We start from the raw sequence: 192874 nt of genomic DNA on the forward strand, positions 1-192874 counted from the left end.
GCCGTCACTCTTCTGAAGCAGCTCGGCGTCGATGTTGATCCGGCCAAAGTCGTTCACCACGACCGCAATCCGCCGGCCGTGACTGCTGGTGAGGACGTGATTGAGCACACTGGTTTTCCCCGCGCCAAGGAAACCCGTGACAATCGTCACCGGCACCCTTGGCGGGGCGAGCGACGCGACCTCAGACATTGCGACGAATGGCCTGGCCCGGTCTCGCGCCGCCGAGACGCGTGCCATCTCGAATAATGGGGGTGCCATTGACGATGACATGGCGGAAGCCTACCGACAGCTGTGTCGGGGCGACGAAGGTGGCCTTGTCCTCAACCGTGTCGGGATCAAACACCACGATGTCCGCGTCGCAGCCGATCTGAAGGCGCCCTTTCGACTTCATTTGCGGAACGGCTTCCTCGAGAATCCGAGCCGGGATCAGGGTGCATTTGGCAAGCGCGTCCGTGAGCGAGATCGCTTGTCGCTCGCGCACCCACTTGGACAGAAAGCGCGAGAAGCACCCCGTGGTACGCGGATGCGCAAAGGAGTCGCCCGGCAAGGGCCACACGTTGCCTTCCACGATTGCGCCCTTGGCATCCATCCAAGGCATGGCATCCGAAGCGATCGCACCGCCAGGATACAGAACTGCAAGATCGAGGAGCTCCATATCTCTCTCGACGCTGTCTTCGCGCAGGAAGTGAAAGATGACGATTTCTCCCGGCGCGCTGGCCTGCAGTTCCTCGATCTTGCCTTTCGTGAGGGGCTGCCCGCGAAGCTCCATTGCCGAATAGTCCTCCGCGCCGAAATGGGACAGCCATTCCGGACCGCGCATGAAATCGGCTCCGACGGCGGTAGAGAACGCTCCATAGGGATAAGCTTCGACCGTAACCCGAACACCGTTTTCCTGCGCTTCCCTGACAAGGCGCGTCGCGGCCTCCAGATCACGCCCCGCCACGCTATTGATGTGGCAGATGTGCATGTGCGCGCCCGTTGCCGCGCCGAGGCCAATCTGCTCGACGAGGGCCTCGAAGGAGCTTTGCGGCTCGACGATGCTCATGTAGCGATCGTGCGTGAAGGTGGCGACGCCGTGCTTTTTCGCGAGATTCGAGAGCTCGTAATATTCCTTTCGCCCCATTCCCGGAGCGTATCCCGCGTTGATCGAGACACAGAGCCCGCCTTCCTTCAGGCCACTATCCATCAAGTCGATGATGCTCTCGAGCTGTTCAGGGACCGGGATTGCGTTCTGCCAGCCCGAGAATCCGAAAGCCTTCTGAAACCACCCCAGGGTCCCGTCGGGCTCCCCTGCTTCCGGCTGAAAAACCATCACGCGCGCGAAGGTCCAGGCAACTCCGAGACCATAGTTGATGGGCCGCCCCTCGGCGGCAATCCTTTCGTAGGCCATTCCGACCGGAAACAGCCCTGACTCGAGTTCCAGAGCTGTGGTGACCCCATCGAATGCCTGCACCCACGCGCCCGGCAATTGCATGCCGTGAGAATGAAGGTCGATGAAGCCGGGTGATACGACTTGGCCCGTCGCCTGAAGCGTCGCGGCACCGTCCATAGGTTGATCGGAGATGGCCGCAATACGCCCCCCGATTATTCCAATGTTCGCGACCGCGTCGAAGCCACTCTCTGGATCGAGAACTCGTCCTCCTTCAATGACGAGATCATATGGGCCCGGCTCGTTCGAAGCAGTTCCCGAAGTTTGAGCTGCCACCTTCAGGGGCCTCGCCACGGTGCCAGCTGCGCCGATTGCAAGAAGATCACGGCGGTTAATAGTTGCTCCTGTCATCTCTCCCTCCTCCTCGCCGAAGCTGGATCGATACCGCCGGGTCGTCGGAGCGCGAGGCGCGGTCGCTCAGCTTGGCTGCCCTGGAGTTTGGAACGGTGACATGAGTTCTGGCCGCCGCCTATGACGTGGATCAATCATCGCTACGAGCAGCGGAGGCTACCGCCGATCTCGTGGTCGCGGCGAACGGCAGAAAGGTCCGCAGGGTGTGCGTCCGGATCGTCCCATCTTCGCAGGTGCAGCGAATGGCCGATCTCGTGATGCTGCGTCGCAGGATCAGTCTGACGGGCCGATGTCCGGTAAGGGCCGGAAGCGCCGGAAAGCCAAGGCATGGACGCGCCTGCCGCCATGTCCGCTTGCGGCCTGTCGAGCCAGGCACCGCGCACGGCGGCTCGCAGCCCATTGCTGCCTTTTCGAGCCGAACTACTCGCCTAGAGGAAGCGTACCTTGATCTGAGAATCATTAATCCAGTATTCTGTGTGGTGCTCTGGCGGGAGCATATGTCGCACAGCTCCGATGGGGCAACGCATGAGGCATGTTCCAAGCCGTCCGCGATGGGAGGGTGTAGGAAAAAAATACCGAGACGAGTGAACATGACCGGTTTCCTTCTCGCTTTGAACCAAAAAATTCGACCGGCGAGAGTTCATTCTTGAGCCCGAATGCCGATTTCGCTTACCCCGCTCCGAAAATAAGTAATCTGCTAGAAAGTCAAAATTCCTAAATTACATGCGCGTTCATGCTCGGTATTGATTCAAGGATCGAACGAGGATCTGACTCCAGAATGGCTCTCACAGGGGAGACAAACACACTAACCTCAGTGTCCGAGCTGTCGAAACGTAAATCATACGGCTGGCCAGAAAAAAGCTCGTGGTGGTCCGGCACGCCGCTCCCGGAAACTATAGATGCCGCACGCGATAGCGATTTCTTGAAGCCATAGCTGTCAGGAAAGTACTTCCTCAGAAATCCGCTTGATGAGACATTTTTTATATTACATCTTTTTCGCTGCCTCTTAAGCTTTTCAACTATTGATAGGTCGATATAGGCGACAATGGGAATGACGTGACTGTTGGGCCAAGATTTAACAAAAAATTCCCAAATCAAATTCTGTTCTGGAAGCTCGCTCCGATCAATAAGAAAGACTGCAAAGTGAACTTTAAAGTCCGATAGGCCATGGCGCGACGACTTGTAGTCATCCATCATTCTCCCGAACCTAGTTCCAAATCCCATTTCTGCAGTAGTGTTTTTTTCAGCTTCCCAGAAAAGCGATAAGAATTTCTGAGCAGAGACAAGGAGTGCCATTCTTTCAGAGTATAGGTGAATCTTACTGTTCACGTTTCTCCCTGCGGCATTAATTAATTGGTTAACCATAACTATTGCTGAAGAAGGATTTCTGAATATATTCCAGTCCTGTAAGATGTCTTCAATGTCATCATCTGTGATGTCTGAAAAATGGAAGTAACGATTGTTTTCAGTAGAAGTGATACACGAAATGCATCTTCTTGAGCCCACCCGATACATGTGGTTTGAGTCACTCTGCACGGAAGTTGGCCCAAGATCCTGATATATTGACAGTCCTGAGATTGGCTCAAACCTTGTTATCCTGCCTTCGGTGTCACTAATTTGGTGGTATACTTGAGCACATGAGTTTTCTTGGGATACTTTCTGAAAAAATGGTATAAGTAACGAGGGGATTAATCCGGATGGATTGTAAGATCCGATGCATCGATAAATATCTGTCATTGTCTTATATAATCCCATGATCTTTGTATATGCCGCGCACGATTGAGTTTAGGCAGCCAACCCAGTTATTCTGCTCACTTGTTGCGTCAATCTCGTATGTGTGAATTTTGTCTTTCATGTCCCAGCGTTCGGCGGCATCTTTGAAAATTAACTCCGTTTCCCATGGTTCCGGGATGACTATCGCCAGGCATGCGTCCCTTATTAAAATTTCGTGCTCGACCTGAATCTCTATTGATGTCGATCTTTCATCTCTTGAAGGAGAGTTGGGGCTTAGGCTGGCGCTCGGCGGGAAGTTCGCAAGCGCCTGAATCCCTTGAGCCTCAAATTCTATCAGAGGGAGATTTTCAATTTTTTCTGTCCCACCTCTTAGGTAATCCTTTGCATCGTTATAGAATCTGCCCGTTAATTTCCTAGCGAAAGTCATATCTCCAGGTAAGCGGAAATCTTCAATTCTCGCCTTTTTGTCGAAAAATCCCTTGTACAATCCAAGTGCAAAAGCTCCGGTGTCAAATGGATAGATCGCGCGAATTTTATCGATAAACTTAGGGTCGATGATGAAGCAAAATGGCCAGTGAAATTTGAGGCTTCTGTGAATTGCTTCCTGAGTTCGATATGCTGGCCGCCCATAGAAGAGATAGGTGAGGTTTTCGTTGAAAACGTCACATTGAGATGGCGAAATTACCTCACCTCGAGAAATATCTACGAAGTTGTACGCTGATGTTGTGTGTAGCAAGGGTAATGAAACTTTGTCTTCGGGAGAGCCCTCAACAAACTTCAGAATTCTATTTTGCGCATAGGTCACTAATTAAATATCCTCCTATAGATCGTCAAGCCGAAGCGTCCTGTTTACAAGGGAATATCCATGACGCACTATGAGGCGATAGTCAAAACTTTTCACGCTCATAGACTTAGACATAAGTGATTAAACTATCCATCTGTGACCTATATTAGCTTTCGTGGTCCAGCGAGGCGCTCACGCTGTCTATTTTGCCACAATTCATCTATGATCTACCCCAAGATCTCTGGTTTCCGCGCCCCGAGGAAAACTTTGGTTCATGCGAAAGCGACAGGCTTTGGTGCATTTGGGCGCGGCCGAGGCGTGTCTAGTTGCTTCCACGATTAGCTGCTCAGAGCACGGAGGTGTCGATTGACGTGGTCCGCCTGAATAGCAGCTTTCGGGACTATGCTCATCGGAGGCAGGCCCGATTCCTGCGCGTTCCCGCAGAGCGGAAGGAGTGCCGCGACCGGTAGTTTGCTGCGCTCGTTGCTGGCAAGGCGTAGCTAGTATCCGCCGCTGTGCTGAGCGTCGTCGCGGTTCCACCAGCTTGGCACTAGCCATCAACTACCAGATGCGCACCCGTTCTTCTTGATGGTACGATAGCAGTAAGCAGTCTTGCGTTTAGCTCAAGGAGGGAAAAATGCACGCAATGACAGTGGTTAAGTTCATGCCAAAGCTAGGCATGGAAGAAGAATTTGAGACAATCTACAAGAGTCTCTCACGGGAATTCGATGGCCTTAGGAGGATATCTCTCGTGAAGGGGACTGACGGCGGGTATTTTGGCGTTGGTGAATGGGACAGCTTCGATCATCTCGTGGCAGCCCGCCAAGCGATGCAGAATAATCTCGACCAATTCCGCCACACGTTGTCGAGCTTCTCGGAAGATTTGGGCGTCACGGACGCGATGTCGGGCAACGTTGCCTTCTGTTGGAGGTTCGATGGCCTCGTTGATGAACCGTAGTTCAGATGCTTCGGCGGAAAGGCGCTTGAGCCCCACGTCAGCCCCGACTGCTTCCGGAACACGGCCCGCTACCTGCTCGTTTCACTTGACACATCAGGAGGAGATGTAGCGATGCATGAGAACACAAGCATGATTTCATCCGACAAGGTCAATGGCACGGCGGTCTATTCGCACACCGGCGAGCAGATTGGCACGATCGACCACCTCACCATCGACAAGGCGACCGGTAAGGTGGCCTATGCCGTTATGGGATTCGGGGGGTTCCTGGGAATAGGTGAAGATCATCACCCGATCCCTTGGGGTAAGTTGAGCTATGATACCAGCCGGGGTGGGTACGTGACAGACATCACGTCGGAACAGTTGGAAGGTGCGCCGGATCGCGGAGACGATTGGTACCGCGACCGCGATTGGGAAGCGCGCACCCATGACTACTACGGTGTACCCAGCTACTGGGCCTAGTCTCCGCTAGCTTACCTAGAAACAATCGTGAAGCCCGGCCGTCCGGCCGGGCTTCACGATTGTTCGCAGCGAGAATTTTTAGTGACCCCCGAAGCGTGGGATGCTGATCGGGTGCAAGTTGTCCAGCGGTGTTTCCCAAGTTCGCGCTTCGTTTTGGTTTCGTCCGGCGTGTTCTGCCGGAGGTTTGGGAAGCCGATATCCAGTATTTTCAGTAACGTAGGCCGCTTGTTTCCTCGTTCACACCGAAGATGTCAGGAGTTAGAGCCTCTCATTACCCACCATCATGTCTGTGACTTTGAAGACTTCGGCGTCACGTGGGCGAGGAGATGCGAAGTGCGCTCTGCTGCGTTGATCCTCTGCAGTCCTCAGGATTGCCATTTCGTCGAGATGCCGGACCTTGAAACGGATCAGGTCGGAAAGCGTCATGCCGTAGAGATTGAGCGCGCAGAGTTCTGCCGCGCCTGGAGCTAAAGTCCACTCTGAATTCTTCGCCATTGTCTCACAATAAATGCAGTCGATGTCGACGACGTTCTAGGGGTTGATCGAGCGTTGTTCCAGAAGTCGCGGTCAGGACGTGATGCGCCTTTTCCCCCACCTAGGTTCAGGACGCGTTGATTTGGTTGGTAGAGCGTGAGTCAGCCCGTTTCGCCAGTTTCGCTCGGATAGGTCGTGCGACGCTGGCTTGCTCCTGCGCGATCCGATGCGCCTCGATGAAATCTGCCATCACCTGGACCGGCGGTCGTGCTTCGCCATGGCAAAATACGCCGAGGCTTTGCGAAGATTTTTATCGGACTGGCGTAGATCCTGGCTCAACCGCTCGAGCGCCTTCATCCTCTTGGCCAAGTGGCCAAGAATGTCCGCGCGTCGGCCGCTGTCGACCTCGGCCTTTTTGACCCGGTCGTTTCGCGTCTTCGCCTGACAGCCGATCATCGCGGCGATCGTCGTGATCGCTGGCGAGAGACAGCCGTGCGGGCCGGTGCCGTCGAGACCGATCCGCACCGCGCGCCCGCGGGCTTCAGGGAATTAACTTGTTCGTAGTCGTGCTCATGGTGATCCATCCTCCTCAAGAGCTGGAGCCGTTGGCAAACTTGGAGCGGTTCACATAGGGGCGTCACCGAATACCCCGGTGACGCCATTTCTTGAGACGAAGGCGTGAATTCAGGCCTTGCGGCGCCGGGCGAAGCCGAACGCACCCAGAGCCCCCATCAGGAGCAGGCCGCCGGCAGGCAGCGGCACGGGGCTCAGCTTGATCGAGTCGACATCGAAACCATCCACAGAGGCGGTCGTGTTATAGAGCCCACGGCTAAAATCAATCAGCCACAGGTAACTCCAGGGTCCGCCCGTGATGTTGACGGTCGTGGTCGGGGTGCTGTTTCCGCCATCGCCATTGTCGACGGTACCCATGAATTGCGCCTCAGCCCAATTAAGCGCCGAGGAGACAAAGACCTGCGCAGCCTCGTAATGGTTGGACGGGTTGGTGACCTCGAAAATCATCGCCGAGCCGGTAAAGGCCGGCGCGATTTCGAATGCCATCGCACCACCGAAATCGTTGCTGCTGTCCTTCGCGAGCCCCAGGGAATAGAAGTTCCCATCGGGATCACCCTGGTTGACATTGGCGGAGAGCAGGCGGTCGGCTGACGTCCCGCAAACCAGATCAGTATTGGTCAAGCCACCGAACGTGTTGACCACGCCGCCCTCACATTGCGCCCCTACGACCGACAACGTGGTCGAGGCCTGCGCGGATATGACCGAAGCGAGGAGCGCCGCTCCTGCGAGGCTCATTAGGTATTTAGGTTTCATGGTATTCCCTTGTTAAACAATTACTCGGCTAATCTCGCGGTGATCGAACCTCGCGCCCAAATGGCCGCAAAGTTGCGAGTCACCCCGAGGCAATTGTGGCTTCTTTTGGGCGAATTTGTCAACTTTGTCGGACTTGTCAGATTTCTCTAATTGAAAATATTCGTCACAATGGATTTAGAATTCAGGGTATTGTCGCGAATTTATCTGAATAGAGCTCGAATTCTCGCGGGCTGCGGCCCTCAGATTCCGCCGTACGGCGTCACCCCATGCCCCGGTTTCCGAGCCGACTGTCATCGATCTTGGTCCGGTGAACGGCCATCAATCCAGCCGAAAGGTCGTGGAGGCCAAGGTCATCGCCCAGAGTGATGACACGGGGGCAGGGCGGCGGTGCGCGTGGCTTTCCGCGCCGCCGCCTGCGCGGGGCGCCCTGCCGGTGCGTGCCTGCGCGGCATTCTGTGCAGGAACGACATGGCGGGCCGCGCTGGAGTGCGGGCCGCATGTACGCGCGCTTCAGCTTTGCGGCTGGCCTCCCGCCCGCTGTTGCCAGCCCTCTGGCCTGCGAGCCCGGGGGCAAAATCGGTCAGCGCCTGATGCGCATCGCCGCGATCCGCGCCGAGGTCGGGCGGTTGGCCCGCCTGATCACATAGACCAGGAGTCCGAAGACCGCGAAGAGCAGCCCGATGCCTGTCAGCCCATACCAGGGAGCCAAGAAGCAAAGGGCAATCAGCAATGCCAGGGACACCACGAAAGTTGTTACGAAGAGGAGGTCTGCCAGTTTCATTTTCTTGCATTCTTATTGCGCGCTGCGCCCTCTGCGATCGCATAGGAGACATCCCGCGATCGGTTGGGTGCCGTCCTCACCGGTAGTGGAGAACCACGGCAACGGCGAGGGCCGGGCGGCGCGTCAGCGCTGAATTGCCGATGGCTTGGCAAGGAAGGCGAGGCAAGATCCAGAGGGCAACTTCGCCGAGACCCGAAGCCGTGATCGCCGCCCCAGGCCCAGGTGTCGGGCCAATCGTCGCTTTCCGGATACGTAGAATCGGCCTAAGTTTCTCAAATTTCCAGAACTGCTTTTCATGTTGCTCGCCATCTTTTTGGCTATTCCGGGCCCATTATTCATGCTCCGCGCATTTCTAGTCCTCTGCATTGCCACGTGTTGCTGGCAGATCGCCGCCGCTCATGCGGAGGCTTGCAGCGCTATCGACTTCATGGCCATGCCACTGCCGCAAACCGGCCATCCGCCGGAAATTGAAGCGCTGCTGGCGGCATATCCCGACCTGCTGCTTTCTGCGGACGGCACCGCGATCTCGGTCGAGGGCTCATCCTGGCTGCCGCTCGGGACGCGCCGCGAAATCCGTGCGCAGCAGGCGCTGGTGGCCCCCACTCCGATGGACCAGTTCCTTCAGACCTATCCGCTTGGCACCGCGCCCGTGGCGATGCAGCAGCGAAAGGCGCCTTTCTTTGATCCCGGCCGGTTTCGCAACGGGAGGTTTTTCGCGCTGCTCTGGTTCACCTCCGAGGCGGTCGCGCGCGAAAGCCTCGTCCGCGTCGATTTTGCGGGTCTCTCGGAAGCCGCGGTCATGGTGACCGCGCGGCGCGGCGTCGCCTGTCAGCTGCGCGCGGCAGTCGCCCGGCTTGAAGGTCGGCCTTCAGAGGTCCTCACGGCGGCCTTCCATGCCCCCGGTGGCGGGTTCAATTGGCGCCGGATCGGCGGGACCGACCGTCTGAGCGCCCACAGTTACGGCATTGCGGTTGATCTCAACGCCGAGCTCGGTGGCTACTGGCGCTGGTCCGGTGCCGAGGAGGGGCAGGTCGGCGCTTACGACACCCGCATTCCGCTGCAAGTCGTCGACGCCTTCGAGACCTACGGTTTCATCTGGGGCGGCAAGTGGCACCATTTCGACGGCATGCATTTCGAATACCGTCCCGAGCTCATCCTGCACGCCCGCATCGCGGCAAATATGAGGTAACCGAATGCCCTTCCGCGCCCGCAAGAGCGTCATCTTCGGTCTGGCCCTGGCCCTGCTCGTCGGCGTCGGCGCTCGGGCGCAGGAGGTGCTCGGCCGATACACGGCGATGATCACCCCGGCCGATCAGGTCAACTCCAATGGCCAGCCGTTGTCCCAGCCAAGCCAGATCCTCGCGCAGGAGCGCGCGAATTTCCACCGGTTCGGGATCCGCCAGACAGAGGACACCGGCGACGCCTATTTCGGCGCGCGCGAGATGCGGGCGGAATTGCCCCGGCTCCTGTCGCGCGGGCAGATGGACAGCGCCGCCCGATCCATCGTGATGGCGGGCGGGCTGGTGACCGTCGAGATCCTGGGCCAAGGCGGCCGGCCCTACGCACTGCGGGTCAGCGGTGGCGCGATCGGAGCCGTCGCGCAACCACCGAGTGCCGCTCCCTTTCCCTCGGCGATCACCGGCCGCTGGACCTTCGGTCGTGTCACCGGCGTCAGCGGGGCTGTGGCTCAGGCAGGCGATCCCGTCGTACGCGTGGCGCTCGAGTGCATGCGTCCCGACGGCGGCGGCGCAGCCCTTGGGCCGCTGACGCTTCGGGTCGTGGCACCGGCGGCAGCGGCCCTGCCACCGGGACCGGTGACCTTTGCCGCGGTGGTGGACGGGGCGCTGCTCGGCTCGATCGCCATGACCGCCAGCGGCGGATCGTTGGCAGGACCCCTGCCGTCGGGCGCTCCTCTCGTCGCGGGGCTCAGGAACGGCAATCGCCTGGAACTGTCGATGGGCGCGACGCCGGTGGTGAGCGCCGGCCTGTCGGGCAGTTCGGCGGCGCTTTCCTTGCTGATGGACTTCTGCGCGACCCCCGTCGACGTCCCGCTCAGCGCCGCGCTGTCCGCCGTCCCCGAGCTGCCGCCCGTCGGGGATGCAGCGGCCGGCGGCACGGCGCTGGTGGCTCGTGCGGAGGCGCCGATCGAGCGCGGCGTCGTGGGCGAGGAGGCCATTGGCAGCCGACTTGGCCTCTGGCTTCTCGGCCAGCGCCCCTCACTGGTGCGCAACCGAAGCTTCGAACTGGCGTTTCCGCTGCCCGAGGGCTACCCGGAATACGAAAGGCCGCAACATCCCGGTCGCGTGACCATGGAAGAGGCCTACGCATACTCCGAACAGATTGAGCGCGGTCGGCGCGCCTATCTCGAGGATTTGGCGGCAAGGGCCGCGGCGGAGACCCTTCCGGACCGTGTTACCTTGACGATCCCGGCGCGGCTGACGCGGCCTGAACCGGGCAAGCCGACCCGGCTGGATTTGGAAGGTACGTCGAAAATTCTGACAAACTACGAGTTGCAAGCCTCCGTTCCGGCGGCGCTGCGGACGTTGCAGATGGACCTTGGCTCGACGATGGGACGGGTCTTCCTGCGCGAGAGCGCGCCGCTGCCCTTGCCTCTGCCCGAAGAAATCCGCGCGCTGGAGCCTCCGCTCGACCCGACCGGGCACCCAGGGTTCGAGCTGTTTCCGGTCAACGACATCTACCTGCGGGTCACGCTTGCCCTGTCGGATCCGCAAGTCCTGTTGCCGCGCGACGGAGAGCAGGCGCGTTGGAGCCAGGGACCCTCCGCAGAGATCGCCGCGCGGGTGCTTGAGGTGCGGCTGTTCCGCAGGCCGCGGACACGGCATGACGAGCCGCAGGCGCCGGAGACGCTGTTGGCGACCTGGCGGCGTGACACGGCGGCTGCGATGCCCGAGGCCGGGAACCTGGGCGCGCTTGACGTCTTCGCCGCGACCTATGCCGCAGGGGTCGAGGACGGGCGGCTCTTGAACCTGTCGGGCTGGCACTTCGACGCCTCTGGAGGCCCGCGCACGGTTGGCCAGATGGGGCTGAGCCCGGACGTCGCGGCGCAACAAGCCGACCTGCTGATCCGGGCGAATGCGGTGCTCGAGCGCACCCCGGAGCGAGAGTTCGCGCCTGACCTGCTGCTGCGTCTGCTGGAGCAGCTGGTCGACCCGATCTCGCGCGATGGCATGATCCCTCCGGGCTTTTTCGGAGAAGCCGCCGCGCTGAACGAGATCGCGCGGGCAAAAATTCTGCGCGACGCCGGACCCAAGCTCGCCGCGTACATCCGCGCCCGCGCGCCGGTGCTGCCGCTGCCCGTCCGCTCGCGCGGGATGGCGGAGCTGGGAGCGTATGATATCAGCGCGCAGGTGTTTGCCCTGGCCCTACGCGGCGGACAGCTTGCCTATCTTCCGACGCCTTCGCGCAATCGCAGTCTCGATGGCATGCTCGACGGCATAGGCGACGCACTGCCGGTTCCGCTCGACACCGCCGAGGCGCTTCTGACTCGGTTGGAGACGGATACCCTGCCCGGACGCAGCGTCCCGGTGGTTCTCGATATGCGTCTGGTTTCTGCGCGTGCCGTGCCGCAGACGATGGGGCCGATCACCCTGGACGAGCTGCAACGGGTCGTGCTCACCTGGCAGCCAGAGAGGCTTCGGATCACCGCCGATATTGCCGGCACGCAGGAGTTGCTGACGCGTGAATTCGATCCCGCCGCCTTCGGGGCAGGAGAGGGGGCAGCGGTGCCGGACGACGTCTATGAAACAACCGCCGAGACGATCCTCGGAGCCTGGGCGTCCCGCAACAGCACCGTGGAAGACCTTGCCAGCGACATCCTCGCGGACCGTGATTTCCGCGCCCGCATGGGGCAGGCGCCGCAGAGCGCCATCGAGGCCCGCGCGCGCGAGCAGGCCGAGCGTTTGATCGCATCGGCACCGGACACGTTCTGGATTGGCCTTTCGGTACAAATGGGCAGCTATGATGCGGCAGCTCAGCGCATTCCGATCACCAATGTTGCGATCTTTCCACTCCCCGGCCGCCTGGATGAAGGGATCAACGGGCTGCCTGGCCTGCATTTTCCGAGGCGCGCCGCCTTTGACCACCTGCCCGCCGCGCCCGCGGACTACGATCTGATTGCCGGGCTCGATGGCGGGCGCCATGCGCTTCTCTTTGCGCATGTCGCCATCGCCGAAGAGCAGGACCGCCGCGATTCTCTGGCCCTGGCGCGACCCGACCGGCTGCTGTTCCTGCGAGAGACCGGCAACGGGGACGTGACGGTCGCCTTGTCCAAATCGCTCGAAGCCGCGCCGCGGCTGGGGCTCGCGCCGCCCGCCGCCGCGAGCCCCGCGGGCGCGCCGGGCGTGAGGACGCCGGCACACCCTTCTGGCGCGGACGGTCTTGACGAGGCGGTGCCGGCGTCCTCGCGCCCGCTCCCAACTTTCACCGCGCCCGAGGTTTTGCGGCTGGATGCCGAGGGGCTCGATCTTCTGGCGCTGTCGCTGCAACCTGAACTTTACGACGCCCGCGCCTTCCGCAGGATGTTTATCGAGCGGGTCGCGCGCGAGCGCGCGGACCTCGCGGCAGGCCGCACGCCGCAATGGGGCCGGTTCTTCGCCAACCCGGAACTCGAGCTTTTGCCGTCCCTGATCGAGGACCTGCTTCCCGATTTCGCCGCATGGAGCCAGGCTCGCGCGGCGGCGCTGCCGCAGCGGCTGCGCCTGTCCGTCGGGCTTTCCGGACCCCACCCCGAGACCGGCTGCCGTGCGGCGTGGGCCTTGCCGCAGCCGACTGTGGCTGACCGGGCGGCGGTTGCGCAGGCCGCGGCGATGCTGCCGGGGGTGATGCCCGCGGCCCGCGTGTCTCCGGTATCGGACGCCACGAAGCCGGGCGGTCCCCCGCTGCACGTGGTGCTGGGCCGGCCGAGCCACCCGTCGGGCTCGGGCGGGACCTGGGCGTGCGACGTCGTCGACGTGCGCAAAACCTCCAGCGATTTGTCCGAGGCGCGCACCGGCCTACACGCCGGGGCCGCGCCCTATGTGGATGCGCTTGTGGCCGCGGAGGTGCCTTTGGTCGATCAGGTGACACCTTCGGGACCGCAGGCGATCGACTACCTTCTCACCGCCGAGGACATACGCCTCGAGAACCTGGCGCCGGGGGCGGGCGACCAGCCCGGATTGCGCGGGGTGCTCGTGATCCGCGCCAGCGTGTCGGCGGTCGAGACCTGGCAGTTTGACACGACCACGCGCAAGATTGTTCCCGCCGAGTCCTACGCCGAGGACGCCTGGCAAAGCCTGCTGCCATCGCGGGATACATCGGCGTTCGACATTCTGGGGTTGCGCCTCGGCGCCTCCCTTGCCGATGTCGAGACCACGGTGGCCGACCGCATGCCCGGCGCCTTGCGCCATGTCACGCCGCCCGCGGCGCAGGCGGGCATCTACGACCACGCGGAGGGCTTCAGCACGCCGGATGGCCGTGAGGTCATCCTGTCGATCTATGATCCCGGCGACGAGGCCAGACCCGCCGTTGCCCTCATGCGCTATCGCTACCTGCCGCCGGGGACCGCCACCGTGGAGGCGGTGCGCAAGGCGGTGACGGAGAAATACGGGCCACCGGACCGCGAGAGCGGCGACGCCATGGCCTGGGGCGTGCCATCGCAGGAACTCGATCCCGCCGAGGTCTGCGGCGGCCACAATACACTGCGCGGCAGCAATGCGCCGAGGCTGTCGGCAGAGAAGACGCGGGACGAGCTTCGCGCCGAGACGTCGGAGGGGAGCTACCAGCCGCCGGAATGGGGATACTACGGCTGGCCCGTTCCCTTGGGCGACGTCCCCGAGTATCAGCGCGCTCAGGCCGAGACCTACTGTGGACCGGTGGTTCTTGCCCGGATCCGCAGCGATGTCCACGAACCCGGATCGGTCGACCTGACGGTCTGGCTTCTGGACAAGCCGGAAGCCGAGCGCCGGGCCAAGGCGGCGGCAGGCACGGTGGTTGTGCCGGACCTCGACATGGACCTGTGACCGTGGTGAGGCGCGGCTTCCGGGATCGGCGCCAAGCGGGATAGGGGGCGGCGTGTGTCGCCTCGCGGAACCTACCGGCCCCGGGGCCAGAGCCGTCGAAAGAACCCCAACGCTCTTGCGTAGATTTCGCGGTTCATCGGAATGTTTTTGCCCAGTTCAATCATCAGTGAAAGGATGCCAAGGAGCGCAGCTGCCGCAAGGATGACCGGGCTGGTCAGGATGGTGTCCAGAATGTCGGGTCTGACGACGGATTTTTGGCTCACCCCATAATATCTGAGGTGCATTTCGAGGCTGGTTGTTTCGGAGATGGCCGACAGGATCAATCCCGGCTCGTCCTGATCGAAAGAAGGCGTGATGTGGCCAAACATGTTCGCCGGCCTGCTGCTCTTGCCCAACCCAAAGAACCTGGGGCTGGTCCAGACTTCCGCCGTTGCGCCGCGCGAGAATTCGCCTTGTCTGACCAGTTCCAATGTCGCTCGGAACCATGAAGCCGCGAAACTCGATTGTCGCGCTTCCCAGTGGCCGGAAAGAAGGTAGTCGTTTGACCCCGATCCGATGTCGCTGCCGAAGACAATGGCGCCGTTGATCGACAGGGCCGGGTGTCGGCTCCAGATGTGGCCTGGGACAATCAGCCTGTCGCCGCGTTTGAACTCCGGCTCGGCGCCCGACAGGACTTCGATGACCATGCTGCCGTCCAGCTTGTAGCGAAGCGCGATCGTGGCTCCGGACGGCCACGCAACGACACGCGGCCCTGCCTCGGTCTCTTCGAAAATCACCGCTGGGCAGAATGGACCATCGACAGCCTTGAGGTCCGGCAGAGCCCGGGCCCGACACAGGACGACCTCTTCGAGCTCCCAGTTGTTGACGTCGCCCCGCAGCGCGACCGTCGCCCCGAAGGTCCGCGCCTCGATCACAAACGTGCGGCCCCAGGAGCCGTGGACCATTGCGATGCAGAGGAGAACAATGATCGCGACCGCAAGGCAGAAAAGCACTGTCTCGGCGACGGTCTTGTCGGTTTTCTTGCTCACTGTCCGCGCTCGCCCGGAGATGCGAGCGTGATGACATCGCTGGATGAGCTGCCATTGTCGCGAACGCGAAATACGGTGAGCTGGAGCAGGTCCTCGGCGGGCAAATCGGGAAGGACGCAGAGCGTGTCATAGGCAGTCCGAGCCGGCACATCGACCGGAGTGCAGGCGATCGGGGGCTTGGCGTCGTCGCCGATGTAGACAAAGACACGGCTCGCACGAAAGGAATTGATCAACAGCTCGATCCCGGCTGCGGCGGGATCGTTCAGAAAGGCCACCGTGATGATGTCGGTCTGTCCAGAGGAGCAGGCGCCGAGCGAAATCCTGACGGCAAGACTGTCCTTGGAAACTTGCGACAGCTTTGCCGGGTGCTGCGTCTGGAACGGAACGTCGGCAATGGTTGGCCCCGACGTGGTGTCGGCAGGGACGATCCTGTAGGTATTGACGGCCTCGTACAGGCCATCCGCGGAGAGGACGCGCACGCAAATCTCTTCGCCGCGCCAATTTTCCGGAACATACGCCTTGAGATTCAATAGGCCCGAGTCCGGCTGGTGCACCTGGGCACCGGCGAACACCGCGCCTGATATCCGTGCGGCCTCGAGAAGTTCCTCGTTGAATGGCACGGCGCCATTCACCGCTTCGTTCGCAAGCACAATAATATTGCCCGCATCCACCGATTGTGCTGCAACTGGGGAGGCGAGAATGGCCAACATGAGGAATGCGATTGTGACGCGCATCATGAGTTTCGTGGCTGCGATGTTTATCGGAACCCTAGCCTACCCGACTCTCGCGGTTTCGCAAATGGTCAGTGTCCTGAACGGAGAGGGCGAGCACGGCTATGGTTTCATGTTCGCGCATAACGGGAATTGCTACGTGGCATTGCCGCGACACGTTGCCGGACCGGAGTATTTGCCAAGGATCAACCTGTCCACGGCGGCACCGGTCGTCTCGGGGACGGGCAGCGTACTTCGTCCGTTCTGGGAGGGCATCGACCTTGCATTGGCCGTCGCCTCCGAAGCGCTGCACCCGCAGTGCACGGCCAGCCTCGCAGACTTCAGCCCGTCGCGCTCGGCTCTGACGGCCGCCACCGCACAGCTCTTGCGATTGCAGCCAGATGGGTCTGAGGACCGTGTCCAGATCGTCATCGAGAATCGAGGATACCTGTCCTTCGTCGGACGTGTCGCCCCCGGCGAGCCGAGGGAAATCGCACAGGGAACCTCGGGAGCCTTTGCCTTTTCGCGCGGCGAGCCGATCGGCATGGCTCTGACATCGGATGACCCGACGCGCGCGACCTTCATGCGGGTCGAGGAGATCGGCATCAATCTGGAGCGCTATCTTTCGCAAAGCGGTGGGGCACCGCTTCAGCCGCCGAAAATCGACGCCGGACCCACGGCAGAGAGCCCGGAGGGACGGCTGCCGCTGGTGCTTGTGTCCTCCAGCGTTCCGGCGGTGAACCCGACGCTCGCGCCCGAAAACATGCTGGGCGACGGGATGTTCGTTTTCGAGCCCGCGCGGCGCATGATCTTCGATTTCCGGTTCGAGCCAGACGAGGCGAAGCCGCTGAAGCGGCTGCGCCTGACCGCCCCGGCGGGAGGCAGTTACGCGGTGCCGAAGAACGTGTTGATTCAAGCCTCCATCGACGTCGAGGGTGCCGGATTCAGCACCCTCTTTCGCACTCAGTTCAGCCCCGACGGTGTCCTCGACACAGGTGACGTCGCGCCGCGCTTCGTCCGTCGCCTCAGGGTGATCGTGCTGGATACCTGGGCAGACGGACAGGTGGCGATAGATCGCGTCTCGGCCTGGTAGCGTCAGTCGATGATGCGGATCGTGAAGGCGACGGGTTCGGTGACGTTATTTAGCGATGCGACTCCCGTGACCGACCCCGTGTCCGAGATCGTGGCCCGCGCGTTCATGCCGTAAGGGGTCAGGAAAATCCCGTCGCTATTGACCGTGACAAAGCAGTCGTTCGGCCGGTAGCTGGCCTCTCCAAAGCAGCGGTTCTTTTCATGGTACTCTCCGACGGGTATGCGCCAATAGCCAATGCCATCCGCGTCGAGCGTGCCATTCCAGTCCCGCATTCTGGTGACATATTGGGCGCTTTCGATATTTGCCCCGTCGAACCTGATGCTGAAGATCGGCTTTGTCTTGAGAAACGTCTCGAACGCGATGCGCTTCACGGTCGAAATGGGGGACAGAAGGCCATATTCCAGCGCCATGCGCTTCAAGTTCTCGTCGCCCGATTCCAGCATGATCTCCATCGCGGCGAGGCTCCGAGCCGGGTCTGGGTCGCTCAGAAGTTCTTGGTAAGGATTGAGATCGCTCATCCTTTTGTCGATCATTGCCGAGATCTGTTCCGGTGTCAGACTTTACGCTGATGCGTAGGTCGGCAAGGAGACTGCCAATGCCAGAATACAACGATAGATCAAATTCCCTCTCCCGTAATGGCGATATGACGCGAATAAAAAAATGGGTCAAATGTCCGTCGGTCGCTTCCGTGGTGCCGAAAGCTATCGAAAGGCTACGTCAATGAGGAACGTCAGAAAAGGGCTGCTTTCAAGGCGCGTGATAGGGAACTGGCCGGCCACCCGGCTGGCCCTGGCCGAGCGGAAGCTCGACCGGGGACAGCCTGGCGGTCAGGTTTTTCGGGTTTTTTCGCCTGGCAGTGCCTCAACCGTGTCGCGATGCGCCACCATCGTGACGGGGGCAGGGTGGGTCAGCCGGATGTGTTCATCTGGGCAAAGTACAGTGTGGTATCTCTGTAGCTGCCCACTGCGTGCACTTCGGATATCTCCGGGAGGTCTGCCATGAAACGCCACAAAGAGCTGGACTCGAAGGAAATCCCGGTGCGTTGCTCTGCCTCGCTATGGGCCGAGAACAGGATGCCCTTGCGCGCGACGCGGACCAGGTGGGTCGCCAAGGCGCGAGCCGCGTCGAGCGACGGCTGGTGGATCAGCACATCTATGCAGCTGCAATAGTCGTAGCTGGACCCGTCGATGCGATCGATTGTGCCGGCGATATAGGTCCAATCCGGGCGCTTGCCGCGGGCAATCTCCAGCGCCTTCTCAGACAGGTCGAGGCCCGTGTAGTTCTTGATGTCCATGAGGTGGTAGACCTCAAGATCGCCACAGCCGACATCCAGCAGGCTGTGATCTCCCATCATGGCCAGATAGGGACGCATGAGCGATTGCTTCCACATCAGAACCTCACCGCGCGATCCGAGCCCGGATCCAAGCTCGGGGAACATCTGGTAGCGGAAATCCCAGAAAATCTCGTTCAGGAATCCGGCGCGGCGTTGTTCGGTAAGAATGCTGCGGGCCGTGCCGATCTGCTGATCGATCCACGGCAGATTGCCGACCGCGACGGGCAGGCCGTGATTGTCGCTATGCGCGTGATAGTGCAGCGCGCTCACCGGCTGGGCTTCCAGGCGCGACAGTCGCGGCAAGCCCAGGTGCGTGGGAAGGTTTGCGCCATCGGGCAATGGCGAGATCTCGGCACCGGCTTCCAGCAGGGCGAGCCCCATGCCAACCTGATCGGCATTGTGAAGGTTGTTGGGCAACAGCTCGACCTGCTCAAGCACGAAGCGCGCATGCTTGGCCCAAAGCGGGGCGAGGGTCTGGGCCACGCTGGCGGGCATGACGTAGAGACCCCCGTTGAAGTTCACGTCTGAAGTCTGCGATCCGGGTTCCATTGTCACCGGGACGGGGCGCAGGTCATCGCCGAAACCGGCCCTGTGGAAGAGCTCACGAAGGGCGGGCAACGGGGGATGGGGCAGATCGACCGGTTTGGCGCGGAACTTGCCGTCTTCGACGAGCTTGGCGGGGTCATCCAGGAAGACGATATCGGCGTCGGACAGGATGACGAAATCTGCGTCCAGAAACTCTGGGCTTTCCAGTTGATTGATCTTGTTTGAGAACCTTGCCGCCCCGTCTCCGAAGGCGGGCACTTCTATCAAATGGGCCCCCAAGGCGCGAAATGCGTCCTGAAGATTTTCATTCACAGCGCCAGGCAGGTGGTGCACGAAGATCTTGCAGGTCGTCTCCAGAGCGCGCAGCGACAACAGCCAGTTCCAAGCTTGCATCCGGAATCTGGGCTCGTTGTCGATCAGACAGGAAATGTGGATCCGAGGCGCTTGCGCGCCCTCTTGCGACGGTGTCGATGCCGCGACGGGCTGCGACGTGGAGGAGCCATCTGATGCCATATGACGTATCTGCCTTTGGTGTTTTTGCTTTTCGCGGACGCTAGTCCAAGGGGTCTGCCGGGGCAAAGTGTTTTAGCCCGTTCTCTGTTGTCGGTTTGATGGCTGTTGCTCAGGGGCCTGAAGAGAGCCGCGTGCCTCGCAGACAGCGCCGTAGGTAGGGTGGGCTTTCGCGGCTTTGCTCCCCTGTCCGTCAAGAAACTTCAGGACGCCGACAGGAGGTCAGCTCAAACATGTAGGCTCTCCGGTGCTATGGAAACAATCGGCGCCGAAGATATGCACGTCGTTTTCGTGGCTTTTCTCGACTCGCGGTATGTGCTGAATATTACATATTAAGACTCGAATTTTTGCTGTGCCTCGGATCCACCTTTATGGGCGCGGAGCGCGAATTCCATGCAGGATATTTCGGAAACAGAACTGATCTTCGGCATCTCGGAACCATATCGCCCGGTACCAGGCGTGGCGATAACGCCAGGAAAAACCGAGGCCGAGACGCTCGTTCGGCTGGAGGGGTTCCAGGTCAGGACGAACCCACATGCATCGGGCGCGGCATATCTTGAAGCAACCGCAAGCGCGTCGCGGGTCAGTGGCATCTTCACGGGGCCGATGGGCCTATACGACCTGAAGCTGGGCTACATGGACGAGTCCGACGGCGTCTCGCGCATGGAAATTTTCGTCAACGGCACGCTGGTTGCCGCGTTCAACTGGTCAAAGTGGCCGAGCAGCGACACGGTGACCCGCACTGCGAAGACCGAGTATCTACTGGCGGGCCTGGCGCTTGCTCCGGGGGACGAGATCACCCTGCGGGGCGCGCGGGACGGCGGCGAGCCTTTGCGAACCGATTACCTTGTGCTGACGGACAGGCTGACCACGGTCACCGGCAGCAACGGTGCCGACCTGCTGAGAGGCAGCGCTGCCGACGAAAGGGTGCTGGGCCTGGGCGGCGCGGATCGGATCTTTGCCCTCGGTGGCGAGGACCTGATCTTCGCGGGGGCGGGCGACGATACGGTTCGGAGCGGAGAGGGGGATGACACGATTGTCGGCGGTGCCGGACGTGACGTGATCTACACCGGCGCTGGGCGAGACATGGTAGTACTCACCGACCTGGCCGCTTTTGACAAGCTCTATGATTTCGAGGTCGGGGTAGACAGCCTGCGGGTGCAGATCAAGGGAATCACGAGCGATGACCTTTATCTGCACAAATGGCGTCTCATGGCGCGGACCGATGTCGGCGACATGCGGCTCGCGATCATTCCCGATGCCTGTGCCAAGCAGGCCACGGTTGCCGATCTGCTGCAACCCGAGGTGCCTGCGGATGCCTCGACGCTGCATTCTCTCGTCTTCGGGGAGGAGGTGAAGAGCGAGATTTCCTTCGCTGAGGATACCGACTGGTTTCGCTTCGAGGCCGAGGCGGGAAAGTTCTACGCCTTTACCCTGGCCGGAGACCCCGAGGCCGCGGCGGCGCTCGGCATGCCGGCGATCGCGCTGCGAGCTGGCGATGGGACGGTGCTTGGCAGCAGCAACGACAGCGGCGTGCCGGTGGCGCAGTTGCCCTACCTTGCGAGCGCCTCAGGAACTTTCTTCGTCGAGGCCTCAGACCTCTACGGCGGCGGGATGGGCAGCTATACCCTATCAGTCGTGCTCGCCGAAGATCTCGACAGCATTCCGGGGGACGCAAGCACCCCGGCCGACCTCGGTGCGGGCGGCGAGCTTCAGAGCGACCTGGGGTATCCCGGCGACGTCGACTGGATCCGGGCCGAGCTGAAGGCCGGAAGCCTCTACCGCGCCGACCTCTACAGCGAGGCGGGGACCAATCCCTACCTTTCGCTGCTCGATGCTTCGGGCGAGGTGCTGGCCCGCGACTACGGGGGCCAATGGGCGACGCTCTATCATCGTGCCGCCACCGACATTGAGGTCTTTCTGCAAGTGACTGCCGATTTCGGTCATGAGGCGGGGACCGGGGTCGGCCCCTATCGCCTGACCCTGGCGCTGGCAGATGATATCGATCCCATCGCCGAGGACGCCACGACATCGACCACGCTCCTTCCGGGTGAGCCACTGCGCAGCGATATCGGGTATGCGGGCGATGAGGATTGGCTGCGGGTCGAGCTGAAGGGCGGACAGAGCTACCGTTTCGACTTGGTAGGTGTCGCTGATCGCGACGATCCGCTCGCCTATCCCGAGCTTGGTCTCTACGGCACCGATGGCATGCAGATCGCGGCTGCGCAGGGAGAGGCGGACGGCGCAGCGCAGCTGTGGTACACGCCCGAGACCGATGAACTGGTCTTCGCCGCGGTGCGCAGTGAATATTCCATTTTCACCGGCGACTACCTGCTCAGCGTCGCATGAAGGCTCTGCCTGCAAGCGCTCCAAGGCTTCACGGATGCCCCTTCGCGCGCGGCAACCGCCTCCGTGTCGCAGCGGCTTTGTATGAAATGCATGTTCTGTCCTGAACCTGATGCCGGCGCGGGGGCGGGTCGGATCTATCCCCCAGCTCTTGTGTTACGGGTGGCGGCAATCATGATCTCGGCAATGGCGGCGTAGGCCTTTGACCAGGCGGCCTCGCTCCTGGCATCGAAGCGGGTGCCGCAGATTTCGCGCAGGGTGTCCAGCAACGCTGCGCCGACGATCCCGAAATGCTCGGACCGCGCGCCAAAGTCCACATGACGGCGACCCAGTTCTTCCACCACCGGCACGATCAGCTCGATCCGGTCGACGGAGTCGACCACCGTCGCCAGTGTATCCATCAGCTTGCGCCCCTGAACCTGCGGGCCTTCGCGAAAGAGGGGTCGCAGGGATGGCGCCCTGCGAAACAATATCTGGTAGAACAGCGCTCCAGCCTGCTCGCGGTTCGCGGCCATCAGGATCCAACTGCTGCGAATGGCCGCGATTTCCTCATTGGTGAACATGACCGTGTTTCCCTTCTCTCAGAACCACTCAAAATCCTCCTCGTCTTCGCTGGCAGAGCCGCTCGGGGCGGCAAGGTGACCCTCTGGGCAAATGCTGTCGTGGATCTCGCGCTCCTCGGGCACGGAATAGAGCGCCCGGAGCGCGGCAGCCGCGGCGCGAGCATCGGCGCTTGGCTCGGTGGCGGGGCTTTGCGGAGGATTGTCGTGCAGCCGTGCCGCCAGCGCCGCGATCTGCCGTGCGACCGCGCGCTGCTCTTTCATCTCCTCGGCGCAGCGGATGAAATCGTCCACGGCTCGCGGCCCGCGATGCAGCAGCCCGTCGAGTTCGCGCCGCAGATCGCTCCACAGGAAGAGAACGCCACCAAGTCCGGCGAGGCTGTCGCCGATGCGCTGCAACTCCTCGCCGACGCGGTCCTGCCGTGCCCCAACAGAGCCTGCGGTGATCTCCTGGATGGTCCTCAGCTCGGTCACGATGCTGGCCTGCGCGCTCGAGCAGGTGTCGGTCAACTCGCCGAACTGGCGTGCGACGAACATCATCGCAGGGCCGTTCCGGCGGGCCCGCTGGCTGCGAAGGAAAACGTTCAGACTGCCGCGCCGCATGTCGCCATCGATCTGCGCGAGGCCGCTGATGACCCCCTGCATCTGTGCGATGCTTTTGCGCAGGCCGCGCATCTGCCGCTCGATCGAGCGCTGTTGCGCCTGGCTTGAATAGAGCGCAGCCAGCCCCGCGCCGCAGCGGTCCCGCAGGTCTTCCAGCAGCGGGGCGACCTCTGACTTGCCGGACAGGGCGTCGCCCCACTCGGCGAATTGGCTACCGAGCTTGGATGCTGCCCGAAGCACCGCCGCGAGCCGCGTCAGGTCGGCATCGAGCGCGCGGCCCGCGCCGGCGAGCTGCGCGGCGGCAATCCGCAACACGAGCGCATGGGCATCGGGCGAGGTCGCGGCATCGGGCAGGCAGGGTCCAAGTGCGGCCCCCACATGTTCGAGCCGCTGGCGGAAGCTGTCGCCGACCTGTAGCGCCGAAATGCCGTCCGACATGTTCCCTGACACCCCGGTGACCGCCTCCACCACGCGCGAAGAGGCCCGCGCGGCGTCGCGCAACCGCGGCCCGAGTCCCGCCGCGAGCCCTTGCAGGGCGCTGCCGAGCCCAGCCAGGTGTGATAGATTTGCATGGGTGAAGGTCGCCTGGCGGGTCCGGATCGCCATGGTCTGGTCGAGAAGAGCGTCGCGCTGGGCGATCAGCCCGATATAGGCCTCGCGGCTCCGAAGGGACAGCGATTTGATTTCGGAGGAGAAACTCAGTTCGCCGTCAATGTCGGTTTCGGATTCGACCACGCTCGCCGTGCTGGAGAACAAGTCGATCATGCGCACCGTCTCGTGCAGCTTGGCCAGCGGCCGGGCGGTTCGCTCCAGCGTTGCGATCAGCCGATCGATGGTCTGGGCTTCCTGCGCATGGGCGGTCTCTGCCTCGCTGAACCGGCTGGCCAGCAGCGTGATCGTCTGCGCCACGTCGGTGTCGGCGAAGTCCAGAAGACCCTGGCAGTATCGGCCAAGGGTGTCCGACAGGGGGCCGATGTTCTCGCGCCCCGACAACAGAGCGTCGGCAGCCCGCGTGAAGGTGCCCTCGACGGCCTGGGTCATTGCCTCGAGGTCTTGCCGCACGGCCGCGGCGCGCAATGTCTGCGACGTGCGATCGCCCATACGCTGTTCTTGGTTCCGTGTTTCTTTCGGTTTCCGGCTCCGGGTCCTGCGTCGCGCAGGCGATGCAACGGACAGGGTCCCATTCCTCCCGCCGTTCTAGCTTCAGAAAGCTAATGTTTCCTTCGTGCAAGTGTGGCCCGGCGGCGGCACGCGCGGCGAAGCGGCTTAACGGTGCCGAAAGACTCTTGCTTCAAGAAGTCCCAAGGCAGGTCTTGCGGATCCCGGCATTCGGGACGGGCGGGCTGCCCCCGACCGGAGCGAGGCGCGAGAGGAGCGTGAGGATGTCGGCATATGTCGTTTCGATGATTTCCGAGACGCGCGCGTCGTTGGCCGCAGCGCTGGACAGCGGGGTGAGCGTGGTGCGACTTCATCCGCAGGACGAGATCGACACAGCTGGCGCGCAACTTCTGGTCGCCGCGGTGCTCGAGGCACGGGCGGCGGGTCGCCGCCTGTCAATCGAACTCTGCAGGGAGGAAGCCGCGGGACGGCTCTGGTGCGGGCTCGCTTTCGACCTGCTGCCGGAAACCGTGTGGCTGGAAGAGGACGCAACATGAAACGAACGGTTCTTGTCGTCGATGATTCCGCCTCGGTCCGGCGGCTGATCTCGTCCACTTTGCGCGCGGCCGGGTATGACACCATCGAGGCGACAGATGGCCAGGACGCATTGTCGATCGCTCGGACCGCGCGCCCTGCCGCGGTGATCACCGATCAGAATATGCCCAATCTTGACGGTCTCGGGTTCATCCGCGCGTTCCGGGCGCTGCCCGGCACGGCGGGTGTGCCGGTGATCTTCCTGTCGACCGAGAATGCGGAAACCCTCAAGCAGAAGGCCCGTGCCGCCGGTGCGCTCGGCTGGATGACCAAACCCTTTGACGACCGCAAGCTTCTGAATGTCGTCTCGAAGGTACTGGGCGCATGACCGAAGACGCAGAGCAGCTCTTCCCCATCGAGGCGCGCGCGCTTGCCGAGAGCCTGGAAGCCGGGCTTCTTGACCTGAAGTCGCATCCCGAGGATCGGGCATTGATCGACGGGGTGTTTCGCGACCTGCACACGCTGAAAGGCTCGGGCGCCATGTTCGGCCACACCCGGCTGGCGCAATTCCTGCATGACTTCGAAACGGCCTTCGAGGCCGTGCGCGACGGGCGCCTGCGCGTGTCGCCGGCGCTGGTGGAGCTGGGGCTGCGTGCCTGCGACCATGCGATGGCGCTGCTCGACGGCGGCTCCGCCGAGCCGGGCGAGGTTCTGTTGTCGGCCCTTGCCGCCCTGACCCTGGAGCCTGGCGCGGCACAGGCTGCCGCACAACCGGACGATCTGGCCGCCGGAACGGGTGTGGGCGATAGCCTGGCCTTGGGGCGGGAGGCGGCAGCCGTGCCTGATCAGGATGGGCCGCCCCCATGGTCGCTGAGCGTCTACTTGGCCGGAGACACGCTCACACTCGGTGGACGCCCGCTCGGTGTGCTCGATGAGTTGCGGGCGCTCGGCGCTCAGCGCCTGCACCCGCTCCTCGATCGGTTGCCGCCGCTCTCGGAGCTCACCCCTGACCGGCTCTACGTCGGCTGGCGGATGGAGCTTCCGGGCGAGCTTTCGGAAGAGGTGATCCGAGAGGCTTTCCTCTTTCACGACGAGGGGCTCGATCTGGAACTGGAACGGCGTGCAGCCGGTCCGGCCGAGGCAGCTGCGGCACGTGGCGCCACGGCGGCCGCCGATCCCGAACAGCCGGATGCAGAACGGCGGCCCAAAGGGTCGGCCGGCGCGATGATGCGGGTTCCGGCCGAACGGCTGGATGAGATGATGGACAGGGTGGGCGAACTTGTGATCGCCGAGGCGCGTCTTGCCGAATTGGCGGCCCGCTCGGGCGATACGCTGCTGATCACCGTCGCCGAGGAGATACAGCGCCTCGCGACCAGCATGCGCGAGACCACGATGTCGATCCGCATGACACCGATCGGATCGATCTCGGGAAGGTTCCGGCGCCTGGTTCATGACCTCGACGCGACGCTTGGAAAGCCGATCGACCTGGTGATCGAAGGGCAGGACACGGAGCTCGACAAGACGGTGATCGAAATGCTTGCCGATCCCCTGATGCATCTGATCCGGAATTCCGCCGATCATGGACTCGAGACGCCGGAGGAAAGGCGGTCGATGGGCAAGCCCGACGTCGGCACGATCCGGATGGGAGCCCGTTACTCCGGTGCCGAGGTGGTCATCACGCTTGCCGATGACGGTCGCGGGCTCGACCTTGGCAAGCTGCGCGCACATGCGGAAAAGCGTGGCCTGATCGGCCCCGAAGACGATCTCGACGACGCCGAGATCAGGGCGTTGATCCTGCAACCCGGTTTCTCGACCGCGCAAAGCGTCACCGAACTCTCTGGGCGCGGTGTCGGCATGGACGTCGTGCGCCGCACCATCGAGCAGCTGCGCGGCACGCTCGAGGTCGAGAGCGAACCTGGACATGGCACGCAGATCAGCATGCGTCTGCCGCTCACTTTGGCGATCATTGACGGTCTCTTGGTGGAAGTTGCCGGCGAGCGCTACACGATCCCGCTGGCCGCGGTTGAACATATCATCGAGCTTCCCGAAGACCGCGCACAGGAGACCGGCCACACCCGATTGCTGACCATCCGAGACAAGCTTGTGCCGTTTCTCAGGCTCCGGCAGTTGCTCGACAGCCCCGGCGCGCCGGGACCCCATCAGAAGGTCGTGGTCGTCACCGCGGGCGAGCTGCGGGTCGGCCTTACGGTCGATCGCATAATCGGCTCGAGCCAGACGGTCATCAAGCAGCTTTCGCCCCTGCATGCCGCGCTGAAGTCCTTTTCCGGCGCCACGGTCCTCGGGGACGGTACGGTGGCGTTGATCCTCGACGTGCCGCAGCTTGTTGCCTTCGGCCAGGCACTCGACGCGGTGGAGGCTGCATGATGCCGCGCGCGTTTCGATCGGCACAGCCCTCGCGAGAATTTCGGCCCGCGCAGGATGTCGTGACGCTGCGCCTTGGTGGCGAGCTTCTGGCGATCGAGAGCGGGCTCGTGCGCGAGGTGCTGGAGCCCGGTGCCATCACCCGCGTTCCGAATGCCCCGGCATTTGCCGCCGGCCTTCTGAACGTGCGCGGCACGGTCGTGCCGCTCACCGATCTGCGCATTCCCCTGCGGATGCCGAGATGTCCCCGCGATGCCGACACGCGGATCCTCGTGCTCGACCTGAAACTTGCCGGCGCGGCCTCGGTGGTCGGCATCCTTGCCGAGAAGGTTCATGAGGTCACGCAGATCTCCTCCGCCGCGATCGAGGACGTGCCGGACGTGGGGGCGCGCTGGCCGGCACAGTTCGTTCGCGCCATCGGCCGCAAGGACACGCAGTATTTCATCATCCCCGACCTCGACGCCATTTTCGCAGCCTTTCTCGCGGTGCCGCTCGGCGCCGCGCTCCAAATCGCCTGAGGAAGCCCCATGCGTCTCACGCTCAAGCTCAAGCTCTCCGCAACCCTGATCCTGCTCGTCGTCGCCTCGTTCAGCGCCAGTTTGCTCGCCCTGGACAAGCTCGCAGGGATGCAAAGCAGGATGGACGACGTTGTCCACACGCAGGCCGAGCGGGTGCGCCTTGCCGAGGAGTTGGGGCGCGACCAGCTTCGCGTGCAGCGCGATGTGCGCGAGTACATTCTGGCCGAAACCCCCGCGGTGAAGCGCGAGGTGTCGGCCGCGATGGACGCCGCCCGCAGCCGCCATGACGAAACCCTGCGGGTGATCCGAGCCATCGCCTCCGATGCGGGGCGCGAGAGGCTTGTCACCTATGAAGGGCTCGTTGACCGCATCCAGGCGATCAATGACGATGCGATGGCCCTGGCGGATGGCGGTCAGACCTTGCAGGCCTTCCGAAAGGTTAGCGGAGATGGAAAGCTGGCCTGGCGTGCCATGGAGGACGAGATCGATGGCATCTTGGACCTCAATCGTGAGGGGCTTTCACAGGCGGCGATCGCAGCGTCCGAAAACCATGCATCCGCGCGGGTCCTGACGATTTCCCTGATGATCGGCATCGCACTGGGCAGCACGCTTGCCGGCGTCTGGATCGTGGTATCGATTTCCCGCGGCCTGTCGCGGGCGATTGATCTGGCGCGCAAGGTTGCGCGGGGGGACCTCACCGAAACCGTGGTGATCGCGTCGAACGACGAGATTTCCGATCTTCTGGGCGCGATGAACGAAATGACGGGAAACCTGCGACGGGTGGTCGGCGAGGTGACGGGAGGCGCTGGACAGGTGGCCTCCGGCTCCGCGGAAATGGCATCGACCGCCGAGCAATTGAGCCAAGGCGCGACAGAGCAGGCCTCCTCCACCGAAGAGGCTTCGAGCTCCGTCGAGCAGATGACGGCAAACATCCGGCAGACCGCCGACAATGCCACCCAAACCGAGGAAATGGCCCGCAAATCTGCCGAGGATGCCCGCGATTCCGGACGCGCGGTGGCCGAGGCAGTGGAGGCGATGAAGACGATCGCCGAACGGATTCTGGTCGTCCAGGAGATCGCGCGCCAGACCGATCTTCTGGCTCTCAATGCGGCCGTGGAGGCGGCGCGCGCCGGGGAGCACGGTCGCGGTTTTGCCGTGGTTGCCTCGGAGGTGCGCAAGCTGGCCGAGCGCAGCCAGACCGCCGCGGGCGAAATCTCCTCGCTTTCGGGCAACACGGTGCGCGCGGCCGAAGCGGCGGGAAAGATGCTCGAAGGGCTGGTTCCTGACATCGAGCGCACGTCGGAACTCGTTAGCCAGATCAGTTCGGCCAGCCGCGAGTTGGCGTCGGGCGCGACGCAGGTGAACCTCGCGATACAGCAGCTCGACAAGGTCACGCAGGAAAACACTTCAGCCTCGGAAGAGATGTCGGCGACCGCCGAACAGCTCTCGGCGCAGGCGGAAAGCCTGCGGTCCGCCATCGCCTATTTCCGGACCGATGCGCAAAGCCAGCCCGGCACCGGTGTGGCCGCGGCGCCGCGGCGGAAGGGCAAGCCCAGGTCCAGAACAACCAAGACGCTCGACGCTGGCGGGTTCGACTTCGACCTGAGCAACGCCGAGGATGATCTCGACGCAGCCTTCGCGCGGCCGCCTCGCGGCAGCGCGGTCGCCTGAGGGACAAGGCCGATGCGTGCCGAGACCGTGGTGACCTTCGCCGTTGCCGACTCGCTGTTCGCGGTCGAGGTCCGGAGCGTGCAGGAAATCCTGTCGGCGCGCGTGCCGACCCGGCTTCCGAACGCCCCGTCCCATCTGCTTGGCCTGATCGACGTGCGCGGCACATCGGTCGCGCTGGTCGATCTTCGGAGCCTGCTCGGCGAGGCAGCGCGGGGGGATGACGAGAACACGCGCATTCTCATGCTGACGATCGACCGTGGCAGCCGCACCAACCGAGTCGCGCTGCGTGTCGATCGGGTGATCGAGGTCGCGGCCCTGGACCACGATGGCGCCATCGCCGCGCTCGAAGAGGCCGAGATGGTGGATTGGGATCAGCGCATCCTCAAGGGCGTCGGCCGTCGCAACGACGAGATCGTCGTGCTGCTCGACATCGGTGCCGTGTTCGATCCGCAGCTCATGGGTGTCCTGCGGACCCGTGGACGGCCCGCGGACATGCTTCCATGTCCGTCCTGACCCAAGGCAGCCACCACCGCCGGTTCCGAGAGCTCATCTTCCGCGAGACGGGCATAAGAATGCCCGACAGCAAGAACCATCTGGTCGCATCCAGGCTTCGAAAGCGGCTTATCCACCACAGGTTTCAAACGCTTGATGAGTATCTCGGCCTGCTGTTCGACTCCGGTGGGCTTCAGGAGGAATGGCCGGAGATCATCGACCTGATCACCACCAACAAGACCGATTTCTTCCGTGAGAAAGCCCATTTCGACCTGCTGGTCCGCAGGGTGATCCCCGAGGCCTTTGCCCGCGCAGGTCCCGGCAGATCGATCCGCTTCAGGCTTTGGAGTGCGGCCTCCTCCACCGGCGCCGAAGCCTATACCGCGGCGATGTTGCTGGCCGAGGCGGCGCGCGCCGATGCCCGTCTGGACTGGGCGATCCTTGGAACCGATATTTCAACCGGCGTTCTGGCCGAGGCGACACGCGCCATCTACCCACGACGCGACGTGGCACCGGTGCCGCCGGAACTGCTTGCGCGCTACCTGATGACCGGCCGGGGCGGGGAGGGGTCGGGCCAGGTCCGGATCGTACCCGAACTGCGCCGCCGTGTCCGCTTTGCGGAGCTGAACTTGATCGAACCGCCTTATCCGGTCAGTCACGGGCTCGACGCGATTTTCCTGCGCAATGTGCTTATCTACTTCGACGGGGACCGTCAGCAGCAGGTGATTTCGGATGTGATCGCGCATTTGCGGGCCGGTGGCTGGCTGTTCGTGGGGCACGCGGAATCGATGATCGTTCAGGACCGGCGGCTCGAACAGATTGCGCCTGCCGCCTTTCGTCGGAAGGAGGCTTCGCCATGCCGATCAGGGTGATGATCGTCGATGACAGTTCTTCGGCACGCACCGCCTTGAGCCGGCTGTTGAGCGCCGATCCGGGTATCCTTGTCTGTGGGCTTGCCGGCGACCCTTTCGAGGCGGCCGCGCAGATGCGCGGCGACCTGCCGGATGTCTTGCTGCTTGACCTCGCGCTCCCGAGGATGGACGGGCTGACGTTTCTTCGCCGGATCATGGCACAGCATCCCCTTCCGGTGGTGATCTGTTCCAGCTTCACCGCCGCCGGTTCGGCCAATGCATTGCGGGCACTGGAGTCCGGTGCGGCCGAGGTGATCGCCAAGCCCACGCTGGGAAATGCCGAGGAATGGGCGGAAGCGCAGGTGTTGCTGTGCGACGCGGTCCATGCCGCGGCCTCGACAAACCCGCGGCGCAAGACCAGGCCTCCGCGCCAGGGGACCGAGCCCGGACCCAAGCTGTCAGCCGACGTCATCCTGCCGCATCTGCCGCCAAACCCGAAAGCCGGGCCTCCGCAAGGGCAGGTCATCGCCATCGGTGCCTCCACCGGCGGCACCGAGGCGCTCGTGCAAGTGCTCTCAGGGCTGCCTGCCGGCTTGCCGCCCATTCTCGTGGTGCAGCACATGCCAGAGCATTTCACCCGCACCTTTGCGCAGCGCCTTGATGGTCTCACCCCGATCGCGGTGGCCGAGGCACAGAGCGGTGACCGTCCGAGACCTGGGCAGGCTTTCATCGCGCCGGGCAACAACCATCTGCTTCTGCGTCGCTCCGGCGCAGGCTATGTGCTTGACGTTGTGCGTGGACCGCAGGTCGCGCGGCATCGTCCTTCGGTGGACGTGCTGTTTCGCTCCGTCGCCCAGGCATCGGGCAACAAGGCGCTGGGGATCGTGCTCACCGGCATGGGGGACGACGGGGCGCGCGGCCTGATGGAAATGCGCGCGGCCGGTGCCCGCACGTTCGTACAGGACGAGGCGAGCAGCGTGGTCTTCGGGATGCCGAAAGAGGCGTTGGCCTGCGGCGGGGCAGATTCAGCGGTCCCGATCAAGCGCGTCGCGACCGAAATTCGCAGATGGGTGGACGAGATCGCCTGGCATCCGGCCGGAAAGGGGCGGGTCCGCCCGGCCTGACGGCGATGCTGCCCGGAGCCATGTCTTCGCCGCGTTGCCGAAGGGTCTCGGGGCGGGTGTCGGGGCGATGCGGTCCCGCCTGCTCGGGCGCAACATGACCACGAGATCACGCTTGCCCGGGGTCGCTCGGCTTGGCACCGGTCCACCCCGCAGCTCGATCCGGCGCGCCATGATCCAAGGCGTGGTGCCGCGCGCAGAACGCAGGGCGGAGCGGTCTGCGCCAGGACCTTCTTTCGGCGGAGGTCTTGTTGAAAGCGGCGGGTCAGTCAAAGAAGGCTGACGCCGCGCCCCGCTCTCTGATATGCCGTGATCACGATATGCAGCCTCGTTTTCGGAGCGCTCCTGGTCAGGGCACATGACGGACATCGAGATCTTCCAGCGCCTGGGCCTCGCCCTGGCCATCGGGTTGCTTGTCGGCCTCGAACGGGGCTGGCACGAGCGGCAGGCCCGCGAGGGTGAGCGGCTTGCGGGGGTGCGGACCTTTGCCATCGTTGGGCTGCTGGGAGGGGTGGCGGCTTGGCTGGTGCCGCTGGCCGGCGGAATGCTCCTCGCGGCGGTGCTGCTGGCGCTGGCCGCGCTGCTGGTCGCAGGCTACTGGGTCGGGCTTCAGCGCGGCGGCGATATCGGCATCACCACGGAAATCGCACTCCTGTTGGTTTTCGTGCTGGGCGCGGCCTCGGTGCTGGGCGAGATGGCTCCGGCCGCGGCGGCCGCAGTGGTTCTCGCGCTGCTCTTGTCGATGAAGGCGCGGCTGCACGGCTGGGTGGCGCGCATCGAGAAGATCGAACTCTCGGCGGTGCTGAAGCTCGCACTCATCTCGGTGGTGGTCCTGCCGATCATGCCCGACAGGGACCTCGGGCCGGGAGGCGTGCTGAACCCTTACGAGCTCTGGTGGGCGGTGGTGCTGGTCGCGGGGCTGTCCTTTGTCGGCTACGCGGCGATCCGGCTCGGCGGGGCCGAGCGCGGCATGCTGCTGTCGGGAGCGTTCGGCGGGCTCGCCTCTTCGACTTCGACGACACTGGCGCTGGCGCGGGTGGTGCGCGTTCAGCCGGCGTTGGCCCCGCAGGCGGCGGCGGGCGCGGTGATCGCCGGATCGGTCACCTTCCTGCGCATCCTCGCGCTGACCCGCGTCTTCCAGCCGGCGCTCTTTGCCGAGCTCCTGCTGCCAATGGCCGCCATGGCCGGCGTCGGGCTGCTCGGCGCGGCGGTGCTTCATCGGCGCAACGCCGGGCGGCAAGACGCGGGACGTGGTATCGCAGGTATCGCCAACCCGCTGGAGCTGGGGGCCGCGCTGAGTTTTGGCGCGGTTCTGGCGGTGATCCTGCTCGGCGTACATTACCTGAAGCTCTGGCTCGGGTCGGAAGGCGTGTTCGCCGCCGCTGCGCTTTCCGGGGTGACCGACGTCGACGCCCTGACGATCTCGGTCTCGAGACTGGTGGGCGCGGATCTTTCGGTCTTCCATGGCGCGGTGGCGATCTTCATCGCGGTCTCGGTCAACTCGGTGGTGAAGGGCGGCATCAGCTGGTTTGCCGGGACGCGGGGGATGGGGCTGCGGGTGCTGCCGATCTATCTGGCCGCGATCCTGTGCGGGGGGCTGGTGCTGGCCCTCGCGGGCGGCGGTGCGGCGGCGCTGATCTAACCGCCGGGGCGCCGACGGCGCAGCGACAGGCGGATGCGCTTCTCGGTTTCGATGAGCACAAGGAAGACCGCGCCGATGGCGAGCGCCAGCAGCCCGTCGCGGAACGGCACCGGCGCGGTGTGAAAGATTTGCTGGAGCGCGGGGACATAGGTGATCGCCAGCTGCGCTGCCGTCACGATCCCGATACACACCCAGATCACCGGCGTGCCGCGCGCCGCCCTCAGCGTCAGCGAGGTGCCGTAGATGTTGCGGATGAAGAACAGGTGGCAGATCTCGAGGAGCACCATCGTGTTCATCGCGATGGTCTGCGCAAGCGCCACCGAAGCGCCACGGGCGATGGCGTGGGAATAGATGCCGAAGACCGCGACGAGAAACAGCGCCGAGACAAGCACGATGTGCCAGACCAAGGTGCCCGTGAGCAGCGGCTCGTCGCGCGGTCTGGGCGGCCGCTGCATGGAGCCGGGCTCGGGTGGCTCGAAGGCCAACGCCAGACCGAGCGTGCCGGCGGTGATGAGGTTGACCCAGAGGATCTGCACCGGGGTGATCGGCAGCGCCATGCCCGCGAAGAGCGCGACGACGACGGTCATCGCCTCGCCGGTGCTGGTCGGAAGCGTCCAGCTGATCACCTTCTTGATGTTGTCGTAGACCGTCCGGCCTTCGCGCACCGCGGCGACGATCGAGGCGAAATTGTCATCCGCCAGCACCACCGCCGCGGCCTGTTTGGCCGCCTCGCTTCCCTTGAGGCCCATGGCGATCCCGGCGTCGGCGCGTTTCAGCGCCGGGGCATCGTTCACCCCGTCACCGGTCATCGCGACGGTCAGGCCATGCGCCTGCAGGGCGCTGACGAGGCGCAGCTTGTGCGCGGGAGCCGTGCGCGCGAAGATGTCGGTCGCAAGGACCGACCGGGCCAGCGCGGCATCGTCCTGCGCCTCGATCTCGGCTCCGGAGAGCACCCGCTCGACGTTCCGGAGCCCGATCGCGCGGCCGATGGCGCGCGCGGTGGCGGCGTGATCGCCGGTGATCATCTTCACCCGGATCCCGGCGGACTGGCATTCGGCGACAGCGGCGAACGCCTCGGGGCGGGGCGGATCGATGATGCCGATCAGGCCGATCAGCGTCAGCTTACCGGCCAGATCCTCTGTGCTGAGGCGCCTCCGTCCCGCTGTCACGGCGCGCAGGGCCAGCGCGATCACCCTCTGGCCGTCCCCCGCGAGCCGCTCGACCGTTTCGTGCCAATGCCCGATATCGAGCGGGGCGGTGCCGCCATCCGCGCGGCGCTGGTCCCGGCACAGCGTCAGGATTGCCTCGGGCGCGCCCTTGACGTGGATGACGGCCTCGCCCTCTGGCCCGTGGTGCAGAACCGCCATGTAGCGGTGCGCCGCGTCGAACGGGATGGTGTCGATGCGTTGCCATGTGCCGCAGGGGGCAGGCCCGTCTCCGGTGATCCGCCCCGCCAAGGCCATGAGCGCGCCTTCCATCGGGTCGCCCTCGACCTGCCAGCCGGTCGGGCCGGGGTGCAGCAGCGCGTCGTTGCAGAGCGCCGAGACGCGCGCCACTTCGGCCAGCAGCGCGGGCCCGCCCGGCAAGGCCTCAGGCCCCTCGGCGCGGATCCTGCCCTCGGGGGCATAGCCAAGCCCTTCGACCGTGAAGACCTGCCCCGCGCCGACGATCCGGTTGGCCATCATCGTGTTCTGCGTCAGCGTGCCGGTCTTGTCCGAGCAAATCACTGAAACCGAGCCCAGCGTCTCTATCGCCGGCAGGTGCCGCACGATGGCGTTGCGCCGGGCCATGGCTCTGACCCCGACCGCCAGCGTGATGGTGAGCACGGCTGGCAGCCCCTCGGGGATCGCCGCAACGGACAGGCCGACAACCGCCATGAAGAGATCGGAGAAGGGCATCTGCCTGACAAGGGAGCCGTAGACGAGAAGCGCGGCCGCGACGACGAGGATGACCAGCGTGAGCCAGCGGGCGAAACGGTCCATCTGGGTCAGCAGCGGCGTCGCAACGGTCTCGACGCGGGACAGCAGCCCGCTGATCTGGCCGATCTGGGTTGTGCTTCCCGTCGCGGCAACGACGCCGATCCCGGTACCTGCCGCGACCATCGTGCCGGAAAACAGCATGGAGCTTCTATCGCCGAGCGCGCTTTCTGCAGGCACCGCCGCGATGCCCTTCCCGACCGGGACGGATTCCCCGGTCAGCACGGCCTCTTCGACCCGCAGCCGATGCGCCTCGATCAGCCTCAGGTCCGCCGGGACCAGCCCGCCTGCCTCGACGATGACGATATCTCCGGGCACCAGCTCGGCGACGTCGAGGCTTTTCCGGCGCCCGTCCCGCAGCACCAAGGCGCGCGGGGCAAGCATCCGGCGGATCGCGGCCATCGCGTCTTCGGCCCGGCCCTCCTGCACGAAGCCGATGACGCCGTTGATCAGCACCACGGCAAGGATGACGCCGGTGTCCACCCAGTGTTGCAGCGCCGCGGTGACCGCCGCGGAGCCGATCAGCACATAGATCAGCACATTTTTGAACTGGCGCATGAGGCGTTGCAGCGGGGGCCGTGCCGGTGGCTCGGGCAATTGGTTCGCGCCGTGTTCGGCCAGCCGCCGTGCCGCCTCGTGTTCGGTCAGCCCGCCGGGTGACCCGCGCAGCGCGTCCAGCGCCGCCTGCGGCGGCAGCGCATGAAGCGGGGGCGTGACCTTGCGGGGCTGCATCTGTCTGCGGTCCTTTCCGGCTCGGGCGCGCAAAGGCTGCCCTATTGCGCGGCGGCCTCAGCCCGCCGAACAGCCACAGTGTCGCCGGATGCGCGTGGGCTGGCATCAGGTGATTTTGGATTGCGAAGAAAAGTCGCAGGATTTCGCGCGGATGATCTGTCTCGACCAATGCGGGCGCGGTGCCGTGATCTGATCCGGATCAAGGTCACAGGATGCGGCCGGGGACAGTCTGGGGGCTGGATACGCGCTGAGGCCGCAAAAGGAGACGCCACGATGCCCGTCCCCCGCAAAGCCCGAGGCCTGCCGGCCTCCGTACTGGCGACGCTCTATCTCGGGCTCGTGGCGCTGCCCCTGCTGCTCGGGATGCTGACCGGCGCGGGACATGCGTTGGGCGCGATGCGCCTTGCCAGTGCATCCGGGAGCGCGGCGGCGGTCATGGTCCTGCTGCAGCTGGTCACCAGCGGCAGGTTCGAGAGCATCTCTGGCCGCATCGGGATCGACATCACCATGGCCTTTCACAAATGGGCCGCCCCCGTCGCGTTGGCCTTCGCGGTGCTGCACGTGCTGGCGGTGATCGGTCCGCCCGCGGCCGACCGGCCGGGCCGGCTCGCGCGGCGGATCGACGTCGTGCTGTCCGGCGAAGGACTCTGGCCGGCCCGCGCCGCGCTGCTGCTGCTGGTGGTGCTGGTCGTGCTGGCGCTGCTGCGCGACCGGCTGCCGATGCGCTATCAGGTCTGGCGGGCGGGTCATGTGCTGGCGGCGCTGGCACTGGTGGCGACGTTGCTCTGGCACGTCATCGCCGACGGCCGCGGCGGCGCGGTTTCGGACGGGATGTGGATCGGGCTGGCACTGGCGGTGACCGTGCCGGCGGCCTCGGTCTATTGCGGCCGTCTGCTGCGGCCGCACGCGCAGCGCTGGTGTCTCGCCGAGGTCCGCCGCGTCGCCGAACGGCTCTGGTTGCTCGACGTCCTGCCACCGGAAGGCGCGGGGCTGCGCTTCGAGCCCGGCCAATTTGCCTGGATCGCCTTCGGTGACAAGCGGCTGCCGCTGCATGACCACCCGTTCTCGATCGCCTCGGCTCCCGGCGCATCCGGGTTGCGGTTCCTGGTGCAGGAGGCCGGAGATTTCACGGCGACAGTCGGCCAGCTTGCCCCCGGCACGGCCGTCTCGATCGACGCGCCGCACGGAAGCTTCGTGCCGCGCGGCGCGGGGCCGCTGATCCTCGTGGCGGGTGGGGTCGGCATCGCCCCGATCCTGTCGATCCTGTCGCATCTCGCCCGCACGCGGAGCCGCCGCCCGGTGCGGCTGCTCTACGCGGTGCGCCGCCGCGCTGCGATGGTGCCTTTCGAGCTTTTCGCGGCGGAGTGTGCTGCCCTCGGCGTCACGCCGATGCTGATCGTCGACGACGCGGCCGCAGAGCAGGGGGAAATGCCCGCTGGCCTGCGCCGCGGCCCGTTGAACCGCGATCTGCTGGACGAGGCCTTCGAAGGGCTGGACCCGGCGGCCTGCGAGGTCATGACCTGCGGCCCCGGCCCGATGATGACCTTCGTCGCGGACCGGTCGTCGCAACTGGGCGTGCCGCAGGCGCAGATCGCCTACGAGCGGTTCAGCTACGCCGCGGGCCGGGCATCGGCCAAGGATCGGCGCAGGCTCGCGGGCTTCGGGGTGCTCTGGGGCGGGATCGTGGCAATGGTGCTGCTCTACTGGCGCCTCTGAGCCGCCAGCCACGCGACCAGCGCGGCCCGTGCCTCTGCGTCGCGCAGATGATGCCCGGCGAGAAAGCGGTCGAGCCGGACCATGCCGACCGCGTCATCCGGCGCGGGCAGGGCATCGCCGAGCCGCGCGGGCTCGCGGTGACAGCGCGCGCAGCTCGCCTCCCATGTCTCAACCGGAGTTTCGGCATCGACGGCGACGGTCCCGGCCAGAACGGCGAGTGCCAGCAGCGGGACGCGGCGCAGGGCGGGGAGGGATCGGGGGGGCAGGCGGTGGGGCCGCATGAGAAATGGCATTGGCAAGGTTCTCCTCAATCACCGGGTCGAGACCGGCGGGTCATCGGGGCTGCCGCCGGCCGCGACCGGCGCCTTTGGTTGGGCGCGGTGGTCATCACCGATCGCGCAGGACCTCGGGGGCCGTGCAGGTGATCTCGCGGCCCGCGCGTTTGTACCATGCCTGAATGCCCTGCCAGATCTCCCCGGCCTCCTCGGCATACCAGAAAAGCTCGCGATCTTCGGGATCGATCACGCCTTCCTCGACAAGGAAGTCCACGTCGAAGGCCCGGCGCCAGAAGGCCGCGCCGACAAGCACCACGGGAACGGGCAGGATCTTGCGGGTCTGGATCAGCGTCAGCGTCTCGAAGAGTTCGTCCATCGTGCCATAGCCGCCGGGAAAGACCACCAGCGCGCGGGCGCGCTTGAGGAAATGCAGCTTGCGCAGTGCGAAGTAGTGGAAGCGGAAGCACAGGTCGGGCGTTAGGTAGGGATTGGGATATTGCTCGTGCGGAAGCGTGATGTTGAGACCGACGCTCCGTGCCCCGGCCTCGTGGCTGCCGCGGTTCGCGGCCTCCATCATCCCCGGACCACCGCCGGTGACCACGACGAGCCGGTTGCCGTGCTGCCCTTCCTGCGCGCCGACGATGCGCCCGAAGGCGCGGGCGACCTCGTAGTAGCGGCTCTTGTCGGCCACCCGCCGCGCCACCGCGAGGGCACGGGCGAGGGCGCCGTCCTGCGGTGCCGCGGCCAGCGCCGCGGCGCGCTCCGCGACGGCTTCGGCCGCGCGTGCCGGTTCCGGAATGCGCGTTGCGCCGAAGACGACGATGGCATGGGCGATGCCATGCGCCTGCAGCAGCGTTTCGGCCTTCTGGTAGTCGAGCATCAGCCGCACGCCGCGCATGTCGTCGCGGTCGAGGAAATCGACATCCCGGTCGCCTTCTCGGTAGCTCGGGCTGGCCATGATCCGGCGCACCAGCTCCGGGGCCCGGACGTCCTCGGTTGCCGGCTTTGGCGTGCACCAGGGCAGCTCTACGTCCCGGTCGGGGGCAGGCGGTGGCGCCTCCAGGCTGTCTTTGGTCATGACTTGCTCCTCCTTCCGTCACCGCGCGCGCAGGCTGCCGGTGGCCAGTTCCATGATGTCCTCGGTGATCGCCTCCTGCCGCAGCCGCCGCGCCTGACCGACCAGCCTTTCAAGCGAGCCTTCCACATTGTCGTGGGCGGCGATCATCGCCCGCATCCGGGCCTCGTTCTCGGCGGCGAAGGACAGCATCAGCGCCTCGCTGATCTCGGCAAAGACATATTCCTCGACAAGCCGGGCCAGCAGGTCCTCGGGGGGCAGGGTGATCCGCGGCGGCAGGAAGGTCCGGGGCGGGGGGAAACGTGAATAGTCGAAGGGGACCAACCTTTTGTGCAGCACGGCATAGCCCTCTGTCCCGCCCGGCGCGGCGTGCAGAACGGTGACCGCGCTGGCGCGGCCGTCCGAGACGCGGTCGAAGACGGCATCGGAAATCCGTCCGGCAAGCTGCGCCATGCGCGCGGGATGGGCGATCATCGGGGCGCTCCAACTCGGGGCGATGCCGTAGTCGGGCGCGACAAGAAGCCCGCGGTCGCCGATCAACATCAGGTCGGTCGGACCGTCGGCCCGGCGCAGCGCGGCCTGCGTTGCCTCGAGCACCCGCGCTGAGAAACTGCCGGCAAAGCCCTGTTCGGCGCAGAGCACGATGAACAGCGCGCCGCCCGCAGCAGGATCAGGGGGCGGGTCGCGGTCCCGGCCCGCGAAAGTCAGCGCGTGCCCTATGGCCTCGCCGATGGTGTCGGCATAGAGGCGGATCGCGCCGAGATGGCCATGGGCGTCCTGCAGCCGCGAGGCGGCGATGCCGCGCATCGCGGCGATCACCGCCGAGAGCTGGTGGACAGTGCCGATGCGCGCTTCGATACCGGGAAGGGTGCCGCTCATTCTCCAGCCTCCGCTGTGCCGAGTTCGCGCGCGAGGCCGGCCACGACCGCCACCAGCGCTGCGCGTTCGGCCTCGCTCATGCCGCCGCTGCGCGCGATGCCCAACCTCGCCGTCTCGTCCGCCGCGTCGATCCGCGACGGCAGCCGCCGCCGCAGCTCGGCCAGATGCTCCGAGCTCATGCCGTCGAGCGTGCCCTCGGCCAGCGCCGCCAGCAGCGCCACCTGATCGACCAGCCTCAGCCCGGCGTAGCGGGGTTGCTTCAGCAGCGCGCGGATGCTTTCGCCGCGCGCGATCTGCGCCCCGACGCGGGTGCTGGAGATGCCGCCGAAGCGGGTGAACATCTCGAGCTCCTGGAACTGCGCGTAGTCGAGCCGGACCCGGCCCGACACCGCCCGCAGGGCGGGAGCCTGCGCCTTGCCGCCAACACGGCTGACCGAGAGGCCCACATCCACCGCCGGTCGCTGGTCCGCGGCGAAAAGATGCGAGTCGAGCACGATCTGCCCGTCGGTGATCGAGATGAGATTGGTGGGAATATAGGCCGAAAGGTTGCCCGCGTCTGTCTCGGCGATGGGCAGCGCGGTGATGGAGCCGCCCACCTCGCGCGGCAGCTTGGCGGCGCGTTCCAGCAATCGGGCGTGGAGGTAGAAGATGTCGCCCGGATAGGCCTCGCGGCCCGGCGGCTCGCGGGTGAGCAGCGCCAGCTCGCGGTGGGTGGCGGCATGGCGGGTCAGATCGTCGATGACGATCAGTACGTCATGCCCGGCGTCGCGGAACTGTTCGGCCATGCTCATCCCGGCGAAGGGCGCAATCCACTGCAGGCCCGGCGCACTGCCGGCGTTGCCGACGACGAAGACGCAGCGCTCGGGCGCGCCGTGCTCGCGCACCGCCGCGACCACCCGTTCCACCGCCGTCGCGCGCTGGCCGACGGCGACGTAGATGCAGATGACGTCGGTGTGCTTCTGGGTAACGATGGCCTCGACCGCGAGCGCAGTCTTGCCGGTGGCCCGATCCCCGACGATCAGCTCGCGCTGCCCGCGTCCGAGCGCGAAGAGGCTGTCGAGCACCAGCACGCCGGTCATCATCGGCTCCGAGACCAGCGCGCGGTCGACAATGCCGGGGGCGGGGCGCTCGATGGGAAGCGTCGCGGTGCCGTCCAGCGCCGGGCCGCCGTCGATGGGCCGGCCCAGAGGGTCGACGATCCGCCCCAGCAGCGCATCGCCCACGGGCACGCGCACCACGTCGCCCGTGTCGGTCACCCGGTCGCCTGCCCGGATGCCGGTGACCTCGTCGAACAGCACCGCGTCGATCTGCTCGGCATCCAGCGTCTGCGCAAAGCCCGTCTGCCCGCCCTCGAAGCGCAGGAGCGCCCCCAGCGACGCGTCGGGCAGCCCCGAGACCGTCGCGATGCCATCCGCCACCGTGATCACCCGGCCGATCGCCTCGGCCCGGGGAGCAAGCGTGGCGCGGGCGATCGCGGCGCGGCCCTGTTGCAGCCAGTCGGCAGGGGAACCGGTGTCAGTCATGCTTCAAGAGCTCCTGCCGGATGTGGTCGAGATCGGCGCGAAGATGGTTGCGCACCACCGCGTGCGGCGCGTCGAGTTCGAGCCCGGCGATCAGCGTGGGGTCGCTGCGGACCGAGAGCGTGACCGGGTGGCCCAGTACCTCTGAGAGCCGTGCGGCCAGCGACCCTGTCTCTGCCGCGCTCATCTCTGCCGCCGCCCGCACCGGCAGCGGCGCGTCGGCCCCAAGCCCGGCTCGGGTGTGCTCGGGCAACTCCGAAATTGCCGCGACCAGCCCATCGATGAAGCCCTCCGTGCGCGCGGTCTCGGGCAGGCGCGACAGCAGGCGCTGCGCGATGTCGGCAGCCAGTTCCGCGGCCTCGTCCTGCAAGGCGTGCACGGCGGCGATGCGGTGCTGCGCGGCCTTGGCCTGCGCGTCGGCCCGCAGTGTCTCGACCTCCTGCCGGGCCTCTTCGAGCAGGCTGCGCCGGGTGGTCTCGGCCTCTTGGCGGGCGGATGAGAGAAGGTCTGCGCGCCGCGCCGCAACGGCGGCTTCCTGCGCCTGCGCGTCCGCCCGCGCCGCCTCGGCGTCGGCGCGGGCTGCACGGGCATGGGCCAGGTCATCGGTCGCTGCCGCTTGCCGTCTTGCCAGCATCTCCGAGATCGGGCGGAACAGGAAATGCGACAGGATCCAGAGCAGGACGAGGACGTTGACCGTCTGCAGACCCAATGTCCACCAGTCGAAACTCATGGCCGGGCGCGCCTCAGGCGAAGGGGTTGGCGAAAAGCAGCAGCAGCGCGATCACCAACGTGTAGATCGCCATGGTCTCGATCATCGCGAGGCCGACGAAAAGCGTGCGACTGAGCGTGCCCGCCGCCTCGGGCTGGCGGGCGATGGCATCCATGGCGGCAGCGACGGCACGGCCTTCGGCCAGCGCCGGGCCGATGGCGCCGAAGGACACGGCGAGCGCGGCGGCAAGGATGCTGACGATCTCGACAAGGTTTGCGGTCATGGGCGGGTCTCCTGTGTGGATGCGGCGGGGGGCTGATCGCCGATGGCGGCCCCGATGAAGACCGTGGCGAGCACGGCGAAGATGTAGGCCTGCACGGCGCCGGTCAGCAGGTCGAGCGCCATCAGCGGGATCGGCACCAGGAGCCCGGCCAGCGACAGCAGGATGCCGATGACGAAGACGCCGCTCATGACATTGCCGAACAGCCGCACGATCAGCGAGAAGGTGCGGGTGATCTGCTCGATCACGTTGAGCGGGATCATCACCCAGGACGGCTCGGCGAAGGTGGCGAGATAGCCCTTCAGCCCCTGCGCCGAGATGCCGTGCCAGAGGGTGGCGGCGAAGACGATCAACGCCAGCGCGGCGTCGGTTTCCAGCCGCGCGGTGGGCGGTTCGACGCCCGGCACCAGCGAGGACCAGTTGGCCACCAGCAGGAAGAGGAAGATCGTGCCGATCAGCGCGCGGAAACGGGCCGGGTCGCGTTGCAGCGTGTCGCGGAGTTGCGTGTCAACGGCGGTGACGAAGAGTTCCAGCACGGTTTGCAGCCTGCCGGGAGTGAGCGACAGGTGTCGCGTGGCGTGCCACGAGCCAAGGCCGAGCAGCGCGAGGATCGCCCAGGTAACCAGCACCGGCGCGGTGATCGGCACCGGCCCGAGATGAAAGAGCGGCTCGAGGGTAAGGGGATTGTCCATCACGGCTCCTTGCGGGAGTGGCGCAGCACCGCTTGCCTGGCCAGCAGCAGCCCGAGCGTGCCCGCCAGAAGGGGCAGGGCCCCGAGCCGAGCCAGGCCGGCCAGAGCCGCGGTGAGCAGCGTGAGCCGGGCCAGTTGCAGCCCTAGCGCGCGCCAGGCCGGGTTGCCTCCGAGGAAAAGCGACGTGACCCTCCGCAGGCTGGCGAAATGCAACAGCCCGAGCGCGAAGCCCAGGCAAAGCGCAAGGGTGGCGAGCGTGTAGGGCGCGTTGAAAAGGGCAGGAAGGCTCATTGCTTGTGCATCCATTTCCAGGCGGCGTAAAAGCCGATCGCGGCACCGATCATGATGCCCGGCGCGGTGAAGAAGACCCCGGTTCCGAAGGCGCGGTCCGCCATGCGCCCCAGCACCACCCCCATCAGCGTCGGCACCACCACGGCCCATCCGAGGATGCCGATCTGCCCCAGCCGCGCGCCGAGCGAGGGTTCCGGCGTCTCCTGCCCGAGCTTCTCGCGTTCGGACGAGAGGCGGGCCGCCTCGGCGATGTGGTTGCGCTCTTTCTCGGTCATGACGCGCCCCCACCCGGAGGGTGCCGTGCGAAGGCGGCGGCGGTTGGTCCGGCTGGCCGTTGGGGGCGGAGGGTCTGCATCAGCTGGCGCACCGCGCTGGCATGCAGGCGCATCTGCTCCACCCGCTCGCGCCGGTCGGCATCGTCCTCGGCGGCGCGCAGGGTCTCGACCTCCGCTTCAAGCGCGTGCAGGTCGTCGCCGAGCACCCCCTCGCGGCAGGCGACGGCCACCGCCGTGCCGTTCTCCACCGTCAGCAATCCGCTGCGCAGGGCGCAGAATCGCAGCGCGCCCTGCGCCGTCCGCCACCGCAGCACCGAGGCGGGCAGCACGGTCATGAATTCCGTGTGCCCCGGCAGGATGCCGAAACACCCGCTGCGGTCCTCCGCGCGTACCGATTGCACGCCGGTCTCGTCGACCAGCAGGCTCATCGGCGTGGTGATGGTGAGGTGCAGCCCGCTCATGCCGCGGTCTTCCCGGCCTGTTTCCGGCGCGCTTCATCGAGCGTGCCGACCATGTAGAGCGCGGCTTCGTCCCAGGTGTCGCATTCTCCTGCGAGGATCGCCTTGCAGCCCGCGATGGTCTCTGCGACCGGCACCGAGCGGCCGGGGATGCCGGTGAAGGCCTCGGTCACGGTGAAGGGCTGGGTGAGGAAACGTTGCAGCCGCCGCGCACGCTCGACGATCTGGCGGTCCTCGCGACCAAGTTCCTCGATGCCCAGCAGCGAGATGACGTCCTGCAGGCCGCGGTAATGCTCGATCGCCCGGCGCACCTCGTTGGCCACGCTTACGTGCTCCTCGCCGAGCACCAGCGGGTCAAGCAGGATCGACGAGGACGCCACGGGGTCTATCGCGGGATACATGCCGTCCGCGGCCATGGCGCGCGACAGGACCACCATGCTGTCGACATGCGCGGCGATGGTGGTGACCGCCGGATCGGTGAAATCGTCGGCCGGCACGTAGACCGCTTCCACGGCGGTCACCGAAGCCGTCCCCGTGGACGCGATACGCTCCTGCAGTTCGGCCACCTCGGTGGCCAGCGTCGGCTGATAGCCCACGCGCGAGGGCAGACGGCCCAGCAGCCCCGAGACCTCGGCCCCCGCCTGGACGAAGCGGAAGACGTTGTCCATCAGCAGCAGCACGTTGCGCTGCGCCTCGTCGCGGAAGTGCTCGGCGATGGTCAGCGCGGTCAGCGGGACACGCCAGCGCGCACCGGGCGGCTCGTTCATCTGTCCATAGACCAGAACCGTCCTGTCGAGCACGCCGGCGCCGGTCATTTCCAGCAGCAGCTCGTGCCCTTCGCGCGAGCGCTCGCCGACCCCGGAAAAGACCGAGATGCCCTCGTAGCTGGCGACCATGGCGTGGATCAGCTCCATCACGAGCACGGTCTTGCCGACGCCCGCGCCGCCGAACATCGCCGCCTTGCTGCCCTGGGCAAGTGGTGTCAGCAGGTCGAAGACCTTGATCCCGGTGTGGAACATCTCGGCGCCGGCGCTACCGGCCCGAAAGGGGGGTGGCGCGCGGTGGATCGGCCGGCGTGGCACATCCTCGGGCAGCGGAGGGCCGCCGTCGCCGATCCGTCCAGTGACGTCCAGAAGTCGCCCGAGCACCGCCGCCCCGACCGGAACCTCGACCGGTCCCCCTACCGGCACGGCCCGCGCCCCGCGCCGCAGCCCGGAGGTGTCCCGAAGCGCGATGCCGCGCAGGGTGCGGGCGTCGAGATGCGCCTGCACTTCGATCATCACCTCGCCGCCGCCGGGCCGCTGCACCCGGATCGCGTCGTTGATCTTCGGCAGGTCGGTGACCGCAAAGCGCACATCGACCACGGCGCCGCGAATGGCGATCACCTCTGCCTCGGGGAGCATGTTCTCGGGCTTCATGCGCAGTCCTCGCCTCGACGATGCTGCCCCGAGGGTAAGGGATTCTCCGGCCTCCACTTTGCGCCGTGTCAAATTTCGCGCGGTGCCAGCGCCTTGCTGCCGAAAATCCGTTCAACTTCCGTTGATCCTTGCGACGGCAAGGGCGCGGCCGGGCTCTGCGGCAGGCCGTTCAGGAAAGCGTGTCCGCGCCGTGTCGGGCTTGGCCGGGGCGGGTGCACTGCGGCATACTCCCGATGGGAGGATCCAGCCATGATAGACGTTCAAGACATCGGGGAGCACGGCATCATCGAACTGCGGATGACCCCGCCGGTCACCGACGCCGACTATCGCGATACGCTGATGCCCGCGCTCGACGCGGCCCTGACAAAAGGTGACCGGCTGCGGCTGCTGGCCATCGTCGAGGCCCGCCCGTCGGAGTTCACCCTGGGTGCGATGATCCAGGACGCCCGCACCGGACTCAAGCATTGGCGCGGCTTCGACCGCATCGCGCTGGTCTCGGACGACACGATCCTGCGCAAGGCGGTGGGGGGCTTTTCGGTCTTCATGCCGTGTCCGGTCGCCACCTTCGCGATAAAGGACGCCGACGATGCGCGGCGCTGGCTGCGCGAAAGCCTCGGCAGCATCCAGCAGGACGACCTGGGCAACGGCGTGCTTCAGGTCCGGTTGCGCGGCAAGGTCGATGGCGCGGCCTATGACGCGGCAATCGGTGATCTCGACACGTTCTTCGCGGCGCATGAAACGGTGCGGCTGCTCATCGATCTGCGGGATTTCGACGGCTGGCAGGGGCTGGATGCGCTGCGCGACCACTTCTATCTCGTGCGGGGCCACGCCGACCGGGTGAAGCGCGCGGCCATCGTCGGGGATGCGGGCTGGCAGGACATGGCGGTGCAGGTCGGCAAACGCGCCTTCGGCCTTGACGCCAGGTATTTCGCGGCCGCCGACTTCGCCAGGGCCGAGGCATGGCTGGCGGGGTGAGCCGCTGACCCGCTGACCCGGTCCGGCGCGTCGCCGCGCGCGTTGAGGTCGATCAAGGCGCGCCCGCGCCCGTCGTCCTATCCTTGGCACCGTCAAGGGAGGATGGCGGATGGAAGCTCTGGGGCGCAACGGCGAGGCCGTGTTGAAATGGTTCGAGGACCTGCGGCGCGAGGACGTGCCGGAGGTCGGCGGCAAGAACGCCTCGCTCGGCGAGATGGTGGCGCGGCTGGCAGCCGAGGGCATCCGCGTGCCGCCGGGGTTCGCCACCACCGCCGCCGCCTATCGCCGCTACATCGCCGCGAACCGGCTCGACCGGGTGCTGACCGAAACGCTCGGCCAGCTTGCCGAAGGGCGGCTCGCGCTGACCGAGGCCGGGCAGCGCATCCGCGCGGCGGTGGCCTCTGGCAATTGGCCCGAGGACATCGAACAGGCGATCCGTGCGGCCTATCGCGCGCTTGCAGAGCGCGCGGGGGAAACCGATCCCGCCGTGGCTGTGCGATCCTCTGCCACAGCCGAGGATCTGCCCGACGCCAGCTTCGCGGGCCAGCAGGAGACCTTTCTGAACATCCGCGGCGAGGCGGCGCTGCTTGCGGCCTGCCGCCGCTGCTTTGCCTCGCTCTTCACCGACCGGGCGATCGCCTACCGGCGGCTCAAGGGCTACGACGATCCCGCGGTGGCGCTGTCGGTCGGCGTGCAGCTCATGGTCCGCGCTGACGAGGGCGGATCGGGCGTGATGTTCAGCCTCGACACCGAAAGCGGCTTCGACAAGCTGGTGCTGATCAACGCCGCCTGGGGGCTCGGCGAGACCGTCGTGCAGGGCGCGGTGAGCCCGGACGAGTACCAGGTCTACAAGCCTTTCCTTGACCGGGCGGACTGCGTGCCGATCCTGCACAAGGCGCTCGGAGCCAAAGAAATCAAGATGATCTATGGCGCGGGCGAGGGGACGCCGACCCGCACGGTGCCGACCGCCAGGGCCGAACGCGAGAGCTTCGTGCTGTCCGACGACGAGATCCTCGAACTGTCGCGCATGGCGGTGAAGATCGAGCGCCACTACGGTCAGCCGATGGATATGGAATGGGCACGCGACGGGCGGGCAGGGCCGCTCTACATCCTGCAGGCCCGGCCCGAAACGGTGCAGTCGCGCCAGGAAAGCCACGCCTTCCGCCGCTACCGGCTCGGCGCGACCGGCCCGGCGCTGCTCACCGGGCTCAGCGTCGGCACCGCAGTGGCGACGGGCGAGGTCTGCCTGATCGACAGCGCCGCGGACATCGGGCGCTTCCGAGACGGCGCGGTGCTGGTCACCTCGACCACCGATCCCGACTGGGTGCCGATCATGAAGCGCGCCGCCGCCATCGTCACCGACCACGGCGGCCGCACCTCGCATGCCGCGATCATCAGCCGCGAACTCGGCGTGCCGGCCATCGTCGGCACCGGGAGAGCCACGCACCTGCTGCACGACGGCCAGATGGTCACGATCTCTTGTGCGGGGGGCGACGAGGGGGTGATCTACGCCGGGGCGGCCGAGTTCAAGGTCGAAGAGACGCGGCTCGACGAGATCCCCGCGACCCGCACGAAGGTGATGCTCAACATGGCCAACCCGGCCGCCGCGACGCGCTGGTGGCGGCTGCCGGCGGACGGGGTCGGGCTGGCGCGCATGGAGTTCGTGATCTCGAACGAGGTGAAGCTGCACCCGCTGGCGCTGACTCGCTTCGATCGCTTGCCCGCGGGTCCGGAGCGCGACGCCATCGACCGGCTCACCGGCGGCTATGCCGATCGCACGGAGTATTTCGTCGAGACGCTGGCCCGCGGCCTGTCGCGCATCGCGGCGACCTGGTACCCCAACCCGGCGATCATCCGGATGAGCGATTTCAAGACCAATGAATACGCCGGGCTGCTGGGCGGCGCGGCTTTCGAGCCGCAGGAGGCGAACCCGATGATCGGCTTTCGCGGCGCCTCGCGCTACTACTCCGAGGCCTACCGCGACGGCTTCGCGCTGGAATGCCGCGCCATCCGCCGCCTGCGCGAGACCATGGGCTTTCGCAATGCCGTTGTGATGATCCCCTTCTGCCGCACCGTGACCGAGGCCGACCGGGTGCTCGAGGTGATGGCCGAGAACGGGCTCCGGCGCGGCGAGGACGGACTCGAGGTCTACGTGATGTGCGAGATTCCGGCCAATGTGATCGAGGCCGAGGCCTTCGCCGAGCGTTTCGACGGCTTCTCCATCGGCTCCAACGATCTCACCCAGTTGACGCTCGGGGTCGACCGCGACTCCGAGGCGCTGTCCGGCCTCTTCTCCGAGCGCGATCCGGCGGTGCTGTGGATGATCGAGACGGTCATCGCCAAGGCCCGCAGGGCGGGGCGCAAGATCGGTCTCTGCGGGCAGGCGCCCAGCAATCACCCCGATTTCGCCCGGCTGCTGGTGCGCGCCGGCATCGACAGCATTTCGGTCACGCCGGACAGCTTCCTTGCGGTGAAGCGGCACGTGGCCGAGGCAGAGGCGGCAGAGCAGGCCCCGCTGTCCTGAGACCGGCCAGGGCCGCCGAATCCCGCGACGGGCCGCGCGACGGCGCGGGCTGAGAGCTGCGTATTTGGAAAGAGAAGAAGCGGCGGGTCGCGTTCTTCTTCTAGGTCTAAATATCCCTGGGGGAGCCCGGAGGGCGGGGGCGGAGCCCCCGTGCCTCGGCGGCAGGTTCAGCGCAGCCTGTCGAGCAGCACCCGGAGCTTGCGGGCGTCGCGCTGGCCAAGCCGGCGCTCGAGGGCGGCCTCGTAGTCCTGCGCGGCGCGGCAGAGGTGGCGAAAGGCCTCCTGGCCCGGAGCGCGCAGCGACAGGCGCTCGCTGCGCCGGTCCTCGGGGCTGGTGACGCGGGTCAGGAATCGCTTCTCCTCCAGCGCGCGGACAGCGCGCGACACCTTTGTCTTGTGGATCGAGGCGCTGTCCGAGATCTCCTTGGCGCTCATGTCGCCGTGGCGGCCGAGGTGGAACAGCACGCGCCACTCGGTGCGGAGCATCCCGTAGCGGTCGCGATAGTTCTTTGAAAACACGTCGCTCTGCGCCTCGGCGGCCTGATTGAGCAAGTAGGGCGTGAAGCTGGAAAGCTCGAAGAAATCATCGGTTTCTCCGGCGTCTGCCAATTTCCTGACCACGGTGAGAATCCCCCTTGTTAGTTACAAAAGTAACTAACAACATGTCATCAATACGTCGAGGGAGGACTTCGGAGATGAACGACCTGAGCAAGATCTCGGGCCTGACGCGCGCCGCGGGCATCAGTGCGCTGCACGAGGGCTACATGCCCGGCTTCGGCAATGATTTCGAAACCGAGGCGCTGCCGGGCGCGCTGCCCGACGGGATGAACTCGCCGCAACGCTGCGCCTACGGGCTCTACGGCGAGCAGCTCTCGGGCACCGCCTTCACCGCGCCGAGCCATCAGAACGAGCGCACCTGGTGCTACCGCATCCGCCCGGCGGTGAAGCACGTTGGGCGCTTTGCGAAGATCGACGTGCCCTACTGGCAGAGCGCGCCCAACGTCGATCCCGATGTGATCAGCCTTGGCCAGTACCGCTGGGATCCCGTGCCGCATTCGCAGGAGAGCCTGACCTGGCTCAGCGGAATGCGCACGATGACCACCGCGGGCGACGTCTACACGCAGGTCGGCATGGCGAGCCATATCTACCTCGTCACCGCCTCGATGCAGGACGAGTATTTCTATTCCGCCGACAGCGAACTCCTCGTGGTGCCGCAGGAGGGGCGCCTGCGCTTCTGCACCGAGCTCGGGGTGATCGACCTCGAGCCCAAAGAGATCGCCATCCTGCCGCGCGGGTTGGTCTACCGCGTCGAGCTGATCGACGGTCCGGCGCGCGGCTTCGTCTGCGAGAATTACGGCCAGAAGTTCGACCTGCCGGGCCGCGGCCCGATCGGCGCCAATTGCATGGCCAACCGCCGCGACTTCAAGACACCGGTTGCCGCCTTCGAGGACCGCGAGGTGAAGAGCCGCGTGGTGATCAAGTGGCAGGGGCAGTTCCACGAGACCTGGATCGGGCATTCGCCGCTCGACGTGGTGGCCTGGCATGGCAATTACGCGCCGGTGAAATACGATCTGCGCACCTACTGCCCTGTCGGCGCGGTGCTCTTCGATCACCCGGACCCGTCGATCTTCACCGTGCTGACCGCCCCCTCGGGCGTCGAGGGCACCGCCAACATCGACTTCGTGCTGTTCCGCGAGCGCTGGATGGTGGCCGAGAACACCTTCCGCCCGCCGTGGTACCACAAGAACGTCATGTCCGAGCTGATGGGCAACATCTACGGCGAGTATGACGCCAAGCCGCAGGGCTTCGTGCCGGGCGGCATGAGCCTGCACAACATGATGCTGCCGCACGGGCCGGACAACGAGGCCTTCGAGAAGGCCAGCTTCGGCGAGCTGAAGCCGGGCAAGCTCGACAACACGATGAGCTTCATGTTCGAGACCCGCTTCCCGCAGCACCTTACGCGCTTCGCCGCGCAGGAGGCGCCGCTGCAGGACGACTACATCGATTGCTGGGACAGCCTGAAGAAGCGCTTCGACGGCACGCCCGAGGGCAACTGCGACTGAGCCGGAAGGGGAGGGGGCGCTGCCCCCTCTTGGCCTGCGGCCAATTCACCCCCGGCGTATTTGGCCCGGCGTATTTGGAAAGAGAAGAAGGGGCCCCGGGTCCCGGAAGGACGAGAATGAGCTTGATGCAGAGCTGGGTTGGCGGAGCCAATGAGCCCGGCTGCGACTTTCCGCTGAACAATCTGCCCTACGGGGTTTTCGACGCCGGCCGCGGCGCGCGCATGGGCGTGGCGATCGGGGGTTTCGTGCTCGACGTGGGCGCGGTGGATCACGGGCTGGATGCGGCGCTTTTCGCCGCGCCGTCGTGGAACGCGGTGATGGCCGCCGGCCCGGAGGTCTGGGCGGCGCTGCGCGCGCGGCTGACGGAGCTTCTGGGCGATGAGGCGCATCGCGCCGCCGTCGAGCCGCATCTGGTGCCGCTGGAGCGCGTGTCTTTGCACATGCCTTTCACGGTCAGCGAATTCACCGATTTCTACGCCTCGAAAAACCACGCGGTCAACGTCGGCACCATGTTCCGCGGCGCGGAGAACGCGCTGCCGCCGAACTGGCTGTCGATCCCCATCGGCTACAATGGCCGGGCCTCCTCGGTGGTGGTCTCGGGCACCGAAGTCTCTCGCCCCTGGGGCCAGCTGAAAGGGCCGCAGGACGAACTGCCGCGCTTCGCGCCCTGCGCGCGCTTCGACCTCGAGCTGGAGATGGGCGCGATCGTCGGCACGCCGTCGCGGGGCATGGTCTCGGTCGCCGAGGCGGATGCGATGATCTTCGGCTACGTGCTGCTCAACGACTGGTCGGCGCGCGACATCCAAGCCTGGGAGTACCAGCCGCTCGGGCCGTTCCAGGCCAAGGCGACGGCAACCAGCATCAGCCCGTGGATCGTCACCGCCGCGGCGCTGGCGCCGTTCCGCACCGGCACGCCGGAGCGCGAGCGGGAGCTGTTGCCCTATCTGCGCGAACCCGGCCCGATGCTCTACGACATCGACCTCGAGGTGGCGCTGGCACCGGAGGGGAGCGAGGAGACGGTGATCGCCCGCACCAACTACGCCGAGATGTACTACTCGGCAGCGCAGCAGCTCTGCCATCACACCACCAGCGGCTGCGCCATGCGCACCGGCGACCTGCTGGGATCGGGCACGATCTCGGGCAGCACGCCCGGCAGCCGCGGCTCGCTGCTGGAGATGAGCTGGGGTGGCAAGGAGCCGCTGGAACTGCCCGGCGGCGCGACCCGCAGCTTCCTCGAGGATGGCGACACTCTGACCCTGCGCGGTGCGGCGCAGGGCGACGGCTACCGCATCGGCTTCGGTGCCTGCGCGGGCAAGGTTCTGCCCGCCGTGCCGCAGCCCGACTGGACCGAGGAATGAAGGAGGCCCCAATGGCAAAGGCATTCGCGTCGCAAGGCGACATGGAAGAGAAGAAGATCAGCTTCACCGAGGTCGGCGAGGGGCTTTATGCCTTCACCGCCGAGGGCGATCCCAACACCGGCGTCATCATCGGCGACGAGAGCGTGATGATCGTCGAGGCGCAGGCCACGCCGCGGCTGGCGCGCAAGGTCATCGACTGCGTGCGCTCGGTCACCGACAAGCCGATCAGCCACCTCGTGCTGACGCATTACCATGCCGTGCGGGTGCTTGGCGCCTCGGCCTATGGCGCGCGCGAGATCATCATGTCGGACGAGGCCGCCGCCATGGTGGAAGAACGCGGGCAGGAGGACTGGGACAGCGAGTTCGGCCGTTTCCCGCGGCTCTTCCAGGGGCATGAGGAAATCCCCGGGCTGACCCGCCCCACGACCACCTTCAGCGACCGGATGACCGTCTACCTCGGCAAGCGCCGGGTCGACATCATGCATCTCGGCCGCGCCCATACCGCCGGCGACGCGGTGATCTGGGTGCCCGACCAGGAGGTAATGTTCACCGGCGACATCGTCGAGTTCCACTCGGCCTGCTACTGCGGCGACGGCCATTTCGCCGACTGGCCCGAAACGCTTGCCAACATCGCCAGCTTCGAGCCCAAGGCCATCGCGCCGGGCCGCGGTGACGCGCTGGTGGGCGAGGCAAAGGTGATGCAGGCACTGGAGAACACCGCCGATTTCGTGCGCTCGACCTACAAGCCCGTGGCCCGCGTCGTGGCCCGCGGCGGCACGCTCAAGGAGGCCTGGGACGCGGTGCGCGCCGAGTGCGATCCGAAGTTCGCCGACTATGCGATCTACGAGCATTGCCTGCCGTTCAACGTCGGCCGCGCCTACGACGAGGCCCGCGGCATCGACACCCCCCGCGTCTGGACCGCCGAGCGCGATCAGCAGATGTGGGCCGACCTGCAAGGCTGACGCACAACAAGATGCGCGCGCGGGCCGGTCGAGGAGCCGGACCGCGCGCACAAGGGAGGAGAGACCATGCCCGCATATAGCTACGCCCCGCAGCCCTTCGTGCGCCCGCCCGAGCTGGACGGCGGCGCCACCGGCGCGCCGGTCGCCATCGTCGGCGCCGGACCGATCGGGCTTGCCATGGCGATCGATCTAGCGCTTCAGGGCATCCGCTCGGTGGTGCTCGACGACAACAACGTCGTCTCGGTGGGCAGCCGGGCGATCTGCTGGGCCAAGCGCACGCTCGAGATCTTCGACCGGCTGGGCGTCGGCGAGCGCATGCTGGAGAAGGGCGTGACCTGGAAAGTCGGGCGGCTCTTCCATGGCGACGAGGAGGTCTACAGCTTCGACCTGCTGCCCGAGGACGGCCATAAGTACCCGGCCTTCATCAATCTTCAGCAATATTACGTCGAGCAGTACCTTCTCGACCGCGCCCGCGAGTTCCCTGGTCTTATCGACATCCGCTTCCTGTCAAAGGTGGTGGACCATGCGGCTCGGGCGGACGGCGTGTCGCTGACCGTCGAGACCCCCGAGGGCAGCTACGAGCTGGCAGCGGAGTGGCTGCTGGCCTGCGACGGGGCGAAGTCTGCGACGCGCGCGCGCATGGGGCTCGATTTCACCGGCCAGACCTTCGAGGAACAGTTCCTCATCGCCGACATCGAGATGGACGAGAGCCCCTTTGGCGATCACGGCATCGCCGAGCGCTGGTTCTGGTTCGACCCGACCTTCCACCCCGGCAAGTCGGCGCTGCTGCACGCGCAGCCCGACAATATCTACCGCATCGATCTGCAACTCGACCTTGGCGCCGACGCCAAGGTGGAAGCCAGCGAGGCGAAGGTGATCCCGCGCATCAAGGCGATCGTCGGCGACAAGCCGTTCCGGCTCGACTGGCTGTCGGTCTACAAGTTCCGCTGCATCAAGCTGGATCGCTTCGTGCATGGCCGCGTGGTCTTTGTCGGCGACAGCGCCCATGTGGTCAGCCCCTTCGGCGCGCGCGGCGGCAACGGCGGCATCCAGGACGTGGACAACCTCGGCTGGAAGCTGGCGGCGGTGCTGAAGGGCGAGGCCGACGAGGCGCTGATCGAGAGCTACCACGAGGAGCGTTCGCACGGGTCGGCGGAGAACATCCTCAACTCCTCGCGCTCGACCAACTTCATGACGCCGAAGACCGGGATCGAGGCGCTGTTCCGCCGCGAGACGCTGCGCATGGCGCATGACCAGCCCTTCGCGCGGCGGCTGATCAACTCGGGACGGCTGTCGCTGCCCTGCTCGCTGGAAGGCTTCGCGCTGCAGACGCCGGGCGAAGGCCTCGTGCGTCCGGGCCAGCCGATGGTGGATGCGCCGGTGGGCAACGGCTGGCTGCTGCCGCTGGTGCAGGGGGCGTTCTCGCTGGTCGGCTTCGGGGAAATCGACTTGCCCGACGTGGGGATCCGCCGGATCGGGATAGGCCAGAGCGACATGGGCTACGAAACCCGTGACGACCGGGGCGGCTACGCGCTTCAGCGCTATGGCACGGGCGTGGCCTATCTCGTCCGTCCGGATGGCCATGCCGCCGCAGTGTTCCACGGCGAGGTGCCGGAGGCGGGTCTGAAAGAGGCGCTGGCCCGCGCCATGGGCCGCAGCTGTGAAAGGGAGATGGCGTGATGCGCGAGACCTACGAGATGGGACTTGGCGCCCGTGGCGACGAAGCCTACGAGGCGCTGATGGCGGCGCACGAGGGGCTGACCGAGGCGCAGAGCCATGCGCTCAACGTGCGGATCGTGCTGCTGCTGGCCAACCGCTTCGGCGACGTGGATGCGCTGAAGACGATCCTCGAGACGGCACGCTCCTATGCCTGAGGCGGTGCTGCACGACTATTGGCGCTCGACCGCGAGCTGGCGGGTGCGGATCGCGCTCAACCTCGCCGGGCTCGACTGGCAGAGCCGACCGGTCGACCTGCTCGCCGGGGATCAGCGCGGCGCGGACCATCTGGCGCTGAACCCGCAGGGGCTCGTGCCGGTGCTCGAGATCGACGGGCTGCGGCTGACCCAGAGCCTTGCCATCCTCGACTACCTCGAGGAGACCGGGCGCGTCTCGCTGCGCCCGGAAGGCCCGGCACAGGCCGCGCGGATGCGGGCCATCGCGCAGGCCATCGCCTGCGACCTGCACCCGGTGTGCAACCTGCGCGTCGCGGCCCATGCCGCCGCGCTGACGGGGCTGGAAGACACCCGCGCCGCGTGGATGCGCCACTTCATCCGCCCCGGACTGGAGGCGGTGGAGGCGCTGCTCGACGAGTCCGGCCCCTACTGCACCGGCGCAACGCTGACGCAGGCCGACCTGTGCCTGATCCCCCAACTCTACAACGCCGCGCGCTGGGGCGTGGAGACGGCCGACCTGCCGCGTATCACTCGCGTCGCGCGGGCCTGCGCGGAGCTCGACGCCTTCCGCCGCGCCGAACCCGACGCGATGCAGCCCGCAGCCATCTGAGATTTCACCGGGTCCGGGCGGAGGAGCCCGCGGCCCCGCAAGGGAGGATCCCCCCATGACGTTCCAAACGACGTTCCACACCACGATCAAGAAAACGGGTCTCGCGACCCTCGCGCTGCTGGCACTGTCCGGCGTGGCGCAGGCCAAGGACATCGAGCTCGCCCTGTCGAGCTGGCTGCCGCCGCGCCACCCGATCGTGGTCAACGCGATCAAGCCCTGGGCCGAGAAGGTCGAGGAGGTGACCGAGGGCCGCGTCTCGGTGCGCGTGCTGGGCAAGCCGCTGGGCAGCCCTCCGGCGCATTTCGACATGGCGCGCGACGGCGTTGCCGACATCACCTACGGGCTGCACAGCTTCACGCAGGACGACCGTTTCGCCGGCTCGCAACTGGGGCAGTTCTCGTTCCTCGGCGATGACGCGGTTGCCGCCTCCAAGGCGTTCTGGACCGTCTACACCGAGGATCTGAACGCGCGCGAGGAGCACGCCGGCACCCATCTGCTCGGCCTCTTCATGCACGGGCCGGGGCTGCTGCACAACAACCTGCGCAAGATCGAGACCCCCGCCGACCTGCAAGGCATGAAGATCCGCGTTCCCGGCGGTTACGTCGCGGGGCTGACCGAAGACTTGGGCGCGACGCCACTCTTCATGTCCTCGCCCGAGGTCTACGAGAAGCTCTCGCGCGGGGTCATCGACGGGGTGGCCTTCACCTACGAGGCGCTGACCGCCTTCAAGCTGACCGACGATCTGAAATACGCGATGACCGTGCCGGGCGGGCTCTACAACACCAGCTGGTTCCTGGTGATGGACGAGGACAAGTGGGCCGAGATCTCGCCCGAGGACCAGAAGGCGATCGACGCGATCTCGGGCGAGGCTTTCGCCGAGCTCGTCGGCAAGGCGTGGAACGACGCCGATGACGCCGCGAAGGAGAAGATCGACGCGGCGGGCATCGAGCTTTACGCCGCGCCCGCGCCGGTGCTCGAGGCGGTGAAGACCGCCGCCGCGCAGCATGAAAAGGCCTGGGCGGAAAGCCTTCCCGAGGGCGAGGACGGCACTGCGGCACTCGCGCGCTTCCGCGAGATGACCGGCGTCGACATGTCGGCGGCGCAATGATCGCAAGGCGTCTCGAGACCGTGCTCCTGGGGCTGGCAGCATTGCTGCTGCTGGCCCTGATGGCGGTGACCGGGATCGACGTGGTGGGCCGCTACCTGCTCAACGCGCCGCTTTCGGGGGCCTTCGAGCTGACCGAGCTGATGCTCGGCGCGCTGGTCTTCGTGGCGCTGCCCCTGGTCAGCCGCGCCGGAGGCCACGTCGAGGTCGATCTGCTGGTCGGCGCGCTGCCGCGCCCGGTGCAGAAGGCGCTCGGGGTCTTTGCCGCCGCCGTCTCGGCGGTTGTGCTGTGTTGGTTTGCCTGGACCCTCTTTGGCATGATGATCGACCAGAGCCACGAAGGCGCGCGCTCGGTCTCGCTGGGCGTGCCGCTGGCCCCCTTTGCTGCGCTGGGGGCACTCGCCTGCCTTGCTTCGGCGCTCTTCGGCCTGCTGCGGGAACTGAGCCATGATTGAATCCCTCGTCGCCATCGCCATCCTTCTGGCGCTGGTCTTCGCCCGCGTGCCCATCGCCTTCGCCATGGCGCTGGTCGGCGGCGTCGGCTTTGCCTGGCTGCGCGGCTGGGAGCCTGCCAGTGCCATGGTCGGCGCGGCGGTCTTCGAGACCGGTCTCAGCTATTCGCTCTCGGTGGTGCCGCTGTTCATCTTCATGGGCAACGTGCTGGCGGGATCGGGCATCGCGCAGGGGCTTTTCGCCGGTGCCGACCGGGTGTTCGGCCGGATGCGCGGCGGGCTGGCGCTTGCGGCCGTGCTCTCCTGCGGCGGCTTCTCGGCGGTCTCGGGATCGTCGTTGGCCACCGCCGCCACCATGAGCCGCGTCGCCATGCCGCCCATGCGCCGCTTCGGCTACGCCGACAGCCTTGCCGCCGGGTCGATCGCCGCGGGCGGCACGCTGGGCATCCTCATCCCGCCCTCGGTGATCATGATCATCTACGGGCTGCTGACCGAGAGCGACATCGGCAAGCTCTTCATCGCGGGGCTGCTGCCCGGCGCCATCGGCATCGTCTTCTATCTGATCGCGGTGATGGTCGCGGTGCGCCTCGACCCCTCGCTCGCGCCCGAGGCCGGGGCCTCGCAGCCGATGACCCGGCGCGACAGGATGGGCGTCGCGGGCACGCTGGGGCTGTTCCTCTTCATCATGGTCGGCATCTACGGCGGCTTCTTCACCCCGATCGAGGCCGCGGGCATGGGCGCCATCGCCTCTTTGGCCCTGGCGCTTGCCATGCGGGCGCTCGACTGGGCGGGCTTCGTCTCGGCCTGCCGCGAGACCGTGCTGGCCTCGGCGATGATCTTCGCGATCATCATCGGCGCCGAGATCTTCTCGGCCTTCGTCAATTTCGCGGGGCTGCCGGACGCGCTGGTCGACCTCATCTACGACGCCGAGGTGAACCCCTGGACGGTGGTCTGGATCATGGTGGGCATCTACCTGCTGATGGGCTGTGTCTTCGAGAGCTTGTCGATGATCCTGCTGACGGTGCCGGTGTTCTATCCGATCATCGCTCAGCTCGATTTCGGCACCGGCCCGCTGGCCGACCCCGAGGCCGTGCTGATCTGGTTCGCCGTGGTCGTGGTGGTGGTGACCGAGGTCAGCCTGATCACCCCGCCGGTGGGGATGAACGTCTTCGTGCTGCGGTCGGTGATGCCCGACATCGCGCTCTCGACCATCTTCCGGGGCATCATCCCGTTCTGGCTTGCGGACCTGCTGCGGCTCGCGCTGCTGGTGCTCGTGCCGTGGATCTCGCTATGTCTGCTCTGACACCACGGCAGGAGGCGGACGCCATGGCCGACAGCATGGCCGACAGCATGGCCGACAGCAAGACGGGCGCGTCGGCGCTGGCGCCGACGACCCATTCGCTGCCCATCGCGCTCATCCGCGCGCGCGAGACGCTGCTACGCGAACTGCGCCCGATGCTGGCCGAGGCCGGGGTGAGCGAGCCGCAGTGGCGCATCCTGCGCGTGCTGATCGAAAGCGGCCCCTGCTCGGTGCAGGGGCTGGCCGAGGCGGCCTGCCTGCAACCGGCCTCGGTCTCGCGCATCCTGCAATCCATGGTCGAAAGGGCGCTGGTCGAACGGGTACAGGACCGCGAGAACCGCCGCCGACAGGTGGTCTCGGTGACCGCCGAGGGCCGGGCGCTGGTGACGCGCTTCACCCCCGCCTCGCGGGAGATCACCGACGGGTTTGCCGAGCGCTTCGGTGCCGAGCGCTACGCGAGCCTGATCGCACTCCTGGATGCCTTCATCTCGGACTGTGGCCCGACCGAGGGCTGACCGCCGCCCTATCGCACCGCTTCGGGACGCTCATCGATCCCTCAGCGCCTCGCGCAGCACCGCGCGCAGCGCCTCGGCGCGGCGTGGAAGAGCACGCCCGCGCCGCTGCACCAGCCATTGCGGATGGCGCACGTCCGTGGGGAGCCGGGCCAGCGTCAGTCGCTGCCGTCCGGGATAGGCATCGATCCCGCTGCGCGGCAGCACGGTGAAGCCGATGCCCTGCGCCACCGGCTCGAGGATCTGACCGATCTGGTTGACGAAGCTGCGCAGGTTCAGGTGCTCGGCACCTGGATAGTCCTCTGGGTAGTTGGCCGAAAGCAGTTCGTCGGCATAGGCCGATCCGTCGGGATGCCCGATGAAGCCCAGCTCTTGCAGGTCGGCGATACCGGGTCGCGGCGTGCTGCCCGGCGGCAGGGCAAGGCAGAGCGAGTCGGCGCCGATCTCGACGCCCTCGAGCCGGGCCTGTCCGGGCGGGTGCCCGATGACGCCAAGGTCGAAGACGCCCGCCGCGACACCCTCGGCGATGCGCGCCTGCGGCGCCGCCTCGAGCCGCACCACCAGTTTCGGCGCCGCCCGCATCAGCGCGATGAGCCGCGGGTAGACCAGCAGCGCGATCGCACCCGAACAGGCCAGCGACACCTCGCCCGCCTGCGGATCGTCATGCCGCAGCGCGTCGCGCAGCGCCGCTTCCTCGACGCGTCGGCGCTGCCCCAACTCCAGCACCGCCTCTCCGGCCGGCGTGGGGATGAAGCTCTTGCCATCGCGCGACAGCAGCGGCTGACCGACCTGCTCCTCGAGCTTTTTCAGATGCTGCGAGATGCCGGGCTGGGTCATGTTCAGCCGGGCGGCAGCGCGGGTGAAATGGCCGGTCTCGCAGAGGGTGACGAAGCTGTTGAGCCAGACGGAATTCAGCATGATCATCTCAAAACGTTATGATTTTCAATCCATATGATAATTTTACAGCATGACCTGCCAAGCCCATATGTGCTGCAACAGCAAGACATGAGGCACAGACATGACCCAGACCACTCCCCGCAGTTTCTCCCACATCGGCCTTTCGGTCCCGGACCTCGATCGGGCCGTCGCCTTCTACCGCGACGTGATGGGCTTTTACGTGATCATGGAGCCGACCGAGATCGCCGAGGATGACAGCGACATCGGCGTGATGTGCAACGATGTCTTCGGCCCCGGCTGGGGCAAGTTCCGCATTGCACATCTGTCCACCGCCGACCGGATCGGTTTCGAGCTCTTCGAATTCCCCGAGAATTACCGGCCCGAAGACAACCTGCCGCACCGCCAGGTCGGGCTGTTTCACTTTGCCATCCAGGACCCGGACCTCGAAGGGCTGCTGGCGCGTATCGTCGCCGCGGGGGGCAAGCAGCGGATGCCGGTTCGCGCGTATTATCCGGGCGAGAAACCCTATCGCATGGTCTACGTCGAGGATCCGTTCGGCATTGTCTTCGAACTCTACTCGCACGGCTACGAGCTGACCTACTCGGCGGGGGCCTACAACTGACGCGCCCCGGCGCCCCGGCACGGCGTCCGAAGCCCCTTGTCCCTGCCGACGCAAGCGCGCTCAGGCCCGCGGGAAGACCCGGCCGTCGAACAGCTTGCGGGCGGTGCGCAGCGATCCGGCGCGCCGCACCGACCCCGCGCCGTCCCGTTCCAGCAGCACCTCGGCCGCGCCGGTCGGGTGCTCGATGGCGAAGGTCTCGCCGTCCGGCAGCACGGCCACCCCGGCGGCGGGTGTACCGGGCAGGGTGCAGGCGGTGGCGACGCTGACCGCGGCGAAGACACCGATGGTGGCATGGCAGCGGTGCGGGATGAAGCTGCGGGTGCTCACCACGCCGCCGGCCCGCGGCGCAGAGACCAGCGTCATCTTGGGCACGGACTTGCCCGAGACATCGCCGAGGTTCATCAGCGGACCGGCCTTCAGGCGGATCGACTCCAGCTTCGCCTTCAGCGCCGTGTCACCGTCGAGCGCCTCGCGGCTCTCGCGGCCCTCGATCCCCATGTCCGAGGCGCGCAGGATCACGCAGGGCATGCCGTTGTCGATCAGCGTGCAGGCGACGCCGTCAATCAGGTCCACCGCGTTGCCGCTCGGCAGCAGCCTGCCGCACATCGAGCCCGCCAGCCCCTCGAACATCAGCGGCACCGGCGCGTGGTGGCCGGGCACACCGTCGATGCGCGCCGCGCCTTGGTAGCTGACCCGGCCCTCCGGGGTCTGCACGAGGGCGACGGCGATCTCGCCGGTGTTGCGCATGTGGATGCGCACCGGGGTCTCGCCCTCCGAGGCCGCGACCAGCCCGCGCTCGATGGCGGCGGGGCCGACCCCGGCAAGGATATTTCCGCAGCCCTGCGCGTCCGAGACCAGCGCCTGATCGGTGAAGACCTGCAGAAAGAGGTAGTCCACATCCGCATCCGGGTGCGAGGGCGGCGCCAGCACGGCGACCTTCGAGGTCAGCGGGTCGGCCCCGCCGATGCCGTCGATCTGCGCCGGATCGGGCGAGCCCATGATCCGCAACAGCAGCGCGTCGCGCGCGTCCGCGTCGCGCGGCAGGTCGGAGGCAAGGAAATACGCCCCCTTCGAGGTGCCGCCGCGCATCCAGAGGCAGGGGATGCCCGCTGTCTCGAAATCCTCGGTCTGTCCCATCTCGCTCCCCTTGCTCACTCGCGCAGGCGCGCCTCAGACGTATTTCAGGCCCTTTGCGGCCAGCCGCCCGCGCATGTCGTAGATGTCGAGCCCGAGCTCGCCCGCCGCGAGGCGCGCGCGCTTGGCCTCCTCGGCGGCCAGCCGCGCCTCGGCCTTGGCCAGCACGGCCTCGGCTTCGGCCCGCTTGACCACCACGACGCCGTCGTCATCGGCGACGATCACGTCACCCGCCTCGATGGCCTGACCGGCGCAGACGATCGGCACGTTGACCGAGCCCAGCGTCTCCTTGACCGTGCCCTGGGCGCTGATCGCCTTGGACCAGACCGGGAAACCCATCTGGGTCAGGTCTTTCACGTCGCGGCAGCCCGCGTCGATGATCAGCCCGCGGCAGCCGCGGGCCTGCGCCGAGGTGGCCAGCAGGTCGCCGAAATAGCCGTTGTCGCAGGGCGAGGTCGGCGCCAGCACCAGGATGTCGCCGGGCTGCAGCTGCTCGATCGCCACATGCACCATCCAGTTGTCGCCCGGCGGTGCCGAGATGGTCACCGCCGAGCCGGCGATCTGCGCGCCGGAGTAGATCGGCCGCATGTAGCTCTGCAGGCAGCCCTTGCGGCCTTGCGCCTCATGCACGGTCGCGACGCCCGCGCGCCCCAGCGCGTCGATGACATCCCTGCCTGCGCGCGCCACGTTCTGAACCACGACTGCCATGGCAATCTCCTTCCGCTTCTTCTCTTTCCAAATACGCAAATCCCGGCGGTGTCCTCCGCGGCACCGCCGGGCAGGGGCCTCAGCCCTTGACCGGCGGCGTGCCGTGGGTGTGGAAACTCTCGATGGTCTTCAGCCCCCAGGCCTGGCCCTTCTTGCGGTCCGCCTCGGTCCAGCACACCGGCTGCCAGTCCGGCGCGAGGATCAGCCGCGCGCCGGCATTGGCCAGCTCCACCCGGTTGCCCGCGGGCTCCCAGACGTAGAGGAAGAACGTGCCCTGGATGGCATGCTTGTGCGGCCCGGTCTCGATGTGCACGCCGTTCTGCAGGAAGATGTCCGCCGCGCGGAGGATGTCCTCGCGCTGGTCGGTGGCGTAGGTGACGTGGTGCAGGCGCGCGGTGCCGCCGCCGTGCTCCTCGGTGCAGGCTAGGTCGTAGGTCTTGTTGTTGACGGTGAACCAGCAGCCGCCGATCCGGCCGTTGTCGAGCTGGATGTATTCGGTCACGCGGCTGCCGAGGCAGGTCTCCATGAAGCGCCGGAACTCGGTCACGTCCGAGGCGAGCAGGTTGAGGTGGTCGAGCCGGCGCGGCGCGGCGCCCTCGAAGGCGCTGGCGGTGTTCTTCAGCGCGGCGCGGTCCTTCCCGTCCTGGGCCTCGTACCAGCGCGTGTCGTAGTAGATTTCGAACACATGGCCGAAGGGATCCTCGAAGCGGAAGGCGCGGCCGTGGCCGAGATCGCCCTCGGTCCAGCCATGCAGCTTGTATCCGGAGGCTTCGATGATTGCGACGCGGCGCTCCAGCGCTTCGGGCGAGGCGGCACGGTAGCCGATGTGGGCGACGCCCGTGGTGGCCGAGCGTGTCAGTTTCAGCGTGCAGAACTCATAGTCGTCCCAGGCGCGCAGGTAGGCGCTGGTCTCGTCCTGCGCAGAGAGCTTGAGCCCGTAGACGCGGGTGAAGAAGTCGAGGCTCTCGTCGAACTTGTCGGTGAGCATTTCGACATGGCCAAGGTGGGCGATGTCGAAGCTGGGGGTGGTCGGCTGGATCATGGTCTTTTCCTCCCTCGGGCTCAAAGCTCGTCGACGGTGCGCGGGAAGACCGACTGGAAGCCCTCGGCATATCTGCAATCGCGGCCGCCGGCCATGCCACCGGAGTTGCGCTTGAAGTGATTGGCGCGCTGCTGCGCGACGCGGGTGTAATAGTCCCAGAGGTGAATCTGGCCCTCGTTGCATTCCATTGCCGTCTTCTTCTTCTCCCACACCGGGGTGATGTCGAGGAACGTGTCGGGTTTCCAGCCCATCTGCTCGGTCTGATGCGGCTCGAAGAGGTAGAGCTGCGGCGCGCCAAGAACCTTCTCGCCGGGATTGTGGCCCCAGGCCTGGGCGATCATCCGGCACTCGAGCGCGACCTGAGACATGTACATGTGGTCGGTGTTGTAAGGGTCGTATTGAGAATGGCTCATCATGAACTTCGGCTGAACCTTGCGGATCAGGTCCACCAGCTCGTCCTTGTCGCTCCGGTCGAGTTGCAGCGGGTAGTCGCCCTTGTCGAAGCACACAAGCTCGTGCACGCCGAGCGCCTCGGCGGCCTTCTCGGCCTCGCCGCGGCGGATGGCCTTGACCTGCTGAAGCGACTTGCCCTCCTTCCACAGGCGGGCACTCTCACCGCGTTCGCCGAAGGAGAGGCAGGCCACGGTCACCCGGTAGCCCAGCTCGGTGTGCAGCGCGATGGCACCGCCGCAGCGCCAGACGAAGTCGGCGGCATGAGCGGAAATGATGAGCGCGGTCTTCGTCTCGGACATGATGTCTCCTCCGGGTGTCTTGCCTCGGGCATGTCACGCACCGCCTGTCGCCGGCAATTCAGAAACGCGTCGCACAGGATAAGTTTTGGCTAGAGTTGGTAGTGATCAAAAAGCATTTGTGCCAAGCATTCGCGATGAGCTGCATGAGGGGGAACACGGGTGCGACGATGCGAGGAACGGTGGAGGGAATTCCGGGACGCTGCTCGGGCGGACGCCGCGGTCGGGCCGGGCGACCTGCGGCGGCACAGATATTCCCTGAATAAGAATGGGCTCGCGGATGTGGCGCGCATCTGGCGGCGCGCCAGGTTGCGGGGCAGGCGATGATCTCGCGGAACCTGCGGCATCTGAGGGTCTTCCTCGCCGTGCTCGAGCTGCGGTCGCTGACGCTGGCCTCGGCGCGCATGCGCATCTCGCAGCCCGCGGTGACGCAGGCGCTTGCCAAGCTCGAGTCCCAGACGCGCGGGCCGCTGTTCGACCGCACCCGGCAGGGCGTCTTCGCGACCGAGCGCGGGCAATTGCTTGGCGCGCGGGTGACGCGGGCCTTCGGGCGGCTCGACCCGGCGCTGGCGGCGCTTTCGCCGCGGCTTTGCCTGACCGCCTCGAGCTCGCAGCTCGCAGCGCTCATCGCGGTGGTCGACACCGAGAATTTCACACTGGCGGCGCGCAGCCTCGGGCAGGCGCAGCCCACCGTGCACCGGGCGATCAGCCAGCTGGAGACCGAGGCCGGTCAGCGGCTGTTCGAACGCCGGCGCAACGGGCTTGTCGCCAGCCGTGCGGCGGAGAGGCTCGCGCAGGCCGCACGGCTGGCCTTTGCCGAGCTGGGGCAGGCCGAGGCCGACATGGCCGAGATCGATGGCCGCGAGGTGGGGCAGATCGTCATCGGAGCGCTGCCGATGGCCCGTTCGGTGCTGCTGCCCCAGGCGGTGGCGGAGTTTCGTGCCCAGCGTCCGCATCAGCCGATCCGCATCGTTGACGGGCTCTACGACGATCTGCTCGTCGGGCTGAGGCGCGGCGCGATCGACCTCATCCTCGGGGCGCTGCGCGACCCTGCGCCGATCGGAGACGTGGTGCAGGAACGGCTGTTCGACGACCAACTGGTCATCGTCGCGCGGCCGGGGCATCCGCTGGCGCAGGCCGGTCCGCTGAGCGCGGCGACGCTGGCGCAACAAAGCTGGGTCGTCCCGCGCGAGGGCACGCCGTCGCGGGTGCAGTTCGACGGCTATTTCGCGCGGCTGCCCGAGGGCGGGCCGCGCGGCGTGATCGAAGCGGGATCGATCCTCTTCATGCGCGAGTTGCTGGCGCGCGGCGATTTCCTCGGGTGCATTTCCGAGGCGCAGGCGGTGGCCGAGATTTCCAACGGAACGCTGCATCGGCTCGAGGTGGATGGCGGCTGGAAAGACCGGCCCATCGGGCTGACCCTGCGCAGCGGCTGGATGCCGACACAGGCGCAGAGACTGCTGCTCGAGCGGCTGCGCTCGGCGGCCGCCGGGATCGGTCGCTAGGTGCGCCGTCTCGGAAAGGGGGGCATCCGCTGCGGCATCAGCCTGCGCTCGCCAAGCTCCGGCTCGGAACCTGCAAGGATGAGCGGCACGCATCAGACTGCCCGTGGCACCGTCGCGGGCCACGATGCGCTCATCCCCCGCCTCGCCGGCGGACGGACCGCGAGCGGGTCCCGGCGCGCCTGGGGCGGTGTTCAGCCCAGCAGCGCGCTCAGCCCGGCATATATCAGGCGCAGCGCCAGCAGGATCAGGATGTTGTCGAGCGCCAGGCGGAAGCGCCGGTCGTCAATGCGGTTGAGGACGAGCCTGCCGGTCATGGTGCCGAGGAACCCGGCTGCGATCATGGCAAGGATAAAGGCCCACCAATGCGCGAAGGCAAAGCCCAGAAGCCCGAAGGCAATGGTCTTGACCCCGTGCTGCACGGTCATCAGCGCGGCATGGGTCGCGACGTGCGAATGGCGCGGCAATTGGTGCGACTTGGTGAACGTGGCGACGAAGAGTCCCGTCGCGCCGAAGAACATGGTCAGGAAACTTGAGACCACGCCCACGAGGGCGGGCCAGTCGCGCAGCCCTCTCGGCGGCTTTGCAAACACCGTGTAGATGACGAAGGCCCCGATGCCGATCTGCATGATCGCCGGCGGCAGGGTCACCGCGATGGCCCCGCCCGCCGCGGCTCCGATCGCCGATCCCAGGGCGAATGCCGGGAGTGCTGGCCAGTAGATATGGCGGAAGGTCAGCGCGGCTCGCCCGATGTTCGAGCCGATCTGGATCACCCCGTGGGTCGGGATGAGCGCCGCCGGGGGCACCAAAGTCGCCATGACCGCCAGCAGGATGCCGCCACCGCCGATGCCGAAGGCCACGGTGATGAAGGAGGCGGCGAAGCTCGTACCGATGAGCAGGGCAAAGACCGCGTCGGCCATGCCATCGGGCAGCAACAGGGGTGGGATCATCGCGGGCTTGCTCTTGAGGGTTGGGGACAGGCTCTCACCCATCGCGGCGGAGGACAAGGGAGGCGGAACACTTGTCTGGCGCTGGCGGCAGGCGCGCCGACCGTCCCGCCGAAATACGCCAGCGGCAAGGCGCCTGCGGCGCGGCCCGAGCCCCCATGGGGCGTCGCGTCGGGCCGTCCGGCACATGACGGGTTCAGCTGTGATCCGCCGCCCAGACCTCGGGATTGATCATCTCGACCGGCGCGCCGGCAGCATAGGCGTTGATGAGCGCGTAGATCTCGCCGAACTGCTTGTCGAGTTCCTCGGCGGTGACGAAGCCCACGTGTGGCGTGGGCATGACGCGTGGATGTGAGAGCAGCGGATCGGCGGGATCGGTGACCGGCTCGCCGGGGAAGACGTCCAGCGCGGCGCGGCCGATGCGGCCTGCCTCGAGCGCGGCGAGCAGCGCGCCCGGCGCGATGAGCCCCGCGCGCGACGTGTTCACCAGCACCGCGTTCGGCTGCATCGCCATGAGGTCGCTCGCGGTGATTTCGCCCCGCGTCTCCGGCAGCAGTCGCTTGTGGATCGACACCACGTCCGAGCCGGCAAAGAAGGCCTCGCGGCTCTCGGGCACGCTCAGGCCGTCGGCATCGGCGCGCGCCCGGCTGTGTTCGGAGCCCCAGGCCTGCACGCGCATTCCGAACGCGCGGCCGAAGCCCGCCACGACCGTCGCGATGCCGCCATAGCCGTAGAGGCCCAGCGTCTTGCCCGCCACGTTGCGCCCGAGCGGCGCGTCACCCTGCCAGGCGCCGGCGCGCGCGGAGGCAATCTGCTCGGGCAGGTGGCGCAGCGCCGCGATGATCAGGCCGAAGGTCAGTTCGGCGGTCGAGGTGGAGGGGCCGTCCTTGCTCATCTTCGAGCAGAACAGCACGCCGGCGCGGCTCAATGCCTCGGCATCGACATGGGTGTGCTGCCCGCGCATGGCGATCAGCTTCACGCCTTCCAGCGCCCCGGCAAGCTCGGGAGTGATGGCAGTGCGGTCGCGGAACAGGACCACCGCCTCGGCCCCCTTCAGGCGCGCGGCCTGCGTGGCCGCATCCGGGGCACGGTCGGTCCAGACGGTGACCTCATGGTCGTTAAGCGAGGCGAAAGAGGGCAGACCGCGCAGGCAATCGTACCAATCGTCGAGAACATGAACCTTCACAGCGGCCCTCCTATGAAACCGGGTGCTTGGTGCCGACGTGCCCGGTCGAAGGGCAGGCCGGTGACCGGCGAGATGCCCCGGTCCGAAACCGGGACATCCCAGATTGCCGCAGCCCCGCTCCGGGTGAAAGCCTCGACAGGCGTCGGGAGGGGGCACTCTCCCTCCGTCCGAAGACGGGGCCTGTCTGAGCACGCGCAAGGGTGCCCGCGTGCCCCGCGTCACCGAGGTGCGTGGCCCTTGCCGCGGCGGAATCAGTCCTCCAGCGGCGCGGTCCGGCGGCGCATGGCGATGCCGAAGGAGAAGAGCAGCATCAACGCGGTGAATCCATAGATCACCAGCGCGATCGGGCTCTGCAGCAGGACGCCGAAGTCTCCGCCCGAGATCGACAGCGCCCGGCGCAGGTTGTTCTCCATGTCGGCGCCAAGCAGCAGCCCCAGCACCACCGGCACCAGAGAGATTTCGAACTTGCGCAGCGCGTAGCCGAGCAGGCCGAAGCCGATCATCACGAAGAGGTCGAAGCTGGAATGGCTGATCGAGTAGATGCCGATGAAGCTGACCATGACGACGATCGGCATCAGCAGCCACTGCGGCAGCGACAGCAGGCGGGTGAAGATGCCGACCATCGGCACGTTGAGCAGCAGGAGCACGAGGTTGGCGAGGTAAAGCGCCGCGATCAGCCCCCAGACCAGATCCGGCTGGCGCTCGAACAGCAGCGGGCCGGGCTGGATGTTGAGCGAGACGAGCAGCGCCAGCATCACCGCCGTGGTGCCCGAGCCGGGCACGCCAAGCGTCAGCATCGGGATCAGCGCGCCGCCAGAGGCGGCGTTGTTGCCCGCTTCCGGTGCGGCGATGCCGCGCGGATCGCCGGTGCCGAAGGTGCCCTTCTTGTCGCTGATCTGCTTTTCCGTGCTGTAGGAGACGAAGGCACCAAGAGAGGCGCCGGCCCCCGGCAGCACGCCGCAGACAAAGCCGATCACCGAGCCGCGCAGCGCCGCGGGGAAGCCCTCGAAGACCTCGCGCAACCGGGGCAGGGCGCGGCCAAGCTTGGCGGGCCCCGCGCCCGAGGTGGCGTGGCTCTCGAAATACATGATGATCTCGCTGACCGCGAACAGGCCGACGATGGCCACGATCGGGTCGAACCCGTCGTAGAGGTGGTAGGACCCGAAGGTGAAGCGCGCCGTGCCGGTGGCCGGATCAAGTCCGACGCTGGCCAGAAGCAGGCCGAGCACCGCCGCGAGCAGGGTCTTGAACGGGTTCACCCCGGTGACGCCGCCGATCGTGGCGAAGGCCATGACATAGAGCGCGAAATAGTCCGCCGGGCCGAAGTGGATCGCCGCCTTGGCGAGCAGCGGGGCGAAGAAGGTGAGGCCCAGCGTGGCCAGGGTCGCGCCGGTGAACGAGGCCACGGCCGAGATCCCGAGCGCCTTCGCGGCCTGCCCCTTGCGGGCCATCGGGTAGCCGTCGAGCGTGGTCATGATCGCGGGCTCGTCGCCGGGAATGTTGAGCATGATCGAGCTGATCCGCCCGCCGTACATGCAGCCGTAGTAGATGCACGACAGCATGATCAGCGCCGAGCCGGGCTCGAGCTTCATGGCGAAGGCGACGGGGATGAGGATCGCCACGCCGTTCACCGGCCCAAGGCCGGGCAGCGCGCCGATCAGCGTGCCGGCGAAGCAGCCGAAGACCGCGAGCGCGAGGTTGAGCGGCGTCACGGCAACGGCGAAGCCGCCGATGAGGGAGGTCAGGATATCCATGAGGTCTCGTTAGCCGAAGAGCGCGGGAGCGAAGGGCAAGGGCAGCCCCAGCACCTTGTCGAAGATGACGAAGAGCGACACGCCCACGGCCGCCCCGGTCAGCCCCGCCTTGGCCGGGCCGGCACCGAAGAGCAGCGCGAGGCAGGCGGTGCCGAGCGTCGTGGAGAGCGGGAAGCCGAGCGGTTCGAGCAGCAGCACATAGCCCGCCAGCACCGCCAGCGTGGCGATCTGCCGGGTCAGCGCCGGCCGCGACTGGGCCTTTGGGTTCGGGTCGGGGCGCAGGATCAGCCCGAGGCTGAGGATGGCCGCCAAAGCGGCGACCATCTGCGGAAAGACGGCGGGGCCCAGGGGATCCCCGAAACCCGCCTCGTAACCGCGTGCGACCCAGAAGGCCGAGACCGAGATCACAAAGACCACGGTCCCGACGATGCGGTCGATCATTGGATGACCCCGATGCTGCGCGAGATCTCTTCCATCTGCTTGGCCTGATCGGCGACATAGGCCTCGAATTCCTCGCCGCCGCGCCAGACGGTGATCAGCCCGTTGCCCTCGGCCGCTTCCTTCCACTCGGGGGTGTCGAAGAGCGATTTCAGCTCGTCCACCCAGGCCTGGTAGTCCTCGTCCGAGACGTCGCCGCCGGTGTAGAAGCCGCGCCAGTTGTAGCCGGTCACGTCATAGCCCTGATCCTTGGCGGTGGGGGCGTCGGGGAAGGCCGGGATCGGCTCGTCCGACAGCGCCGCGAGGATCTTGATGTCGCCCGATTCCACGAAGCCGGCGATCTCGCCGAGGTCGGTCGACACCGCGCCGACCTGGCCGCCGAGCATCTGCGTCACGGCGGGGCTGCCGCCGTCGAACTGCACCCAGCGGATGGCCTTGTAGTCGTCGCCGGGCATGCCCGCGGCATCGGCCAGCATCAGCAGGCGGATGTGGTCCCAGCCGCCGGCACCCGACGAGCCCGCCACCGGCACCGAGGTCGGATCGGCCTTCAATGCGTCGAGCAGGTCGCCGATGGTCTCGTATTCGGAATCCGCCGGGACGGTGATCACGCCCACATCGGTGCCGAGCATGCCGACCCAGCGCATCACGTCGACGCCGCCCGGATATTTGCCCTGGGCGATCTGCGTGACACCCACGGTCGAGGTGGCGACCAGCAGATCCCCCTCGGAGGCGCGCTTGCCCGCCACGTTGGCGAAGGCCACGGCGCCGACGCCGCCGGGCATGTTGGTGACCTGCACCGTGCTCTCCTCGAGCCCCAGTTCGGTCAACAGCCGGCCGACGGTGCGGCAGGTGAAGTCCCAGCCGCCGCCGGGATCGGCGGGTGCGATGCATTCCGCGGCGCTGGCGGTGACGGCGCTGATCGCCGTCAGGCCGGTGGCGAGGATCGCCCCGGTGATGAGGCTGCGTGTATAGGACATGGTTCCTCCCTTTCGTCCTTTGGTCCATCGATGGGCCCGTGTCGCCGGGGTCTCCCGTCCCCGGATCGTCTCAAGGTGCGTCGTCGTGGTCTCGCTTGTGATCGACGACTCCCCGCGTGCCGAGAAACCGGCGCGCGCTTTCTACGGCTGCCAGGATCTGGTCGCGCACCTCGCGGGTGTGCAGCCGGACCTTGCGGGCCGCCTCGTCCGCGTCGCCGGCGGCGACGAGGTCGAGAATTTCGGTATGTTCCTTCCAGGCGGCATCGCGTTGCGCCGCGTCGCTGGCCAGCAGCCAGCGCAGCCGCAGCGCGCGCCCCACCACCGCGCGCACCGCGTCGCGCAGAAAGGGATTGCCGGACAGTGCCGCCAGTTCGACATGCACGTCGAGCCCCGAGGCCAACCAGTCCTCGACGCGGAAATCGGTGCGGCCGCGGTCTATGGTCGTGCGCAGTGCCGCCAGATCCTCTGGCTTGGCGCGGCGGCAGGCGAGCCGTACGGCGGTGTCTTCCAGCTCTTCGCGGAATTCGAAGAGGTCGCGGATCTCCTGAAGGTCGATGGGCGCGATCACGTAGCCGCCGCGCGGGTCGCGGTCGACCAGCCCCTCGGCGATCAGCGACGCCAGCGCCGCGCGGATCGGCGTGCGCGACATGCCGTAGCGGTCTTGCAGGGCGCGTTCCGACACGGGTTCTCCGGGCGCGAAAGCCATCGACAGGATGTCCCTTCGGATATCCTGCAAGGCACGCTCTGCCTGCGGCAGTGCCGCATTCTCCGCCGTTTCCTCGGTGCTCATGGCCTGCATTGACCCTCCCTGCGTCCGTGGTATACCACCTCGGTAGACCACATCAACAGCTTTTGGAGGAGGGCTCATGACTCAGGTCACGCTGGAGGGATTCCCCGAGAGAGTGCGCATTGTGGATGTCGGCCCCCGTGACGGGCTGCAGGCCTGGCCGGTGCCGGTGCCGACCGATGTGAAGATCGAGATGATCAACGGACTGATCGCCGCGGGCGTGCCGCAGCTCGAGGTCACCTCCTTCGTCGCGCCGCGCGCCGTGCCCAACATGGCCGATGCCGCCGAGGTGATGGCGGCCATCGACCGCAGCCGAGGCGCCGAGCTGACCGCTCTGGTGCCCAATGCCCGCGGGGCCGCCCGCGCCATCGAGGCCGGGGTCGATGCCATGGTGGTGTTCCTCTCGGCCTCCGAGAGCCACAACCAGGCCAACGTGAACTGCGCCCGCGACGTTTCGCTCGCCGCCGCCGCCGAGATCGCGCGGATGGGGCAGGAGGCCGGTGTCGCCGTCTACGGTGCCATCGCCACCGCCTTCGGCTGCCCCTTCGAGGGCGACGTGCCGGTGTCGGACATCCTGGACGTGGCCAGGGCCTACGCGGGCAGCGGCATCACCAAGATCACGCTTGGCGACACCACCGGCATGGCAACGCCGCGGCTGGTGCAGGAGCGCTGCCGCGCGCTGGCCGCCGAGGTGCCCGAGGCCGATGTCGCGCTGCATTTCCACAACACTCGCGGCGTGGGGCTCGCCTGCGCCTATGCCGGGCTGCTCGAGGGCATCACCCGCTACGAGGCCAGCGTCGCCGGGATCGGCGGCTGCCCCTTCGCGCCCGGCGCGACCGGCAATGCCTGCACCGAGGATCTGGTCTACATGCTGCATGAAAGCGGGGTCGAGACCGGCATCGAACTTGATGCGCTGATCGGTGTCGCGCAGCGCACCGAGGCGGCGCTGGGGCAGAAGCTGCCAGGGCAGGTCATGAAGGCCGGTCCGCGCCTGCGCCAGTATCGCCGCGACGAGGTACGCTCTTCGAGCGGGAGCCGCGCATGAGCCCTGCCGAGCTGAAGCCGCCGCTCGACGGCATCCGCGTCATCGACCTGACCCGTGTGCTGTCGGGGCCATTCTGTTCGATGCTGCTTGGCGATATGGGCGCCGAGGTCATCAAGATCGAGAGCCCCGGCGGCGATCCGGTGCGCGGGCAGGGCCACCACAAGAATGGCTTCTCGTGGTACTTCGCCGGTTTCAACCGCAACAAGAAGTCGGTGGTGCTCGACCTCTATTCTGACGCGGGGCGGGACGCGCTGGCCCGGCTCCTGGAAACCGCCGACGTGCTGGTCGAGAATTTCCGCCCCGGCGTGCTGGCGCGCATGGGCTTCCCGCCGGAGCGGCTTGACGAGATCAACCCCCGGCTGGTGGTGGCCAGTGTCAACGGCTTCGGCTCGACAGGCCCCTACACCGACCGTCCGGCCTTCGATTTCATCGCGCAGGCGATGAGCGGTTTCATGAGCGTCAACGGCCCCGAAGGCGAGCCGCCGCTGCGCGCGGCACAGCCAGTGACCGATCTCGTGGCCGGGCTCTACACCGCTTTCGGCATCGTCTCGGCGCTGCACGGGCGCAACCGCGACGGGGTGGGACAGGCGGTCGAGACCTCGATGGTCAACGGCGTGCTGAGCATGATGGCCTATCTCGCCTCCGAGCATTTCGTCACCGGCGAGAACCCGCAGCGCACCGGCAACGATCACCCTCTGGTGGCGCCCTACGGGCTTTACAACGCGGCGGACGGGCAGATCGCCATCGCCGCCTCGAACGACCAGGTGCTGGGGCGCCTGCTGGCCGAGATCGGTCTGCCAGACCTGCTTTCTGACCCGCAGTTCGACAGCAATGACAAGCGCTTTGGCCAGCGCGAGGAGCTGCACGCGATCCTCGATGCGGCGCTGTCGCAGGACACGCGCGAGAATTGGATCCTGCGGCTCAACCGCGCCGGCGTGCCGACGGGCAAGATCCAGACCCTGAAGGAAGTCTTCGCCGATCCGCAGATCCAGGCGCAGGAGATGGCGATCGACGTGCCGCATGGCGACGACCGGGGCACCGTGCGGATGCTCGGGTTCCCGGTGAAGCTCAGTCGCACCCCCTGCGAGGCCCGGTTGCCGGCGCCGCGGCTCGGGGAGCACACCGAAGAGGTTCTGGCCGCATTGCAGGTTTCGGAGGGCTGAGGGTCGGGCCGAGCCCTCGAAAAGGCTCGGCTTTTGCCAGCGCGCCGTCCTAGATGGGCAGTGCGGAGCAGGTGCCAAAGCGGAGAGGGAGCCGGCATGATCGATCTTTACACGTGGTCCACCCCGAACGGGCGCAAGGTGTCGATCCTGCTCGAAGAGCTTGGACTGGACTACCAGGTGCATCCGATCGACATCCAGACCGGCGCGCAGAAGGCGCCGGAGTTTCTGGCGATCAACCCAAATGGCCGGATCCCGGCGATTGTCGATCGGGAGACCGGGCTTGCGCTGATGGAATCCGGCGCCATCCTCTGGTACCTCGCCGAGAAACATGGTGCCTTCCTGCCCGAGGAGCCCGCTGCGCGCATGCAGGTGATGGGTTGGCTGATGTGGCAGATGGGCGGGTTTGGCCCGATGCTCGGGCAGGCGCATCATTTCCTGCACTTCAACCCCGGCACGTCGGCCTATGCCGAAAAGCGCTTCGGCGCAGAGGTGACGCGGCTCTACGCGGTGCTCGATGCGCAGCTTGAGGGGCGGACGCACATCGCGGGCGCCTATTCCATCGCCGACATGGCCTGCTGGCCCTGGGTGGCGCGCCACGAGTGGCATGGCGTGAACCTGGCCGATTTTCCAAACGTACGGGCATGGTATCGGCGTCTGCGCGAGCGCCCCGCGGTGCAGCGTGGCTACCAAGTCCCAACGAACGTGGGCGAAATTCCGGAGGGGTGATCCGCTGGCGCCGTGCCGGAGCGCGCCGGGCATTCGGACGATATCGGCTCGACGGCCCATTGCCCGGCGGGATCTGCCCGCGGCTGGCGTCACGCGGGCGAAGCGGGCAAGGGCGGCAGGGGTCACGGCGGGTTCCCGGGCGACCTTGGTCGGACCTCGCCCCGAGGTGGTCCGCGCCTCTTGCCTCTGATGCGGCAGCTGCGGCTTGCGCTACTTTCCGGTCCCGATCTTCATTCCTATGAACCGCGCGGCCAGCGGCGCACCGGCCACGACGAGAAGAACCCGCAGCAGGTGATGCACCACGATGAACCCCAGGTCCGCCCCGGCAATTATGCCGAGCACGGTCATCTCTGCCTGCCCGCCGGGCGCGAAGGACAGGAAGCCCTCCAGCGGTTCGGCGAAGCCGAGCTGCACGACGATTTCTGTCACCAGCAGCGCGAGCAGGGCGAGGATCGCCACGTAGACCGTCCCGGCGAGCACGTCGCGACGCAGCTCGTGCAGGGTTACGCCGACATAGCCCACGCCGATGCCCATGCCGATGAAGAACTGCGCGGTCTTGATGGCTTCTGCGGGTGGGCGGGCATGGATGAAGCCGCCGAGCGACAGCGCGGAAGTCAGGATCAGTGGGCCGATGATCGTCGCGCCGAAGAGGCCGATGCGTTCGCCGCCCTTCCAGCCGATCAGCCCGGCCGCGGCCATCAGCGCCAGCTCGGTCAGCGGCACTTCGGCGGCGCTCGCGCCCATCGGGTGATCGAGGGGCAGCTCGAAGCCCTTGACGATCAGCAGGGGTGCGACGGTCACGATGATCAGCACCCGTGTCGCATGCGCCAGCGACAGTGCCCGCACGTTTGCCCCCGCGTCCTGGCCAAAGGCCAGCATGTCCTGCAAGCCGCCGGGCATGGCGGCGAAATAGGCGGTGGGCAGGTCGTATTTGCAGATCTTGTGGAAGTAGGGGACGCCAATCAGTGCGATGGCGATGATATAGGGCGGGATGAAGGCGACCGAGGCCGCCATCTGCGGCAGCCGCGCCAGCACCTCGGGGGTGATCGAGGCGCCGACGGCGATGCCGAGGATCGTCCGCGCCGCCTTGGAGATCACCCCGAGCCCCAGCAGTGGCGCGCCGAAGAGCGCGGCGATCAGGCAGGCACACATCGGGCCGAAGAGAAAGGGCAGGGGGAGCGACAGCAGCAGAAATGCGAGCGTTCCGGCGACCGAAAGCGCAATGGTCAGCGCGCGGCGGCGCAGGACGGGAGGCTTGGGCCGTGGGGCCACAGCGAGGATATCGGGGCTGTCTCGATGCATTGTATGCCAGTGTATACTATTGGATGCATGACTTGCGCAACCCCGCCCCGCGGGTCTCATCGGCGCGCCGCACACGCAGGGCGCGTGGCAGTGGCTGCCTGGGGAAATCGGTAAGGGCGGCATCGCGCCCGGTGCGCGGCTCGGCCTGCGTGTTCAGAGCTGGCCGAGGTTTTCCTTGATGTAGATCTCGATCCGGATGCGCTCCTGCGAGGCGAGGGGTTCACGCCCCTCGGTACGCGCCTTGAGGACCCGGATGGCGCTGCGCACGAGGTGGCCGGGGTTCTGGGCGATCACCGCGTCGAGCGCGCCGACGCGCAGCTTGTCCTCGGTGTAGCCGGTACGCTCATGCGCGATGATGACCTGTTGCATCGGGTCGGACGTGTGGCACAGCGCCTCCAGCGGCTGGCGCGCCTCGGAGTTCATCAGGTATGCGCCGATGATGTCGGGGTGGTTGGCGTAGGAATTGGCGATGACCTTTTCAGTGCGCGTGCGATCGCCGTAGGTTTCGAGCGACGGCAAGGCCGAGAGGTTCGGGAAATCGGCGGTCAGCACGGTATCGAAGCCGAGCCGCCGCTCGACGCTGTCGAGCGAGTTCATCGTTTCGGAGACCACAAGGATCTTGCCCTTTCGCTCGCCGAGGAAGCGGCCCATCAGCCGCCCTGCGGTCGCTCCGGCCGAGTTGTTGTCGACCCCGACGAAGTCGAGCGGCCGAAGGCCCGGCTGGCCGGTGATGAACTGCACCACCTCGACGCCGCGCTGTTTCAGGCGGGTGGTGGCGTCGCGCACCTGCGGGCTTTCGGGCGCCATGATCGCCACGCCGTCGACCTGTGCCGGCAAGACGCGGGCCAGCGCCTTGGCGGTGATATGCGGGTCGTTCGACAGCACCCGGCGCATCGAGATCTCCAGCGACTCGGAGAGGAAGGCGGCGCGCGATTCCTCGATCCGTTCAACCAGCGTGGTCAGGAAGTCGTCGCCTGCCTCGGGCAGCAGGAACTGGAAGCGGTAGCGCCGCCCGCGCGCCAGATTGGCGGCGGACAGGTTGCGGACAAAGCCTATGCGTTCAATTGCTTCGTTGACCGCCTTGACGGTTTTCTCGCGTACGCCCGGCCGCCCGTTCAGTACGCGGTCGACGGTCGCGAGGCTGACGCCGGCAGCTTTGGCGAGGTCTTTGGTGGTCGGGCGCATGGGGGACTCGGGCCTGTGATCTTGCTGCGAGTCTTGTGTGTTTTCAGATGGAAAGCAACCTTGATGAGGTACGTGCCTCAGAATTCGTTTGATCTGAGGCACGTACCTCACTTACCCTAGGTAAAGATAAACGAGTCGGGAAGAGGAGCCCGGCCTTATCTCTGGGAGGATGCACCAATGACTATCCGATACACCGCTCCGGCGGTCGCGACTGCCTTGCTTGCCCTCGCGGGGGCGGCGCAGGCGGATGATCTTACCCTGTGCTGGGCGGCCTGGGATCCGGCCAATGCGCTGGTCGAGCTGTCGAAGGACTTCGAGGCCAAGTCGGGGCACAAGATGTCCTTCGAATTCGTGCCCTGGCCCAACTTCGCCGACCGCATGCTGAACGAGCTGAACTCCGGCGGGCAGCTCTGCGACCTGATGATCGGCGACAGCCAGTGGATCGGCCTCGGCGCCGAGGCGGGCCACTACGTGAAGCTGAACGACTTCTTCGACGCCAACGGCATCACCATGGATGATTTCATCCCGGCCACGGTCACCGGCTATTCCGAGTGGCCCAAGGGGACGCCGAACTACTGGGCGCTGCCGGCCTTCGGTGACGTGGTCGGCTGGACCTACCGCAAGGACTGGTTCGAGCGGCCCGAACTGCAGGCCGAGTTCCAGGAAAAATACGGCCGCGAGCTGAAGGCGCCCGACACGCTGGACGAGTTGAAGGACATCGCCGAGTTCTTCCAGGGCCGCGACATCGACGGCACCACGGTCTACGGCGCGGCAATCTACACCGAGCGCGGCTCGGAAGGCATCACCATGGGGGTGACCAACGCGCTCTACAACTACGGCTTCAGCTATGGCACGCCCGAGGAACCCTACAAGCTCGAGGGCGTGGTCAACTCGCCCGAGGCCGCCAAGGGGCTCGAGTTCTACAAGGCGCTCTACGACTGCTGCACACCTCCGGGCTCGTCCGATTGGTACATGTCCGAGGACATCGACGCCTATAAGTCGGGGCAGGTGGCGCTGCAGATGAACTTCGCCTTCATCTGGCCGGGGGTCGAGGCCGACCCGAACGTCGGCGGCGGCAAGTCGGGCTACTTCCCCAACCCAGCGGGTCCGGACGGGCACTTCGCCCAGCTCGGCGGGCAGGGGATCTCGGTGGTGTCCTACTCCGACAGCCAGGATGCGGCGCTGGAATACATCAAGTGGTTCGCCCAGCCCGAGGTCCAGTCGAAATGGTGGGAGCTTGGCGGCTACTCGGCGCTGAAGGCGGTGGTCGAGGATCCCGGTTTCGCCACCAGCCAGCCCTACGCGCAGACCTTCCTCGACTCCATGGCGATCGTGAAGGATTTCTGGGCCGAGCCCTCCTACGCCTCGCTGCTGCTGTCGATGCAGGACCGGGTGCACAACTACGTGGTTGCCGGTCAGGGCACCGCGCAGGAGGCGCTCGACAAGCTGGTCGAGGACTGGACCGAGGTCTTCGAAGACGAAGGCAAGATGTGACCATCCGCCCGCCGCAAGACCCGCGGACGGGCGGTCCCGAACGCGGAGCCAGCCGCGAGGACGGCTCCGCGCACCCCGCCGAACGCAGCGAAGAGACCAGACCCATGTCCCACTCCGTCATCGCGCGCGCCGCCGAGGCGACGCCGCCCGGCCTCGCACGCAGGTTCAAGGGCCTGTCCGACCGGGCCATCGCCTGGAGCTTCGTCGCCCCGACGATCTTCCTGCTGCTGGCGGTGAACATCTTCCCGCTGATCTGGACGATCCGCCTCAGCTTCACCAATTTCCGCGCCAACCGCCCCAATGCCGAGGTCGAATGGATCGGGCTGCGCAACTACGACCGCATCCTGACCGACAGCGACATCTGGCAGACCATGCAGGCCACGGCGCATTTCCTGTGCTGGACCATCGTGCTGCAGGTGTTGATCGGCTTTTCGCTGGCGTGGTTGATCAACCGCAAGTTCAAGGGCAACGATCTCTGGACCACGATCATCGTGCTGCCGATGATGCTGTCCCCTGCCGTGGTCGGCAACTTCTGGACCTTCCTCTACCAGCCGCAGATCGGGCTCTTCAACTACGTGGTGGCCTTCTTCACCGGCGCGGATCCCACCAGCTTCTCGATGATCGGCAGCGTCTCTCTGGCCCCTTGGGCGATCATCATCGTCGACACCTGGATGTGGACGCCCTTCGTCATGCTGATCTGTCTCGCCGGGCTGCGGTCGATCCCGGACTCGATCTACGAGGCGGCGGAATGCGACCGTGCCTCGAAGTGGCGGCAGTTCTGGACCATCACCCTGCCGATGACGCTGCCCTTCCTGATGCTTGCCGTGCTGTTCCGGGGGATCGAGAACTTCAAGATGTTCGACCTGGTGGTGCAGCTGACCGGCGGCGGCCCCGGCAACACCACCACGCTGACCTCCATCGACCTCAAGCGCGAGGCTTTCGAGAAGTGGCGCACCGGCTATGCCTCGGCCTATGCGATCATCCTCTTCGTCACGGTCTTCGGCCTCGCCTCGATCTACGTGAAGGCGCTGAACAAGGTGAAGGAAAGATGAGCGGCTATTCGATCACCGAACCCTCGCTGCGGCAGAAATGGGTCGCGGGCGCGCTGGTGGCGTTCTACGCCATCGTCACCATCCTGCCGCTTGTCTGGATCATCGCCACCGGCTTCAAGTCTTCGGCCGATGCCATCGCCTACCCGCCGAAGGTGGTCTTCGCCCCCTCGCTCGAGGGCTACGTGAACCTCTTCACCACCCAGACCCGCCAGACCGCCGAGTATTTCGCCAGCCACCCGCCAGAGACCTGGTACGAGCGCATCGTGCAGTCCAAGGGGCTGACCATCGCGGGGCCATCGCGCTTCGGCGAGCGGTTCATGAACTCGGTGATCATCGGCTTCGGCTCGACCTTCCTCAGCGTCTTTCTCGGCACGCTCGCGGCCTATGCCTTCTCGCGCTTCAAGGTGCCGCTGAAGGACGATTTGATGTTCTTCATCCTCTCGACGCGGATGATGCCGCCCATCGCGGTGGCGATCCCGATCTTCCTGATGTTCCGCTCGCTCGGCCTGTCGGACACCCACGCCGGGATGATCCTGCTCTACACGGCTGTGAACCTGTCGCTGTCGGTCTGGCTGCTGAAGGGCTTCATCGACGAGATCCCGCAGGAATACGAAGAGGCGGCGCTGATCGACGGCTACACCCGCTTTCAGGCCTTCACCAAGGTGGTGCTGCCGCAGGCGGCCACCGGCATCGCCTCGACCGCGATCTTCTGCCTGATCTTCGCGTGGAACGAATACGCCTTCGCGGTGCTGCTGACCTCGGGCACGGCGCAGACCGCGCCGCCCTTCATCCCCACGATCATCGGCAACGCCGGGCAGGACTGGCCCGCGGTGGCGGCGGGGGCGACGCTCTTCCTGCTGCCGGTCATGGTCTTCACCATCCTGCTGCGCAAGCACCTGCTGCGCGGGATCACTTTCGGAGCCGTCAGGAAATGAGCATGTCCAGCCAGACCCCCGAGAGCCCCACGCCCGCCGAGAGCGTCCCCAGTGGACGCCGCATCTTCGTACGCGGCCCCTGGGAGATGGCCGCCTCGATCCTCATCGGCCTCGGCGTCGTGATGCTGATGCAGCCTTTCGTCCTCTGGGCCTATTCATGGTCCTTCCCCGTCACGCTGATCGGCACGGTGATGTTCATCGTCGTCAGCCATTTCCCCGACTGACCCGGAGTTCCCCATGGCCCAGATCCGCATCGACAGCCTGCGCAAGGACTTCGGAGCCTTCACCGCCGTGCAATCCTCGAGCTTCACCATCGAGGACGGCGAGTTCTTCATGCTGCTCGGGCCCTCGGGCTGCGGCAAGACCACGACGCTTCGGATGATGGCGGGGCTCGAGATGCCCTCCGCCGGGCAGATCTACATCGACGGCGAGGAGGTCGGCCGCAAGCCCGCCAGCCAGCGCGACATCGCCTTCGTCTTCCAGATGTTCGCGCTCTACCCGCATATGAACGTGCGCCGGAACATCTCCTATCCGCTGATCAGCCAGGGCATGGGGCGCAGGGCGGTGCGGGCCAAGGTCGAGGAGGTCTCGCGCATCCTCGGCATCACGGACATCCTCGACAGGCCCGTCGGCGGGCTCTCGGGTGGCGACCGGCAGCGGGTGGCGCTGGGTCGGGCGATCGTGCGCGAGCCCAAGGCGTTCTTCATGGACGAGCCGCTGGGGGCGCTCGACGCCGAGTTCCGCGAGCACATGGCCGAGGAATTGCGCGCCCTGCACGACCGCATGGGGGCGACCACGGTCTACGTCACCCACGACCAGCTCGAGGCGATGCAGATGGGCGACAAGATCGTGGTGATGAACCACGGCGTGGTCGAGCAGTTCGGCGTGCCGCAGGAGATCTACGACTGGCCCGCGACATTGTTCGTGGCGCAGTTCATCGGCTCGCCGCCGATGAACTTCCTGCGCTTCGAGGGCAGCGTCGCGCCGGGGGATGCCGTGGTCACGATCGGCTCTTTCGTGCAGGGGATACCGCAGCTTCGCGAGGGTCATGCCGGCGAGTTGGTGCTGGGCGTGCGCCCCGAGCATCTGCGGCTCGATGACGGTTCGGACTACCGCGCCGTGGTGCGGGCGGTGGAATACCTCGGCACCACGCAGATCATCACGCTCGAGGCCGAGCATGGCGAGGTGAAGGCGCGGGTCTCCAGCCGCGACACGGTGCGCGTGGACCAGACGACGGGGCTGGCCTTCAACGAGCGCACCCTGACGCTTTTCGATGCCGGAACCGGCCGTGCCCTGCGCTCGGCGGCCAACGAGGAGGTGCTGCGCCATGGCTGAGATCACGCTCTCCAACATCACCAAGCGTTTCGGCGACACGCTGGCGCTAGACGATGTGTCGATGACCGTGCCCAATGGTGCCTTCGTCGTGTTGCTGGGACCGACTGGCGCAGGCAAGACCACGACGTTGCGGCTGGTCTCGGGGCTCGACCAGCCCGACGCGGGACGCATCGAGATCGGCGGCACGGATGTCACCCGCATGACCCCGGCTCAACGCAATGTCGCGATGGTCTTCCAGCAATACTCGCTCTACCCGCATATGACCGTCCGCGAGAACCTCGGCTTTCCGCTGAAATCGCCGCTGCTGCGCTACGACGACGCGCAGATCGCCCGCAAGGTGAGCGAGGTGGCGGAGATGCTGCAGATCGCCCACAAGCTGGACAACAAGGCCACGGCCCTCTCGGGCGGCGAGATGCAGCGGGTCTCGATCGGTCGCGCGCTGGTGCGCCGCCCCGAGGTTTACCTGATGGACGAGCCGCTCAGCTCGCTCGACGCCAAGCTGCGCGCCGACCTCAGGGTCGAGCTGAAGAACATACAGGCTCAGTCCGGCGTGCCCTTTCTCTACGTGACCCACGACCAGATCGAGGCGATGACCATGGCCAGCCACGTGGGGGTTCTGGATCACGGCAGATTGGTGCAGTTCGGCACCCCGCGCGAGATCTACGAGGATCCGGTCAGCGTCTACGCCGCCAGCCGCCTTGGCCTGCCGCGGATCAACATCCTGCCCGCCGATCTCTTTGCCGGCGCTCCCACGGGGGCGCGCTACATCGGCCTGCGGCCCGAGCAGATCCGGCAGGGTGACGGCGCCGAGAGCCGGGTCATCCGCGTCGAGCATCTCGGCGACCAGACCCGGCTGCACCTGAAATTCCGCAACCACGACCTGATCACCGTGACCGACGCCCACAGCGGGCTGCGCTCGGGTGACATCGTGCAGATCACCCCCGACGCCCCGTTCTATTTCGACGCCTCCGGCGCGCGCGTCCATTGAGGAGAGCTCCATGACCCAGTTCATCAATCTGAAGGAAGACATCGTTGCCGAGGCGGTGGACGGCGTGGTCGCGGCGTCGGGCGGGCGGCTCGCGCGGCTCGACGGCTACCCGCATATCCGCGTGGTGCTGCGCTCGGGCTGGGACAAGTCGAAGGTCGCGCTGGTCTCGGGCGGCGGCTCGGGGCACGAGCCCGCGCATGCGGGCTTCGTCGGCGAGGGGATGCTGACCGCGGCGATCTGCGGCGACGTCTTCGCCTCGCCCTCGGTCGACGCGGTGCTGGCGGGGATCCTCGCGGTGACCGGTCCGGCGGGCTGCCTGCTGATCGTCAAGAACTACACCGGCGACCGGCTGAACTTCGGCCTCGCAGCCGAGCGTGCGCGGGCCTTCGGGCTGAACGTGGCGATGGTTGTGGTGGACGACGACATCGCGCTGCCGCACCTGCCGCAAGCGCGCGGCGTGGCGGGAACGCTGCTCGTGCACAAGATCGCCGGGGCGCTGGCCGAGACCGGCGCCGATCTGGCCAGCGTGCGCGCGGCGGCGGAGCGGGTCATCGCGGGCACGCGCACCATCGGCATGTCGCTCGATACCTGCACCGTGCCGGGGGCACCCAAGGAGGCGCGCATCCAGCCCGGCAAGGCCGAGCTCGGGCTCGGTATCCATGGTGAGGCCGGGGCGCAGCAGGTCGACTACATCCACGCGCGCGGCGCGATGGAGATGGTCGCCGAACGACTGGCCGAACACATGGACCCCGGCAAGCCGCATGTGGCGCTGCTCAACAATCTCGGCGGGGCCTCGGTGCTGGAGATGCAGATCCTCGCCTACGAGCTCGGCAAGTCCGCCATCGGCGATCGGTTGCATCACATCATCGGTCCGGCGACGATGATGACCTCGCTCGAGATGCGCGGGTTCTCGGTCTCTGTCTACCCGGCGGGCGCCGAGGATCTGATGGCGCTGAAATCGCCGGTGCCGCTGCCCGCCTGGCCGGGGCTCTCGGCGCTGGGGCCGGTCGAGGTCATCGAGCTGCCCGACGGGTTACGCCCGATCCGCCCGCTGCCTTCCGACCACCCCGAGACCCGCCGTTTCCTGAAGCGCTGCTGCGAGGTGTTCATCAGCGCCGAGTCCGATCTCAACGCGCTCGACGCGCGCGCCGGGGATGGCGACACCGGCTCCACGCTTGCGGGGGCGGCACGGGCGCTGCTCGGGGCGATGGATCGCCTGCCGCTGGCGGACCATACGCAGCTCTACCGGGCAATCGGGCTGGAATTGAGCCAGACCATGGGCGGCTCGTCGGGCGTATTGCTGGCGATCTTCTTCGCGGCCGCAGGGGATGCCGCCTCGAGCGGTCAATCGCTGCGCGAGGCGTTGAATGCGGGGCTCGACCGGATGCAGGAAATCGGCGGTGCCCGACCCGGCGACCGCACGATGATCGACGCGCTGAAACCGGCGCTGGACCATCTGGCAGGCGGGCTGGACGAGGCGGCGCGGGCAGCGCGGGAGGGCGCGAACCGGACGGCGGAGATGGCGACGGCAAAGGCTGGCCGTTCCGCCTACATCAACGCGGACCAGCTCAGGGGACAGGTCGATCCGGGTGCGGAAGCGGTGGCGCGCCTGTTCGAGAGCCTGTCGGGCTAGGGGGCTGGCGGCAGGACCACCGCGGCAAGCCCCCCGCACGAAAAAGGGGCCGCATACATCCGCGGCCCCTGTCGTAGGTTTGTGAACCGCCGGCGATTACCGCGCGGAAAGCGCCCTGATCAGGCCGCGCTTTTCGACCTCGGGACGGCTTGAGTGGGCGATGGCCATCGCGCTGCCGATGTGCTGCCCGGACATGCGCGAGAGTTCGTCGTCCGACACATATTCGCGAACGAGGTCCAGCTGCTGCGACGAGTAGGTGCGGGGTGCCGACCCGCTGGTGGCAATATACTCGATCCGGGAGGCCTTCTGGGCATTGCTGTCGCGGCTCGTGGAAAGGCTGAATGCGGTCAGGATTTGTGACTCGCTGAGCAACGAGAGGACAGACTCCGGCACGTAGCGGGACAGCTGGTTCAGCAGGTCTTCGTCTGCCACAGCCGGGGAGGTCGCGGCCAGGGCGAAGGAAACGGAGGAAATGGCGAGAAAGAACTTCATGGCTATTCCTTTCAAGATTCAGAATTCGTCTCTGACAAAGGAATACAGGTGACCTGACCCGAAAATATCGGGCCCTGGGAGTACGGATAAGCGGCGGGAGAGGCGAAAGAGCCGCCGGATTCAATCCGGCCTGCCCGACTGGGAGGAGGGGACAACCGGAAGGTTCCCAGGCCATCATCATATCACATTTCTGACGTCCTATGTATCAAGCCTTGTGATGTGTCACAAAATCGCGAGCCAGCGCACTCGGGGCGAGAGCCGGATCGCCGGTCAGACGCCCAGCCAGCGGCGGCCCGCGACGCGCCCGGCGAGCCCGCAGAGCACGATGGCCAGCCCGTACCAGAGCAGGAAGAAGGCGGCGCTGTCCTCGTCGCAATGCACCGCGTAGATCGCCGCCGCCGCACCGCCCGAGACCAACCCTGCCAACATTCCGCTGCGCGCGGGACGGGGCTCGACCCGGTGGCGCAGACCGCGGAAGAGCGCCAGCGCGATGGGCAGCGCCAACGCCGGAATCGACAGCAGGCAGGCCCAGAGCGTCTGCCCGAGGATGTCGCCTCCGGTCAACGCCGCGAGGAGCCACCCCACCGCGCCCGCGACCGCCAGCAGCCAGAGCGGCCAGAGCGGTGCCTGCGCCTCGGGATCGCTGCGCCGCAGCAGCGGCCAGGCGGCCAGCGCCACCAGCACCGGAAGGCTCTGCTTGACCAGCAACGGCGCCATGAGCAGCACGCCGGGCCAGCCCGGACGCATGCCCCAGAACACCAGCACCAAGACCAGCGACATCGCAGCGCCGAAGGCGATGCGCCACAGCAGGTGCGGGCGTTTGGCGGGCACGTCGTCGGCAGCCAGCGCGGCAATCAGCTCATCGGTGTCCATTCTTCCTCCTTCCTGGCCGCTTCGGCCAGCCGTCTCAGCGCGCGGTGCAGCGCCACCCGCAGGGCGCCGGGGCTGAGATCGAAATCCTTCGATAGCGTTTCGGGATCGGCGCCGCCGATCGCGTGTTCCCGCACCAGCGCCGCATCCCGTGCCGAGAGCCGGGACAGCGCCTGTTCGAGGTGCAGCCCGGCCAGCGGATCGACCGCCGGCGCATCCAGGCCGGGATGATCCTCGACCGGCTCATGCGGGGCGCTGGGGGTCTTGCGCAAGGCGTCGACCGCCTTGTGTTTCACGATCACCCGCACCCAGGGCAACAGCGGCCGCGCCGGGTCCCAGCTGCCACGCTTGAGGTGGATCGACAGGAGCGCCTCCTGCACCACGTCCTCGGCCAGATGTCCGTGCTGCGCGGGCAGGTCGCGTGTCGCCATGGCGCGCATCCGTGGCACGAGGTGCGACAGGCAGGCGGCATAGGCGCGCCGGTCGCCCGCAAGCGCCTTGCGCATCAGCGCCTCGATCTCGTCATCGCGTCCGGTCATCTACCTCGGGCCGTGTCCACTTGCGGGGAATGTACCTGCGCATACGGGCGTCGAGAGGGCCTCGTTACAGCGCCCCCCGAATATTTCTGTCCTATCACACAAGCGCGAGCCGCGTAACAAACCGCCGCCCGTTGCCGAATACCCCGGTGCAGACGCGATGCGCTGCGTGTCATTTTTGGAGAGACGGACATGACCCTTCACAACAAACACCTTGCCCTGGTCGGTGCCCTTGCCGCGGGGCTCGCGCAATTCGCCGGCGCCGCCCAGGCGCAGGAACAGGAAAAATGCTTCGGCGTGGCCATGGCAGGCGAGAACGGCTGTGCCGCCGGTCCCGGAACGACCTGCGCCGGCACCGCCTCGGTCGACTATCAGGGCAATTCCTGGACGCTGGTGCCTGCTGGCACCTGTGCCGAGATCGACCTCCCGGCGATGGCCGACGGCACCCCGCGCATGGGCTCGCTCGAGCCGCTGATGCGCGACCTGCCCAAGGGCTGAAGCCTGGGCTGATCCCGCGCGCGGCGGCCTGCTGGTCGCCGTGCGCGCCCCGCCCCGACAGCCCCAGAACCGCGAGAGACCCCATGCAGAGCACGCAGCTTCCGAACACCGCCGGCATCGGCTTCAAGGCACGGCACTTCGACGATCTCGGCGATCCCGGCGCGGTCAGCTGGCTGGAAATCCATGCCGAGAACTACATGGTCGCGGGTGGCCCGCGGCTGGCCATGCTCGAGGCGCTGCGCGCGCGCTTTCCGATCTCGGTACATGGCGTGGGCCTGTCGATCGGTGGCGAGGGACCGCTGGATGCGGCGCATCTGGACCGCCTGAAACAGCTGATCGACCGCCTGCGCCCGGCGCAATTCTCCGAGCATCTGGCCTGGTCCACCCACGAGGGCACCTATTTCAGCGACCTGCTGCCGCTGCCCTACACTGCTGCGACGCTGGAGCGGGTCACCTCCCACGTGGACGAGGTGCAGCAGCGTCTCGGGCTGCGCATGCTGCTCGAGAACCCGTCGAGTTACCTCGTGTTCGAGGACAGCACCCTCTCAGAGACCAGCTTTCTTGCCGAGGTGGCCCGCCGCACCGGCTGCGGGCTGCTGCTCGACATCAACAATGTCTTCATTTCGGCCAGCAACCTCGGCACGTCGGCGCAGGCCTATCTTGCCGACTACCCGGTGGAGCTGGTGGGCGAGATTCACCTCGCGGGCTATGTCGAGGAGGAGGACGGGCAGGGCGCTGCGCTGCTCATCGACACCCATGGCGCGCCGGTGGCGGACCCGGTCTGGGCGCTCTACGCCGAGGTCATCGCGCGCATCGGGCCGCGCCCGACGCTGATCGAATGGGACAATGACGTGCCGGATTTCCCCACGCTCGAGGCCGAGGCGGCGCGCGCCGCGCGGCTGATGGCACGGCGGGTCGCGGCATGAGCGGGCAGGGCGTCTTTGCAAGTGCGCTGCTCGGGCCGGAGCTGCCCCGCCCCGAGACGCTGCGCGATCCTTCCGGCAGCCGCGCCACGCGGCGCTTCGACGTCTACCGCAACAATGTCGCCGTCGCCCTGACCGAGGCGCTCGCCGCCGCCTTCCCGGTGGTGCAGCGGCTGGTCGGCGAGACCTATTTCGCCGCCATGGCGCGAGACTTTGCCCGCGCGCACCCGCCGCGCAGCCCGGTCATGGCACTCTACGGTGCCGAGCTGCCGGGCTGGATCGAGCGCTTCCCGCCCCTCGCCGCGCTGCCCTACCTGCCCGAGGTCGCGCGCATCGAACAGGCGCGGCGCGAGGCGAGCCAGGCTGCCGATGCAGCCCCCCTTGATCCGCGCGCGCTGGCGGGGCTCTCGCCCGCGGAGCTGGCCGCGAACGCCCCGCGCCCGCACCCCGCCACGCGGTGCCTGCGCACGCGCCACGCCGCGCTCGCCATCTGGGGCCGCAACGCCGAGCGCCCCGATCTTGCTCAGAGCCCGCCGGGCGAGGTGCTGATCACCCGCCCCGCGCTTTCCCTGCGCCTCCGCGCCGCCCCCTCGGGCACTGGCGCCACCCTGCGGGCACTGGCACGCGGTGCGCCGCTCGGCTCCGCGCTGCCGCAGGACGCAGATCACGCCGCCATCTTCGCCTGCCTCTTCACCGCAGGCGCCCTTGTCCCCCAGGGAGACCCCGAGCCATGACAGACCTTGCCCTTCCCGCGACCGGAATCCCGGCGCTGCTCTCCCGGCTCGATCGCGCCGGGGGCGCGCTGAACCGCCTTGCGCCCGCCGTGCTCGGCCTCGCCGGGCGGCTCGTCTTCGCGGCCACCCTCGCGGGCTTTTTCTGGAGCTCCGCGCTGACCAAGATCGACGGCTTCGGGCTCTCGCTGAACGCCTATGCGCAGATATACCCCCGCGCCATGGAGGCCGTGGGCTATGACGCCAGCAAGCTCGGGCCGGTCGCGCATCTGGTCGTGGCCGCCGGAACCGCCGCGGAATTCACCCTTCCATTTCTGCTGATCCTCGGGCTGATGACCCGGCTCGCGGCGCTGGGGATGATCGGCTTCCTCGTCGTGGTGAGCCTCACGGACATCCTCGGCCACGGCGTGGACGCCAGCGCCATCGGCGCGCTCTTTGACCGCGAGGCCGATGCGCCGATCCTCGATCAGCGGCTGCTCTGGGGGTTCCTGATGCTGGTGCTGGCCTTCACCGGCGGCGGGGCCTTGTCGCTCGACCGCTGGCTGCGCCGCCGCCTGCCGCGCGGCTGAGACGGCCTCAGCCCTGCACGGCGGTCCAGCGCGCCTCGAGTTTCTCCAGCGCCGCGATCCGCTCGGAGGTCTTGGGGTGCGAGAGCAGCCAGGCAGGCATGCCGCGCCCGCCACCGCCGCTCAGACCTTCGAGCTTGGCGAAGAGCGACTTCTGCGGCCCGACGCCGATCCCGGCCTTGTGCAGCAGTGCCGCGGCATAAGCGTCGGCCTCGTATTCATCGCCGCGCGACAGACGCGCCGCCAGCAGCGATGTCAGCGCATTGGCAATCAGCGGTCCCAGCCCGGGGACCAGCCGGGCCAGCACCATGACCAGCACGGTGCGGATGGCGTTCTGCCCGGAAAAATCGATCATCCGCCGCCGCGAATGCCCCAGCGCCACGTGGCCAAGCTCATGAGCGATCACCGAAGACAGCTCCTCGGCGCTGACCTCGCCGGCCCGATAGCGGTTGTAGAAACCGCGGGTGATGAAGATGCGCCCGTCCGGTGCCGCCAGCCCGTTCACCGGCTCGATCTCGTAAATGTTCACCCGGATCCGCGGCAGGTCGAGCGCGGCGGCCATGCGGTCGGTCAGCGCCCTGAGCTTCGGGTCGGCAAGCTCGGTCGAGCGCGAATCCAGCTCCCGCGCCGTGCGCCAGGCCGAGAAGCGGTAGGCGACAAGGGCATAGGCGATGGCGAGCAGGATCGGGGTGAGTTTGAGCATGGGCGAAATATGGGGCCTCGGGCAGGGCCTGCCAAGCCTTGTCGGACATGCCCGCCCCTGCTTCGGCGAAAGAACCGTCCGCCCTTCTTCTCTTTGCAAATACGCACATGGAAACGCCCGCCCCAAGCGGGGCGGGCGTCAAGATCGGCCGGAGACCGGATCACTCCTCGGCGGAGCCTTCTTCCGCGGCATCCCCGGCGGTCTCGCCGTTCTCTTCGTCCTGGTCGGCGATCCAAGCCACCGAGACCACGGTCTCGCCCTCGCGGGTGTTGAACACCTTCACCCCGCCGGCGCTACGCGAGCGGAACGAGATGCCCTCGACCGGCACGCGGATCGACTGGCCGGTGGAGGTGGCGAGCATGATCTGGTCGCCCATCTCGACCGGGAAGGAGGCCACGATCTCACCGCCGCGCATGGACTTCTCCCAGGCGGTGACGCCCATGCCGCCGCGTCCGCGGATCGGGTAGTCATGGCTCGACGACAGCTTGCCGAGGCCGCGTGCCGTCACCGTCAGGATCAGGTTCTCGACCGCCGACATCTCGGCGTAGCGCTCGGCCGGCAGCAGGCTGTCGGCGTTGCCCTCTTCCTCGTCCGAGGCGGTGGCTTCGGCGTCATCGGCAATGCCCGCCATGGCACGGCGCATCTTGAGGTAGGAGGCGCGCTCGTCCGAGTCCGCCTCGAAGTGGCGGATCACCGACATCGACACGACCTCGTCGCCATTGGTCAGCTTGACGCCGCGCACGCCGGTGGAGTTGCGCGAGTTGAACACCCGCACGTCCGGCACCGGGAAGCGGATGGCGCGGCCCGAATTGGTCACAAGCATCACGTCGTCGTCTTCCGAGCAGATGCGGGCGTTGATCAGGCGGGTGTTCTCGTCCTCGCCCTCGAACTTCATCGCGATCTTGCCGTTGCGCATGACGTTGGTGAAGTCCGACAGGCGGTTGCGGCGCACCGAGCCCTTCGAGGTGGCAAAGACGATCTGCAGGTCGTCCCAGTCGCTCTCGTCCCGATCGACCGGCATGATCGCCGCCACCGACACGCCCGCCGGGATCGGCAGGATGTTGACGATGGCCTTGCCCTTCGAGGTGCGTCCGCCCTGCGGCAGGCGCCAGCACTTGAGCTTGTAGGCCATGCCGTCGGTGGTGAAGAACAGCAGCTGCGTGTGGGTGTTGGCCACGAAGAGCTGGGTGACCACGTCATCCTCTTTCAGCCCGCCGCCCGAAAGCCCCTTGCCGCCGCGCTTCTGGGCGCGGAAATCGGCGAGCGGGGTGCGCTTGATCCAGCCGGACTGGGTGACCGTGACCACCATGTCCTCGCGCTCGATCAGGTCCTCGTCGTCCATGTCGCCGGCCCAGTCGATGATTTCGGTGCGGCGCGGCACGGCGAACTGCTCCTTCACCGCGATCATCTCGTTCGAGATAATCTCGAGGATGCGCTCGCGCGAGCCCAGAATCTCGAGGTATTCCTTGATCTTGCCGGCCAGCTCCTCGAGCTCGTCGGTGACCTCCTTGACGCCGAGCTGGGTCAGGCGCTGCAGGCGCAGCTCAAGGATGGCGCGGGCCTGGGTTTCCGACAGGTTGTAGGTCCCGTCGTCGTTCATCTTGTGGGTCGGATCGTCGATCAGCCGGATGAAGGGCGCGATCTCCTCCGCCGGCCAGCGCCGGGTCATCAGCTTCTCGCGCGCCTCTGCGGCGTCGGCCGAGCTGCGGATCGTCGCCACCACCTCGTCGACGTTGGCCACGGCCACCGCAAGGCCGCAGAGCACGTGGCTGCGCTCGCGCGCCTTGTTCAGCAGGTAGGCGGTGCGCCGCGCGATCACATCCTCGCGGAAGTCGAGGAAGGCGGTCAGGAAGGTGCGCAGGGTCAGCTGCTCGGGCTTGCCGCCGTTCAGCGCCAGCATGTTGCAGCCGAAGCTGACCTGCATCGGGGTGAAGCGGAAGAGCTGGTTGAGCACCACCTCCGCAGTGGCGTCGCGCTTCAGCTCGATCACCACGCGCACGCCCGAACGGTCGGATTCGTCCTGCACGTGGGCGATGCCCTCGATCTTCTTGTCGCGCACGCACTCGGCGATGCGCTCGATCATCGTCGCCTTGTTCACCTGGTAGGGGATCTCGTCGATGACGATGGCATAACGATCGCGGCGCAGCTCCTCGATGCGGGTCTTGGCGCGGATGATCACCGAGCCGCGGCCTTCGAGGTAAGCCTTGCGCGCGCCCGAGCGGCCAAGGATCACGCCGCCGGTCGGAAAATCGGGGGCGGGGATATAGTCGATCAGCTGCTCAGAACTGAGGTCGGGGTTCTCGATCAGCGCCAGCGTCGCGTCGATCACCTCGCCGAGGTTGTGCGGCGGGATGCGCGTCGCCATGCCCACCGCGATGCCCTCGGCGCCGTTGACCAGCACGTTGGGATAGCGCGCCGGCAGCACAACGGGCTCGTTGCGCTCGTTGGCGTAGTTCGGCACGAAGTCCACCGTGCCCTTCTCGATGTCCTCGAGCAGGGCCTCGGCGGTGCGGTCGAGTCGCGCCTCGGTGTACCGGTAGGCGGCGGGCGGATCGCCGTCCATCGAGCCGAAGTTGCCCTGACCGTCGATCAGCGGCAGCGACATGGAGAAGTCCTGCGCCATGCGCACCAGTGCGTCATAGACCGCCGAGTCGCCGTGCGGGTGGTAGCGGCCCATCACGTCGCCGACCGCGGTCGCGCACTTGCGGTAGTTCTTCGACTTGGTTTGGCCGTTCTCCCACAGCGTGTAGAGAATGCGCCGATGCACAGGTTTTAGGCCGTCGCGCAGATCGGGGATCGCGCGGCTGACGATGACGCTCATGGCGTAGTCGAGATAGCTCGACTTCATCTCGTCGATGATCGAGATCACCGGGCCGCCATGGACGCTCCGCTCGGGACGCGGAGTTTCTTCTTCGTTTTCGGGGGTTTCCGGCGTGTCGGTCACGTTGCTCGCCTGTCCGTGCTGTCTCTATATGTAGTTGGGTAAACGTATATCAGAGGCTAGGTGTTGGGCGCAATGCCAGCGCGCGGCTCAATGCTGGCAGCCACCCCGGGAGGTGGCTAACATGCTGTTTTGTTTGAAAACTAACCGCACTTTCGGCACGCTTGTTACATGGTTGTCATGCGAGGTAAAGCGATGGACGAAACCCCCACCGAACTCATGCTGAAGGGCTACGGGCTGACGACGGCGGAACTCTTCTACCGCATGCCCGACTACCGCAACGTGCTGAACACCTTCGTCTGGCAGGAGTACGACCTCGCGCCGGATCACCCGCGGCTCTTCAGGTTCATCGAGTTCTGGCAGGATGAGATCGAGGGGCCCTTGCACTCGGTGCGCTTCACCCATCGCAAGATGATCTCGGCGGGGGAGTGGCGGCAGGTGGTGGGCGAGTTCCACTACCACTGAGGCCGTGCGCGGGGCGCCGGTTCGGGCTGCGTATTTGGAAAGAGAAGAAAGGCGAGAAGAGGAGACCGCGTTCGGGGCCCTTCTTCTCTTGAAAAATACGCCGGGGGTGAGCCGCGCAGCGGCGAGGGGGCAGCGCCCCCTCCTGTCCCGGTCTCGGATCAGGGGATGATCCGGGTGTATTTCACGCCTTCCAGCGTCGCGCCCATGTGCAGCCCGGATTTCCCGAAGATCACCGCAATGATCGGCGCGAGCGAGGTGGTGGTCTCTGCCGCCAGCGTCTCGCCGCCTTCGGGGATCGCGTATTCGATGTTCGCGCCGGCGGCCCAGCCCGGCGAGCGGCGGAAGTTGCCGAGCGCATCCTGGGTCATGAAGAACAGGACGTGCGCGTATTGCTGCGCGCCGATCTGCAAGCCGCCCGAGCCCTTGACCACCGAGTAGTAGTCCACCGAGACGTCATTCACCCGCAGCGCGCCGCGGCCGTAGGCGCCGCCGAGGCCAAGGCCCGCCTCGGTGATCAGCGGCATCACCAGCATGCCGGCCGACTTGGCACCGAGATCGCGGGTGCCGGGGTATTGCGCATACATCTGGTTGATCGTGGCGTTCACCCGCGCATCGATCGTCTGCGCGCCGGTGCTGCCGACACCATTGCCGCAGGCGGCCACGGCACCCGTGGCGCCGAGCGCGCCGAGCGTCAGGAGGAGTCCCCGTCGATTGTAGGTCATTCTGCTCTATCCTCGTGGAAAAGGGGCCGCCGCAGACGGCCCGGTCCTCTTTTCCGGCTGTCCCGCCGGTTTTCAGCCTGCACTATAGGCAGGGAGGCCCGCGCTGTCACTAGATCAAGCGCGGGCCCGGCAGTGCGCCGCTAGCCGTTGAGAAGCCGTGCGGCGGCGGGGGCGAAATAGGTCAGCACCCCGTCGCAGCCGGCGCGTTTGAAGGCGGTGAGGCTTTCCATCATGACCTTGTCGCGGTCGAGCCAACCGTTGTCGAAGGCGCCGGCCAGCATCGCGTATTCGCCCGACACCTGATAGGCAAAGGTCGGTGCACCGAACATCTCCTTGGCCCGCTGGCAGATGTCGAGGTAGGGCATGCCGGGTTTGACCATGATCATGTCGGCGCCTTCCAGCAGGTCGCGCTCGATCAGCCGCATCGCTTCGTCGGAATTGCCGGGCTGCATCTGGTAGGTCTGCTTGTCGCCCTTGAGCGCCCCCGAGGCCCCCACCGCGTCGCGGAACGGGCCGTAGAAACCCGAGGCGTATTTCGCGGCGTAGCTCAGCAGCAGCACGTTGGGGAAGCCCTCGGCCTCCAGCGCCGCGCGGATCGCACCGATGCGCCCGTCCATCATGTCCGACGGGCCGATGATGTCGGCGCCGGCACGGGCCTGGCTCAGCGCCTGCTTGACCAGCGCCTCGACGGTGCGATCGTTCACGATCACGCCATCCTCGGTGAAGCCGTCATGGCCGGTGATGTTGTAGGGATCGAGCGCCACGTCGGTCATCACCGCGATGTCGGGCACGGCGTCCTTGATCGCGCGGGTGGCGCGGTTGCTGAGGTTCTCGGGGTTCCAGGCCTCGGCGCAGTCCTCGGTCTTCTTGGCGGGATCGGTGTAGGGGAAAAGGCAGATCGCCGGGATGCCGAGCGCATGCGCCTCGCGCGCCGCCTCGACCACCTTGTCGACCGAGAGCCGGTTCACCCCCGGCATCGAGGCGATGGGTTCGACCACGCCCTCGCCGTCGCGCACGAAGACCGGCCAGATGAAGTCGCCCGGCGTCAGCAACGTCTGCCGGGTCAGCGCGCGGATCGCGGGGGAGGTGCGCAGCCGGCGCAGACGTGTGGCAGGAAAGGCGGCAATCACGGGTTTCATCGGGCGTGTCCTTCGTATCCCTTGTCAAGGTAACCCTTGGGTGGCATGGAAAGACGCCTGTCACAAGGGCCGCCGGAGGCGCGTCCGCCGGGGTGCCGGAGATGTGTCTGCCGCAAGGCGGGCAGCAATCGGCCGGGCAGGGCCAGAAGTTCAAGAGGGCCTTTGCGGCCCCGCAGGAAAGAGTGGGTAGGCTGTGGACTGGACCGGGCTCGTCTTCGAAACCATCGACATGCGGTCCTTTTCGAACCTGTGGTTCTGGATTGCCCTTGCGGTGTTCTGGTCGACCACCAGCCATTGGGTGCTGGGCGTGCCCTTCGACATGGTCGGCCGCGCCCGCAAGCAGGGCGGGCAGGCGGCGCAGGATCTCGAGGACATGGTGCGCATTCAGGTCAACCGGCGGCTGTTCATCGTCGAGCAGGCCGGGCTCTGGCTGGTGGCGCTGGCGGCGGCGCTGCTGGCGATGTTGGCCAGTCTCGGCTTCTGGTACGGCATCGAGCTGGCGCAGGCGCTTTTCCTGCTGGGCTTTCCGATGTCGCTGGTCGGGCTGCTGGGCATCGCCACCGCCGAGCGCATCCGCAACCACGCGCTTGCCGGCGAGGCGCTCTGGCGCAAGCTGACCGTGCACCGCTTCTGGGTGCAGGTGATCGGCATGATCTCGATCTTCGTCACCGCCATGTGGGGGATGTACCAGAACCTCGCGCACGGCGTTCTCGGTTGACGAAGTCCCGGCGGCAAGCCATGTGAGCGACATGTCCCAGTCGCTTACCCAGACGACCCGTATCACCATGGGCGGCGCCCCCGAGGGGTTCGACGCCCGGCTCATCCTCGCCGAGGTCGCGAAGACCTCCGGCCCGGTGCTGCACATCGCCCGTGACGACAAGCGCCTCGCGGCGCTGCGCGAGGCGCTGGCCTTCTTCGATCCGGGGATGCCGGTGGTCACCTTCCCGGGCTGGGACTGCCTGCCCTATGACCGGGTCTCGCCCAACCCCGACATCTCGGCCACCCGCATGTCGACCCTTGCCGGGCTGGTGCACGGCATGCCGCAGCGCTTCGTGCTGCTCACCACGCTCTCGGCCGCCATGCAGCGCATCCCCGCGCGCGAGGTGCTGCGCGAGGCGGCCTTTGCCGCCCGCGTCGGCGACCGGGTGGACGAGGGGGCGCTGCGCAATTTCCTCGTGCGGATGGGCTTTTCGAATGCCCCCACCGTGCATGAGCCCGGCGACTACGCGATCCGCGGCGGCATCATCGATATCTTCCCGCCCGGCGAGGGCGGGCCGGTGCGGCTCGACCTCTTCGGCGATGTGCTCGACGGCGCGCGGCGGTTCGATCCGGTCTCGCAGCGCACCACCGAGAAGCTGGAGGTGGTCGAGCTGGCGCCGGTCTGCGAGGTGATCCTCGACGAGGCGGCGATCACCCGCTTCCGGCAGAACTACCGCATCGAGTTCGGCACCGCGGGCTCGGACGATCCGCTCTACGAGGCGGTGAGCGCGGGGCGCAAGACGCAGGGCATGGAGCACTGGCTGCCCTTCTTCCACGAGAAGCTGGAAACGCTCTTCGACTACATGCCGGGCGCGCCGGTGCTGATGGATGACCAGATCACCCCTGCGCGGCTTGCCCGCTGGGAGAGCATCGAGGACCAGTACCAGACCCGCCGCCACGCGATGACCCAGAAGGGTCGGCTCGACTCGGTCTACAAGCCGGTGGCGCCGCAGCTGCTCTACCTCGACGAGGCGCATTGGGATGCCGTCGTCGCCGAGCGCCGCGTGGTGCAGTTCTCGCCGCTGCCGCAGGCCAGCGGGCCGGGCGTGGTGGATGCGGGCGGGCGCATCGGGCGCAGCTTTGCGCCGGAGCGCCAGCAGGAGAGCATCAGCCTATTTGCCGCGCTGGCCGATCACGTCAAGAAGCAGATGGCCGAGGGCCCGGTGCTCATCGCCTCGTGGTCCGAGGGCGCGCGCGAGCGTCTCACCGGGCTCATCGAGGACGAGGGGTTGGCCGAGGCGATCCCGGTGATGGACGGCACGCGCATCGGTAAGCGCGGGCTGCATCTGGCGGTCTGGGGGCTCGAGCAGGGCTTCGTCGCGCCGTGGGGCGACCCCAAGTCGGGGCAGAAGATCACCGTGATCTCCGAGCAGGACGTACTCGGCGACCGGCTCATCCGCGCCCCGAAGAAGCGCCGCAAGGCCGAGAATTTCCTGACGGAGGCGCAGTCGCTCTCGCCGGGCGATCTGGTGGTGCATGTGGATTTCGGCATCGGCCGCTACCAGGGGCTCGAGGTGATCACCGCCGCCGGCGCGGCGCACGAATGCCTGCTGCTGGAATATGCCGAGAGCGCGCGGCTCTACCTGCCGGTCGAGAACATCGAGCTCTTGTCGCGCTACGGCCATGACGAGGGGTTGCTCGACAAGCTCGGCGGCGGTGCCTGGCAGGCCAAGAAGGCGCGGCTCAAGGAGCGCATCCGCGAGATGGCGGACAAGCTCATCCGCGTCGCGGCCGAGCGCGCGCTGCGCAAGGCGCCGATCATCGACCCGCCGCCCGGCGCGTGGGAGAGTTTCTGCGCGCGCTTCCCCTATACCGAGACCGACGACCAGATGGGCGCCATCGAGGATGTGCTGGGCGACATGACCAGCGGCCAGCCGATGGACCGGCTGATCTGCGGCGACGTCGGCTTCGGCAAGACCGAGGTGGCGATGCGCGCCGCCTTCGTTGCCGCCATGTCCGGCGTGCAGGTGGCGGTGATCGCGCCGACCACGCTGCTTGCCCGCCAGCACTACAAGAGCTTCGCCGAGCGCTTCCGCGGCTTCCCGATCAACGTCGCGCCGCTGTCGCGCTTCGTCTCCGCCGGCGACGCGGCCAAGACCCGCGACGGCATCTCCAAGGGCTCGATCGATATCGCCGTCGGCACCCACGCGCTGCTCGCCAAGGGCATCCGCTTCAACAACCTTGGCCTGCTGATCATTGACGAAGAGCAGCACTTCGGCGTCGGGCACAAGGAACGGCTCAAGCAGTTGCGGTCCGACATCCACGTGCTGACGCTGACCGCAACGCCGATCCCGCGCACCTTGCAGCTGTCACTCTCGGGGGTACGGGACCTGTCGATCATCGGCACGCCGCCCGTGGACCGCCTGTCGATCCGCACCTATGTCTCGGAATTCGACGCGATCACCGTCCGCGAGGCGCTCCTGCGTGAGCACTACCGCGGCGGCCAGAGCTTCTACGTGGTGCCGCGCCTTTCGGATCTTCCCGAAATAGAGCAGTTCCTGCGCGAGCAAGTGCCCGAGGTCTCCTTCGTCGTCGCGCATGGCCAGATGGCGGCGGGCGAGCTCGACGACCGGATGAACGCCTTCTACGACGGCAAGTACGACGTGTTGCTGGCGACCACCATCGTCGAGTCCGGCCTCGACATCCCCACCGCCAACACGATGATCGTGCATCGCGCCGACATGTTCGGCCTTGCCCAGCTCTACCAGATCCGCGGCAGGGTTGGTCGCTCGAAGACCCGCGCCTATGCCTACCTGACCACCAAACCGCGCACCAAGCTTACCGACACCGCCGAGAAGCGGCTGCGGGTGCTGGGCTCGCTCGACACGCTGGGGGCGGGCTTCACGCTGGCCTCGCAGGACCTCGACATTCGTGGCGCGGGCAACCTGCTGGGCGAGGAACAATCGGGGCAGATGCGCGACGTGGGCTACGAGCTGTACCAGTCGATGCTCGAAGAGGCGATCGCCAAGATCAAGTCGGGCGAGCTGGAAGGTCTGACCGACGACGACGGCCAATGGGCGCCGCAGATCAACCTCGGCGTGCCGGTGCTGATCCCCGAGGAGTACGTGCCCGACCTCGACGTGCGGCTCGGCCTCTACCGGCGCCTGTCGGAGCTGACCACCAAGGTCGAGCTCGAAGGCTTTGCCGCCGAGCTGATCGACCGCTTCGGCAAGCTGCCGAAGGAGGTCAACACGCTGATGCTGGTGGTGCGCATCAAGGCGATGTGCAAGCACGCCGGGATCGCCAAGCTCGACGGCGGGCCGAAGGGCGCGACGGTGCAGTTCCACAACGACAAGTTCGCCCGGCCCGAAGGGCTGGTCGAATTCATCCAGGCGCAGAACGGGCTGGCGAAGATCAAGGACAACAAGATCGTGGTGCGTCGCGACTGGACCAGCGACGCCGACAAGATCAAGGGCGCCTTTGCCATCGCCCGCGACCTCGCCGAGAAGGCGGGGGCCATCAAGATCCGCAAGGACAAGGGATAGGCCGGCACCGCAGGCGCCGCGGGCGGGACCGCCGCCCCGGCGCGATGCGTGTCAAAGGCTGCTGATGATCGCCAGCAACTCGGATTCCGAGATCGGCTTGGACAGCCGCGGCACGCCGGTGCGGACCTCGCCATCATAGCCCGAGATGATCACCACCGGCACGCCCTTCGCCACGAGGTGATCGAGCAGCGGCGTTGACGTCTCGCCGCCAAGGTTTTCGTCGAGCAGGGCGATGTCGGGCAGGCGCCCGGCGGTATTCTCGAGCCCGGCGGACACCGAGGCAAACTGGCCAAAGATCGCATAGCCCGCGTGTTCCATCATCCCCACGAGGTCGAGCGCGATGATCGGCTCGTCCTCGACGATCATCACGCTGCGGCGCGCGTCGGTCGCGCCATTGGTCGTGTCGGCATCGGGCTGCGGCGTCGCGGATCGCGTGGACCAGCTGCCGCGCGGCAGGGCGATCTCGTAAAGCAGGCCGGTTTCCGCGGTCTCCCGGCGGATCGAGCCCCCGAAATGATCGCGGGCGATGCGGGTCAGAAGCTGCGTGCCGAAGCCCTCATGTGGCTCTGCGGGCGCGGGCCGCACGCCGTCCGCGAGATGCTCTTCCCAGCGCAGCAGCAACGCGCCGTCGCCGTCGAGGCTCCAGGTCAACGACAGCCGACCCTCGGCGTCGCGCAGCGCCCCGTGCTTCACGGCGTTGGTGGTCAGCTCGTGGATCAGCATGGCGATCATCTGCGCATCATTTGGTTCGAGCGGTACGGCGGGGCCGCCGAGGTCGATCCGCGCGTGGATGTCGCCGCCGTAGGACGCGAATTCCTCGTCCACCACTTCGCGCAGGGTCACATCCACCCACTTCTTTCGCGACAGCAGCCCATGGGTGCGTGACAGCGAGGTGATGCGTTCATCCAGCTTCTCGCGGAACTCCGCCACCGTTTCTGCCTTGATCAGGCGTGAGGTGGAGCGCAGGATCGCCAGCATGTTGCGCGCGCGGTGGTCGATCTCCTGCGCCATGACCGCTTCGCGGGCGTGGGTGCGCTCGCGCGCGATCCAGCCCATTACAAGGTCGAGCACCCGTTCCACCAGCGACATGTCGAGCACGCTTTGCGCGCGCGGGCGGCTCCAGTGCAGAAAGATCGCCTGGTCAAGACGCCCGCCCTCGATCCAGGGCACGAAGATCGCGTTGGAGATGCGGCGCGCCTCGAGATAGGCGCGGCTTTCAGGCTCCAGATCAGCCGCGCGGCGGGTGAGGAACAGGTCTTTGCCGGCGCGCAACTCGGCCTCGGCCCGGGGCCCGATCGCCGCCAGCGTCTCTTCGGAGGGCACTCCCGATTGCGGCGCGCGCCACTGCTGCGCGATGTCGAAGCCGTCGCCTGCGGCGCGCGGCTTGGCAATGCCCACATGCGCGGCCGACAAGTGCAGGCCGAGCCGCTCGAGCGCGAGGCGCAGTCCGTCCTGCGCCGTGACGGCTCCGCGCAGTGCCTCGTTCAGCTTGACCTGGAACTCGGCGTTGCGCCGCTGGATCACATTCGCCGTGGTCTCGCTGCCTGTGTTCCAGACGCCGACGATATTCCCCTGTTCGCCGCGCAGCGGGGTGAAGCTGTAGCTCCAGTAGGTTTCTTCCTCGAAGCCATAGCGCTGCATCGGCAACATGTGGTCCTGCAGGAACAGGCCCTTGCCGCTGCGGATCACCTCGGAAAACTGCGGCTCGATGATCGACCAGATGTCGCTCCAGACCTCCTTGGCAGGGGCGCCGAGCGCGCCGGGATGGCGCGGGCCGGGGATCGGTGCCCAGGCATCGTTGTAGAGCAGGCGCAGCTCCGAGCCCCAGTAGATCGCCGTCGGGAAGGCCGAGTTCAGGCAGATTGCCAGCGCCGAGCGCAGGGACTGCGGCCAATCCTCAGTGCGGCCAAAGGAATGCGCGCTCCAATCTTTTTCGCGGATCATGGTGGCCATCTCGCCGTCCCCGGCAAGAAAATCCATTGGCCCGTAGACTGGGCTCTGTTGACGAAGCATGCGCGCCTTCCAGCAAGAGGATGAACAAGGAGCATAGCACTGAAAGTCGCCCTGACGACTAGGCGAAAGGGTAGGCGCGCAAATATCTTAGAGTTGGTCACGGGTGTCGCGCCAGAACGGTGACGCAAAAATTGACCGGCGGCGGGCCTCACTCCGCGGCTTGGGGCTCCGCCGTGCTCCAGGTGCTGCTGGGCCGCCCCGCGATCTTCCAGAACAGGCCACCGGTCAGCCCTCCAAGGATCGCCGGAACCAGCCAGGCGAAGCCGGCCTGGGCGAGCGGAAGCGCATCATGCAGGGCGATCAGCGGTGCCGGCAATGCGCCGCCGAGCTTGCCTGCAAGGCTGGTGAAAAGATCGTAGACCCCCATCAGGATCGCCAGCGCCGTCGTGCCCTTCCAAACGCCGTCGTTCAGCCAGCGGCGGGGCAGCAGCCCAAGGATGACGATGGCGATGCCCACCGGGTAGAGCAGCAGGAAGATCGGCTCGGCCAGCGCGACGATGTAGTCCACGCCGCCGAAGGCCTGCCCGAGCGAGGTCAGCGAGACAGCGAGCACCCCCGCCTTGTAGCTCACCCGGCCGCGGGTCCACTTCTGGATGTATTCGCCCAGCACCGCCGTGGCCCCGACCGCTGTGGTCAGGCAGGCGAGCAGCACCGCCACGGCCAGCGTGTTCGCCCCGACCGTGCCGGCGAGCTGCGCCACCAGCGCGGTCAGCAGCCCGGCCTGCGGCACGTCCCGGTCAAGAACGCCGCTGCCGGTCGCACCGAGGTATTCCAGCCCGCCGTAGACGAAGAACAGACCGAGGAAGGTCACCAGCGCCATGCCCCAGAGCGCGGCCGTGTAGCGCGGGCCGGGGGTGTAACCGCGTTCGCGGAACGCCTCGATGAAGATGATGCCGAACATGATCCCGCCGAAGACATCGCCGGTTTGGTAGCCGGTGAGCAGCCCGAGCCGGAAGGGGGCCGCCTCGCCGGTATCCGCGGGCACACCGAGCGGTGACAGGACCGACCAGATCACGATGAGCCCCAGCAGGCTCAGCAACAGCGGCGTCAACACCCTGCCGATGCGGTCGATCACCCGTGAGCGGTCGAGCGCGAAATAGGTCGAGACGACGAAGAACAGCGGCACGAAGACCCAGATTCCGAGGCGCGGGTCCAGCGCCGGGGCAAGGGTGCGAAAGCCGGTCTCGAACGCGACGCTGGCGGTCCTCGGCACGGCGATCAGCCAGGCAAGACCCAGCATCGTGACGAAGAGCAGTGCCGCGCCGAACCACGGCGCAATGGGCGCGCAGAGCCGCTCGACCGTGCCGCCGCGCAACCCGAGGGCGACCACCGAAAGCACCGGAAGCGCCATGCCGGTGATCAGCAGCCCGAGCAGCGCCGCGCTCCAGCCAGTTCCGGCCATGAAGCCGATCTGTGGCGGGAAGATCAGATTGCCCGCGCCGAAGAACACGGCGAACATCGCCAGTCCCACGATCACGGCATCCCGCGTCACCCGTTGTTGTCCGGTCCGCGCCATTGCGACCTCTTTCATTGCTCTTGGTTCAGATGGGCACCCGGCGCAGCCTTTCGGCGTGCACCTTAACTGGTCAAGACACGGGGCCGTCCCGGGCCATCAGGCCTCTGGCCGGAGGTGCGGCGCGTCCCACGTCACAGGGGGAGGCATCGGCGCACCGCGAGGCCCCGACTCGGCCGGGACCGGACGCTCTGAGTGCCCTATAGGGAAGGCGACGGGGGAAATGAACCCCGGTCAACTTCTCGGCGGATGCGACCGAACGTCTCTCCCGCGCGCTGGCGGACGGGGGTTCGGGAGTGCCACGAGATGGTGATGCCGGGCGCTGATTGGGCTTGCCAGCGCCGCAGGGATGCGGGCATATTAAGTCTATACAAAAGGTGCGAGGTATCATGACTCAACAGGTTTTTGCCGAAACGGCTCTGCTGCCGACCGGCTGGGCGCGGGACGTGGTGATCGGATTCGATGCGGCCGGGACCATCGCCAGCGTCGAGGCCGGGGCTGCGCGCGCGCCGCAGATGCGCAGTGTCGAGATCATGGTCCCGGCGCTCAGCAACCTGCATTCGCATGCCTTCCAGCGCGCCATGGCCGGGCTGGCCGAGGTCGCAGGCCCCAGCGCCGACAGCTTCTGGACCTGGCGTGACCGCATGTACCGCTGCGTCGGCAGCATGACGCCCGAGGATATCGAAACGGTTGCGCTCTACCTGCAGATCGAACTTCTGAAGGGCGGCTTCGGGCACCTGGTGGAATTCCACTACCAACACCACAGCGGCACCGGCGCGCCCTATGCCAACCCCGCCGAGACCTCGCTGCGCCAGTACGAGGCCGCGAAGCAGAGCGGCATCGGCCTCACCCTTCTGCCGGTCTTCTACGCGCAGTCCGATTTCGGCGGCGTGCCGCCTGTCGCGGGCCAGCGCCCGTTCCTGCATGACGTCGAGGGCTACCTTCGGCTGCTGGAAACGGTGCGCGCCCGCGCCGCCGAGGATGGCCAGCTTGCAGGCTGCGCCATCCATTCGCTGCGCGCCGCCACGCCCGAGCAGATGCGCGCCATCCTCGCCGAGCTGCCGCAGGACGCGCCCATCCACATCCATGTCGCCGAGCAGATGCGGGAGGTCGAAGCTTCGATCGCCTGGTCGGGCCGCCGCCCGGTCGACTGGCTGCTCGACGAGATGCCAGTGGACGCGCGCTGGTGCCTGATCCACGCGACCCATCTGACCGCCAATGAAGTCTCCCGCATGGCGCAGAGCGGCGCGGTGGCGGGCCTGTGCCCGGCGACCGAGGCCAACCTCGGCGACGGCATCTTCGAGGCCCGCGACTTCCTCGCGCAGGGCGGGCGTTTCGGTGTTGGAACAGACAGCCACGTGGCGACCTCGGTGGCCGAGGAGCTGCGGCTGCTGGAATACAGCCAGCGCCTGCGCGACCGCGCGCGCAACTGCCTCGCAGCGGGCGAGGGCAGCTCGACCGGCCGCCGCCTGCTGGACGGCGCGTTGGCGGGCGGGCATCAGGCGGCGGGGATCGCCAAGGCGGGTCTTCAGGTCGGAGCCCCGGCAAGCTGGCTGGCGCTGGACGCGGACAACCCCTTCCTTGCCACGGCGCGCGACGATGCGCTGATCGACCGCTGGATCTTCGCGCTTGGGGATCAGGCCATTCGCGACGTGACCGTGCGCGGCAAGACGGTGATCGAGAACGGCCGCCACGCGCTCGACGAAGAGATCGCGCCGCGCTTTGCCGAGGTCCTGCGGAAGATCCAGTCATGAGCCTCTTTGCGCAGATCTATCGCCGGGCGGGTCGCCGCTTCGCGCCGTGGAAGAACGGCGGCGGCGAGACGGCGGAAATCCTCTGCGTGCCCGAGAGCGCGGGGTTCGACGCTTTCGATTGGCGCATCAGCACCGCCAAGGTCGCGCAATCGGGGCCGTTCTCGAGTTTTCCCGGCGTGCAGCGGAATCTGACGGTGATCGAGGGCGGGCCGATGGTGCTGGGCTTTCCCGACGGGACGGCGCGGGAGCTGGGCGCACAGGACGCGCCATTTGCCTTCAGCGGCGCGGTCGCCTGCGACTGCGCCCTGCTGGGGTCGGAGCTGCTCGATCTCAACGTCATGGTGCGCGCGCCCTACCGGGCAGAGGTCTTCCGGGGCGCGCCAGAGTCGCGAAGCGCAAGCGGCGTGACCGCGCTGGTTTTCGCCTTGTCGGATCTGCCGGAGATCGGGCTCGAACGGCATGACGTCGCGGTTTTGCAGGAGGGCGCTGAGATCGCCGCGCTGGCTCCGCACGCGGCCCAACTCATCTCCATCGAGATCAGCGCGGGCTGAGGCCGGTGCCTCAGGCCAGCCTTGTGCGCAGCCGCTCGACCATCAGCTTGGTGGCCGGGTGGCGCTCCCAGTTCGGGCGCAGGGCTATCTGGAAGCGCGCCTTGTAGGAAAACAGGTCGGGCCGGATCACCCGCAGGGGCACCATGCGTGACAGGCTGTCCGCCATGTGGTCGGGCAGGTAGCCGAGGTAGCGCGCCGAGAGGATCAGGTGCGCCTCGGCCTCCATGTCGACCACGGTGGCATGCGGCGCGGTGATCGCGAAGATGCGGGTGTCGCGCGAGCCCCAGTAGCCGCGCGCGATGATGCGGTGGTCGCGGATGGTCTCGATGCCGATCTCGGCGTCGGGCACGTCGAAGAGCGGATGGCCCTCGGCGCAGTAGAAATTGTGCTGCTCGTCAAAGAGATCGATGTAGTCGAGCCCCAGCGCCACCTTGGGAAAGCTGCCCACCACCATGTCGACGCGGCGCGCGAGCACCTCGCTCAAGAGCTCGGAAGGATTCAGCGTGACCAGTTTGAGATGCACTTCGGGCGCACGGTCGGCGAAATCGGCGATGGCCCCCGACACTCCGTTGTTCGGGTAGGAGATCATGTTGTCCACCAGCCCGAGCGTGAAGTTGCGCGGCATGCGCGAGCCGAGCGCCATGGTGCGCTGTCCGAACTGGTCGAGCGCCGAGACCAGCCGCTCGCACTCCTGGTAGAACTGCTCGCCCGCCTCGGTGAGGGCAAAGCCGGTGCGGCCGCGGCGGCAGAGGCGCACGCCGAAGCGTTTCTCGAGCGAGGAGATCTTCTCGGAGACGGTGGAGAGCGCGAGGTTCAGCTCGCCCTGCGCGGCGGTCATGCCGCCGGCCTCGACCACGGTCATGAAGATCCGGATCAGCCGGATGTCGATGCTTTCAACAGAGAAGTTGACGCGCCGCCCGAGCGCGGCATCCGGGGTCTCGCGTTTCACCATGGGTCCGGCCTTGGATTGGGTCGGGGGATTTTGGCGCTTTCGTCGGGAAAGGCCAAGGGGTGACGGGCCGGCAATTCCGGCCCGCCTTCGGGATCAGAGCGCCGGGGCCTCGTGGGTGACCTTGCCGTCGCAGATCGTCAGCAGGGCGCGGACCTCTGCCATGTCATCGGGCGCGGTCGCACCGAGGTCGCGGTCGAGCAGCACCACGTCGGCAAGGAAGCCCTCGCGCAGCATGCCCTTGCTGCCTTCGGCGAACTCGGCGTAGGCGGCGGTGGTCGTGTAGGCCCGAAGCGCCTCGTCCAGGGTCTGGCGGTTGTCGGGCTGGCTTTCGTGCCAGGGCTGCCGGGTCATCGCCGAATGGATCGAGGCCCAGGGATTGACCGAGGACACCGGCCAGTCGGACGAGAGGATCAGCGGGATGCCCTCGTCGCGCATCCGCCGCCAGGCATAGGCGCGCGGCCAGTTCGCCTTGCCGATGCGGGTGATGGTCGGCTCGAAGGGAAGGCCGCATTGCCCCGGCGGGTGCGGCGGCTGCATCGAGGCGGTGACGCCGAGTTCCTTCAGCCGGGCGAAATCCTCCTCGCGCACCACTTCGAGGTGCTCGATGCGGTGGCGACTGTCGCGCGCGCCGTTCTGGGTGCGGGCCTCGGCGAAGGCGTCGAGCACGATCTCGGTCGCCCGGTCGCCGATCGAATGCACGGCGATCTGCAGACCACGCGCGTCGGCCTGAGCGCAGACGGACTTGAAGAACCCGGGCTCGAAGCGCGGCTCGCCGGACCAGTCGGGGCGGCCCTCGTAGGGCGCGCTCATCACCGCGGTGTAGCTGTCGAGCACGCCGTCGATGAAGAATTTCACCGCGCCGGAGGTCAGCATGGCCGTGTCGCAGGCGTCGCGCATCTCCTCGGCCCGGTCCAGCGCCTCCTCGACGCTGCCCGAGACGTAGTGCGCGGGGACCCGGCCCCGGCAGAGCAGACGTCCCTCGCGCTCCAGCTCGGCCAGCAGCTCGAGCGTGTAGCGGTTGCCGTCCATGTTCTGGAAGCTGGTGATGCCGTGGGAGGCAAGGTGCTTCAGCCCGCGCTCGAGCACGTCCTTGTCGGCGGCGCGTTCCTCCGGCGAAGGCGGGCTCGCCGGGTCGAGGCCCGAGACCATGCCCAGCTTGTCGCGCCCGCCGCTGGCAGTCAGCTCGTAGATCGGGCCGAAGGCCTCGGCCTCCTGCAGCTCGCCGGTGGCGAGCCCGTCCTCGCCCATGACCACCGCGTTGCCTGCCGAGAGCGCGCGCCCGTGCAGCAGGCCGGCCTTGTCGAGCGCGGCGGTGTTGGCCCAGACGGTGTGGTGGTCGGGCGACATGAGGGCGAGGGGGCGATCCGGCAGGATCTCGTCGAGCACGTGACGGTCAAGGCTGCGCCCGTCGCCGAGGATGGTGTAGTCGGCACTGCCGCAGAGCACGATGGGCAGGTCCGGGCTCTCGGCGGCATAGGCGCGGATCAGCCCCTTGATGGTCTCGAAGCCGGATTGCTCGAAGAGCGAGAGCTGCGAGAGCTCCACCGCGCCGACGAAAAGGTGGATGTGGCTCTCGTTGAGGCCGGGCATCACCGTGCGCCCCTTGGCGTCGATCAGCTTGGTGGAGGGGCCCCGCAGGGCCAGGACCTCGGCATCCTCCCCGAGCGCCACGATCTTGCCGCCCTCGATCGCCAGCGCCGTGGCGCTCGGGCGCGCCGGGTCCATGGTGAGCAGGGCGGCGTTGAACAGGATCGTGTCGGCACTCGGGGTCATGTCGGGTCTCCTCCGGTCTTTCGCGCCCTATCAGGCCGCGATGAAGTAGAACTTGCGCAGCGTCTCGGTGACTTCGAAGGTGCCGGTGAAGCCCTTCTCCATCAGGTAGGTCTCGCCGGGGCCGAAGCTCTGCGCCGCGCCGCCCTCGGGGGTGATGGTCACCCGGCCCGAGATCACATGCGCCATCTCGTGGTAGGGGTAATTGTCGAACCGCTCGGCATAGGGCGTTGCCTCCCAGATGCCGCCGGTGGTCTCGCCGTCCGACAGCTCGATCGCGCCGCGCTCGGCGGGTTGCGCTGAACCGGGCAGCAGCGCCTCGGCGGGAACGACGGCGCAGGGTTCGAGGCCGTTGCTGCCCTCGGGGGCAAGGCGGATGAGTTTGCTCATTGATCTGTCCTTGGAAGATCCGGCGTCAGGCCGGGGTGGTGATGTGCTTGAGCGCGGCGTAGCCCTGCAGCCCGCCGAAGCCGAGCTCGCGGCCGATGCCGCTGGCCTTGAAGCCGCCCCACGATGTCTCGGGGAAGATGATCTGCGGCGTGTTCACCCAGACGTGGCCCGCGTCGATGCGGTCGGCGACGGCATTGGCACGCGCGGGATCGCCGCCCACCACGGTCGCCGCCAGACCGTAGTCGGTGGCATTGGCGAGCGCGATGGCAGCCTCGTCGCCCTTGACCCGGCGCACGGAGAGCACCGGGCCGAAGATCTCCTCGCGCCAGAGCGCGCTGGTCTCGGGCACGTCGAGATAGACGGTGGGCTCGATGAAGAAGCCGGAGCCCATGGCACCCGTACCGCCGCAGAGGCAGTCGAGCCCCTCGGAACGCGCGGTGAGCAGGTAGCCCAGCACCTTGTCGCGCTGCGCCATGGTGGTGAGCGGGCCCATGTCGATCTCGCCGCGCGGGTCGCCCACGGCCATCTTGCGAATGCGCGTGCGCAGGGCGGCGATGAGGTCGTCGGCAATGGCCTCGTCGACGATCAGTCGCGAGGTGGCCGAGCAGATTTGCCCCGCGTTGAAGAAGACCCCGCCGCAGACCAGCTCGGCGGCCGTCTCGATGTCGGCGTCGGGCAGCACCACGATGGGGGACTTGCCGCCCAGTTCCAGCGAGACCGGCAGCAAGCGCTTCGCCGCCGCGCCCATGATCCGGGTGCCGGTGGCGTTGGAGCCGGTGAACGAGACCTTGCGGATCTGCGGCGCGTCCAGCATCGCGGCGCCGATGGCGCCCTCGCCGGGCAGGATCGACAGCACGCCCTCGGGCAGGCCAATCTCCTGCGCGATCTCGCCGTAGACGAGTTCGGCGAGCGTGGTGAACTCGGACGGTTTCAAGAGCGCGGTGCAGCCCGCCGCCAGCGCCGGGGCGAGTTTCCAGGCGGTGGTGACCAACGGGAAGTTCCACGGCACGATCAGTGCGGCGGGGCCATAGGGTTCGAGCACCTGCCGCCCGCTGAAGCCATCGTCCGGTAGCACCACGCGGCCCCGGTCGAGGGCGCCGCCCTCGACGAGATCCGCGTAGTAGCGGAAACAGGCGATGGCATCGCCGAGGTCGATCTCAGCCTCGAAGCGCGGCTTGCCGTTGTTGCGCATCTGGAGGGCGATGAGCGCCTCCTGCCGCGCTTCCAGCCCCGAGGCGAAGCCGCGCAAAAAGCGCGCGCGCTCGGCGACAGGCAGGCGGCGCCACGTGCCGAAGGCTCTTTCGGCGCTCTCGGCCGCAGCGGTCACGTCATCGAGCGTGGCGGTGGCGAAGCGGGCGAAGCCCTCTCCCGTCGCCGGGTTCACCGCGTCGCGCAGCGCGCCCTTGCCGGGGTGGAAGCGGCCGTTGAGGAAGACGGCATCGGTGCGGGTCTCGGTCATCTCTGCAACGCTCACAGCGGGAACCCCATCGCATGCACCATCTTCACCCAGGCGCGGCGCCAGCCGCCCTTGTCGTCCACCTCGTCGAGGGCGCGCATGGTGATCGCGGCACCCGGCCAGCGCAGCGGCTCGCGCGGGATCGGGCGGGGCAGCGAGTTGGCAAGGCCGAGCTCCAGCTCGGGCACGCCGGTGTCGTCCAGCATCTCGATCCCCAGCCGCGCGCCGAAGCGCGAGGCGGTGACGCCGAAGCCCGAATAGCCGCCCGCGTAGACGCCCTTGCCGCCGTAGTAGGGCTGGAAGTGCACCGCGAGCCGGGTCGTCAGGTCGATCGGACCGGACCAGGCATGCGAGAACTTCACGTCCTCGAGCTGCGGGAAGGTCTTGAAGAAATAGCCCGCCAACCTGTCGTAGACCGCGATCTGCCGGTCGCCCTCGGGGTCGGTCTTGTCGCCGTAGTAATAGCCGATGCGCCCGCCGTAGACGATGCGGTTGTCGCGGGTCAGACGCATGTAGTTGAGTTGCGTGCGGGTGTCGTAGATGCCCTGCCGGTGGGTCCAGCCGATACGCGACAGCTGCTCGTCGCTGAGCGGCTCGGTGGCGATCACCCGGTCGCGCATGGCGACGACGTAGTTCTTGATCTTCTTGTGCCCGGCGCACCAGGCGTTGGTGGCAAAGAGCACCTTCGGCGCGGTGACTAGGCCGTCATGGGTGCGGATGCGCAGCTTGGAGCCCAGATCCTCGACCTCTTCCATCGGCGTGTGCTCGTAGATTGTCACCCCCAGCGACAGCGCGGCGGCCTTGAGGCCCCAGGCCAGCTTGGCGGGCTGCACGGTGCCGGTGCGCTCCTTCGACCAGATGCCGGCCTCGAAGAGCGGCGAGGCCACCTCGGCCTGCACTTCGGCCTTGTCGAGCCAGGCGACGTCATGGCCGTGGCCCATGTGCAGTTGGTGCTCGCGGCGCAGCTCGGGCAGGTCGTCCTTGCGCACGGCGACGGTCATCTCGCCGCCCCACTCGAGGTCGGCGTCGATGCCGAAGCTCTCGATGGTCTCGCGCCAGCTGTCGAGGTTGTCGATGCCGAGTTTCTCCAGCATCTCGATGTCCTTGGGGAAGACGCGCTCGGCGTTGACCAGCCCGTGCATGACCGAGGTCGAGACGATGCCGCCGGGGCGGCCCGAGGCGCCATGCGCCACCTTGCCGGCCTCGATGATCACCACCTCGCGCTGCGGGTTCCGCTGCTTTGCGATGATCGCCGCCCAGAGGCCGGTGAAGCCGCCGCCGACGATCAGCAGGTCGGCCTCGCGCGCGCCCACGAGATGCGGGCAGGTGTCCGGCGCGGCGGGGTTGTCGAGCCACAGCGGGTAGAGCGTGGCGTGGGCGAGTGCCTTTTGGGTCAGGGTCATTTGCTTCTGGCTCCAAGCAGTTTCGGCAGGTCGCTGAAGGCCGCGACGAGGGAGAAGATCAGCACGGTGCTGGCCACGAAGACCACCGAGGCGGCGGCCATGACCGGCGTGTAGCCGTAGCGCAGGGCGTTGAAGATCTTCATCGGAAGGGTTTCGAAGACGGCGCCCACGGTCATCACCGCGATGATGTACTCGTTGAGTGAGATCACGAAGACGAAGCAGAAGCCCGAGATCACGTAGGGGCGGATCATCGGCATCACGACGGTGCGCAGCACGGTTGCTTCCGAGGCACCCATCGAACGCGAGGCTTCGACGAGGCTGGTGTCGATGTCCTCGAAGCCGAGCGAGAGCGAGACAAGCGGCAGGGTCACGAGGAAGATCGCGTGCGCGACGACCACGGTCCAGAACTCGCCGTAGTAGCCGAGGATGATGAAGAAGGTCAGGAAGCCCATCGCGGTGATCACCGGCGGCAGCAGGAAGGGCATGGCGCCGAGGCCCGCCACCAGCTTGCCGAAGCCGGTGCGGTAGCGCCAGTTGAACCAGGCCACCGGGAAGGCGATCAGCACTGCAAGCAGAGAGGCGCAGATCGCGATGGTCAGCGAGGTCAGGAGCGGCTCGCGCCATTCGGGGTCGAGGAAGAGGTCGCCGTACCAGCCGAGGTTGAACCCCTCGGGCGGGAAGGTCAGCGACTTGCGCTCGTTGACCGAGACCCCGGCGATCACCACGAAGGGAGCGATGGTGACGATGCCGACGATCCAGAAGAACAGCGTGGAGAGGATCTTGCCGAGCTTCATGCCTTGGCCCCTTTCCGGTTGATCAGGGTGACCAGCAGCACCAGCAGGATGGTCACGGTCATCAGGAAGATCGACAGCGCCGCGGCGAAGGGCATGTTGGACTGCAAGAGCGCCTGGTCCGAGATCACCACCGAGAGCGTCCAGTTGGTCGGACGGCCGAGGATCTGCGGCAGCAGGTACGAGCCCAGCGTGAAGACGAAGATCATCACGAAGCTGACGACGATGGGCGTGCGGTGCATCGGCACGATCACGTTGAAGAAGGCACGCAGCGGCGAGGCGCCGAGGGTGCGCGAGGCCTGCTCGATGTCGGGCTCGATGCGGCTCAGGATCGGGTAGAGCAGCAGCACGGCGTAGGGCATGGCGATGTAGGTGACGCCTGCCAGCACCGCGCCGAGCGAGGGGGCGTAGCTCTGGGCCTTCTCGGTCAGGCCGAGCGCTTCGAACAGAACGCCGATCCCGGCGGTGCGCGACAGCAGCGTCGACCAGGCGAAACCGATGATCGCCTCCGAGAGCGACAGCACCGAGAGCATGACGATCAGCCAGAACACCTGCGTGCCGCGGCGCGCGTTGACCAGCAGGTAGGTGAAGGGAAAGCCGATGACGATGGCGAAGAGCGCGACGAGGAAGGCGACCTCGAAGGAGGTGCCGAGCACGCTGAGGAAGAAGGGCGAAACCAGCCGCGCGTAGTTCTCGAGCGTGAAGACCTGCTCGTAGGCGCCGCCGCCGAGGTTGTGGAAGAAGGACATGCCCACCATCGAGCCGAAGGGCACGATGTAGAAGGCGATGAGCGCGAAGGCCGGCAGCAGGATGGGCAGGTAGCCCAGCGGGGTGCGGGGACGGGACTGGATCATGGCTCAGCCCAGAACGACGACGGATGCGGGATCGACCGACAGATGCGCCGTGTCGCCGACTTCGAACGGGCAATGGGTGCGGCCCGGCAGGCTGACGGTCAGGTCCTTTTCATCGGCGTTGCCGGTGTCGACGCTGATCTCGGTCGTGGCACCAAGGTGGCGCACGAAGGTCACCGTGCCGGTCAGGGTATCGGGTCCGGCCTGCGGGGCCAGCGCGATGTCCTCGGGGCGGATCGAGAGGGTGGCGATGCCTGATTTTGCCCCCGGCAGCGCAAGTGCACCGCCCGGACCCTCGAAGCGGCCACCTTCGATGCGGCCTGCGATCAGGTTGGTGATGCCGATGAAATCCGCGACGAAGGCATTGGCGGGGTTGCGGTAAATCTCGATCGGCGGGGCGACCTGCTGGATCTTGCCCTCGGACATCACCACCACCAGATCGGCGGTGGTCATCGCCTCGCGCTGGTCGTGGGTCACCAGCAGCGAAGTCACGCCGAGGCTGCGCTGCAGGCGCTTCACCTCGACCTGCATGGTCTCGCGCAGCTTGGCGTCGAGCGCCGACATCGGCTCGTCGAGCAGGAAGAGCTTGGGCTGCATGATCAGCGCGCGGGCGATGGCGACGCGCTGGCGCTGGCCGCCGGAAAGCTGGGTGATGGCGCGGTCGGCCTTGCCGGGCAGGTGCACCAGCTCGAGCAGCCGCTCGACCTCGGCGCGGCGCTTGTCCTTGGGCACGCCGCGGATGGCGAGCGGGTAGGCGATGTTGTCGCCCACGGTAAGGTGCGGGAAAAGCGCAAGCGACTGGAACACCATGCCGAAATCGCGCTTGTGCGCCGGAGTTGTGGTGATGTCCGACCCGTCCAGAACGATCCGACCGGCGCTGGGGTCCTCGAGCCCTGCGACGATGCGCAGAAGGCTGGTCTTGCCGCAGCCCGAGGGCCCCAGCAGGCAGACGAACTGGCCGTTGTCCACGGTGAGCGAGATGTCACTGAGAGCCTGGACGTTTCCATAAAACTTGTCGACGTTTTCGACGATGAGACCTGACATGCGTGCGTCTTCCCTGCGGCCGGGCGCAAGCGCCCCCGGCCGTCTCCTGTTTGGTTGAAATTTGGTGAGGCGATCAGGCCTGGAGCATCTCGGCCCAGATCTGGTTCAGCCAGTCGGTGCGCTCGAAGTGCAGGTCGTAGCGCGGGATCACCGGCGCGATCTCCGACGACACGGCGGCGAATTCCTCGTCGGTGAGATCCATGCTCTCGCGCGCGACGTTCGGCGCGGTGCCGAGGTTGCGCGCCAGCATCGCCTGCACCGAGGGCTGCGACATGTAGTCGATGAAGACCTGCGCCTCTTCGATCTTTTCCGAAACGCCCGCCACGGCCCAGTTGCCGGACTCGCGCAGGCCGCCCTCCTTCGGGAAGTTCGAGCGCACCGGGAAGCCGTCGGCGGCGGCGAGGCCGGTGACATCGTGGTAGTACTGGCCGATCGGGATCTCGCCCGACTTCAGCGCCTGCTCGAACTGCGCCTCGTCGCGGTACCAGAGGCGGGTGTTCGGCTTCAGCTCGGCGACCTTGCCAAGCACTTCGCGGATCGTCTCGTCGCTCGACAGGTAGTCGGTGCCGCCGAAGAAGGTCTTGGCGGTGATCTCCAGCAGGTAGGAGTTCGACACCAGCGCCAGCAGGCCGAGGCTGTCTGCGTATTTCGGCTCCCAGAGCTCGGCCCAGCTGCCGATCGGCTCGGGGAAGCTGTCGGTGTTGGTGGCGACGGTGATGTACCAGGACACCGCGCCGACCGCGGCGAGTCCGCCATCGTCGTAGCGGTTGATCAGCGTCGGCAGGATGTTGGACACGTTGGGCATCGCCGCTTCGTCGAGCGTGGCCCAGAGGCCGGTGCGCATGCCGCGCATGATGCTCACGGTGGCCATCATCGACACGTCTGCCGGGGCGCGCTTGGCGCGGGCCGCCTGCTGAAGCTGGATCAGCCAGGCCTCGCCGGTGGGCACGGCGATGCTCTCGATCTCGATGCCGGTGGCCTTGGTGAACTCGGGATAGACGAAACTGTCGAAACTGTCCTGGAAATAGCCACCATAGACGCCGACTTTCAGCGGCTCGCCGGCGGCGCGCAGCACCGAGGGGGCGGCCAGCGTCAACGGCAGGGCGCTTGCGGTCTTGAGGAGCGTGCGGCGCGAGAGCGCGGAAGGTCTGGTCATGTCTCGGTCCCTGTTTTTGCGTTTTTGATGAGTTCAGGGCAGAAGACTGCAAGCCCGCTTCCGGAAACATCACGAAATATCGGAGTTCATTTCGGGATTTCCCGAATGAATGGTGTCAAGGGGTTAGGGTTGAGAGGCTTTATGCAAAATCATTTATTTTCAGGCAATTATAATGAGGTATCCGAGTTTGACGCCGGGGAAATCCTCGCGAGGATCAGGCTGAGGGATGACCGGCGGCATGATTTGAGGAAGGGTCCTTCTTCACTTCGGAAATTTTCGAAATGATTTTCGGAAATTCTTTATTTCCTCGAAGCGCGCGAGCGCGGAAGACTGGCGGGAACAGGAATTTCGAGGCTCGAATGTCAGAACTCAATCAACCACTTGGTGGCAACGTCATGCCGCGCACCGGCGGTCCGGGAACGATGATGCGGCTGCCGACGCAGCCCACGGCGGAAGGCCTCGACGCCTGTTTCGTCGGGATCCCGATGGATATCGGCACGTCGAACCGTCCGGGAACCCGCCTCGGCCCGCGGCAGATTCGCGACGAGAGCCGGATGATCCGCCCCTACAACATGGCGACCCGCGCCGCGCCCTTCGACAGCCTGCAGGTGGCCGACATCGGCGATGTGCCGATCAACCTCTACGATCTGAAGAAGTCGGTCGACATCATCACCGAGCATTACAAGGGCATCCTGGCCCATGACGTGATCCCGCTGACACTCGGCGGCGACCACACGCTGACCTGGCCGATCCTGCGCGCGGTGGCCGAAAAGCACGGGCCGGTGGCGCTGATCCACGTCGACGCGCATTCCGACACCAACGAGGAGATGTTCGGCGAGACCGTCGCCCATGGCTGCCCCTTCCGGCGCGCCTACGAGGACGGGCTGTTGCTGAACGACAAGGTTTTCCAGATCGGCCTGCGCGGCTCGGGCTACGCGCCGGAGGACTTTGACTGGGGCCGCGACAAGGGCTGGACGGTGATCCCCGCCGAGGAGTGCTGGCACAAGTCGCTCGCCCCCTTGATGGAAGAGATCCGCGCCAAGATCGGCGATGCGCCGGTCTATCTCAGCTACGACATCGACAGCCTCGACCCGGCTTTCGCACCGGGCACCGGCACCGTCGAGGTGGGCGGGCTGACGACGATCCAGGGGCTCGAGATCATCCGTGGCTGCGCCGGGCTGAACCTCGTCGGCTGCGATCTCGTGGAGGTTTCGCCGCCCTATGATCCGGCGGGCAACACGGCGGTCATCGCGGCGAACTACCTCTTCGAGATGCTCTGCGCGCTGCCGGGCGTGAAGCGCGGCTGAGGGCGGGCCGACCGACCAAGATTGCTGTTTCGGGTAATGTCGAAATGAAGAAAAGGGGGCCTTTCGGCCCCCTTTTGTCGTTTCTGGCTGCCGGGTTTCAGCTCAGACCGCCAAAGCAGAGGTTCTTGATCTCGAGGTAGTCGTCGCAGCCGTACTTGGACCCCTCGCGGCCCATGCCCGACTGCTTCACCCCGCCGAAGGGCGCGAGCTCGGTCGAGATGACGCCGGTGTTGATCCCCACCATGCCGGTCTCGAGCGCCTCGCCGACGCGCCAGGCGCGCGCGAGATCACGGGTGTAGAAGTAGCCGGCGAGGCCGAACTCGCTGTCGTTGGCCCAGTCGATCGCCTCGTCCTCGCTCTCGAAGCGCACCAGCGGAGCGAGCGGGCCGAAGGTTTCCTCGCTGGCGACCTTCATCTCCTGCGTTACGCCGGTCAGCAGCGTCGGCTCGAAGAAGGTGCGGCCCAGATCGGAGCGAGAGCCGCCCTTCACCACGGTCGCGCCCTTGGCCACGGCGTCACGGATGTGGTCCTCGACCTTGGCCAGCGCCGCCGTGTTGATCAACGGGCCGGTGTTCACGCCTTCCGCGAAGCCATCGCCCAGTACCAGTTTGTCCAGCGCCGCGCCGAGCTTCTCGGCGAAGGCGTCGTAGACGCCGGCCTGCACGTAGATGCGGTTGGCGCAGACGCAGGTCTGGCCATTGTTGCGGAACTTCGCCAGCATCGCGCCCTCGACCGCCGCATCCAGATCGGCGTCGTCGAAGACGATGAAGGGGGCGTTGCCGCCCAGCTCCAGCGAGAGCTTCTTCACCGTGTCCGCGCCCTGCTTCATCAAAAGCTTGCCGACGCGGGTGGAGCCGGTGAAGGTCAGCTTGGCGACCTTCGGGCTTGCGCACATCTCCATGCCCATGCCGGCGGCGTCGAGGCCGGGCAGCACGTTGAAGACGCCCGCGGGCACGCCCGCGCGCTCGGCCAGAACCGCAAGGGACAGCGCCGAAAGCGGAGTGAACTCGGAGGGACGCGCCACCATGGTGCATCCCACAGCCAGCGCCGGCGCCATCTTGCGCGCCAGCATGGCATTGGGGAAGTTCCACGGGGTGATCGCGCCGACGACGCCCACCGGCTGCTTGACGATGACCATCCGGGTGCTCGACTGCGCCCCTGGGATCATGTCGCCGTAGACGCGTTTCGCTTCCTCGGCGAACCACTCGACGTAGGAGGCGCCGTAGAGGATCTCGCCGCGCGCTTCCGCCCAGGGCTTGCCCATCTCGGCGGTCAGGATCGTGGCAAGGTCGTCGGCGTTGGCGACCAGCAGGTCGAAAAGCTTGCGCAGGATCGCGCTGCGCTCCTTGCCAGACTTGGCCGCCCAGGCCTTCTTCGCGGCAGAGGCCGCGTCGATGGCCACGGTCACGTCGCTGGCCGACAGATCCGCCACATGCGCGATGATCTCGCCGGTGGAGGGGTTCTCCACCGGGAAGGTCTTGTCGCCCTCGACCCAGGCGCCGTTCACATAGGCGCGGGTCTCGAGCAGGGTCGCGTCCTTGAGAGCGAGCGATGCGATGTTCAGGTCTTTCATCTCAGAGTCCTTTCGCGGCCTTGGCGGCGGCTTCGAGGATGGTCATGGCCTCGTCGAAGATCGCGTCGGGGATGGTGATCGGCGCGAGGAAACGGATCACGTTGCCATAGACGCCGCAGGTGAGCAGCAGCAGGCCGCGGTTCAGCGCCTCGAGCCGGATGGCATTGGCGAGCTCGGGCAGGGGGGTGCCGTTTGCGTCGATGAATTCGGCGGCGACCATGAAGCCCGGGCCACGGATTTCGGCGATCTCGGGCACATCGGCGCGCAGGGCTTCGAGCCTGGCCTTCAGCTTGCCGCCGAGCACGTTGGCGCGCTCGCAGAGCTTCTCCTCGTCGATCACGTCGAGCACGGCATTGGCCGCGGCGATGCCGAGCGGGTTGCCGCCGTAGGTGCCGCCGAGGCCGCCGGGGGCCGCCGCATCCATGATCTCGGCGCGGCCGACCACGCCCGAGATCGGAAGGCCGCCGCCGAGGCCCTTGGCCATGGTGGTCAGGTCCGCCGCGACGCCGTAGGCCTCCATGGCGAAGAGCGTGCCGGTGCGGGCGAAGCCGGTCTGCACCTCGTCGGCGATCATAACGATGCCCTTGTCGTCGCAGAGCTTGCGGAGGCGCTCGACGAACTCCTGCGGCGCGGGGTTGAAGCCGCCTTCGCCCTGCACCGGCTCGAAGATGATCGCGGCGACGCGGGCCGGATCGACATCAGCCGTGAACAGCATGTCGAGCGCCTTGAAGCTGTCGTCCACGCTGACGCCGTGCAGCGCGTTCGGGAAAGGCACGTGGAAGACGTCGTTCATCATCGGGCCAAAGCCGGTCTTGTAGGGCGCGACCTTGCCGGTCAGCGTCATGCCCATGAAGGTGCGGCCATGGAAAGCGCCGCTGAAGGCGATGACGGCCTGGCGACCGGTGTGGGCGCGGGCGATCTTCACCGCGTTCTCGACTGCCTCGGCACCCGTGGTGACGAACATCGATTTCTTGGCGAATTCCCCCGGCGCGCGGTCGTTCAGGCGCTCGGCGAGGCGCACGTAGTTCTCGTAGGGCACGACCTGATGGCAGGTGTGGGTGAAGGCGTTCAGCTGCTCGGCGACGGCGGCCATCACCTTGGGATGGCGGTGCCCGGTGTTGACCACGGCGATACCCGCCGCGAAGTCGATGAGACGGGTGCCGTCGGCGTCCCAGATCTCGGAATTCTCGGCCTTCACCGCGTAGTGGTCGGTGAGCACGCCGACGCCGCGGGCCAGCGCGGCCTTGCGGCGGGTTTCGATCTCGGCGTTGGCGGTCTGCTTGAGCATGGTCTGTCCTCCGGAGGGCCGCTCGTTGGCCCGTGCGTTTCTCTGACAGGCAAGCTACAGGTTCCAATATTGCGAAAAAGTCTGTTTCTTGCTGCCTGCAACCCGTTGTATATTCTTGTCTGCTGAACAAGGTTTTGCAAATAATGAACACATCGAACACGACTCAGGAGGACCTTGCGCTGGGTCACCGTCTGCGGGTGCTTCGCGAGCGCGCGGGCCTGTCGCAGCGGAGCCTTGCCAAGAAGGTGGGGGTGCCGAACTCGACGATCTCGCTGATCGAGTCCGGCAAGACCAACCCGTCCGTCGGGGCATTGCGCAAGATCCTCGACGGCATCCCGGTGAGCCTGTCGGAGTTCTTCGCCTTCGAGCCCGCGCCCGAGCGGCAGATCTTCTATGCCGCCGAGGAGCTGGTGGAGATCGGCAAGAAGAACCTCTCGCTGAGGCAGGTCGGCGCGACGCTGATCGGCCGGGCGATGATGCTGCTCAGGGAGACCTACGCGCCGGGGGCGGACACCGGGCGGGTGATGTACGGCCACGAGGGCGAGGAGGGCGGCATCGTCATCTCGGGCCGGGTCGAGATCACCGTGGGCGAGGAGCGCAAGATCCTCGGGCCGGGCGATGCCTACTACTTCGACAGCCGCGTGCCGCATCGCTTCCGGCAGGTCGGGGCGGAGCCTTGCGTGCTGTTTTCAGCCTGCACGCCGCCGACCTTCTGAGCAGGCGGGTGCCCTAGTCGGCCCGGTGCTGCTCGAGAATATCCAGCGCAACCACTTCGAGGGCGCGGGCATGGGTCGATTCAAGCTGCACCTTCGGCGCGCAGCCCTCGTCATGGGCCTGCAGGAAGCGCAGCGCGCAGAGGCACCACTGATCGCCCGGCTTCAGCCCGGCAAAGCGCAGGCCGGGGCGCGGGGTCGAGAGGTCGTTGCCGACATACTTGGAATAGGCGAGGAATTCGGCCGTCATCACCGCGCAGACGGTGTGGCTTCCGGCATCCTCGGCGCAGGTGTTGCAATGGCCGTCGCGGAAGTATCCGGTCATCGGGTCCACCGAACAGGGATGAAGCTGGCCGCCCAATACGTTGATGGCGCGATCTTTTTCCATATCGTCCTCCGATGCGTGCCTGACCCACCCACGCTTCAGCCTAAAGATCGCCCGGCTCCGCCGCAAGTCACGGGGATGCAAGGCCGGGACACGGTCAGCGGAACTTGTCGGCGAGCTTCTGGAGCGGGCTGCGGCTGTCCTCGGCTGTATTGTCTGTCTTCGGCTCCAGCCTTGCCTCCGAGGTGGCCTCTGGCTTGGCGGCGGACTTCGACGAGCGCGGCGGCGCGACGCGCAGTGCCACGGCGTTCTGGAAGCCGGGCTTGTCGCCTTCGGCCAGCGCCTTCGCCCCGTCGGAGATGCCGCGCATCAGGTCATCGAGCCAGTCTTCCTCGGCCTTGGCGAAGTCATGCAGCACATAGCCCGCGACCGCCTCTTTCCGGCCCGGGTGGCCGATGCCGAGGCGGATGCGGTGGTAGGCCTCGCCGATGTGCTGGTGGATCGAGCGGAGCCCGTTGTGCCCGGCGTGGCCACCGCCGGTCTTCACCCGGCACTTGCCCGGAGCGAGGTCGAGCTCGTCGTGGAACACCGTCACGTCGCCCGGCTCGAGCTTGAAGAAGCGCATCGCCTCGCCGACCGACTGGCCCGAAAGGTTCATGAAGGTCTGCGGTTTGAGCAGCAGCACCTTCTCGCTGCCCAGACGGCCCTCGGCGACCTCGCCCTGGAAGCGCGCCCGCCACGGGCTGAAGCCGTGATCCTCGGCGATCCGGTCGACGGCCATGAAGCCGATATTGTGCCGCGTCTTCGCGTATTTGCCGCCGGGATTGCCCAGACCCACGAAAATCTGCACCGCGTCTCTCCGATTTGCCTCTGTTCGGCCCTAGATAGGACGGGAACGCCGATAGCACAGACAGGAAGGAGAGACCATGTATCTCACGATGAACCGCTTCAAGGTGATCCCGGAAAAGGCGGCCGAGTTCGAGGAGGTCTGGGCGCAGCGCGACACGCAGCTGAAGACCGTGCCGGGCTTCCGCAGCTTCGCCCTGCTGAAGGGGCCGGAGCGCGAGGATCACATCCTCTATGCCTCGCACACCATCTGGGAGGACGAGGAGAGCTTCATCGGCTGGACGAAAAGCGAGGCGTTCCGCATCGCCCACAAGGGTGCAAAGGGACGGGCCGAGATGTACCGAGGCGGGCCAGAGCTGGAGATCTTCGAGTCGGTGATCGAGCTGGTCTGAGCCTCGGGCCGGGAAGCGGTCGCAAACGAAAACGGCCCTGCCGGGGGCAGGGCCGTTCGTAGGTCGAAACCTGCGCGAGGATTATTCCTCTGCAGCCGCCTCTTCGCCCTCTTCTTCGTCGTCGCCGCCCACCAGGCCGCGCGGAGCGGAGATGTTCGCGATCACGAAGTTGCGGTCGATGGTCGGCTTCACGCCTTCCGGCAGCACGACGTCGCTGATGTGGATCACATCGCCGATGGTCTTGCCTTCCAGGTCCACGGTGATGTGGTCCGGGATGTCGCCTGCGAGCACGTTCAGTTCGACTTCCTGACGCACGATGGTCAGAACACCGCCGCGCTTGAGGCCGGGTGCCTTGTCCTCGTTGATGAAATCAACGTGGATGTACAGGTTGATCCGCGAGGTGCGGCGCAGGCGCATCAGGTCGAAGTGCGTCGGCAGGTCTTTCACGACGTCGCGCTGGACGTCACGGCAGATCACGCGCACATCCTCGTGGCCATCGACCTTGAGGTTGAAGAGGGTCGACTTGAAGCGACCGGCCTTCAGGGTCTTCAGCAGCGAGTTGAACGGGATCTGGATCGAGAGCGGCTCTGCTTCGCCACCAAACACGACCCCGGGAACCATACCGTCACGACGAGCTTGCCGAGCGGCGCCCTTGCCCGTCCCCGACCGTTCCAGAGCTACGAGATCAGGAATCTCACCAGCCATTTTGTATCTCCAATGTATCTAGGGCAGGGTGCCTCCAAGGCTGTCACCCTGCGATGAACGCAGCCCCATAGACCGGATCAGCCTTTTCGGCAAGCGTTGAATCACGTGAGGTCCCGCGCAGGGCGCGATTGACGCCTATGGACCTGGCCCGCGCCCCGTGTCACGGCTTGCGCCATGAGCATCCTGTCAGACATCCGGCTGATCCGCCGCCCGCTCGCGGGCTTTGCTGCAATCGGCATCTGCTGGGGTGTTTTCGCAGGCTGCGTGCCGGCGATCAAGGCCCAGGTGGGGCTGTCCGACGGCGGCTTTGGCACGGCGATGCTGGTCTCGACGTGCGGCGCGATCCTGGCGATGTGGATCGCCCCCTGGGCCGAGGCGCGGCTGAAGGCTCGCGCCATGCCGCTCTTCACCGCACTTCTCGGGCTGGGCTTCGCGCTGCCGGGGCTGGCGGGATCGGGGGTGCAATTCGCAGCGGCGATGCTGCTCTGCGCGGCGGCGGCGGGCACGGTGGACGTGGCGATGAACGCGCAGCTCTCGCAACTCGAGGCGCGCTCGGGGCGGCCGCTGATGAACCTCGCCCACGGTGGCTACTCGCTGATCTATGCCTGCGCCGCGCTGGCGGCGGGCATCGCGCGCGGCAGCGGCGTGCCGGTCTGGGCGATCTTCCTCGGCGCCACCTGCCTCACGCTGCTGGCGGCGTTCTCGGCGCGGGGCGGCGAGCTGGCGGTGCACCACGACGAAACCGGAGGTGACCGACCCCGCGCGCCGCTGCCCTGGGGCATCGTGGCGCTGGCGGGCGTGGTGATCTGCATCGGCTTCATGGCCGAGCAGGCAACCGAGGCCTGGTCGGCGCTGCACCTCGAGCGCAACCTCGGCGCCGGGGCGGTCGGCGGCGCGCTGGCCCCGACGCTGCTGGGGCTCACCATGGGGGCGGGGCGGCTCTCGGGGCAGGGGCTGATCCGGCGCCTCAACGGTGCCGGGGTGCTCGGCGCGGGCGCGGGGCTCGCGGCTTTGGGGGCGGTGATTGCGGCCCTCGCGCCGACCGCGCTGGTCGGCTGGATCGGCTTTGCGGTGCTGGGCTTCGGCGTCTCGGTGCTGGCGCCGATGGCCTATGCCTGGCTCGGGGCACGGCTGACGCCGCAGGCGCGGGCGCGGGCGATCAGCCGGGCAACGGTGATCGGCTACACCGGGTTCTTCATGGGACCGCCGATGATGGGCGGGCTGTCCGAGGTCTTCGGGCTGCGCGCCTCCTTCGGGGCGGTGGCGCTGCTGCTCCTGCTGGTGCCGCTGGTGCTGCTGCCGCTCATGGCGCGGCGGTGAATGTTCAGCGGCTGCGGCGCAATTCGGTCCAGAGGAACAGCACCCAGGCTGCCACCACCAGCAGCGCGAGCCCGGCCCAGGTCAGCGCGTAGCTGAGGTGCGCATTGCGGAAACTGACCACGGTCTGCCCGCCGCGCGGCCAGGCCCTTGGATCGGTGCCCATGTCCTGATCGATGAAGTAGGGCGCGGCGTTCTCGAACCCCTTGGCCGCGGTGATCGAGCCGATGTCGCGGCGATACCAGTTTCCGTTCTCGGGGTCGTTGTCGCGCGAGAAGAGCCAGCCGCGGTCCTCGGAGAGGCGCAGCAGGCCGGTGACGGTCTGCGGGCCTTCGGGTGCCTCGCGGGTGGCGGGATCCTTGAGGTTTTCGGGCACCTGGCCGCGGTTGACCATCACCACCGTGCCGTCGTCGCGGCGCAGCGGGGTCAGGACCCAGTAGGCAGGGCCGAAATCCGCGGGGGTGTAAATCTGCACTTCCTCTTCGTTGAGGAAGGTGCCGCTGAGAGTGACATGCCGGTACTCGGCGCTCTCGGCGGTGATCCCGGCCCAGTCATCCGGGCCGGGGGCGGGGACGGGCGCGGCATGGACGCGCGCCTCGACCCTCTCGATCAGGGCCACTTTCCAGTGCAGCCGGTTCACCTGCCAGATCGCCAGCGAGGTGAAGCCGACCAGACCGGCAAGCGCGATGAGCGTGATCACCACGATGAGGGGCCAGCGGCGGCGCTGCACGCCGGGCTTATGCGCCGCCGCGCCCATCAGTTGTGGCCTTCGTGGTTGCCGGACATGCTGGCGCCCGGAGTGGCCTCGGGGTCCGTGATCATGTTGCCCTCGCTCATCGGCATCATGTTGACGTTCATATTGTGCATGACCCAGAGCGAGCCAGCCAGAACGATCGCCACGATGACCACCGCAAGAACCGTCGCCGCGAGGGTCCAGCCCTCTTCGGTGCTGCTCTTGAGGTGCAGGAAGTACACGAGGTGCACGACGATCTGGACGGCGCCCAGACCCATGATGATCGCTACCAGCGTGGAGGGAGCGATATCGGTCTCCATCATGACCAGCGCGAAGGGGATGATGCTCAGGATCGCCGCGAGGGCGAAGCCGATCATCAGCTGGCCCATGGTGCCGTGCGATGCTTCGGAATGTGCGCTCATCAGATCAGCCTCACGAGGTAGACGAAGGAGAACACCCCGATCCACACCAGATCGAGGAAGTGCCAGAACATGCTCAGCGTGGAGAGACGCTGCATGTTCGCCGGGATCATGCCCTTCATGCGGATCTGCGCGATCATCACGCAGAGCCACACCAGGCCGAAGGTCACGTGCAGACCGTGGGTGCCGACCAGCAGGAAGAAGGCCGACAGGAAGCCCGAACGGTCAGGGCCCGCGCCGATGTGGATCAGGTGATTGAACTCGTAGAGTTCCATCCCGATGAAGCCGGCGCCGAAGAGGCCGGTGATCACCAGCCACATCGTCGTTGCGTCCATGTCGTGCTTCTCGGCCTTCAGCATCGCGACGCCGAAGGTGACCGAGGAGATCAGCAGCAGTGCGGTTTCCATCAGCACGAAGCCCGGCTCGAACAGGTCCTTCGGACCCGGCCCGCCGGCGAAGTTGTTGCCGAGCACGGCATAGGCGGCGAAGAGCGATGCGAAGATGATGCAGTCGCTCATCAGGTAGATCCAGAACCCGATGGGGGTGGGGCTGGCGTGGTGATGATCGGGGTGGTGGTCGGGGCCCTTGGGCCCCTCCACGCGTCCGGTCAGCGGAGTGTCGAGCATGGTCATGCGACCTCTCCCTTCGCTTCCGTTTCAGCGACTTTCGACGCCGGGATCCAGTGATCCTGATTGTAGTTGAAGGTATGCGCGATCACCGTCGCGATCATGCCGATGAACGAGATCGCGGCGAGCCACCAGATGTACCAGATCATCGCGAAGCCGAAGACCAGGGCCATGGCGGCGACGATGACGCCGGTGGCCGTGTTGTTCGGCATGTGGATGTCCGTGTAGTTGGTCGACCACTTGAAGCCGTCCTGCTTCATCTTCCAGAAGGCGTCGCGGCCGGTGACCACGATGTCCTGCGGGAAGTTGTAGTTGGCGGGCGGCGACTGGGTTGCCCAGTCGAGGGTGCGCGCGTTCCACGGGTCATTGCCGACGGCCAGCTCCTTGCGGCGCAGGATCGAGACGGCGAAGTTGATGAAGCCGCAGGCGATGCCACAGGCGATCAGCACCGCGCCGAAGGCGGCGATGATGAAGTAGATCTGCCACGCCTGGTCCATGTAGCTCTGCAGGCGGCGCGTCACGCCCATCAGGCCGAGCGCGTAGAGCGGCATGAAGGCGAAGTAGAAGCCCACACACCAGAACCAGAAGGTGCGGCGTCCCCATTTGTCGTCCAGCTTGAAGCCGAAGGCCTTGGGCCACCAGAAGGTGACGGCGGCATAGACCCCGAACACCACGCCGCCGATGATGACGTTGTGGAAGTGGGCGATGAGGAACAGCGTGTTGTGCAGCTGGAAGTCCACGGGCGGGACGGCCAGCAGCACGCCGGTCATGCCGCCGATGGCGAAGGTGACGATGAAGCCGGTGGTCCAGAGCATCGGCACTTCGAAGCGCACGCGACCCTTGTACATGGTGAACAGCCAGTTGAAGACCTTCACCCCGGTGGGCACCGCGATGATCATCGTGGTGATGCCGAAGAAGGTGTTCACATTGGCGCCGGAGCCCATGGTGAAGAAGTGGTGCAGCCACACGACGAAGGACAGCACCATGATGCAGGCGGTCGCCCAGACCATGGTCTTGTAGCCGAACAGCGGCTTGCCCGAGAAGGTCGACACGATTTCCGAGAACACGCCGAAGATCGGCAGGATCAGGATGTAGACCTCGGGGTGACCCCAGATCCAGATCAGGTTCACGTACATCATGGCGTTGCCGCCGAGATCGTTGGTGAAGAAGTGGAAGTCGAGGTAGCGGTCGAGCGTCAGCATGGTCAACGTGGCGGTCAGCACCGGGAAGGCCGCGACGATCAGCACGTTGGTGCAGAGCGTGGTCCAGGTGAAGACCGGCATGTCGAAGAGCTTCATACCCTTGGCGCGCATCTTGAAGATGGTCGCCAGCAGGTTCACGCCCGAAAGCGTCGTACCCACGCCGGCGATCTGCAGCGCCCAGAGGTAGTAGTCCACGCCGGGTCCGCTCGAGAAGGCCGATCCCGACAGGGGCGGGAAGGCCAGCCAGCCGACACGGGCGAATTCACCGATGAAGAGCGAGATGTTCACCAGCAGCGCGCCGGCCACCGTCATCCAGAACGAGAAGTTGTTCAGGAAGGGGAAGGCCACGTCACGGGCGCCGATCTGCGTCGGCATGACGAAGTTCATGATGCCGGTGATGAAGGCCATCGCCACGAAGAAGATCATGATCACGCCGTGGGCGGTGAAGACCTGGTCGTAGTGGTGCGGGGGCAGGTAGCCCTCGGCGCCGCCGGCCGCCATGGCCTGCTGGGCGCGCATCATCAGCGCGTCGGCAAAGCCGCGGATGAACATGATGAAGCCGAGCACCATGTACATGATGCCGATCTTCTTGTGGTCGACGCTGGTGATCCAGTCACGCCAGAGCGGACCCCAGAGCTTGAAGTAGGTCATCAGCAGGACGGCCGCGATGCCGCCCAGCACGATGGCCGAGAAGGTGCCGACGAGGATCGGCTCGTGGTAGGGAATCCAGTCGAGGGTCAGGCGGCCGAAGATCGGCGACCAGGTCTCTGGGGCTTGGACATGGGCTTCAGTGGCCATCGTGCGCTGCTCCCTCATGCGTGTTCATGGAAAGGGTTTCACCTTCCGCGTGGCCGCCGTGGGCCGGCGCGGAGGGGGTCGCCGGCACGCCGATCGGATTGCCGAAGCCGTCGATCGCGCGCTGGTCGTCGTATTGGTACTTGTGCTTGTCGGCGATGCCTTCGAGGCCGCCGCCACCCATCTCGTCCTGCATCATCATCTGATCCATGCAGACCTTGCCCTCGTCGACGCAGAGGCCGCGGATGCGGTCGAACAGCGTGTCGTCGATGCCGCTGTAGTACTGCACCGGGTTGGCCATCGAGGGGACCTCGAGGTCGAGATAGGCGTCACGCGACAGCTCGTCGTTCGAGGCGCGGGCCTTTTCGACCCATTGGTCGAAGTCGGCATCGCTCATCGCCAGCGTGTCGAAGTGCATTTCCGAGAAGCCGGGGCCCGAATAGTGCGCCGCCTGGCCGAAGTAGGTGCCTTCCTCATCGGCGATGAGGTGCAGCTTCGTTTCCATGCCGGCCATGGTGTAGATCATGCCGCCGAGCGCCGGGACCGAGAACGTGGTCATCACGGTCGAGGAGGTCAGGCGCAGGTTGATCGGACGGTTTGCGGGGACTGCGAGTTCGTTGACCGAGGCCACGCCCTGCTCGGGGTAGATGAACAGCCATTTCCAGTCGAGCGAGACCACGTCCACTTCGATCGGCTCGCCGATCTCGGTTCCGATCTCTGCCGCGTCCAGCGGACGGTAGGGGTCGAGCCGGTGCGTGTAGATATAGGTGTAGACGCCGAGGATCGCGACGATGACGATCGGCACGCCCCACAGCACGTATTCGAGCCGGGTCGAGTGCGCCCAGTTGGGGGCGTAGTCGGACTGGTCGGGGCGGTCGGCGCGGTAGCGCAGCGGGAACCAGATGGCCATGAAAATGACCGGAATGATCACGATCAGCATGAGCAGGGTCGAGATGACCAGCAGGTCACGCTGCTCTGCCGCCACCCAGCCCGACGGTGCAAGCACGTCGTACTGGCATGCCGACAGGCTTGCGACCGCTCCCAGCAGGATCGGAATTTTGAACGATAGTCTCAAGTCAGCCTCGCAGGTCTTTCCGGATCGGCGGATGAGAGGAGGAGGCCGCTCCGGGAGAACAATTCGGGCGCACTCAGCACGGGCGCGTCCGTTACAGGTGGGTCGCGCGTAGAATGCTGCAGGCGCGAACCGAATAGGTCATTCCGTCGCACATGTTTGCCGATCAGCTTTGCGTGACGGAACGTGCGGCGCCGCGACTCGCTCGCCGCGCGGGCCGGAGATAGACCGGGAAACTTCCGAGTTTCTAGGGAAATCATGCGGAAGCCCGCATCAATTTGCGTCGGGACGGGATCGCGGATCGGGGAGCGCTTCGCGGCTCCGCCTCGCGGTTGCTGGCAGGTTTGTTCAGGTGTGACACAAAAAGTTGAACAATCCGGCCCGTGGCTTGCGGCAGTTCGCTCATCGGCTGTGCGGCACCACGCTGCGGGGAGCCGCAAACGATCCGTTGCCGATCAGCAGGGATTCGGCCCCGCTTGGCGGCGCGCAGGAGATGCCCTACTGCTGGGTCCACCGGCTGTCGCAGGCCGGACGATCGTCCCAAGCCGGAGAGCGCAAATGTCCGCCCCTACCCATCTGTCAGATTTTATTGCTGCATTGCAGCGTGCCCATGAGTCCGGGACGCGCATCGTCCCCGCTGCAAGCGAGATGGCGCTGCCCGCAAGCCGCGAAGACTGCCTTGCCGTGCAGGCGGCGGTTTCGCAGGCGCGCGGGGCCGTGGCGGGCTTCAAGGTCGCGGCCGGTGCCGGTGCGGTGGCTCCCGTCGTGGCTCCCATCGCCGCGGTGGACGTGGTGGCGGACGAGGGCAGCGCGACGGTGAGGGACCGGCTCGGGATCGAGCTCGAAATCGGCTTCGAGCTGCTCAAGCCGCTGCCCGGACCGGGCCTGCCCGAGCCGGTCGCAGAGTATTTCGCGCCGCGCCCGGTGATCGAGCTGGTGGATACACGGCTTGGAGGCGAGGCCGCGGAGGTCCCGCTGCTGAAGCTGGCAGATATGCAGGTCAACGCGGGTCTTGTGGCGGGTGCTGCGCTCGCGGGCTGGGATGGCAGCGATTTCGGCACGGTCGAGGCGCGGCTGACGGCTGGCGAGACCGCGGTGCTGGACGGCGCCGCGACGGTTCCGGGTGGCTCGGCGCTGGCGAACCTGCGGCTCTTCTGCGAGGTGATCGGCGATCATTGCGGCGGTCTGCAACCGGGGCAGGTGGTGATCACCGGCTCGCTGTGCGGGCTGCCCTATTTCCCGGCCGGTACCGAGGTCTCGGGTGAGATCGCCGGTCTTGGCCGCGTGGCGGTGTCGCTGGTCTGATCCCGGCACCGACCGCCCGCAGACAAAAAGGCCCGGCTCATGCCGGGCCTTTCGTTTTGAAACGCTGTGCTCAGCGCAGGTAGCTCATCGGATCCACGCTCTCGAAGCCCTTACGGACCTCGAAGTGCAGGAAGGCCGGATCGGCGGCGCGCACCGAGCCGATTGTCTGGCCCCGGCTCACCGCGTCGCCCTTCTTGACCTGCAGCCCGTCGAGATGGGTGTAGATCGACAGAAGCTCGTCCGGGTGGCGGATCACGACGATCTGCACGTTCTCGGTGTTGCGCGTGATCGCGGCAACCGTGCCACTGGCGGCAGCCTTGACCGCGCTGCCCGCCGCAGCCGAGATATCGATGCCCTCGTTCTTGCCCTTCGCGTATTCGCGAACGATCGAGCCGTTCACAGGCATGGCCATCAGCGCGTTCGAGCTGGCCTGACCGATGTCGGCCACCGGTTTCGCGGCAGCGGCGGTCGCCTTGGCCGCGCTGGTCTGGGCGGTCTTCGACGGCTCGTCCTGCGGCAGCGGCTGCGAGGCGGAGGGCGGCTGTGGCGTGGGCGATCCGCTGCCCGGAGACACGGTCACCGCCTCGGCTCGGGTGGCACGCTGCTCGACCACGGGGATGATCAGGTACTGGCCCTCGCGCAGGGCGAAACTGCCGTCGAGCCCGTTCCATTCCGCCAGCGACTTCGGCGTCACCCCGTAGAGACGGGCGACCGTATAGGCGGTCTCGCCACGCTGCACCTTGTGACGGATCGGCTCGACCCCGCCGGTCTGCGCCGCGGCACTGGTCTGCGCCGGGGCGAGGGTGGTCGTGGTCACCTCGGACGGGCGGGCCGTCGCCGGGGCGTTGTCGATGGCGTTGCCGGCGAGCGTCGCGATATCGACCGCGCCGGGGGAAACCGCCACGCCGACCCGGCTTGGCAGCGCGAGGATCTCGCCGTCGCGCAGCGGATCATTGGGCTGCATGCCGTTGTAGCGCGCGACCTCGCCCGCGGCGAGCCCGACCCGATTTGCCACCGCCGCCACGGTGTCGCCGTTGCGGGCGACCGCGACCTGGTAGTTCGGGTAGGACAGCACGCCGCGGGCATCGGGCATCGGCCGGTCGGCGGTGCTGGCAGACAGCGCGGCCTGCGACGTATCAAGCGAGCCGCCCATGCGGCCGCGCATGTCATAATCAAGCGGCCCGGAGCAGGCCGCCAGAAGGGCGGCCGCGGCCAGCGGCCCGGCAATGCGGGTGGCGGATTTGCGGAAAGCGTCGTCCATCTGTCTCGATCCTCGCCTGCGCCCCTTGTGCCGGGACGTCATATCAAAAGCCGCCCGAGGCGGTCAGCTCTCCTTGGCCAGACCTTCCACAAGCGGCACGAAGCGCACGGGGCGCAGTTCGTCATAGTCGAAGCCCTGTTCCGTGCGGGTCACCCGGATGAGGTGCTGCACGGTGTCGGACTGCCCGACGGGCAAGACCATGATACCGCCAATCCGCAGCTGGGCCAAGAGCGGGCCGGGCGGGTCTTCGGCGGCGGCGGTCACCAAGATGCGATCAAAGGGTGCCTGGTCCGGCAGGCCGAAGCTTCCATCGGCGGTGAACGCGGTGATATTTGAAAGATCGAGCGCGTCGAAAATCTTGCGGGCCTCGACCACGAGCCGCCGGTGCCGGTCGACGGTATAGACCCGCCGCGCCAGCTGGCTGAGGATCGCCGCCTGGTAGCCCGAGCCGGTGCCGACCTCGAGCACCTTGTCGCGGTTCGACACGTTCAGCGCCTGGGTCATCAGCCCGACGACCGACGGCTGCGAGATGGTCTGCCCGCAGGGGATCGGCAGCGGCATGTCCTCATAGGCGCGATCGGTGAAATAGCCCTTCACGAAGAGCCCGCGATCGATCTTCTCCATCGCCTCGAGCACGAGGCTGTCAGTCACGCCCCGCGAGCGCAGGGCAAAGAGCAGCTGCATCTTGGCTTCCGCGTCGAAACTCATTCAAAGGCCCCTTGCAGGGCCGCGAGCGCCGCGTGATCGGTCAGATCGGCGCGCATCGGGGTGACAGAGATGTAGCTGTCGAGGTTCACCGCCGCGTCGGTGCCCGCCGGCGCGGGCTGGCGCTGGTCACCGCCGCGGATCCACAGGAACCGGCGGCCCGAGGGCGAGAGGTGCGGCTCGACCGAGTAATTTGTCTCGGCGCGGCGTCCTTGCGGCACGACACGGGTGCCCTTGACCTCATCCGCGGGGCAGGGCGGGAAATTGACGTTCCAGAACAGCCGGTAGTCGCCATCGGATTCGGTGCCAGAGGCCAGAATGCGGCGGATCACCTCGACACCATGGGTCGCGGCGGTCTCGAAGGGGTTCTCGAGGTGGCGGGTGCGCGGGCCGAGGTACTGGGACAGCGCGATCGACGGCAGGCCCTGCAGCGCGCCTTCCATGGCGCCGCCGAGCGTGCCGGAATAGAGCGCATTCTCGGCCGAGTTGTTGCCGCGGTTCACGCCCGAGAGCACCAGGTCGGGCGGGCAGTCCTTCATCACGTCGTGCAGCCCGGCGAGCACGCAATCGGCCGGGCTGCCCTCGGCGGCCCAGCGGCGCGGTCCCATCTCGGCGATCATCATCGGGTGGGTGTAGCTGATGCAATGGCCGACCCCGGACTGCTCGAAGGCAGGGGCCACGGTCCAGACCTCGCCCTCGGGTCCGGCAAGCTCTTCGGCGATGGCGTGCAGCACCGTCAGCCCCGGAGCGTTGATGCCGTCGTCATTGGTGATCAGAATGCGCATGGTGGGATCCCTGTTATGGAACTTCCATAGGCAATGGCCCGATGTGGAGCAAGGCGCAGCTGGACTGCAGGGCGCGGCTGATGCGATCTGGTCTCAGGTGTGACTCAGAAGTTGCGGCGCGCCGAAAATACCGCGCGCGATCACGTTGCACGGCAGAGGCTTCGCCCCGGCGAGGAACATGCTATCGTCTGTCACAGATCGGTTTTTTCGAGGTTTCCCGATGCCGCCGCAGGCTCTCGTCATTCTAGTTCCCCTTGCGATCAAGGCGGTAATGACCGCGTTTTCTGTCCGGATGGAGTCGGTTGCGGGGCTACCGGTGCGCACGGTGAACGATCTCAATCCGGCGATTCCCGAGCGCATATTCGCGGGGCGGAGCGGCGACGTCGGGCTGACCAACCCGCCCTACGTGAAGCAGCTGGTCGACGCGGGGCTGGTCGATGCCGCCACGCACCGGGCGTTCGGACGGGTGCGGCTGGCGGTGGCGCGGCGCGCAGGCCACGGCGGCGAGGTGCTTGGCGAAACCGCGGCGATCGTCGATCTGCTGAAGGCAGCGCCGAGCATCGGCTACACTGGCGCCGGAACCAGCGGACGCACCTATCTCGGGGCGCTGTCACGGCTGGGGATCGTCGAAACGGTCGCCCCGCAAAGCCGCCCGATGGGTGGCGGCGCGCCAGTGACGGCGGTGGCCGCCGGCGAGATCGCGTTTGCGGTGGCACCGCTGACCACGATCCTGGCAAGTCCCGGCGTCGAGCCCGCGGCGATTTTCCCGGACGAACTGGGCACGCATATCGACATGTCGGTTTTTGTCACCCGGCAGGCGATGCCCGAGGCAATGTCAGTGCTGGAGTTCCTGACCTCGCAAGATCTCGATGACGAACTGGCCGCCGCCGGGGTGTCGCGCTTCGAGCTGGCCTGAGCGCTCGCTCGAAGCCGCAGCGTCAGACGAGGCCGAGATCCCCCAGGAGCCGGGCCGCCTCGGCGTAAGGCGAAGCCAGCACGGTCTTGTCCTCGCCGGGGTGGAAGACGACGCGCGTTGTGGTGTGCATCGGTTTCGGGCTGACGATCTCGACCCTGGGACCGGTCTTGCCGGTCTCGGCCTGCCAGCTTCGGGCCAGCGCGATCTGCGCGCCCTTGGTGGTGCCGTAGTGGCCGTAGAATTTCTGTCCGGCGTGGTCATCCTCGAAGAAGACGGCGCGACCCTCGGCCCCGAGCAGCGGGGTGATGTAGGGGATCAGCACGCCGGTCGCGGTCAGATTGGTTGCGATCGACTTCTGCCAGTCCTTCTGGTCGAGGTGGTTTGCCGGGGCCAGCGGCCCGGCGTGCACGGCGGTGTGCAGCCAGAGCTGGATGCCGCCCCATCGGTCCCAGACCGAGCGACAGAGCTGCGCCATCGCCTCGGGCTTGGTGATGTCCATCGGGGCGAGCGTTGCCGCCCCGCCCTTGGCCTTGATGCGGTCGTCGAGATCCTCGAGCCCGCCGACGGTCCGACCGACGGCGACAATGTGGTAATCCGGCGCGAGCGCTTCGGCGAGGGCAAAGCCCAGCCCGCGCGAGGCTCCGGTGACAAGGGCGATCTTTTCACTCATGACACGCCGTCTCGCCCGGACGCAGACGAATGTCAATTCGCCTGAGCTGCGGCAAGATGCAGCCGACGCGCGACCGTGTCACGGAAGCGCAATCCACTCCGCGGAGCCGCCCTTGGACAGCGCGATGCGGTCCTTGTCGATGGCCATGACTTTCTGGCTGCCGATCTGGGTGCCGATGCCGACGGTGACGACCTTGCCGTCAGGCAGACGAACGAGCGCGCGCGGCTCGCGGTCGGAGCCGCGAACGCCGAGCAGCGCGATTCCACGGGGCAGCGGCGCCTGGGTCGTGGCGCTCGACGCGACCTGCGGGGGGGTGGAATTCGCCATGACCAGATCTCCTTCGTTCGGCTGCGGTGGATTGCAGCCAGATAGGAAAGGGCTCCGGTGATAGGAAGGGGGGCGGCCGGTCACGTCGCCGTGCGTGCGCCGACGGAACAGGCCCGGCGGCGGAAAATGGCGCGCGCCTCGGCGAGGAGGCGCGCAGCGCTTGCGTTATTCTGCCGCGGTCTTGAGCTTGAAGCCCTTCTCGATCATGTCCGCCGGTTCGACCGGGTACTCGCCGGAGAAGCAGGCGTCGCAATATTGCGGGCAGGAGTTGTTGCGGCCCTGCTCGCTGGCTCCGACGGCGCGGTAGAGACCGTCGAGCGAGATGAACTTGAGGCTGTCGACGCCAAGATGCTCGCGCATCTCATCCTCGGACATGGTGGCGGCCAGCAGCTTCTCGCGCTGCGGCGTGTCCACTCCGTAGAAGCACGGCCATGCGGTGGGCGGCGAGGCGATGCGGAAGTGCACCTCGGCCGCGCCGGCATCAAGGATCATCTCCTTGATCTTGCGCGAGGTGGTGCCGCGCACCACCGAGTCGTCGACCAGGATCACCCGCTTGCCGCGGATGAGCGCGCGGTTGACGTTGAGCTTGAGGCGCACGCCCATGTTGCGGATCTGCTCGGTCGGCTCGATGAAGGTTCGGCCCATGTACTGGTTGCGGATGATCCCCATGCCGTAGGGAATGCCGCTTTCATGCGCAAAGCCGATCGCCGCCGGGGTACCGCTATCGGGCACGGGGCAGACGAGGTCGGCCTCGACCGGCGCCTCGCGGGCCAGTTCGACGCCGATCTGACGGCGCGTCTCGTAGACCGAGCGGCCGCCGATGATCGAATCGGGACGCGAGAAGTAGACATGCTCGAAGATGCAGAACTTCGACGGCTGGGCGCGGAAGGGGCGGCGGCTCTCGACCTTGCCGCCCGAGATGACGACCATCTCGCCGGGCTCGATCTCGCGCACGAATTCCGCACCGATGATGTCGAGCGCACAGGTCTCCGAGCTCAGCACGTAGCCGCCGTCGGCCAGCTTGCCGAGCACCAGCGGGCGCACGCCCAGCGGGTCGCGCACGCCGATCAGCTTGGTGCGGGTCATGGCGACCACCGAGAAGGCACCCTCGACGCGGCGCAGCGCGTCTTCCATGCGGGCCGGGATGTCCCGCTGCAGCGAGCGGGCCATCAGGTGAATGATGCATTCGCTGTCCGACGAGCTCTGGAAGATCGAGCCACGCTCGATCAGCTCGCGGCGCAACGCCTCGGCATTGGTGATGTTGCCGTTGTGGGCGATGGCGGCACCGCCCATCGAGAACTCGCCGAAGAAGGGCTGAACGTCGCGGATCGCGGCACCCTTGGACCCGGCGGTCGAGTAGCGCACGTGGCCGATGGCGAGCGCGCCGGGCAGGGTTTCCATCAGCGAGACGCTGGTGAAGTTGTCACGCACGTAGCCGAAGCGGCGGGCAGAGTTGAACCCGTCTTCGGGCGAGTAGGAGACGATCCCGCCGGCTTCCTGACCCCGGTGCTGCAGCGCGTGCAGGCCGAGGGCGACGAAATTCGCCGCGTCGGTGACGCCGATGACGCCGAACACGCCGCACTCTTCGTGCAGCTTGTCGGCATCGACGGCGTCGAAATCAAAGGGATGGGCGGGGGGCATCTGGCGATCGGACAAGGGCGGCTCCGAATCCATAGGGCTGGGGACAGCCCCCTCATACCGGCATGAAGGGCGCGTGTCACGGAAGCTTCGCATATGGACGCCGCAGCGCGGCGTGGCAAGACCTGCGCTAACACGGCTGTGCGATTGGGTGATGACCGTGACGCTCACGGGGGCGCCAAAACGGAAAACCGCGCCCGGAGGCGCGGCTCGTGGTCTTCGCCCGCGGCGGCGTCGCGGGTCAGGCGTCGTTCGCGCCCGGCGCTTCGCAGACGCCCACCAGCTGCTCGTATTGCGCGGTGATCCAGCCAAGCGCGGCCTCGGGGTTCTGATCCTCGATCTTGCCGGTGAACTTGGCGAAGACCGCAGCCGAACGCGAATCGTCCACCATGGGGATCTCCTGCGCGGTGATCACCGTCTCGTAGACGAAGAAGGCAATGGCCACGAGCAGCACGCCGCGCGCCACGCCGAAAAGGAAGCCAAGGCCCTGGTCGAGCCCGCCGAGCGCCGAGCGCTGCACGAGGCTGGAGAAGACCGGGGTGAAGAGCGACACGATCACCAGCGCCAGCGCAAAGACCGCGGCAAAGGCGGCGATGATCGACAGTTCGCAACTGTCCGCGAGGAAGTCGCCGAGCACCGGGATTTCCTTGACCAGCGGCTGCACCTGCGGCGCGAAGACGAAGGCGAGGATCGCGGCGACGATCCAGCCCAGGATGGCCAGCGACTCGCGCACCAGCCCGCGCGAATAGGCCAGCAATGCCGACAGCACGATGACGAGCGCGACGACCCCGTCGATGATAGTGAATCCGTCCATGCGCCTTGCGCCTCTCGCTCTGATCCGGTTGATCGATGCCGGGCCTTACCCGGCGCCGAACATCTCTCCCACCAGCGTGACCAGGTCGGGCATCTGGCTGAGCGACATGCCGCTCTTGCCCGTGGCCTTTCCGCCCTTTGGCAGGATCGCGTTGGAAAAACCAAGTTTTTGCGCCTCTTTCAACCTGTTTTCGGTCTGCCCGACCGGTCTCAGGGCGCCGGAGAGGCTGATTTCGCCGAAAACAACTGTTTCCGGGGGCACGGCGATGTCTTCTCGGGCGGAAAGCAGCGCAGCCGCCACCGCCAGATCCGCAGCCGGCTCGTTGATCTTCATGCCGCCCGCGACGTTGAGATAGACGTCGAGTCCCGCGAAGGGGATGCCGCAGCGCGCTTCGAGCACGGCAAGGATCATCGCCAGCCGCCCGCCGTCCCAGCCGACCACAGAGCGCCGAGGCTGCGACTGCGGGGTAGGGGCGACCAGCGCCTGGAACTCCACGAGCACCGGGCGCGTGCCCTCGATGCCGGAGAAGACCACCGAGCCGGGGGCAGGGGTGCCGCGCTCGGACAGGAACAGCGCCGAGGGGTTCAGGACTTCCGCAAGCCCGCCGCCGGTCATCTCGAAGACGCCGATCTCGTCGGCCGGGCCGAAGCGGTTCTTCACCGAGCGCAGGATGCGGAACTGGTGGCCACGCTCGCCCTCGAAGTAGAGCACCGTGTCGACCATGTGCTCGACCACCCGCGGCCCGGCGATCTGCCCGTCCTTGGTGACGTGGCCGACCATGATCACCGAAGTGCCTTGGCGCTTGGCGAAGGTGGTCAGCTCATGCGCCGCGGCGCGCACCTGCGCCACCGAGCCGGGAGCGCTGGCCACGTTGTCCACCCACATGGTCTGGATCGAGTCGACAATCACCAGCCCCGGCTTCTCGGCCTCGAGCGTGGTGAGGATGTCGCGCAGGTTGGTCTCGGCGGCAAGCTGGACATTGGCCTCGCCCAGACCGAGACGCTGGGCGCGCATGCGCACCTGTGCCCGCGCCTCCTCGCCCGAGGCGTAGATCACCTTCTGCCCGGCGCGGGCAAAGGCGGCGGCGGCCTGAAGCAGCAGGGTCGACTTGCCGATGCCGGGATCGCCGCCGACCAGGATCGCCGAGCCAGGCACCAGCCCGCCGCCCAGAACCCGGTCAAGTTCCTCGATCCTCGAGGCGGTGCGCGGGGGCGCGGCCTCGGTGGTGGCAAGGTCCGAGAGCGCCACCTTGCGGCCGCGGGTTGCGCCCAGCGTCTTGCCGCCGGGGCCCTGCGACAGCGGCACCTCCTCGGTGATGGAGTTCCATTCCCCGCAGGCATCGCAGCGCCCCGACCATTTCGAGGTGGCGTTGCCGCAGGACTGACAGACGAAATTCGCGGAAGCTTTGGCCATGGGCGACTTCTGCCCGCTCGCGCGGCGGCGCGCAAGCGCGCCTCTTCTTCTCTATCGAAATACGCCGGGGGTGAATGCGGCGAAGCCGCAGAGGGGGCAGCGCCCCCTTGCAACGCTTCGGCGCGCGAGGCTCACTCGGCGGCGCGAGGCAGCGGCACCACGTGCTCGGGGCGAGGCTCCTCGGCAGGCTCGGGGGCGGGAGCCGCCATGCTGACGGTGGCCTCGGGCAGGATCTCGGGCAGGATGTCCTCCAGCTCGTCGACCAGCCGTGCAAGCTGGGCTTGCGCGATGGCCTCGTCGAGTTCGAGCCGCTCGTGCCAGCGACGGATTTCCACCGCGGCGGCCTTGGCCTTGTCGATGCGGATGTTGAAGTCCTCGACTTCCTGCTGGCGCGCGACCAGGAAATCCTGCGCCCGCTGCACATTGCGGTCGGAATAGGTGCGGGCAAGATCGCGGGAGACGTGGCTCATCTGTGCGGCAACCTCGAGCACCGAGGGCTCAAGCTCGGCGAGATCGGGGTGGTCCCGCAGATATGCAAGGCGCTCACGCACCGAATCGAACTCGGATTGAAGCTTGAAAACCCCCTCGCGGTCGGCGCGGTGGGACATGGCATACGCACGGGCAATGTCCCGCATCCCGATCTGGAACGAGCGGTGGGAGCGCTCGAGCGCCATCACGTGCAGTGCGTTGGGCAGGAAGGAAATCAGGACAAGCGCGAGGCCGGCGAGGCTGCATTGAACCCAAAGCCCGGCGTTCTCAATTTGTTGCCCGCCGAGACGGAGATCGATCTCGAGCCAGGGTGCGAACCCTGCGGCGGCGGCGGCGGTCCAGACGAGGAGCGCGACACCGATTGTGCCCACAAGCATGAAGGCCAGTCGTTGGAGGATATAGTGCAGGGCCAGACCTGCGTCACGAAGTTGGGACACCATGGGGACTCCCAAGAAAAAGCCAAAGAAAGAACAGTAAAGAAATAGAATAGGTCGAGTGTACCGAAAGGAGAGGAAAATGTTAACTTTAATGACGGACGCTAAGTCCGCGTGAACAATCACAGTGGCAGAATTGCAATTGTTAAGCGAGGCGGGCTTTCCCTAGTCGCCTGCTTTTCGCGCTTCGATCATTCCGATCACCAGGGACGCGAGCACGCAGAAGGTGAAGAGGTAGAGCCCCCAACCCGTCTCGATCCGCCCGACGCCCATGCCCTTGATCAGCGTGACATAGACCGCGACCAGGAAGATGTCGGCCATGGCAAGCTTGCCCAGCCCGTTGATCACCGGCAGCGCGCCGCGGGAAAGGTGGCCGAATTGGATCAGCGCGATCCCGGAGAGCTTCACCATCGGCGCCGCCAGGGCGAAGAGCGCCACCACCAGCGCGAGGAAAATGTCGCTGTGCCAGAGCGTGACGATGCCCGAGACCACGCTGATCTCGGAGAGGCCGAAGAGCGGCAGCAGCCCGGCGCGCATCAGCGGCGCGGTCCATGCCAGCGGGTAGAGGACGAAGAGCGCGAGATTGGCGTATTTCAGCATGGGCGGGCCTTTGCGCCAGGCAGGGGCGCTGCCCCTCTTCGCCTTGCGGCGAATTCACCCCGGCGTATTGGGAAAGAGAAGAAGACGGCGGTTACACGAAGCGCGCCGCCAGCCAGAGACCGAGGAGCGCCGCGAGCAGGATCATATGCAGGATGTCGATCGCGCGGAAGCGGCGTCCCGGCAGCACGGCGCTGAGCGCCAGCGGCAGGGACGCCAACAAGAGGGCGGGAGCGCCCTGTTGCCAGGCGAGGAAGCGCGACAGCGTTGGCAGCAGCGACGCATGGGCGGCGGCGTAGAGCGGGGCGATGCTTTCAAGGATTCCCAGCGCCGCGAGGGCCAGCGTGACCAGCGCGGCGAGGCGGGAGGGGCCGCGCCCGAAGAGGCCTCGGGTCAGCGCGAGAAGCGCCAGACACTCGAGGTAGACAAAGCTCTTGAAGACGATCAGGGCCAGCAAAAGCGGGCTCGGCTCAAACGGGCTCACCGCAGTGCCTCGATCGGGCCTGTTGCCTGTCCGTGGATGAATTGCTGGACGTAAGGGTCTGGTGTCGCGTCCATTTCTCCGGATGGGCCTTGCCAGCGAATCTTGCCGGCATGCAGCATGGCGACGCGGTCGGCGATGGCGCGCACCGAGCTCATGTCGTGGGTGATGGTCAGCGCGGTGACACCCATCTCGGTGACGATCTCGCGGATCAGCGCGTTGATCACCCCGGCCATGATCGGATCGAGCCCGGTAGTCGGCTCGTCGAAGAAGATGATCTCGGGCTCGGCGGCGATGGCGCGGGCGAGCCCGACGCGCTTCTGCATGCCGCCCGAGAGCTCGGCGGGCAGCCGGTCGGCGACCTCGGGGCCGAGGCCGACACGGCGCAGTTTCTCGATGGCGATCTCGCGCGCCACGCGGCGCGGGCGCTTGAGCGGGCCGCGCAGCAGGCGGAAGGCGACGTTCTGCCAGACAGGCAGCGAGTCGAAGAGCGCGGCACCCTGGAACAGCATGCCGAAGCGGGAGAGAAGGGCGTCGCGGTTGCCGCGCGTGGCGTCCTGCCCGTCGATCTCGATCCGGCCGCTGTCGGGGGTGACGAGCCCGAGGATGCACTTCAGCAGCACCGACTTGCCGGTGCCCGAGCCGCCGATGATCACCAGCGAGCTGCCCCTGGGCACGTGCAGCGAGGCCCCGCGCAGCACCGGTGCGCCGTCGAAACTCTTGTGCAGGTCCGAAAGGGTGATCATGCCGAGAAGAACACCCCCGTGAGCAGGAAGTTGGCGGCAAGGATCAGGATTGCCGCCGCCTCGACCGAGGACTTGGTGGCGCGGCCCACCCCCTGCGCGCCGCGGCCCGAGTGCATCCCGCAGTAGCAGCCCATCAGCGCCGCGATTCCGCCGAAGGCGCAGCCCTTGGCGAGCGAGGAGAGCACGTCGAGCGGCTCGAGAAAATCCAGCGTGTTGGCAAGGTAACCGATCGGGTTGAAGCCGAGCGCGCTGGTGGCCACGGCGTAGCCGCCGGCGATGCCGATCACGTCGCCCACCGCCACCAGCAGCGGCACGGTCAGCAGCGCGGCCAGCAGGCGCGGCGCGACAAGGTATTTCATCGGGTCGGTCGAGAGCGTCACCAGCGCGTCGATCTGCTCGGTGACCTTCATCGTGGCGATTTCGGCGGCGATCGACGAGGTGACCCGCGCGGCGATCATCAACCCGACGAGCACCGGACCGAGTTCGCGCACCATGCCGATGGCGACAATCTGCGGCACCACCGCCTCGGCGTTGAAGCGTGCGCCGCCGGAATAGATCTGCAGCGCCAGCGCGCCGCCGGTGAACAGCGCCGTCATGCCCACCACCGGCAGCGACAGCCAGCCGATGTGGAGCAGGGCCATGAAGAACTCGCGCGGGTAGAGCGGTGGGCGGAGGATGTGACTGACGGCCGCGAGCGCGAAGAGCGTCAGCCGTCCCGCCGCGCCGAGCGCCCGGATGACCGCGCGGCCGAGTGTCCCCAGTGCCGCGGCGGGCGCGGCGGCAAGGGTGCGTCCAAGGCTCATTCGCCCGTGTAGCTCCTCGTGTAGCGGCCGCCGAGCGCGGTGAGGATCTCGTAGCCGATCGTGTCGATGTGGTTCGCAAGCTGATCCACGCCCTGGTGCGAGCCGAGCAGTTCGAGCGTCTCGGGCACATTTTCAACTGCGGTCACGTCGACGGTGATCAGATCCATCGAGATGCGGCCCAGCAGCTTGCAGCGGGTCTCGCCGGCCCAGAGGTAGGTCTTGGGCGCGAGGGCGCGGTGCAGCCCGTCGGCATAGCCTGCAGAGATGGTCGCGACCTTCATCGGCGAGCGGGCGACGAAATGATTGGCGTAGCCCACCGACTCGCCGGTCTTGACCTCACGGGTCTGGATCACCGGGATGTGCAGAGACACCACGCGCTGCGCGTCGCGGAACGGCATCGCACCATAAAGGCCGATGCCGGGGCGGGTGACATCGAAATGGTAGTTCTTGCCCAGCAGGATGCCGCCCGTGGCGGAGAGCGAGCGCGGCGCGTCGAGGCCGTCGGTCATCTCGCGGAAGGTGCGCAGCTGGTGCGCGTTCATGCCGTGGTTCGGCTCGTCGGCACAGGCCAGGTGCGACATGATCAGCCGTGGCTTCTGCTTCATCGCGAGTTCGCGCAAGGCAGCCCATTCCTCGGCCTCCATGCCGAGCCGGTTCATGCCGCTGTCGAGCTGGATGCCGAAGGCATGGCCCGGCAGCGCCTCGACGTGGCGCAGCATCTGGTCGATGGAGTTCAGCATCGGCGTCAGGCCCGCCGCCTTGATCAACTTGGCGTCGCCCGCCATGTGGCCGCCGAAGACGTTGATCTCGGGACCTTTCCCCAGCGCCTTGCGGACAGCGGCGCCCTCTTCCACCGTGGCGGTGAAGAAGCGGCGCACACCTTCGCGCGCAAGCATCGGCGCGACGCGATCGGCGCCGAGACCGTAGGAGTCTGCCTTTACGACGGCGCCGGTCTCGCAGTCGGAGAGGGCGTCGAGGGCGCGCCAGTTGGCGCGGATCGCATCGAGATCGATGGTAAGCTGTGCCTGTGCCATGGCGCGTTGATTGCCGGGCGGGGGCGGGGCGTCAAGAGGGAAAGCACCGCCGGAGGCGCGCGGCGCGGAAGCCCGTGACTCCGGGCCTGTGGTGCGGGCAGGCGCGGGGGTTTCACACCCCCGCACCCCCGTGGGATATTTTCGCCTAGAAGAAGGCGGGGGCGTCAGAAATTGTCGCCTTCGCCGTTCTGCCAGGGGCGCACGAGGTTGCCGAAGCGGGTGAAGCGGCCCTCGAAGCTGAGCTCCACCGTGCCGATCGGGCCGTGACGCTGCTTGCCGATGATCACCTCGGCCTTGCCGTGCAGGCGCTCCATGCGTTCCTGCCAGGCGGCCATCTCGTCGAGCCGGTCATCCGAGGGCTTCTCGCGCTCGACGTAGTATTCCTCGCGGAACACGAACATCACCACGTCGGCGTCCTGTTCGATCGAGCCCGATTCCCGCAGGTCCGAGAGCTGCGGGCGCTTGTCCTCGCGGCTTTCCACACCGCGCGACAGCTGCGAAAGCGCGATCACCGGGATGTTGAGTTCCTTGGCGATGGCCTTGAGGCCCATGGAGATCTCGGCGATCTCCTGCACCCGGTTCTCGGCGGTGCCGCGCACCAGCTGCAGGTAGTCGACCATCAGCACGTCGAGCCCATGGGTCCGCTTCAGCCGCCGCGCGCGGGCGGCGAGCTGGGCGATCGGGATGGCGGGCGTGTCGTCGATGAAGAGCGGGCAAGCCTCGAGGCTCTTCGCGGCATCGACGAAGCGGCGGAACTCGGCCTCGGTCATGTCGCCGCGGCGGATCTGCTCGGAGGGGACCTCGGCGGCTTCCGAGAGGATACGGGCGGCGAGCTGCTCGGCGCTCATCTCGAGCGAGTAGAAGCCCACGACGCCGCCTTCGATCGCCCCCTCGGTGCCGTCGTGACGGGTGCCCTTCTTGTAGGCCTTGGCGATGTTGAAGGCGATGTTGGTGGCCAGCGAGGTTTTCCCCATCGAGGGGCGCCCGGCGAGGATCAGAAGGTCCGAGGGGTGCAGCCCGCCCAGCTTCTTGTCCATGTCGATCAGGCCGGTGGAAACGCCGGCCAGCCCGCCCTCGCGCTGGTAGGCGGCATTCGCCACGTTCACCGCGTCGGTCACCGCGCGCAGGAAGGACTGGAAGCCGCCCTCGGTCTGGCCCTGTTCGGCGAGCTTGTAGAGTGCCTGCTCGGCCTGCACGATCTGTTCGCGCGGCTCGGACTTCACGTCGACCTTGGTGGCCCGGTCTGAGATGTCGCGGCCAAGCCGGATGAGATCGCGGCGCACCGCCAGATCGTAGATCATCTGCGCGTAGTCGCGCACGGCGAAGCTCGAGACCGCGGCGCCGGCGAGGCGGGCCAGATAGGCCGGCCCGCCCAGTTCCTTCAGCCCCTCGTCATCCTCCATGAAGGCCTTCAGCGTCACCGGGGACGCGAGGTTGTTCTTGGCGATGCGGGCGGCGGCGATCTCGAAGATGCGGCGGTGCACCGGATCGTAGAAATGCTGCGGGCCGAGGATGGCCGCGACCCGGTCGTAGACGTCGTTGTTGGTCAGGATCGCGCCAAGCAGCTGCTGCTCGGCCTCGATCGAATGCGGCATCGTGTCGGCCTGCTCGACCTCGACACCCGTGGCGTTGAATACGCTGTGATCGTTCATGCCTGTCCCCTTGGCCCATGCTGCCATGGGCCGACGTCCTTGCTGTCCCAGTCGATGTCCCGCCGGCTCCCCCGAGTCCCGCAGGTCCGAGCGTCATAGCGCGCCATGGGCCGCGGACCAATCTGGAAATCTCTGTGGACTATTTCGGGATAACCGGAAATGCGCCCGGTGCCCGCCGCTGCTCTTGAAGATATCGTAGCAGGCTCGGGATTTTTCGCAATATTTTGTGCACGTGTCGGGCGGGGTGCAAAGCGCCCCGCCAAGCGAAGACTATCTTATGCGCCGTTTTCCGCCTGCCATTTGCGCGGATCCTCGAGGAAAGCCTCGACCGCGGCCAGCGTCGCGGGCTCGAAGCCGCCGCGCGCCTTGGCCTCGGCCAGCACGTCGTGCCAGGTACAGAGGTAATGCAGCTCGACGCCGTGATCGCCCAGCGTCTTCGTGGTCTCGGGGAAGATGCCGTAGTAGAAGATCACCGCGGTATGCGCACAGGTGGCCCCGGTTTCGCGGATCGCGTCGACGAAGCTGAGCTTGGAGCCGCCGTCGGTGGTCAGATCCTCGACGAGCAGCACGCGCTGGCCCTCGGTCATCTTGCCCTCGATGCGGGCGTTGCGGCCGTATCCCTTGGGCTTCTTGCGCACGTAGGTCATCGGCAGCGCCATGCGCTCGGCCACCAGCGCGGCGAAGGGAATGCCCGCGGTCTCGCCACCGGCGATATTGTCGAAGGCCTCGAAACCGGCGTTGCGCATGACGGTGACGGTCAGGAAGTCCATCAGCGTCGAGCGGATGCGCGGATGCGAGATCGGCGTGCGGCAGTCGATGTAGACCGGCGAGGGCAGGCCGGAGGCGAGCTTGAAGGGCTCGTCGCCCATGAAATGCACCGCGCCGATCTCCCAGAGCATCCGGGCCGTCAGCCGGGCCATTTCTTCTTGCGAGGGATAGGACGAGGGGATCATGAGGGCAGCTCCTTTGAAAACCGCGCCCGCCTTAGCGCGAAACCGCGGGGGCGGGAAGGGCGCATCGTGCGCCGCCGCCCTGCTTCATTGTTCGGCAAATACGCCGGGGGTGCGGGGGCAGCGCCCCCGCGTCTGTCAGCCCTCGACCCGCCAGTGCAGCGGCATGCCCGGATCGAAGACGGTCACCGGTCCGGCGCCGGTCTCGATCTTGGCGGGGTAGGTCACGGGATCGCCCTTCACCAGCGTCACCGTCTCCTCGCTCACCGGCAGGCGGTAGAAGGCCGGACCGTTGCGCGAGGCGAAGGCCTCGAGCTTGTCCAGCGCGCCGTCCTGCTCGAAGACCTCGGCGAGGATCGACAGGGTGTTGGTCGCGGTGAAGCAGCCGGCGCAGCCGCAGGCGCTTTCCTTGGCCGGATCGGCATGCGGCGCGCTGTCGGTGCCGAGGAAGAAGCTGGCATCGCCCGAGGTCGCGGCCTCGCGCAGCGCCAGCCGGTGCTCCTCGCGCTTGGCGACGGGCAGGCAGTAGTAATGCGGCTTGATGCCGCCGACGAGGATGTGGTTGCGGTTGATCACCAGGTGATGCGTGGTGATCGTCGCGCCCAGATCGTCGCCGCCGGCGCGGGCATAGTCGACACCCTGCTTGGTGGTGATGTGTTCCATGACCACGCGCAGGCCGGGCGTGGCGCGGCGGATCGGGTCGAGCACGCGGTCGATGAACACCGCCTCGCGGTCGAAGATGTCGATGTCGCTGTCCACCACCTCGCCGTGCACGCAGAGCGGGATGCCCTTCTCGGCCATCAGCTCGAGCACCGGGCGCACCTTGTCGAAGTCGCGCACGCCGGAGGCGGAGTTGGTGGTGGCACCCGCCGGGTAGAGCTTCAGCGCGGTGATGATGCCCGCGTCATAGGCCGCGGCCACGTCCGCCGGATCGGTGGTCTCGGTCAGGTAGAGCGTCATCAGCGGAGTGAAACCGCTGCCCTCGGGCAGAGCCTTCAGGATTCGCTCGCGGTAGGCCGCGGCCTGGTCGCCGGTGACCACCGGCGGCACGAGGTTGGGCATGATGATCGCCCGGCCGAAGTGGCGGGCGGATTCGGGGGCGATGCCGGCCAGCATCTCGCCATCGCGGAGGTGCAGGTGCCAGTCGTCGGGGCGGCGGAGCGTGATCTGGGTCATGCCCCGCGCGTTAGCACGCGCGCGCGCGCCGGGCCAGATGGGTTGCGCACGGAGGGTGCGGGAAACGTCGAATTCCCGCGCCAGGGCCGCGCCGGGTCGCCCCGCCGATACCGTGCTGAAACAAGAACCGCCGCGGCTGAAACCCTTGCAACCCGGTTCTGCGCGCACCCCGTGCGGGTTTGGAGTATCCTGCCCCGACGGAAACATTGCCAGGGAGAAACACCATGGACGCCTCGACGCCCAGCGACACCATCGGCCGCGGCCGCCTCTACGACAGCATCGTCGACACCGTCGGCAACACGCCCGTGGTGCGGATCAACCACCTCGCCCCCGAGGGGGTGGAGATCTACGTGAAGACCGAATTCTTCAACCCCGCCGCCTCGGTCAAGGACCGGCTGGCGATGAGCATCATCGAGACCGCAGAGCGGAACGGCACGCTGAAGCCCGGCCAGACCGTGGTCGAGGCGACGAGCGGCAACACCGGCATCGGCCTTGCCATGGTCTGTGCCGCCAAGGGCTACCCGCTGGTGGTGACCATGGCCGACAGCTTCTCGGTCGAGCGGCGCAAGCTGATGCGGATGCTGGGCGCCAAGGTGGTGCTGACGCCGCGCGCCGAGAAGGGCTTCGGCATGTACCGCAAGGCGGTGGAACTGGCCCAGAAGAACGGCTGGTTTCTCGCCCGGCAGTTCGAGACCGAGGCCAATGCGGCCGTGCACGAGGCCACCACGGGACGCGAGATCGTAAATGATTTCAAGGGCAAGAACCTCGACTATTTCGTCACCGGCTACGGCACCGGTGGCACGGTTACCGGGGTCGCCCGGGTGCTGCGCAAGGAGCGCCCCGAGACCAAGATCGTCCTGTCCGAGCCGATGAACGCGCAGCTGGTGGGCAGCGGCATCGCGCAGGGCCGCGCCGAGGACGGATCGCCCACCGAGAGTCACAGCGCCTTCGAGCCGCATCCGATCCAGGGCTGGACCCCGGATTTCATCCCCGCCGTGCTGCAGGAGGGGCTCGACGCCGGGGCCTACGACGAGCTGATCCCGGTCGCCGGTCCCGACGGCATCGCCTGGGCCAGGAAGCTGGCGATGAAGGAAGGCATCCTGACCGGCGTCTCCGGCGGCTCCACCTTCGCCATCGCGATGAAGCTGGCCGAGACGGCGGAGCCCGGCACGGTGATCCTCGCCATGCTGCCCGACACCGGCGAGCGCTACATGTCCACGCCGCTCTTCGAGGGCATCGTCGAGGAGATGGACGAGGAAGAGCAGGCCCTGTCGCGTTCCACCCCGTCGAGCCAGATGGGCTGAGACGTAAAGAAGGGCGCGAGACATCCCGCGCCCTTCTTCTCTTTCCAAATACGCATGGCCGGACCTGCGGGCCATGCGCGCCGTGTCAGTTCCGCGTCGCGGTCAGCGCCACATCGACCTGCACCTCGAAGCTGAGCTGCGTCGCGTCGCCCATGCTGTCGCCGATCGCGTAGTCGCGCCGGTCGAGCGTGGTGCTTCCCTGCATGGTGGCGGTATCGCCGTCGAGCGTCAGCTCGAAGGGCAGGGTCACCGGTACCTCGGCACCTTTCAGCGTGAGCGTGCCCTGCGCCTCGTAGCCCGCCTCGCCGCGCAGGATCTCGGCCCGGAAGGTGGCGGTGGGATGCGCCTCGGCATCGAAGAAATCCGCCCCCAGGGCCTGCTTGCTCACCGAGCCGAGGGTCAGCGTCGGGATGGCGATCTGCACGGTCACATCGCCTGCCTTGCCCGGCGTCTCGCGCGGCTCGAAGGCGATCTCGGCGGTCCAGTCGGCGAAGCTGCCCTCGATCTCCTTGCCCATCTGCACGAGGCTGATGCCGAGCGTACCCTCGGTCACCTGCCAGTCGGACTGGGCGGCTTCGAGCTTCGGTGTCTCCGGGGCGCTTTCGCTGGCGAACATGCCCGCCGCGGCACCGCCGCCGATCAGCGCGGCCCATGCGGCCACGGCGAGCACGAGCGGACGGAAGACCCTGTGCCCCGCAGCAGGGGACCCTGCCGAGGCCCCCCGTAGCATCCGGGCCAGCGTGCCGTCGCGGTCGATCACCGCGTGCTTCAGCGCGCCTGCCACGTGCAGCGCAAGCGAGGCGACCAGCAGCCATTGCGCCAGGAAATGCACCGATGCGGCTGCTTCCGCCACGCGATCGGAGTTGGGCACGAAGGGCAGGTCCTGCCCGAAGGGCCAGAGGATCGGCGCGAAGCCCTCGGTGGCGGCATGTTCCACCCAGCCCGAAAGCGGCACGATCACCAAGGTCGAATAGAGCAGCCAGTGCACCGTTTCGGCGGCGAAATTCTCGGCCTTTCGCTCGGGGTGCAACGGCGCGGGTTTCGGCTGGGTCAGCGCCCAGAGGATGCGGATCAGGGCAATGAAGAACAGCGCCACGCCGATCGTCTTGTGAAGCGAGAAGAGCTGCGCCTTGGTGGCCAGCTCGGCCTCGGTGCCCCAGGGCGAGAGATGCGCGATCCAGCCGAGCGGGATCATGATCAGGATGCCAAGCGCGGTCAGCCAATGCAGGCTGCGGGTGACGGCACCATAGGCGGTCTTCGTGTTGGCGAGGGACATCGGAGGTCTCCGGGCTCGGGATGGGGTTTGGCCGAAGATCGGGGATGCCGCGCCGCAGCGCAATTTGCGCGGATGCACAGACCCCGTGCGCGCGGCAGGGTGCGGATGTGATCAGTAGTGATAGCCGAGCGCCGTTTCGAGGGTCGGGTCGAGCCGGGCGCGCAGAAAGGCCATGTCCGCGGGGCAAAGCGTTGCCGGCGTGTGCGGGCGCGGCGTCGAGACGGCGGGCTTGAACCGGCTCCCAAGGCGCTTGTGCACCGGTCGATAGGGCGCGCCCTCGGGCAGGTGGAAGTGGCTGCGCAGGGTGCCGAGAAATGCCTCGGGGTGCTGCTGCACGGCCTCCAACCGGCAAAAGAGCAGCGCGCAGCCCCGGTTGAAGAAGCTGGTCAGCCCCTGGAGCTTGGCGCGGCGCAGGGTGAAGAGATCGGCGAAGGGGTCGCCTGTCAGCGGATGGCGATCGTGTTGCAGGGGCTGGCCCGCGCCGCCGAGGCTCTCGACCTGCGGGAAATAGCGTGGCCGGTCGGCGATGGTGGTCCATTCGGCGCGCAGGAACTCCGAAAACCCAAGAAGCTGCATGGCGGGCGGGCAATGCCAGGGCTTGGCGTGCATCGAGCGCGCCCAGTCCACGGCGTTGCGGGTGACGCAGACGATCAGCACATCCGGCGGGATCGCGGTCATCTGCGGAAAGCCGTGTTTCCAGCCGAGATCCTCGGTTGGAGTGAGCGGGGTATTTCGCCCGATCAGCCGCTTGATGAAATTGGTGCCCGAGCTGCGCTCGCCGAACACCTGGACGCGGGTGATGCCGGGGGCGGGGCGGTGAACCTGCCAGCCGGTGCTGCCGAACTCCTGCGCGATCATCGCGGCCTCGTGTTTTTTGGGCACGATACCGGGTCTCGGTGCAAATGGCGATTCTCATTTGAAGGCAATGCGCTATGCTGGGGGTGTGCAGGTTTCGTACGCGTTGGAGTGAGCAGATGCAGACCGTGGCCGCTGCCATCACCATGGTGCGCGACGATGTGTTTTTCCTGAAGGCGTGGCTGCGCCACTATGGGCGGCTGCTTGGCCGCGAGAATTGCTACGTCATCAATCATGGGCGCGGGGCCGAGGTCGCCGAGCTGGCCGAGGGCTGCAATGTCATCGGCATTCCGGGCGATCCCCATCCCAACTTCGACATGAAGCGCTGGCGGCTGCTGAATGGGCATGTGAACGGGCTGCGCAGCTACTACCGGCACGTCATCGTCGGCGACGTGGACGAGCTCGTGGTGCTCGACCCGGCCGCGGGCAACCTGCTGGATTTTCTCGCGCAACAGCCGCTGCGCAGGGTGCTGACGCCGGTGGGGCTCGAGTTGATCCATCGTCCCGACTGCGAGTCGCTGGATGTGGGTGAATGCCTGCTCGGGCCGCGCCGTTTCCTGCGCCATGCGCCGCATTACTCGAAGCCCTGCGTGCTGTCTCTCGGCACGAAGATCGCGCGCGGCGGACATTTTTCGCAGGCCTCTAAGCTGAATACGCCCGAGCCGCTCTACCTCATCCATCTGAAATACTGCGACTACACGCAGTATGTCGCGGCGATGGACCGGCGCAATCGGGTCACGCAGGAGCTTGGGGTGGGGGTGAAGCAGGCTGCGATCGGCCAGCACTGGTTCGCCGAGGCACGTGGCGAGGACAGCGCGACCTTCGCGGCGTTTGCAGCCCTGCCACTGGCCGAGGCGTTCGATTTCTCGAAGGTGCGGCGCCGAATGCACCGAAGCTGGAAGCCTCGGGGCGAGACCGGCTACTGGCAGTTCGACCGGCCCGAGGCAGACAGGCAATACGTCTTGCCTGACAGGTTCTTCGGCCTGGTCTGAACCGCGGCCCCGCGGCGGCACGCGATCCCGCGCCGCCCTGATGTTCGTGATTGAGCCTGCGAAAGACTGCCTTGCTCAGTTGCCGAGCGCGGTGACGAAGGTGGCGCCGCGGATGTCGAGGCCGCTGGTGGCGCGAACCGAGTTGCTGGCCGAAACGATCATGTCGCGCGAATTCTCGTCCAGCAGGCCGAGGCCGGTCTCGTAGACATGGGCAGGGATCAGGCTCATCACGGCGGCCGCGGCGATGCCTGCGAGGAGGCCAGCGGAATTGCTGCGGGCCGAGCCGCGACGGCTCACCACGCGCAGCAGGTGCATCATGACCATGACGCCAGAAACGGCGAGCAGCGCGGCGATCGCTCCGAAGATGTAGACATGATATTGCTCGGGCAGGCTGCCTTGCAGAAGGCTGGCTTCGATCGCCGGTTGGTTGCGGGCAACGGCGATCACCACGCCGGCCCAGAGAAAGCCGCAGAGACCCGAGACGAGCGGACGCTTGGACGTGCGAGCGGGTGTGCCTGCGACGGCGGCACCCTGAGTGGCGAACTGCGGATCGATGCGCCGGACCCGGGCTTCGAAATCTGCATGTGTCACTTTGCGGACTGCATAGGCTCTCATGATCCTAGCTCCTTCTGCCAGTAGCCGCCGGCTTTCTGCCAGCAGGGGGCTATTCAAGCTCCCGTTGAATCGACGCTAGGAATCGAATGTGGCGAAATGTGGCGGCAAATGTGGCTGGTGCCGGATATCTTCTTGGCGAATTGGGACATCCGTCCGGGACATCGACCTATCCCTTCGGATTGGTCGCTCTAGCAGCCCTGAAAATAAGGGTTTTTGCGATCTGTCGGCGCCGCGACGGAATTTCATGAATGCTATTCAAATGCAGAAGGTTGGCGGGGCGCCATGTCGGCGTCCCGCCAAGAAATCGGCTTAGATCTTAAGCAGCGCTAACCATTGCGTCGAGAATCCGCGCCCAGCTGCGGATGCCCTTGTGGAACGATTCGAGGTCGTACTTCTCGTTGGGCGAATGCAGCTGGTCGTCGTCCTTGCCCCAGCCAACCAGCATGGCATCCATGCCGAGGATGTTCTGGAAGTAGCCTGCGATGGGGATCGAGCCGCCGCAGCCCGCATAGGCCGCCGGTTCGTCCCATTCGTCGCCAAGCGCCTTGCGCGCCGCCTCGAACCCGGGGTGGGTGGTGTTCATCTCGGAGGCAGGCGAGCAGCTGTGGTCCTTCCACTCGACCGAGCAGTCCGAGGGCACCTGCGCCTCTACCCAGGCGCGGAAGTTCTTGCGGATCGCCTGCGGGTCCTGCGTGCCGACAAGGCGGAAGCTGATCTTGGCCGAGGCCTCGGCGGGCAGCACGGTCTTGAAGCCGGCGCCGGTGTAGCCGCCCCAGATGCCATTGATCTCGGCGGTCGGGCGCGACCAGATCATCTCGATCGGCAGGTGATCCTTCTCGCCCGCGGGCTCGGAGAGGCCGACGCCGCCGAGGAAGGCCTTGTCGTCGAACTCCAGCGCCTTCCACTGATCGAGGATCTCAGCCGGCAGGTCGGGCACGCCTTCGTAGATCTCGGGGACCTGGATCGTGCCATTCTCGTCGAAAAGCCCGCCGAGGATCTTTGTCAGCACGCGGATCGGGTTCATCGCGACGCCGCCATACATGCCCGAGTGCAGATCCTTGTCGGCCGCCTTGATGGTCAGTTCTTCGCCGAGCAGTCCGCGCAGGCGGGTGATGATCGCCGGGGTCTTCGACTGGAACAGGCCGGTGTCGCAGATCAGCGCGATCTCGGCCTGTTTCAGCTCCTCGGCGTTCTCCTTCATGAAGGGGATCAGCGACGGCGAGCCGCTCTCTTCCTCGCCCTCGAAGAAGAAGGTGATCTTGCAGGGCAGGGTGCCGTGCACCGCCTTCCAGGCGCGGCAGGCCTCGATGAAGGTCATCAGCTGGCCCTTGTCGTCCGACGAGCCGCGGCCGCGGATCACCTTGCCCTTGGCGGTCTCCTCGATCGCCGGATCGAAGGGGTCGCGGTTCCACAGGTTCAGCGGATCGACGGGCTGCACATCATAGTGTCCATAGAAAAGGACGTGCGGACCCGGTCCGTCAACATGGCCGACCACCATCGGATGACCAGGGGTGGGGCGCTTGCTGGCTTCGATGCCGATGCCGGCGAGATCGGCGACCAGCCAGTCGGCGGCCGTGTCGCAGGCCTCCTTATAGGCCGGGTCCGTCGAGATCGAAGGGATTCGCAGCAGCTCGAGCAGGCGGTCAATCGCGTGCGGCAGATCGGCGTCGATCTTGGTGAGGACGGTGTCCAGGGACACGTTTTCTTGAGCCATGGGGGGTTCCTTCTTGCGGGTTGCGCGGAGGGTACCACCCGCCCCGTCGCTGTCCAGAGCCCAAGCCGGATCGCGCCGATCGGGCTGAGACCGCCCGGAGCGCGAGAAGCACCACGAGCGCTCCCATGCCCTGCCTTGGGCGCAGGCCCACGCCGATGCAGACCGCGTCGAGCGGCACTAGAACGGAGTCGGCCACAACGATCATGATAGCGAGCTAGCGAAGCTCGAAACGCCGCTTCAGAGAGGCTTTGCAATAAAAATACATCCAAAACATAGGGTTGATTTGATTTCGAGACGGCCCATCTGATCCGATGAGGACGATGTTATGCGCGCGGCGGCGCGCGCGAACTTGGCGCGGCGACAAGGGCCAGAAGCACCGCGCGCGTGCTGACAGGCGGAAATGTGGGCGTGAGCGCTCAGGGCGATCGCTGCGCCATCCGGGAGCGGCAAAGGGCAGGGCAACATGGGAAATCGGCTTTGACAGACTGCGCCTATGCGCGTCGCGCGACCAGTATGGGAAACCTTTCCTTGAAAGTTATCTCTGGGACTCTTGATTCAAATCAAGGGCGCGACGGTTAGTCTCATTCTAAAGCGTGGACATGGGGCGGACCTAACGGTATCCATTCACGACCACGAATGCGGCCCCTCAGACCGCATAAGCGCCGCGCCGAACGCGGCCTCTACAAGATGAAGGAAGGAGATACCGGTGGACTACACCGCGAAGCTCGACGAAGCCCTTGACCGTCTTCACGCCGAGGGGCGCTATCGCACCTTCATCGACATCGAACGCAAGAACGGCCGTTTTCCCCACGCCATGTGGCGCAAACCGGACGGCAGCGAGATGCCGATCACGGTGTGGTGCGGAAACGACTACCTGGGCATGGGGCAGCACCCGGTGGTGCTCGCCGCGATGCACGAAGCCATCGACGCCACCGGCGCGGGCTCGGGCGGTACGCGCAACATCTCGGGCACCACGGTCTATCACAAGCGGCTCGAGGCCGAGTTGGCAGACCTGCACCAGAAGGAGGCCGCGCTGGTCTTCTCCTCGGCCTATATCGCCAACGACGCGACGCTCTCGACCCTTCCCAAGCTGTTTCCCGGCCTGATCATCTATTCGGACGAGCTGAACCACGCCTCGATGATCGAGGGCATCAAGCGCAACGGCGGGGCCAAGCGAATCTTCCGCCACAACGACGTCCAGCACCTGCGCGAGCTGATGGCCGCCGATGACCCTGCGGCGCCCAAGCTCATTGCCTTCGAGTCGGTCTACTCGATGGATGGCGATTTCGGCCCCATCGAAGAGATCTGCGACATCGCCGACGAGTTCGGCGCGCTGACCTATCTCGACGAGGTGCATGCGGTCGGCATGTACGGCCCGCGCGGCGGCGGCGTTGCCGAGCGCGACAACCTGCTTCACCGGATCGACATCGTCAACGGCACGCTCGGAAAGGCCTTCGGCGTCTTCGGCGGCTACATCGCGGCCTCCGAGAAGATGTGTGACGCGGTGCGCTCCTATGCGCCGGGTTTCATCTTCACCACCTCGATCCCGCCGGCTGTGGCCGCGGGAGCGGCGGCCTCGATCGCCCACCTCAAGCAGGACCAGGCTCTGCGAGAGCGGCACCAGACTCAGGCGAAAATCCTCAAGCTGCGGCTGAAGGGCCTGGGCATGCCGATCATCGATCACGGCTCGCACATCGTGCCGGTGATCGTCGGCAACCCGGTGCACACCAAGAAACTGTCGGACATGCTGCTCGAGGGCTACGGCATCTACGTGCAGCCGATCAACTTCCCGACGGTGCCGCGCGGGACCGAACGGCTGCGGTTCACCCCTTCGCCGGTGCACGGGCCGAACGAGATGGACAAGCTGATTCAGGCGATGGATGCGCTGTGGTCGCATTGCGCCCTGAACCGTCAGGAATTGAGCGCCTGATCCCGCCTATGGGCGTGAGGTCCGTCTTCGAGCTTGCGTGATTATGGCCCCGCGGTTTCCAAAATCGCGGGGTCTTGCTTTGTTCCGGAAACTGCCCTCGGGGCATGTGGAAAACACATGCATCCTGCGCAGAAGCGCGCCGATGACCCCCCTGATATTGTGTAATTTCAGTTGTTCTGTGCTAACGTAACCTCAATAAAGGCCGCGACCCGAATCGCGAGCCCGTGATTTGGCAGGCGCAGTCTGAGACGGTGGAGCACAAGGCGGAACGCATGATTGGGCGTAATTCCCCTCGTATGTCTGAAGGCGATGTGGACGCGGATACCTCTCCGCGTGGCTTCGACGACTTCACTCTGGAGCTTGGCGATGTCATGCGCGGCGAACGCGCGACGATGGGCAAATCGCTGCTCGACGTTCAGCGCGAGCTGAGGATCAAGGCCAGCTATATCGCCGCCATCGAGAACTGCGATCCCTCGGCTTTCGACACCCCCGGCTTTATCGCGGGCTACGTGCGCTCCTATGCACGCTACCTCGGCATGGACCCCGACGAATGCTATCGGCTGTTCTGCGAAGAGAGCGGATTTGCCGTCGCGCACGGCATGTCGGAAAAAGCCTCGACCATCCGCAAGGGCAAGGGTGATCTGCCCGCGCCGGCCGCGCGCAACATCTTCGAACAGCCCCGGATGCCGTTTGTGCCTGCGGGGGACTCCTTCTTCTCTCGCATCGAGCCCGGCGCCATCGGCTCGCTGCTCGTGCTGGTCGCGCTGCTTGGCGGGATCGGGTACGGCGGTTACGCGGTGCTGCGCGAGGTGCAGCGGGTGCAGGTCGCGCCAGTGGACCAGACGCCTCTGGTGTTGAGTGATCTCGATCCGGTGCAGAGCTCGGCCGTCCCCTCATCGCAGGAAGGGTCCGAACAGGTCGCCAGCGCCGATGGGGCCGGGCCGTTCACGCCGCCGTCGAACGAGGCGCTGGACCGGCTCTACCGGCCCAAGGCACTCGACGTACCGGTGCTGGTCGCACGCGACGCGCCGATCTCGTCGCTAGATCCCTCGACGGTGGGGGCCTATGCGCAGGCCGAACGGAACCAGTTGCCGCAGGTCGATACCACGACTGCCGGTGCCGAAATGCAGGTGGCCGGTCTTCCGGCACCGCTGCCGGCCGCGATGCAGCCGCAGAGCATTCTTGGCGGCAAGGCGGTGACTCTGCTTGCCGTGCGTCCGGCCTGGGTGCGCGTGCGGGGTGGAAATGGCACGGTGCTCTATGAACGAGTGATGGAACCCGGCGACACCTGGACCGTGCCCGAAGGGCAGAGCGATGCGAGCCTCACGGTGGGCGAGTCCGGTGCTCTCTATCTCGCCACCAACGGTCAGACCCTCGGCCCGCTGGGTCCGAAGGGGCAGGTGACGCGCGATGTGGCGCTGGTTCCCGAGGTGGTGAGTGCCGCGTATAAACCGGCGGAGCCGCAGGCGGACGCCGATCTGCAACGGGTGCTGGCCAAGCTCACCGAAACCGCGCTGCCCTCGGCGGAGCAGACGCAGCTGGCACAGGCCGCTCCGGCGGTGACCCAGCCCGGCGCGCCCAAGGTGCTTCAGGACCGTGCCCCTGGCGTGACGATGATCGCCGTGCGCCCGGCCTGGGTGCGCGTGCGTTCGGCCGACGGCTCGGTCATTTTCGAAAAGACCATGCGTGCGGGAGACACCTGGACCGCCCCGGCCACCCAGGATCCGGCGAGCCTTCGGGTCGGAGAATCCGGTGCGGTCTATTTCGCGGTGAACGGCCAGACCTACGGTCCGGTCGGGGCTGCCGGAACGGTGACCAAGAACCTGCCGCTCTCGGTCGAGCATCTGACCAGCGCCTTTAAGGTCGCCGATCTCAGCCGGGATGCCGATCTTTCGCGGGTGGTCGCGGAGCTCAGCAGCGATCTGGCCCGCGCCGACTGATCCTTTCTTGACGCGATTGTGGGGCCTGAGCCTAGTTCCTGCGGCGCTCGCCTCTGGTTTCGCACGGCTGTGGGCGCTATGTTGAGGCCGAATACCAACGTATGCCCTCAGGAGGCTTCTCGTCCATGAGCCACAATCCGATCCGCCCCTGGCGCAGCATCGAGCGCCGCAAGTCCCGGCAGATCATGGTGGGCAATGTGCCGGTGGGGGGCGATGCTCCGATCAGCGTCCAGACGATGACCAACACCATCACCACCGACGTGAAGGCCACGGTCGAGCAGGTGCAGCGCGCCGCCGAAGCCGGGGCAGACATCGTGCGCGTCTCGGTGCCCGACGAGGCCAGCTCGAAGGCGCTGAAGGAGATCGTGCGCGAGAGCCCGGTGCCGATCGTCGCGGACATCCATTTCCACTACAAGCGCGGCATCGAAAGCGCCCTTGCCGGTGCCGCCTGCCTGCGCATCAACCCCGGCAACATCGGCAGCCCCGAGCGCGTGCGTGAAGTGATTGCCGCAGCCCGCGACAACGGCTGCTCGATGCGCATCGGGGTAAACGGCGGGTCGCTGGAAAAGCACCTGCTGGAGAAATACGGCGAGCCGTGCCCCGAGGCGATGGTCGAGTCCGCACTCGATCACATCCGCATCCTCGAGGACAACGATTTCCACGAGTTCAAGATCTCGGTGAAGGCCTCGGACGTGTTCCTTTCGGCCGCCGCCTACATGGGCTTGGCGGAAGCGACCGACAAGCCCATTCACCTCGGGATCACCGAGGCGGGCGGGCTGACCTCGGGCACCATCAAGAGCGCCATCGGCCTTGGCCAGCTGCTGTGGATGGGCATCGGTGACACGCTGCGCGTCTCGCTTTCCGCCGACCCGGTCGAAGAGGTGAAGGTCGGTTACGAGATCCTCAAGTCGCTTGGGTTGCGTCACCGCGGGGTCAACATCATTTCCTGCCCGTCCTGCGCGCGGCAGGGCTTCGATGTGATCAAGACCGTCGAGGCGCTGGAGCAGCGTCTCGAGCACATCAAGACGCCGATGTCGCTGTCGATCATCGGCTGCGTGGTGAACGGGCCGGGCGAGGCGCTGATGACCGACGTCGGGTTCACCGGCGGCGGTGCGGGCTCGGGCATGGTCTACTTGGCGGGCAAGGCCAGCCACAAGATGTCCAACGAGCAGATGATCGAGCATATCGTCGAGGAAGTCGAAAAGAAGGCCGCCCAGATCGAGGCCGAGGAGGCCTCGAAAGCTCAGGCCGCGGAGTAGGCCGGTGCGGCGGTGGGTGCGCGCTCTGGCCGGGCTTATCCCCGCCGCTGGCGAGCCCCTGGATTTCACCGAGCTCCGGAGCCTCGAGGGCATGCGCCGCGCGCAGGGGCTGATGAGCATCGGGCTGATCTCGAGCGCCACGTTGGCGATCTGGGCCTTCATGGGGGTCGCGCCCTTGCTGCCCTGGCTCTGCGCGATGCTGGTGACCTTCGCCCTGCATTCCCACGTGGTGAGCAGCTTGCCGGACCGCGGCGTTCGGCGGCAGCTGCTGCTGCCCGTGGCGACGCTGGTGATTTCGGGACTCGCCTATATTGCGGGCGGCATGATCCTCTGGATGCAGGACGAGCCGGGCCTGTCGATCCTGTCGCTGATGTTCATCTTCGTGGCGCTGCTCAACACCCTGTCCTACCGGGTCCAGATGCGGCTCTTGCTGGTCCTCGATTTGTCGCTCATGGGCATCGGCGTCTTTGCCCGCGCCGGTTGGCTCTGGTATGCCGCGCCGGGCGCGGCCGACACCATGCTGGTGAGCACGGCGCTGGTGATCTGCTACCTCTATTTCTGCCGCGTGGCCTGGAATGTGCTGCGCACCCGTGAGGACCTGGAAGCCGCTGCCCGCGCGGCACTCGCCAAGGCGCGCGGCCGCGCGATGGAGCAGCTGACCGGCGGCGTGGCGCATGATTTCAACAACTTGCTGACCGCGGTTCTGGGGAATATGGAATTGGCGCGTCTGTCGCGCAGCGCCAGCGAGCGCGACGAGCTGATGGACGAGGCCGAGCGCGCCGCGCGGCGGGGGGCGGAACTGACCGGGCAGTTGCTGGCGATGGCAAGCTGCGCGCGGCTCAGGCCGGTCACGATGTCTGCCAGCGAAGCGTTACACGGCCTGTCCAAGCGCGCGGGCGATCTGATGACGCCGGACCATAAGTTGAGCGTCGAGATTGCGCCGGGCCTGCCGCTGATCCGGGTCGACGGGCCGAGGTTGCAGACCTGCCTGCTGGAACTCCTTTCGAATGCCCGCGATGCGATGCCGGACGGTGGTGCGATCGAATTGCGCGTTCAACCTTCGGGAGCCGGCGTGTGTTTCGAGCTGCGCGACCACGGCAGCGGCATTCCGGCTGATCTGCTGCCGCTCGTCTGCGAGCCCTATTTCACCACCAAGCCAGTGGGCGAGGGATCGGGGCTGGGGCTGGCGATCCTGCGAGGCTTCGCCGAGCAGTCGGGCGGCACCTTCAAACTGGCCAAGCCCGATTTCGGGCCCGGGACCTGTGCGCGGCTGGTCTTTCCCGCCGCGGCGGATCAATCGAAGGCGGCGTTGGGACCGGCCGGAGCCGGTCCGCAGCCGAGAACGGCGCGCGTCGCTTCCGCCGCCGAATAGCGCTCAGCTGTCCTCGCGGATCTGGTCGAGGATCTGGCGCATGCCATCAATCGGCACGTAGCCACGCAGCATCTGGTCGCCGAACACGAACGTCGGCGTGCCGCTGATCTGGAGCTTCGACGCCAGCTCGTGCGTTTCCTTGATGCGGCGGTCCACCTCGGGGTCGGCCATCTTCGCAAGGATGGCATCCGAATCCAGCCCCAACGTGCTCGCCAGTTTCGACAGCACCGGCTCGGTCGGCTGCTGCTTGAGCGAGATCAGCGCGTCGTGCATCTGCTTGTAGGCGTCGGGCCCGGCAACCAGCATGGTGGCCAGCGCAAAGCGCGAGGAGGTCATGGAGTCCTGTCCAAGGATCGGGAACTCCTTGATGATGATGCGGATGTTGCCATCGCTCTTCACCAGTTCCTCGACCTCGGGGAAGGCCTTGCGGCAGTAGCCGCAACGGTAGTCCGAGAATTCCACGATGGTCACGTCGCCGTCGGGGTTTCCTCCGACCCAGCTGTAGCCGTCGTCGAAGAGCGCGGCCGCGTTGGACGAGACCAGCTGGTCATCCGCCGCGGCCTGCTGCTCGGCCTGACGGGCCTCGAGCGCGCTCACCGCTTCCATGATCACCTCGGGGTTGTCGAGCAGGTACTCGCGAACCTCGGCGCGGAAGGCCTCGCGCTGTTCGGGCGTCAGCTTTTGCAGGTCGAAATCCTGCGCCAGGGCAGGGGGCGCCAGGAGGCCGCTGGCGACGGCCAGCGAGGCGGCGGCGCGGCGAAATGCGGTGCGTCGGGTCGTTGGGAACTGCATCTTGTCTCCGTCGGTCAGGGGCGCCCGCTCGGGCGGTGTCAGCGGTCTCGTGCGGCGCGCTCTGATGCGTCTAGCACATCCTGCGCGCGGGTCCACGGGGCGGAACCGCGCGGCAGCAGATCCACCGCGCGTTTGGCGTGAATTCCGGCATCCTGCATCCGCCCCTCAAGCGCGTAGCGCTGCGCCGTAGCTTCAGAGGCCATGCCGGTATTGTCCGCGCGTGCATAGGCGACCGACAGATCGCGCAGGATGCGCGGGTCGGCCCAGTCACGGCCCCGGGCTTCTTCCAGGGTCGCGAGCGCGGCCTTGAACTGTCCCGAGGCGAGTTGCGCGCGCCCGAGCCCGCCGAGGATCTGCGCGTTGCGCGGGGCGAGGGCGCGGGCCTGGGCGTACACGCGGGCGGAGTCGGCGGGGCGGCGTCCCTCCAGCAGGATCTGCCCTTTGAGATCGTGGTAGAAAGGGTCCTTTGGCCGCAACGCGATGGCCCCGTCGATGGCGCGCAGGGCGCCGGGCAGATCGGACTGCCGATGCCGGGCGATCGCCTCGCGCATCCGCGCAATGTCCTGGCTGCCGCTGTCCTCCAGACGTCCAAGGGTCCAGCCGGGCGGGCGCAGGAAGGCCGAGAGCTTGCCGCGGGCGCGCAGGAACCAGTAGTCGGCAGCGGGATCGTTGCGCTCGGGCACCTTGGCGGCAGCGACAAGGCCCTGAGTGGCGCGGAAGCGGTCGCGCGTCAGCGGGTGGCTATGCATGTAGGGATCCTGCCGGCCGACGTTCAGCGCTTCCTGCCCGAGGAAAATCTCCTGTACCTGAAGCGCGCCGCGCGGATCGATGCCGGCCTGCACAAGCGTGCGGATCGAGGCGATGTCGGCCGAACTTTCCTCGGCGCGGGTATGGCCGAGGAAGCTGCGCAGCGCCGAGCTTTGCGTCCCGAGCATGATCCCCGCCGCGGCATCGCCACGGCCGGTGGCCGCCCCGGCGGCGGCGGCCAGGACCATGCCCAGCCCGGCGGCTGTGCGCGCCGCACGCATGTTGGCCATTCGCTGGGTGATATGGCCGCCGGTGATATGCGCCGCCTCGTGGGCGATCAGCGCTTGCAGCGACTTGGCGTCGGGCAGCTTCAGGATCAGCCCGGAATGCAGGAAGATGCGGGTCGTCTCGGTGACGAAAGCGTTCAGCCGTTCGTCCTTGATCACAAGGACCTCGACCTGCGACGGGCTCAGTCCGGCGGCGCGCAGGACCGGCGCGGCGATCTCCGAAAGCGCATGTTCGAGGTCGGCATCGCGCAGCATCGTCGCGGCGCGCGCCGATGGCGCCGCAAGCAGCAGCGCGGCCGCGCAAAGCGTGGCGATGAGGCGCAGCGCGGCGTGGTGTCCCGGCATTGACCCTCCCCCGGAAGCTTCGTACTCCGCCCGAAGACGATGTGCCGCGCCACCATGGGAGAGAGACATGCGAAACTCAAGCAGGGGGGCTGTTGATCCCTTCATCGTGATGGACGTGATGGAGCAGGCGCGTGCCGCCGAGGCCGCAGGCCGCCACATCATCCACATGGAGGTCGGCCAGCCCAGTTCTCCCGCACCCGAGGCCGCCCGCAAGGCACTGGCCGAGGCGATGGAAAACGATGCGCTCGGCTACACCGTGGCGCTTGGCATCCCCGCGCTGCGCGCGCGCATCGCGCGGCTCTACGGCGAATGGTACGATGTCGATCTCGATCCGAACCGGGTGGTTGTCACGCCGGGGTCTTCGGGCGGCTTCATCCTGGCCTTTTCGGCGCTCTTCGACGCGGGCGACCGGGTGCTGCTGGGTGCGCCGGGTTACCCGTCTTACCGGCAGATCCTGAAGGCGCTCGACCTCAATCCGGTGGAAGTGCAGACCGCGCCCGAGAACCGCTACCAGCTCGTGCCGCAGGACATCTCGGGCACCGATTGCGAGGGAGTCATGGTTGCCTCGCCGGGCAATCCGACCGGCACGATGCTCGGCAAGCCCGAACTTTCCGCACTGGTCGACGCGGCGCAGGCGCGCGGCGCCTCCTTCCTGTCCGATGAGATTTACCACGGGATCGACTATGACAAGAAGCCGGTCACCGCACTTCAGGTGTCCGACGACGTCTGCGTGATCAACTCCTTCTCCAAGTATTTCTCGATGACCGGCTGGCGGGTCGGTTGGCTGGTGGTGCCCGAGGCGCAGATCCGGCAGGTCGAGCGGTTGGCGCAGAACCTGTTCATCTGCGCGCCCAATGCCTCGCAGGTGGCGGCACTGGCGGCGATGGACGCACCGGATGAGTTGCAGGCAAACCTCGCCGTCTACGCCCGCAACCGCGCGCTGATGATGGAGCAGTTGCCGAAGGCGGGCTTCGATCGCATCGCGCCGCCGGACGGCGCCTTCTATGTCTATGCCGACGTGAGCCATCTGACCAAGGACAGCCGGGCCTTCGCCGCCGAGATCCTCGAGAAGGCCGGGGTGGCGGTGACCCCGGGCCTCGACTTCGACCCGGTTCGCGGGGCAGGGACGCTGCGGTTCTCCTACGCGCGCGGCACGGCGGAAATCGAGGAGGGTCTGTCTCGGCTCACCGCGTTCATGGCGGCCCGCGGCTGATCCGCATCCGCTCGGCGATGCCAGGCGGCCTCCGGCGCGCAAATTGAGCGTGCGGCAGGCGGCGTGGCAGGTGCGAATCCCGCGAGCCGCTGTTAGGCTCGCCGGCAACAACAAGAAGACAGACAGGCGGATGGGCAGATTTTTTCGGATCATCGCGGCAGGCGCGGTTCTTGCCCTGCTGGGCGGAGGCGCGCCGGCACAGGAGCTTGCGCCGGACCGGGCGCTCGGCGGGCAGGCGCGGTTCCTTGCCGGCTCGGTGACCGAGACCGGCTGGCGCAAGCGCACCGAGCTGACGCTTTCGCTGAGCCAGGGCGTGCCGTGGCGTGCGTTTACCCTGATCGATCCGCCGCGGCTGGTGATCGACTTCCGCGAGGTCGACTGGACCGGTGCCGAGCCCGCGGCGATGGACCGGTCGGAGGCGGTCGAGGACCTGCGCATGGGACCGTTCCGGTCCGGCTGGTCGCGGCTCGTCGCCGAGCTGGCGGGGCCGATGATCCTCGACCGCGCCGGGATGGCCGTTTCGGAAGAGACCGGCGAGGCGGAGCTTGCCCTGCGGCTCGCGACCAGCAGCGCCGAGGTCATGGCCGCGCACTCCGGCCTGCCGCGCGATCCGCGCTGGGACCTGCCCGAGCCGAAGGTCAAGGCCACGCCCCGCCGCGCCGAGGGTGCCCCGCTACGCATCGTGCTCGATCCCGGCCATGGGGGCATCGATCCGGGGGCGCAGCGCGATGGTCACAACGAGGCGGACCTTATGCTCACCTTCGCGCGCGATCTGCGCGACGTCCTGCGCCGGGCGGGCTACGAGGTGCTGATGACCCGCGACGCCGATGTCTTCGTCTCGCTCGAGGGGCGCGTCGCCCTGGCGCATGACGCCCGCGCCGATCTGTTCATCTCTCTGCACGCCGATGCCATCGAGCAGGGGGTGGCGCATGGTGCCACGGTCTACACGCTGGCCGACGAAGCCTCGGATGCCGCCTCGGCTGCGTTGGCCGAACGCCACGACCGCGACGACATCCTTGCGGGCCTCGATCTGTCGGGCTCGGACGACCGGGTCGCCAACGTGCTGCTCGACCTGGCGCGCCTGGACAATGCCCCGCGCGGCAAGGCCTTGGCGGGCCAGCTGGTGGCCGGTATCCGAAACGCTGTCGGGCAGGTGCACAAGCGCCCGCAACGCCAGGCAGGGTTCTCGGTGCTGAAGGCGGCGGACATTCCCTCGGTGTTGATCGAGGTCGGTTTCCTCTCCACCGAGGAAGACCTGCGTCATCTTCAGGATCGGGCGTGGCGGGCCGCCATGGCGGCCGGGATCCGGGATGGCATCCTTGCCTGGGCGCTGGAAGACGAGGCTCTGGCGCGCCTGCGTCGCCATTAGAGATCACCCTTCAGGGCGGCGGGGCAGACCCCCGCCACCTGACACCGATAGCGTCCCCGCGCCTTCCTGCCTGGGGGGCGTACACGCCACGGAAGCCGGGGTGTTGCGGGGGGACGACGACCACGGGCCGAGGCTGTCAAAGAACGCAGCCCCAGCGAGGATTTACGATTGCGGACCGGTATGCTTTGCCGTAAGACCCGCCGCAGGCACCCGTAGCTCAGCTGGATAGAGCGCTGCCCTCCGAAGGCAGAGGCCACAGGTTCGAATCCTGTCGGGTGCGCCACCTTATCAATGACTTAGCGCGTTTTTCTTGCTGGCCATTTCGGCTCGTGTGCCGTTGCTGTGTCAGAACGACCCGCATTTTGTTCTTACGCCGTTCTAGGTCGGCTGCTCGCAAGCCGATTCCATAGAGCGTGAGCTTGTCTACTCGTCCCATCTGAGTTCTTGAGAGACAAATTGGCTGAGTTCGCTGTTCACGAGTGACATGTGCGCGCCTAGGGTCAGGACCCATTGATTTGGTTGGGCGAGCGTAATTCACCGTTCGAAAACGAGCGGTGAACATGTCTGATCTTTTCTGGTTGAGCGATGCGCAGTTGGCGCGTCTGGAGCCTTACTTCCCCAAGTCGCACGGCAAGCCCAGGGTTGATGATCGGCGTGTCCTGAGCGGGATTATCTTCATCAATCGCAATGGTTTGCGGTGGCGAGATGCGCCGAGGGAATACGGCCCACACAAGACGCTCTACAACCGCTGGAAGCGCTGGAGGTGAGTGGCCAAACGCCATTGGTTCGAGAGAGGCCACGAGCGGGGGTGTCTTCGCCTGGATCATGGCGGGGGTGGCGACCGAGCACGGTGAAGAGACGACCGTGATGATCGACGCAACCCATCTGAAGGCCCATCGTACGGCGTCCAGCCTGGGCGTCAAAAAAGGGGGCGCGGCCGTCTGACTGGCCGAACCAAAGGCGGCATGAATACGAAGCTGCACGCCATCTGCGACAGCCATGGCCGGCCCATCGACCTGTTCCTGACTGCCGGACCCGTCAGCGATTACATCGGGGCGCGTGCCCTGGTCAGCGGGTTGCCCAAAGTGAAGTGGCTGCTCGGAGATCGTGGCTATGATGCCGATTGGTTCAGAGAAGCCTTGCAGGACAGGAAGATACATCCTTGCATCTTGGGCCGGAAGAAACGGAAGACGCCCGTCCGGCACGACAAGCGCAGATACAAACGTCGCAACCGGATCGAGATCATGTTCGGCAGGCTCAAGGACTGGAGGAGGGTCGCGACCCGTTATGACCGCTGTCCACAAACCTTTTTCTCAGCAATCGCACGCGCTGCGACCGTAATCTTCTGGCTTTGAGAGAGAACGAGTCCTGACCCTAACCTCAAAGCGCGGACTTTTCAGGGGAGCAGGTCAACACGCAGGTCGAAGGCAGGCAGCAGATGAATGCCCGGTCCGCACTGGAATTCCTTGTCACGGGACAATGTTGGGGGACGCGCAACAATTGCGGAAACTTGTGATTGAACAGGTCCTGAGAGAGCGTTCACTCTGCCAAAGGGTATCGTCGGAAGTACGCGACGAATTTTTCTGAAATTGGGCTCGGTGCGCGACGTGCAGGTGACAAAAGGTAAATCTTCCTCTCAAGGACGAGGTCAACCACAGGCACGAAAGCAACGCCTGGATCGTTGAACAGCAGTACGGCATTGCGCGGCAGCAACGCCACGCCGATCCCAGAGCGGATGAGGCAGAGCTGGGCAATGGTCGAATGGCACCGAAGGGAACCGGATTTCAACGATTCCGGCAGAGCCGCGTGGGAAGCGAGCAGTCGCGAAGAGCCGGTTTCATGCCCGAGGTGGATGAGCTGCTGCGCGTCAATCTCCGCCAGCTGCACCTGCGCGCGCCGGGCAAGCGGGTGATCTACCGCGCAGGCAAGGCCGAAGGGGTCAGCGGCGATCTCGACCTGAGAAAGATCCGGCGAGCTGCGGGCGCGCCCGGCGAAGGCAAGGTCGAGCCTTCCATCGGCGACCATCCCGGCGAGCGTTTCGGCGACGTCGTCATGCAGCGTGACGATCACCTCGGGATGCGCCGCGCGAAAGGCGGCTATGGCGGGGGCGAGGAGCGGCGTGATCGCCGAAGGCGTGGCCCCGATCCCAAGTGTGCCGCGCAGCCCACGCGCATGGTCCCGAAGCCGGTTGAGCGACATGTCGAGCGCAGCGAGCAGAGGTTCGGTGTCTTTCAGGAAGTCCAGCCCAAGCGGGGTTGGGGCCGGTGGACGGCTGCGGCGGTCGAAAAGTGCGCCGCCCGCGATCTCCTCGATTTGCCGCACGGTTTCGGTCAGGGCCGAGGGCACCACCCCAAGACGGTCCGCGGCACGGGCAAAGCTGCCCTCGGCCCAGATGGCGTGGATGGCGCGCAGGTGGCGCAGGTTGAAATTCGTATTTTCTGAATCAATCTTCATAAGTTTCAATTTCAAAGAATATAGGTCTTCGGTCAATATGCCGCCAGACAGGAGACCCAGATGACCGCCACCGACCGCAACCTTTCCGACGCCATCGACCGCCTTCCCGGCGCCCTGAAGGACGCTGGCTTTCGCGGCGATGTCGACCGGGACAGCGCGCTCAGGGCGGCCATGTCCACCGACAATTCTGTCTACCGCATCCTGCCCGACCTGATACTTGCCCCGCGCGATGCCGAGGATGTCGTGGTCTGCATGTCGGTGCTGGAACGCCCCGAGTTCGCACATGTCCCGTTGACCGCACGTGGCGGCGGCACTGGCACCAATGGCCAGAGCCTCAACCGCGGCATCATCCTCGACATGCGGCGTCACATGCACCGGCTGTTGGAGGTCGATCCCGAGGGGGACTGGGCTGATGTCGAGCCGGGCATCGTGCTCGACGACCTGAACGCGCAGCTGCGGCCCATGGGGCTGTTCTTCGCGCCAGAGACCTCGACCTCGACCCGCTGCGTCGTCGGCGGCATGGTCTCGACGGATGCGTCGGGCAAGGGCTCGCGCATCTATGGCAAGACCTCGGACAACCTGCTCGGGGTCGAGATCGCACGGGGGCAGGGACGCGTGTCGAGCCTCGCTGATGCGCCGAGCTGGGCCACGCCGATGCTGGCGGCGGCGGAAACCGCCGCGCGGGCAGGGCGCGCGGCCTTCGTCGCGAAGACCCCGCGGCTCAACCGTCGCTTCACCGGCTACGACCTCGAGCGCGCCTGCCCCGAGGAGGGCGGCTTTCAGTGGTGGCGGCTCTTTCCCGGCTCCGAAGGCACTCTTGGACCGATCACCCGCATTCGGGTGAAGCTCCGCCCGCTGCCCAAGGAAAAGCGCCTTGTTGTCGCCGGGTTTGCCAGCTTCCGCGGCTCGCTGGCCGCCGCGATGCCGCTGATGCAGGACAATCCAACCGCCATCGAGGTGATGGACGAGCGGGTGCAGGCGCTGGCCGGAGAAGCCGGTTTGCTCGGCCGTCTGCCCGAGGCCCTGCGCCCGCAAGGCGGTGAGGCGCTGGCCTACACGTTCATCGAATTCAATGGCGACGATGCCGGGGAACTCGCGGCCCGCACTGCCGCCTGCGAGGCGCGGCTGCGGGGCTTGCCGGGCATCCGGGCGGTGCATGTTGCGGCAGGCAGCGATGAGATCCGCGAACTCTGGGCGATCCGCTCGGCCGGTGTCGGGCTGCTGGGCAAGGTCGAGGGGCGCGCCCGACCGGTCGCCTTTGTCGAGGATTGCGTGGTGCCGCCGGAAACGCTGCCGGGTTTCCTCGACGGTTTTCTCGACATTCTCACCCGCCACGGGCTGAGTTTCGGCATCTATGGTCATGTGGATGTCGGCTGTCTGCACATCAGGCCGGCGCTCGACATCGACACAGAAGAGGGACGTGGCCGGCTGGTGCAGGTCTCTGACGAGATCTTCGATTTGGTGAACCGCCATGACGGTATCTTCTGGGGTGAACATGGCAAGGGGGTGCGCGGCGCCTATCTCGAAGGCTGGATCGGGCCCGAGGCCTATGCCGCGCTGCAGGGGGTGAAGGCCGCCTTCGATCCTTCGGGGCGCTTCAACCCCGGCAAGCTGGTGGCCGCAGGCGCGCCGGTCATGGGGATCGCCACGACCCCCTTCCGCCCGTTCAACGCGCCCGACGGCGATCCGCTGGAGAAGGCGTTCCGCTGCAACGGCAATGCGCAATGCCTCAGCTATGCGGCAACCGTGCCCATGTGCCCGTCGTTCAAGGCGACCGGAGATGTGCGGCACTCGCCAAAGGGCCGCGCCGACGCCTTGCGCGCGTGGCACGAGGACCGGCGATCCGGGGTCACGACGGTGGATGAGGACGATCTTCTCGGCACGCTCGACACCTGCCTGGGCTGCAAGACCTGCGCCTCGACCTGCCCGGTGCAGGTGGACATTCCGGCGATGCGCGCGGCGTATTATGCCGATGTCTACGCGCGCAAGACGCGCCCGCTGACCGACAGGGCAATGCTGCTGGCCGAGCGCCTGAGCCCTTTGGTGCTGCGTGCCGCGCCCATGATGCGCCTCGCCTGGCCGCTCGCGCGGCGCGCGGCAGAAGCCGTGCTGTGCGTGACGGATTTGCCCGGTGAGCTTGCGCGTCAATTGCCGCGCGCGGCACGGGTTTCTCTGTCCGAGCTAGAACGCCGCGCGCTGCCGGAACGTGCGGTTCTTGTGTGGATGGATTGGTTCTCTGCGCTCTATGACGGCGCGACGCAGCGCGATGTCTTCCGTGGCCTCACGGCGCTTGGCTACGCGCCGCTCTTTGTCGATATGCTGCCTGCTGGCAAGGTCGCGGGAGACCTTGGCGATCGCGCGGGGTTTGCGAAGATGGCAGCCCGGCTCGTGGCGGCGCTGAGGTCCGGTGCGGCCAGCGGCGCGCCGATGATCGGTCTCGATCCGGCCTTTGTCATGGCGTTGCGGCAGGACTATCGAAAGGCAGGGCTTGAGGTGCCTGAGGTGCTCTTGCCGCAGGAATTCCTTGCGGCGGAGGTCCGGCGCGGGGCGACGCTGCCGCAGGTGCCTGGCGGGCCGTTGAGCCTCTTCACCCATTGCACCGAAAGCACCGGCGCGCCCACATCTCGCAATGACTGGCAGGAGGTGTTCACTGCGCTTGGGCTGCAAATCGACACGCCGGCGACGGGATGCTGCGGCATGGCGGGCATGTTCGGCCACAAGACCCGGCATCAGCAGATGTCGCGCAAGCTGTTCGACATGTCTTGGGCCGGGCCTCTCGCAAGGGCCGAGGAAGCGGTGGCCACCGGTTTCTCCTGTCGCTGCCAGACGGAGCGGCTCGCAGGTGGGCCGATACGCCACCCGCTGGGTCTGATCGCCGACCGACTGAACTGAGCGAATTCGGGCGGCCTATCTCAATCGCGGGGAACTGCGAGGGCAACGAAGAAACCGGCGAGCATGTCATCGCGAATATTTCCGAACCATTGCCGGCGGGTGTCAGAGACAGAGACCATTTGAGGGGTCCCGAACCCTTTGGGCGGATCGCCATAGTCATGACGGCGCAATATCGGCGGGTTGGTCTGGGGGTGTCCGGTGGATCAGCGGCCGGAAGTGCCACCCGATCGTCCTCGCGCTCGGCGACGCTGGCGACCGCGCTCGGCACATCAATCGATGCAATCGCCGTCGGCGTCTCGCTCGCTTTCCTGCACATCGACATCGTCGTCATGACGCGTGCGATCGGCTTTGCGACCTTGGTCATGAATTCGACCGGCGTGCTCTTGGGAAGGGTTTTGGGCGCAGGCTCCGGGCGGATTGCAGAAACCGTGGGAGGCATTGCGCTTGTCACGTTTGGCGCGACACTTCTTGGGGGGAGCATCTCACTGCCGCTGGCTGATGAGAGGCGCGAGGACGGTTGTTCCTGTCGTCCTCGCGCGCAAGATTCGGCGTCAGTGCCCGAGCACCTGCGACAGGAACTGTGCGCCGCGGTCGGTCTTGGGCGCGGTGAAGAACTCCTCGGGGCTGCCTTGCTCGACGATCTCGCCGCGGTCCATGAAGATCACCCGGTCGGCGACCTTGCGGGCAAAGCCCATCTCGTGGGTCACGCAAATCATCGTCATCCCCTCGGACGCGAGCGAGGTCATCACGTCCAGGACTTCCGAGATCATCTCGGGATCGAGCGCCGAGGTCGGCTCGTCGAAAAGCAGGATTTCGGGCTTCATGCACAGCGAGCGGGCGATGGCCACGCGCTGCTGCTGCCCGCCTGAAAGCTGGCCCGGGTATTTGTCGGCCTGATCGGGGATGCGCACCTTTTCGAGATAGCGCATGGCCAGCGCCTCGGCTTCGGCCAGCGGTGTCTTGCGCACCAGCATGGGGGCAAGGGTGCAGTTCTCCAGCACGGTCATGTGGGGAAAGAGATTGAAGTGCTGGAACACCATGCCCACCTCGCGGCGGATCTCGTCGATGTTGCCGATATTGTCGTCGAGCTCGGTGCCCAGCACGTTGATCGTGCCGCCGTCGTGCTCTTCGAGCCGGTTGATGCAGCGGATCATCGTGGACTTGCCCGAGCCCGAAGGGCCGCAGACAACGATGCGTTCGCCGCGTTTGACGGTCAGATCGATACTGCGCAGGGCGTGGTAGGTGCCGTAGTACTTCTGCAGGCCGCGGATGGAGATGGCGGGGACGTTCATGGCGAGCTCCTATCGCTGGCCGGTCGCCATGCGCCGCTCGAGATAGGCGCCATAGCGGCTGAGGCCGAAGACAAAGATGAAGTAGAGGAAGGCGACGAAGACGTAGACCTCGACGAAGGCGAAGGTCCAGTCGCTGGTGCCGAAGGCCGCATTGGCCGAGGACAGCAGCTCGAAGAAGCCGACAATGACCACCAGTGACGTCTCCATGAAGGTGATGACGAACTGGTTGATCGTGGCCGGCAGCGCGTTGCGGAAGGCCTGCGGCAGCAGGATGCGCGCGACCCGGTGGCGGTAGGGAATGCCGAGCGACATGGCCGCCTCGTCCTGCCCCTTGGCGACACCCTGCATGCCGCCGCGGATGATCTCGGCCTGGTAGGCGGCGAAGAACAGCGCCGAGCCCGCGATCACCCTGTAGAGCTTTTCCTGCAGCACGAAGTCCGGCAGCACGAAGGGCAGCACGATGGCGAAGGTGAAGAGGATGGAGATCAGCGGCAGTGAGCGCACCGCGTCAATCACCGCGCCGGTGGTCTTGGCAATCCAGGGCAATGTCGAGTTGCGCAGGAGCGCGAAGGCGATCGCAAGCGGCATGCCGATGATCGCCGTGGCGACGAAGATGAACAGCGTCAGGGCAAGCCCGCCCCATTGCTCCTCACGCACCAGCAGCAGGCCGAGCATTCCGCCTTTCATCAAGACGTAAAAGGTCAGAAATCCCAGTGCCCAGACCGCGGTCAGGCGCTTGCCGGTCCAGAAGACGGGAATACAGCTTAGCACCATGGTGACAATCACTGCGACGCAGGCAAGCGCGGAGCGCCATTGCTCCTCGTATGGGTAGAGGCCGAAGAAGATCAGCCGCCAGCGATTTGCGATCACCGACCAGCAGGCGCCGCCCGCGGCCTGGCATTCGGGCTGGCGTGCCTCGGCGGCGAAGGTTGCGCGCAGAACACCCCAGTCGAACAAGACCCAGCCGATCGAGAGCAGCAGGCCGAAGCACAGAACGCTGATCAGTGTGGAAACCGGCGAAGAGAAGTAGTCCCGGCGGAGTCGGCGCAGTTGGGTCGGACCGAGGGGGACGGGTCCGGTGTCTATGGCAGTCATGCTCAGCTCCGGTTCTGGTGGCCCTTGAGGGCGATGGCGCGGTTGATCCGGTTCATCACCGCTGCGAGCGAGAAGTTGATGATGAGGAAGCCCGCCATCAGGATGCCTATGAGCTCCAGCGTCTGCCCCGAGTGGGTGATGGCCGAGGCGACGACCATGAAGAAGTCGGCGAAGCCCACGACGATGCCCAGCGTGGTTGCCTTGATCAGCCAGACGTACTGGTTGGTCAGGATTGGCAGCATGGCGCGGACCGCGAGCGGAAGGCGGATGCGGGTGAAGCTCTGCCATTCGCTCAGGCCGAGCGCCTTGGCGGCCTCGGTCTGGCCGCGGCCGACCGCGATGAAGCCGCCGCGGACGATTTCACCGATATAGGCGCCGCCGTAGATCGCGATGGCGAAGGCCAGCGCGTAAATCTCGGGCTGTATGCGGTAGCCGCCGCGGATGTTGAGGCCCTTGAGCTCGGGCAGCGTCAGCAGCGGCGAGTCCGGAGCATGGCCGAGGAAGAAGAGCACCATGAGCGTTCCCAGGGTGACCAGGGCGACGGTCGAGGCGCGGCGGCGGCGCAGCGCGGGGGCCACGCGGCGAAAGCGCCTCGCGAGTGAAAGCCAGAGCAGAAGGGCAGAGCCGATGGCGAGCGCCAGAAAGCCCGCGGCAACGCTCCAGCCCGCGATGTTGAGGCCAGGCAGGTAGATGCCCCGGTTGCTCAGAAGCGCGCCGCCCGCTTCGATCGCCTGGCGAGGCGAGGGCAAACGGTTGGCCAGTGCATACCAAAAGAAGACCTGCACGATCAGCGGGATATTGCGGAAAATCTCGAGGTAGATGGTGCCGAGAAGGCGGGCGGCCTTGTTCTCCGACACGCGTGCCAGCCCGACGAGCCCTCCGACCAGCGTCGCGAAGGCGAGCCCGATGATCCCCAGAAAGAGCGTGTTGAGCACGCCCATCAGCAGGAACCACCAGTATGGATCCGAGGACGACGTCGGCAGCAGCGAGAAGGTCATGTCCCAGCCGGTGGACTTCCAGAGGAAGCTCCATCCCGACAGGATCCCCTGCGCCTGAAGATTGTGTCGGGCCGTCAGCGCCGCCGTCACCACGAGGGCGAGAAGGACGCCCACGTAGAGAATTTGCAGCAGCGCGTTCCGGGATTTCTGATGCTGCAAGAGCGTCATCATGATCTCTCCTCACGCAGGAAGAAAAAGGCCCCCGTCCCGAAGGGCGGGGGCAGGGGGGATGTCAGTCGATCACGAAGGGGAAGAGGACGCCGCCGGCATTCCAGAGCGCGGTCAGGTCGCGCGGCATCTTGTAGGGCGAGTCCTGCCCGAGGCTGCGCTGGAAGATCTCTGAATAGTTGCCGACCTTCTTGATCACGTTGTAGGCCCAGTCGTCGGACAGGCCGAGCGGAGTGCCCATGCCAGGGGTCGCACCGAGCATCTTCCCGACCTCGTTCGACGGCGGGTTGGCCTTCATTTCATCGACGTTTTCCGACGTGATGCCTTCCTGCTCGGCAAAGAGCAGCACCGAGAGGGTCCAGTTCGCGATGTCGAGCCATTCGTCATCGCCCTGGCGCACGATCATCACCTCGGGCTCCACCGCGAGGACATCGGGCAACAGTACGTGATCATCGGGATTGTCCGAAATCGAACGGGCGATCGCCAGGACCGGGCCCCATTGCGCATAGAGATCGCAGCGGCCGGAGAAATAGGCATCCTCGAGCTCTTCGGTCTTTTCAATGGCGACGGTCTCGAGGGTGATGCCGAGGCGCTCGGCATAGGAGGCAACTTGACGCTCCTGGCTGGCGCCTGCGGGAATGCAGATCGTGCCGCCGTCCGCATCGGCAAGGCTCTCGAGGCCCAATTCCTTGTGCGCCATGACCTTGGTGGTGCCGAGGTAATAGGAGCTCGAGAACTGCAGGCCCAGTTCGGTGTCGCGCGAGAGCGTGCCGCCCGAGGCCTTGATGATGATATCCACGTCTCCCGACTGCAGCGACGGCCAGCGCTGCGCCCAGCTCAGCGGGATGATCTTCAGCGACGAGGGATCGCCGAAGATCGCAGTGGCGACGGCACGGCAGAGATCGACGTCGAGCCCCTTCCAGTTGCCCTTGTCGTCGACTTCCGCGAAGCCGAGATACGAGCCGGTGTGGCCGGGGCAGTTGAGCGCGCCGCGCTCCTGCACGGTCTTGAGCGTTTCCGAGGCCGCCTGGGCGGCGGCGGCAGACAACACGAAGCCGCCCGCCAGAACGGCGGTTTTGAGAATGGATGTCATTTGTGAAGTTCCCTGTTTTGCTTTGTTGGCGTTCTGCGTGCGGATCGCTCCGCGAGGGTACGCCGGGCGGGGCCGCCCGGGCGCGTATCGGTCTCAGGCGTAGATGTAGCCACCCGAGACGATGACGTTTTCACCGGTCATGTAGGTGTTCTTCGGACCGCCGGTCATCAGCACCCATTCGGCGATCTCGCGCGGAGTGCCGCCGCGACCAAGCGGGCTGGCCTTGGCGAGCTCGCCCAGGAAGCCGAGCTGCTTGGCCTTCTCGGTGGCCATGCCGGCGGGCGCGACCGAGTTCACGAGAATGCCTTCGGGGGCGACCTCATGCGCGAAGCTGCGGGTGAGGCTGACCACGGCGGCCTTGGTGGCGGCGTAATGGGCGTTCTGCGGGTGCGCCTTGAAGGCGTCCACCGAGGTGATGTTGACGATCCGCCCGCGCACCTCGTCCTTGCGCTCCTGGCTCTGCATGTGGCGCACGGCGGCGACCATCATGTGGTACGTGCCCTTCACGTTGACCGCATTCGACGCATCCCAGTCGGCATCGGTGATCTCGAGCAGGGGCTTGCGCGGGAAGATCGCGGCGGAGTTCACCAGCGTGTCGACGCGGCCGAGCTGGGCAGCAACCGCTTCGAAGGCCGCATGGGCGTCCGGCCCGTTGCGGATGTCGGCGGAGGCGAAGGCGCAGGGCAGCCCCTTGGCGCGCGCCGGGGCAAGCGCCGCTTCCGCGGCCTCGGCGTTGATATCGATGATCCCGAGCGCCGCTGCGCCCTCGGCCACGGCCATGTCACCGATCAGAGCGCCGAGCCCGGCGCCGCCTCCGACGATGACCACGGAAAGTCCCTTCATGTGTTTGCCTCCTTGGCGGGGGTGATGCGGGCGGGGAGTATGTCGAAGCGCGACACGTCGACATGCGGCGGCATCGCCAGCACGGCGACGACCATGCGCGACACGTCCTCGGGCTGAAGCGTGGTGCCGGGCCGGTACATGCCGGCGCGGGCCTCTGCGCTCAACACGTCCTTGTAGAGCGCCGTTTCGATCCGGCCTGCGACGATCTCGGTGACGCGCACGCCATGGTCCGCCAGATCGAGCCGCAGCGCCTGTGCGAAGCCGCCGATCGCGGCCTTGGTGGCGCAGTAGATCGCCATGTTCGCATAAGGCGCATGCCCGGAGATCGAACCCGTGAAGACCACGTGCCCGCTGCCGCGCGTGCACATGCCCGGCACGACCAGCCGGGTGAGTGCGAGCTGGGCCGTGACGTTGAGGCTGACCGCCTTGCCGATCTCGGCCGGGTCAAGATCCTGGAACGGCCCTGGAGGAGGCATCAGCCCGGCATTGTTCACAAGAACGTCGACCTCGACTCCCTTGAGCGTTGCGGTCACGGCGTCCACGTCCGCAAGATCGACGCCCACGGGCGTGACATTCTCGAACCGTCCCAGCTCTTCGAGGGCGGCCTTGTTGCGCCCCAGCGCGAGCACGAGATAGCCCTCGTCGCGCAGCGCTTCGACCAATGCGCGGCCCACGCCGCTGGTCGCTCCTGTGACCAATGCCCTCTTCATGGCGCCCTTTCCGTGTTGATTGGAGCGAGCTTGCCGCAGGGGCGAGAGTCTCAAAATCAAGAAAGATCGAAGATAGACAAGTTTTGCTTGGGCAACCCATCCGGTATCTTCGAACGTGGGCGGCCACAAAGCCCCGCAAACTTGCCTTACCGGCAAGGATAGCTTGAAGATCAGTCCGCTTCGAGCAGGGCAGCCCAGTCTTCTGAGGCAATCCAGTCGCAGAACGCAGCGATCGTCTTCACCCTCCGGTGCGCTTTGGGCAGCACGAGGTAAAAGCCGGGAATATCGCCCTCGGGCATATCCGCGAGAATATCGAGCCCGAGCGGCGCTACAAGCTTGCCTGACTCCAGGTCGTCCAGAGCGTCGATGCGCGAAACAAGGCCGATCCCGAGGCCCGAGATCGTCCCGCGCCGCATGGTCGCGGCGTCCTGGAATTCGATCTCGCCCGCGGCCTCGCGCGAGGGCACTCCAAGGTGCGAGAGCACGCGCTGCCAGTGCGACCGCGCCAGTACCGGATGCAAAAGCGTGTGGTTCACCAGGTCCGCGGGGGTCTTCACCTTCGCGGCCAACTCGGGCGCGCAGCAGATGATCTTGGGGTCATGCACCAGCAGCGTCACGTCGACATCCTTCCAGCGGCCAAATCCCCATTGGATAGAGGCATCGACCTCGTCCGCAGCGAAATCGGGAAGCTCGACCATGGTGGTCAGCCGCAGATCGGCACCGGGCATACGCTCGCGGAAGTGTTCGAGCCGCTCCATCAGGTAGCGTGTGGCGAAATAGGGGCTGACGTTGATGTTGATGCGGTTGCGGTAGGTCGCGTTGGTGACCCGGCGCACGCCTTCGGTGAACTCGTCGAACCCCGCGCGCACGAAATGCGAGAAGAGGATCGCCTGCTCGGTCGGCTCGATCACCCGGCCCTTGCGCTGGAAAAGCTCGACCTGGAGCATGTCCTCGAGCAGCTTGATCTGCTGGCTCACCGCCTGCGGCGTCACCAGAAGCTCGTCCGCCGCGGCGCGGAAGCTGCCGTGTTTCATCACCGAGGAGAACACCCGCAACGAGTTGAGCGGGGGCAGGCGCACCGATCGCGTGCTCATCTTTCAGAGCCTTCCCAATGCGCCTGTCCCATGTGTCTGTCTCCGTCCGTCAGATGACCGCCCGCTCGAGGAACGGCCGACCGGCCACGATGCGCTCGAAGCCGACTTCACTGAGGTCGAGAGTGCGGAAACCGCCGTAGATGATCAACTCCGAAACGCCGCGTCCGGTGGCCGGACCTTGTTGCAGGCCATGGCCGGAAAAGCCGTTGGCGAAGATGAAGTTGCCGACCTCGGGGTGAGCCCCGACGACCATGTTGTGGTCGAGCGTGTTGAAGGCATAATGCCCGGCCCATTGGTTCACCACCTTGATCGCCTCGAAGGACTCCGAGCGCTCGGCGAGGGCCGGCCAGATGATCTCTTCGAACTCGTCGTAGCGCGGATCGAAATCGTCCCAATCGACAGCAGGATCGTCGATCGGCGGGCACCCTGTGAGGAAGAACTTGCCCTCTGGGCGGCAGAAGACGCCCGACGGGTCGATCATCAGAGGCAGGCGGCCGTCATTCAGGGTTGCACTTCCCTCGGGGGTCTTGGCGCAGTCGAAAACGAAAAGCGTGCGCTTGCGCGGCTCGACGGGGATGTCGAGCCCGGCCATGCGGGCGGTCCTTGCCGCACGCGGGCCCGAGGCGTTCACCACCGTGCCGGCCTCGATCACCGCGCCCGATGCCAGCGTGACCGAGGTGACCCGGCTGCCTTCACGGTTGATCCCGACAACCTGGTCGGTGACGTATTCGGCACCCTGTGACCGCGCCTTGTTGCGGAAGCCGTACATGAGGCCGGTGTTGTTGAACCAGCCCTCGCCCGAGCGCCCGTAGGAGGCCAGCGCGATGTCGTCGACCCGAATATGCGGGAAGGCACTGGCCAACTCGTCGCGGTTCCAAAGAACGACATCCGCGCCGCAGGACACTTGCGCCGCGTGGTTGTCCCTCAGGATCTGCACCTGCTCGGGCGTGTTCGCCAGGAAGAGGTAGCCGCCGGAATGGAAGTTGAGATCGGGCTTGTCGCCATCCACCTCCATCATCTTGCCGAAGTTGCGGATGATTTCCGAGCCGTACTGGCTGATCTTCACGTTGATCGGGTTCGAGAACTGGGTGCGGATCGACGAGGACGACAGCGAGGTGGATGCCTTCAGGTACGTCGGATCCTTCTCGACCACGAGCACCGAGCCGGTGAAATCGGGATTGGCGGTCAGGTAATAAGCGACGGCCGAGCCGATCACCGCGCCGCCGACGATGACCACGTCGTAGTGCTGTTTCATTCCGCGGCCTCGTCGTTGGGGTGGCCGAGGTTGACGAACCAGCCGCCGATCCGATGGGTTGCCGGGTCGTTGGGATCGGCCGGCTCGGTCTTCGCCTCCATCGCCTCGCGATAGGGCTCCGAGCTGTCCTGCGGCTGATAGCCGAGGAAACCCGAGTTGCTCATGTTCACCGGCTTGACCTTGTTGTCGGACATGCCGGCGGTGATCGTGTGGCCGAGGTGCGGCGTGGTCAGGCATGCGGTGACGAGGCGGATGCAGTCGTCGAAGGACAGCCAGGACCAGAGCATCCGGCGATCGGCGGGCTCGGGGAAGGACGAGAAGATGCGAATGCAGGCGCTCTCGATGCCGAACTTGTCCCAGTAGAGGCTCGCGAGCGACTCCACGAAGCATTTCGACACGCCGTAAAGGCTGTCGGGCCGCGGCTTGGCATCGGCATCGATGCCGTCGTTGATGCCATGATAGCCGATGGCATGGACCGAGGACGCATAGACCACGCGCTTCACGCCGTGTTTCCGGGCGCCCTCGTAGATGTGGTAGGAGCCGCGGATATTGCTGTCGAGGATCTCTTCCCAGGGCCTCTCGAGCGGTGCGCCGCCCATGTGCACGATGGCATCGCAGCCCTCGGTCGCCGCCACGGTGGCGGCCTCGTCGGCAAGGTCGAAGACCAGTCCCTGTTCGTTGGGCTGGAGGTTCTCGCAGGCCACGCGGTCGGCCAGCACCAGCGTTTCGGCCAGCGGCGCAAGGCCACGCCGGAGCTCGGTGCCAAGGCGCCCTGCGGCGCCGGTGATCAGGATTTTCTTGTAGGGTTTGCTCATCTGTCCAGCCTCAGCGGTCAAGTTGCGCAACGGCGCGCGCGATGCGGGACACGGCTTCGGAAAGCTCTGCCTCGGAGGTCGCGGTCGAGATGCGGAAATAGGGCGAGAGCCCGTAGGCGGTGCCGGGTACGGCGGCGACATGCGCGACATCGAGAAGGTACTTCGCAACCGCCACGTCATCCTCCAGCACGGTCCCCGACGGGGTGTGCGCGCCGATCAGCGCGGCGCAGCCGATGTAGGCATAGAACGCGCCTTCGGGCGGGTCGAGGGTCAGCGCGTTGATTTGCCGGATGCCCTCGACCACCATGTTCCGGCGGCGCTCGAAGGCTTCGCGGAAGGACTGAACTTCGTCCTGCGGCCCTTCCAGCGCAGCCTGCGCAGCGCGCTGCGCGGGGGCGCTGACCGAGGTGCACGACTGGCTCTGAACCGTCGCCATGGCCTTGATCAGGTCGCGCGGACCCGCGGCGTAGCCGACCCGCCAGCCGGTCATCGCATAGGCCTTCGACACGCCGTTGACGATCAGCGTGCGGTCGCGAAGCTGCGGGCAGGCGGCGCCGACGGAGACGAAGGCGCGCCCGTCGAAGGTGATGTGCTCGTAGATCTCGTCCGACAGGATCATCACCTGCGGATGACGGTCGAGAACCGCGCCGAGCGCCTCGAGCTGGGCGCGCGAATAGACCGCGCCCGAGGGGTTGCCGGGCATGTTGAGGAAGAGCCAGCGGGTGCGCGGGGTGATTGCCGCCTCGAGCACCTCGGGCGTCAGGCGGAAGCCGCTTTCGGCCGGGCAGGCCGGGGTGACCGGCACGCCGCCGAAGAGTTTTGCCATCTCGGGGTAGGAGACGAAGTAGGGCGCGGGCAGGATCAGCTCGTCACCCTCGTCCACCGTTGCCATAAGGGCGTTGAAGATGATCTGCTTGGCACCGTTGGCCACCGCGATCTCGTCAACTGAATACTCGAGGCCGTTTTCGCGGCGGAACTTCTCGCAGACGGCGCGGCGCAGGTCCGGAGTGCCGAGCGAGGCGGTGTAGAGCATCCGGTTGGCACGCGCCTCGGCAAAGGCGATCTCGGTCACATGTGCCGGTGCCGCGAAGTCTGGCTCGCCGAGCCCGAGGTCGATCACGTCGACACCGGTGGCGGCAAGGTCCTTCGCAGCCTGGCTGACGGCCATGGAGGCCGAGGGTTTGACCACCGAAAGGCGGGTCGCGATATGGGTCATTTCTTGCCTCTAGTGAGATAGCCCTTGCGCAGGTCTGTGGTGCGGGCTTCGGGATCACGCGCTTCGGGGGCGCCGAAGCCGCCGCCGCCGGGCAGGTTGAGGATCAGGCGCTTGCCGGCGGGCACGTGCTGCCAGCCCTTGGGGCGCAGCTTGGTGCCATCGTCCAGCGCCACCGAGCCCGGCGCGCCGTCATGTCCGCCGTCGCGGCCGCGCGCGGCCTGCGTCACCCGGTCGAACATGGCCGAGAAGTCGAACTCGTGGCCCTCGGCGGCACCGATCTCGATGATCTGGCCGAGGCCGCCGCGGAACTCGCCGTCGCCGCCGGAGTCCGGGCGCAGCTCCTTGCGCCAGATGACGACGGGGCCGGTGTGCTCGGTCGCCTCGATCGGCATGGTGTGCACCCCCGAGGGGAAAGCGGTGGCCGAGAGCCCGTCGAGCCCCGGTCGGGCACCCATGCCGCCCGAGTTGAACATCAGCACCTCGGCGCGCTCGCCCTCCTTGCCCTTTTCGGGGCGGGCGGAAATGTGAATGTTCCACAGCGCCCCCGCGCCTTCGGCGAGGATCTTGCCGGGCAGCGCCTTGGCCAGCGCCCCCAGCACGAGATCGGGCACCATGTGGCCGATGACGTGGCGCAGCGATACAGGGGCGGGCCGCTCGGCGTTGAGGATGTTGACCGGCGAAGAGACGTCGAAGGCCGCGAGCGAGGCAGAGTTGTTGGGGATGTCCGGCGCGACCACGCATTTGATCGCGTAGCAGGCATAGGCCTTGGTGTAGATCAGCGGCACGTTGATGCCCCAGGGGGACATGCCGTCGGACCCGGCGAAGTCGACGTTCACCTTGTCGCCCGCGATCTCGATCTCGGCGGTCAGCCGGATCGGCGTGTCATAGCCGTCGGTCAGCATCTCGTTCGACCATGTGCCCTTCGGCAGCTCGGCCAGACGCTCCATCACCGCGGTGCGGGTGCGCGAGAAGATGAAGTCGCCCAGCTCGTCGAGGTTGGCAAAGCCCACCTCGTCCAGCATCTCGATCAGCCGCTTGTGGCCGACGTCGTTGCAGGCCGCGAGCGAGTAGAAGTCGCCGATCACCTGGTTCGGCTCGCGCACGTTGGCGCGCAGCATGGCCAGCAGCGTGCGGTTGACCTCGCCGCGCTCGGCGAACTTCATGATCGGGATCTGGATGCCTTCCTCGTAGACCGACTTGCCGTCGGCGCCGAAGCCGCGCCCGCCCACATCGACGACATGCGCCGTGCAGGCGAAGAAGCCGACCAGTTCGTCGCCCTTGAAGGAGGGCGAGACCATGGTGATGTCGTGCAGGTGGCCGGTGCCCTTCCATGGGTCGTTGGTCACGTAGGTGTCGCCCGCGAACATCTGTTCGCGCGGGATCTCGGCGATGAAGTGCAGCACCGCCTCGGCCATGGTGTTCACGTGACCCGGCGTACCCGTGACCGCCTGCGCCAGCATCTGGCCGCGCGGGTCGAAGACGCCGGCGGACAGATCGCCCGCCTCGCGGACCGAGGTCGAAAAGGCGGTGCGCAGCAGGGTGAGCGCCTGTTCCTCGACGACCGAGATCAGGCGGTTCCACATGACCTGCATGCGGATTTCATCGACTTGGCTCATGCTTTCGGTCCTTTCCGCACGAGAAGGATGGTGCCGTCGGGTTGGATCACGGCAGCGAAGGGAGAGGTGACGACGGTCGAGGTCTCGCGCTCGACAATCACCGCGGGACCGGCAATGCGGTCGCCGGGCAGCAGCGTCTCGCGCTCGGCGATCAGGGTCTGCATCGGCGCGCCCGTTGCAGGGTCGAAGACCTCGCGGCAGGGGCTGACGTCGCGGACCTTGCCCGAGGTGTCGAGCGCCACGGTCTCGGGGGCGGCCATGATGTCCTGCGCCTTGACCGAGAAGGTGACGAACTCGATCTCCGGCCCTTCCACGGCCCGGCCGAAGAACTGCGCGTAGCGCTGCTTGAAGGCCGTTTCGATGCCGCAGTGATCACCCGGCGCGAAGGCGCGGTCGGGCAGGGTGACGGGGATCTCCCAGCCTTGCCCGGCGTAGCGCATGAAGGCGGTGATCTCCCGGGTGATCTCGCCCTCGGTGCCGGCGCGCACGAAGCTCTCGGCGGTCTGCTTCAACTCGTCCAGCAGCGCGTTCAGCGCCTTCGCGTCGAAGCCCGAGAGCGGCATGATCTTTGAGGCCAGCGCCTCGTAGCCGAAGGGTGCCTTGAGGAACCCGATGGCCGAGCCGACACCCGCACCGCGCGGAATGAGGCACTGGTCGACGCCGAGCTTTTCGCACAGGCGCGCGGCATGCAGCGGGGCGGCGCCGCCGAAGGCGATCATGATGTTCTCGCCGATGGCCTTGCCGTTCTCGACCGCGTGCACGCGGGCGGCGTTGGCCATGTTCTCGTCGACCACCTCGACGATGCCGAAGGCGGCGGCCTGGGCATCGAGCGAGAGCTTGTCGCCGACATCGCGCGTGATCGCAGCACGGGAGGCATCGGTCCGGAGCTTGATCTTGCCGCCGGCGAAATTGTCGGGGTCGAGCTTGCCGAGCACGAGGTCGGCGTCGGTGATTGCGGGGCGGTCGCCGCCGCGGCCGTAGCAGGCCGGGCCTGGTTCCGAAGCGGCGCTTTCCGGGCCGGTCTGGATGCGGCCCATGGCGTCGACCCAGGCGATCGAGCCGCCGCCCGCGCCGATCTCGATCATCTCGATCACCGGGATCGAGATTGGCATGCCCGAGCCCTTGCAGAAGCGGTAGGTGCGGGCGACCTCGAAGGTGCGCGCGGTCTGCGGCTGGAAGTCCTCGATCAGGCAGATCTTGGCGGTGGTGCCGCCCATGTCGTAGCTGACCACGCGGTCGAGACCGAAGCGCCGCGCCACGTCGGCGGCGAAGATCGCGCCGCCCGCGGGCCCGGATTCCACCAGGCGCACGGGGAACTCGGCCGCCGTCTCGACCGAGATCAGCCCGCCACCGGAGTGGATCATGAAGACAGGGCAGGAAGCCCCCATCTCCTTCAGCCGGTCCTGCAGGCGGCCAAGGTAATCGGCCATCTGCGGGCGTACGTAGGCGTTGGCGCAGACCGTGTTGAAGCGCTCGAACTCGCGCATCTGCGGCGAGACCTCGGCGGAAATGGAGATCGGCACGTCGAGCTTTGCGCCGAGGATCTCGCGGGCGCGTTCCTCGTGGGCGGGGTTCAGGTAGGAATGGATGAAGCCGATGGCGACGGCACCGAAACCCTCGGCCTTGATGGTGTCCGCCAGCGCCTCGAGCGCCGCCTCGTCGAGCGGCTGGATCTCGGCGCCCTTGGCGTTCATCCGGCCCTTGACCGCGAAACGGTCCTCGCGCGGGATCAGCGGGGTCGGCAGCTTGAGGTTGAGGTCGTATTGCTCGAAGCGGTTCTCGGTCCGCATCTCGATGACGTCCCGGAAACCCTCGGTTGTGACCAGCGCGGTGCGTGCGCCACGGCGCTCGATCAGCGCGTTGGTGGCAAGCGTGGTGCCGTGGATGACGATGTCGATATCACCGAAGCTGATGCCCGCGTCGGCACAGACGATTTCCATGCCGTCGAGGATCGCCTGTTCCGGGTTGCCGTAGTTGGTCAGCACCTTGGTCGAGTAGAGCGTGCCGCGCATGTCCAGTGCGATGTCGGTGAAGGTGCCGCCGATGTCGGCACCGAGGCGGATGTCGGATCTGGTCATGCGGGGTCCTTCCGGGCTGCGAGCGCAGCCTCGCGCATCTGGCTGAGGGTCTGGCGCGGGGTGAGCGCCTCGGGAGAAATGTTGAGCTCGAGCAGCGCGCCTGTCTTCGAGGCGAGGGCCCGGTCGAAAGCGGCGGCGAAGTCGTCGGTCGTCTCGACCCGCTCGGCGTGGAAGTCGTAAGCCTTTGCGAGCGTGACGAAGTCGGGGTTTTCCATCGTCGTGCCCGAGACGCGCGCCGGGTAGTGGCGTTCCTGGTGGGCTCGGATGGTGCCATAGATGCCGTTGTTGAGCACCAGCACGATGGGTTGCGCGCCGGCCTGCATCGCCGAGGCGAGTTCCTGGCAGTTCATCTGGAAATCGCCGTCGCCGGCGAAGCAGATGACGGTGCGCTCGGGGCAGGCGACCTTGGCGGCGACGGCGGCAGGAAGGCCGTAGCCCATGGCGCCGGACTGCGGCGCGAGCAGCCGCGCGGCGGGGCCATACTGGAAGAACTTGCCTGGCCAGACGGTGAAGTTACCCGCGCCGTTGGTCAGGATGAAATCCTCTGGCAGCTTCTCGCGCAGCAGCGCACAGACCTTGCCCATGTCCACGGGCGAGGGCAGGTCGGGCAGCTCGAAGCCCGCCTCGTATGCATCGCGGCCCGCCTTGCGCCATTCAGCCCAGTCGCCCTTGACCGGCTTCAGCGCGCCAAGCGCGGCGGCAAAGGCATTCGGGCCGGACTGGATGCCGAGGGTCGGGCGGTAGACCTTGCCGATCTCGATGTCCGAGGCGTGGACGTGCACAATTTTCTGCTTCGGCTGCGGCACTTCGAGCAGCGTGTAGCCGTCGGTAGAATTCTCGCCGAAGCGGTTGTTGACCGCGAGGATCACGTCGGCCTCGGCGATGAGTTTCTTGACCGAGGGGGCCATGCCAACTCCGGCTTCGCCGCAGAACACCGGGGAGCGGTTGTCGAACTGGTCCTGGTAACGGAAGACCGAGACAACGGGGATATCGGATGCCTCGGCAAAGCGGCGCATCGGCTCGGTCCCTTCACCGCGCCAGTTGCAGCCACCATAGAGGATCAGCGGTCGCTTTGCCCCGGCAAGCATCTCGCGCAGGCGGGTCATGGCGGAGGCTGCGGGCTCGGCCTCGGTGATCTCGACCGGGCCGGTCAGCGGAGCGGAGGAGGTCAGCGAGGTCAGCATGTCCTCGGGCAGGGCGATGACCACCGGGCCGGGACGGCCCGAGAGCGCGACGGTCCAGGCGCGCGAGAGGATCTCGGGGATGCGCTCGACGAGGTCGATCTCGACGGCCCACTTCGCCATGGTGCCGAACACGGCCTTGTAGTCCACCTCCTGGAACGCCTCGCGGCCCTTCATGTCGGTGCCGACCTGGCCCACGAAGAGGATCATCGGCGCGCTGTCCTGCATCGCGGTGTGCACGCCGATCGAGGCATTGGTGGCGCCTGGGCCGCGTGTCACCATGCAGATTCCCGGCGTACCGGTTAGCTTGCCGTATGCCGCGGCCATGAAGCTGGCACCGCCCTCATTGCGGCAGAGCACGTAGTCGAGCTTGCCGGGCGTGTCGTGCAGGGCGTCCAGCACGGCGAGATAGCTCTCGCCAGGCACGCCGAAGCTCTTGGTCGCACCGAGAGCCATCAGGCTTTCGACAAGAAGCTGTCCTCCGTTGCGGGTCATTTTGTGGAAATCCTCGTTTTGCCGTATGTGGTGTTTGCCGCGAGCATCATCTGGAGCCGCCTTGCCGCGACCACAGGGGTCGGACCACAAGGCAGGGTGTGGATGCGCGGTGCATCGGGGAACTCGGCCGCAAGGCCGGAGGCGAATTCTGTGAGGGCGGCAGCCAACGTCCGGGGAAGCAGACCGCTGCCTTCGGGCAGGGCGATCACCAGATCGCCGCCTCTGGCGGCGAGCCCGCTCAGCAGTGCGTGGCTGAGGTGAAGCGTCGAGGAGAGATTCACCTCGAGCGCCATGTCGATATCTGCTTCACTCAGCTCGGAAAACCTGGCCGCATGAGGCAGGCGGAGCGCCGCGTGAACCAAAGCATCGATCTCGATCTCATCGGTCAGGGCGCGCAGTTGGTCGCGGTCGGTCAGGTCGGCGTGCATCGGCAGGATGCCGTGGCTGGCACGCAGCTCGTCCAGTACCAGCCGATCACGACCAAGCGCGTGTACGCGCCAGCCGGCTTCTGCCAGCGCGGTGGCCAAGGCACGGCCCGTGCCGCGCGTGGCTCCTGTGACGAGTGCGGTCCGCATGCCGGATCCCTTTCCTGTTCACCAAGATGATGCCCGTCGGGCGGAGGCCGAAAAATCAAGAAAAGGCAGCCATCGACAAGTTATGCTTGTCCGAAAGATGGCTGCCTCCGAGGGCTTCACCCCATGAGTTTTGGAAGTCCGAGAACGATGTCCGGGAAGAGGATGATCAGCCCAAGCAGCACCAGCAGCAGCACGAAGTACGGCAAGGCCGCCCGCGCGATGAAGAGGATGTTCTGCCCGGTGAGGCTCTGCATGACGAAGAGGTTGAAGCCAACCGGCGGCGTTATTTGCGCCGCCTCGATCAGGATCACCAGAAAGATGCCGAACCACACGAGGTCGATCCCCGCCGCTTCGATCATCGGCAACATCACCGATGAGGTCAGCACGATGATCGAGATGCCTTCGAGAAAACACCCGAGGATCAGGATCAGCACGCCGAGCACGCACAGGAGAATCATCGGGCTGAGCCCCAGTGTGCCGACCCAGGCGGCCAGCTGACGCGGCAGGTCGACGAAGGCCACCGCGATCGACAGGCAGGAGGCTGCCCCGATGATGAAGGAGATCATGCAGGACGTCCGCATCGCCGACATCAGCCCGTCGCGAAAGCTCGCCCAGCTCAGCGTGCGGTAAGCCCCCGAGAGCAGCAGCGCGCCGACGACCCCGATCACCGCCGCCTCGGTCGGCGTGGCAAAGCCGCCGTAGATCGAGCCGATCACCAGGATGACCAGCCCGATGGAGGGCGCAAGGCTGCGCAGTGCCAGGAGCTTCTCGCGCAGCGGCGTGCGGGTGGGCTCGTCGGGCATGGCGTCGCGGTTGAGCAGGCTCCAGACCGCCACATAGCCCGAGAAGAGCAGCATCAGCGCAAGGCCCGGCACCACGCCGGCGATGAAGAGCCGGGCGATGGATTGCTCGGCCGAGACCCCGTAGACGATCATGATGATCGAGGGCGGGATCAACAGGCCCATCGTGCCGGAGCCGGCCAGCGTGCCGATGGTCTGGCGCAGGGGGTAGCCGCGGCGCTCGAGCTCCGGCACGCTCATCCGGCCGATGGTGGCGCAGGTCACCGCGGAAGATCCGGCGATCGCCGCCATGACGCCGCAGCCAAGGACGTTGACGTGCAGCAGCCCGCCCGGAAGGCGACCGACCCAGGGTGCGAGGCCCCGGAACATGTCGCGCGAGAGGTTCGAGCGGAACAGGATCTCGCCCATCCAGACGAAGAGCGGCAGCGAGGTCAGCGCCCAGCCCCAGCTTGCGTCCCAGAGCGTCGAGGCCATGAGCGAGCCCATGGGGGCAAACGTGAAGGCCTGCATCATCACCATGCCGACAGCGAGCAAGGCGACGGACACCCAGACGCCCATCGCGAGGAAGCCGGAGACCAGAACTGCGAGTGTCAGTCCCGCGATCAAGGTCATGTCCATGGTTTCACTCCGCGTGCTGATCCGCGTCACCCGCGGCATAGGAGGGGGCGGCACCGAAGACCTGGCTCACAAGGTCGTCGATCAGCGCCAGCGCGAAGAGCACGATGCCGAGCGCAAAACCCGCCTGAGGGATCCAGAAGGGGATGGCGAGCAGGCCCGGGCTCACGTCGTGGTAGTCGAGGGATTGCAACACCAGCGCTGTGGCGTGCCAGGCCAGGAAGCCGATGGCGGCGCTACCGACCAAGCAGTTGGCGATCTCGACGAAGCGCCGGGCCCGCAGAGGCAGCCGGTCGGTGGCTAGGGTGATGCGCACGTGGGCGCCCGAGCGGAAGGTGTGGGCGAGCCCGAGGAAGGTCGCGGCGGCAAGGCAGAAGCCGGCGAGTTCGGTCGAGTCGAAGGTGATGCCGAGGTGGCGACAGGCGATCTGGACGACGATGGTCACGCCGATCCCGACAAGGAACGCGGCGGCGAGATACCCCGCCGCCGTGTAGAGCCCGTCCAGCACCCGACGAAGGATCGGTGCGGCGGCTGTGCTCATTTCTCCAGCGCCGCCTTGTAGCTTTCGTAGACGGCCTTCTCGTCGTCCGTTGCCTTGGCGAGCCATTCCTCGGTCAGCATGTCGCCGATCTCGGTGATCCGGACGAGCACGTCTTCGGGCGCGTCTGCGATCGTCATGCCGTGTTCGCGAAGCACCTCGACGCGTTCGTCGCCGGCGGCCTTGGCCATGTCCCAGCCGCGAGCGGTCGCCTTCTCGCCCTCGTCGATCACGATGTCGCGCACATCCTCCGGCAGGGCGCGGAGCGCGCGCTGGTTCACCAGGATGGCATTTTTCTGGTGCATCGTGCCGGTGTAGGTGAACGTATCGACATAGTCCCAGGCCTGCACGTCGGTACCGGTCTGTGCACTGGTCCAGAGCGCATTGATCATATTCGTGGCAAAGGCCTGCGGGACCTCGGCAAAGGGAAGGATGATCGCCTCGGCGCCAAGTTCCTCGCCGAGCTTCTGGGTTTGCTGAGAATAGATGCGCAGCTTGAGGTCCTCGAGATCGGCAAGGCTTTCGATCGGCGCGTCGGTGTAGAACCCCTGACCGGGCCAAGCGGTGTAGCTGATCACCGCCATGCCGTTCTTGCCGAACATCTCGTCGAAGTAGGGCTTCTGAGCCTCCATCAGCGTCCAGGCCTGACCGAAGTCGTTGGCGATGCCGGGAATGTTGTCGAGGTTGAAGATCTCGGCCTCGTTTCCATAAGAGCTGAGGCGGACCTCACCCATCTGGATCTGCCCCGACTGCACCGCGCGCTTAATCGCGTCGAGCTTGATCAGGCTGTCGTTGGCGCGCAGGTCGATCTTGAGCTCTCCGCCGGTGCGCTCTTCGACAGCCTCGATGAACTGGCGAATGTTCTGCGTGAAGAAGCTGCTGTCGGGATAGCCGGACGCCATGGTCCAATGCGTTTCAGCCAGCGCCGGGGCCGCCGTCACGCAGGTCAGAAGGGCGGCAATGAGAGGGGAATGTTTCATGTCGGGCTCTCCGTTGGATCAGTCGGGCTTTTGCCTCGTCGCGGCGCCGGTCACGGCGCCGCATTTGGTTGATCCTTGGAGCTTGCCCACGGCCTTCGCGTCCTCAAACGAAGAAGGCCTTCAGTTAGGCAAGGAAAACTTGTCGAAGCTCAGCCCGCGAAACTGTAGGCCGTCTTGACCGCTGTGTAGAACTCCATGGCCATCGGCCCCTGCTCTCGGCTGCCGAGGCTCGACGCCTTGCGCCCGCCGAAGGGCACGTGGTGATCGACGCCGGCTGTGGGCAGGTTGACCATGACCATCCCCGCCTGAGACTTCTGTCGGAATGCCGTGGCGTGCTTCAAGGAGCCGGTGCAGATGCCCGAGGAAAGACCGAAGCGCGTGTCGTTGGCCGTGTCCAGGGCCTCGTCGAAATCGGCTACCCTGATGACCGAGGCACAGGGGCCGAAGATTTCTTCTCGGCTGCTGCGCATGTCGTTGGTCGCGCCGAGGAACAGGGCAGGGGCCTGGAAATGCCCCGGCCGGTCCAGCCGAGCCCCGCCCAGCACGTCGCAGCCCTCGTCAGCGGCGAGCCGGACATAGTCGAGATTGCCCTGAAGCTGTGCTTCCGAGACCACCGGGCCGATCTGCGTCTGCGGCTCCAGCGGATCACCGAGAACCAGCGCGGCGCGGCGCGCTTCGAGACGCTCGACAAAAGCGTCGTGAATACCCGACTGCACGATGAGCCTTGAAGACGCGGTACAGCGCTGACCGGTGGCGTAGAATGCTCCGTTGACACAGGCATCAACCGCCAGGTCGAGGTCGGCATCGTCCAGAACCACCATCGGGTTCTTGCCGCCCATCTCAAGCTGAACTTTCTTCATGCCTTCGGCGCAGCCGCGTGCGATCACCCGGCCGACGCGCTCCGAGCCGGTGAAGGAGATCGCGGCGATGCGCGGGTCTTCGACCAGTGCGCTGCCAATCTCGGAGCCGGAGCCCATGACGAGGTTGAACACGCCGGCCGGGCAGCCGGCCTCCTCAAGGATCATCGCCATCACGTGGGCGCAGGCCGGGGTGAGTTCGGCGGGCTTCAGCACCACGGCGTTGCCCGCCGCCAGCGCAGGGGCGCTCTTCCAAGCAGGGATCGCGATGGGGAAGTTCCAGGGCGTGATGAGCCCCACCACGCCGAGCGGCTCGCGCGTCACGTCGACCTCGCAGCCGGCGCGGGTCGAGGCGATCTTCTGCCCGCCGAGCCGCAGCGCCTCGCCGCCGAAGAACTGGAAGATGTGGCCGGCGCGGGTGACCTCGCCAAGCGCTTCGGGCAGGGTCTTGCCCTCTTCGCGGGTGAGCAGCCGGGCAATTTCCTCGCGGCGTGCGAGGATGATGTCCCCCGCGCGGCTCAGCACGTCAGAGCGGACCTGGGGCGAGGCGGCGGCCCAGGCGGGCTGCGCTTCGGCGGCAGCGCAGATTGCCGCATCCACGGTTTCGCGTCCGGCCTTTGCATAGAGGCCGATCAGATCGTCGGGGCGTGCCGGGTTGCGGTTCTCGGTGACGCCGTCCCCGGCCTGCCAACGTCCCGCGACGAAGTTCTGCTGAATCTGGCTCATGTTCTTCTCCGGTTGATTGGGCGTGGCGGGATCAGATGCCGAGATCTCGGTAGGCGCCCGCGACCTCTTCGATCGCGAGCACGTAGCCCGCCTGCCGCAGCGAGCGCAGCTCCGGTTGCTCCTGCAGACGCGCCGCCATGCGCCGGTAGGCCGCGCGCATCATGTCCTCGAGGCCCGAGCGCACAAGGTCGAGCTCCGAGCCGCTTTCGGCGAGCTCGGACCGCACCTCGCAGGGGATGGCCTGCCGTGTCAGCCCCTCGATAAGGTCGGCGACATGTCCGAAACGCCGCTGCGAGATCCGCCGCTCCATGAGGCCGAAGGGCATGTGGGTGAGGTTCTTCACCCACTCGAAGTAACTGACCACGACCCCGCCCGCGTTGGCGCAGAGATCGGGGATGATCTCGACCCCGCGGTCCATGAGAAGCGCGTCGGCTGCCGCATCGATCGGGCCATTGGCCGCCTCGACGATCACCTTCGCCCGGATCGCACCCGCGTTCGCGGCAGTGATCGCGTTCTCCATGGCGGCGGGGATCAGCACGTCGCAATCGGCGCAGAGTGCTTCTTGCCCGGGCAGGGTGAAGCGGCCCGTGGGGCTGGTTGCGAAGGAGCCGCCGCCAGCGCGATGCGCGCGCAGGGCCGGGATGTCGAGACCTCCCTCGCAGAACAGCGCGCCTTCGCGTTCGATGATCCCGGTGATCTTGCAGCCGAACTCGCCCGAGAGGATCAGCGCCGCGTGACTGCCGACATTGCCAAACCCTTGGACGATCACCCGCGCATCGTGGAGGCTGCGGCCCTGCGTGGCATAATGCTCGGACAGCGCATAGGCGACGCCCCGGCCGGTTGCCTCGGTTCTCCCGGCAATGCCGCCGCGCGACAAGGGTTTGCCGGTGACGCAAGCCGCGGCGTTCAGCGTCTCGAGCGGCGAGATGCGGCGGTACTCATCGGCCATCCAAGCCATCTCGCGCTCGCCCGTGCCCATGTCGGGGGCGGGCACATTGCGACCGGGCGAGATCAGCCCGCGCCGTGCCAGCTCCTGCGTGAAGCGCCGGGTGATCTTCTCGAGCTCGAGTTCCGTCCATTCGCCCGGGTCGATCCGCAGGGCTCCCTTCGAGCCACCGAAGGGCACTCCCACAAGCGCGCATTTCAGCGTCATCAGCGCCGCCAGCGCCTCGACCTCGTCTCCGTTGGCGTCCGGCGCATAGCGGATGCCGCCCTTCACCGGTTCGAGATGTTCGGAATGCACCGCGCGCCACCCGGTGAAACTCACCAGTTCCCCACGTAGCCGCACCCCGAACGTGACCTGATAGAGCGAATTGGTTGCCCGAATACGCTCGGGCAAACCCTTGGCGAGCGCCAAGCCCGAGAAGGCGGTGTCGAATTGGCTGCCGACGCTGTCGAGGAAGTTGGTGCCGGGCATGACTCAGAGCTTCTCGGTCAGCTCGGGCACGGCGGTGAAGAGGTCGGCGACGAGGCCGAAGTCGGCGACCTGGAAGATC

At 66.6% G+C, this 192874-nt stretch carries 174 protein-coding genes, 1 tRNA gene and 3 pseudogenes (1 of these 178 cut by a window edge); 67 read left to right on the top strand and 111 right to left on the bottom strand.

Translation table 11 applies throughout. The features are described 5' to 3' along the window. The 4 genes from IQ782_RS05550 to IQ782_RS05565 all read right to left on the bottom strand — a co-directional run. Positions 1-189 carry the start of a CobW family GTP-binding protein gene (locus IQ782_RS05550; RefSeq protein ID WP_194133629.1) on the bottom strand. The gene continues 834 nt to the left of window position 1, outside the view, so the window shows 189 of its 1023 coding nt (coding positions 1-189); its start codon is at positions 187-189; the stop codon falls past the left edge of the window. Further along, positions 182-1780 carry an amidohydrolase family protein gene (locus tag IQ782_RS05555; protein ID WP_194133630.1) on the bottom strand — a complete coding sequence of 533 codons (1599 nt, stop codon included), beginning with the start codon at positions 1778-1780 and terminating at the stop codon, positions 182-184. Before IQ782_RS05555 ends, IQ782_RS05550 begins: the two co-directional genes overlap by 8 nt. 714 nt (positions 1781-2494) lie before the next feature. Further along, a complete protein-coding gene (locus tag IQ782_RS05560; RefSeq protein ID WP_194133631.1) occupies positions 2495-3517 on the bottom strand; it encodes a hypothetical protein in 1023 nt (340 codons plus the stop codon). 4 nt (positions 3518-3521) lie between these two features. Continuing rightward, positions 3522-4319, bottom strand: a complete 798-nt coding sequence (locus IQ782_RS05565) for a hypothetical protein (protein WP_194133632.1) — start codon at positions 4317-4319, stop codon at positions 3522-3524. A gap of 616 nt (positions 4320-4935) precedes the next feature. Here IQ782_RS05565 and IQ782_RS05570 point away from each other — a divergent pair. Together IQ782_RS05570 and IQ782_RS05575 are read left to right on the top strand one after the other, a co-directional pair. Continuing rightward, positions 4936-5256, top strand: coding sequence for a DUF718 domain-containing protein (locus IQ782_RS05570; protein WP_194133633.1), 321 nt, complete (start codon positions 4936-4938; stop codon positions 5254-5256). Positions 5257-5367: 111 nt separating this feature from the next. Then, positions 5368-5715 carry a PRC-barrel domain-containing protein gene (locus IQ782_RS05575; protein ID WP_240989120.1) on the top strand — a complete coding sequence of 116 codons (348 nt, stop codon included), beginning with the start codon at positions 5368-5370 and terminating at the stop codon, positions 5713-5715. A gap of 723 nt (positions 5716-6438) precedes the next feature. Here the strand turns inward: IQ782_RS05575 and IQ782_RS05580 are convergent. The 3 genes from IQ782_RS05580 to IQ782_RS05590 form a co-directional block, all read right to left on the bottom strand. Further along, on the bottom strand, positions 6439-6714 hold the full coding sequence (locus IQ782_RS05580) for a hypothetical protein (protein ID WP_194133634.1): 276 nt from the start codon (positions 6712-6714) through the stop codon (positions 6439-6441). 159 nt (positions 6715-6873) lie between these two features. Next, complete coding sequence (locus IQ782_RS29700; protein ID WP_240989121.1) at positions 6874-7515, bottom strand: VPLPA-CTERM sorting domain-containing protein; 642 nt, start codon at positions 7513-7515, stop codon at positions 6874-6876. A gap of 580 nt (positions 7516-8095) precedes the next feature. Beyond that, complete coding sequence (locus IQ782_RS05590; RefSeq protein WP_194133635.1) at positions 8096-8296, bottom strand: hypothetical protein; 201 nt, start codon at positions 8294-8296, stop codon at positions 8096-8098. Positions 8297-8591: 295 nt separating this feature from the next. Here IQ782_RS05590 and IQ782_RS05595 point away from each other — a divergent pair, with 295 nt between their 5' ends. Further along, complete coding sequence (locus IQ782_RS05595) at positions 8592-9485, top strand: M15 family metallopeptidase (RefSeq protein ID WP_240989122.1); 894 nt, start codon at positions 8592-8594, stop codon at positions 9483-9485. A 4-nt stretch (positions 9486-9489) separates the two neighbouring features. After that, positions 9490-14313 (top strand): hypothetical protein, encoded by a 4824-nt coding sequence (locus IQ782_RS05600; RefSeq protein ID WP_194133636.1) that lies wholly within the window; start codon positions 9490-9492, stop codon positions 14311-14313. Positions 14314-14384: 71 nt separating this feature from the next. Here IQ782_RS05600 and IQ782_RS05605 read toward each other — a convergent pair whose 3' ends face one another. Beyond that, positions 14385-15341: a hypothetical protein gene (locus IQ782_RS05605; RefSeq protein WP_194133637.1), complete on the bottom strand. Its 957-nt coding sequence runs from the start codon at positions 15339-15341 to the stop codon at positions 14385-14387. After that, entirely contained in the window at positions 15338-16075 is a 738-nt protein-coding gene (locus IQ782_RS05610) for a hypothetical protein (RefSeq protein ID WP_194133638.1), read from the bottom strand. The genes IQ782_RS05605 and IQ782_RS05610 overlap by 4 nt, the downstream gene beginning before the upstream one ends. On the opposite strand from IQ782_RS05610, the gene IQ782_RS05615 reads away from it, so the two are divergent. Further along, a complete protein-coding gene (locus tag IQ782_RS05615) occupies positions 16041-17144 on the top strand; it encodes a hypothetical protein (RefSeq protein ID WP_194133639.1) in 1104 nt (367 codons plus the stop codon). The two genes, IQ782_RS05610 and IQ782_RS05615, sit on opposite strands and share 35 nt — an antisense overlap. A gap of 2 nt (positions 17145-17146) precedes the next feature. On the opposite strand, the gene IQ782_RS05620 is transcribed toward IQ782_RS05615, so the two are convergent. Together IQ782_RS05620 and IQ782_RS05625 are read right to left on the bottom strand one after the other, a co-directional pair. Next, positions 17147-17677: a hypothetical protein gene (locus IQ782_RS05620; RefSeq protein WP_240989123.1), complete on the bottom strand. Its 531-nt coding sequence runs from the start codon at positions 17675-17677 to the stop codon at positions 17147-17149. A 374-nt stretch (positions 17678-18051) separates the two neighbouring features. Next, positions 18052-19536, bottom strand: a complete 1485-nt coding sequence (locus IQ782_RS05625) for a class I SAM-dependent methyltransferase (protein WP_194133640.1) — start codon at positions 19534-19536, stop codon at positions 18052-18054. Between the two features lie 603 nt (positions 19537-20139). Here IQ782_RS05625 and IQ782_RS05630 point away from each other — a divergent pair. Beyond that, positions 20140-21882 carry a calcium-binding protein gene (locus IQ782_RS05630; RefSeq protein WP_194133641.1) on the top strand — a complete coding sequence of 581 codons (1743 nt, stop codon included), beginning with the start codon at positions 20140-20142 and terminating at the stop codon, positions 21880-21882. Positions 21883-22016: 134 nt separating this feature from the next. Here the strand turns inward: IQ782_RS05630 and IQ782_RS05635 are convergent, their stop codons facing one another. Both IQ782_RS05635 and IQ782_RS05640 read right to left on the bottom strand, forming a co-directional pair. After that, positions 22017-22442: a globin domain-containing protein gene (locus tag IQ782_RS05635; protein ID WP_194133642.1), complete on the bottom strand. Its 426-nt coding sequence runs from the start codon at positions 22440-22442 to the stop codon at positions 22017-22019. Positions 22443-22460: 18 nt separating this feature from the next. Then, positions 22461-24143, bottom strand: coding sequence for a hypothetical protein (locus IQ782_RS05640; protein ID WP_194133643.1), 1683 nt, complete (start codon positions 24141-24143; stop codon positions 22461-22463). 281 nt (positions 24144-24424) lie between these two features. On the opposite strand from IQ782_RS05640, the gene IQ782_RS05645 reads away from it, so the two are divergent. The 9 genes from IQ782_RS05645 to IQ782_RS05685 all read left to right on the top strand — a co-directional run bounded on the left by IQ782_RS05645 (position 24425) and on the right by IQ782_RS05685 (position 33351). After that, complete coding sequence (locus IQ782_RS05645; RefSeq protein WP_194133644.1) at positions 24425-24697, top strand: hypothetical protein; 273 nt, start codon at positions 24425-24427, stop codon at positions 24695-24697. Further along, positions 24694-25062 carry a response regulator gene (locus IQ782_RS05650; protein WP_194133645.1) on the top strand — a complete coding sequence of 123 codons (369 nt, stop codon included), beginning with the start codon at positions 24694-24696 and terminating at the stop codon, positions 25060-25062. The genes IQ782_RS05645 and IQ782_RS05650 overlap by 4 nt, the downstream gene beginning before the upstream one ends. Beyond that, positions 25059-27059 carry a chemotaxis protein CheA gene (locus IQ782_RS05655; RefSeq protein ID WP_194133646.1) on the top strand — a complete coding sequence of 667 codons (2001 nt, stop codon included), beginning with the start codon at positions 25059-25061 and terminating at the stop codon, positions 27057-27059. The genes IQ782_RS05650 and IQ782_RS05655 overlap by 4 nt, the downstream gene beginning before the upstream one ends. 59 nt (positions 27060-27118) lie before the next feature. Further along, on the top strand, positions 27119-27574 hold the full coding sequence (locus tag IQ782_RS05660; RefSeq protein ID WP_338092555.1) for a chemotaxis protein CheW: 456 nt from the start codon (positions 27119-27121) through the stop codon (positions 27572-27574). Between the two features lie 9 nt (positions 27575-27583). After that, on the top strand, positions 27584-29245 hold the full coding sequence (locus IQ782_RS05665) for a methyl-accepting chemotaxis protein (RefSeq protein ID WP_194133647.1): 1662 nt from the start codon (positions 27584-27586) through the stop codon (positions 29243-29245). A 12-nt stretch (positions 29246-29257) separates the two neighbouring features. Further along, complete coding sequence (locus IQ782_RS05670) at positions 29258-29758, top strand: chemotaxis protein CheW (protein WP_194133648.1); 501 nt, start codon at positions 29258-29260, stop codon at positions 29756-29758. Then, positions 29746-30609 (top strand): CheR family methyltransferase, encoded by an 864-nt coding sequence (locus IQ782_RS05675; RefSeq protein ID WP_194133649.1) that lies wholly within the window; start codon positions 29746-29748, stop codon positions 30607-30609. Before IQ782_RS05670 ends, IQ782_RS05675 begins: the two co-directional genes overlap by 13 nt. After that, positions 30609-31712, top strand: a complete 1104-nt coding sequence (locus tag IQ782_RS05680; protein ID WP_240989124.1) for a protein-glutamate methylesterase/protein-glutamine glutaminase — start codon at positions 30609-30611, stop codon at positions 31710-31712. Before IQ782_RS05675 ends, IQ782_RS05680 begins: the two co-directional genes overlap by 1 nt. 355 nt (positions 31713-32067) lie before the next feature. Next, a complete protein-coding gene (locus tag IQ782_RS05685; protein ID WP_194133651.1) occupies positions 32068-33351 on the top strand; it encodes an MgtC/SapB family protein in 1284 nt (427 codons plus the stop codon). On the opposite strand, the gene IQ782_RS05690 is transcribed toward IQ782_RS05685, so the two are convergent. Continuing rightward, positions 33348-36059, bottom strand: coding sequence for a cation-transporting P-type ATPase (locus tag IQ782_RS05690; protein WP_194133652.1), 2712 nt, complete (start codon positions 36057-36059; stop codon positions 33348-33350). The two genes, IQ782_RS05685 and IQ782_RS05690, sit on opposite strands and share 4 nt — an antisense overlap. Before the next feature lie 273 nt (positions 36060-36332). On the opposite strand from IQ782_RS05690, the gene IQ782_RS05695 reads away from it, so the two are divergent. Further along, positions 36333-37775, top strand: coding sequence for a ferric reductase-like transmembrane domain-containing protein (locus IQ782_RS05695; protein ID WP_194133653.1), 1443 nt, complete (start codon positions 36333-36335; stop codon positions 37773-37775). Here the strand turns inward: IQ782_RS05695 and IQ782_RS05700 are convergent. From IQ782_RS05700 to atpD, 11 genes are all read right to left on the bottom strand, one after another. Further along, entirely contained in the window at positions 37760-38068 is a 309-nt protein-coding gene (locus IQ782_RS05700) for a hypothetical protein (RefSeq protein ID WP_194133654.1), read from the bottom strand. The genes IQ782_RS05695 and IQ782_RS05700 overlap by 16 nt on opposite strands. A gap of 94 nt (positions 38069-38162) precedes the next feature. Next, on the bottom strand, positions 38163-39128 hold the full coding sequence (locus tag IQ782_RS05705) for an LOG family protein (RefSeq protein ID WP_194133655.1): 966 nt from the start codon (positions 39126-39128) through the stop codon (positions 38163-38165). Between the two features lie 18 nt (positions 39129-39146). Further along, positions 39147-40004 carry a F0F1 ATP synthase subunit gamma gene (locus IQ782_RS05710; RefSeq protein ID WP_194133656.1) on the bottom strand — a complete coding sequence of 286 codons (858 nt, stop codon included), beginning with the start codon at positions 40002-40004 and terminating at the stop codon, positions 39147-39149. Then, the gene (locus IQ782_RS05715) at positions 40001-41527 is read right to left on the bottom strand and encodes a F0F1 ATP synthase subunit alpha (protein ID WP_194133657.1); all 1527 of its coding nucleotides are present in this window, start codon (positions 41525-41527) and stop codon (positions 40001-40003) included. Before IQ782_RS05715 ends, IQ782_RS05710 begins: the two co-directional genes overlap by 4 nt. Next, positions 41520-42254, bottom strand: coding sequence for a F0F1 ATP synthase subunit delta (locus tag IQ782_RS05720; RefSeq protein WP_194133658.1), 735 nt, complete (start codon positions 42252-42254; stop codon positions 41520-41522). The genes IQ782_RS05715 and IQ782_RS05720 overlap by 8 nt, the downstream gene beginning before the upstream one ends. A 13-nt stretch (positions 42255-42267) precedes the next feature. Continuing rightward, positions 42268-42516: a F0F1 ATP synthase subunit C gene (locus IQ782_RS05725; protein WP_194133659.1), complete on the bottom strand. Its 249-nt coding sequence runs from the start codon at positions 42514-42516 to the stop codon at positions 42268-42270. Beyond that, the gene (locus IQ782_RS05730) at positions 42513-43208 is read right to left on the bottom strand and encodes a F0F1 ATP synthase subunit A (protein ID WP_194133660.1); all 696 of its coding nucleotides are present in this window, start codon (positions 43206-43208) and stop codon (positions 42513-42515) included. Before IQ782_RS05730 ends, IQ782_RS05725 begins: the two co-directional genes overlap by 4 nt. Next, entirely contained in the window at positions 43205-43495 is a 291-nt protein-coding gene (locus IQ782_RS05735; protein ID WP_194133661.1) for an N-ATPase subunit AtpR, read from the bottom strand. The genes IQ782_RS05730 and IQ782_RS05735 overlap by 4 nt, the downstream gene beginning before the upstream one ends. Beyond that, a complete protein-coding gene (locus tag IQ782_RS05740; RefSeq protein ID WP_194133662.1) occupies positions 43492-43770 on the bottom strand; it encodes an AtpZ/AtpI family protein in 279 nt (92 codons plus the stop codon). Before IQ782_RS05740 ends, IQ782_RS05735 begins: the two co-directional genes overlap by 4 nt. Beyond that, positions 43767-44231, bottom strand: a complete 465-nt coding sequence (locus tag IQ782_RS05745; protein ID WP_194133663.1) for a F0F1 ATP synthase subunit epsilon — start codon at positions 44229-44231, stop codon at positions 43767-43769. The genes IQ782_RS05740 and IQ782_RS05745 overlap by 4 nt, the downstream gene beginning before the upstream one ends. Continuing rightward, positions 44228-45646 carry a F0F1 ATP synthase subunit beta gene (atpD, locus tag IQ782_RS05750; protein ID WP_240989126.1) on the bottom strand — a complete coding sequence of 473 codons (1419 nt, stop codon included), beginning with the start codon at positions 45644-45646 and terminating at the stop codon, positions 44228-44230. The genes IQ782_RS05745 and atpD overlap by 4 nt, the downstream gene beginning before the upstream one ends. 249 nt (positions 45647-45895) lie before the next feature. Here atpD and IQ782_RS05755 point away from each other — a divergent pair, with 249 nt between their 5' ends. Both IQ782_RS05755 and ppsA read left to right on the top strand, forming a co-directional pair. Then, positions 45896-46621: a SpoIIAA family protein gene (locus IQ782_RS05755; protein WP_194133664.1), complete on the top strand. Its 726-nt coding sequence runs from the start codon at positions 45896-45898 to the stop codon at positions 46619-46621. 109 nt (positions 46622-46730) lie between these two features. Then, entirely contained in the window at positions 46731-49145 is a 2415-nt protein-coding gene (ppsA, locus tag IQ782_RS05760; protein ID WP_194133665.1) for a phosphoenolpyruvate synthase, read from the top strand. Between the two features lie 167 nt (positions 49146-49312). On the opposite strand, the gene IQ782_RS05765 is transcribed toward ppsA, so the two are convergent. Beyond that, positions 49313-49753: a MarR family winged helix-turn-helix transcriptional regulator gene (locus IQ782_RS05765; RefSeq protein ID WP_194133666.1), complete on the bottom strand. Its 441-nt coding sequence runs from the start codon at positions 49751-49753 to the stop codon at positions 49313-49315. Between the two features lie 86 nt (positions 49754-49839). Between IQ782_RS05765 and hmgA the strand changes: the two genes are divergently transcribed. The 10 genes from hmgA to IQ782_RS05815 all read left to right on the top strand — a co-directional run bounded on the left by hmgA (position 49840) and on the right by IQ782_RS05815 (position 59401). Then, on the top strand, positions 49840-51207 hold the full coding sequence (gene hmgA, locus IQ782_RS05770) for a homogentisate 1,2-dioxygenase (protein ID WP_194133667.1): 1368 nt from the start codon (positions 49840-49842) through the stop codon (positions 51205-51207). A 116-nt stretch (positions 51208-51323) separates the two neighbouring features. Continuing rightward, complete coding sequence (gene fahA / locus IQ782_RS05775; protein WP_194133668.1) at positions 51324-52565, top strand: fumarylacetoacetase; 1242 nt, start codon at positions 51324-51326, stop codon at positions 52563-52565. Positions 52566-52576: 11 nt separating this feature from the next. After that, the gene (locus tag IQ782_RS05780) at positions 52577-53527 is read left to right on the top strand and encodes an MBL fold metallo-hydrolase (RefSeq protein ID WP_194133669.1); all 951 of its coding nucleotides are present in this window, start codon (positions 52577-52579) and stop codon (positions 53525-53527) included. 66 nt (positions 53528-53593) lie between these two features. Then, positions 53594-55207 (top strand): FAD-dependent oxidoreductase, encoded by a 1614-nt coding sequence (locus IQ782_RS05785; protein WP_194133670.1) that lies wholly within the window; start codon positions 53594-53596, stop codon positions 55205-55207. Further along, positions 55207-55401: a DUF2783 domain-containing protein gene (locus IQ782_RS05790; protein WP_194133671.1), complete on the top strand. Its 195-nt coding sequence runs from the start codon at positions 55207-55209 to the stop codon at positions 55399-55401. Before IQ782_RS05785 ends, IQ782_RS05790 begins: the two co-directional genes overlap by 1 nt. Beyond that, entirely contained in the window at positions 55394-56029 is a 636-nt protein-coding gene (maiA, locus tag IQ782_RS05795) for a maleylacetoacetate isomerase (protein ID WP_194133672.1), read from the top strand. Before IQ782_RS05790 ends, maiA begins: the two co-directional genes overlap by 8 nt. Positions 56030-56084: 55 nt before the next feature. Next, a complete protein-coding gene (locus IQ782_RS05800) occupies positions 56085-57137 on the top strand; it encodes a TRAP transporter substrate-binding protein (RefSeq protein WP_194133673.1) in 1053 nt (350 codons plus the stop codon). Then, entirely contained in the window at positions 57134-57589 is a 456-nt protein-coding gene (locus tag IQ782_RS05805; RefSeq protein WP_194133674.1) for a TRAP transporter small permease, read from the top strand. The genes IQ782_RS05800 and IQ782_RS05805 overlap by 4 nt, the downstream gene beginning before the upstream one ends. After that, on the top strand, positions 57582-58889 hold the full coding sequence (locus IQ782_RS05810; protein WP_194133675.1) for a TRAP transporter large permease: 1308 nt from the start codon (positions 57582-57584) through the stop codon (positions 58887-58889). The genes IQ782_RS05805 and IQ782_RS05810 overlap by 8 nt, the downstream gene beginning before the upstream one ends. Beyond that, positions 58877-59401, top strand: coding sequence for a MarR family transcriptional regulator (locus IQ782_RS05815; RefSeq protein ID WP_194133676.1), 525 nt, complete (start codon positions 58877-58879; stop codon positions 59399-59401). Before IQ782_RS05810 ends, IQ782_RS05815 begins: the two co-directional genes overlap by 13 nt. A 30-nt stretch (positions 59402-59431) precedes the next feature. On the opposite strand, the gene IQ782_RS05820 is transcribed toward IQ782_RS05815, so the two are convergent. Further along, positions 59432-60316, bottom strand: a complete 885-nt coding sequence (locus tag IQ782_RS05820; RefSeq protein ID WP_194133677.1) for a LysR family transcriptional regulator — start codon at positions 60314-60316, stop codon at positions 59432-59434. A gap of 100 nt (positions 60317-60416) precedes the next feature. On the opposite strand from IQ782_RS05820, the gene IQ782_RS05825 reads away from it, so the two are divergent. Then, a complete protein-coding gene (locus tag IQ782_RS05825; protein WP_194133678.1) occupies positions 60417-60917 on the top strand; it encodes a lactoylglutathione lyase family protein in 501 nt (166 codons plus the stop codon). A gap of 60 nt (positions 60918-60977) precedes the next feature. On the opposite strand, the gene IQ782_RS05830 is transcribed toward IQ782_RS05825, so the two are convergent. The 4 genes from IQ782_RS05830 to IQ782_RS05845 form a co-directional block, all read right to left on the bottom strand. Further along, on the bottom strand, positions 60978-62054 hold the full coding sequence (locus IQ782_RS05830) for a 4-oxalomesaconate tautomerase (protein ID WP_194133679.1): 1077 nt from the start codon (positions 62052-62054) through the stop codon (positions 60978-60980). Between the two features lie 33 nt (positions 62055-62087). Next, a complete protein-coding gene (locus tag IQ782_RS05835; protein ID WP_194133680.1) occupies positions 62088-62759 on the bottom strand; it encodes a 4-carboxy-4-hydroxy-2-oxoadipate aldolase/oxaloacetate decarboxylase in 672 nt (223 codons plus the stop codon). A gap of 79 nt (positions 62760-62838) precedes the next feature. Continuing rightward, entirely contained in the window at positions 62839-63801 is a 963-nt protein-coding gene (locus IQ782_RS05840; RefSeq protein WP_194133681.1) for a VOC family protein, read from the bottom strand. Between the two features lie 20 nt (positions 63802-63821). After that, the gene (locus IQ782_RS05845) at positions 63822-64553 is read right to left on the bottom strand and encodes a PIG-L deacetylase family protein (protein ID WP_194133682.1); all 732 of its coding nucleotides are present in this window, start codon (positions 64551-64553) and stop codon (positions 63822-63824) included. A 320-nt stretch (positions 64554-64873) separates the two neighbouring features. On the opposite strand from IQ782_RS05845, the gene IQ782_RS05850 reads away from it, so the two are divergent. Beyond that, entirely contained in the window at positions 64874-66055 is a 1182-nt protein-coding gene (locus IQ782_RS05850) for a LysR family transcriptional regulator (RefSeq protein WP_194133683.1), read from the top strand. A gap of 191 nt (positions 66056-66246) precedes the next feature. Here the strand turns inward: IQ782_RS05850 and IQ782_RS05855 are convergent, their stop codons facing one another. From IQ782_RS05855 to IQ782_RS05880, 6 genes are all read right to left on the bottom strand, one after another. Continuing rightward, on the bottom strand, positions 66247-67002 hold the full coding sequence (locus tag IQ782_RS05855; protein WP_194133685.1) for a TSUP family transporter: 756 nt from the start codon (positions 67000-67002) through the stop codon (positions 66247-66249). A gap of 193 nt (positions 67003-67195) precedes the next feature. Continuing rightward, a complete protein-coding gene (locus IQ782_RS05860) occupies positions 67196-68185 on the bottom strand; it encodes an NAD(P)-dependent oxidoreductase (protein WP_194133686.1) in 990 nt (329 codons plus the stop codon). A gap of 251 nt (positions 68186-68436) precedes the next feature. Further along, a complete protein-coding gene (locus IQ782_RS05865; protein WP_194133687.1) occupies positions 68437-69939 on the bottom strand; it encodes a tripartite tricarboxylate transporter permease in 1503 nt (500 codons plus the stop codon). A gap of 9 nt (positions 69940-69948) precedes the next feature. Next, on the bottom strand, positions 69949-70380 hold the full coding sequence (locus tag IQ782_RS05870) for a tripartite tricarboxylate transporter TctB family protein (protein WP_194133688.1): 432 nt from the start codon (positions 70378-70380) through the stop codon (positions 69949-69951). Next, positions 70377-71354, bottom strand: a complete 978-nt coding sequence (locus IQ782_RS05875; protein WP_194133689.1) for a Bug family tripartite tricarboxylate transporter substrate binding protein — start codon at positions 71352-71354, stop codon at positions 70377-70379. Before IQ782_RS05875 ends, IQ782_RS05870 begins: the two co-directional genes overlap by 4 nt. A 70-nt stretch (positions 71355-71424) precedes the next feature. Further along, the gene (locus tag IQ782_RS05880) at positions 71425-72153 is read right to left on the bottom strand and encodes a GntR family transcriptional regulator (RefSeq protein WP_194133690.1); all 729 of its coding nucleotides are present in this window, start codon (positions 72151-72153) and stop codon (positions 71425-71427) included. A 67-nt stretch (positions 72154-72220) separates the two neighbouring features. Between IQ782_RS05880 and IQ782_RS05885 the strand changes: the two genes are divergently transcribed. From IQ782_RS05885 to IQ782_RS05895, 3 genes are all read left to right on the top strand, one after another. Further along, entirely contained in the window at positions 72221-73186 is a 966-nt protein-coding gene (locus IQ782_RS05885; RefSeq protein ID WP_194133691.1) for a hydroxymethylglutaryl-CoA lyase, read from the top strand. Next, positions 73183-74349 (top strand): CaiB/BaiF CoA transferase family protein, encoded by a 1167-nt coding sequence (locus IQ782_RS05890; RefSeq protein ID WP_194133692.1) that lies wholly within the window; start codon positions 73183-73185, stop codon positions 74347-74349. The genes IQ782_RS05885 and IQ782_RS05890 overlap by 4 nt, the downstream gene beginning before the upstream one ends. A gap of 96 nt (positions 74350-74445) precedes the next feature. Further along, on the top strand, positions 74446-75075 hold the full coding sequence (locus IQ782_RS05895) for a glutathione S-transferase family protein (RefSeq protein WP_194133693.1): 630 nt from the start codon (positions 74446-74448) through the stop codon (positions 75073-75075). Between the two features lie 210 nt (positions 75076-75285). Here the strand turns inward: IQ782_RS05895 and IQ782_RS05900 are convergent, their stop codons facing one another. Together IQ782_RS05900 and IQ782_RS05905 are read right to left on the bottom strand one after the other, a co-directional pair. Further along, positions 75286-76347: an AbrB family transcriptional regulator gene (locus IQ782_RS05900; RefSeq protein WP_338092556.1), complete on the bottom strand. Its 1062-nt coding sequence runs from the start codon at positions 76345-76347 to the stop codon at positions 75286-75288. A gap of 183 nt (positions 76348-76530) precedes the next feature. Beyond that, positions 76531-77562 (bottom strand): LacI family DNA-binding transcriptional regulator, encoded by a 1032-nt coding sequence (locus IQ782_RS05905; RefSeq protein ID WP_194133695.1) that lies wholly within the window; start codon positions 77560-77562, stop codon positions 76531-76533. Between the two features lie 177 nt (positions 77563-77739). Between IQ782_RS05905 and IQ782_RS05910 the strand changes: the two genes are divergently transcribed. The 7 genes from IQ782_RS05910 to IQ782_RS05940 all read left to right on the top strand — a co-directional run bounded on the left by IQ782_RS05910 (position 77740) and on the right by IQ782_RS05940 (position 84999). Next, positions 77740-79056 carry an ABC transporter substrate-binding protein gene (locus IQ782_RS05910; RefSeq protein WP_194133696.1) on the top strand — a complete coding sequence of 439 codons (1317 nt, stop codon included), beginning with the start codon at positions 77740-77742 and terminating at the stop codon, positions 79054-79056. A gap of 104 nt (positions 79057-79160) precedes the next feature. After that, positions 79161-80108, top strand: coding sequence for a carbohydrate ABC transporter permease (locus IQ782_RS05915; protein WP_194133697.1), 948 nt, complete (start codon positions 79161-79163; stop codon positions 80106-80108). Continuing rightward, positions 80105-81043: a carbohydrate ABC transporter permease gene (locus IQ782_RS05920; RefSeq protein WP_194133698.1), complete on the top strand. Its 939-nt coding sequence runs from the start codon at positions 80105-80107 to the stop codon at positions 81041-81043. The genes IQ782_RS05915 and IQ782_RS05920 overlap by 4 nt, the downstream gene beginning before the upstream one ends. Positions 81044-81045: 2 nt before the next feature. Further along, positions 81046-81267 (top strand): hypothetical protein, encoded by a 222-nt coding sequence (locus tag IQ782_RS05925; protein WP_194133808.1) that lies wholly within the window; start codon positions 81046-81048, stop codon positions 81265-81267. A gap of 13 nt (positions 81268-81280) precedes the next feature. Beyond that, positions 81281-82378, top strand: coding sequence for an ABC transporter ATP-binding protein (locus tag IQ782_RS05930; protein ID WP_194133699.1), 1098 nt, complete (start codon positions 81281-81283; stop codon positions 82376-82378). Beyond that, on the top strand, positions 82371-83366 hold the full coding sequence (locus IQ782_RS05935; protein ID WP_194133700.1) for an ABC transporter ATP-binding protein: 996 nt from the start codon (positions 82371-82373) through the stop codon (positions 83364-83366). Before IQ782_RS05930 ends, IQ782_RS05935 begins: the two co-directional genes overlap by 8 nt. Positions 83367-83376: 10 nt before the next feature. Further along, complete coding sequence (locus tag IQ782_RS05940; protein WP_194133701.1) at positions 83377-84999, top strand: dihydroxyacetone kinase subunit DhaK; 1623 nt, start codon at positions 83377-83379, stop codon at positions 84997-84999. 96 nt (positions 85000-85095) lie between these two features. Here IQ782_RS05940 and IQ782_RS05945 read toward each other — a convergent pair whose 3' ends face one another. The 3 genes from IQ782_RS05945 to IQ782_RS05955 all read right to left on the bottom strand — a co-directional run bounded on the left by IQ782_RS05945 (position 85096) and on the right by IQ782_RS05955 (position 86900). Next, a complete protein-coding gene (locus IQ782_RS05945) occupies positions 85096-85491 on the bottom strand; it encodes a hypothetical protein (RefSeq protein ID WP_194133702.1) in 396 nt (131 codons plus the stop codon). A 270-nt stretch (positions 85492-85761) separates the two neighbouring features. Continuing rightward, positions 85762-86364 carry an NrsF family protein gene (locus IQ782_RS05950; protein ID WP_194133703.1) on the bottom strand — a complete coding sequence of 201 codons (603 nt, stop codon included), beginning with the start codon at positions 86362-86364 and terminating at the stop codon, positions 85762-85764. Further along, a complete protein-coding gene (locus IQ782_RS05955) occupies positions 86346-86900 on the bottom strand; it encodes a sigma factor (RefSeq protein WP_194133704.1) in 555 nt (184 codons plus the stop codon). The genes IQ782_RS05950 and IQ782_RS05955 overlap by 19 nt, the downstream gene beginning before the upstream one ends. 189 nt (positions 86901-87089) lie before the next feature. On the opposite strand from IQ782_RS05955, the gene IQ782_RS05960 reads away from it, so the two are divergent. The 4 genes from IQ782_RS05960 (at position 87090) to IQ782_RS05975 (ending at position 89618) form a co-directional block, all read left to right on the top strand. Beyond that, entirely contained in the window at positions 87090-87395 is a 306-nt protein-coding gene (locus tag IQ782_RS05960) for a BufA1 family periplasmic bufferin-type metallophore (protein WP_194133705.1), read from the top strand. 83 nt (positions 87396-87478) lie between these two features. After that, entirely contained in the window at positions 87479-88321 is an 843-nt protein-coding gene (bufB, locus tag IQ782_RS05965) for an MNIO family bufferin maturase (RefSeq protein ID WP_194133706.1), read from the top strand. Continuing rightward, positions 88318-89052, top strand: a complete 735-nt coding sequence (locus IQ782_RS05970; RefSeq protein ID WP_194133707.1) for an HvfC/BufC N-terminal domain-containing protein — start codon at positions 88318-88320, stop codon at positions 89050-89052. The genes bufB and IQ782_RS05970 overlap by 4 nt, the downstream gene beginning before the upstream one ends. Further along, a complete protein-coding gene (locus IQ782_RS05975) occupies positions 89049-89618 on the top strand; it encodes a DoxX family protein (protein ID WP_194133708.1) in 570 nt (189 codons plus the stop codon). The genes IQ782_RS05970 and IQ782_RS05975 overlap by 4 nt, the downstream gene beginning before the upstream one ends. Positions 89619-89625: 7 nt before the next feature. Here IQ782_RS05975 and IQ782_RS05980 read toward each other — a convergent pair whose 3' ends face one another. Beyond that, positions 89626-90318, bottom strand: coding sequence for a M48 family metalloprotease (locus tag IQ782_RS05980; RefSeq protein ID WP_194133709.1), 693 nt, complete (start codon positions 90316-90318; stop codon positions 89626-89628). 160 nt (positions 90319-90478) lie between these two features. Continuing rightward, positions 90479-93262 carry a DNA gyrase subunit A gene (gene gyrA / locus IQ782_RS05985; RefSeq protein WP_194133710.1) on the bottom strand — a complete coding sequence of 928 codons (2784 nt, stop codon included), beginning with the start codon at positions 93260-93262 and terminating at the stop codon, positions 90479-90481. 192 nt (positions 93263-93454) lie between these two features. On the opposite strand from gyrA, the gene IQ782_RS05990 reads away from it, so the two are divergent. Continuing rightward, positions 93455-93724, top strand: coding sequence for an usg protein (locus IQ782_RS05990; RefSeq protein WP_194133711.1), 270 nt, complete (start codon positions 93455-93457; stop codon positions 93722-93724). Positions 93725-93882: 158 nt separating this feature from the next. Here the strand turns inward: IQ782_RS05990 and IQ782_RS05995 are convergent, their stop codons facing one another. Both IQ782_RS05995 and hemB read right to left on the bottom strand, forming a co-directional pair. Continuing rightward, positions 93883-94446, bottom strand: coding sequence for a lipid-binding SYLF domain-containing protein (locus IQ782_RS05995; RefSeq protein WP_194133712.1), 564 nt, complete (start codon positions 94444-94446; stop codon positions 93883-93885). Between the two features lie 140 nt (positions 94447-94586). Further along, positions 94587-95585, bottom strand: coding sequence for a porphobilinogen synthase (gene hemB, locus IQ782_RS06000; RefSeq protein ID WP_194133713.1), 999 nt, complete (start codon positions 95583-95585; stop codon positions 94587-94589). Between the two features lie 193 nt (positions 95586-95778). Between hemB and IQ782_RS06005 the strand changes: the two genes are divergently transcribed. After that, positions 95779-96303 (top strand): component of SufBCD complex, encoded by a 525-nt coding sequence (locus IQ782_RS06005; protein WP_194133714.1) that lies wholly within the window; start codon positions 95779-95781, stop codon positions 96301-96303. 31 nt (positions 96304-96334) lie between these two features. After that, positions 96335-99829: a transcription-repair coupling factor gene (gene mfd, locus IQ782_RS06010; RefSeq protein WP_194133715.1), complete on the top strand. Its 3495-nt coding sequence runs from the start codon at positions 96335-96337 to the stop codon at positions 99827-99829. 51 nt (positions 99830-99880) lie between these two features. On the opposite strand, the gene IQ782_RS06015 is transcribed toward mfd, so the two are convergent. Further along, positions 99881-101842, bottom strand: a complete 1962-nt coding sequence (locus IQ782_RS06015; protein ID WP_194133716.1) for an HWE histidine kinase domain-containing protein — start codon at positions 101840-101842, stop codon at positions 99881-99883. Positions 101843-101990: 148 nt separating this feature from the next. Next, on the bottom strand, positions 101991-103358 hold the full coding sequence (gene brnQ / locus IQ782_RS06020) for a branched-chain amino acid transport system II carrier protein (protein WP_194133717.1): 1368 nt from the start codon (positions 103356-103358) through the stop codon (positions 101991-101993). Positions 103359-103744: 386 nt separating this feature from the next. Between brnQ and hutF the strand changes: the two genes are divergently transcribed. After that, a complete protein-coding gene (gene hutF / locus IQ782_RS06025; RefSeq protein WP_194133718.1) occupies positions 103745-105109 on the top strand; it encodes a formimidoylglutamate deiminase in 1365 nt (454 codons plus the stop codon). Next, positions 105106-105660, top strand: coding sequence for a HutD/Ves family protein (locus tag IQ782_RS06030; RefSeq protein WP_194133719.1), 555 nt, complete (start codon positions 105106-105108; stop codon positions 105658-105660). Before hutF ends, IQ782_RS06030 begins: the two co-directional genes overlap by 4 nt. Positions 105661-105670: 10 nt before the next feature. On the opposite strand, the gene IQ782_RS06035 is transcribed toward IQ782_RS06030, so the two are convergent. From IQ782_RS06035 to IQ782_RS06075, 9 genes are all read right to left on the bottom strand, one after another. Further along, the gene (locus IQ782_RS06035) at positions 105671-106612 is read right to left on the bottom strand and encodes a LysR family transcriptional regulator (protein ID WP_194133720.1); all 942 of its coding nucleotides are present in this window, start codon (positions 106610-106612) and stop codon (positions 105671-105673) included. A 93-nt stretch (positions 106613-106705) separates the two neighbouring features. Next, positions 106706-108385 carry an amidohydrolase gene (locus IQ782_RS06040; RefSeq protein WP_194133721.1) on the bottom strand — a complete coding sequence of 560 codons (1680 nt, stop codon included), beginning with the start codon at positions 108383-108385 and terminating at the stop codon, positions 106706-106708. Positions 108386-108415: 30 nt separating this feature from the next. Next, positions 108416-108772: a cupin domain-containing protein gene (locus IQ782_RS06045; protein WP_194133722.1), complete on the bottom strand. Its 357-nt coding sequence runs from the start codon at positions 108770-108772 to the stop codon at positions 108416-108418. 25 nt (positions 108773-108797) lie between these two features. Next, the gene (locus IQ782_RS06050) at positions 108798-110231 is read right to left on the bottom strand and encodes an aldehyde dehydrogenase family protein (protein WP_194133723.1); all 1434 of its coding nucleotides are present in this window, start codon (positions 110229-110231) and stop codon (positions 108798-108800) included. A gap of 11 nt (positions 110232-110242) precedes the next feature. Further along, complete coding sequence (locus IQ782_RS06055; RefSeq protein ID WP_194133724.1) at positions 110243-111631, bottom strand: NAD(P)/FAD-dependent oxidoreductase; 1389 nt, start codon at positions 111629-111631, stop codon at positions 110243-110245. After that, on the bottom strand, positions 111628-112425 hold the full coding sequence (locus IQ782_RS06060) for an ABC transporter permease (protein WP_194133725.1): 798 nt from the start codon (positions 112423-112425) through the stop codon (positions 111628-111630). Before IQ782_RS06060 ends, IQ782_RS06055 begins: the two co-directional genes overlap by 4 nt. Then, entirely contained in the window at positions 112422-113276 is an 855-nt protein-coding gene (locus tag IQ782_RS06065; RefSeq protein WP_194133726.1) for an ABC transporter permease, read from the bottom strand. The genes IQ782_RS06060 and IQ782_RS06065 overlap by 4 nt, the downstream gene beginning before the upstream one ends. 3 nt (positions 113277-113279) lie before the next feature. Then, on the bottom strand, positions 113280-114317 hold the full coding sequence (locus IQ782_RS06070) for an ABC transporter ATP-binding protein (RefSeq protein ID WP_194133727.1): 1038 nt from the start codon (positions 114315-114317) through the stop codon (positions 113280-113282). Between the two features lie 73 nt (positions 114318-114390). Then, the gene (locus IQ782_RS06075; RefSeq protein WP_194133728.1) at positions 114391-115473 is read right to left on the bottom strand and encodes an ABC transporter substrate-binding protein; all 1083 of its coding nucleotides are present in this window, start codon (positions 115471-115473) and stop codon (positions 114391-114393) included. 359 nt (positions 115474-115832) lie between these two features. Between IQ782_RS06075 and speB the strand changes: the two genes are divergently transcribed. Then, positions 115833-116780 carry an agmatinase gene (gene speB, locus IQ782_RS06080; RefSeq protein WP_194133729.1) on the top strand — a complete coding sequence of 316 codons (948 nt, stop codon included), beginning with the start codon at positions 115833-115835 and terminating at the stop codon, positions 116778-116780. Between the two features lie 97 nt (positions 116781-116877). Here speB and IQ782_RS06085 read toward each other — a convergent pair whose 3' ends face one another. Beyond that, on the bottom strand, positions 116878-118353 hold the full coding sequence (locus IQ782_RS06085) for an NAD-dependent succinate-semialdehyde dehydrogenase (RefSeq protein ID WP_194133730.1): 1476 nt from the start codon (positions 118351-118353) through the stop codon (positions 116878-116880). Position 118354: 1 nt separating this feature from the next. Next, complete coding sequence (locus tag IQ782_RS06090) at positions 118355-119641, bottom strand: 4-aminobutyrate--2-oxoglutarate transaminase (protein WP_194133731.1); 1287 nt, start codon at positions 119639-119641, stop codon at positions 118355-118357. 143 nt (positions 119642-119784) lie between these two features. Here IQ782_RS06090 and IQ782_RS06095 point away from each other — a divergent pair, with 143 nt between their 5' ends. Further along, positions 119785-120357, top strand: coding sequence for a cupin domain-containing protein (locus IQ782_RS06095; RefSeq protein WP_194133732.1), 573 nt, complete (start codon positions 119785-119787; stop codon positions 120355-120357). A gap of 13 nt (positions 120358-120370) precedes the next feature. Here IQ782_RS06095 and IQ782_RS06100 read toward each other — a convergent pair whose 3' ends face one another. After that, positions 120371-120742 carry a DUF2237 family protein gene (locus IQ782_RS06100; protein ID WP_194133733.1) on the bottom strand — a complete coding sequence of 124 codons (372 nt, stop codon included), beginning with the start codon at positions 120740-120742 and terminating at the stop codon, positions 120371-120373. Between the two features lie 94 nt (positions 120743-120836). Continuing rightward, positions 120837-121529, bottom strand: coding sequence for an aminoacyl-tRNA hydrolase (gene pth / locus IQ782_RS06105; protein ID WP_194133734.1), 693 nt, complete (start codon positions 121527-121529; stop codon positions 120837-120839). 76 nt (positions 121530-121605) lie between these two features. Here pth and hmuQ point away from each other — a divergent pair, with 76 nt between their 5' ends. Continuing rightward, positions 121606-121917 (top strand): heme-degrading protein HmuQ, encoded by a 312-nt coding sequence (gene hmuQ, locus IQ782_RS06110; RefSeq protein ID WP_194133735.1) that lies wholly within the window; start codon positions 121606-121608, stop codon positions 121915-121917. 81 nt (positions 121918-121998) lie between these two features. On the opposite strand, the gene IQ782_RS06115 is transcribed toward hmuQ, so the two are convergent. Further along, entirely contained in the window at positions 121999-122622 is a 624-nt protein-coding gene (locus IQ782_RS06115; RefSeq protein ID WP_194133736.1) for a 50S ribosomal protein L25/general stress protein Ctc, read from the bottom strand. A 174-nt stretch (positions 122623-122796) separates the two neighbouring features. On the opposite strand from IQ782_RS06115, the gene IQ782_RS06120 reads away from it, so the two are divergent. Further along, positions 122797-123942 (top strand): MFS transporter, encoded by a 1146-nt coding sequence (locus tag IQ782_RS06120; protein ID WP_194133737.1) that lies wholly within the window; start codon positions 122797-122799, stop codon positions 123940-123942. 4 nt (positions 123943-123946) lie between these two features. On the opposite strand, the gene IQ782_RS06125 is transcribed toward IQ782_RS06120, so the two are convergent. Genes IQ782_RS06125 through cyoA form a run of 5 tightly spaced genes read right to left on the bottom strand, consistent with a single transcriptional unit; the run spans position 123947 to position 128789 of the window. Then, complete coding sequence (locus tag IQ782_RS06125; protein ID WP_194133738.1) at positions 123947-124696, bottom strand: SURF1 family protein; 750 nt, start codon at positions 124694-124696, stop codon at positions 123947-123949. After that, positions 124696-125094: a cytochrome o ubiquinol oxidase subunit IV gene (cyoD, locus tag IQ782_RS06130; protein WP_194133739.1), complete on the bottom strand. Its 399-nt coding sequence runs from the start codon at positions 125092-125094 to the stop codon at positions 124696-124698. The genes IQ782_RS06125 and cyoD overlap by 1 nt, the downstream gene beginning before the upstream one ends. Beyond that, positions 125094-125723, bottom strand: a complete 630-nt coding sequence (cyoC, locus tag IQ782_RS06135) for a cytochrome o ubiquinol oxidase subunit III (RefSeq protein WP_420832627.1) — start codon at positions 125721-125723, stop codon at positions 125094-125096. Before cyoC ends, cyoD begins: the two co-directional genes overlap by 1 nt. Beyond that, positions 125720-127717: a cytochrome o ubiquinol oxidase subunit I gene (gene cyoB / locus IQ782_RS06140; RefSeq protein WP_194133740.1), complete on the bottom strand. Its 1998-nt coding sequence runs from the start codon at positions 127715-127717 to the stop codon at positions 125720-125722. The genes cyoC and cyoB overlap by 4 nt, the downstream gene beginning before the upstream one ends. Then, the gene (gene cyoA, locus IQ782_RS06145; protein WP_240989127.1) at positions 127707-128789 is read right to left on the bottom strand and encodes a ubiquinol oxidase subunit II; all 1083 of its coding nucleotides are present in this window, start codon (positions 128787-128789) and stop codon (positions 127707-127709) included. Before cyoA ends, cyoB begins: the two co-directional genes overlap by 11 nt. A 555-nt stretch (positions 128790-129344) precedes the next feature. On the opposite strand from cyoA, the gene IQ782_RS06150 reads away from it, so the two are divergent. Then, positions 129345-130091 carry a hydratase gene (locus IQ782_RS06150; RefSeq protein WP_194133741.1) on the top strand — a complete coding sequence of 249 codons (747 nt, stop codon included), beginning with the start codon at positions 129345-129347 and terminating at the stop codon, positions 130089-130091. 70 nt (positions 130092-130161) lie between these two features. On the opposite strand, the gene IQ782_RS06155 is transcribed toward IQ782_RS06150, so the two are convergent. The 3 genes from IQ782_RS06155 to surE all read right to left on the bottom strand — a co-directional run bounded on the left by IQ782_RS06155 (position 130162) and on the right by surE (position 132842). Continuing rightward, complete coding sequence (locus IQ782_RS06155) at positions 130162-131352, bottom strand: M23 family metallopeptidase (protein WP_194133742.1); 1191 nt, start codon at positions 131350-131352, stop codon at positions 130162-130164. A 63-nt stretch (positions 131353-131415) separates the two neighbouring features. Then, positions 131416-132060: a protein-L-isoaspartate(D-aspartate) O-methyltransferase gene (locus IQ782_RS06160; RefSeq protein ID WP_194133743.1), complete on the bottom strand. Its 645-nt coding sequence runs from the start codon at positions 132058-132060 to the stop codon at positions 131416-131418. Then, positions 132057-132842, bottom strand: coding sequence for a 5'/3'-nucleotidase SurE (gene surE / locus IQ782_RS06165; protein WP_194133744.1), 786 nt, complete (start codon positions 132840-132842; stop codon positions 132057-132059). The genes IQ782_RS06160 and surE overlap by 4 nt, the downstream gene beginning before the upstream one ends. 220 nt (positions 132843-133062) lie before the next feature. Here surE and IQ782_RS06170 point away from each other — a divergent pair, with 220 nt between their 5' ends. Continuing rightward, positions 133063-133758 (top strand): substrate-binding domain-containing protein, encoded by a 696-nt coding sequence (locus tag IQ782_RS06170; protein ID WP_277347835.1) that lies wholly within the window; start codon positions 133063-133065, stop codon positions 133756-133758. 22 nt (positions 133759-133780) lie between these two features. On the opposite strand, the gene IQ782_RS06175 is transcribed toward IQ782_RS06170, so the two are convergent. The 14 genes from IQ782_RS06175 to pyrC all read right to left on the bottom strand — a co-directional run bounded on the left by IQ782_RS06175 (position 133781) and on the right by pyrC (position 146982). Beyond that, entirely contained in the window at positions 133781-134428 is a 648-nt protein-coding gene (locus IQ782_RS06175) for an SDR family NAD(P)-dependent oxidoreductase (RefSeq protein WP_194133746.1), read from the bottom strand. 78 nt (positions 134429-134506) lie between these two features. Then, on the bottom strand, positions 134507-134755 hold the full coding sequence (locus tag IQ782_RS06180) for a pilus assembly protein PilP (RefSeq protein ID WP_240989128.1): 249 nt from the start codon (positions 134753-134755) through the stop codon (positions 134507-134509). A 165-nt stretch (positions 134756-134920) separates the two neighbouring features. Next, positions 134921-136396: an amidophosphoribosyltransferase gene (gene purF, locus IQ782_RS06185; RefSeq protein ID WP_194133804.1), complete on the bottom strand. Its 1476-nt coding sequence runs from the start codon at positions 136394-136396 to the stop codon at positions 134921-134923. Positions 136397-136634: 238 nt separating this feature from the next. Further along, complete coding sequence (locus IQ782_RS06190) at positions 136635-137207, bottom strand: CvpA family protein (RefSeq protein ID WP_194133747.1); 573 nt, start codon at positions 137205-137207, stop codon at positions 136635-136637. Positions 137208-137252: 45 nt separating this feature from the next. Next, complete coding sequence (gene radA, locus IQ782_RS06195) at positions 137253-138620, bottom strand: DNA repair protein RadA (protein ID WP_194133748.1); 1368 nt, start codon at positions 138618-138620, stop codon at positions 137253-137255. Positions 138621-138751: 131 nt separating this feature from the next. Continuing rightward, positions 138752-139549, bottom strand: a complete 798-nt coding sequence (locus IQ782_RS06200; RefSeq protein WP_194133749.1) for a DNA repair protein — start codon at positions 139547-139549, stop codon at positions 138752-138754. A gap of 159 nt (positions 139550-139708) precedes the next feature. Then, on the bottom strand, positions 139709-140143 hold the full coding sequence (locus IQ782_RS06205; RefSeq protein WP_194133750.1) for a paraquat-inducible protein A: 435 nt from the start codon (positions 140141-140143) through the stop codon (positions 139709-139711). A 91-nt stretch (positions 140144-140234) separates the two neighbouring features. Continuing rightward, positions 140235-140624: a hypothetical protein gene (locus IQ782_RS06210; RefSeq protein ID WP_194133751.1), complete on the bottom strand. Its 390-nt coding sequence runs from the start codon at positions 140622-140624 to the stop codon at positions 140235-140237. Beyond that, the gene (locus tag IQ782_RS06215; protein WP_194133752.1) at positions 140621-141367 is read right to left on the bottom strand and encodes an ABC transporter ATP-binding protein; all 747 of its coding nucleotides are present in this window, start codon (positions 141365-141367) and stop codon (positions 140621-140623) included. Before IQ782_RS06215 ends, IQ782_RS06210 begins: the two co-directional genes overlap by 4 nt. Then, positions 141364-142170, bottom strand: a complete 807-nt coding sequence (locus IQ782_RS06220) for an MlaE family ABC transporter permease (RefSeq protein WP_194133753.1) — start codon at positions 142168-142170, stop codon at positions 141364-141366. The genes IQ782_RS06215 and IQ782_RS06220 overlap by 4 nt, the downstream gene beginning before the upstream one ends. Next, positions 142167-143204 (bottom strand): alanine racemase, encoded by a 1038-nt coding sequence (alr, locus tag IQ782_RS06225; protein ID WP_194133754.1) that lies wholly within the window; start codon positions 143202-143204, stop codon positions 142167-142169. The genes IQ782_RS06220 and alr overlap by 4 nt, the downstream gene beginning before the upstream one ends. Before the next feature lie 164 nt (positions 143205-143368). Further along, positions 143369-144856, bottom strand: coding sequence for a replicative DNA helicase (locus IQ782_RS06230; protein WP_194133755.1), 1488 nt, complete (start codon positions 144854-144856; stop codon positions 143369-143371). A 275-nt stretch (positions 144857-145131) separates the two neighbouring features. Beyond that, on the bottom strand, positions 145132-145809 hold the full coding sequence (locus IQ782_RS06235) for an orotate phosphoribosyltransferase (protein ID WP_095883243.1): 678 nt from the start codon (positions 145807-145809) through the stop codon (positions 145132-145134). A gap of 135 nt (positions 145810-145944) precedes the next feature. Continuing rightward, positions 145945-146982 carry a dihydroorotase gene (pyrC, locus tag IQ782_RS06240; protein WP_194133756.1) on the bottom strand — a complete coding sequence of 346 codons (1038 nt, stop codon included), beginning with the start codon at positions 146980-146982 and terminating at the stop codon, positions 145945-145947. Positions 146983-147206: 224 nt separating this feature from the next. Here pyrC and cysK point away from each other — a divergent pair, with 224 nt between their 5' ends. Next, the gene (gene cysK / locus IQ782_RS06245; protein WP_194133757.1) at positions 147207-148286 is read left to right on the top strand and encodes a cysteine synthase A; all 1080 of its coding nucleotides are present in this window, start codon (positions 147207-147209) and stop codon (positions 148284-148286) included. An 85-nt stretch (positions 148287-148371) separates the two neighbouring features. Here cysK and IQ782_RS06250 read toward each other — a convergent pair whose 3' ends face one another. Continuing rightward, positions 148372-149562 (bottom strand): cytochrome b/b6 domain-containing protein, encoded by a 1191-nt coding sequence (locus IQ782_RS06250; protein ID WP_194133758.1) that lies wholly within the window; start codon positions 149560-149562, stop codon positions 148372-148374. A 111-nt stretch (positions 149563-149673) separates the two neighbouring features. Then, complete coding sequence (locus IQ782_RS06255; protein WP_338092557.1) at positions 149674-150444, bottom strand: hypothetical protein; 771 nt, start codon at positions 150442-150444, stop codon at positions 149674-149676. Positions 150445-150536: 92 nt separating this feature from the next. On the opposite strand from IQ782_RS06255, the gene IQ782_RS06260 reads away from it, so the two are divergent. Further along, positions 150537-151409, top strand: a complete 873-nt coding sequence (locus tag IQ782_RS06260) for a glycosyltransferase family 2 protein (RefSeq protein WP_194133759.1) — start codon at positions 150537-150539, stop codon at positions 151407-151409. Between the two features lie 75 nt (positions 151410-151484). Here the strand turns inward: IQ782_RS06260 and IQ782_RS06265 are convergent, their stop codons facing one another. Together IQ782_RS06265 and IQ782_RS06270 are read right to left on the bottom strand one after the other, a co-directional pair. Continuing rightward, positions 151485-152024, bottom strand: coding sequence for a hypothetical protein (locus tag IQ782_RS06265; RefSeq protein ID WP_194133760.1), 540 nt, complete (start codon positions 152022-152024; stop codon positions 151485-151487). 316 nt (positions 152025-152340) lie between these two features. Continuing rightward, the gene (locus IQ782_RS06270; RefSeq protein ID WP_194133806.1) at positions 152341-153723 is read right to left on the bottom strand and encodes a M20/M25/M40 family metallo-hydrolase; all 1383 of its coding nucleotides are present in this window, start codon (positions 153721-153723) and stop codon (positions 152341-152343) included. Positions 153724-154444: 721 nt separating this feature from the next. Here IQ782_RS06270 and hemA point away from each other — a divergent pair. The 4 genes from hemA (at position 154445) to IQ782_RS30285 (ending at position 160239) form a co-directional block, all read left to right on the top strand. Continuing rightward, the gene (hemA, locus tag IQ782_RS06275) at positions 154445-155668 is read left to right on the top strand and encodes a 5-aminolevulinate synthase (RefSeq protein WP_194133761.1); all 1224 of its coding nucleotides are present in this window, start codon (positions 154445-154447) and stop codon (positions 155666-155668) included. 296 nt (positions 155669-155964) lie between these two features. Beyond that, positions 155965-157608 carry a helix-turn-helix domain-containing protein gene (locus IQ782_RS06280; protein ID WP_240989130.1) on the top strand — a complete coding sequence of 548 codons (1644 nt, stop codon included), beginning with the start codon at positions 155965-155967 and terminating at the stop codon, positions 157606-157608. 125 nt (positions 157609-157733) lie between these two features. Further along, complete coding sequence (gene ispG / locus IQ782_RS06285) at positions 157734-158867, top strand: flavodoxin-dependent (E)-4-hydroxy-3-methylbut-2-enyl-diphosphate synthase (protein WP_194133763.1); 1134 nt, start codon at positions 157734-157736, stop codon at positions 158865-158867. Between the two features lie 4 nt (positions 158868-158871). After that, positions 158872-160239, top strand: coding sequence for an ATP-binding protein (locus IQ782_RS30285; protein ID WP_194133764.1), 1368 nt, complete (start codon positions 158872-158874; stop codon positions 160237-160239). A gap of 3 nt (positions 160240-160242) precedes the next feature. Here the strand turns inward: IQ782_RS30285 and IQ782_RS06295 are convergent, their stop codons facing one another. Together IQ782_RS06295 and IQ782_RS06300 are read right to left on the bottom strand one after the other, a co-directional pair. Beyond that, positions 160243-161031, bottom strand: coding sequence for a DsbA family protein (locus tag IQ782_RS06295; RefSeq protein ID WP_194133765.1), 789 nt, complete (start codon positions 161029-161031; stop codon positions 160243-160245). Between the two features lie 38 nt (positions 161032-161069). Next, positions 161070-162410, bottom strand: a complete 1341-nt coding sequence (locus IQ782_RS06300; protein WP_240989131.1) for a M48 family metalloprotease — start codon at positions 162408-162410, stop codon at positions 161070-161072. A 67-nt stretch (positions 162411-162477) separates the two neighbouring features. On the opposite strand from IQ782_RS06300, the gene IQ782_RS06305 reads away from it, so the two are divergent. The 4 genes and pseudogenes from IQ782_RS06305 (at position 162478) to IQ782_RS06320 (ending at position 166347) form a co-directional block, all read left to right on the top strand. Beyond that, entirely contained in the window at positions 162478-163623 is a 1146-nt protein-coding gene (locus tag IQ782_RS06305; protein ID WP_194133767.1) for a pyridoxal phosphate-dependent aminotransferase, read from the top strand. Positions 163624-163753: 130 nt separating this feature from the next. Continuing rightward, complete coding sequence (locus tag IQ782_RS06310) at positions 163754-164992, top strand: N-acetylmuramoyl-L-alanine amidase (RefSeq protein WP_194133768.1); 1239 nt, start codon at positions 163754-163756, stop codon at positions 164990-164992. 206 nt (positions 164993-165198) lie between these two features. Further along, positions 165199-165275: transfer RNA gene (locus IQ782_RS06315), tRNA-Arg, on the top strand. 277 nt (positions 165276-165552) lie between these two features. Then, positions 165553-166347, top strand: a pseudogene (locus tag IQ782_RS06320) (IS5 family transposase). Positions 166348-166531: 184 nt separating this feature from the next. Here the strand turns inward: IQ782_RS06320 and IQ782_RS06325 are convergent. Further along, a complete protein-coding gene (locus tag IQ782_RS06325; RefSeq protein ID WP_240989132.1) occupies positions 166532-167482 on the bottom strand; it encodes a LysR family transcriptional regulator in 951 nt (316 codons plus the stop codon). A gap of 24 nt (positions 167483-167506) precedes the next feature. On the opposite strand from IQ782_RS06325, the gene IQ782_RS06330 reads away from it, so the two are divergent. Then, positions 167507-170338 carry an FAD-binding and (Fe-S)-binding domain-containing protein gene (locus IQ782_RS06330; RefSeq protein ID WP_194133769.1) on the top strand — a complete coding sequence of 944 codons (2832 nt, stop codon included), beginning with the start codon at positions 167507-167509 and terminating at the stop codon, positions 170336-170338. A 158-nt stretch (positions 170339-170496) separates the two neighbouring features. Further along, positions 170497-170796: pseudogene (locus IQ782_RS30380) on the top strand (manganese efflux pump); the annotation flags it as partial. A 93-nt stretch (positions 170797-170889) separates the two neighbouring features. On the opposite strand, the gene IQ782_RS06340 reads toward IQ782_RS30380, so the two are convergent. The 20 genes and pseudogenes from IQ782_RS06340 to IQ782_RS06435 form a co-directional block, all read right to left on the bottom strand. Then, positions 170890-171630, bottom strand: a complete 741-nt coding sequence (locus IQ782_RS06340) for an amino acid ABC transporter ATP-binding protein (protein ID WP_194133770.1) — start codon at positions 171628-171630, stop codon at positions 170890-170892. A gap of 9 nt (positions 171631-171639) precedes the next feature. Continuing rightward, positions 171640-172725: an amino acid ABC transporter permease gene (locus IQ782_RS06345; protein WP_194133771.1), complete on the bottom strand. Its 1086-nt coding sequence runs from the start codon at positions 172723-172725 to the stop codon at positions 171640-171642. A 2-nt stretch (positions 172726-172727) separates the two neighbouring features. Continuing rightward, positions 172728-173894: an ABC transporter permease subunit gene (locus tag IQ782_RS06350; protein WP_194133772.1), complete on the bottom strand. Its 1167-nt coding sequence runs from the start codon at positions 173892-173894 to the stop codon at positions 172728-172730. Between the two features lie 61 nt (positions 173895-173955). Further along, positions 173956-174984, bottom strand: a complete 1029-nt coding sequence (locus IQ782_RS06355; protein WP_194133773.1) for an amino acid ABC transporter substrate-binding protein — start codon at positions 174982-174984, stop codon at positions 173956-173958. A 93-nt stretch (positions 174985-175077) separates the two neighbouring features. Next, on the bottom strand, positions 175078-175827 hold the full coding sequence (locus IQ782_RS06360) for an SDR family NAD(P)-dependent oxidoreductase (protein ID WP_194133774.1): 750 nt from the start codon (positions 175825-175827) through the stop codon (positions 175078-175080). Then, complete coding sequence (locus IQ782_RS06365) at positions 175824-176537, bottom strand: SDR family oxidoreductase (RefSeq protein WP_194133775.1); 714 nt, start codon at positions 176535-176537, stop codon at positions 175824-175826. Before IQ782_RS06365 ends, IQ782_RS06360 begins: the two co-directional genes overlap by 4 nt. Before the next feature lie 170 nt (positions 176538-176707). Beyond that, a complete protein-coding gene (locus IQ782_RS06370; RefSeq protein ID WP_194133776.1) occupies positions 176708-177631 on the bottom strand; it encodes a LysR substrate-binding domain-containing protein in 924 nt (307 codons plus the stop codon). Between the two features lie 49 nt (positions 177632-177680). After that, the gene (locus IQ782_RS06375) at positions 177681-178886 is read right to left on the bottom strand and encodes an NAD(P)/FAD-dependent oxidoreductase (protein WP_194133777.1); all 1206 of its coding nucleotides are present in this window, start codon (positions 178884-178886) and stop codon (positions 177681-177683) included. Beyond that, positions 178883-179701 (bottom strand): NAD-dependent epimerase/dehydratase family protein, encoded by an 819-nt coding sequence (locus IQ782_RS06380; RefSeq protein WP_194133778.1) that lies wholly within the window; start codon positions 179699-179701, stop codon positions 178883-178885. Before IQ782_RS06380 ends, IQ782_RS06375 begins: the two co-directional genes overlap by 4 nt. Positions 179702-179711: 10 nt before the next feature. Then, positions 179712-180917 carry a pyridoxal phosphate-dependent aminotransferase gene (locus IQ782_RS06385; protein ID WP_194133779.1) on the bottom strand — a complete coding sequence of 402 codons (1206 nt, stop codon included), beginning with the start codon at positions 180915-180917 and terminating at the stop codon, positions 179712-179714. After that, positions 180914-182533 carry a hydantoinase B/oxoprolinase family protein gene (locus tag IQ782_RS06390; protein WP_194133780.1) on the bottom strand — a complete coding sequence of 540 codons (1620 nt, stop codon included), beginning with the start codon at positions 182531-182533 and terminating at the stop codon, positions 180914-180916. The genes IQ782_RS06385 and IQ782_RS06390 overlap by 4 nt, the downstream gene beginning before the upstream one ends. Then, positions 182530-184611 carry a hydantoinase/oxoprolinase family protein gene (locus IQ782_RS06395; protein ID WP_194133781.1) on the bottom strand — a complete coding sequence of 694 codons (2082 nt, stop codon included), beginning with the start codon at positions 184609-184611 and terminating at the stop codon, positions 182530-182532. The genes IQ782_RS06390 and IQ782_RS06395 overlap by 4 nt, the downstream gene beginning before the upstream one ends. Further along, positions 184608-186287, bottom strand: a complete 1680-nt coding sequence (locus IQ782_RS06400) for a thiamine pyrophosphate-binding protein (protein WP_194133782.1) — start codon at positions 186285-186287, stop codon at positions 184608-184610. Before IQ782_RS06400 ends, IQ782_RS06395 begins: the two co-directional genes overlap by 4 nt. Next, positions 186284-186862 carry an SDR family NAD(P)-dependent oxidoreductase gene (locus IQ782_RS06405; RefSeq protein WP_194133783.1) on the bottom strand — a complete coding sequence of 193 codons (579 nt, stop codon included), beginning with the start codon at positions 186860-186862 and terminating at the stop codon, positions 186284-186286. The genes IQ782_RS06400 and IQ782_RS06405 overlap by 4 nt, the downstream gene beginning before the upstream one ends. Positions 186863-186978: 116 nt before the next feature. After that, positions 186979-188280 (bottom strand): TRAP transporter large permease, encoded by a 1302-nt coding sequence (locus IQ782_RS06410; protein ID WP_194133784.1) that lies wholly within the window; start codon positions 188278-188280, stop codon positions 186979-186981. 4 nt (positions 188281-188284) lie between these two features. Then, on the bottom strand, positions 188285-188818 hold the full coding sequence (locus IQ782_RS06415) for a TRAP transporter small permease (protein WP_194133785.1): 534 nt from the start codon (positions 188816-188818) through the stop codon (positions 188285-188287). Continuing rightward, entirely contained in the window at positions 188815-189795 is a 981-nt protein-coding gene (locus tag IQ782_RS06420) for a TRAP transporter substrate-binding protein (RefSeq protein WP_194133786.1), read from the bottom strand. The genes IQ782_RS06415 and IQ782_RS06420 overlap by 4 nt, the downstream gene beginning before the upstream one ends. 149 nt (positions 189796-189944) lie before the next feature. Further along, positions 189945-191378 (bottom strand): aldehyde dehydrogenase family protein, encoded by a 1434-nt coding sequence (locus IQ782_RS06425; RefSeq protein ID WP_194133787.1) that lies wholly within the window; start codon positions 191376-191378, stop codon positions 189945-189947. Positions 191379-191409: 31 nt separating this feature from the next. Further along, positions 191410-192795, bottom strand: a complete 1386-nt coding sequence (locus IQ782_RS06430) for a Glu/Leu/Phe/Val family dehydrogenase (RefSeq protein WP_194133788.1) — start codon at positions 192793-192795, stop codon at positions 191410-191412. 3 nt (positions 192796-192798) lie between these two features. Beyond that, a pseudogene (locus tag IQ782_RS06435) lies at positions 192799-192874 on the bottom strand (electron transfer flavoprotein subunit alpha); the annotation flags it as partial.

It is taken from the genome of Salipiger mangrovisoli, assembly GCF_015223355.1.
Taxonomy (GTDB): Bacteria; Pseudomonadota; Alphaproteobacteria; order Rhodobacterales; family Rhodobacteraceae; genus Salipiger; species Salipiger mangrovisoli.

Excerpts from the sequence above, each read along its gene's own strand:
- IQ782_RS06370 (WP_194133776.1), bottom strand. The coding sequence starts at position 177,631 with ATGAGCACGCGATCGGTGCGCCTGCCCCCGCTCAACTCGTTGCGGGTG.
- IQ782_RS05820 (WP_194133677.1), bottom strand. The coding sequence starts at position 60,316 with ATGCTGAATTCCGTCTGGCTCAACAGCTTCGTCACCCTCTGCGAGACC.
- IQ782_RS06040 (WP_194133721.1), bottom strand. The coding sequence starts at position 108,385 with ATGACCCCGAGTGCCGACACGATCCTGTTCAACGCCGCCCTGCTCACC.
- IQ782_RS05630 (WP_194133641.1), top strand. The coding sequence starts at position 20,140 with ATGGGCCTATACGACCTGAAGCTGGGCTACATGGACGAGTCCGACGGC.
- IQ782_RS05665 (WP_194133647.1), top strand. The coding sequence starts at position 27,584 with ATGCGTCTCACGCTCAAGCTCAAGCTCTCCGCAACCCTGATCCTGCTC.
- IQ782_RS05805 (WP_194133674.1), top strand. The coding sequence starts at position 57,134 with ATGATCGCAAGGCGTCTCGAGACCGTGCTCCTGGGGCTGGCAGCATTG.
- IQ782_RS05740 (WP_194133662.1), bottom strand. The coding sequence starts at position 43,770 with ATGACCGAGAAAGAGCGCAACCACATCGCCGAGGCGGCCCGCCTCTCG.
- IQ782_RS06070 (WP_194133727.1), bottom strand. The coding sequence starts at position 114,317 with ATGTCAGGTCTCATCGTCGAAAACGTCGACAAGTTTTATGGAAACGTC.
- IQ782_RS06385 (WP_194133779.1), bottom strand. The coding sequence starts at position 180,917 with ATGACCCATATCGCGACCCGCCTTTCGGTGGTCAAACCCTCGGCCTCC.
- IQ782_RS06310 (WP_194133768.1), top strand. The coding sequence starts at position 163,754 with ATGGGCAGATTTTTTCGGATCATCGCGGCAGGCGCGGTTCTTGCCCTG.
- brnQ (WP_194133717.1), bottom strand. The coding sequence starts at position 103,358 with ATGGCGCGGACCGGACAACAACGGGTGACGCGGGATGCCGTGATCGTG.
- IQ782_RS05675 (WP_194133649.1), top strand. The coding sequence starts at position 29,746 with ATGTCCGTCCTGACCCAAGGCAGCCACCACCGCCGGTTCCGAGAGCTC.
- IQ782_RS05890 (WP_194133692.1), top strand. The coding sequence starts at position 73,183 with ATGAGCCCTGCCGAGCTGAAGCCGCCGCTCGACGGCATCCGCGTCATC.
- cyoC (WP_420832627.1), bottom strand. The coding sequence starts at position 125,723 with ATGACCATGCTCGACACTCCGCTGACCGGACGCGTGGAGGGGCCCAAG.
- IQ782_RS05935 (WP_194133700.1), top strand. The coding sequence starts at position 82,371 with ATGGCTGAGATCACGCTCTCCAACATCACCAAGCGTTTCGGCGACACG.
- IQ782_RS06250 (WP_194133758.1), bottom strand. The coding sequence starts at position 149,562 with ATGTCCCTCGCCAACACGAAGACCGCCTATGGTGCCGTCACCCGCAGC.
- IQ782_RS05925 (WP_194133808.1), top strand. The coding sequence starts at position 81,046 with ATGTCCAGCCAGACCCCCGAGAGCCCCACGCCCGCCGAGAGCGTCCCC.
- IQ782_RS06280 (WP_240989130.1), top strand. The coding sequence starts at position 155,965 with ATGTCTGAAGGCGATGTGGACGCGGATACCTCTCCGCGTGGCTTCGAC.
- IQ782_RS05570 (WP_194133633.1), top strand. The coding sequence starts at position 4,936 with ATGCACGCAATGACAGTGGTTAAGTTCATGCCAAAGCTAGGCATGGAA.
- IQ782_RS05945 (WP_194133702.1), bottom strand. The coding sequence starts at position 85,491 with ATGAAGTTCTTTCTCGCCATTTCCTCCGTTTCCTTCGCCCTGGCCGCG.
- IQ782_RS05905 (WP_194133695.1), bottom strand. The coding sequence starts at position 77,562 with ATGCGCCCGACCACCAAAGACCTCGCCAAAGCTGCCGGCGTCAGCCTC.
- IQ782_RS06390 (WP_194133780.1), bottom strand. The coding sequence starts at position 182,533 with ATGAGCCAAGTCGATGAAATCCGCATGCAGGTCATGTGGAACCGCCTG.
- IQ782_RS06035 (WP_194133720.1), bottom strand. The coding sequence starts at position 106,612 with ATGGTGAAACGCGAGACCCCGGATGCCGCGCTCGGGCGGCGCGTCAAC.
- IQ782_RS05705 (WP_194133655.1), bottom strand. The coding sequence starts at position 39,128 with ATGACCAAAGACAGCCTGGAGGCGCCACCGCCTGCCCCCGACCGGGAC.
- IQ782_RS05855 (WP_194133685.1), bottom strand. The coding sequence starts at position 67,002 with ATGATCCCACCCCTGTTGCTGCCCGATGGCATGGCCGACGCGGTCTTT.
- IQ782_RS05655 (WP_194133646.1), top strand. The coding sequence starts at position 25,059 with ATGACCGAAGACGCAGAGCAGCTCTTCCCCATCGAGGCGCGCGCGCTT.
- IQ782_RS05845 (WP_194133682.1), bottom strand. The coding sequence starts at position 64,553 with ATGTCCGAGACGAAGACCGCGCTCATCATTTCCGCTCATGCCGCCGAC.
- IQ782_RS06055 (WP_194133724.1), bottom strand. The coding sequence starts at position 111,631 with ATGACCCTGACCCAAAAGGCACTCGCCCACGCCACGCTCTACCCGCTG.
- IQ782_RS05700 (WP_194133654.1), bottom strand. The coding sequence starts at position 38,068 with ATGCCATTTCTCATGCGGCCCCACCGCCTGCCCCCCCGATCCCTCCCC.
- IQ782_RS05980 (WP_194133709.1), bottom strand. The coding sequence starts at position 90,318 with ATGCTCAAACTCACCCCGATCCTGCTCGCCATCGCCTATGCCCTTGTC.
- radA (WP_194133748.1), bottom strand. The coding sequence starts at position 138,620 with ATGGCCAAAGCTTCCGCGAATTTCGTCTGTCAGTCCTGCGGCAACGCC.
- IQ782_RS05735 (WP_194133661.1), bottom strand. The coding sequence starts at position 43,495 with ATGAGCCTTCCTGCCCTTTTCAACGCGCCCTACACGCTCGCCACCCTT.
- IQ782_RS06150 (WP_194133741.1), top strand. The coding sequence starts at position 129,345 with ATGTCCGCCCCTACCCATCTGTCAGATTTTATTGCTGCATTGCAGCGT.
- IQ782_RS05600 (WP_194133636.1), top strand. The coding sequence starts at position 9,490 with ATGCCCTTCCGCGCCCGCAAGAGCGTCATCTTCGGTCTGGCCCTGGCC.
- IQ782_RS05715 (WP_194133657.1), bottom strand. The coding sequence starts at position 41,527 with ATGACTGACACCGGTTCCCCTGCCGACTGGCTGCAACAGGGCCGCGCC.
- IQ782_RS06340 (WP_194133770.1), bottom strand. The coding sequence starts at position 171,630 with ATGAACGTCCCCGCCATCTCCATCCGCGGCCTGCAGAAGTACTACGGC.
- IQ782_RS05870 (WP_194133688.1), bottom strand. The coding sequence starts at position 70,380 with ATGATCGACCGCATCGTCGGGACCGTGGTCTTTGTGATCTCGGTCTCG.
- IQ782_RS05780 (WP_194133669.1), top strand. The coding sequence starts at position 52,577 with ATGGCAAAGGCATTCGCGTCGCAAGGCGACATGGAAGAGAAGAAGATC.
- cysK (WP_194133757.1), top strand. The coding sequence starts at position 147,207 with ATGGACGCCTCGACGCCCAGCGACACCATCGGCCGCGGCCGCCTCTAC.
- IQ782_RS05615 (WP_194133639.1), top strand. The coding sequence starts at position 16,041 with ATGGCCAACATGAGGAATGCGATTGTGACGCGCATCATGAGTTTCGTG.
- IQ782_RS05710 (WP_194133656.1), bottom strand. The coding sequence starts at position 40,004 with ATGAGCGGCACCCTTCCCGGTATCGAAGCGCGCATCGGCACTGTCCAC.
- IQ782_RS05575 (WP_240989120.1), top strand. The coding sequence starts at position 5,368 with ATGCATGAGAACACAAGCATGATTTCATCCGACAAGGTCAATGGCACG.
- IQ782_RS05960 (WP_194133705.1), top strand. The coding sequence starts at position 87,090 with ATGACCCTTCACAACAAACACCTTGCCCTGGTCGGTGCCCTTGCCGCG.
- IQ782_RS06365 (WP_194133775.1), bottom strand. The coding sequence starts at position 176,537 with ATGAAGAGGGCATTGGTCACAGGAGCGACCAGCGGCGTGGGCCGCGCA.
- IQ782_RS05885 (WP_194133691.1), top strand. The coding sequence starts at position 72,221 with ATGACTCAGGTCACGCTGGAGGGATTCCCCGAGAGAGTGCGCATTGTG.
- IQ782_RS06300 (WP_240989131.1), bottom strand. The coding sequence starts at position 162,410 with ATGCCGGGACACCACGCCGCGCTGCGCCTCATCGCCACGCTTTGCGCG.
- IQ782_RS05835 (WP_194133680.1), bottom strand. The coding sequence starts at position 62,759 with ATGGCAGTCGTGGTTCAGAACGTGGCGCGCGCAGGCAGGGATGTCATC.
- IQ782_RS05725 (WP_194133659.1), bottom strand. The coding sequence starts at position 42,516 with ATGACCGCAAACCTTGTCGAGATCGTCAGCATCCTTGCCGCCGCGCTC.
- IQ782_RS06175 (WP_194133746.1), bottom strand. The coding sequence starts at position 134,428 with ATGAGTGAAAAGATCGCCCTTGTCACCGGAGCCTCGCGCGGGCTGGGC.
- IQ782_RS05695 (WP_194133653.1), top strand. The coding sequence starts at position 36,333 with ATGCCCGTCCCCCGCAAAGCCCGAGGCCTGCCGGCCTCCGTACTGGCG.
- IQ782_RS05880 (WP_194133690.1), bottom strand. The coding sequence starts at position 72,153 with ATGCAGGCCATGAGCACCGAGGAAACGGCGGAGAATGCGGCACTGCCG.
- IQ782_RS05685 (WP_194133651.1), top strand. The coding sequence starts at position 32,068 with ATGACGGACATCGAGATCTTCCAGCGCCTGGGCCTCGCCCTGGCCATC.
- IQ782_RS05915 (WP_194133697.1), top strand. The coding sequence starts at position 79,161 with ATGTCCCACTCCGTCATCGCGCGCGCCGCCGAGGCGACGCCGCCCGGC.
- IQ782_RS05995 (WP_194133712.1), bottom strand. The coding sequence starts at position 94,446 with ATGACCTACAATCGACGGGGACTCCTCCTGACGCTCGGCGCGCTCGGC.
- IQ782_RS05645 (WP_194133644.1), top strand. The coding sequence starts at position 24,425 with ATGTCGGCATATGTCGTTTCGATGATTTCCGAGACGCGCGCGTCGTTG.
- IQ782_RS05930 (WP_194133699.1), top strand. The coding sequence starts at position 81,281 with ATGGCCCAGATCCGCATCGACAGCCTGCGCAAGGACTTCGGAGCCTTC.
- IQ782_RS06030 (WP_194133719.1), top strand. The coding sequence starts at position 105,106 with ATGAGCCTCTTTGCGCAGATCTATCGCCGGGCGGGTCGCCGCTTCGCG.
- IQ782_RS05555 (WP_194133630.1), bottom strand. The coding sequence starts at position 1,780 with ATGACAGGAGCAACTATTAACCGCCGTGATCTTCTTGCAATCGGCGCA.
- IQ782_RS06050 (WP_194133723.1), bottom strand. The coding sequence starts at position 110,231 with ATGACCGAGACCCGCACCGATGCCGTCTTCCTCAACGGCCGCTTCCAC.
- IQ782_RS05975 (WP_194133708.1), top strand. The coding sequence starts at position 89,049 with ATGACAGACCTTGCCCTTCCCGCGACCGGAATCCCGGCGCTGCTCTCC.
- IQ782_RS06395 (WP_194133781.1), bottom strand. The coding sequence starts at position 184,611 with ATGACCAGATCCGACATCCGCCTCGGTGCCGACATCGGCGGCACCTTC.
- IQ782_RS06375 (WP_194133777.1), bottom strand. The coding sequence starts at position 178,886 with ATGAAACAGCACTACGACGTGGTCATCGTCGGCGGCGCGGTGATCGGC.
- IQ782_RS06405 (WP_194133783.1), bottom strand. The coding sequence starts at position 186,862 with ATGCGGACCGCACTCGTCACAGGAGCCACGCGCGGCACGGGCCGTGCC.
- IQ782_RS05790 (WP_194133671.1), top strand. The coding sequence starts at position 55,207 with ATGCGCGAGACCTACGAGATGGGACTTGGCGCCCGTGGCGACGAAGCC.
- IQ782_RS05650 (WP_194133645.1), top strand. The coding sequence starts at position 24,694 with ATGAAACGAACGGTTCTTGTCGTCGATGATTCCGCCTCGGTCCGGCGG.
- IQ782_RS06085 (WP_194133730.1), bottom strand. The coding sequence starts at position 118,353 with ATGAAAGACCTGAACATCGCATCGCTCGCTCTCAAGGACGCGACCCTG.
- IQ782_RS05800 (WP_194133673.1), top strand. The coding sequence starts at position 56,085 with ATGACGTTCCAAACGACGTTCCACACCACGATCAAGAAAACGGGTCTC.
- IQ782_RS06295 (WP_194133765.1), bottom strand. The coding sequence starts at position 161,031 with ATGCAGTTCCCAACGACCCGACGCACCGCATTTCGCCGCGCCGCCGCC.
- IQ782_RS05720 (WP_194133658.1), bottom strand. The coding sequence starts at position 42,254 with ATGAGTTTCGACTGGTGGACATTGGGTCTGCAGACGGTCAACGTCCTC.
- IQ782_RS05785 (WP_194133670.1), top strand. The coding sequence starts at position 53,594 with ATGCCCGCATATAGCTACGCCCCGCAGCCCTTCGTGCGCCCGCCCGAG.
- IQ782_RS05840 (WP_194133681.1), bottom strand. The coding sequence starts at position 63,801 with ATGATCCAGCCGACCACCCCCAGCTTCGACATCGCCCACCTTGGCCAT.
- ispG (WP_194133763.1), top strand. The coding sequence starts at position 157,734 with ATGAGCCACAATCCGATCCGCCCCTGGCGCAGCATCGAGCGCCGCAAG.
- IQ782_RS06065 (WP_194133726.1), bottom strand. The coding sequence starts at position 113,276 with ATGATCCAGTCCCGTCCCCGCACCCCGCTGGGCTACCTGCCCATCCTG.
- bufB (WP_194133706.1), top strand. The coding sequence starts at position 87,479 with ATGCAGAGCACGCAGCTTCCGAACACCGCCGGCATCGGCTTCAAGGCA.
- IQ782_RS06265 (WP_194133760.1), bottom strand. The coding sequence starts at position 152,024 with ATGAGAGCCTATGCAGTCCGCAAAGTGACACATGCAGATTTCGAAGCC.
- IQ782_RS06230 (WP_194133755.1), bottom strand. The coding sequence starts at position 144,856 with ATGAACGATCACAGCGTATTCAACGCCACGGGTGTCGAGGTCGAGCAG.
- alr (WP_194133754.1), bottom strand. The coding sequence starts at position 143,204 with ATGGCACAGGCACAGCTTACCATCGATCTCGATGCGATCCGCGCCAAC.
- cyoD (WP_194133739.1), bottom strand. The coding sequence starts at position 125,094 with ATGAGCGCACATTCCGAAGCATCGCACGGCACCATGGGCCAGCTGATG.
- IQ782_RS06355 (WP_194133773.1), bottom strand. The coding sequence starts at position 174,984 with ATGACATCCATTCTCAAAACCGCCGTTCTGGCGGGCGGCTTCGTGTTG.
- IQ782_RS06205 (WP_194133750.1), bottom strand. The coding sequence starts at position 140,143 with ATGCTGAAATACGCCAATCTCGCGCTCTTCGTCCTCTACCCGCTGGCA.
- surE (WP_194133744.1), bottom strand. The coding sequence starts at position 132,842 with ATGCGCATTCTGATCACCAATGACGACGGCATCAACGCTCCGGGGCTG.
- IQ782_RS05815 (WP_194133676.1), top strand. The coding sequence starts at position 58,877 with ATGTCTGCTCTGACACCACGGCAGGAGGCGGACGCCATGGCCGACAGC.
- IQ782_RS05625 (WP_194133640.1), bottom strand. The coding sequence starts at position 19,536 with ATGGCATCAGATGGCTCCTCCACGTCGCAGCCCGTCGCGGCATCGACA.
- IQ782_RS05875 (WP_194133689.1), bottom strand. The coding sequence starts at position 71,354 with ATGTCCTATACACGCAGCCTCATCACCGGGGCGATCCTCGCCACCGGC.
- IQ782_RS05755 (WP_194133664.1), top strand. The coding sequence starts at position 45,896 with ATGATAGACGTTCAAGACATCGGGGAGCACGGCATCATCGAACTGCGG.
- IQ782_RS05910 (WP_194133696.1), top strand. The coding sequence starts at position 77,740 with ATGACTATCCGATACACCGCTCCGGCGGTCGCGACTGCCTTGCTTGCC.
- IQ782_RS05620 (WP_240989123.1), bottom strand. The coding sequence starts at position 17,677 with ATGATCGACAAAAGGATGAGCGATCTCAATCCTTACCAAGAACTTCTG.
- IQ782_RS06305 (WP_194133767.1), top strand. The coding sequence starts at position 162,478 with ATGCGAAACTCAAGCAGGGGGGCTGTTGATCCCTTCATCGTGATGGAC.
- IQ782_RS06160 (WP_194133743.1), bottom strand. The coding sequence starts at position 132,060 with ATGAGTTTCGACGCGGAAGCCAAGATGCAGCTGCTCTTTGCCCTGCGC.
- IQ782_RS05940 (WP_194133701.1), top strand. The coding sequence starts at position 83,377 with ATGACCCAGTTCATCAATCTGAAGGAAGACATCGTTGCCGAGGCGGTG.
- IQ782_RS06330 (WP_194133769.1), top strand. The coding sequence starts at position 167,507 with ATGACCGCCACCGACCGCAACCTTTCCGACGCCATCGACCGCCTTCCC.
- IQ782_RS05680 (WP_240989124.1), top strand. The coding sequence starts at position 30,609 with ATGATCGTCGATGACAGTTCTTCGGCACGCACCGCCTTGAGCCGGCTG.
- IQ782_RS05830 (WP_194133679.1), bottom strand. The coding sequence starts at position 62,054 with ATGGGACAGACCGAGGATTTCGAGACAGCGGGCATCCCCTGCCTCTGG.
- hemB (WP_194133713.1), bottom strand. The coding sequence starts at position 95,585 with ATGAAACCCGTGATTGCCGCCTTTCCTGCCACACGTCTGCGCCGGCTG.
- IQ782_RS05690 (WP_194133652.1), bottom strand. The coding sequence starts at position 36,059 with ATGCAGCCCCGCAAGGTCACGCCCCCGCTTCATGCGCTGCCGCCGCAG.
- IQ782_RS06115 (WP_194133736.1), bottom strand. The coding sequence starts at position 122,622 with ATGGCTGGTGAGATTCCTGATCTCGTAGCTCTGGAACGGTCGGGGACG.
- IQ782_RS06420 (WP_194133786.1), bottom strand. The coding sequence starts at position 189,795 with ATGAAACATTCCCCTCTCATTGCCGCCCTTCTGACCTGCGTGACGGCG.
- IQ782_RS06425 (WP_194133787.1), bottom strand. The coding sequence starts at position 191,378 with ATGAGCCAGATTCAGCAGAACTTCGTCGCGGGACGTTGGCAGGCCGGG.
- IQ782_RS05745 (WP_194133663.1), bottom strand. The coding sequence starts at position 44,231 with ATGAGCGGGCTGCACCTCACCATCACCACGCCGATGAGCCTGCTGGTC.
- speB (WP_194133729.1), top strand. The coding sequence starts at position 115,833 with ATGTCAGAACTCAATCAACCACTTGGTGGCAACGTCATGCCGCGCACC.
- IQ782_RS05670 (WP_194133648.1), top strand. The coding sequence starts at position 29,258 with ATGCGTGCCGAGACCGTGGTGACCTTCGCCGTTGCCGACTCGCTGTTC.
- IQ782_RS05950 (WP_194133703.1), bottom strand. The coding sequence starts at position 86,364 with ATGGACACCGATGAGCTGATTGCCGCGCTGGCTGCCGACGACGTGCCC.
- IQ782_RS06410 (WP_194133784.1), bottom strand. The coding sequence starts at position 188,280 with ATGGACATGACCTTGATCGCGGGACTGACACTCGCAGTTCTGGTCTCC.
- hutF (WP_194133718.1), top strand. The coding sequence starts at position 103,745 with ATGACTCAACAGGTTTTTGCCGAAACGGCTCTGCTGCCGACCGGCTGG.
- IQ782_RS05640 (WP_194133643.1), bottom strand. The coding sequence starts at position 24,143 with ATGGGCGATCGCACGTCGCAGACATTGCGCGCCGCGGCCGTGCGGCAA.
- IQ782_RS05610 (WP_194133638.1), bottom strand. The coding sequence starts at position 16,075 with ATGCGCGTCACAATCGCATTCCTCATGTTGGCCATTCTCGCCTCCCCA.
- IQ782_RS05810 (WP_194133675.1), top strand. The coding sequence starts at position 57,582 with ATGATTGAATCCCTCGTCGCCATCGCCATCCTTCTGGCGCTGGTCTTC.
- IQ782_RS05955 (WP_194133704.1), bottom strand. The coding sequence starts at position 86,900 with ATGACCGGACGCGATGACGAGATCGAGGCGCTGATGCGCAAGGCGCTT.
- cyoB (WP_194133740.1), bottom strand. The coding sequence starts at position 127,717 with ATGGCCACTGAAGCCCATGTCCAAGCCCCAGAGACCTGGTCGCCGATC.
- IQ782_RS05895 (WP_194133693.1), top strand. The coding sequence starts at position 74,446 with ATGATCGATCTTTACACGTGGTCCACCCCGAACGGGCGCAAGGTGTCG.
- hmgA (WP_194133667.1), top strand. The coding sequence starts at position 49,840 with ATGAACGACCTGAGCAAGATCTCGGGCCTGACGCGCGCCGCGGGCATC.
- IQ782_RS06430 (WP_194133788.1), bottom strand. The coding sequence starts at position 192,795 with ATGCCCGGCACCAACTTCCTCGACAGCGTCGGCAGCCAATTCGACACC.
- IQ782_RS06170 (WP_277347835.1), top strand. The coding sequence starts at position 133,063 with ATGCCGCCGCAGGCTCTCGTCATTCTAGTTCCCCTTGCGATCAAGGCG.
- IQ782_RS05825 (WP_194133678.1), top strand. The coding sequence starts at position 60,417 with ATGACCCAGACCACTCCCCGCAGTTTCTCCCACATCGGCCTTTCGGTC.
- IQ782_RS06400 (WP_194133782.1), bottom strand. The coding sequence starts at position 186,287 with ATGACCCGCAACGGAGGACAGCTTCTTGTCGAAAGCCTGATGGCTCTC.
- IQ782_RS06200 (WP_194133749.1), bottom strand. The coding sequence starts at position 139,549 with ATGGTGTCCCAACTTCGTGACGCAGGTCTGGCCCTGCACTATATCCTC.
- IQ782_RS06090 (WP_194133731.1), bottom strand. The coding sequence starts at position 119,641 with ATGCTCAAGCAGACCGCCAACGCCGAGATCGAAACCCGCCGCAAGGCC.
- fahA (WP_194133668.1), top strand. The coding sequence starts at position 51,324 with ATGAGCTTGATGCAGAGCTGGGTTGGCGGAGCCAATGAGCCCGGCTGC.
- IQ782_RS06345 (WP_194133771.1), bottom strand. The coding sequence starts at position 172,725 with ATGACTGCCATAGACACCGGACCCGTCCCCCTCGGTCCGACCCAACTG.
- IQ782_RS06235 (WP_095883243.1), bottom strand. The coding sequence starts at position 145,809 with ATGATCCCCTCGTCCTATCCCTCGCAAGAAGAAATGGCCCGGCTGACG.
- IQ782_RS06350 (WP_194133772.1), bottom strand. The coding sequence starts at position 173,894 with ATGATGACGCTCTTGCAGCATCAGAAATCCCGGAACGCGCTGCTGCAA.
- IQ782_RS06155 (WP_194133742.1), bottom strand. The coding sequence starts at position 131,352 with ATGGACGACGCTTTCCGCAAATCCGCCACCCGCATTGCCGGGCCGCTG.
- purF (WP_194133804.1), bottom strand. The coding sequence starts at position 136,396 with ATGCCCCCCGCCCATCCCTTTGATTTCGACGCCGTCGATGCCGACAAG.
- IQ782_RS06180 (WP_240989128.1), bottom strand. The coding sequence starts at position 134,755 with ATGGCGAATTCCACCCCCCCGCAGGTCGCGTCGAGCGCCACGACCCAG.
- IQ782_RS05560 (WP_194133631.1), bottom strand. The coding sequence starts at position 3,517 with ATGACAGATATTTATCGATGCATCGGATCTTACAATCCATCCGGATTA.
- IQ782_RS06100 (WP_194133733.1), bottom strand. The coding sequence starts at position 120,742 with ATGGAAAAAGATCGCGCCATCAACGTATTGGGCGGCCAGCTTCATCCC.
- IQ782_RS06120 (WP_194133737.1), top strand. The coding sequence starts at position 122,797 with ATGAGCATCCTGTCAGACATCCGGCTGATCCGCCGCCCGCTCGCGGGC.
- IQ782_RS06095 (WP_194133732.1), top strand. The coding sequence starts at position 119,785 with ATGAACACATCGAACACGACTCAGGAGGACCTTGCGCTGGGTCACCGT.
- IQ782_RS05635 (WP_194133642.1), bottom strand. The coding sequence starts at position 22,442 with ATGTTCACCAATGAGGAAATCGCGGCCATTCGCAGCAGTTGGATCCTG.
- hmuQ (WP_194133735.1), top strand. The coding sequence starts at position 121,606 with ATGTATCTCACGATGAACCGCTTCAAGGTGATCCCGGAAAAGGCGGCC.
- mfd (WP_194133715.1), top strand. The coding sequence starts at position 96,335 with ATGTCCCAGTCGCTTACCCAGACGACCCGTATCACCATGGGCGGCGCC.
- IQ782_RS05850 (WP_194133683.1), top strand. The coding sequence starts at position 64,874 with ATGATCTCGCGGAACCTGCGGCATCTGAGGGTCTTCCTCGCCGTGCTC.
- IQ782_RS05590 (WP_194133635.1), bottom strand. The coding sequence starts at position 8,296 with ATGAAACTGGCAGACCTCCTCTTCGTAACAACTTTCGTGGTGTCCCTG.
- IQ782_RS06075 (WP_194133728.1), bottom strand. The coding sequence starts at position 115,473 with ATGACCAGACCTTCCGCGCTCTCGCGCCGCACGCTCCTCAAGACCGCA.
- IQ782_RS05865 (WP_194133687.1), bottom strand. The coding sequence starts at position 69,939 with ATGGATATCCTGACCTCCCTCATCGGCGGCTTCGCCGTTGCCGTGACG.
- IQ782_RS06415 (WP_194133785.1), bottom strand. The coding sequence starts at position 188,818 with ATGAGCACAGCCGCCGCACCGATCCTTCGTCGGGTGCTGGACGGGCTC.
- IQ782_RS06015 (WP_194133716.1), bottom strand. The coding sequence starts at position 101,842 with ATGCTTCGTCAACAGAGCCCAGTCTACGGGCCAATGGATTTTCTTGCC.
- IQ782_RS06190 (WP_194133747.1), bottom strand. The coding sequence starts at position 137,207 with ATGGACGGATTCACTATCATCGACGGGGTCGTCGCGCTCGTCATCGTG.
- ppsA (WP_194133665.1), top strand. The coding sequence starts at position 46,731 with ATGGAAGCTCTGGGGCGCAACGGCGAGGCCGTGTTGAAATGGTTCGAG.
- IQ782_RS06380 (WP_194133778.1), bottom strand. The coding sequence starts at position 179,701 with ATGAGCAAACCCTACAAGAAAATCCTGATCACCGGCGCCGCAGGGCGC.
- IQ782_RS06215 (WP_194133752.1), bottom strand. The coding sequence starts at position 141,367 with ATGATCACCCTTTCGGACCTGCACAAGAGTTTCGACGGCGCACCGGTG.
- maiA (WP_194133672.1), top strand. The coding sequence starts at position 55,394 with ATGCCTGAGGCGGTGCTGCACGACTATTGGCGCTCGACCGCGAGCTGG.
- IQ782_RS06360 (WP_194133774.1), bottom strand. The coding sequence starts at position 175,827 with ATGAAGGGACTTTCCGTGGTCATCGTCGGAGGCGGCGCCGGGCTCGGC.
- IQ782_RS29700 (WP_240989121.1), bottom strand. The coding sequence starts at position 7,515 with ATGAAACCTAAATACCTAATGAGCCTCGCAGGAGCGGCGCTCCTCGCT.
- IQ782_RS05970 (WP_194133707.1), top strand. The coding sequence starts at position 88,318 with ATGAGCGGGCAGGGCGTCTTTGCAAGTGCGCTGCTCGGGCCGGAGCTG.
- IQ782_RS06220 (WP_194133753.1), bottom strand. The coding sequence starts at position 142,170 with ATGAGCCTTGGACGCACCCTTGCCGCCGCGCCCGCCGCGGCACTGGGG.
- IQ782_RS05990 (WP_194133711.1), top strand. The coding sequence starts at position 93,455 with ATGGACGAAACCCCCACCGAACTCATGCTGAAGGGCTACGGGCTGACG.
- IQ782_RS06125 (WP_194133738.1), bottom strand. The coding sequence starts at position 124,696 with ATGGGCGCGGCGGCGCATAAGCCCGGCGTGCAGCGCCGCCGCTGGCCC.
- IQ782_RS05920 (WP_194133698.1), top strand. The coding sequence starts at position 80,105 with ATGAGCGGCTATTCGATCACCGAACCCTCGCTGCGGCAGAAATGGGTC.
- IQ782_RS06260 (WP_194133759.1), top strand. The coding sequence starts at position 150,537 with ATGCAGACCGTGGCCGCTGCCATCACCATGGTGCGCGACGATGTGTTT.
- IQ782_RS05595 (WP_240989122.1), top strand. The coding sequence starts at position 8,592 with ATGTTGCTCGCCATCTTTTTGGCTATTCCGGGCCCATTATTCATGCTC.
- IQ782_RS06045 (WP_194133722.1), bottom strand. The coding sequence starts at position 108,772 with ATGAGCAAACTCATCCGCCTTGCCCCCGAGGGCAGCAACGGCCTCGAA.
- pyrC (WP_194133756.1), bottom strand. The coding sequence starts at position 146,982 with ATGACCCAGATCACGCTCCGCCGCCCCGACGACTGGCACCTGCACCTC.
- atpD (WP_240989126.1), bottom strand. The coding sequence starts at position 45,646 with ATGAAGCCCGAGAACATGCTCCCCGAGGCAGAGGTGATCGCCATTCGC.
- IQ782_RS06060 (WP_194133725.1), bottom strand. The coding sequence starts at position 112,425 with ATGAAGCTCGGCAAGATCCTCTCCACGCTGTTCTTCTGGATCGTCGGC.